We start from the raw sequence: 230,686 nt of genomic DNA, 5'->3' as shown, positions 1-230,686 counted from the left end.
GACGTCGCGACCGGCCGCTTTCAACTCGCGCGCCTTGTTCGTGACCGCGATGGTCGCGGACGGCTTGATGCGGGCGAGGCTATCGGCGAGGAAGGCCATTTGGGGCTCCGAAGATGGAAAAACGGAAGGATTTGTGCGGCGCGGAACCTAGTCTGCGAGGGGCACGTTGGCAAGGGAAGACAACGGTTGCCGGGTTGCTTCGCGATCTGCCGCGGCGGCTGCCACCAACGCCAAAGTGATTTGACCTTTGGGACGAAGTTCCTAGTTGTTGCCCGGCGGGGCCAATCCTGAAATCTGGAGAGAACGATGCTTATTCGTCGCAAGCGCGGCTGGGAGATTCCCGAGAGCCGGGCGACCCCCGAATCGGTCTTTCTCAATCGCCGCGAGATCCTGGCTGCGGCCGGCATTGGGACGGTGGGACTGGCGGCAGGTTCCATGGCGCTGCCGGGCATCGCCCGCGCCGCAGAAACCGATCCCGAGCGCCGGGCTTTACCCGGCCAAGCGCAATCCGCGCTACACGATCGAGCGTCCCGTGACGCCGGAGACGATCAACGCCAACTACAACAATTTCTATGAGTACAGCACCGACAAGCAGCTGGCCGACGCAGCGCAGGCGCTGAAGATCCGACCCTGGACGATCCAGTTCGGCGGCATGGTGGAAAAAGAGAAGACGGTCGACATCGACGATCTCCTCAAGGCCATGAAGCTGGAGGAACGCCTCTATCGCCATCGCTGCGTCGAGGCCTGGTCGATGACGGTGCCCTGGACCGGCTTCCCGCTCGCCGACCTTGTCGCCTTCGCCAAGCCGCTGTCGGGCGCGAAATACATCCGGATGGAGACCTTCCTGGATCCGGCCATGGCGCCTGGGCAAAATCAGCCCTTCTATCCCTGGCCCTATGTCGAGGGCCTGACCATGGCCGAAGCGATGAACGAACTGGCCTTCATGGTGACCGGCGTTTATGGCAAGCCGCTGCTGAAGCAGATGGGCGCGCCGATCCGCCTGCACACGCCTTGGAAGTACGGCTTCAAATCGATCAAGTCGATCGTCAAGGTGAGCTTCGTCGAGGAGCAGCCGGTGAACTTCTGGCAGCAGCTGCAATCGTCGGAATACGGCTTCTGGGCCAATGTGAATCCCGAGGTGCCGCATCCGCGCTGGAGCCAGGCTTCCGAGACCGTGATCGGCACCAATGAGCGCGTGCCGACGAAGCTGTTCAACGGCTATGGGGAGTTCGTCGCCGGGCTCTACAAGGGCATGGAGAGCGAGCCGCTCTATATGTGAGCATGCCTGCGGATTAGGCAAAGCTGTGGGCAGGCGCGTCCCGCCCGCGGCAAAAAGCTGGCTTAGAAAAGAAAAGGCCGGGCACTCTTGCGAGGCCCGGCTAAGTCTTTGTTGCTGCGGCAGGGAAATGCGCAGCAAACACCTTCCAGAGGGGAACAGCTGAGGTCGAACCCTTCGCAGGGAGGAGGGAGCAAGGGGCCCAACGCATCAACTGTCCCGTATATGGATTGATCAGGATGCCTAATCAACCAGCAGCGGTGCATCTCAGCTATGCAATTTTGATATGACGCAACGATCCGTTCGTCTTACGCCGATTGGTCTGCCAAAGCTCGGGGAAGATTCGGGCGCGGTGGAAAAAATTTCTCCACTTCGCCCTAAAATCGGCAGCCTCAAAAATACAATAAAAATACCCGGCGATTTTGTCCCGGAATTGTCATCAAACCGTGCCCGGATTCGGGGCGATGCGCTCAGAACTGCCAGTTCTGGGCGCTGGCCAGCATGAAATCGCGGAAAGCCGTGACGCGTGCCGAATTCTTCAGCTCGGACGGATAGCAGAAATAGGTCGGGAAGCTCGGCACCTGCGCCTCGGGCATCAGCTTCACCAGCGAGGAGCCTTCCTCGATCATGTAGTCGGGCAGGATGGCGATTCCCGTGCCGCGCTCGACGGCCGCCTTGATCGCATAGATGTTGTTGATCCGGACCACCGGCTCGCGCGGGTTGTCGGAGGAGCGCCCGGCGATCTCCAGCCAGTTCACGTCGCGGATATTGGGCGGCACCGGCACGCCGAAGGTGACGATGCGGTGGCCTTCGAGGTCGTCCAGCGTCTCGGGCTTGCCGAAGCGGGCGACGTAATCTTCCGAGGCGTAGACGTGATAATGCGCCGTGAACAGGCGGCGCTGGATCAGGTCGGGCTGAACGGGCTGGCGCAGGCGGATGGCGACATCGGCCTGGCGCATGGTGAGATCCAGCTCCTGATCGTCGAGGATCAGGTGCAGGTTGAGATCCGGGTGCAGGTCGACGAATTCGTTGAGGCGCTGCGTCAGCCAGGTCGAGCCGAGCGCCACCGTGGTGGTGATGCGCAGCGTACCCGTCGGCTTCTCACGCGAGTCGGTCAGGCGGATCTTCACGCCCTCAAGCTTCTGCATCACGTCCTGCGACGTGCGGTAGAGCAGTTCGCCCTGTTCCGACAGGATCAGCCCGCGCGCATGGCGGTGGAAGAGGGGGACACCGAGATCCTGCTCCAGCGCACCGACCTGGCGGCTGACGGCGGACTGGCTCATCCCCAGCGCCTCGCCGGCATGGGTGAAGGAGCCGGCCTGCGCGGCGGCATGAAAGATTCTCAGTTTATCCCAGTCCATGGTTGGACAGCCCCCTCCGCAGCACCAGCCCTACTATTGCATTTATTCGGCGGCGGCTGCGGTCTCGTTCACAACCGGATTGATGGCCAGCCAGCGCTCGGCCTCGAGCGCCGCCATGCAGCCCTGTCCCGCCGCGGTCACGGCCTGGCGGAAGGTCTCGTCCGTCACGTCGCCGGCGGCAAACACGCCGGGAATGCTGGTCGCGGTCGAATCGGGCGCCGTCCAGATATAGCCCGACGGCTTGAGGTCGAGCTGGCCGCGGACGATCTCGACGGCCGGCGCGTGGCCGATGGCGACGAAGACGCCATGGGTCTCGCGCTCGCTGACCTCGCCGGTCACGACATTGCGCAGCCGGACGCCGGTCACCGAAGGCGGGAAGCCGGTCTTGCCGAGCACCTCGTCGACGACAGTGTCCCAGATGACCTCGACATTATCGAGCCCGAACAGGCGGTTCTGCAGAATCCGCTCGGCGCGGAAATGGTCGCGGCGATGGATCAGCGTCACCTTCTTGGCGATATGCGCCAGATAGAGCGCTTCCTCGACGGCCGTGTTGCCGCCGCCGACCACCACGACCTCCTTGTCGCGATAGAAGAAGCCGTCGCAGGTGGCGCAGGCGGAAACGCCAAAGCCCTTGAACTTCTGCTCGCTGTCGATGCCGAGCCACTTCGCCTGCGCGCCGGTGGCGATCACCAGCGTGTCGGCGGCGTAGATCTCGCCGGAATCACCCTTGAGGATGAAGGGGCGCTGCGACAGGTCGGCCTCGACGATATGGTCGGAGACCATCTTGGTGCCGACATGCTCAGCCTGGGCGCGCATCTGCTCCATCAGCCAGGGACCCTGGATGACGTCGGCGAAGCCCGGATAGTTCTCGACATCGGTGGTGATGGTGAGCTGGCCGCCGGGCTGGACGCCGGCAATCAGCATCGGTTCCAGCATGGCGCGGGCTGCATAGATGGCGGCGGTGTAGCCGGAAGGGCCGGATCCGACGATGATGAGCTTTGCGTGCTGCATGATGGGCCAGACATAATGTCGAGGCGCGCCCTTTTGAAGGCCGCGGCTCTGGAGGGTTGAGTGGAACGCATGCAAACATGCAAGCTATGCGATCCTGTGCGTTCTCGCGATCAATTGTTTCCGAATCATGGCAATTGGGCCAGACTCGAATATCCGATTGCCGACCGGCATCCCCGGCTTTCTTTCCCGTTAGAGGCTCTTTAGCCGTGAGGCCCGTGTGAAAGCCCGTTTAGACGCGATCGACTGGAAGATCCTGAAGGAGCTTCAGGCTGACGGTCGCATCACCAATGTCGAGCTGGCCCGCCGCGCCGGCATCTCCGCGCCTCCCTGCCTGCGCCGCATGCGCGCGCTGGAGGAGGCGGGCATCATCGAGGGCTATCGCGCCCTGGTCGATGAAGGGGCGCTGGGCTACGACGTCACGGCCTTCGCGATGATCGGCCTTTCCAGCCAGGCGGAAGCGGATCTGACCGCCTTCGGCGCCCGCGTCCGCGACTGGTCGATCGTGCGCGAGTGCTACATGCTGTCGGGCGAGGCGGATTTCATCCTGAAATGCGTCGCGCCCACGCTGAAGTCGTTTCAGGCTTTCGTCGAGGAGCTCACGGCCGCGGCCAATGTCGCCAGCGTCCGCACCACCCTCACCATCCGCCGCATCAAGGATGAGCCCCTGGTTCCGATCGAGTAGGGGACACGCTCTTCGGCTCGGCGGCGCTATCCGCTTCAGGCGCCGTCCACCCGGCCGACACATAGCGCCAGAAGATTTTCCTGGGTGTTGGCAGCAGCGGCGAGGAAGCCCTCGCGGCCGTCGAGGAAGCCGCGCTTGAGGATGTAGAGCTTCAGGAAGGTTCGCGTCGCGCGCCGGGCGGCTCGGAAGACGCCGCCCTTGTGACGGCTCCGACGTTGCTCGCCGCCCGAAATCGCATAGCGGCGCTGCTTGTCCAGCAGTTCGTCGATATCGCGGTAGGTCTGATGCGGCATGTCGTGGCGAAGGTCGCCGACCTTGCCTTCCACAACCAGGGATTCGTGCACGATATCCGGGGTGAAGCGCGCGAGATCGCGCCGGACGACGCGCACGTGATAGTCCGGATACCAGCCGCCATGGCGGAGCGGCTTGCCGAGAAAGATATTGAGCCGGTTGATGCGATAGCCGGCATTCGCGCCGGTTGCGATGGCGGCGCGGATTTCCGCGGCGAGCGCCGGCGGAATGGTCTCGTCGGCGTCGATCGACAGCACCCAGTCGCCGGTCGCGGCGTCGAGGGCGCGCTGTTTCTGGGCGCCGAAGCCGATCCAGTCGGTGCGGATGAGGACCCGGCACCCATGCGCCTCAGCGATCGCCACCGTGGCATCGGTCGACCCGCTGTCGACGACGACGATCTCGTCGCAGAACGCCAGCGAAGCAAGACAGGCCGGCAGGTCCCGCGCCTCGTTCTTGGTGATGATGGTCGCGGACAGCTTGGTTGCTGTCTTGCCAGAGTGCATGTCGAGTATTCCCGTCGCTGTTCAATCGTGCGTCGGCATTCCCGAGTCCGGGAGTGCAGGCGATTGCGTAGTCGAGCTTTTCCCGCGAAGCCAGTCTTCTCGGTCCATGGCCGTGCCGCGCGCTCTGGACTGTCGCATCTTGCGGTTGAAGCATCTGTCCTGCGCGCGCATAGAGTTCTCTATTGAGACTAAAAGGTCACTATAGTTCGTAAATAGGGCGAAGAACGCGTGACTTTCGGGAATTACCCCGCGCCTTCCCTAGCGTCGTTCTGAGTTGAAATTATAATGTCTGACATCTCTGGTTCGGTGCGCAGCGGTTACGTTGAGGCCGGGGAGCGGGGCAGAAAAGGGATGTGCATATCCGCTTGTCGTCAGGCAGGCGGAATAATGGCGCCTTTTTGGGAAAGGATTGGTCCTAGGGGTGCGCAATGCCGCGAATTTTCGACTGCTTTCTATTGTTCAACGAGCTTGATTTACTGGAAATCCGTCTGAATGAAATGGCGCCCTTCGTGCACCGTTTTGTTATTGCCGAGGCGACGACCACTTTTTCAGGCCAGAAGAAACCTTTGTATTTTGAGCGCGAACGGGCTCGATTCCGGGCTTTCGAGAGCAAGATCGACTACATCGTCGTCGACACGGCTGGGTTGGATGGGGATGGTTGGGATCGCCGTCGGCGACAATGCGATGCTCTGAAGGGCGGACTGCGCGATTCGGCGCCTGACGATATCGTCCTGCTATCTGATCTCGATGAAATCGTCTCCGCCGACGCCATGATCGACCTTGTCCAGCAGCCGCCCCGGTCTGGCGAAGTGATCTGTTTCGAACTGCGGATGTTCAACTACTTTCTCAATCTGGAGATCGATGAGTTCTGGCTGCGGAGCGGCCCCCGCGCCATCCGGCGTGCGGATCTGAAGACGATGGAGCGACTGCGAAAGGTGTATGGGCCGTCTCCCATATGGCGGCGAGATGTCATGCGGGCGATCAAGGCATCGTTCCAAATGGGGCGCCCAGTGCGACGGCGGGTCGTTCGGAACGCCGGATGGCACTTTTCTTATCTCGGTGGCATCGAGGCGATCCGGCGCAAGCTGAAGTCCTATGCGGCGCATGACACTGTGCCGGAGGACTACCTGACCTCGGACCGGCTGCAGCGCCTGCTTTCGGCGGGGATCTCGATAAGCGAGATGGGCAGCCGCCGATTGCACCATCGCATCGTGGATCACACGTTTCCAACCTATGTCCGCGAAAACCAGGACCGCCTCGCGCACCTGATCGCCACACCGGTAGGTGAAGCGCGGGTCATGGAGCTCACTTGAACAGCGTTCGCGGTCCATCCGTTCCGATGATGTTTGAAAAGCGTGGGTCAGCGCGGCCAGTGGCGAATGTTGTAGATCAGGCGCGCCAGCACATCGGTTTGGCGGCTGAGTTCGCGCCGGAATTTCGCCATGCCGGTTCGGCGATGCGATCGTGCTCCGATCGCGCCGACAAGGATGTCGCGGCTCATTTCCTCGAGCTCGTACGGGACGATCGCCTTGCTCGCGACGCCGTGCAGCCAGAACCGGTCGAGATAGTGGTCGACCGGTTCGTTCCAGAGGGTCGCCTTCGACAGGAGGGCACGCGCCCCGTCAGGGGACACGCAATAGCTCTGCGTTCCTATGGGGCCCTGCTGGAAGCGAACAAGTGTGTAGCCGGCGCTGAGCGTTTCGAGATGCCGTGTCCTGCGGTTGTGCTTGCCGAAGAGCCGTATGAGTCGATGCTGATCGATGCGCGAGGCGGCGAGGGCGAGAACCTGCGGGAAGCGCGAGCCGAGCAGGACGTCATCCTCGAAGATGGCAAGCGACTCGTCGCGTTCAACGCAGAGTTGCCAGGCGGAATAGTGACTGGCGAAGCATCCAATTTCAGCTGCGGTGAGCGGCGCGCTGTATCGTGCCATGGCAGCGCCTTCGTCGTAGCGCGACAGCCGGATGTGCTCGTTCTGACGGGCGTCGACGGCGTCGAGGAAATCAAAACCAAGACCCATTGCTTCAAATTGCCTTGCGATCAGCGATCGTCTCTCCGTCATTCTGGCAAGGCTGATGACGACGGATTTCATTTGGGCTGGCTTTGCTGCATGGGCGCTGTTCGACGGCCGGATGATCGTGCTGGAAGGTGGCTGGCGGAATCTATGCGGGAACCATCACATTAGGAAATGCCCTGATGTGGGTCTGGATCCTTCCTTATGCTTTGCGGAACGAGTGGCCTCGCATCAAGGCGCTCTTGTCGGGATTTGGGCATGCAGGCGCAGCCAGGAAGGGAAATTATTTTTATGCCGTGGGAGTTTGGATGTGCTCGACAATAGCTTGATCAGATTAAAGCGCTTCGGGAAATCGCTGCACCTCCGGCGTGTGACCCTTCAGCATGGATTTCGTGCTGCGCTGAAGGGCAAGCCGCTTCCTCCCGGGCGTCTGCGCATCTTGTCGAGCACTGCCCTCGCTAACCAGTTCCTGCTCCTTGAGGAGTCGCGTCGGCTTGGGCCAATCTTCAAGGTCTGGTGGGGCGGCAAGTTCACCACCTGCATCGTCGGTCACGAGATCGGACGAAAGTTTCTGACCGAGAACGAGGGCAAGACCAAAGCCGCCACGACGGATCTCAGCGACTTGTTCCCGTTCGGATTCCTGCGAGCGCTGGAAGGCGAAACGCATCGCAAGTACCGTCGCATCTTCATCGACGTATTCAAGGGCCTCGATCTTGCGGATCACGATGCTTTCCTGCGGCGTGTCGTGCGGAAGGTGCTGGTCCAACTCGCGCAGATGGAAGGTCCGCTCTCCGCCGCAACAATCACGCGAGCGTTCAAGAAGGCGACCACGGAAATGCAGCTTCGGCTGATCCTCGGCGTCAAGCGGGATGATCCGCTATATGAGCCCTTGGCAAAAGCCTATGACGACTATGCCCCCAACGGCATCTTTCTCGTCGCCAAGGACAAGCACAGGGCAGCCTACAGGCGTCTGCGTGCCTTGGTCGGTCAGGTCATCGAAAAGGGGGCTACCCCGGACAGTCTGCTCGGTGTCGCCTTGTCCAAGGGAGATCCTGATGAAACCGTCCTCGGCAATCTGATCCAGATGACGGAAGCGTCGCGCTACGACCTTCACGGCCTTTGGTTCTGGATCATGAACATGCTGTCGCGGGACCCTTCCATCCTCGCAAGAGTGAGGGCAACCGCACCTGGGCCAGAGCGCCGGGCCTTCGCTCGATCCGTCGCGCAGGAATCCCTGCGCATGGAGCAGAGCGAGTTCATTCACCGGGCGACGACCCGCGACATCGTTTTCGATGGCTTTTTCCTGCCCAAGGATACCCGCGTGCGCATCTGTGTATGGGAAGGGCATCGCGACCCCAGCAAGTTCGCGGAGCCATCCACATTCGATACCGAGCGCTTCTTGGGTGAAAAGCACTCCATGGACACGTATGCGCCCTTCGGCATGGACAAGCACCGTTGCCTGGGGGGCGACTGGACGATCGAAACGAGTGCCGTCTTCATCGAGGAACTCGCATCGACCCTCGAATGGGATGTCGTTTCCGATGGCCCGCCCGCGCGGGGTGTTTTCCATTTCGAGCCGAGCAGTGCCTTCAGCGCCAGGTTGAAGCTTCTCCAGGACGCATAGGCCCGGCTTTCGAGCCGAAGTGGCCGTGCCAGGAGCCCGTTTCCAAGGGATCGCCATGCGGAACGTCGTCTATTTTGTCGTCAACGACCGCTTCCTTCCCATCGCGCTCGCCGTGAGCAGTGCCTTGGTGCGGGAGCCGGACCGCAATTTCGACGCCGTCATCATTCTCGACGGAAAGGCAGCATCGAGCTATCGGATACCGGAAGGGGTTCGGATACTCCCCAACGACTTGGTCAGGCATGTCCCGGCCGGTCTGGAGAACACCGACGCGGCCTGGGCGCGGATGTCCTTCACCCGCCTGTTCGCGCCGATGATGTTTGCGGAGCAATACGACCGCGCCCTCTATCTCGACGCGGATGTCGGCGTGCTCGGCTCAGTCTCGCCCCTTTTCGAGTTGGACATGCGGGGGCTGCCGCTCGCCGCGGGCGAGGGGATGATGGATGAAGGGGCTGACCTCCATCGTTTCGACATTGGCGAATACAAGAAGCGGCTTGGGGTCGAGGACGGCCGGACTTTCAATTCCGGCCTGCTGCTGATCGATGTCGAGCGGTGGAATGCGCTTGATCATCGCGAGATGCTGGCAAGCTACGCCGCCTTCAAGCGCGACCATGCGGGGCCAGGCATCGGTATGTCGGGCGACCAGGACTATCTCAATTTCAGCTTGAAGGGCGCGTGGAGCCTTCTATCGCCCCGCTGGAACTTCCAGACGTTCCTGCTGCGGCTCGAACTGGAGGCGTTGATCGATCCGGCGATCGTCCACTATGTCGGGCCCCGGCGGCCATGGGATGCAAAGCTGTTCCCGTTCGGGATGCGGCATGTCGAATTCTACGACCAGGCTTTCGAGCGCATAGGGCTGAAGGACCGCTCATCCTTCCGCGCCGGCTCCTATCATTGGCACGCAGTCTGCGACCGGTTCCGTCACGCTGTTTACAACTACGCGCGCCCCGAACGAACGCGTGACATGTTCGAGGAATGGTCCCGGATGCGGCGCATTTTCAAGCAGGCGATCCAGACCCGGCTGGATCAAGGGCGGTATGCGGATGTGGTGCAGGGCATAAGTCGCATCGACCTCTTGGACGACCCGTTCGAGCATACCCGCATCGAGGACGTTAGGTACTACCGGAAGCGCATCCGCGTGCGCTCGACGATATAGCGATCCGGGCTGCATCCGATCGCGATAGGCGGAGAAGCCCACCCGACGCGCTCGCGCGAGGCGTCGGGTGGGCTGATCCAGGCAGCCTTTAGCGGAATGCCACTTCCAGGACTTCGTAGGAGCGTTCGCCGCCGGGGGCGGTGACGGCGACCGTGTCGCCCGCCGTCTTGCCGATCAGCGCGCGGGCGATCGGCGAGGAGATCGAGATGCGGCCCGAACGGACGTCGGCCTCCAGATCGCCGACGATCTGGTAGGTCTTCTCTTCCTCGGTGTCCTCGTCGACCAGCTTCACCGTCGCGCCGAACTTGATCGTCTCGCCCGAAAGCTTGCTGACGTCGATGATGTCGGCGCGCGAAAGCTTGTCCTCGAGCTCCGCGATGCGGCCCTCATTGTGGCTCTGGGCTTCCTTGGCGGAGTGATATTCGGCGTTCTCGGAGAGGTCGCCATGCGCGCGTGCTTCCGAGATCGCCGCGATGATGCGCGGGCGCTCTTCCGAGGTCAGACGCTTCAGCTCCACTTCGAGAGCCGCATGACCGCCAACGGTCATTGGAACCTTTTCCATGGTCTTTCTGGCCTTTTCTTCCTTCTTGGCCGCCGCCCTGAAAAGGGTGGAAGCACAATAATTCAGGCGCCGGTGCCCGTGGGAACCAGCTGCCTGACTTCAAAATCCGAAGCCGGCGCCGATCAAGGCGCGCGTTCCTTCGGGTACCTACGAGGCAAACTCTGCCTTCGAGTGTCGTCCACGATTGCGGCAAGCGCAAGGGGGATGCTTGCGGACCCAAGGCCCGCAAGCGAAACGAACCTACTCGAAATAGGCCTGCAGCGGCCGGACTTCCAGGGTTCCGGTGGCATAGGCCTCGATGCCGAGCGAGGCGGCGACGGCGCCCGAAAGCGTCGTGTAATACGGCACCTTGTGGAGCAGGGCGGCGCGGCGCATCGAGCGGCTGTCGCCGAGCGCGCGGGCGCCCTCGGTGGTGTTGAAGACCAGCTGCACGTCGCCGTTCTTGATCGCGTCGACGATATGCGGGCGGCCTTCGGCGACCTTGTTGATCTTCGAGCAGGCGATGCCGTTCTCGGCCAGGAAGCGCTGCGTGCCGCTGGTCGCGATGATCTTGAAGCCGAGGCCTTCGAGGCGGCGCATCGATTCGAGGATGCCGGCCTTGTCGGAATCGCGCATCGAGACGAACACGGTGCCGGCCTTGGGCAGCGAGTTGCCGGCGCCGAGCTGGCTCTTGGCAAAGGCGACCGCGTAGTCATAGTCGAGGCCCATGACCTCGCCGGTCGAGCGCATTTCCGGGCCGAGCAAAGTGTCGACGCCGGGGAAGCGGGCGAACGGGAACACGGCTTCCTTGACCGCGATGTGGTCGCGACGGGCCGCCTTCAGGTCGAAGCTTTCCAGGCTCTCGCCGGCCATGACGCGGGCGGCGATCTTGGCGACGGGAAGGCCGATCGTCTTGGCGACGAAGGGCACCGTGCGCGATGCGCGCGGGTTCACTTCGAGCACGTAGATGTCGCCGTCCTTGATCGCATACTGCACGTTCATCAGGCCGCCGACCTCTAGCGCGAGAGCGAGCTTGCGGGTCTGCTCCTCCAGCACGCCGATCATCTCGGGGCTCAGCGAATGGGGCGGCAGCGAGCAGGCGCTGTCGCCCGAATGGATGCCGGCTTCCTCGATGTGCTCCATGATGCCCGCGACGAACACCGTCTTGCCGTCGGAGAGCGCGTCGACGTCGACCTCGATCGCATCGGAGAGATAGCGGTCGAACAGCAGCGGGTTCTTGCCGAGCAGCGTGTTGATCTGGCCGGTCTTGTCGTTGGGGTAGCGGACCTTGACCTCGGCCGGCACCAGCTCCGGCAGCGTGCCGAGCAGGTAGTCCGACAGCGTATCGTCGTCGCGGATGATCTGCATGGCGCGGCCGCCGAGCACATAGGACGGGCGCACGACGAGCGGATAGCCGAGATCGGCGACGATCAGGCGGGCCTGCTCGACCGAATAGGCGATGCCGTTCTTGGGCTGGCGGATGCCGAGCTTGTTCAGCAGCTTCGAGAAGCGGTCGCGGTCCTCGGCCAGGTCGATCGCGTCGGGCGAGGTGCCGAGGATCGGTACGCCGGCCTCTTCGAGGGCGGCGGCGAGCTTCAGCGGGGTCTGGCCGCCGAACTGCACGATGACGCCATGCAGCGTGCCGTTCGACTGCTCGACGCGGATGATCTCCAGCACGTCCTCGGCCGTCAGCGGCTCGAAATAGAGCCGGTCCGACGTGTCGTAGTCGGTCGAGACGGTTTCGGGGTTGCAGTTGACCATGATCGCTTCATAGCCGGCATCCTTCAGCGCGAAGGCGGCATGGCAGCAGCAATAGTCGAACTCGATGCCCTGGCCGATGCGGTTGGGACCGCCGCCGAGGATGATCACCTTCTTGGCGTTGGAAGGCTCGGCCTCGCTGACCGGCTCGCCGGTGAACGGACCTTCATAGGTCGAGTACATGTAGGGCGTCGGCGAGGCGAACTCGGCCGCGCAGGTGTCGATCCGCTTGTAGACCGGATGCACGCCGAGCGAGAGGCGAAGCGCCTTGACCTCGCCATCCGACTTGCCGGTCAGGTTGGCCAGCCGCTGGTCGGAGAAGCCCATCGCCTTCAGGCGGCGCAGCGCGCCCGCCGTCTGCGGCAGGCCATGCGTGCGGATCTTCAGCTCGGTATCAATGATGCCCTTGATTTCCCTAAGGAACCACGGGTCGATCTTGCAGATGTCATGCACCTGCTCGACGGAAATGCCCAGCCGCATCGCCTGGGCCGCCTGCAGCAGGCGGTTGGGGGTCGGCGTGCCGATCGCGGCGCGGATGGCATTGGCGTCGTCGCCCTGGCCGAGGCCGGGGATCTCGATCTCGTCGAGGCCGGAAAGGCCGGTTTCGAGGCCGCGCAGCGCCTTCTGCAGCGATTCCTGGAAGGTGCGGCCGATCGCCATGACTTCGCCGACCGACTTCATCGCGGTGGTCAGCACCGGCGAGGCGCCGGGGAACTTCTCGAAGGCGAAGCGCGGGATCTTGGTGACGACATAGTCGATCGTCGGCTCGAACGACGCCGGGGTCGCGCCGCCCGTGATGTCGTTGTCGAGTTCGTCCAGCGTGTAGCCGACGGCGAGCTTGGCCGCGACCTTGGCGATCGGGAAGCCGGTCGCCTTGGAGGCGAGCGCCGAGGAGCGCGACACGCGCGGGTTCATCTCGATGACGATCAGGCGGCCATCGGCCGGGTTGACGGCGAACTGGACGTTGGAGCCGCCCGTCTCGACGCCGATCTCGCGCAGGACCGCCAGCGAGGCGTCGCGCATGATCTGGTATTCCTTGTCGGTCAGGGTCAGTGCCGGCGCGACCGTGATCGAATCGCCCGTGTGGACGCCCATCGGATCGATGTTCTCGATCGAGCAGATGATGATGCAGTTGTCCTTCTTGTCGCGGACCACCTCCATCTCATACTCTTTCCAGCCGAGGACGCTTTCCTCGATCAGGACCTCGTCGGTCGGCGACGCATCGACGCCGCTCTCGACGATCTCGATGAATTCCTCGCGCGTATAGGCAATGCCGCCGCCGGTGCCGCCCAGCGTGAAGGACGGACGGATGATGACCGGCAGGCCGATCTCTTCCAGCGCGGGCAGGGCTTCGGTGAGCGAATGGGCGAGTCGCGAACGCGGCGTCTCCAGCCCGATCTTCGTCATCGCATCGCGGAAGCGCTCGCGGTCCTCGGCCTTGTCGATCGCCTCGGCCGTCGCGCCGATCATCTCGACGTTGAACTTGTCGAGCACGCCCATCTTCTTGAGCGAGAGCGCGCAGTTCAGCGCCGTCTGGCCGCCCATCGTCGGGAGCAGCGCGTCGGGGCGCTCCTTCTCGATGATCTTGGCCACGATCTCCGGCGTGATCGGCTCGATATAGGTTGCGTGCGCGAGATCCGGATCCGTCATGATCGTTGCCGGATTCGAGTTCACGAGGATGATTCGATATCCTTCATCCTTCAGCGCCTTGCAGGCCTGAGTGCCGGAATAATCGAACTCGCAAGCCTGGCCGATAATGATGGGCCCAGCTCCGATGATCAGGATCGATTGGATATCTGTACGTTTCGGCAATTTCGTCTCGCGCGTAGCAAAAAACCCGACGCGGTGATCCGCGCGGGCCATCAAGCAGGGGGCGTGTAAGGCTAGAGCGGCCTTATAGGGGAAAAGGCGGGGAGGGGGAACCCCTGCAGGCAACTGTCTCCGATGCGCGCACGTTAGAGCCACTGGCGGCGTCATGCTGGCGGGATTAGGGTCAACGAAATCGAAGGCGCGGCTTTGGCCGCGGCAAAAAGGAGAACGTCCATGCGTCTCGATGGACAGCGCGAGAGCGACAACGTCGAAGATCGACGCGGCGGAGGAACGGGCGGGCTCGGCGGCGGCTTCCGCCCGGCCGGCATGGGCGGCGGACGCGGTATCCCGCTGCGCGGCGGATCGCTGGTGACGATCGCAGTGCTTGTCGGCATCGGCTGGCTGGTTTTCGGCATCAACCCGTTGCAGATGCTGGCGATGGTGACGGGCGGCGGCGGAAGCTTCACCCAGAGCGAGGACGCTGGCTACCAGCCGGCGCCGTCCTCAGGCGGCACCCAGACCGGCGCGGGCGTCAATGACGCCGGCAAGCAGTTCGTCTCGAAGGTTCTAGGCAGCACCGAGGACGTCTGGACCGATATCTTCAAGTCGGCCGGCGAGACCTATTCCGCCACGCCGCTGGTGCTCTTCTCCGGCATGACCCGCTCGGCCTGCGGTCAGGCCAGCGCCGCTTCGGGGCCGTTCTATTGCCCGCTCGACAAGAAGGTCTACATCGATCTCGCCTTCTATGACGAGCTGAAGCGCCGCTTCGGCGCGCCCGGCGATTTCGCCCAGGCCTATGTGATCGCCCACGAAGTCGGCCATCACGTCCAGGATCTTCAGGGCATTCTGCCGAAGTTCAACGAAATGCGGCAGGGCATGAGCAAGGCGGACGCCAACGCGCTTTCCGTCAAGGTCGAGCTGCAGGCGGATTGCTATGCCGGCGTCTGGGCCAACCGCACCGACCAGAAGGGCATGCTGGAAGCGGGCGACATCGACGAGGCGCTGAATGCGGCGACCCAGATCGGCGATGACGCCATCCAGAAGCGCACCCAAGGCGTCGTCGTGCCGGAAAGCTTCACGCACGGCACCTCGGCGCAGCGCAGCACCTGGTTCAAGCGGGGCTACCAGACCGGCGATGTGAGCCAGTGCAACACGTTCCAGGGTCAGATCTGATCTGATCCGGGAACTCACTGAATCCCTGCTGGCCGACGGCATCTCTGTGCTGTCGGTCAGCGCACGTTCATAGCGTGCATGGAAACGGCGGCTAGACCAGCTTACTTCCGACTTGGTGTGAGCTCGGCGGCATCCACCATAGGCACCTAGGGTGAAGGGCAAGGCTGGGCATCGGTTCTGCTGCCACCGTGCGGAGCGCGAGCCCCCGCTCTCTCGGTCGTCATCCCGGCGAAGGCCGGGATCCATACGCTCCCGGCCTCAGAATAGAGGGAGACCCGTCCCGCTTGGCCGGTGTTTATGGGCCCCGGCCTCCGCCGGGGCGACGAGCCGTTCCATGCTCGAGAGACGGTACGGCAATCTGAGAGGCTTCGGGAAAGCCTCTACAAGCGGCCTGGATGCGCTCAGCGGACCGCCGCCCTCACTTCCCGCCTGCTGCCAGCATCCAGTTCAGCGTCTCGCGCCAGTCGGTCATGCGGATCGGCGTGCCGTGGTTGCCGTTCTGGAACAGCACGAACTGGATGGGGTAGCCAGGCGACTTCTTGCGCACGCTGTCAAAGAAAGCCTGTTGCGTCTTCCAGTCGATGATCGGGTCGCGGCTGCCATGGCCGATGAAGATCGGGATTTTTCGACCGCCGGGCTTCATCGCCGCCGTCTTGAGGAAGCCCGGATCGTTGAGCGAGCCGAGCAGGATCAGGCCGGAGATCATCGAGGCCGCCTCGGGATCGCGGGCGAGCGACCAGCACAGCTTGCCGCCATAGGAACCGCAGGCGACGAAGATCGGGGCGCCCGGCGAGCGGGCGGCGTAATCCTGCATCAGCGCCTTGATCTCGGCCGTTCCGGTCGCCTCGAAGTCGCTGAAATCGGGCGACAGGTAGGCGCCCCCGGCCGCGACCGTCAGGTTCTTCACCCGGTTGAAATTGCCGCCAAACGTCCAGTCGTCGGCGCCCTGGAAGCGCGTGCCGTTCTGGCCGTGCAGATAGAGGACGATCAATTTCGCCGGGCCCTTGGTGGCGCCAGCGCCGACATATTTGAGGCTGCGGCCGCCGACCTTGTAGGTCAGGTGGTCCTCCACGCGCTTGGTCTTCAGCGAGACATACTTGCCCTGCGCCTTGCGCTCGGGGACCTCGTCGCGGCCGTTGATGTCGCGCATCTCGTCATAATCGACGACGCGGAAATCGCCATCGGCGCGAGTCTCGAGGATGGTGCCGTACTGGAACAGCGCATCCTTGTAGGGCGGCAGGCTCAAGCCGGCGGCGGAGGCTGCTGTGGCCAGGAGACAGGCCGGCAGCAGCGCGGCGAGCAGGGCGAGGCTCGCCCGGATTCCGGCAATGGCCGGCCGCTTGCCGGAATGGTGGACTGTCATGCGTCGCGTATCTCCCGTCGCGCCTTCGACCGTCGGCCAAGATGGCATCTCCGCGCCGCGTCGCCAATCCGTCGCACGGCCGGTCATTCAGGGAACGTTCAGGCGCCTCGGCCGATTGAGGGAGGGAGAATGAGGCAGGCCGGTCGTTGAAACGGCCTTGATTGGGCCTCGCCCATGCCGCTTTCCCCGGCTGATATCGGGAAAACGGCCAAGTCCATTGGCATGATTCGGTTCGACCGGCCCGCAACGGCCGGAAACGACGGGAAGGTGAATATGAAACTCTGGGGTCTGGTTGGTGCCGCGCTCGCCGGCGGTGTCGTCGTCGCGGGGGCGGCGGTCGTCACCGGCGTCGTCGATGTTCCCTACAAGCTCGAACTGCGTCCCAACACGCCGGCCGTCGCGCCCGACGAGTCGGCGCCGCCGTCTGATACGACGGACATGGACGAATATGATCAGTCGGCCGAAAGCGAGAGCCCGGCCGCGCCCGCAGCGCAGCCCGTGAAGGTCGCCGAGACGCGTCCGGCCGTCGTGCCGCCCGCGCCGCGGCCGAAGCCCGTGCAGGTCGCGCAGTCGCGGCCGCGTTCCCAGCCGGTCTCGTCGCGTCCGCGCGCCAGCCGCGCGTCGGGCGATGTCGGCTATTTCTTCGACCAGCTGCAGCCCTATGGCCGCTGGATCGAGGATGAGGATTACGGCTACGTCTTCGTGCCCAAGCGCCGCGGCGCCGGCTGGCGCCCCTATCAGGAGGGCCGCTGGACCTGGACCGACGACTACGGCTGGTACTGGGAGTCGAGCGAGCCGTTCGGCTGGGCCACCTATCACTATGGCCGCTGGGACTATAGCCCCGATTATGGCTGGTACTGGGTCCCGGGCGACACCTGGTCGCCGGCTTGGGTGACCTTCCGCGTCGGCGGCGGTGCTGTCGGCTGGGCGCCGATCGCGCCCGACCGTTCGGGCTACCAGTATGGCGCGCCGAAGCGCTACGACCCGCCGGTTTCGGAAAGCTGGGTGTTCGTCGACGACCAGTATTTCGATGATGACGATATCGGCCGCCGGGCAGCCCCCGTGCGCGATGTCGGCCGCTATCTCGGCGAGGCACGCGATGTTCGCCGGCCGCAGCTCGAGGATGGCCGTTACTTCAACGAGCCGGTTCGCCGGCGTGACCGTCCCGGCCGCGAGGTCGTCTTCGTCGATGACCAGAGCGACATCTTCGATGACGATCAGGGTGGCCGCATCGGCGTGTTCCGTCCGCGCATCGACGACCAGCGCTTCGATCGCCGGCCGGATCGCTTCGACCGCGACGTGCCGCGGGATGACCGGACTCTGATCCACCAGTATGTCGAGCCCGATCCGAAGGCGGCCATCGCCGGCGTCGTGTCGGCGGCGCTGCTCTCTGTGCTCAACCCGGAGGAGCGGCGCGACCTGCGCCGCGATCGCGACCAGCCGCAGCAGCGCGACCGCATGCAGGCCGAGATCGAGAAGCTGAGGGCCGAGAAGGCTGATCTGGTGGCGAAGCAGCGCAAGGCGGCGGAAGACCGTTCGGCCGAGATCGATGCCGCGACCCAGAAGGCCGCGCAGCAGCGCCAGGCCGAGCAGGAGCGTATCCGTCAGGAACGCGCTGCCAGGGCTGATGACGTCCTGAAGAAGGTCGAGGCCAATCCGCAGCCGGCCGAGCCGCAGGTGCCTGCCGACGGCAATCCGCCGCCGGTCAATCCGGACCAACCCCAGCGGCCGAACCGTCCGGATCGGGCCCCTGATGCGGGTCAGCCGGGTGAGCCGGCCGGCCAGCCTGGCGACGCTCCGCAGGGCGAACGTCCGCGCAAGGATCGTCCGGCCAAGCCGGCCGAGGCAGCCCCCGCTGTCGAGGCACCAGCCGCCGAGCAGCCGAAGCCGGCCGAGAAGCCTGCGCCGGAAGCGGCTCCCGCCGAGCCGGCCCAGGAACCGGTGGCCAAGCCGGAGAAGCCGCGCCGCGAGCGTCCGGCCAAGCCGGCCGACGAGCAGCCTGCGCCTGAGGCCAAGCCTGCGCCGGAAGCCAAGCCAGAGCCGAAGCCGGCAGAGAAGCCTGCGCCGGAAGCGGCACCGGCCGAGCCGGTCCAGGAGCCGGCCGCCAAGCCGGAGAAGCCGCGTCGCGAACGCCCGGCCAAGCCGGCCCAGGAAGCCGCGCCGCCCGCTGCCGAGCCGCAGCCGGAGGCACAGCCCCAGCCGGAGCCGGCGGAGCGTCCGCGCCGCCAGCGCCAGCAGGCCGAGCCCCAGGCAGAGCCGGCGGCGCCGGCCCGGACCGAGGAAGCGCCGCGCCAGCGTCGCCAGCAGCGTCAGGAGCAGCCCCAGCAGGAGCCGCAGCAGCCCCAGCAGGAGCAGCAGCGCGAGCAGCCGCAGCCGGAGCCCCAGGCCGAGCGTCCCCGCCGCCAGCGCGAGCCGCAGGCGGAGCAGCCGGCCCAGCCTGAGCCGCAGCAGCAGGAGCAGCGCCAGCCCGAGCGCCGTGAGCGTCCGCAGCGCGGTGGCGAGTGCCCCGAGGCTGCCGTCCAGCCCGACGGCAGCTGCGCCCAGTAGCGCCGCCTGCCTCGCAAACAAGAAAGCCGGCCGCGTCACCGCGGCCGGCTTTTTCATGTCTGGGTCTTTGGATCTGTGAGCCTCGCACCGGGGAGGTGCGGCGGATCAGCTTGCGTCGAAGATCCGGTCGCCCTGCTCGTCGATGATCTGCTTGCCCTTGATGACAGCGAAATCGGCTGCCGCGTCGCGGCTCGCATGCGAGTCGACGCGGACGAAGCGGTAGGACTTCTCGACGCCGTCGATCGTCTTCTCGATAAAGCCTGCGGTCTTGTACTGGCCGCCCTCGGAATAGGGGGCAGGGCGGATGTTGTAGCCCTTGTATTCGGTCGCCTCGCCCTTTGGCTCGGCAGCGTCCGAGCCGCCACCGCCGCCGAACAGCTTCTTCAGGAACGACATGGATTGCCCTTTTCGATTGGTGTCCGTGTCCGAGCCTTAGCCCGATCCGTCGCCAAGGTCGAGATCGGCGAGGCGCAGCGCGAACTCGACCGGCGCGAAGGCCGGCACGACGAGGTCCTCGGCCGTCCATGGCGTGATCGCCTGATAGCGCCCGTCGACCGGCTCGCGGTGGACATGGATCGTGCCGGTGGTCGCGTCGATAACCCAGAGCTCGCGAATGCCGAAATGCGCGTAGACCAGCGCCTTCGGGCCGAGGTCGAAGCCGAGCGAACTGTCGGAGATCTCGACGGCGAGTAGCGCGGTATCGCCATCGAGCCGGCGTATGCCGATCGCCCGCTCGAACAGCACCACGTCGGGCTCGAGATAGGTATCGAGCGCAAGGCGGAAGGTTGTTTCCGGGATGAGTTCGATCGTGTCCGGCGACACGCGATACCATTGGCGAAGGAGACGCGCCTTCAGCAGTTCGTGCCGGCTGCCCTTGGGACTCATCGGAATGAGCTCTCCCCCGATCAGCTCGACCCGTTCCTCCGCACGCAGCAGCCCGACCTCGCTCATGCGCTCGACTTCCTTCACCGTGAAGCGACGGCGGGGGAGGCCGGCATTTTCGATCAGGGTGCGGACGTTCATGGCAGGCATTCTAAAACAAAAGGGCCGCTCTCGCGAGCAGCCCTTTTGCAGGAGGTCAGGACCGGATCCCGGCGATCAGTTGTCCAGGAACGAGCGCAGCTTGCGCGACCGGCTCGGGTGCTTGAGCTTGCGCAGCGCCTTCGCCTCGATCTGACGAATGCGCTCGCGCGTCACCGAGAACTGCTGGCCGACTTCTTCCAGCGTGTGGTCGGTGTTCATGCCGATGCCGAAGCGCATGCGCAGCACGCGCTCTTCGCGCGGCGTGAGCGAGGCCAGAACCCGCGTCGTCGTCTCGCGCAGGTTCGACTGGATCGCCGCGTCGATCGGCAGGATCGCCATCTTGTCTTCGATGAAGTCGCCGAGATGCGAATCCTCCTCGTCGCCGATCGGCGTTTCGAGCGAGATCGGCTCCTTGGCGATCTTCAGGACCTTGCGGACCTTTTCGAGCGGCATGGCCAGCTTCTCGGCCAGCTCTTCCGGGGTCGGCTCGCGGCCGATCTCGTGCAGCATCTGGCGCGAGGTGCGGACGATCTTGTTGATCGTCTCGATCATGTGGACCGGGATGCGGATGGTGCGGGCCTGGTCGGCGATCGAACGGGTGATCGCCTGGCGGATCCACCAGGTCGCATAGGTCGAGAACTTGTAGCCGCGGCGGTATTCGAACTTATCGACGGCCTTCATCAGGCCGATATTGCCTTCCTGGATCAGGTCCAGGAACTGCAGGCCGCGGTTCGTATACTTCTTGGCGATCGAGATCACGAGGCGCAGGTTGGCCTCGACCATTTCCTTCTTGGCCTGGCGGGCTTCCTTCTCGCCCTTCTGCACCATGTGCACGATGCGGCGATATTCGGTGATTTCCAGGCCCGTCTCGGTGGCGAGGTTCTGGATCTCGCCGCGCAGTTCGCGGATCCGGTCCTTGCCGTTGGTGACGAAGTCCTTCCAGCCGCGGCCGCCCAGATTGGCGACGCGACGCAGCCAGTTCGGATCGAGCTCCGAGCCCTGGTATTCACGCAGGAACTCGTCGCGGCTGACCCGATAGCTCTCGGCCAGGCGCAGCAGCCGGCCCTCGGAACTGACCAGGCTCTTGTTGATCGTGTAGAGCTGCTCGACCAGCGAATCGATGCGGTTCTGGTTGAGCGAGAGCGACTTGACCTCGAGGATCAGGTCGTCCTTCAGCTTCTTGTAGCGGCGCTCCTGCGAGGGCGAGAGGGTCTCGTTCTTGAGACGGCCTTCCACCAGCTGGTCCTGCAGGCGGCGCAGCTTCTTGTAGTTTTCGGCGACGTTGTCGAAGGTCTCGACGACCTTCGGCTTCAGCTCGGCCTCCATGGCGGCGAGCGACATGTTGTTCTCGAGGTCGTCCTCGTCGTCATTGTCGTCCGTCGGGGGCGGCGTGGGCGCCTCGGCGTCCTCGTCCTCGGCGTTCTCGTTGAACGGAACGCCGCCTGGGCCTGCCATCGGGGCGTTCTTGGCCTCGGGACCGGCATAGGTCGCTTCGAGATCGATGATGTCGCGCAGCAGGATCTTGCCCTCGGCAAGTTCCTCCTTCCAGATGATGATGGCCTGGAAGGTGAGGGGGCTCTCGCAGAGCCCGGCGATCATGGTCTCGCGGCCGGCCTCGATGCGCTTGGCGATGGCGATTTCGCCTTCGCGCGACAGCAGCTCGACCGAGCCCATCTCGCGCAGGTACATGCGCACGGGATCGTCGGTACGATCGGTCGGTTCCTTGGTGGTCGTGGCGCGCGCGACGGCGGTGCCGGTCGATTCGGCAAGCTCGCCCGCTTCCTCCTCGGCGTCGGCAGCCGTCGGCTCCTCGGCTTCCTCGACCTCGTCGGCCTCGATCACATTGATGCCCATTTCGGAGAGCATCGACAGAATGTCTTCGATCTGCTCCGAACCGACCTGTTCGGACGGCAGGACGGAATTCAGCTCTTCATAGGTCACAAAGCCGCGCTTCTTGGCGACCTTGATCATCCGCTTGACGGCGGCATCCGAGAGGTCGAGAAGCGGACCGTCCTGCGGCTCGGCCTGCGCGTCCTGCGCCTCGTCGTTTTCCTGAACCTTCGTCGCCATGCTGTTCTCCGTCTTGGCAGAGGCTTCGCGCCAGACGGTTCTCGTCCGTCGCGCTCGCACACCACCGTTAAATCCTAGAGGCGGCAGGAGGATTCCCTCTTGCCGTCGGTCGCCCGACAATTAGACTTTGTTGTCTTAAGGCCCGCTTAACCTTACGCCGCCGCGCATCGATCCTACATCGACTTCTGTCGTCGGCCCGAACTTAATCCGAAGCCCTCGATCTGGGCCTCGGTGCCATCGCTGTTTGCCATCTGGTTCTGGATGTCGATCATCTGCGCCAAATTGGCGTCGCTGGGGTCGGCAGCCAGTGCCGCCTCGGCATCCTTGAGTTCCTTATGTAACGTTCGCGCCTTCCTGTGCAAGGTGAGAGCCTGCATCCAACCATCCGCTGCGTCACGATCCGACGCATCCGCCCGTGCCTGCCAGTTGCCGCACCGCTCGATCTGCTGGTCGAGTTTGTCCAGCAATTCGCCGAAGCGTGCGGATACAAGCCGGTCGCGTAACCCTCCGCCTTCTATATGAGGATCCTCGGCCGCAATCTCTAGGATTTGCGTGCGAAGGGAGTCAAGTTCGCGATTCGTCAACTCGATCTGGGCGAATTCATCCAGAAGGTCGGGGACAAGCCCCGGATGATTGGCCATGGTCATGACCAGCACCACTTCGCGCAGGGGCGCCTGCACCCGGCCGGACAGGGTCGTGGAGCGCTTCAGGCTTTCGGAAATGATCGGCGGGGGCTGCCGAATCGGTCGCGACGCGCCGCCCGCTCCGCCGTTTGGGCCGTTGCGCCGGTCGCCGCCGCCGCCATTGCCGCGCTGCTGGCGGAAGCCGTTCTTCTGGCCATAGCCGAAGAATTCGCGCGCGCGTTCGGCAAAGGCCTGCTCGTAGTGATGGCGGATGCTTTCGTCGGCGACGGTGCGGGCGATGTCGCGCAGCCGCGCCGCCAGCGCCGCGCGGCGCTCCGGCGTGTCGAAGCCGCCGCCATCCGTCTCGCGCGTCCAGACCATGTCGAAGAGCGGGCGGGCCGCGGCCAGCACCTGCGTCATCGCCTCGCGGCCGGCCGAACGGATCAGGTCGTCCGGATCCTGACCTTCGGGCAGCAAAGCGAAGCGCACCGTCTTGCCCGGCTTCAGGGCGGCCAGCGCCAGGTCGGCGGCGCGGTAGGCGGCGCGCAGGCCCGCCTTGTCGCCGTCGAAGCAGAGAATCGGTTCCGGCGTCAGCCGCCAGAGCAGGTCGAGCTGGCGCTCGGTCAGGGCCGTGCCGAGCGGGGCGACGGTGTGGCCGAAGCCAGCCGTCGCCATGGCGATGACGTCGACATAGCCCTCGACGGTGATGATCGTGCCGGCGCTCTGTACCGCTTTGCGCGCCTCGAAGCCGTTATAGAGCAGGTCGCCCTTGCGGAAGAGCACGGTCTCCGGCGAGTTGAGGTACTTCGCCTGCGCGTCGGCCGACAGCGCGCGGCCGCCAAAGGCGACGATGCGGCCGCGGAAATCGGTGATCGGGAACATGACTCGATCGCGAAACCGGTCATAGGAAACCGGGATGTCATCGCCCGAGATCAGCAGGCCGGTCGCGATCATGTCCCCATGCGGCACGCCCTTCGAGGCGAGATGCTCCTTGAGCGCATTGCGGCTCTGGCGCGCATAGCCCAGGCGGAAGCGGCGCTGGATGTCCGGGCCGAGCGCACGGCCGTTCAGGTAGCCGCGGGCGCTGGCGCCATCGCGCGACTGCAGCCCTTCCTCGAAGAAACGGCAGGCGAGCTCCATGACTTCGTGCAGCGAGGCGCGCTTGCGCTCCTCGGCCTCGGCGTGGACGTCGCGCGCCGGCATCGAAAGCCCGGCCTCGCCCGCCAGCCGCTCGACAGCTTCGGGGAAGGACAGGCCTTCGAGCTTGGTCAGGAAGGTGAAGTGATCGCCCGATTCGCCGCAGCCGAAGCAGTGGTAGCGGCCCTTGCGATCCTCGGCATGGAAGGAGGGCGACTTTTCGCCATGGAACGGGCAGCAGGCCCAGAAATCACCCTTCTGCGGCTGCGACTTGCGCCGGTCCCACGTCACCCGTTGTCCGACGATCGAGGAGATCGGCAGGCGGGCGCGGATTTCGTCGAGAAAGGAAGGCGAGAAGCGCATTGGACCCCGGACAGGCGATGACCCTCCAATTTAGGGCCTGGGACGTCGAAGGGCAAAGGCGAGCTGCAAATTATCCCGCGTCATCGCGGCGGCTTAAGGGCGCAGGCGAGGGGGCAAGGCGGAGCCATGCAATGATTCGCGATGGCCGTCGACGGTTTCCGCAACCGGCGCTAAAACCGTCTTCAACCTGTCCACGCCGGAGCGCCCGCCATGCAACGCCTGCTCGTCTTTGAATCGCTCTGGGGCATGCAGCGCCTGAAGGGCCGCGAGGCCGACTTGCCGCTCGCCGATATGGTGGCGGAAGCGGCCGCTGCCGGCTTCGACGGCGTCACCAACCTGTTCTTCACCAAGGAGCTGGCAGCGCCCCTGGCGCAGGCGGCGAGCGACAACGGCATCCAGGTCGAGGGCCAGTGCTTTCCAACCTCGATCGAAGAACTGAAGCCGGCGCTTGAACTCGCCAACCATTACGGCATCCATCATTTGACCATCCAACCGGATGTCCGCCCGCGCGCCCTGGCGGAAAGCCTGCGTATCCTCGAGGGCTGGAACCGGATGGCCGAGGATTCCGACGTGCCGGTCTATGTCGAGACGCATCGCGGCCGCATCACCAACGACCTGCTGATGACGCTCGATATCCTCGACGCCATGCCGGACCTCAAGCTGCTCGCCGACCTCTCGCATTTCATGGTCGGGCGCGAATTCCCCGAGGTGCCGGTCCCAAAGGAGATGGACGACCAGATCCGCAGGATTCTCGACAACTCCTGGGCGGCGCATGGCCGCGTCGCTTCGCCCGAGCAGGTACAGGTCGAGATATCCTTCCCGCACCACAAGCCCTATCTCGACCAGTTCCTCGCCTGGTGGGGCTATCTGTTCGAAAGCTGGAGCCGGCGCGCCGGGCCGAACGACACGCTCTCCTTCACCTGCGAGCTCGGGCCGAAGCCCTATGCGATCAGCGGCCCCGACGGCTTCGATCAATCGGACCGCTGGGCCGAGGCGCTGATGCTGAGGGATCTCGTGCGCGATCTGTGGAACAAAAATCCGGCAAAGCGCTAGGAGCCGTGGATCGATCGCTGCTAGTTTCGTTTTTCGACTGAATCGAAACATTCGAAAGCCGAACGCATGCTGCCGTCGCGCCAGACCGCCATTCTCGAAATCGCCAAGCAGCGCGGTCGCGTGCTGGTCGACGAGCTCGCGGCGCAATTCGCCGTCACGCCGCAGACGATCCGCAAGGACCTGAACGACCTCTGCGACAAGAAGCTGATGGCGCGCACCCATGGCGGCGCCATCCTCGCCTCGGGCATCGAGAATGTCGGCTACGAGGCGCGTTCGCAGATCGCGGCACGCGAAAAGACGGCGATCGCCGAGGCGGTCGCCAAACTGATCCCCAACGATGCGTCGCTGTTCATCAATATCGGCACCACGACGGAGGCGGTGGCGCAGGCGCTGCTGCAGCATCAGGGACTGATGGTGATCACCAACAACATCAACGTCGCCCACATCATGCGGCCCTATCCGCAGATCGAGGTGGTGATCGTGGGCGGCGTGGTGCGCAGTTCCGATGGCGGCATTGTCGGCGAGGCGGCGATCGACTTTATCCGCCAGTTCAAGGTCGACTACGCCATTGTCGGCACCTCGGCGATCGACGAGGACGGCTCGCTGCTCGACTATGATTTTCGCGAGGTGAAGGTGGCGCAGGCGATCATCGCCAATACGCGCCATGTCATCCTGGCGTCGGATTCGACCAAGTTCGCCCGCACCGCGCCGGTGCGGATCGGCAGCCTCAGGCAGATCCACACCTTCGTCACCGATTTCTGCCCGAGCGACAGCGTGCGCGAATTCTGCGCCGCCAACGAGGTCGAGCTGGTCGAGGCGCTGCCGGAAGCCGCCCGGTCCGAAGACTAGGCGGTCTCGACCCCTTCGTTTTTCGCATTTCGCCTATGCAATGCAAGGGCAGCGATCGACCGCGCGCGCCGCGATCTGGCGAGATCGGCCATGTTTATCAAGGCGTTGATCGGTTCGATCGTCAGCCGAGGCGTGCTGCAGGGCTTTCGTTTTATGCGCGAAGACATTCGAATTAATTTGCGTTTCCGTTTCGTCTGGCGCATAGCAACCGCATTGCAGCGGGAGGCGATGCGTCTTGGCTATGCTCGACATCTTCATCATCGGCGGCGGCGTGAACGGTTGCGGCATTGCCCGCGACGCGGTCGGGCGCGGCTTCTCCGTCGCCCTGGCCGAGATGAACGACCTCGCAAGCGGCACCTCGTCGCGCTCGACCAAGCTGGTGCATGGCGGCCTGCGCTATCTCGAGCATTACGAGTTCCGCCTGGTGCGGGAATCGTTGATGGAGCGGGAAGTGCTCTGGGCCAGCGCGCCGCACATCATCCATCCGCTGCGGTTCGTGCTGCCACATCACAAGGGCCTGCGCCCGGCCTGGCTGCTGCGGCTCGGCCTGTTCCTCTATGACCATATTGGCGGCCGCAAGCGTCTGCCCAAGACGAAGACGATCGACCTGACCCGCGATCCCGCCGGCGCGCCGCTCAAGGGCGACTATCGGCTGGGCTTCGAATATTCCGATTGCTGGGTCGACGACGCCCGCCTGGTGGCGCTGACGGCGCGCGACGCCGCCGATCGCGGCGCCCGCATCGATACGCGCACGAAGGTCACCAACGCCGAGCGCGTCGGCAATCATTGGCGCATCACGCTGCGGGACGAGCTTACCGACGAGACCCGGCAGGTCGAGGCGCGGCTGCTGATCAATGCGGCGGGCCCCTGGGTCGACCGCGTGCTGCGCGGCATGTCGGGAGCGGATACCGGCCACCATGTCCGCCTCGTGCAGGGCAGCCACATCGTCGTGCCGAAGATGTTCGAGCACGACCGCTGCTACATCTTCCAGAATGCCGATGGCCGCATCATCTTCGCCATTCCCTATGAAGATGATTTCACGCTGATCGGCACCACCGACCGAGACTATACGGGTGATCTGCAAGAAATCGAGATCTCCGACGAGGAGACGGACTATCTCTGCGCGGCGGCGAGCGAGTATTTCAAGCAAGAGGTGCGCAGGGATCAGATCGTTTGGTCCTATGCCGGCGTTCGGCCGCTCTATGACGATGGCGCCAGCAGCGCGCAGGAAGCGACGCGCGAATATGTGCTGAAGGTCGATGGCGCGGTGGACGCGCCGAAGATCATCAACGTCTTCGGCGGCAAGATCACCACCTTCCGCAAGCTCTCCGAGCATGTGCTGGAACATGTCGAGGCGGCGCTCGGCAAGCGCGGGCCGGCCTGGACGGCGGAGGCGATCCTGCCGGGCGGCGATCTGCCGGCCGGCGGCATCGAGGCCAAGATCGCCTTGCTGGTCGAACGCTACCCCGCGATTGACCGAGCGCTGATCGGGCGGCTGGTGCGCCATTACGGCACGCGGGCCCGCAGCATCCTCGGCATCGCCCGCAACGAGGCGGAGCTCGGCCGCAATTTCGGCGCCGGCCTGACCCAGGTCGAGGTCCATTATCTGATCGAGCAGGAATGGGCGCGCTCGGCCGCGGACATCGTCTGGCGGCGGAGCAAGCTGGGGCTGCGTATGAGCGCGGCCGAGATCGCGGCGCTCGACGCATACATGCGGAGCGCGCTGCAGGAGCGGATGGCGGCGGCGGCGCAGTAGCGGCGGCGATAGCGCTGGACCGCGATGGCGCGGGCTGACACACTCGGCGACGACTGATTTGAGACGCCGTTGTTCAGCCGGCGCCCGGACGCCGCAGGAGACTTTGCATGAGCGATACCAACGACTACAGCGAGATCAATGGCCGGATCGCGGCCGTGCGCGAGGAAATCCGCATCGTGACCGAGCAGGCCGCGGCCGAGTCCGGCGGCGCGGTCGAAGAGCGGCTGAGCAACCGTCTCGCCGAGTTGGAAGCGGAGCTCGAAGAATTGCAGAAGGGCTCGAAGGGCTCGGCCTGAGCCTGCCTTCGGAACTCAACCGCAAACCGGCGCAGCCCACAGGCCGCCGGTGACGATGCCGCCAACAAAAAAGCCCCGCACGATGGCGGGGCTTTTTTGTTGAAGACGCTGGCTCTATTCGGTCGAGGCGCCGGTCTCTTCTTCCTCGAAGGTCACGGCAACATCGCCATTGGCCGAAAGCCGGACGCGGTTGCCTTCGACTTCGGCGACGAGGCCGAGCGAGATATAGTGGTGGTGACCCTTGTGGGATCCGACGCCGCTATCCGTGCGGGTCAGCTTGATGCGGTCGCCCTCGACGTGATCGACCGTCCCGACATGAACACCGTCCGCGCCGATGACTTCCGCATGTTCCTTGATCTGGCTGGCAATCGACATTGGATTCTCCTGTGTTGGCAGGAGACAACGCGCTCGCCCGTCAATGGATGCACGCGCGGCGGGACGCCGGCAAGAACGCCCGCTGCGACGATGGCAACGGCGGCCTCGGGTAGACTCCGTTTGGACAACCGGCCGGAGATGCCTATTGTATTTCCGTTATCCGCTATCAATCACGAATGCGGGCCACCGGGACCTCTACATGTACGCCGTGACTGATCGAAAATATGTCTGACACCGGACCTGCGGGCATGGCCGACGGCGCTCAACACTTTCTTGCAACGGCGGCTGGCCAAGGGGCCGATCTGCGCTTCCTGTCCGGCGGGGGCGAGATGGGCGCGCGCGTGCGGGCGTTCGATTGGGCTTCCAGCCCGCTTGGCGAGCCGCAGGACTGGCCGCATTCGCTGCGCACCGTCGTGGCCCTTGTTCTGACCTCGCGTTTTCCGAAGTGCCTGGTCTGGGGCGAGGCGATGATCGCGATCTACAATGACGCCTTCGCGCCGATCCTCGGCAAGAAGCCGATGTCGATCGGCCGGTCGTTCCGCGACATCTGGAGCGAGGCCTGGCCCTCGATCGGCCCGATCGCCGACAAGGCCTTTGACGGCGAGGCGACCTTCATCGAGGATTTCCCGCTGGTCGTGAACCGCAACGGCTATCCCGAGCAGGCCTATTTCACCTTCTCCTACAGCCCGGTGCTGGGCGAGACGGGCGAAGTCGCCGGCTTCATGGACACGGTGATCGAGACGACGGGGAAGGTCGAGGCCGAACACCGGCTTCGCGTCCTCAATGCCGAACTCGGCCACCGGATGAAGAATACCCAGGCGATCGTGCAAGCCATCGCCCGCCAGACCCTGCGCGGCATGGCCGATGAGGAGGCGCTGCATGCCTTCACGCAGCGCCTGATCGCGCTCAGCTCGGCGCATGAGATCCTGCTGAAGCAGGATTGGCAGGCGGCGCCGCTCAAGGCCGTCGTCGAAGGCGTGCTGGTGCACCACCTTGAGGCCAACCGCTTCCAGCTCGACGGCCCGGATTTCCACATCGGGCCCAAGGCCGTTCTGTCGATCTCGCTGATGATGCACGAGATGGCGACGAACGCGATCAAGCACGGTTCCTTCTCGGTCCCCGACGGGCGCGTCGATATCGCCTGGACGATTGAGGGCGAAGGCGAGAATGCGGTCCTGCGGCTGCGCTGGTGCGAACGGGACGGCCCGCCCGCCGAGGCGCCGACGCGCCATGGTTTCGGCTCGCGGCTGATCGAGGGCGGCCTGACCGGCACGGGCAACACGAAGCTGCACTTCCTGCCGACCGGCCTGGTCGGCGAGTTCGAGGCCCCCGTCAACTGGATCTCCGCCGGGGCGATCTAGCTGCCGCCGGCGACGGCGGGTTTCATGTGGGCGCTTTCGATCCGCGCCGTCCTTGAGCCGCCTTGGCAGTCGTGGCGTTCACCTCCCATGGGGAGGACGCTCGCCTGTGAAAGCGGACCACGCGTTCCGGGTCGACAAGCCAGGCCAAAGGCGATACGGAAAGCCCTTGGGGGCCTATAGCTCAATGGTTAGAGCCGACCGCTCATAACGGTCTGGTTCCAGGTTCGAGTCCTGGTGGGCCCACCACTCCCCCGTTTCATCACGTCTCATACTAACTCATATCGCGTCAAAAAGTCAAGGAATGGTCAGGGTTTGGCAGCTCTGGATGTTTCTCGCAGTCTCAACTGATTTCTTGGCATCTCAGAAAATTGTCGGTATTTTGAAGGGGCAATACCGTCACCCTTTTGGGAAATACCGTCAGTGCCTCTTTCCGATGTCGCCTGCCGTAACGCCAAGCCTCTCGCGAAGGCGCAGAAGCTCGCCGATGCGGGCGGGCTGTACCTCTACGTATCCACAGCTGGCGGCAAGCTCTGGCGCTGCGATTATCGGTTTGTCGGGCAGCGTCGAACTGCCAGCTTTGGCGCCTACCCTCACGTCGGCCTGGCCGAGGCGCGCCGCCGGCGCGACGAGCTTAAGGCGCAGATTGCCGACGGCATCGACCCCGGCGCAGCCAAGAAGGCAGCGAAAAAGAACGCCAAGCTGGCCGCAGGCAACTCCTTCGAGACGATCGCCCGGGAGTGGTTCGCGCTTAAGCTCGCCGACTGGGTCGACAGCTACTCAACTCGCCTGATGAGCCGGCTCGAGGCGGATGTTTTTCCGCCTTTGGGCGCCAGGCCAATTTCAGCGATCGAGCCGCCCGAGATCCTGGATGCAGTGCGGAAGGTCGAAGGACGCGGCGCCGTGGAACTGGCGAAACGCGAGCTCCAGACCATCGGGCAAATCTTCCGGTTCGCCATCGCAAGCGGCCGGGCCACGCGTGATCCGACACGGGATCTGGTCGGCGCTCTCAAGTCGCCGGGCCGGGTCAAGCACCGACGCGCCCTTCCGATTGCTGAGCTGCCGGGCTTCCTGCGCGCGCTGGACGCCTATGATGGAGAGCCCGCAACCCGCCTCGCTCTTAAGCTCATGGTCCTGACTTTTGTCAGAACTTCGGAGCTCCGCGCCGCGCAATGGGCAGAATTCGAGGGGCTGGACGGTGCCGAGCCGCTGTGGCGCATTCCCGCCGAGCGGATGAAGATGCGCTTTGAGCATCTGGTCCCGTTGGCGCCCCAGGCGGTCACGGCGCTGACGGAGTTGCGCGAGTATTCCGGCAGAAGCGCCTTCCTGTTCCCATCGCCCGGCAAGGAAGGGTTCATGTCGAACAACACGATGCTCTTCGCAATGTACCGGATGGGCTATCACGGGCGAGCGACGGTCCACGGCTTCCGCGGCGTGGCCTCGACCTGGCTCAACGAGACGGGCTATTCGACGGATTGGATTGAGCGTCAGCTCGCCCATGACGAGCGTAACGAGGTCCGTGGCGCCTACAACAGCGCCCAGTATCTAGCCGGCCGGCGAGCGATGATGGCCGTTTGGTCTGAACAAATATCGAACTTTGCGGCAACCGTAGATCAAACTCAGGGCTAGTCAGGATTGCCAGATTGCCCCGCCTCTCGGGGCCGAGCGCTGGGAAGGTCCGAGCGGTATCCGGATCTTTGATCCCCGTTCGTGGCGACGCCAGCGAGGGCCCGGGCCCAGGATCTTAGCGGCCCGCCGCAAAGCTGTGCCGGCAGGCCGCTGATTCTGTTTAGCAGGGCTGGTTGGACGTGCAGGCAATAGCCGCGATGCGCTGCAGCTGCGCGCCCTTGGACAGGACCGGCCGTTCGTAAATCTTCTTCATGATGTTGCCCCTCAGGCGTTGTTGACGCTGCGTTCTCTGCCACCACACCCGTCTCCTGTCGATTGCAAGCCGGCAACACCACACCGGAAATCTCAGCCCGCGACGCCCGCAATTCGGGAGGAAGCTTAGCCATTTGGACGGGCTATGGCCGACGCGCCCGCCGGCTCTGTTGCGGCACAGCCGACGGGCGCGTCTCCGCAACTACCTGGCCGGGGGCGGGCAAAGCTGCGCGGTTCCCGAAAAAGGCCTCAAAGCCGATTGGACAGTCAATGTCACTCGCTGGCACCTGGGCGATCCTGGCGCCTAAATAGAGAACCCGCCGGCTGGTTGGCAGGCGGCGGATTCAGGCATGCTGTAAGGGCGCAAGCTCATAGCCCCATTTCAGTTAGTCGGCCTTATTGAAAAGGTCCCGACCTAGGGATCAATGATGATCTCGCCGCTGATGGTCACAGCAGCTGCGATCTTCTGCAACAGCGCCGATTTGTCGACCGTCGGCTTCTCATAGGTCTTCTTCATGGCGATGTCCCCGTGGTGTGGTTGACGTCTCCACTGTCGCAGAGTCGAAACAGTTCTGTCTAGATTTAGTGCGGGTGGTCGCTGGAGCCGAAGATGTGAATTGCCGGCTTGAGAGACAATTCAACCAACATGCCATAGGCACGCCCGCACCAACTAACCCGCAGACGACCGGCCGGTTCCAGGCTCGGTTCAGTCGAACCGGCCGATTCCACCAGGGATGCTCAAGTGTATCTCCCAGCCCTCGGCCATCGCCGTTTCGATCACGGCAATAGCGCCTTGCAGCGCTGCTTCTTTAGTCAGGTAGACGACATCGTTCGCGTCGCGGTGTTCGACGATCCATCCCTCACCCTTAGGAGCAAGGGCAATTGTCAACTTTTCCATCGGGCGGTCCTCATATGGCACTCAAGGTGCGGGCGGTCCGCCTAAGCCCTTCGAACGGCCGGCCTGAGGTCGAGGCAGACCGGTCTGCTGAACCAGCACGCCCGCATCCTTCCAATTCGCTTGATCGACAGTCTGTTCCGAACTAACGCCCGAGCGGCTTTGGGAAGGCCAGCGGGCGCCAGTCTGGGGCGCGGCCAAGACCTGTTACGCCCCCGGTAGCCGACCGACGCCCTTGTGATCACAGCGGCCTCGATCGCCGACCCAAGCCCATCAAGGAACTGGACGAAGAGATGCGCGGGCTAGGCGCTGCGTTCCGAGCCTGCGTCGCAACCCTCGAGGATATACGCGACCTGATGCGCGACGCTGCCGACGAAGCGGAAATGGAGCGTCGCGCGGAGGAAAAGGCGGAAGTGAAGTTGCAGCGGATCTTGAAGCGGCTGCCGAGGCGGGCGGGATAGGCACTCACTGAAGTTTCCGAAATCTAGGTGCAATGACCGCACACTACACAGCTCATAATGGTTGTGATCGCGCACCGCGAACGCGCATAGCTCGACTTTTTCCATTTGTCTCGTATCTTGCATTGAAGAGGCGAGGGGAAAAAATTGATCACCGTTGACTTGCGAGCGGCCGTCGTTCCGCAGACCACTAAGGTTTGGCGTCTTTTCCCAGGAAGTGATTATCGCTTTCTGAAGACGTTTTTGGATGAGGGGGTTGGCTTCCTCGATCTTACAGCATTCATTTTGCCCTCTCCTCCGCTGGCAGCTTCACGCGAGTTGCTCGGGAGAATACTTGCGTCCTCGCGCACTAAAGAAATGATAGCGACGTCGGGTTCGGATGTTGATCCCATCGTAGACTGGCAGCAATTCTCCCGAGCCAGGAGAACGGCGAACCGCGGGCGGATCGAACAGGCAGTTGTAAACTTCTACAGCGTCGCTCAATCAGGCGACTATGTCATCGTTCCTTCGACCCTAAGCGATCGAACTGTCTATATTGGTATATTTGAGGGTTTGGGCATCCGCGAGGCTCGTGTGGGAAAATACGGTCCCCATGCCATTCCATCTCGTTCTGTACGCTGGGTCGCTGACATTGATGAGGGAAGATCTCGTCTGATCTTGCGCGATCCCTTCGTCACCAACATCCCTTTTCGCTTATCGAGAGAAGCCGCTTTATAGAAGTATTTGCCATTGCGAATAGTAGTTACGTATACGGCGATCAGATCGTCTCAACGATTGACGATTTGAAAGACGACTTTCTTGATTCCGACTCTGCGCTTATTGGCGTTATTTCAAAACTAGCCGCATCAGCCAGCGCCTCCTTGGCAAAAGGTACTCCCCTTAGCGTGTCTACGCTGAGCGCTCTTTTTGATGAAGTTCCAATCGAGTTTACCTGCTCACAAGAATCGGACATTCACTCGGTAGGATTCACGCGGTTAATAAGCGCTTCGATTACTCCTCTTATCGTTGTATCTGTCCTAGCATGCCTACTTTCTGCAGACATGACTAAGTCGATGGCCGAGGTCAAGGAGTCGATTACTCAGGTAAATATAACCAACTCTATATCCAAGGACGATCCGTGTGTTGCTCCAGTGAGCGAGGCCACGAATATAATCTTGAAAAGTCTGGACGTCGAGGCCATATACGGCCTATGTCGAGCTGCCCATGAGGCAAGGAAGCGTGCGGGATTAGATCCCTCCGCGAAAAGTGTGGAACGTTAAGCGGGCGGAGAGTGCAATGGCTTGGAATAGCTGGCGGAATTGGCTCGCGCCTCTCTCTGGCGTTTTGAGCGTTTTGGTATCTGCTGGTGTCAGTTATTGGGTGGCTGTCGCGACTATCTCGCCCATACAGGATCGCCAGATGCGCATCGACAAGCTTGATGAGCTTGCCACTTCCTCTAATCAGTTGTTGGGATTGGGTGCGCAGGTAGTTGTGCGGCTGGCTAGTGAGCAGGGTTTCGACGACTTGAAAGGTCGGATTAACGAGGCGTCCGCAAATCAGAGCGCATACGTCGCGGAACTACCCACGATTTTCGGAAGATCGGTAGGAGAAGATGTGGAATCTTATCAGATGGCGCTCGGCGACTTTATCAAGTCGACCAATGCCATGAAGGGACCGCAAGACTTTAAGCGATGGTCTGTCAGTTTTGACGGAGTAGTCAATGCGACCGACAGACTTAAGAGAGAGATACGGTCGACTATAGGCGTCGCCGCCCCTATAGACTCGAATTGAGTCTTTACTAAAAACTAATCCTAAGCGTACCAGTTTTAACTGGTGAATCGTGTCGTTTATTTGGATAATCTGGCAATGATGGGGCCGCTGCCGGGACCTTGCGACGTCGCCCCAGCCGTAGCCGCCATGGACGCCAGCATAAAAGCCAGTCCAATTGAACGACTCGGCGGCAGCAGCGACAGGAGCCGGCTCTTGGGTCAGATCGGCAGCGAAAGCCGAAGAGCTCATGAGAACTGCCAAGACGGCAGCTGAAAGAACGCGCATGGTAACCCCAAAATGCGTATGCGATTGAATGCATACGTTACGTAGGGGATTCGCCGCTGTAGCGTCAGAGCAACACTTAGCTGGGTTGTAAAGCGCTATACCACACTACTTTGGTCCGTCTCGACGTCTGCCCAATTCCCGGCGGGGCCTTGCGGATGGCGGGTTAGGAATACGGAAGTCGGGTTATCGGGAGCTAGTACCTGGGGCGCGCTTGGCGTATCTAATCCATTCTAGCATGGGCACGATAATCTGATCAAAATGGGCTCGATCGTCATGGCTGAGAACGGTGGCGCCGTCATGCGCTACCCTAAGAAGTATTGCTTCTTCTCGGCTACCGGCCTGAATCTCGCCATGCTGTATGAGCAGATGCGCCGTGTCTAACAAGAAAAGTCGCCTCAAAATCACCTGCCCCTGGCTCGGCTGCATATCGGCTGTCGTGCGACCGCGCGCCCTTGCAGATTCAACGCCGCATTTTGTGTTTCGCTGCAGGGATTCCCGCTCGCAGGTCTGCCGACACCCGCCGGACCGAACCTGCTGAGAGGAGCTTCGATGGCCGCTGCTTTCCGGACCGGTAGCAGCCCGATATGCAATGCTCTAGGACGAGGCAGACACCCAAGTCAGCCAGATCGATTTGTCCGAATAGCGTTCCAGATAAGGGATATGCGGCCGTTGTCATGGAAAGATTTTGGTGTAGAAACGAGCGATCGGGCTAGGGGAAGCTGTAGGACGATCCGGTCACAAACGCTCCTCGATTCCCACTAAGGGAACAGGGTGAGCATTTTCTGTCTAATCGCGGTAAGGAATGAGGAAGGGTATCTGCCCGGCTTCCTTCGTCACATTCGCGACCATGTGGACGGCATCGTTGCGCTCGACGATTGCTCGAGCGACAGCACACCCGAAATCCTGCATCGCGAAACACGCGTCGTCTCCCTCCTGCGCGAGATCAGCGCTGGCGCGCCGCATGCTAACGAAGCCAGCAATCGATACCGACTGCTGACAGAGGCGGCGCGACTGGGCGCGCGTTGGGTTCTCTGTGCGGACGCCGACGAACGCTTTGAGGATTCTTTCCTGCGGCGTTTGAAGGCCGAGGCGAGGCATGGCGATGAGACAGGCCGCCATCTTCGGCTAGTTCGGATCGTCAACCTCTGGAATGGCCCTGACCAGTTCCGGGCCGACGGCCGGTGCGGCCCGCGTTGGACTGTTCGCATGTTCAGGGTCCCACCGAACATCAGCCAGCGGAAATCGGCCATGCACCGGCCATGGTTCCCTCCGGAACTCGACGCGGCGCCGCAGGCGCGCATGAACGCCTATCTCTATCATCTGAGCATGATGGATCGCCGCGACCGGGAGATGCGCTACGAGAAATTCCGGGCGATTGATCCTCGCAACGAGCATCAGGCGATCGGCTACCAGCACCTCATCGACGAACGAAACCTGACCCTGAAGCCTGTCCGACCTTGGCGGCGCTATACCGATCTCGATACCGGCACACCGAGGGGGCGGGCCGCCATGCCAGCAGGAGCTACCGGGGCATCGGCGCTGCCGGACAGGGCGCTGTTTGATGAAAGCCTCTATCTAACCCTTAACCCCGACGTTCGACGGGCCGTTGCGAAGGGCGACCTCAAAAGCGGCTGGCATCATTTCGAGCGATATGGCGCGCGCGAGGGCCGCAACTGGCGCTCGAGGCCTAGTTTCACCGGGCTCGATTTCGGGGCGATCTTCCAAGGCTGGCGCGAGGCGAAGTCATGACAGTGCTCCCGTGCCATTCGCTCCCGTCACGCCTTTTTGCAAAGCTTGCCGTTCCGTGAAACCTAGGAATCTTGTGGTTCTCCATCTGGAGAGCATTGCCTGGAGAACGCTCCAGTCGTTTCCGGAGGCGTTCCCCAATCTCAACCGATTCATGCCGCAATCGCGGGTCCACCGGTCCTACTTCTCGTCAGCAACATCGACCCAGATGGTCCTCGCCTATCTTTTTCATGGCAATGACTGCGAGATGGACACGGCCCTCGGCATCGCCAAGCCCGCTGCCAACAATCCAAGCCTGTTCTCGACACTCCGCAGGGCGGGATATCGAACCGAATTTCTCGGTGTCAGCATGCAGCCGGGCAAGAAGATGCTACCGCTTCTCGCCGAGACGCTTCCGCCCGTTTGGACGACCAACGATTTCGGTGCGCTGCTGCAGAAGGTCGACGAGGCGACCGACGCAGATCGTTTCGCAATCTATGTCTGGAACCTGGTGACGCATGTTGAGCATGCAATGGCGCTGGGGCCGTATGCCCAAGGGCTCGACGATCTCATCGGTGGCGCCTGTGCGGTGGCCGACCACGCGCTCGGCGGGATGCTAGACCTGCTGGAACGGAAGTCGCTGTTGGGGGATACGACAATCGTCATTTTTGGGGACCATGGCGACGACTACTGGTCCCATGGCTTCAAGAGCGGGCTGCTGCACGGCGTCGAGCCACACACCGAGATCGTGCACTGCCCGCTGATGATCCGCGACGCATCCCTGACCCCCGGCAATGACCATGGCCTCGCCAGCACAATCGACCTCGCCGCCACCTGCTTCGATCTTCTCGGCGTCACACCGGAGTTGCCGTTTGCAGGATCTGGCAAGAGCCTCGCTTCTGCGCCGCGGCGGCAATTCGCTTTCTCGCAGAACTTTACCGCCAATCAGCCCGATGCGTTAAAAATGGACATCCGCAAGGCTTTCTCTGTCCATGACGGCTCACACACCTTGATGGTGAGTTCGCGCGGGCTTGAGATGTTCAATCACCGGCTCGATCCCGGTAATCACTGCAATCTCCTGCATTTCTTCGATCTCGAACGTGATGGCAGCCTGACGTTCCGAGACGTGAGCGGCGCCCACCAGCATTTTTCCAGGGCTGTCGGCGCCATGCTGGAGCGGGACGATACGGTCCGCAGGGATTTCAAGCGCCTGTGCGCTGCGCTGCGCCACTGGTTGGCCGGCAAGCAGGACTATATCGCCGCTCGCGCGCCGCGTGTCGTGAACCCGCTTGATCCCGCCTGCTTCGACAGGATCAACCGGCACGGCGAGGAGTCGTTCTTCGCCGGGGGCCGGGATGGTCGCCGAGGGCGCGGCAGAGCCATCAGGCGGTCTCTAAGTAGGCTTCTGCGTTACCTGTTTCGACGGAGTGACCATGTCCGGGTTTGATCGGCGGCGCGACGCCGCCCAGGCCTTGATCCAGGCCGCCGGCAGCGGATCGCGCCTCGGCCTCGGGCCCAAGGCGTTCGTTCGCCTCGATGGCGAGACCTTGTTGGAACGCTCGGTCGCGCTCTTCCGCGACCTCGTCGAGAGCATCGTGATCGCTGTTCCCGCCGCAGATCTCAGCCGCGCACGCTCGCTGGTCAGCGGTCCCGGTGTCTCGCTGATCGCCGGCGGCGCGACGCGCAGCGAGACGACCCGCAAGCTGATCGGCGAAGCGACGGCGCCATGGCTGATCCTGCATGACGTCGTGCATCCTTTCGTGACAGTTGCCTCCGTATCTCTGCTGATCGAGGCCGCCAAGACGCAGGGGGCTGCAGCCCCCGGCATCGTCAACACGGAATACCTTTACCGGCTCGATGGCGAGATCATGCATGCGCCAGGTGGTGTACTGATAGGCCAGAAGCCTATCGTCTTCTCTGCGGAAGCAGTGCGCCAGGCTTACAGCACGCTAGATGCGGCGGATGTGTCGCAGGATCCGAGCCTGCTCGAAGTGCTTGAAGTCGCGGGTATCCGTACGACCTTCGTCGAGGGCAGCCCGCGCAACATCAAGATCACCAGCCCCGCGGATCTCGAGCTGGCAGAGGCCATGGTCGCGTTGGAGAAGAGCCGGACGGGTCGCTGAAAGCGAAAGCAACAGCTGGCGCCGCACCGGGTGTAGCACAAAGTAAGACGTGCCACCGCCCGATCCGGCCACCGGAAGCGGTGATCCGAACCAAGCTTACCAAACCGGTTCAGGTCGTGCCGACGAAGACGCCCGAGGGGCTCTGGCTGCGCGGTGCGCGGTTCGACCTCGACGCGGGGATCGAAGCGCTCGAGCCCAGAAGGTCGAGACTGCCACCATTAGCCCGCCGTCGCCTCAGCTTTGACCCGCGCCAGATTTATGTCCTGTCAGCGCGGCCACTGCTTGTCACGCCCGGCGCGAGGTTGCGCATCCCTCAACGGCAGAAAGAGCAGGGCGATTGTCAGGCCGTCCGCCGCCTAATACCGTTTCCCAAATTCGCGACAGGAACACCGGCATCGAATGCTCGCCGGAAACGGCCAGCGTCACGACAAGAGTGAAGGCATATGCGCCGCAGGCGATGTCGTACCGGTTTGGCAGGGCCATAGCGTAGATGATCATTGCAAGAGCGGCCGCCGCCCATACTAGCATCGGTGCGTCCGCCGCAAGCGGCAGGAAGGCGACAGCCAGCGGGACGCCTACCACCGTGCCGGCGATCCTGCGCCACACCCGTTCCATTGTGCTCGCGGTCGAGGTAGCAATCACATAGGTGCAGGCTGTGATGGCCCAGGCGGACTCCTCTAGTTTCACATAGTGACCGAGAGAAATGATGACCGCAGCTGCGAGGGCCGCTTGCGCGCCCATGACGAGCTCGGGTGGTGTTCCAAAGGGTCCGAGCGCTGGGCTGGACGGCGATGGCAGAATGGGATGCTCCGCCGGGCCACTCAGGATCCGAGGAACGGCGGAGGCAACGGAAGCGATGAGCGTCGCAAGCAGGATCATCGGTAGGTCGGCCGATGTCAGGCCCGAGCTGTAAGCCAGTAGCTGACCAATGTAGATCTGCGAACCGATGCCGGCGCCGAGGTTTCCAAACCGCTTGAGATATCCGACCGCGAATGCGCCCGTGATGAGTATCGATTCCGCACCCCGGAGGCGCGGGCGCGTCCAGAAGCGAGGAAACGATGACCATTATTGCGGCGCCCAACCCTGCAGCTGCGCACAGCGCCATCAAGTCCCTGGCGGAATCGGCTCGGTTGGATCTGCCTTCCGAAACACTTGCCCAAAGCGCGAACCCTCCGGCCATCGCGCTCAACGACGAACCACCGGTGAGACCCGCCTTGATGGCTGGCAGAGCACCAGCATGGCAGCGATTGCATAGGCGGTGACGAGGCGAAGGCCCTTTATGCGGCGGTGTGTCCCGGGATCGATGCGGTCGAGCCAGTGTGCAATGCTGACAATGCCGCGGCCTCGTTCCTCGTGCAGGCTGGGCGGTCTATCCGCTTCAGCGTCCGTGGGATTGGTAGGCGAGTTTGTCAAAAGTTGCCTCGATTCCGAACCCCGACCTTTAGCCACCTTCTGAGCCGCGGATGTTGGGTGGGCTGACGCCTCGTAGATTGAATTAAGACGCCTTCGTGCTCTGGGCGGTGTACTTGAACGCGAATAATAGCGCCGCTACCGTCACAGGTATCATCACCCCATGCGGGATCTGGGGCAGGAACGCCATTCCCGCATCCGCCAGGACGAGGACCGCGAAGGCAGCCGCCCATACCAGTGCGATACGCCGGTTCACCGCCATGAATTCCGAATGCTTCCAGATCTCCGGGCTGGTGGTCTCGCGGGCATATTGCAGCGTGAAGGGAGACCGATGGCTAGCGAGACCAATACAATCACCAGCAGCCCGGAATCCACCACCAGTCGCACCAGCGGTATCGTCCAGTCGAAACGCGCGACGGTCGTGACTACCGCTAGGCCGGCGAAAAGGATCAACGTTCCCACTTCCAGGATCTTCAGCGAGCGCCCCCCCGAGCCTCTCCTTGGCAATCAACACGAGCGAACAGACCGCTGCGGCCCACAGCCGAGCATCGAGAACGGCCTTGGCGTCGATGTCGGAATAGATGTCGACGGCGGGCGGCATGTCCGGCGCTGCCGGCACGTCCTGCGCGCGAACTGCGACTGAGGCCGTCAGAAGCATAACGGATGCGGCCACGGCAACGGAAATTGACTTAATGGGCAACTTTATGACTGTAGTGGCCACGCGGAGCAGCGCTTCCATCTCTGCCGAACTCGACGCTTTCGGTTGAAGTCCGGCGACGGTCAATCGGGTTGTGATGTCGTCTGGGCGGCCTGGCGCCGCATTTGCCTCCTCAGCGTGTATCCTATCCCGTAGCAATGCAGCAGTGTTCCTAGGAATGGCGCTCCGCATCCGTCCTGAGCCAGTATGGAAGTTTGTCAGTGTCCGCTGAAGACCAGCGTCTGCACGGGTAGCAGGATGGCCTGCATGCGCAGGATCATGGCATGCACGAGACCGACGGCGTCGACGACATGCAGGAACAGCCAGCGCGGCCCGCTGATGTTCTTGTCCGCCAGCGCATCATGGTTGTTGGTATAGGCGTTGGCGATGCAGCTTCCGCCCGGCGGGACGCCTTCCAGCTCGCCGGGATAGAGCGGCTCCAGATAGACGGTGATCGAGCCGGGCTGACCGAGCTTCTGGACGTCGATCAGCAGGTCGGTCGGACGGAACTGGCCCGATGCCACGACATCCTGAACCTGGGTGACGACCATGGGGAGGATGGTGAAGGGTTTGCCGATGCAGGTCGCCTCGGCGATCATGCCGACCTTCATCACCTGGGTCTCGATCTGGCCGAAGCCGGCGATCAGGGCGACCCGCCCGGCCTCGGCCGGAACCAGGATGCCGGCGGGCCGCAGCATCGGGTTGACGACGTCGCCCGGCCTCAGCGTGAACTGCTGCAGCGTGCCGGCGACGCCCGCCCGCACCAGCATCTTGTCCAGTTCGACCTGCGCCTGGGCGAGGGCGGCTTCGGCGCTGGCGCGCTGGGCCGGAAGCAGCGAGGTGAGCCGCGACTGCAGCGTGCGCTTATTGCCGATCGCCGCATCGACCGCGCCCTGGCGGCCATCGGCGGCGACCTGCAATCGCTCGATCTCGCGCGTGGCGACGACGTTGGCGTTGCGGCGCATCAGCTCCTGCTTGGTTTCCAGCTCGTTCAGGGCCTGCTGATAGGCGCCCTCCGCCTGCCGGATGGCGCCATCGGCGGAGGCGAGCTCGGTTTCCGCGACCTTCACCTCGGCATCGATCTCGGCAATGCGGCGCTGGGCCGATTCGCGCGCGGCCTGCTGTTCGGAATCGTCGAGCTGGAACAGCGGGGCGCCCGCCTCGACCTTCTCATTGACGCCGACGAACACCTTGGCGACGCGGCCAGCCGTCTCCGGCAGGATCGAGATGGTGCGGAAGACGGCGGTGACATTCTTGGTCGAGGGGTGGAAGTAGAAGATCAGCGTAATCAGCGAAACCGTCAGGATGAGGCAGGCGGTGATGCCCCAGCGCAGTTCGTACCAGACCGAATAGAGGGTGATCTCGCGACCGATCCGCTTCCCCTGGCCGTAACGGCGAATGAGGTAGTCGGGAAGGATGGTGAGCATCGAGCAGAGCAGCAACTCGAGCATCGCTCAGTGTCCCTCTTTCGGCGTGTTGGCGTCTGGGGTTGGGCCGGGTATCTGTTCGTCCAGGTCGGAAACGACGGACTCTGCGGGCCTGCCGGGAGGTGGGGCCGATGGTAGTGTCTGGGTGCTGTGCGGCCCGACCGCCAGGGTGGGTTCATCCATGCCGCTGTTGCGCTGTCCGGCGATGCGCTCGAGCGAACCGGCGATCGATCCCAGCGGGCTGGAGAAATCCGGGAAGCGGACCAGCGCCAGCAGCAGGCCGGCGATCCAGAACAGGTGGTTGTGGGTGAAGAGCGAGATCAGCGCCAGCACGGCGACGATTTCCATCTGCACCACATTGGTGCGATGCGCCATGCGCTCGGGAAAGGCATGCAGCTGAAAGTACAGATTGCCGACGACAAGGATCGCCACCAGCATGAAGACGACCATCACGTTGAAGAGGATGTCCGTCTGGCCCGGCGCGGTGATGAAAAACGGCAGGTGTTCGATCGCCACCGGGTGAATTTTATCGTCCATCGAATTTCCTCGCCTCCTGAAGTCCTGCGACTGGAACGGCCCTGCTGATGCTGGCCTTCAAACGGCTACCCGGCAGGCGGTTGCAAGGAGGGGAATTTCTCATCCCCTCCTGTTCTTATATCCCAAGCTGGACTATTCCGCAGGCAGGCTCCCGTGCTCGGCGCAGCTACTGACCGTCGAGCGTTACTTTTTCTGCAGCGCTTGGAAAGTATCGACATAACTACGCCCGACCGCTCGGACGGCGCGGCCGATATCGTCATAGACATCGTCGGGAAGGTTGGCGAAGGAGACGCGGACGCTCCAATTCGGCGCCTCGAAGCCGCCGCCGTTCAGAAGCACGATCGAGTGATCCTCGGCTAGCCGGTAGACGAGATCGAGCGGATGCACGTTCGCCTTGAGCCAGGTCACCATTTCCTCGCCCTGGTATCGGCGCAGCCAGAATTCGAAGTCGATCGTGCCATAATAGCCGGCGAAATTGGCATTGGGTTGCAGATCCAATGGCAGCCCTTCCAGCAGGCTGTTGACGCGGTTGGCGCAGATCGCCATGCAAGCCTTCTGATAGACCTTCTCACTGTCCATCAGTTCGCTCATCGAGAACATTGTCATCATCACCTGCTGCGGGAGCGACAGGCCGGCGGTGTGATTGAGCGCCACGTCGCGGCTGTCGGCGACGATCCGGTCGATCATCTTCAGTTTGCGCGGCTCCAGCGTGATCGAGATGTAGCGATTGTCGAGCGCCTCCAGTTCCGTGGCGGGAAGCTTGGCCAGCATGTCGTCGAGGATGTTCTGCTCGTGCAGCGCGATGACGCCGAGGCGCCAGCCCGTGCAGCCGAAATATTTCGAATAGGAATACACGCCGATCGTGTTGTGCGGCAGCTCGGCCATCAGCGAACGGAAGCCGTTCACGAAGGTGCCATAGACGTCATCGGTCAGGAGAATGAGGTCCGGGCGCCTGGTCTTTACGAAGTCGACGAGTTTCTTCATCGTCGGCGGGTCGATCGCCATCGAGGTAGGGTTGCCGGGATTGACGACGAAGAACGCCTTGATCTTGGGGTCCGCGAGCTTCTCGATCTCCTCGTCGGAATACTGGAAGCGGTTCTCCTGCGCCGCCTTGATGTGCACTGCGTCGAAGGCATAGTCTTCGAGCTCGGCGATCTCGATATAGGGCGTGAAGATCGGCGTGCCGATCGCGATCGTGTCGCCCTTCTTCAGGATGCGGTTGGCCATCAGCGATTTGAAGATGTAGCACATCGCCGCCGTGCCGCCCTCGACGGCATAGAGGTCGTATTTGCCCGCGGGCGGATTATCGCCACACATCGCCCACATCAGGTAGCGGTGCGCGACCTTCTCCGCATGGACCAGCATCCGGTCCGGGACGGGATAATTGTCGCCGATGATCGAATCTGCCAGTTCGAAGATGAAGGCGTCGGCCTCGAAGCCGAGCACCTTGACGCCATGATCGACCATCCGCGTCAGAAAATCGGCGCCGGGCATGGCAGCGTGCTTCTCCAGCCAGGCTGAAAGTCGACCGGCGATGCCGGGCATCTGCGGCATGCCGGCCAGACCGGCCTTCGGATCGTCCATCGAGCGGCGGCACTCGGTCAGGGCGAACTGGCCGAACAGGAAGAAGCCTTCGCGTGGGGCGGTCGCTACCCAGTTCGGATTGCCGCGACCGGCGTTCAGCAGGGCATGCGCCGACTTCTTGGCGCTCTGTTTGGCAAGCTTGATCAGACCGTCCTTGATCTCGAACGGGCTCATCTTCTCATATTCCCGGTAGTCGATCGTCATGATGCGCTCCCAGAATACTGAGCGGGCGTGATTGCCCGCTTCGCCTCTCTTCCGTCGCTCAGGGTCGAAGCCCGAGCAATCTGCATGAAATTTGCGGCGCGTCAGAACTTCAGCCGGGCTCCCGCGAGAACCGCGTAGCTCTTGTCGAGGTTGTTGCCAGGCTCGTCATAGGAATAGGACCGGCCGCCGAGGTAGAGTTCCGTCTGCAGGTAGTCGAGATTTTGCACGACCTGGAAGCCGAACGACTCGCTGCTGCTGTCGGCGGCGTCGATGTCTTCGCCGAAATAGGCATCGACGGAAAAGGCGGTCTTGCCCACCTCAAAGATCTTGGTCTGGTATCCGAGCTTGAAATAGCCGTAGCGGCCATCCACCACTTCTTCGTCCGAATAGGCGGCGGCCACTGTCAGGCTGAGTCCGGACGGCTGGTGCAGGATCGATATCGAGCCATCGATCAGCGACTGGTCGGAGGCCGGCTGGGAATAGGCCAGCGCGCCGGAGATCTTGAAGTCGTTGATGGTTTTGTCGTAGCGCGCGGCGACATCCCAAACCGTGACATCCGTCGTCTCCGGCACGACCTGCGTGCCGACCGAGGTCGACAGGCTGAAGCCGGCGAATTGCGGCGTGTCGTAGCGGGCGCGCAGCTTGCGGCCGACGCCGTCATAGTCGGTAAACGCGTCCTTGACCTGCACGGAGGACAGCGTCCCGTCGGAGAACCGGAAGAACGGACCGCCGGCCATGTCGGATACCAGGGCGTAGCCGACGACCGTCGTGCCGGAAAGATCGACCTCGGCCGAGGAATCGGACGCCATGCTGCCCTGGCCGAGCCAGAGCTTTCCGTAGGTCTTTGATTCCATAAAGAACTCCGCCTTGCGCAGCAGGTTGGAGTCCCAGTCATAGTCGCCGCGGTTGAGCTGGTTGACGTAGTTGGTCGAGTAGGGCGTCCATTCCCATTCGAGATTGCCGCCGATGCCCCAGTCCTCGTTGACGCGGCCATAGAGCCGCAGGCCGGCACGGGTCGACGAATTGCCGTTGTCGACCGGGCCGTAGCCCAGCGTCGAGCCGCCATCGTCGAAGATCAGCAAACCCTTGTTGATCTGCCCGTAGAGCTCGAGGTAGCTGTCGGCGTCCCCGGCGCGCAGTTTGGGGATCCATGTCGCGGGAGGCGGAGCCGGAGCGGCTACCTCTTCCGTCTTGGCCGCGTCGGCATCGGCGGCCATGGCCGGCGTGCCCAAAGCCAGTGCGAGGAACGGCAGGATCGCAGCCGCTGTCCATAAGTTGTGGTTCATTGGCGTGTCTCTCATGCCCCGTTCCGTTCCAAGCGGCGCCCGGCCGGCACCCGCCTCAACCGGGCGGAGTCGCGAAGCGCCTGCAACATGAGGGTCGATGGCCGACCGAAGTCCCTTTTGAGGAAGCCGGAAGCGCCTTGAGGTCGGCACGCCCGTTTCTCCGCGCGACGTCTGCCGGGCAAGAAAGGCTGGGCGAGAAGGCTTCGCCGGCGCGGGTCTGCGATTTTCGCGATGAAGCCCATCCTTGCCGGAGTCCAGGATGTCTAAAACGCCCCTGAAACCCAATGCAACGAGAGCGCGTAAGTCGAGGACAGAGCACAACCGTATTGACCGTGCTTGCAAGCAGGATTCTAGGCATAGATGGTCGTGTGGCACTATGTTTGCCGTCAGGTGATCAAGGCCAGATACACTATATAAGACTCGCTTTACGGAGATACTTTCCCGTATCATTCAAGTATTTCTCCAATAATACTGAACAATACATCAAAATAGAAAATGTGTTGTTAATATATTTGTCTATTTTTAGTTAGAATTTGTGATTATCTATAAGACAATATTTTTATTACTTTAAGTCATTTGTGATATTACCAGCTTGAAAGAATCGCGCAAGCGAGTAATGTCCGTCTAGCATACAAAGTTTTTTAGATAAGAATTATTGCTGGCCGTTCGGATTCATAGGGGAATACCGCTATGTTTGATTGGTTTGCGAACACTCTTCGAACCTATCCCGAAATCGCATTGTTCATCTCTTTGGCGCTCGGATATTACTTCGGTTCCTTTACTTTCAAGGGGCTGGGATTGGGCGCCGTCACCGCTACTCTGATCGCCGCGGTGATCATCGGGCAGCTCGGCATCACGATTTCTCCGCCTCTCAAAGCGACCTTTTTCCTGCTGTTCCTGTTTGCGATCGGCTACGGCGTCGGCCCGCAATTCGTTCGCGGAATCGCGAAAGACGGCATTCCGCAGGCCCTGTTCGCCGTTGTTGTCTGTTTCTTTTGCCTGGCGGCGCCGTTCGTCGCGGCGAAACTGGCAGGGTATGACGTCGGTTCGGCGGTTGGCCTGTATGCAGGCTCCCAGACCATATCGGCGTCGATGGGTCTCGCGACGGATGCGATCAATCGGCTGGGACTGCCGCCGGAAGAGGCCAAGCGCCTCCTCGACGGCATGCCGGTCGCCTATGCGGTGACCTATATCTTCGGCACGGTCGGCTCCGCGATCGTGCTGGCGCTGGTCGGCCCGGCGCTGCTTCGCATTGACCTCGAGGCGGAATGCAAGCGTTACGAGGCCGAGCACGGCGGCAACAGGCAGCAGGGCGGTGCAGGCACGGCCTGGCATCACTATGAACTGCGCGCCTACAAGGTGCGCGAGGGCGGTCCCGTCGTGGGGCTGACAGCGCGGGAAGCCGAGTCGATGGTTCCCGACAACCGCCTGTTCATCGAGCGTATCCGGCGCAACGGCAGGATCGAGGATGCGACGTCGGAAACCGTGATCCAGGCCGGCGACATCGTCGCCGTGGCCGGACGGCGCGACATTCTGGTCAGCCTGCTCGGGCCCGTGGCCGACGAGGTGGACGATCGCGAACTGCTGGCCGTTCCGATCGAAGGCGTTGACGTGCTGGTGACCAACAAACAGGCTGATGGCAAGACCTTGGCCGAGTTGGCGCAATGGCCGACGGCGCGCGGCGTGTTCCTGCGCAAGATCGCCCGCGGTGCCACCGCGACCGAAATACCGATCCTGCCCAATACCAAGATCAACCGCGGCGATATCCTCACCATCGTCGGCCGGACGCCGGACACGACCGCGGCGGCGAAGGCGCTGGGCGTTGCCGATCGTCCGAGCGATATCGCCGACGTGGCCTTCATCGGCGCCGCGATCGCGATCGGCGCGCTGATCGGCGCGCTAGTCTACAAGATCGGCAGCGTACCGCTGACCCTCTCCACGTCGGGCGGCGCGCTGATCTCCGGCCTGTTTTTCGGCTGGCTGCGCTCCGTGCACCCGACCTTTGGCCGCATCCCGTCCTCCACCGTCTGGTTCATGAACTCGGTCGGCCTCAACATGTTCATCGCCGTGGTTGGGATCTCGTCAGGACCGGGCTTTGTCGCCGGCCTGCAGCAGCTCGGCTTCAGCCTGTTTCTCTGGGGCATCTTCGCGACGACGGTGCCGCTGCTGCTGGCAATGTATGTCGGCCGATACGTGTTCAAGTTCCACCCGGCCATTCTGCTGGGATGCTGTTCCGGCGCGCGCACCACGACGGCCGCGCTCGGCATGATCAATGACCGTGCCAAGAGCACAATCCCGGGGCTTGGCTATACCGTTACCTATGCGGTCGGCAACACACTGCTGACGATCTGGGGAATGGTGCTGGTGATGTTGCTGGCCTGACCACCAAAGTCGACGTGTTCGGCCGAGGCCAGGCTTGCCATGGCGAATCCTGGCTGCCGGTTGGGGCGGCCAGCGAAGGCAAGCAATCGTAGCGTTTGGAAATCTTGATGACGTCGGCGTGAGCATGCTGACGCGCGAGCAACATTGGGTGGCGCATCATGGCAGGCAAGACCGCACGGATCGACCAATTCCTTCTCATTCATTCGGCCCGCGCCGACAACTGGCGCGAGATCACTAGGCTCGCGGATGCATGGGCGGGCGGTCATGGCAAGCGCGCCCCGCTGGAGGCGGCCCTTGCCGACTTGGCGGTGGTGGAGGAGTTCCACGCCTATCCCGGCGGGCGTTTACTGGCGACGCTGGCGGAGCGCATCGCCACCAACGATGCCGGCGGCACGGCCAAGCTGGCTCGCCGGATTTCCAACGGCTTGCTGACCCATGCCTATCGCGATCGCGCCGGCGAATGGGACGTCCATGACGAGATGGCGGCGGGCGAGGTGGCCGACGTCCTGCCGCCCGCGACCGGCGAGACCGGCCTGCGCCGGCCCTATTTCGAGGTACTGTTCGTCAACAGCCAGCCGGCCGCGCGCTGGCCGGCCTTCGCGGCGGAGATCCGTAGGCTGCGCCGGCCGGAAGACGCATTCATCTACGAACCGGTGCTCGCCGGCTCGTTCGAAGATGCGCTCTGCGCCGTGGCCCTCAACCCCGACATCATCTCCGTCGTGTTGGCGGAGGGCTTCCCGTATCGCTCGCGTCATGATGCGCCCGTGCTCCGCTCGGTGCTGGATCCGTTAGGCGAGACAGAGGGACCCGACCTGTCGGCTCTGCGCCTGTCGCGAACGCTCAAGCGGGTGCGGCCCGAACTCGATGTCTATCTGCTGTCGGACCGCCAGGTGGAAACCATCGCCGGCGACCCGGCAGCGGATTCGGTACGACGCATCTTCTATGCGGTCGAGGAACCGCTCGAATTGCATCTCGCCATCCTCGAAGGCGTGCAGGACCGGTTCGAGACGCCGTTCTTCGACAATCTCAAGAAATACGCTCGGCGGCCGATCGGGACGTTCCACGCACTGCCGATTGCCCGCGGCAAGTCGGTGTTCAAATCCGACTGGATCCGCGATCTCGGCGAGTTCTATGGCCTCAACCTGTTCCTGGCCGAAAGCAGCGCGACGACCGGCGGGCTCGACAGCCTTTTGGAGCCGACCGGCAACATCAAGCGCGCACAGGAGATGGCCGCCCGCGCCTTCGGCGCCGACCATGTGTTTTTCGTGACCAACGGCACGTCGACTTCAAACAAGATGGCGGTGCAGGCGCTGCTGGCGCCCGGCGACATCGCCGTGGTCGACCGCAACTGCCACAAGTCTCACCATTACGGCATGGTGCTGACCGGGGCGCAGCCCTATTACGTCGAAGCCTTTCCGATGACGGAATATTCGATGTATGGCGCAGTGCCGCTCGCGACCATCAAGCGCGCGCTGCTGGCGCTCAAGGCCGAGGGGCGCCTCGACCGGCTGAAGCTGCTGGACCTGACCAACTGCACCTTCGATGGACACATGTACAATGTCCGGCGGGTGATGGAGGAATGCCTCGCGATCAAGCCCGACCTGATCTTCCTGTGGGACGAGGCCTGGTCCGGCTTTGCCCGTTTCTCGCCCTTCCTGCGTCCGCGCACGGCTATGGGCGCGGCGGCGGATCTGGAGGACTGGCTGCGCGATCCGTCGTCCGTCGACGCCTATGAGAAGCAGCGCGCCGAACTCGGCGACAATCCCTCCGACGAGACGCTCCTCGCCACCCACCTGATACCCGATCCGAGCCGGGTGCGGCTTCGCGTCTACCAGACCAATTCCACGCACAAATCGATGTCGGCCATCCGCCAGGGCTCGATGCTTCTGGTCAAGGATGTCGATTTCCACACCGTCGAGGCGCAGTTCCACGAGGCCGTGTTTACCCACGCCTCGACCAGCCCCAACCAGCAGCTGATCGCCAGCCTCGACGTGGCGCGCCGGCAGATGGAGCTGGAAGGCTACGGGCTGGTGATGAACGCGATCGAGATCGCGCTGAAGATCCGTCGGGCGGTCAATTCCCATCCATTGATCTCGAAGTATTTTCGCGTGCTTGGCGCTGACGAGATGATTCCCGAGGCGTACCGGCAATCGGGTTTCCAGGACTACCTGGCAGCGGGATCGACCTGGGGCACGGTGCTGAAGGCGATGCGCGAGGACGAGTTCTATCTCGACCCGACGCGCATGACGCTGGTCTGTGGCACCGCCGGCTTCGATGGCACCCAGTTCAAGGGCCTGCTCGCGAATGACTACGACATCCAGCTCAACAAGACCTCGCGCAACAGCGTGCTCCTGCAGTCGAACATCAACAACACGCGCAGCGATGTTGCGCATCTGATCCGGGTTCTGGTCGAGATCTGCCGCGGTATCGAAAAGCGCCTGGCCGATGGTGGCGAGGGCGAGCGCGCTGCCTTCGCGGGGCGGGTCAAGTCGCTGATGACCGACGTGCCGGACCTTCCGAACTTCAGCCATTTCCACGAGATCTATCGCGGCGATGCCGGCAAGGCCACGCCAGAGGGCGACATGCGCGCGGCCTTCTTCAACGCCTATGACGCCTCTATCTGCGAATATGTGCCGCTTAACGGCGCCGAGTGCGACAAGCGGCTGCGCGAGGGGCCGGAAATGGTCTCGGCCAATTTCGTCATTCCCTATCCGCCGGGCTTCCCGATCATGGTGCCGGGCCAGGTCCTGACGCAGGAGACGATCGACTTCATGCGTAAGCTCGATGTGAAGGAAATCCATGGCTACGAGAAGGCGAGGGGCCTGAAGCTGGTAAAGCCCGAGGCCGTGCTGGCCAAGGCGAAACGCCGGGCCAGGGCGGAACGCTGATTTCGCGCCGCTGGTTCCGCGGCGGTGCGACGGTCAGGACCGAACATGTGGGGAAGGGGTCCGTCATGGTTTGGCTTGAGCAGTTCCTGGTCAGATATCCCGAGTTGGCGGTCTTCTTCGCCATCAGCCTCGGCTACTGGATCGGCGGGTTCAAGGTCGGCGGCTTCGGCCTCGGGCCGGTCACGGGGTCGCTGTTCGCCGGGATCCTGATAGGCCAGTTTGCCGAGGTGCCGGTCTCGGCCATGGCGAAGTCCTTCCTGTTCCTGCTGTTCCTGTTCGGGATCGGCTATTCTGTGGGGCCGCAATTCCTGCAGGCCCTGAAGCGTGACGGAATGAAGCCGGTCGTGCTGGCGGTGGTCGTCTGCGTCACGGGCCTCCTGACCGCGATCGCGGTCGCGAAGATCCTTGGCCTCGATCCAGGCTTTGCCGCGGGCCTCGTCTCCGGCTCGCTCACCGAGAGCCCGGCTATGGGCACGGCGACGGAGGCGATCAACGCGCTGCCGCTGCCGGAACTGGAGCGTGCGCGGCTGGTCGCGCATATCGCGGTGGCGGATGCGGTCTGCTACATCTTCGGCGCGATCGGCGTCATCCTGTTTTGCAGCGTGGTCGGGCCGAAACTGCTCGGCATCGATCTAAAGGCCGAAGCGCTCAAGCTGGAGCAGGAGCTCGGCATCAAGCGCACCCATGCCGGGGTCGCCTCGGCCTGGCACCGGTTCGAACTGCGCGCCTATTGCGTCGCCGAGGGCGCGCCGATCGTCGGCTTGTCGCGGCAGGCGGCCGAGGCGAAATTCCCCGAACACCGCCTTTTCATCCAGCGCGTGCGGCGCGGCGGCGCGATCCTGGAGGCGGGGCCGGATCTGAAGTTCGAGGTCGGCGACGTGATCGCCGTATCGGGCCGCCGGGAAGTGCTGGTCGACATCGTCGACCCGCGCGCCGAGGAGGTCGAGGATCGCGAACTGCTCGATATCCCGGTCGCGGCCGCCGAGGTGCTGCTGACCAACCGGAAACTGGCTGGCCGCAGCATAGATGGCGTCGCGCAGGCGGCATGGGCGCGGAGCCTCTATCTGGGCGGCATCACCCGTGGAGGCCAGGAGATTCCGCTCGGACCGGGCGTGACCCTGGAACGCGGCGACATCCTGCGCCTGATCGGGCCGGAGCCCGTCGTCGCCGAAGCCGCCAAGCAGATCGGCGTCGTCATCGTGCCGACGACGACCACGGATTTTGTCGTGCTCGGCCTCGCGATCTTCCTCGGCGGTCTGGTCGGCGTCCTGGTGGCCTTCCCGATCGGCGACCTCCACATCTCGCTCAGCACCAGCGTCGGCACGCTTCTGGCCGGGCTGGTGGTCGGGCATCTGCGGACGCGCTTCCCCCTGTTCGGCCGCATACCGGATGCCGCCGTCTCGCTGATGACGGCGCTGGGTCTTGCTGCCTTCGTGGCGATGACCGGGCTGCATGCCGGGCCGGTCTTCGCCTCCGCGCTTGCCGAAGCCGGCATCGGCCTGCTGTTCGGCGGCATGGTCGTGACGCTGATGCCGATGTTCGTCGGGCTCTTAGTCGGGCGCTATCTGCTGCGCATGAACCCGATCCTGCTGCTCGGCGGCCTCGCCGGAGCGCAGACCATGACGGCCGGCATGGCGGCGGTCCAGGAACGGTCCGGCAGCCCGGTCGCCGTGCTCGGCTATACCCCGGCGGTGCCGATCGGTCACATCCTGCTGACAACATGGGGCACGGTGGTCGTCGGAGTTATCGCAAGTTGATTTCGACCAGTAGCGTCGGTGGGTGTTGGGTGCGTGCCAGCAGGCATCAGATCCGAAAGGGCATACGTCTGTTTCCAGCGCTCCTGTTCTGTGTGATCACACCGGTTGCCCTCAAGAGCTTTGACAGATGGGATGACGAACGAAATACCCGCTGAGAAAACATCGGCCTTGAAAGAAAGACCAAAGGATCTAAGGCCAAATGCAACCTGACAGGCCCGCTCATCGCCTTCGATTGCCCGCTTGGGCCGCGGGCTGGCGCAAGCCGCTTCAACCGGGTCGGCCACTGCAATGGCATGGCTGTCGACGTGGTCGCCGCGTGTCTATCCAGGAAGGGGGCGTTCCATGTGCTCAGAACCATCAGTCAAACCCATGCCGCGCCAACGGCGAAAGATGCGGCGCCGGTTCGTCCTTGCGCTCTGGCAGCAGCTCCGCATTCTTTGGCCAATCCTGTCTGGCGTTCTCCTTGCCATGGCCGGGTGCGGATTGCTGGTCGGACGTATCGAGGGCTGGCGGTTAGACGAGTCGATGTACTTCACCTTCGTTACCGGATTGACGATCGGGTACGGCGACTTCGTCCCAACACATCTGTCGGCGCGGGTGCTAGCCATGGCGATCGGCTTTTCCGGCATCGTGCTGACGGGGCTTGTCGCCGCCGTCAGCGTCCAGGCGCTACGGGCTACGGAGACGCTATATCCCGAGCAGGAATAGGCGGCCGGGACGAAACAGCTGCCGCCACGAGCGGCAGCAGAGGTCTCAGAAACAGGAAGCAAGGGATCGCAGCCATGAACCTTTTACTCCGGGAAATCCGCTCCAGTCCCATTCTCTGGCTGCTCTCATTCGTGCCGGTCGTGTTCATCGTCCGGAAGCTCTGGCCCGAAGCGCACACGATGTTGTTTGTGATTTCGATCCTGGCGATCGTACCGCTGGCGACGTTGCTGAGCTCTGCGACCGAGGCGGTGGCGACCAAAACGGGCGACGCGGTCGGGGGGCTTCTCAACGCGACGCTCGGCAACCTGACCGAATTGATCATCGCTCTCGCGGCGCTGAGCGCAGGGCAATACACGCTCGTCAAGGCATCGATCGCCGGCGCGATCGTCGCCAATTCGCTCTTCATGCTCGGCGCGTCGTTTGTTCTCGGCGGACTTAAATACCATACGCAGGCCTTCAACCGGGAAAGCGCGCGCCTGCAGACCGGCCTACTGTTCCTAGCAGCGATCGCAATCATGACTCCCTCCGCGATCGTCGACGCCCAAGGCTCCTCGCCGCCATTCATCCAGCAATTGAGTGTCGCGCTTTCGGTTCTGCTGATCGGAACCTACGCGTTGGGGCTGCTGTTCTCGCTCTGGACCCACCGCGAATTCTTCAGCGGCGCGGCGCATCATGAAGCGGTGGGTGACATATGGCCGATCGGCCTGGCGCTGGCCGTTCTCTCCGGCGTGACCGTGCTGGTGGCGCTGACCAGCGAGATCTTCGTCGAGTCGGTTCAGGAGGCGGCGAAGACGTTCGGCATGTCGCCTGCCTTCGTCGGCTTCATCGTCGTCGCGTTGGTCGGAGGCGCGGCCGAGATGGTCTCGGCCTTCTCCGGCGCGCGCAAGGACCGGCTGGATCTCAGTGTCGGCATCGCGCTGGGAAGCGCTGCCCAGATCGCGCTCTTCGTGGCGCCGGTCCTGGTCTTGCTAAGCTATGTTATCGGCCCGACCCCAATGGATCTGCGGTTCTGGCGCGGGGCGGTGATCATGGTGTTCCTGGCGACGATAACCGCGTTTCTGATCACCAGCGCCGGCCGCTCGGCGTGGTTCGTCGGCGTGTTCGTGCTGATGGTCTACCTCGTGTTCGCGATGACGCTCTACCTGCTCCCACCAGCCACACTGTGACTATCTTTCACTACCATAGCCCGCCTGACCGACCGTTAGTTCAGCATCCAGTCAAGTAGGTACAAAAGAGCAGGACTCTGGCAACTCCGTGTGAGTTCGATGTCTGGATGGCGACGCCGGCGAACGAGGATTTGGCGTTACAGCGCCCGCTACCGGAAGGCGCCCTCCAGATCGTGGCGCGCAGAACGAACCAGTACAGTTAGCGGTCCTGGCAGCATTGATGAATATGGGGAGTCTATCCAATGTGGACCGTGTTTCTCTGGCTCGTTTCCATCGCCATCATAGCGAACCTGCTCAGCGGATTTTGTACGCTGCTGCGTGAGGGAATGGCGCGGCCCGCAAAAAAGCCGAACATGTGGGCCGCCTACGAAGAGCATCAGCGCTCCGCGGCGCGCCCCACGATAGGCAATGTCTGAGCCGTCGATCGCGCCACGGCCTCGGCGAAATCGATCGGCATGCCCCGCATCGTTGTGTCTCGGATGAGCTCAACCGAACGCGGATCCGTGAACATGTGGGCGAGCGCACCCATTGAACGGTTTTGCGCCCCGCGCTTGGCGGCGTCGTTCAGCCGGGTCAGCACGTTCAGACCGAGCGTCTTGACTGCGGCTGAGCCGGCGCCGAGCACGCCGCCGCGCGACATCTCATCCTTGATGCCTTCGTTGAAGGCCGTGGCCGAGCCGATCTGCTTGCGCCGACCGGTGGCCTGGAGCACGTCCAGCAATTCGGCCATGTCCACGTTCGGTGCGCCGGGCATCTCGCGCAGCACCGCGTCCAGCACTTCTTCGCGCGTCGGGTTGCCGGCCACGTCCTTGTGGAACTTGGCCCCGGCGAACTCGCGGTTGCCTTCCATCGTCTCCGTGCCGGCCTTGCTGAACCGGTCGCCGAGGTTCTGGCGGACCGTCGCGGCCGTATCGCTGGGCGCCTCCGCCACGAGGCGGCGCGCCGTGTCGCCCAGCTCGGCCGCGGATCCGGTCTGCGGATTGCGCGGCAGCAAAGCTTCGGAGGCCGACGCCGTGTTGTTGGTGCCGGCGATCTGGCCCAGCGGGCTGGCGCGGCGGCCTGCCATTCCGGCATCAGCGCCGACGATCGCCGACAGGCGCTCGGCCACAGCCGGGTACTGCGACAGCAGGTCCTGGTTGTCGCGAAGCGCGATGGCGAGCCGGTCAGCCGATACCTTGCCAGACGCATCGGTGGCGCTGTCCATGATCTGCGTCGACAGATAGTTCTCGTAGGCGACGCGGGAATTCTGCGGCGCGACCTCGTTGAAGGCACGCGCCGCCGACGGGCCGCCGGCCTGAAGCGTGGCCGGGACGTTCTCCGGCGTCGTCAGGAAATGGCTGTTGAACTCGTCGCGCTCGATGGCCTTCGACATCGCGGGGTTCTGGAACGGCTCCAGCGGCTTGCTGCCAGCGCGGAAGCCCTGCTGCGCCTTGGCATAGGCCGGTACGCTCTCCAGCGTCTTATCGAGCTGCTGCTGTACCTTACGCAGGATATCGATTGTGACGCCCTCGCCGTTCTGCTTCGCGGCCGTGATCATGGCGGTGATCTCGCCGCGCGCATTATCGAGGCCGGCGACGCTGGTATGGGCGCCGTTCGGCCCCATTAGCATCCCGCGCACCCGCTCCAGCGCGGTCGTGGTCGCGGCCTTCGCGTTCGGCAGCTGATCGTCGATGAAGCGCAGCAGCTCGCGCGGGTCGGCCTGGATCGCCGCTGGCCCCATCTGGCTTTCCAGCGCGGGCGGCGTCAGGTCCTGTTTCACGACCTGCGGCACCATGGCGCCGACTTCGCCTTCAGCGCCGGCCTGCGGCTTCAGCGAGAAGACACCGCGGTCGCGCGTAATCGCCTCGGGCTGGAGGCTTTCCACGGGGATCGTCGGCGCGGACTGCCGAGCGGCCGTGAATTCCTGGTCGCCAAGTGCGTTTCGCATGCCTTCGCGACGGTCGAAAACGCCACGCAGGGGCTGCTGGATCGCGTCGCCCGCTTCCATCGCGGTCGTGCGGGGACCGGCACCGAAGATGGCCGAGACGAGATCCTGGCCCTCGGGCGTGTTCTCCATCGCCTTCGACGCGGCCTGCGACATGCGCAGCCCCAGCGTGGACGGCGAAGCGTCCTGCGGCGCGATGTTGTCCAGCACCCGCCCGACGGCGGTGTCGACCTGGGCCGGGCGCGCGGCGAAGAACGGCGCGGTCGCGGCGCGGCCTTCCGTCGAGCCTTCGATCACGCGCTGCAGGTTCGGCAGCGCGCTGGCGCCGCCGGTCGCCTGGGCAATCGCCTCCGGCCCCGTCAGGCGGATGCCGGTGGCGTTGTTCTGAAGGTTGAGAGCGGCGTCCCAATCCGCGTCGTCGAGCTTGCCCGCAGCGCGGCGCACGATGGCGTCGGGCGCATTGAAGCCGCGAGCGACGGCCGTCGCCCCGCTTCCGAATAGCGCGCCCACAATCCGGGCATAGGGTTCGGCCGCGGTGCCCTCCGTTAGCTGGCCGGCCCCCTCCGAGAGAACGGCCGGCGCGACGACGTTGCCGATCGCGTCGCCGGCATAGCGCCCGATTGCGCGCGCCGCCGTTGGAGCCGTTCGGACGGCCTTGCCGGGAATGGCGCCGGGGGCCGCGAACTCGCCGATCGTGTTGGCAAACTTTCCGGCCATCGTTTCGGGCTTGTGCAGCACCTTGTCCATGCCCCCGCGGATCGCGTCCTGGCCGGCGTAGATCGGCGCGTCCATGGCGCCGATGACACCGCGCGCCTGGTCGCGGGCGGCCAGCGTCTCGGCCGACGGATCATCCATGCCGAAGACGGAGCGCACCAGCCCCTCACCCTTGTCGAACAGCCAGTTGGCGCCGCTATCGGCGAGCCGCTTGGCGGTCACAGGCAGCATGGCGGTCTCGGCCGTGCCGCGCACCAGGCCGCTGCCGAAGCTCTTCGTGACGTCGCCGAGCGTGCTGGACGGTTCCGGCGCCGCCGGCGCATCGAACTGGTCGAATACGTTGGCGGCCGGCTTCACGTCGAATTGATCGAACACATTCGCCATCACTGGCCTCCAAGAATTCGAGCCGCCGAACCGGCGCCGTACTTCGCATCGAATTGTGCCGCTGCGCCGGGATTGGCGCGCAGATAGTCCACGGCCGCGGTCGGTGCTTGGGCGATAGGCGGTGAGGCAGCTGCGCGCGGCGATGCATCGGCGCCAGCAGCGGCGGGGCCGACCTGCATGTGGCGCAGCATTTCGTCGGGCACGGCCAAGCCGTTGCGCATCATCAGCTTCGTGATCTCGTCAGCCGACCCGCGCGAATTACCTTGGAGCGCTGTCAATGCCGTGGAGCGCGCCATGTCCTTTTGCGCGATGGTTTCTGGCGTGTCGCCGGGAAGCGGGATGAAGATGCGGGCGTAATCCTGGAATTCCTTCTTGCCGAATGCGGCGCCGGTGTCGGGCCGCAGAGTCGACATCATGAAGCCCATCGCCTGGTTGTAGAACTGCTGCCCGTCTGCCGAGACGAGCGAGTTCGTCAGCGACAGCGGAAGATAGTCGCCGGGCCCGCCGTGCATCAGCTCGAAATCCCTCACGTTGGGCTGGTAGCCCTTGCCGAGAAGGTCGACCATGCCGGCATTCGCAAGCGCCGCTCGATTGTAGAACATGCCGGCTTTGTCAGAAGCCTCCGTCGGCTTGCCGAACCCAGTGCCGCTGGCATCGCCCGTGAGCTGTCCCGTATAGGTGCGGGAGCCCTGCGCCAGCCGCTCGCCCGTCGCCGTATCGACCCAGTCGCGAAGGCTTTCGTCATAACGCGCCGACCCTGTTCGGTTATCCGGCGTGACGTAATTCCTGACGGTGTCGGCGCCCGAACTCGGCTTGATGAACGGTTCGGCGCCCTGGCGCGTCGCGGCGCCCGGGGTCATGAAGACCGGCCGGTTGTTCGGGCCGACGGCCTGGACCGGTGTCTGCACACCCACGATCGCGTCCAGCATGTCGGCATCGGAAAGCAGGCCCCGGCTGCGGAGGCCTTGGCCTTCTTGCGCCTTCCACTCCGTTTCGCTGAGCGGCTTGGGCGCGCCGGCAACTTCCGGCATCGCCGGCAGGCCGAAGACGCTGGCGAGCTCGGTTGGCAGTTCTGGGCGAACCTGCCCCTGGTTCAGCGCGCCATAAGCGTTGTTGACGATAGCGCGCTGATTATCTGCCCGATTGTTTGTGATCAAGGTGGCTGCCGTGACGTCCTGCCCCCGGCGGGTCGTGGCGTCGCCAAGATCGACTGCGTGATAGCTCTGGCTGGGTGCATAGTTGCCGACAGCGATATTCTGTCGGTCAAAGCGTGTTTGGTCGAAGCCTTCAGCGGTGCGAGCCTCGTTGTAGAGGTCTGCCAGCCTCTTCGCCTCGGCATTTTTGGCGTTGGCCGTGGCCCAGCCGGCAGCGTCCGCGCCGCTCGGCGGGGCGAAGATCTGCGCGAGATTGCTGGCGGCCTGCGCCAGCGCGGGGTCGTTGAAAAATGCGGACGAACGAATTGCCATGGGTCAGACCTCAGTGGATGAGCATGCTAGCCGCATCAGCTGCGGCAGCTCGATGGATGGCCATATGCCGGGCGAGCACCCCGCCGCGTTCCTTTATTGCTTGGCGCCGAAGGATCGCCGCGAGCTCAAAGGACAGCAAAACGGCATGGTCAAACCGGTCCATTGCGAGCTCGAGGGTCTGATCGCGCCGGGCTTCTGCAGGGGACATGGCTAGGAGACGAGCCACCCCCACGGCCCCGCTCAACCCCAGAAGCACGCACTCGTGTGAGAGCGACGGTCGAACCGCTTCGGCCAAGGGCTGCCCGGCGTGGCAGATTGCCAAGATCAATTGATCCGCCTGCGATGGCTGCAGCCTCTCCGTGCCGCCTTCGAGGGCGGATATCACCGAGCTGAGGCCCTGAGCCACATTGGCGATGACGTCCTCCCCCATTGCCGCGCGGACGAATAGGTCCTCGCATTCGCGGACCTCAACCCAAGCTCGTTCACAGGAGGTCTGCATCACCGTTTTCCCGTCGGATAGAGATTGTACGAAAATGGCGCCGGTCTGGGCCGCGGGACGATCGTGTCGATCGTGGTCCCGGCGGACGATGTCTTCCCGACCCAGTCTTCCGCGCTGAGCCCCTTCGCCGTCGCGAAGCTGCCCCCCAGTCCGAGCAGATCGCCGAACATCTTGGCTCCGCCGCCGGCGCTGTTCGCAGCCTCGAGCTCATACGGCAGAACCGCGGACGACCCGCGCTTAAAGGATCCGATCTGACCGATCTGCGACGCGTCGCGGGCCTGCTCACGGCCGATGCCGCCCAACAGATCGCCGAAGGAGCGCAGATCGCCGAGGCGCCGGCCCTGCTCGTCGGTGAAGGCGGTCGCATTGGCGCGCTGCTTCTGCTCTTCGCGCATCGTGATGTTCGAGCTGGTCGGCGCCACAGACTGCTCCTGGGCGGCGGCCGTGTTGGCGTTCGCACCTTCGATCTGCTGGCCGGCGAAATAGTCACCGAGTTCCTGGCCGCGCTGATCCTGCTGCTCGCTGAAATTCTGGTAGCGATCCTGGCTCTGCGTGTTCAGCGCGTCGGTCTCGCGGTCATAGCCGTTCTGCCGGATACGCTCGGCCGCCAGCGCGTCGTTGCGCGCCCGGGCGACCTGGCCCTGGGCGACGCTGTTGGCGACGGTGGAACCGGCGGTGAGCGCGATGCCGGCGATGGTGAGCGGATCACAAATTTTCAGGGCCCTCCCGAGCTTCTGAGGTCGACGCAGTCCCAAGGGCTACGTTGATGCTCTTGTTCGCGCGTGCCTTTCTCCGGCCAGCGATGTCCTGTTCCCGGGCGACAATGTCGAGTTCAGACTGGAAAATGCGGAGACGGTCATGGAGGTCCAGAGACGCGCCTAAGGGCAGCTCCCGGTGACGCTGACAATCCGACATGACCTTGGTCGCCATCGCGCCGAAGCCCAGAGCGAGCTGGGCTGGCGAAAATACCGGAAGGTTCGCGAGAGCCGCGCCATGGGCCGTGACGATGGCGCGGAGGATATCGTCCCTGTCTTCAGGCGTGAGGGATCCGTGAAGTCCGTAGCGCATGCGATCCAAGGCGTTGCTGATCGACCAAGCGACATCCGCGCCGGCGGCCGCGGAGCGTAAGCAGTCGACGATATCGGCAACTCGGTTTTTGTGATCGAGCAAGACGCGGCACCCGCAACGGTTGATCTCACCGTCAGGATAGGGGGGCGGTTGTGTGCGATAAAACAGCCTCTGCGCGGTGTCAGATCGCACAAAATCCTTGAGCTGCTGGCGTCCAAAAGTTTACGGGGACCGCAAATTTGTTTGGACGGGCGGCCCGGTTCCGGCGACGGCCGGCGGACTGACCCCGGGGGGTGGATCGGCCGACAGGTGGCACCTGCCCGGGAGCGGACCCTCTCGCTGCTCGCCGCAGCGCTGTCACCTCGTCTGCTCGGCCTTCCGGCTCGAAACCGCCCGCGCTCCAAGACGATCGGCAATCGCCGAGCTGGAGGGGCTGGATCTGTCGCCTGTCATCCCGCCAAAGGCGCGCCGCTGCCTGTCCTGGGCAAACATCGTCGTCTCGGAACTCGGCGTCCTGCGCCCTGCGCTGGCTCGGCCGCGGGCTGGCCCTAGCTGATCCAGGATATTTTCCAGCGCGGCACATGGCCCTCCTGGTTCGCGCTGGCAGGTGCCGCCGTCGGCGTGGTGGTGCCGGTCGCCCTCGGCTTTCTCGAGATCGGCGGGCTCTGCCCGACCGCGATCATGCACTAGGCGGCGGAGGATGCCGCACGCGCCTCGGTGCGCGGCCTGCAGCGATCTATGACTGGCGCCCGGACACAGCGCGTGCTCGCGCCGCGTGGGCGCCGCGCCTTGCCGAGCTCATCGGCGCAATCATCGGCGGCGCCACCTCACCGAGCAGACGCTGGCGCAATTCAGGCAAGGGGCTGGCCCTCGGTATGAGGCGTCACGCAGATCGTGAGAGGCCCCGAGCCCGTCTCGGATGGGTGTACCCGACCGGCTCAGCCTATGAGACATCAATTTCGTCTCATATGGATACCATTGACACTTATGAGACACTGTGAGAGAAAGGTCTAGAACCAAACGAGACAAATGGGGATTGATATGACCGTCTTCGGGTATGCGCGCGTCAGCACGACCGATCAGGATCTGTCGCTCCAAATCGACGCGCTGAAGGCGGCGGGTTGCGAGATCATCCGCTCAGAGAAGCGAAGCGGCACGTCGACGGCGGACCGGCAGGAACTCCGAACCCTCCTAGACTTCATCCGCACCGGCGACGTGCTCACAGTCACGCGCGTCGACCGTCTGGCCCGATCGGTTGCCGACCTTCAGGATATTGTCAGAGAGCTGCGAACGAAGGGCGCGGCGCTGCGGGCCACAGAGCAGCCGATCGACACCAGTACGGCCGCCGGCAAGGCATTTCTCGACATGCTGGGGGTGTTCGCAGAGTTCGAAACCAACCTTCGACGCGAACGCCAACTGGAGGGGATCGCCAAGGCCAAAGCCGAGGGCGTCTACAAGGGACGGCCGCGGAGCATCCAAGCCGATCAAATTGCGGCGCTTAAAGCGGAGGGGTTGGGCGCATCCGATATCGCAAAACGCCTGGGCATCGGCCGCGCAAGCGTTTACCGGCTTCTCTCATCCTGAAGAAAAGGGCGCCCAGGGGGCGCCCTAACCGTCGCAGGGATGCCCCTAGCAGTTGTCTATGGAGGTCAGTCCCAAGGTGACAAGACCTTCAGCGATGCTGAGAACGAAATCAGCTGGCCCCATCGTCTCAACAATCATGTAGGTTGACGAGGCCTCGTCCCGTATAACCTCGTACACTAGCTGCTTTTCGCCATCACGAAGTGGCCGGCTGGCGCAGGCGCGATCGATCAGTTCTTCGATCGGCGCCAGCAGCGAATGCTTTTGGCATATATCCATCATCAGGACCGGCGCGCCGCTGGCTACCTCCTGTTCTCGAAACAGGATGCAGAAGTTTGGGCGGGGCCGCGCCAACGCGAGCCACTCATTCCTCATGTTTGTCACGGCCGCGGGCTTTGACCGAACCCGCCTGCTGGGAGCGGCGGAGCTGACAGTATCTTGCGGTTGCATGGTTCATTCCTTTTTGATGTTGCAGTCCGGGCTTGGAATGCCAGCCATGCCGGCCGCCGCGGTTTTAGGTCCTCCGACCTTGGACATCCCGCAGCGCGCCCGGACGCAGCCTCCGTGATCAGTGGAGGCGGCATCACACATATCGGCAAAGCATCAAAAGCCCAAATCGAACCATGCAACATAGTTAATGTTGGAGTCAATCCAGTACAAACACGATTCACTCATGTCTTATTTGTCGGTCGACAAGTATCTACAAAACCGAAATGGAAATCTGCTTTGACAACTGGAAACTTTACGATAACGATCGAGCGGCGTAGACGGAGGAAAGGCTAATATGGCTCTCATAACCGAAGCAGAAGTTGCAGTAATTCTGCGATGCTCCAGGAGCAAGGTGAAACGCCTACGTCTGACCGGGCAGCTGATATATTTGGTAGGGAGGCCGGTTCTCGTCGATGAGGCAGACCTTCAGGCTTATATGGACGAGGTCAAGAGCCGAAAAGCGGCCCAAGAACCACCCAAGCCGGTCAAAATTGAGCCAACGCCGGAGCAGCTTCACCAGGAAGGCTTGAGGCAGGCCAGAATTAGAGCGCAGACTGTCTGGATGCGCCGGAAGATTAATTCAAAAGGAAAGTGAGCGCCGGCGTACGGTGCCACCCAACCCCAACCCAAATTCGAGCCGGACATCCCGTCCGCAGAATCCGTATCGGGCCGAAACGGCTGAAACGCTTCGTTACGGGAAATCCCGCACCGGCCGAACCACTTCCAAAACGGAAGCAGTTGCCAGACCGAAGCGCCGCCGAGGTCGGAATTTCGACCGCGAAACGCCTGATTTCCTCGCGGCGCATCAGCGGCCCGAAACCGCGGAAACCCGCCACTATTTGCCGATTTCCAACCCGATCCGTCATCGGCGCTCGCATGCTTGCGGCATCACCCAGAAACGGCAGAACTCTGCCCATAAGGGGCCGAATTCGCCGCCCGCCGGCACCGCCCCGCGTTCACTCAAAAACTCCGACAGGCTTTTCCGGAAACAGCTCGATTGGCGGCTTTTCTGGCTCCGCCGCCGGCTGGGCAGCGCCCACGCGAGCAGGTTGCTGACGGGGGCGCGCTCGGCGTGCAGTTGCCTTGGCAATCTCGGCTTGCAGTTCTTCGCCGGTTAACTCGGCAAGGTTCTTCCCTTCGAACTGCTGGACCCGGTCCGCGCGCTCGAGCAATCCGCCTATCTGAAGAAGGGTCCGTGCAGCGTTGCTCTGCGCCTGAGCCGGTGATTTCGGATCTTTGCAAACTCGAAGAGCGGTTTCGTAGGCAACCTCGATGCCCTCAGTCTTGGCGCGGCGGACGATTGCAGCGCGGCGCATCTGCTCATCGTCATCAAAATCGTCGTCGAACTCGCTCACGAGAATACCCCTTGATTGTCAGAGCTGCCGACCTGAAGCGCCTCGATCTCGGCGAGGCGCCGACGCGCGGCGGCAATCGCGCGCTCTAATGCTGTTGTTTCGGGATCCGCGGGGGGGCCGGCTCGAGCTGAGCAAACAGCTTTCGTGCTTCCGCATCCTGGCGTCGGCGCGCGCGATCGGTCGCGCGGGTGCCAGCAGATCCAGAGGGGTGCGACTTCTGCCAACGCTCATGCGCCGCGCGCTCTTCCGGCGACATGGTTGCCAGGCGCATGGCGCGCTTCTGCGCTGCCCGCTCCAGATCTTGCAGCTTTCGGGCGAGCTTGGCGTTGGCGTTCGGCGCGTTCTTGTCGGGCCAGACCGGACAGTGCCACTGGTCGCCCTTTGGCGTCCGGCCACCATGCAGATAGCACCGCCCATTCTCGAGTGCCTCGAGCTCGCAGGGCTGTCCGTCCCGCTTCCGCCGTGCTCCGCAGCGTTTGGCGGTGACCTTGGCGGCATTCATTCGGCGGCACTGCGCTCGAGCGATCAGCCGAAACTGAGGGGACTTGCGCCAGCGATCTAGCCGCGATGTTGCGCGGGCTTTCTTCATCGCAGCGCTCCCGGAGACAGGATGTGCTGAGGTATTGGCAATACCCGCTCAACTGCATTGATTGATCCCGGACGATTTGTCTCTGGAGTTCTAGATTCAATGGCCAATGCTGCGGGTGGTGGGAGTGGTGGCCTTATAAAGGGGGGGCCACCACTCCATCGCTTTACCGGGTGAGGTTCCACCGCTTTCCACCACCTTCCACCACTTGGCGTATCTCATTGATTTCATGAGAAAATTCCCTCCACCACTCGCCCCACCGCTTCGAAAGTCGAAGGCAACGACAAGTTGTCATTTTGGGGAGTGGTGGAGCCTGCTGCCACCGCTCTTGGTGACCAACAACCTCTGGCGGGCTTCACAACAAGCCGCTTCTTTTCAAGCTGCTTTAGCCTGCTGCGGACAGCATCTTCCGTAATTGCTCCACCGTTCCGGACAAAGTGTCCGACCAACTCGCTAAGCGTCGCCCCTCGCCAAAGCTTGCCGCGCGCTTCTTGAAGATCCTCCAAAACGTCGAGAACCTGCCGTTCTGCATCCGTGGCCGTTTCAACGCGGAGCGGCGCTTCGCTGAGCAAGCGAACGGTGCAGGACGTGATCGGCGCCCCGTCCTCGTCGACGCCAAGGCACACTACGTCGAGGGCAAACGGCGACAACCATGTCTCGTCTAGATCTCGCTGCTTGGTGACAGAGATCACCCCGTCGGCAACTTCAATTTCAGTATCGACTGCCGCGCGAAGCGATGAATGCCCTCGTGCACCTTTGGACCTGTCCTTGCCGGTATGGTGGACGATGAGCAGGTGCGCAGAGGTGACCGCTCGCACCTTGTCCAAATTTTTCACAAGGGCGCCCATGTCCGTTGATGAGTTTTCGTCTCCACCTGCCATGGCACGCGCGAGGGTGTCGATTACGATCAGGCCGGGCTGCTCGGGAAGGTCATGAAGTGTCGCGAGCAGCGGCTGTAGGTCGGCATCGGGGTGCAATAGGTCGACAGAGCTGACCAGCAATCGAAAGCGCTCGCCGGCATCTCCGTATTTGCTCACTAGGGCAGCAGCTCTCTTCCTGACGCCGCCGCCGCCTTCTGCAGCAATGTAGACGACTGGCAAACCCGCGGTCTTCATCCCGGCCCAAGGGGCACCACTCGCAATATGTTGTGCGAGATCCATCGCGACGAACGACTTTCCCACGTTGCTCTCGCCGAAAAGAACACTCATCGCGCCCTGATCAAGCAAGCCCTTGACCAGCGGTTTTGCGCTGATCGTGAGCGCATCGCGAGCGGCCGCGCCGATCGGAATGAGTTCGAAGCGCCGAAGTGAGGTTGCCTGATCTGACGCATCGGCGGGAAACAAGGGTTCAGCTTGAGCGCCGGCCTCGTACCACTTGTTTGCGACGTGCGATGGGGTCCGCGGATCACCGACCCGGCCCCAGGCACGCGCAAGTGATCGAGCGCTTAGTGTCTTTTCCTCGTTGGTCCAGCTCCACTTGGCGGCAGTAGTCGCAAAATCGGTTGCATCGAAATCATGGGTTGCGACGGCCGCGGCTAAAGATGCAAGGTAACCGGAGCCTGTAATATCTCCCCGGTCCTTCCCTTCGTCCCAAAGTGTCCGGAACTTGCCATCGCTGGCGTAGGCTCGGTTGAATTTCTCCGCCGTCTGGGCCGGCAAATCCTCGCCAGCTTGGCAGGCCTCCACCGCCCCCATATCGATCATAGTCAGCGCGTGCGCCACCGCTGCTTCGCGATCCTCGTAACTCGCAGCCGCAACAGGAGCCACAAACGCCGTAATTTCGTCTTGCTCGTAGGATCGGTCGGACTGCGTCACGATCCTGGCCTGACGCGGGATGCGGCCACGGCTGGCGCTTCTTCGCGTCGGGCAGGTTAATCGTGCCGGGCAGCCGCATTATCCGGTTGATGTCTTGGACAGCGTCGCCATCGATCATGTGCGCCAGGCCGCGGCCTTCTTGCTCCGCCCAGGTCTGATGATCGCTGGCAGCGAGCTTATTGCGCAGGCGCCAGAAGAACTGAAAGCCTCCGCCGCTGTCTAGGGTGATAGAAGGCGGCAGCGGCCCGTCCGCCAGGCCCGCGGCCACTGCTGCCACCTGCTCCCGAGCTGCGTCGAGGGTGACACCGTCGGCGGGGTCCAGATCGCCGCAGAGAAACCGCAGCGACGCAATATCGGTCTTGAGAAGCTTGGCGTTGGGAGCTCCCGGCCGAGGCTCATTGACGGACCAGTAGAGGTTAGCTCGCCCGTTGCGGTCGTGGATCCAGTCTTCCAGATCGCCCCAGCTCCCTGGCGGGAATGTCCGCGCCTGCAGCCCCCCTGTGTCAGGGTGGATCGAAACCAGGTTATGCCACCCCGTCGGGTCGACCGATCGAAGGAATTCCACCGCGTCTGCTACGCCAGCGCTTAGGGCGCGCGGCTCAAAACATTGCGATCCGACGCCATTTTCGAGTAAGCTGCTGGTGTTCATTGAATGACCTTCTAGCCAGGCACCGCTGCAACGGTGCCTGGCCTTTCCATTTTCAGGGACGGGTGTTGTCGACCACCAGACGCAGGTGCGTCCTGCGGACTGCGGCGCGCGCTGCCTGGGGCACTGGACGATCTGCCAGCAGCTTCGCTACGCTCTGAGCGGTCACAGCCTGCCGACCGTTGATGACGCCAGGTTCAAGCGGACCGTACGCGCGTAGGGTCCTGACCCAAGAAACCGACTTTCCGATGAGTGTTGCGGCCTGTTCGAGCGTCAACAGGTCAGGCTGCGTGTCGTTGGTCGTGAGCATTTCCGCCTCCAGTGCGAATGTGGACGCCTAACGGTGGATCGGCTGAGCGTGCGAAATAAGCGGGGCTTAGGCTGTGCCGTTACGCACCGGCGGACCGTCGCCGGCGCTCCATGGCCAAGATTTCAATGTGCCCGTTTACGATCACTAACTCGTCATGGGGCTCGAGCTCACGGATGGGCTTGTTCCCGAAATGCTCTTCAAGTTCGCTGTATCGGTCGAGCAATTGGCCTGAGGAGCACAGGCGATGGATCGCGACATACATTGGCATCAAACGGTATTTGGGCGAGCGCTTGATTTCGTGCCAAATTGTGTCCGCAATTTTCACGCGGTCGCGCATTCTCAAAGCTAGGATACGCCAGGCGCCGGTTTCGATCGCCCCAAGAGCACGCATCGCACTTGCAACGGTGTTCGCCGCGTTGCGGATATCGTAGGGCCGGACGCCGTGGCCTCGATCCTTGGTAGGAATTCCCCTACTCAAAGCTAGAGCTGTCACGCGTCTTTTGCCGCGGCCAAGGGCGAAGTGCGTTCCCGCAATAACTTCGGAAACCACTTTCCTGCTCGGCTTCCAGCCCTGGACAGCGCGCTGAGGCCGGCGCCTTTGGAGCTTCAGCCTCTGCAGCTCGAATTCAAGTGAAGCGGCATAGTGGATGTCGGCGACTTTATCATTCACCAGCTTCTCGATCACAGCGCTCGCAAGCTCGTGTTCGTTAGCGCCAGCGTCACGGAGGCTCTGGCGGATCGCGATCGTCCAGAACTTTTTCGATGCCTCATGGCGCAGCGCGGCGCGCCGGGCCCGTGCCTCGTCGTCCGTAGCAATTTCCGTCAGTGGTACCGGGGGTGGAAGGCATTCCGGCCATTCGTCATCAACCAGATCCACGTATTCGAACAGCCAACAACAGAACGCCAGGAAGCTTTCGGGATGAGGCTCGCGGGTTTTGCTCATCGGGCGCCCCCAACATGCCGGTACCCGCTCCGACGGGTGCCCATCAAGCTACGAGCTCCATCAATTGAGGCGTCGAAGGAACTAAGGTTCGCCGTCCGTGTGGGGCGAAGATGACGCCGCGGCGGGGCCGCCAGACGCGGGCGGAATACTCGTTGAAAGAGCTCAATTCGACACCTCGACACACTGGTCGAGGAAAGCCTCGAGGTCACGCCGGCGCACCAACGTCCGGCCGCCAACTTTCGCCTTGGGGAGGCGGCCATCCTTCAAAAGACGCCACAGCCCAGCTCGGGAAATCCGCAGGTGATAGGCGGCCTCGTCGATCGAAAGCGCCGCGCTAGGGCTGTCGAAGTTCATCTCTGCACGCATCATGATGCTCCGTCGTGTTGATTGGAGCTTGATGATGCAGAGCGCGTTGGCCTCGAAAAAGGTCGAATGCGGTGGCCTTTCGAGGCCAAGTCCTAGACGTCACCCGTTGGCGGTTTCTGCGGCGTTGCTGGTTCTTCAGCGCATGTCAGATCTTCGAACCAGATCGACGCCGGGTCGACCTTTCGATACGAATTCCGAACGCTCTTCGACTCCATCAGGGATCCATCTGCGCCGATGATCGGAGGCTCTCGTTTGGCAAGAATCGCTGGCGCCTTCCGAAAAGCATCCGTCTCGCTCTGCGCCCGACTTTTACCCGCCTCCACGCCCTCGCGAATAAGGTCCTGAACCGTGTGGTAGATGGCCCGTCGTCGGACCAACTCACGGGGGCGCCCCCGCGGCAAGGCCGCCTCAATATCAGCATCGAGAATGTAAAGGATGAAAAGGCCCGTGGGGGTTCGTCGCTCGATCGCGCGCCACACATTTGCGGGGCTAAGCCCCATGTCGGCGCAGAGCGCGTGCACCAGATCTTTAGCCTGGGCCCGCGAACCAATCTGCTGTTGGCTTGCCCATTGAGTGTGAAGCCGTCCGCGTAGTCGCCGGCGTGCTTCCGCACCTAGCGTTGTCGTTTTAGCCATCGCGACCCGTTTCCTCGGAAAACTAAAGTGCCCGCAAGAGCAGCATGCGACTAAGGGAGTGCCATGTGAAGCGGCGACGGTATTTCTGGCGGTATGCTCACAAACCATGATCGGCCATCATGTTGAGAAAACAAACAATATTGCCGACGGTGCTGGTTCTGGTGGGCCACCAACTCGTCCCTCGGCTTATCTTCCGGTCCGAAGGCGTCCAAACTCCTCAATGAAATCAATGAGTTTTGGACTGCATGATGCGCTGACGGACCTTTCCGCCTGCCGCTTTGTTGGTATGGCTGTTGGTATCAAATCTACGGGCGCCATCCGTACCAACACATCAGCAGATGCAGGGACCGCTCCTCAGTCGTCGCCTACCAGGGGATCGCGCTGGGTGATCAGGCGGGCGCTGCGGCTGCCGGTGGTGTGGATCCACAGCCAGGACAGTGCGACGGCGAGGCGGTTGCGCACGCCGATCAGGAAGAAGATGTGGGCAAGGCCCCACATCCACCAGGCGAAGCCGCCCTTGAAACGGATCCAGCCGAAATCGACCACCGCCGCCTTGCGGCCGATGGTGGCGAGATTGCCCTGGTCGCGATAGCGGAAGGGACGCGGCGTCCGGTCGCCGGCAAGCCGCGCCAGCAGCGTCGCGCCGACATGGCGCCCCTGCTGCTTGGCGGCCGGCGCCACGCCCGGCACCGGCTTGCCCTCCGACATCACCATCGCCGTGTCGCCGATAACGAAGACGTCGGGATCACCGGGAAGGCTCAGATCGGGCTCGACCTTGACCCGGCCGGCGCGATCGGCCGGCGGCACGCCGAGCCAGGTCGCGGCGGGCGAGGCCTGCACGCCGGCGGCCCAGATCACCGTCTCGGCGGCAAGGACCGTGTCGCCGATCGAGACCTCGCCGGCCGCCATGCCGGAGACCGGGTGTCCGGTCCTAATCTCGACGCCGAGCTTTTCCAGCGCCCTGGCGGCATAGTCGGAGAGCTCCGGCCGGAACGCCGCCAGCACGCGCGGTCCCCCCTCGACCAGCAGCACGCGGGCGCTCGCCGGATCGAAATTGCGGAAATCGCCGGGCAGCGTGCGGTGCGCCAGTTCGGCGATCGTGCCGGCCAGTTCGACTCCGGTGGGGCCGCCACCGACGATCACGAAGGTGAGCCAGGCGGCGCGCCGCGCCGGATCCGGCTCGCGCTCGGCCCGCTCGAACGCCGTCAGGATGCGCCGGCGCAGGGTCGTGGCATCCTCCAGCGTCTTCAGGCCCGGCGCCAGGGGCTCCCATTCGTCATGGCCGAAATAGGCGTGGCGCGCGCCGGTCGCGACCACCAGCTGGTCGAAGGGCAGTATGGCGCCATCCTCGAGCTCGACGTTGCGGGCCTGCCGGTCGACGCCGACCACCTTGCCCAGCACGACCTCGATATTCTTGTAGCGCCGCAGCAGGTGGCGGATCGGCCAGGCGATCTCGGAGGTCGAGAGCAGTGCCGTCGCCACCTGGTAGAGCAGGGGCTGGAACAGATGGTGGTTGCGCTGGTCGACGACGGTGACGCGGGCGGCGCTGCTGCCCAGGCGCATGGCTGTCTCCAGCCCGCCAAAGCCGCCGCCAATCACGACAATCCGGTTCGAAGGCTCGGTCATTCGTCCGTCCTTTGTTGCCTTGGTGACGATCATCATCTCGCCAACAGGTGGTCGCAGTCCCGTCGCAATGCCAACCTATTCAACAACCTATCGTAGTGCCTGCCAATCGAGACGAAGGAAACCGCGACCATGCGCACCATCAACTTCCGCACCGCCATCCTGGCTTCTACCCTGCTCGCGGTGTTCGCGGCCCCCGCGCTGGCGCAGTCGGCGCCGCAGCCGCCGACGCTCACCGTCTTTGCCGATGGCAGCGCCACCGCCGCGCCCGACATCGCCATCGTGACGCTCGGCGTCATTTCGGAATCGCCGACCGCCAAGGACGCGCTGGCCGCCAACGCCACCGACATGAACGCCGTGATCGCGGCGATCACCGGCGCCGGCATCGCCACCAAGGACATCGCCACCAGCGGGCTGTCGGTCAATCCGGTCTATTCCGACCCGTCCAAGGACCCGAACGGCCAGGCGCAGGTCACCGGCTACCGCGTGCAGAACCAGGTGACGGTCAAGATCCGCGATCTCGCCCAGTCCGGCCCGCTGCTCGACAAGGTCGTCTCGGCCGGCGCCAACCGCGTTACCGGCATCGATTTCGACATCGACAAGGCGACCTCGCTGCGCGACGCCGCGATGAAGGCGGCGATCACCGAAGCGCGCCGCCGCGCCGAACTGATGGCGGAAGCGGCGGGCGTCAAGCTCGGCGAGATCCAGTCGATCCAGACCAGCGATGGCGGCGGCGTGCCGATCTTCCGCGCGCAGATGGCGATGAAGGCCGATTCGTCGACCCCGGTGATGGGTGGCGAGCAGCAGATCACCGCCAACGCGACGATCGTCTACCAGATCTCGCCGCGCTGACCCCCTGCGCCTGACATCTGACGCCTGACGAAATGGCGGCCTTTCCCTCAGGGGAGGGCCGCCCCCGTCGGCACGGCTAAGCGACATCCTCGACGGCCTGGCCCGTCGGGGCCGGCGCGAGTACGGAAATCGCTCCGGGCACGCTTTCGAATACCAGTGGCGTCTGCATCCGCGTCAGCTCTCCATCGACCGAGAGCCAGACCCGGGACCGGTGGCTGGTGATCGTGGCATGGCTGACCGCTAGCGAGTTGATTTCCGGATTGTCGCGCCAGCGCCCGGACAGAAGGTCCAGCCCCGCCTGCATCCGGCTTGCCATCTCAGCGCCTTCCGCGAAATGGATCTCGATCACGCCCTCGTCGAGCCGCGGGCGATCGAAGCCCCCGGTGGAGAGGCGGTTGTTGGTGACCAGCAGCGCATAGGCGGCGATCTCGCGCTCGCCCTGCGGCGTCTCCAGCTTCAATTGCAGGATGCCGGCGCGGGTAAACGCCCGGAACGACGAGCGCGCCACGGCGATGAAGCGTCCGAAGGGCAGGCTGAGGCCGCGGAACTGCGCCCGCCCGCGCGCCACCTCGGCGAAGAAGCCGAGCCCCGCGAGCGAATGGAACAGCCGGCCGTTGACGGAGGAGAGATCGATCCGGCTCGGGCTGGCATCGGCCAGCGCCACCAGCGCGGCGTCGAGATCCGTCGGCATGCCGAGGCTCTTGGCGAACAAATTCATCGTGCCGAGCGGCAGGACGCCCAGCGTGCGCTCGGTGCCGGCGATCTTGCGGATGGCGTGCCCGACCGAGCCGTCACCGCCGCCGACCACGACGGTCTGAGGACCCGACTTGGCGGCGTCGTCGATCGCCCGCATGAAGTCGTCGCCTTCGGCGAGCACCACCTCGGCCGAATGGCCGCGCTCGGTGAAGGTGCGCTCGACCGCGGCACGGATCTCGGCCGGATCCCGATCATGGATCGTTCCGGCCTTGGCATTCAGGATAACGATGGTATCGACCACTATGGGCTCCCCCGCGACGCCTCAAGGTGGCGACGCCGACGGGGCAACGCAAGCCGTCCCGGAACGATCCGTGCGCGGCGATCGAAACCGGCTTCCTAGCGGGTCTGCAGCGGGACCGGCGTCGGGCGCGCTTCGGAGAGGGCGGGCTCGCCCTTGCGCGCGCGCATCAGATTGACGAAGCGCGTGAACAGATAGTGGCTGTCCTGCGGGCCCGGGGAGGCTTCCGGATGGTACTGCACCGAGAAGATCGGCTTGTCCTTGACGCGCAGGCCGCAATTCGAGCCGTCGAACAGCGAGACATGCGTCTCCTCGACGGTGTCGGGAAGCGAGCCGGCATCGACGGCGAAGCCGTGGTTCATCGAGGTGATCTCGACCTTGCCGGTGGTGCGGTCCTGGACCGGATGGTTGGCGCCGTGATGGCCCTGGTGCATCTTCTTGGTCTCGCCGCCGAGCGCGATGCCGAGCATCTGGTGGCCGAGGCAGATGCCGAACAGCGGCACGTCCGCCGCGATCACTTCCTTGATCGCCGGCACGGCATATTCACCCGTCGCGGCCGGGTCGCCCGGGCCGTTCGACAGGAAGACGCCATCCGGCTTGTGCGCCAGGATTTCCTCGCCGGTCGCCGTCGCCGGCAGCACGGTCACGTCGCAGCCGGCATCCGCCAGCAGGCGCAGGATGTTGCGCTTGATGCCATAGTCGACGGCGACGACCTTGTGGACCGGGTTTTCCTCGCGGCCGAAGCCCTTGTTCCAGACCCAGGTCGTCTCGTCCCAGCGGAAGCTCTGCCCGGTGGTGACGTCCTTGGCGAGGTCCATGCCTTCGAGGCCCGGCCAGGCGGCCGCTTCCTGGGCGAGCGCCTGCCGGTCGAAGGCGCCGTCCGGCGCATGGGCGATAACGGCGTTCGGCATGCCCTTCTCGCGGATCAGCGAGGTCAGCGCGCGCGTGTCGACGCCGGCGATGCCGACGATGCCGCGCGACTTCAGCCACTGGTCGAAATTCTTCAGCGCGCGGTAGTTGGACGGATCGGTGATGTCGGTCTTGATCACGCAGCCGCGCACGCCCGACGCCGAGGCCATGTTGATGGTCTCGATATCCTCGTCATTGGTGCCGACATTGCCGATATGCGGGAAGGTGAAGGTGATGATCTGCCCGGCATAGGACGGGTCGGTCAGGATTTCCTGATAGCCGGTCATCGCCGTGTTGAAGCAGACTTCGCCGACCGCGTGGCCCACCGCGCCGATGCCTCGGCCCTCGATCACGGTGCCGTCGGCGAGGATCAGAAGCGCCGTCGGCTTTGGCTCAGCCCAGACGTTCTCGTCCGCGATCGTGTCGGTCAGCATTGTGTCGGCCATGGTCTACCTGCGGGTCTCGAGATGGGGCGCCAAGCTCGTGCCGACAAGCTCATGCCGCACAAAAACGCGGCGGATCCCGTGGATCCTCCGCCTCGCGCCCATTTGCCGGGAAACTAGGCCAAGAGGCCCCACCCGTCAACCCGAAGCCGAAAATACAAAAGTCATAGATTTCAATATGTTAGCATTGATGTGCTTGAAGGACGCGCCAAGCTTCTCTATGGTGCGGCAGCGTTCAAGGAGATTGACGATGCGCGACACCATCACCGCAGCCCTGAAAGCGGCAACGCTGGCCCAGGACAAGAGGCGCACCGGCACGCTTCGCCTGATCATGGCCGCGATCAAGGATCGCGACATCGTCGCCCGCACCGCCGGCGCCGGCACGGCCAGCGACGTCGAACTGATCGACCTGCTCGCCAAGATGGTCAAGCAGCGGCTGGAATCGGCCAAGATCTACGAGGACAATGGCCGTCCCGAGCTCGCCGCGCAGGAGCGCGAGGAAATCGCCATCATCGAGGAATACCTGCCCAAGCAGCTGAGCGAGGAAGAGGCCAAGGCCGCGATCGCCGCCATCGTCGTCGAGACGGGCGCCAGCGGCATCCGTGACATGAACAAGGTGATGTCCGAGCTGAAGGCCCGCTATGCCGGGCAGATGGACTTCTCCAAGGCGAGCGCCGCCGTCAAGGCAGCCCTTTCCAGCTAGGAACGACCATGGAACTGCCGCCCGCCCTCCGCGACGCTGTCGACGCGGCGCTCGAGGGCGCCTCGACGGCGGCCCTTGCCGAAGCCTCGGCGATGCTCTCGCAGCGCTATCGCAGCGAGCTTCGCGATGGCCGGTTCCACGTCTCCGAGGACGATGCCGCGCGCGCCTATCTGGCGGCGCGGCTGCCCGCCACCTTCGCCGCCGTCCGCGCCGCGATGGGGGAAGCGGAACTTCAGATGTCGGGCTTCCGGCCCAAATCGCTGCTCGACCTCGGCGCCGGGCCCGGCACCGCCATGTGGGCGGCGCGCGACGCCTGGCCTTCGATCGACGACACGCTGATGATCGAGGGCAGCCCGACCATGCGGCGCTGGGGCGAAAGGCTCGCCGCCTCCGCCGCGCCGTTTCGGCGCGAATGGCGCGCGGCGGATTTTTCCAAGGGCAGGCTCGCGGTCGAGACGCATGATCTCGTCACCATCGCCTATGTGCTGGACGAACTGGAGCTCGACGCCCGCGCGGCGCTGATCGAGGCGGCGTGGCAGGCGACAGGCTCGCTGCTGCTGATCGTCGAGCCCGGCACGCCGGCCGGCTGGCAGCGCATCCTGGACACACGGACGCAATTGCTGGGCCTCGGCGCGAACATCGTCGCGCCCTGCGCGCATCAGGCGCCGTGCCCGATCGTTTCGCCCGACTGGTGCCACTTCTCCCGCCGCGTGGCGCGGACGAAGATCCATCTGCGCAGCAAGGGCGCGGTGGTGCCTTTCGAGGACGAGAAGTTCATCTATCTGGCCGTCTCCAGGGCGCCGGTCGCCCGGGCCACGGGCCGCGTCCTGTCGCCGCCCCGCGCCGGCAGCGGCAAGGTCAGCCTGAAGCTCTGCCTCGCCTCCGGCGCGGCCGAGACGCGGCTGATCACCAAGCGCGATGGCGCGCTGTTCAAGGCCGCCCGCCGCATCGACTGGGGCGACGCGCTCGAGGTCTAGCGGGCAGGGGCGTTTCTTCTGCCCCTCCTTGCGCCGCCGCCCGACACGCAGAATTGCGGCCGGGGCGACCATCACCCCGCCAGCAACCCCTTCAGCTTCACAGAGCCATCCGCCAGCGCCGTCTTGTCCGGTGTCGCGCGCTTGGCGATGAGCATTTCGGCAAGGCGGACATCCCGGGCAATCTTGCCGTTCGGGCCGACCGCGCTCGCCGCGACCAGGCGGCCGTCGCTGGCCAGGTGGAAATCGAGCCGTGCCCCCTCGCCGAGATCGCGCGTCACCGTCTCGTGGCCCTCATCGGGGAGGCCGGCGATCTGGAGGGTGAGGTCATACTGATCCGACCAGAACCATGGCACGGCGTCATAGGCATCGCTGCCGCCGAGCATCGATTTCGCCGCCGCGTTGCCCTGGTCCTGCGCGTTGCGCCAGGCCTCCAGCCGCAGCCGCCGGCCGTCATAAAGCGGGTGCGGGAACGAGCAGCAGTCGCCCGCGGCAAAGATATCGGGATCGCTGGTCGCCAGTCGCTTGTCGGCGGCGATGCCGTTGTCGATCGCGAGCCCGGCCCGTTCGGCAAGGCTGGTCGCCGCCACCGCGCCGATGCCGGCGATTATGCCGTCGCAGACGATGCGTTCGCCGGTCGACAGCCGGATGGCGTGGCGCGCGCCCTCCGCCTCGATGCGCTCGATCCCGACGCCGGTCAGCAGCCGGACACCGGCGGTCGCGTGCCGGGCGGCGATGACGTCGGCGATGGCCCCCGGCACGGCGCGGGCGAGCAGGCGCGGCGCAAGCTCGATCAGCGTCACCGCGGCGCCGCGCGCGCGAGCCGCCGCCGCCAGTTCGAGGCCGATGAATCCGCCGCCGATGATGGCGATATGCGCGCCGGGGGCGAGGCGCGAACGCAGCGCGCGGGCTTCCTCGAAAGTGCGCAGATACAGCACGTTGTCCGGCCCCGCGCCGGCAACGGCAAGCTTTCGCGCCCGCGCGCCGGTGGCGAGCAGCAGCCGGTCGTAGCGCAGCCACCCGCCTCCGGCGAGCTCGACCGCATGCGCGGCGCGGTCGATGGCGGTGGCGGCGCGACCGCCGAGATGGCGGATGCCGTGTTCGTCGAGCCGATCGGGCGTCAGGATGAAGGCGGCCTCCGGCTCGGCCTCGTCGGTCAGCGCGGCCTTGGAGAGGGGCGGGCGCTCATAGGGGTGGTGCGCTTCCTCGCCGAGCAGGGTCACGTTGCCTTCGAAGCCGTTCTCGCGCAGCGCCATGGCCGCGCGCGCCCCGGCTTCGCCCGCGCCGATGACGAGGATGGTTTCCGCCTTCGTCATCGCCTCACGCCAGGCCGAGCAGGACTTTGCCGCCGTCCAGCTTGACCGGGTAGGTCTTGAGATTGAGGCAGACCGGCGCGCCCTTGGCCTGGCCGGTGCGGTAATCGAAGCGGCCATTGTGCTTGGGGCATTCGATGATGTGATCCATGACGAGGCCATCGGCCAGATGGATCCGCTCATGCGTGCAGAGCCCGTCGGTGGCGAAATATTCGTCGTCCGGCGAGCGGTAGATCGCATAGGTGTGGCCGGCATGATCGAAACGGATGACGTCCTCCGCATCGATCTCGTCGGCATCGCAGGCTTCGATCCAGGTCGTGGCGGCGGTGGTGGTCAATGCGGTGCTCCTCGGCTCTTTCGTCTTGGCGCCATCGCCCTACTGGAGAGGCGCAGATCAATCACAGTCATCATCCTGAGGTGCCCGGCGAAGCCGGGCCTCGAAGGAGGCTCCAGCGAACGCCTCCCGATATCGGCCATAAGGCGGGGACTGCTCAATTGCTTCAGCAATTGGGTGCTGTTTTGGACCCTCCTTCGAGGCTTCGCTGCGCGAAGCACCTCAGGATGATGGCTGAGGTGGGACGACCGGCCTGCACTCGGAAGTCCCCTAGGGCCTTCGCGAAATGGACTTGCTTGCCCTCTCACTCCGCCGGCACGAACTGCGTCCCATGATTGTAGGGCACGGCCTTATCCGGGTTGGGCAGCTGGCGCTTGACGAAGAACCCGGGCTCGCGGGTCTGGCGCAGCAGGGCCGGGATGATCTCGGCATAGGCTTCCCAGAGGCCGCTATAGGGCGTCGGGCAATCGTCCTTGATGGCGGCATGCAGCTTCGGCAGCGCGTGATAGGGCACCATCGGGAACATGTGATGTTCGACGTGGTAGTTCATGTTCAGATAGAGGAAGCGATAGACCGGGTTCATGTAGACGGTGCGGCTGTTCAGCCGGTGATCGAGCACGTCCTCGTCGAGGCCGGCATGCTGGGTCAGCCCGAAGATCACCGTGAAATAGCCGCCATATAGCGTCGGCAGGCCGATGAACATCGCCGGCAGGATCGAGCCGATGGCAACGCACCAGATCGCCACGGCGGCGAAGATCGCGAGGTACAGCCGCGCGATCCAGTAGACCTTGCCGCGCTCCATCTCCGGAATATAGGTCCGCTCCTCGTCGGTGAGCCTGCCGCCGGCATGTAGGAACAGCTTCTTGAAGGCGGCGTAGCTGCTCTGGATCGCGAACAGGTTCAGCAGGATGCCGAGGATATCCGGCGGGCGCGGCACGGCGATCTCGGGGTCGCGGCCGACGATGATCGTGTCCGTGTGGTGCCGCGTATGGCTCCAGCACCAGACGGTCGGCTCGCGCAAGATCATGAAGCAGGCGATGTGATAGACGACATCGTTCATCCAGCGCGTCTTGAAGGCGGTGCCGTGGCCGCATTCGTGCCAGCGGGAATCCGACGCCGAGCCGTAGAGGATGCCGTAGACGGCGAAGAAGGGGACCGCCCACCAGCTACCCCAGAAGTAGTAGCCGCCGAGACCGGTCAGGAAGAGCGCCGCGAACCAGATCGCCGTGTCCCGCAGCGCCGGGCCATCGGAGCGTTTCATCAGCTCCTTCAGCTGCTTGCGCGGGATCGGGCACTGATACCACTCCGCCGCTGCCAGGCCCATTTCCTCGGCCCGCCGGGTATCGCGTCCGACCAGCGAATAGTCGCGTAACACCGTTCCGGTGGTCATTCCGTTCCTCCGCCGCATCGCGCTTTTTTAAGCCAGTCCGCAGGGGGAGGCGCGCTTTCGATGTCTGGAACGAGTCTCAGCCCCGCAGCCTTCCCGGCTCAATCAGGCGATGATAGAATCTCTCACGAAAGCTCAAGGATGCGGCGGATCGCGATGATGGAAACTATCAAGGTGGGACCGGCATGTACGGCATGACCCGGCCGACTATCCGCGACCTCGCCGAAGCCGCCGGCGTCGGCGTCGCCACGGTCGACCGGGTGCTGAACCAGCGCGCGCCCGTCCGGCGCGAGACGGCGGAGCGCGTGCTCGCCGCCGCGGAGGCGATCGGCTATCACGGCACCGGCCTGCTGAAGCGGCGGCTGGAGGAGACCGCGCCAAGCCGCACCTTCGGCTTCCTGCTGCAGCGCCGCGCCGATGCCTTCTACCAGGAGATGGCGGCGGCGCTGGTGGCGGCCACCCGCGCCGCGCCCGGCGTGCGCGGCAAGCCGGTCGTCGAGTTCGTCGAGGATATCTCGGCCGGCACGGTGGCGGAAAAGCTGTTGGCGCTGGGCGCGCGGGTCGATGCGCTCGCCGTCGTCGCCGCCGACCACCCCAAGGTGACCGAGGCGGTGGAGCAACTCGCCGCGCGGGGCGTCGGCGTGATGACCCTGCTCTCGGAACTGTCGGCGCCGAGCGGCATCGGCCATGTCGGCATCGACCATCGCAAGGCCGGGCGCACCGCCGCCTGGGCGATTTCGCGGCTGGCGAAAAAGCCGGGTAGCGTCGGCATCTTCGTCGGCAGCCATCGCTATGTCGGGCACGAACTCTCCGAGATCAGTTTTCGCAGCTATTTTCGCGAGCATGCGCCGGAGTTTCGCCTGCTCGAACCGCTCGCCAATCTGGAGGATCCGCATCTGGCGCATGAGGGCACGATGGAGCTACTGCGGCGCAATCCGGACCTGGTCGGCATCTATGTCGCCGGCGGCGGCATGGCCGGGCTGATCTCGGCTCTGCGCGAGAGCGGGGCGGCCGGCCGGATCCTCGCCGTCTGCAACGAACTCGTGCCGGAAACGCGCGCGGCGCTGGTCGATGGCGTGCTCGACGCGGTGATCGCGACTCCGGTGCAGGCGCTCGCGGAAAGGTCGGTTGAGATCCTCGCCCGCGCCGTGGCGGGCCGGGGCGGGGAGGGGGAGAACCGCGTGCTGTTGCCGTTCGAACTCTATGTTTCCGAGAATGTCTGATGGTGGCGGGCCGATGAAAGAGGCTAGGGTGGGCCCACAGTCCGGCTGCGCAACCCTCGCATCGCGCCGTCCCAGGCACGATCCCGCCCCGGGGGTCGCTTCCCGAAACTCTCTCAGCGGGTGAGCCGCGTGCCAATCCATCGCCTTCTTCGTGCCCGGATCCCCGTGCGGCGCTACAGCCAGGAAATGTTCGCGTTCCGGCGCGGCGACATCCGGCCGGAAACCGTCATTGCCTGCATGCCGGCGATCGCCATCTGCCTCGCGGCCGGCATCGTGTTCGGGCGGCCGGATTTCGGCCTGGTCGCGGCCAGCGGCGCCTTCTCGGTCGGCTTCGGCGCCTATCAGCGCTTCACGGCCGTGCGCGCCGCGCCGATGATCCTCGCCATGGCGGGCATGAGCGTGGCCGCCTGTGTCGGGTCGTTTTCCGGCAGCTACCTGCCGCTGATGATCCTGTTCTCCGCCATGTTCGGCGCGCTTTGCGGCGGCGCCAACGCCGCCGGCCCGGCCGCCTGGTGGATCACGCTGCAATGGGCGATCGCCTTCTTCGTCGCCGACGCCTATCCCTCCGACATCCAGGGCGCGCTGGGGCGCGCGGGGCTGATCTTCAGCGGCGGCCTGCTGCAGATCGCGCTGGTGACGCTGGTCTGGGTGCTGGCCGGCAAGTCGGCTGTTATTCGCGAGCATGACGGCTCCGATCACTGGCAGGACCTGTTCGCCGTGATGGGCCGCCGCCTGACAGGACATTCCGACACGCTGCGGATCGCGATCGCCACGGCGATCCTGGCGGTAGCGACCACCTTGCTCACCAAGACGACGCAGATCCCGAACGGCTACTGGATCCCGGTGACGGCGCTGATCATCCTGAAGCCGCAATCCGACAAGACGGTCGAGCGCGTCGTCTTCCGCATCTGCGGCACGGTCGCCGGCGCCGGCATCGCCACGCTGATCGCAGCGCTGCTACGGCCCGACGACAGCCTGCTGGCCGTGCTGGTGGTGCTGCTCGCCGGCGTCGCCTATTCGATGCAGCGCTCCGGCTATGCCGCCTTTGTCGCCTGCGTCACGGCCTGCGTCGCCTTCCTGGTGGCGCTGGCCGGCCTGCCGGAGATCCAGGTGGTCGAGCATCGCATCATCGCCACCGTGATCGGCGGGCTGCTGGCGCTGGCGACGGCGGTCTGCGTCGAGGCGTGGGATCGGCGGGCGCAGCGGGGCGCCGAGCCGCCGGCCACCGACGGCTAGCGCATTTCACCGTTTCTCTGAAACGGCGCAACGCTCCAACTCCTTGTTGGGTCGCGTTTTCTTTACGCGAACCGGTACCCACTTCGCTCGTAAACGCTCTAGCGCTTCAGCAGCCACTCATGCTCGGGATCGTTGTGGAACTTCCACGTCCGCTTCGGCCCGGCCATGACGTTGAGATAATAGAGATCGTAGCCATGGATGGTGGCGCAGGGGTGATATCCCCTGGGCACCAGCGTCACCACGCCGTCCTCGACCAGCATCGTCTCGTCGAGCGTGCGGTCGTCGGTATAGACGCGCTGGAAGGCGAAGCCCTGCGGCGGGTTGAGGCGGTGGTAATAGGTTTCCTCGAGCTGCGATTCCGCCGGCAGGTTGTCGGTGTCATGCTTGTGCGGCGGATAGCTCGAGGTGTGGCCGCCGGGCGTGATCACCTCGACGACCAGCAGCGAATCCGCCGCCGCCGTCTCGGGCAGGATGTTGGTGACGTAGCGCGTGTTGGTGCCGGTGCCCCGCGTCTCCTGCGTGACCTTGTCGGGCCGGATATGGCGCGGCGGCAGGTTGCCGCCGGTCGACGGCGCCGAGCAGACGGCGAGCGTCACCGGCGTCGTCGCCGTCACCATCCAGTCATGATCGGCCGGCACGTAGACTGAGTCCGGCTTGCCGTCGAAGGGCGACATCCGCTCGCCCAGAATGTTGAAATCGACATCCTCGATGATGATGCGCGCCTTGCCGGAAACCAGCACCAGGCAGACCTCGCGGTCATTGGTGTTGGCCTGCGCCATCTCGCCCGGCGCAAGCTGGTAGAGATCAAAGCCGACATGCGACCATCCCGCCGATTGCGGCGTGACGTGGATGGTCTGGCCCTTGCTGCCGATCGGCTTGACGAGAAGATCTGCCATGAAGGTCTCCCTGGATTGCAACACAGGCTTGGGCCGAAACTCCACTTCACCTCTCCCTAAGGGAGAGGTCGGAGCGAAGCTCCGGGTGAGGGTTTAGGGAACTTGCCCGGTGAGGCCGTAAACCCTCACCCGCCGCACTGCGTGCGTCGACCTCTCCCTCAGGGAGAGGTGAAGAACCGCGTGGTGCAAAGTCCCTTTACCGCTTCAATCCCGCAGCATCGATAAACCGGTTGAGATTGTCGAATCCCATCTTCACATAGCGCGCCGGTGGCGCCTTGACGGGGTCCTGTTCGGCCTCGATCACGATCCAGCCGGCATAGTCCGGGATCTCCCGGAACACGGCGACATAGTCGATCGCGCCATCGCCCGGCACGGTATAGACGCCGGCCAGCACGCTATCGAGGAACGACCAGTCGCCGGCGGCCGCCTGCTTCGCCACGTCCGGGCGGACGTCCTTGGTGTGGACATGGGCGATGCGGTCGCGATAGTGCCGCGCCAGCCGGGCCGGGTCGCCGCCCGCCCAGGTGATGTGGCCGGTATCGAGCAGCAGCTTGACCGCCGGTCCCGTCGCCTCCATCAGCCGGTCGATCTCGGCCTCGGTCTGGATCACCGTGCCCATGTGGTGGTGATAGACCAGCGTCAGGCCCTCGCGGGAAAGATAGTCGGCGAACTCGGTCAGCCGCGTGGTGAAGCGGCCCCATTCGACCTCGCTCATCAGCGGCCGCGTCGAAAGCGGCGCGGATTGCGCGCCATGGATGGTGCGGGTGCATTCCGCCGCGATGAACACCTTGCAGCCGAACGCCTTCAACAGGTCGATATGAGCGCGGGCCTGCTTCCACTCTTCCTCGGCGTCGCGCTCGATCAGGAAGGTCGAATACCAGCCGCCGACGAGGTCGAGGCCATGGCCGGCCAGGATCGGCCGCAGCGTCTCCGCGTCGCGCGGAAACTTGTGGCCCAGCTCCATGCCCTCGATGCCGATGGCTTTCGCTTCGGACAGGCATTGCTCGAGCGAGATGTCGCCGCCGATGCCCTGCTTGTCGTCGTTGGACCAGCAGATCGGATTGGCGCCGATGCGGATCATGGGGTGCTTCCTCGTTGGTTTGTCGGCGGTATCGGTTTGGGTTGGCGTTCCCTCTCCCGCGCGCGGGAGAGGCTAGGGGCTTTGCTTTTGACTTCACCTCTCCCTTAGGGAGAGGTCGACGCACGCCGTGCGGCGGGTGAGGGTTTACGGCTTCTCCGACCTCTCTCTCAGGGAGAGGTGAGGGAAGGGTTCTCGTTCATTCCATTCAAGCTTCCCTCCGCCCGTCATCCCGGGCAAGCGAAGCGCGACCCGGCAACTGTGTGGTCACGGGTTGAATGAGAGGTGTTGTCGGAGCATGGCGTTGGCGATGACTAGGATCTTTCTGGCGATAGCGATGAGGGCGACCTTGGGTGGCTTTCCGGCGTTGATCATGCGTCGGTAGGCGTCTGCGAAGCGTTGCTCGATCCGGGCGGCGCAGACGGCTGCCATGTAGAGGGCCTCGCGGACGCGCCGTCGTCCGCCGTGGATGCGGCGACTGCCGCGGAACTGACCACTGTCGACATTGTAGGGTGCCAGGCCAGCCAGCGCGGCGATGGTCTTGGGAGAGCGCTGGCCGAGTTCGGGCAGCAGGGCGATCAGCGTGGCGCTGGCGACGGGGCCGACGCCGGGGATTGAGCGCAGCCGCGCCTCAGCACCGGCGAGATCGGCCGAGGCCTTGATGCAGGCCTGAATGGTGCGCTCCAGCGCCGCGATGCGGATGTCGAGCCAGGCCAGGGTCTCGCGGATGTCGTCGGCGATCTCGTCGCTGCATCCCTGCCGTCGGGTGCGTTCCTGCTTGCGCATGGCGACGAGCTGGTCGCGACGCTTGTGCAACTCCGCCAGACGGTTGCGCTCCGGGGAGCGCGGCTGGCGGGGCGCGGGACGAAGCGTCTGGGCCATGGCGGCGAGCATGCGCGCATCGATCCGGTCGGTCTTGGCGAGAACGCCGGTGGCGCGGGCGAAGTCACGCGCCCGGGCCGGATTGACGCGAACGAAAGCGATGCCGGCCTCTGTCAGGGCCTGAGCGAGGACCCGGTCGTACGGACCGGTCGCCTCGAACACGACGAGGATATCGCCATGCCGCCAAGGTTCGAGCCTTTGCGCGATCGCCTCGGCTTGATTGGCGATGCGTTCGGCCACGCCCACGGCGCCGTCGAACAGATCCAGATGGGCTTTGGAGATGTCGCAACCGACAAAGCCAGGGTGTATCTTCATGATGCCTATCCCTGTGCTGCGAGGTCCGTCACCACGGCCTCGATCAACTGTTCAGGCTTGGGTATCGAAGCAGGCGGACGAGGACCGGGCCGGCTCACGGTCTCGAAGACCAGGGATCCAACGATCTCTCGTCCGCCACCCCATCATCGCACAGCTTCAACACACAGGGATCCATGTCTCCGCCGGGCGCTGGCGGGTGGATGGATCCCTGCTTTCGCAGGGATGACGGCCGAGGGTGTTGTTCCATTTTGCCTACGCTCCCGTCATCCCGGACCGTCTCCGATCATCCCGCAACACTTTCGGCTTCAACTCTTGCCTCGACCGAAGCTCAACACACTCGCCGTTATCCCGGGCTCGACCCGGGATCCATTCAGCCGACTGCCTTGGGAAGTTGAATGGATCCCCGCCTTCGCGGGGATGACGCCGGAGCAGGGGACGGACGGGCAGGGCCTCAATCCACCACCCGCTGCGCCTGCATCGCCTTTTCGTATTCCTTGCGCGCCGCGTTCACCTCCGGGCGTGGGCTCACTTCCGGCACGGCGACGTCCCACCAGTTGCCGCCTTCCTCGGTCGTCACCAGCGGGTCGGTGTCGATGACCAGCACTGTCGTGCGGTCGTTCGTCACCGCGGCGGCGAGTCCCGCTTCCAGTTCTGCGATCGAGGCGACCTTGGTCGCGATCGCGCCAAGGCTCGCCGCATGCGCCGCGAAATCGATCGTGGGCAAGACGTCGTGCCGTGCGTCCTTGAGCAGATTGTTGAAGTTGGCGCCGCCGGTGGCCATCTGCAGCCGGTTGATGCAGCCATAGCCGGCATTGTCGAGCACGACGATGGTGAGCCGCAGCCCCAGCATGACCGAGGTGGCGATCTCGGAATTCATCATCAGATAGGAGCCGTCGCCGACCATGACGACGACTTCCTGGTGCGGCTTCGCCATCTTGACGCCGAGCCCGCCGGCGATCTCGTAGCCCATGGTCGAATAGCCATATTCGAGATGGTAGGAGCCGGGCGCGCCCGCCTGCCAGAGCTTGTGCAACTCTCCCGGCAGGCCGCCGGCCGCGCAGACCACCGTCGCGCCGGATCCGAGCGCCCGCTGCACCGCGCCGATCACCTGGCCATCGGAGGGAAGCGCTGCATTGGTCGCGGCGGTCGCCTTGTCGGCCGCGCGGAACCAGAGGGTGCGCTCCTCTCGTGCGCGGTCGGTCCAGTCTTCCGGGGCGCTCAGCGCTTCGAGCTGCAATCCGATCTCGCGAAGGCCCGCTTGCGCGTCGGCGACCAGCGGCAGCGCCCGATGCTTGGTCGCGTCGAACACCTGCGTGTTGAGGCCGATGATCGTCTTGCCGTTCTGGAACAGCGACCAGGAGCCGGTGGTGAAATCCTGCAGCCTGGTGCCGACCGCCAGGATGACGTCGGCCTCTCGGGCCAGCGCGTTGGCGGCGGAGGTGCCCGTGACGCCGATCGAGCCCATGTTGAGGGGATGGTCGGCTGGCAGCGAGGATTTGCCCGCCTGCGTCTCGGCGACGGGAATGCCGTGTGCTTCGGCGAAGTTGGCGAGCGTCTCTGTCGCGCCGGAATAGAGCACGCCGCCGCCGGAGATGATCAGCGGCTTCCGCGCCGTGCGCAGCGCCGCGACCGCGGCGGCCAGTTCGTCGTCGGAAGGTCGTGGCCGGCGCTGCGTCCAGACTTTCTCGTCAAAGAAGGCTTCCGGATAATCATAGGCTTCCGCCTGCACGTCCTGGCAGAGCGACAGCGTCACCGGCCCGCAATCGGCTGGGTCGGTCAGCACCGCCATGGCGCGGGGCAGGGCGGCCAGGATCTGCTCGGGCCGCGTGATGCGGTCGAAATAGCGCGAGATCGGCCGGAACACGTCATTGACCGAGACGGTGCCGTCGGCGAAATCCTCGACCTGCTGCAGCACGGGGTCGGGCCGGCGGTTGGCGAAGATGTCGCCGGGCAGGAACAGGACGGGCAGGCGGTTCACATGCGCCATGGCGCAGGCGGTCACCAGGTTGGTGGCGCCGGGGCCGATCGAGCTGGTCACCGCCATCATGCGGCGGCGGAAGCTCGCCTTGGCATAGGCGATCGCGGCATGCGCCATCGCCTGCTCGTTATGGGCGCGGAAGGTCGGCAGCTCGTCGCGATGCTGATAGAGCGCCTCGCCGATCGCGGCGACATTGCCATGGCCGAAGATCGCCCAGACGCCGGCGAAGATCGGCACGGTCTTGCCGTCGATGATGGTCTTCTGGTTGGCGAGATAACGCGTCAGCGCCTGCGCCATGGTGAGACGGATGGTTGTCATCAGGCTGTTTCCTCGCCCATTTTTGTCGCGCTCCGCCCCGGTCGTCTGGGACGGTCTCCCTTGTTCTTCAAGCTAGTCTGTCACGGCTGCCGCCGCGAGAGACGGAGCCTCGCCTTCTTCACCTCTCCCCATGGGAGAGGGGAAGATCTTCCCTCGCGCCCGCATCGCACCGCCCGCATTCCCACCCTCGTCGTCATCCCGGGCGAAGACCCGGGATCCATTCAGCGGGGTTGGCCGCCACGCGAGACGCCCGAGGCCGCTGATGGATGGATCCCTGCTTTCGCAGGGATGACGACGGAGGGTGTTGAGTGCTTCTCGTCCACCCTCGTCAGTCAGCTCCGCCCGCTTTTCCATCCTTCCGTCATACCTGCGAAAGCAGGGATCCATTCTTTCATTCTTGTCCTCACTTCAGACGCCGAGGCTGCCGGCTCCCCGCCTTCGCGGGGATGACGACCGAGTGGGGGAAACCCTGGCGGCCCCCACCCCACAAAAGAATCTCACGCCACCTCCGGCTGCCGCGTCGATTCCCAGGCCGCAACCAGCTTGCCGAAGCGGGTCGCCATGTCGGCCACCGCCGCCTCGTCGTCGATGCGGCCGGAAAGCCAGCCTTCCGCGGCTTCCGCGAAGATCGTCCGGCCGACGGCAAAACCCTTGACCAGAGGCGTCGCGGCGGCGATGCGGAAGGCGGCGACCAGCTCGCTTTCCGGTGCTTCCAGTCCGAGCAGGACGATGCCCCGGCAGAGCGGATCGTTGGCCGCGATCACCTGTTCGATGGCGCGCCACGCGGCCGGGCTTGTCTGCGGCTCCAGCTTCCACCAGTCCGGCTTGATGCCGAGCTCGTAGAGCCGGGCGAGGATCGACGACACGGTGGTCTCGGTCAGAGCGCCATGCTTGCCGGCGATGATCTCGATCAGAAGCTCCCGGCCCACGGTCCGCGCCGCGTCGGCGACGCGCAGCAATTCGCGCTCTTGCCGCGCCTTCAGCTCGGCGCTGTCGTCAGGATGATAGAAGCAGAGGCACTTGATCGTGTGGCCGATCGGCCATTCGGCCAGGTGGCTGCCGAGATCGGGCATATGGTCGAAGTCGAGCGGGCGCGAGCCGGGCTTCTCGACCGGCCGGCCGATCCAGAAGCCCTGTTCGGCGGCGCGCGGAAACGCCTTCTGGCCATAGGTGGAATCGAGCAGCATGCCGAAGCCGGCCCGCCCCTTCGCGACACGCGCCGCCGCTTCGACCGCCAGTGCCTTGATGCCCTCGATTTTTTCCCGCGGCACATTGAGTTTGTCGGCGACGGCTTCCAACTGCGAGCGATGGTCGATCGCCAGCGCCATCAGCGTTTCCGGCTGCTCGCGGCGCGTGGTGGCCCAGTGCAGATGGTTGAGCGCCGCGTCCTTGCGCAAAGCGCGGTGCGAACTGCCATGTTCGAGGAACCAGGAAAGCTCGGCCCAGGTCGGATATTCCGGCGAGCAGAGCAGCCGCGACACGGCGAAGGCGCCGCAGGCATTGGCCCAGGTGGCGGCGGTTTCCAGCGCTTCGCCTTTCAGCCAGCCGCGCAGGAAGCCGGACATGAAGGCATCACCCGCGCCCAGCACGTTATAGACCTCTATCGGAAAGCCCTTGCCGACGATGCCCTGCTCGAGATCATCGGGGATCGCGCCCTCATAGACGATGCAGCCCATGGCGCCGCGCTTCAGCACGATGGTGGCCTCGGACAGTGCCCGGATTGTTTTCAGCGCGCCAAGTACATCGTCGGCGCCGGACGCGATGCGGATTTCCTCCTCGGTGCCGACGATCAGGTCGCAATCCCGCAGGATCGACTTCAGCTGCTTCGACACGCGGTCGGATTTCACATAGCGGGCGAAGCCGTCGCCATGGCCGGCGAGGCCCCAGAGATTGGGGCGGTAGTCGATGTCGAACACGACCTTGCCGCCATGCGCCTTGGCGATCCGGATCGCCTTGCGCTGCGCCTTGTCGCTGTTCTCGCGCGAGAAATGCGTGCCGGTAACGACGATCGCTTCCGCCGAGGCGATGAACGCCTCGTCGATATCCGCCTCCGACAGCGCCATGTCGGCGCAATCGGTGCGGTAGAAGATCATCGGCGAGACGCCCTCATCCTCGACGGCGAGCAGCACCAGCGCCGTCAGCCGGTCGGGATCGGTGGCGATGCCGTCGGTCGCCACGCCCTCGCGCACCATCTGCTCGCGGATGAAGCGGCCCATCTGTTCGTCGCCGACGCGGGTGATGACCGCCGACTTCAGACCGAGCCGGGCCGTGCCGATCGCGATGTTGGACGGGCAGCCGCCGACCGACTTGGCGAAGGAGGTGATGTCCTCGAGGCGGGAGAAGATCTGCTGGCCGTAGAGGTCGACCGAGGATCGCCCGATGGTGATCACGTCGAGCGGTCGGGCCGGCGTGTCGCCCCCACGAGCCTGGGTCATCGCAATCTCCGTCCCGGTTAACGAGGGGGTTACGGGCCGTTACCAGAAAACGGCCGCGACGCACCCTGACTTACGCGGGGCAGTGAAACAAAAATTCTGCGATTTCGTCAATATGGAATATTCGAACCGTCAACTGCGACGTGCTTCGGCGACGGCGACGGTCAGCGTCATGGCGAGCGCCATGGAGGCGGAGAGCGAGCGGAAGCCCTCATAGTCGGCCTCGACCACTTCGAACCAGACGCCGATCTTGGGGATCAGCGGGCTGAACGGGCTGTCGGTGATGACCACCAGCGGCGTGCCGCCCTCGTTGATCTGGCGCGCGTAATTGAGCGTCGCCGAGGCATAGGGCGTGAAGGAGATCGCGATCGCGGCGTCGCGCGGCGTGGCGAAGGAGAGCGTTTCCGGGTCGTTGCCCTGGGCCGAGCCCACCAGCACGGACTTCACGCCGAGCTTGCCGAAGGCGTAGCTCATATAGGAGGTGACGGGGAAGGAGCGGCGCTGGCCGATCAGATAGATCGTCTCGGCGCGGGCAAGCAGGGCTGCCGCCTCGTCGATCTGCTCGACCTGCACGCGCTCGCGCAGCGAGCCCACCGACCGTTCCGCTGCCTTGCAAAACCCGGCAAAAAGCGTGGCCGACTTGCTGTCGCCGGCGACATGCGAGCGCAGCGACGACAGGCGTTCGGAGTAGTTGGAGGTGCGGTCGCGCAGCCGGTCCTGGAACACGGCCTGCAGGTCGGAAAAGCCCTGATAGCCGAAGGCCTGGGCGAAGCGCACCAGCGTCGAGGGCTGGACCTCGGCCTTTTCGGCGATGCTCGCCGCGGTGCCGAAGGCGACATCGTCGGGATTTGCGACGGCGTAGATGGCGACCTGGGCGAGGCGCTTCGGCAGCGTCTCCTTCCGGCTCACCATCAGATTGCGCAGGCTCCAGAAATCGCGGGGCGGCAGGGCGTCATTGTCGTCGAGGGTCATGATCGCGGTTCTTTCCTACGCATTCGCGCAGCTTTCTCCGACTTCGGCGCGAAAATCAACTCTTGACGCGCATCCGGGTTGATGGAATGAATATTCCGGCATCGGATATGAGGGTTCATTTATTCCGGAATATCGATGCGGCGAAATCACAGAGCAGCAAAAACGGCCGGATTCTCGCATTTTTTCATTCTCGGGAGGAATGTCATGAAGATGAAATTGAAGGCAATGCTTGCGGCCACGGCTCTTGCCGTCTCCGCCGTCGCTGCGCATGCCGATATCATCGTCGTCAGCCACGGCCAGGCGTCGGATCCGTTCTGGTCGGTGGTCAAGAACGGTGTCACCGAGGCCGGCAAGGATCTGGGCGTCAAGGTCGACTACCGCGCGCCGGAAACCTTCGACATGGTCGCAATGGCGCAGCTGATCGATGCGGCCGTCAACCAGAAGCCGGAGGGCCTCGTCGTCTCGATCCCGGATGCGGATGCGCTCGGGCCGTCGATCCAGAAGGCCGTTGCGGCCGGCATTCCCGTCATCTCGATGAACTCGGGCTCCGATGTCTCGAAGAAGCTCGGTGCGCTGCTGCATGTCGGGCAGAGCGAATATGATGCCGGCAAGGCCGCCGGCGCGAAGCTGAAGGAAATGGGCGGCAAGAAGGGGATTTGCGTCAACCACGAAGTTGGCAATGTCTCCCTCGACGTTCGTTGCAAGGGCTTCACGGATGGCTTTGGCGCCGTCACCGTCCTGCCGACCTCGAACGATCCCGCCGACGTGAAGGCCAAGGTGAAGGCGGCGCTTGCCTCCGATACCGCCATCGACACGATCCTGACGCTGAACGCCTCGCTCGCGGGAGAGCCCTCTGTCGCCGCGGTTGGCGAATCCGGCATGGACGGCAAGGTCCATGTCGCCAGCTTCGACCTGTCCTCGGGTCTCCTGCAGGCCATCGCCGACGGCAAGGCATCCTTTGCCATCGATCAGCAGCAGTTCCTTCAGGGCTATTTGCCGGTCGCCTTCCTGGCGTTGCATAGCAAATATGGTTTGATGCCGGGCGGCGACGTCCCCTCGGGCCCCAATCTGGTGACCAAGGATTCGGCCGCCAAGGTCATCGAGCTCTCGTCCAAGGGCATTCGCTAGCCGCAATCTGGCTGGATGCGCGCGGGCCCGAGGGCCGGCGCGCATCCAGCTTGTTGGCCGCCCGGTTTCGGGCGTGCCGGATGAACACCTTTCGAAAACGAGCCGGCGTTCTCAAGCGATCTGCGTGAATGCAGACGTGCGCGCCAGCGGGAGCGACCATGACCGACCGCAGCAGCCCGACCGAACTGATCCCAGACGAACGCATCCGGCCCGCCTCGGTCGTTACCCGCATCCTGCGGCGGCCCGAGCTCGGGGCCGTTCTCGGGCTTGTCATCGTCACGGTCTTCTTCATCGCCATTGCCAATCCGGTGATGTTCGAATTGTCGGGAATCGTGAATTTCATGGCGCCGGCAGCCCAGCTCGGCATCCTGGCGATCGGCGCCTCGCTGCTGATGGTCGGGGGAGAGTTCGATCTGTCGGTCGGCTCGATGGTGGCTTTTGCGGGCCTGATCTTCGCCGCCTGCGTCGTCACCTTCGGCTTGCCGCTACCCGTGGCGATCGTCATCACCTTCGCCTGCGCCGCTGCCTTCGGCTTCTTCAACGGCCAGCTGGTTCTCTATACGGGCCTGCCCAGCTTCATCGTCACGCTGGCCTTCCTGTTCGTGCTGAGAGGGCTCTCGCTGGTCGGCCTCAAATGGGCGACCGGCGGCGCGACGCAACTGCGCGGCGTACGCGAGGCGGCGACCGATACCCCGCTCGATGCCTTCTTCTACAATCTCTTCTCCGGCGACGCCTTTGAAGGCCTGTTCGTCTGGCTCGCGGCGCATGACTGGATCGCCAAGTTTCCCAATGGCCAACCCAAGGTCACGGGCGTGCCGGTCGAGATCATCTGGTTCGTCGCCTTGGCGATCATCGCCGCCGTGGTGCTGGCGCGAACCCGTTATGGCAACTGGATCTTTGCCTCGGGCGGTGATCCGAACGCGGCGCGAAACTCTGGTGTCCCGACGCGGCGCGTCAAGACTTCGCTCTTCGTCCTGACGGCCTGCTGCGCCGCGCTGGTCGCAATCCTGACCGTGCTCGATGCCGGATCGACCGATGCCCGGCGCGGCTTCCAGAAGGAGTTCGAAGCGATCATCGCGGCGGTCATTGGCGGGTGCCTGTTGACCGGCGGTTATGGCTCCGTCATCGGCGCCGCGATCGGGGCGATCATCTTCGGCATGGTGCTGATCGGGCTCACCTATACCTCGATCGACCAGGACTGGTATCTCGTCTTCCTCGGCGGCATGCTTCTGATGGCGGTGTTCTTCAACAACATCATCCGCAAGCGCGTGACGGGAGAGCGGTGATGACGACACCTATCCTGGAAATGCGCGATATCGAGAAGCATTTCGGCTCCGTCGTTGCGCTGGCGGGCGTGTCGGTGTCTATCCAGGCGGGCGAGGTTCATTGCCTGCTGGGCGACAACGGCGCCGGCAAGTCGACCTTCATCAAGACCATGTCGGGCGTTCACCGGCTGACCAAGGGCGAGATGTTCGTCAACGGCGAACCGGTCAATTTCACCAGTCCGCGCCAGGCGCTCGATGCCGGCATCGCCACGGTCTACCAGGACCTCGCCATGATCCCGCTGATGTCGGTGACGCGGAACTTTTTCATGGGCCGGGAGCCGGTCAAGGGCATCTGGCCGTTCCGGTTCATGGATATGGGTTTTTGCGACAGGGTCACCCGCGAGGAAATGAAGCGCATCGGCATCGACGTACGCGATCCCGGCCAGGCTGTCGGCACCTTGTCGGGCGGCGAGCGTCAGTGCGTCGCCATCTCGCGGGCCGTCTATTTCGGCGCCAAGGTCCTGATCCTCGACGAGCCGACCTCGGCGCTCGGCGTGCGGCAGACCTCGATGGTGCTCAAATACATCGACATGGTGCGCAAGCGCGGGCTTGGCGTCGTCTTCATCACTCATAATGTCCGCCATGCCATGGCCGTCGGCGATCGCTTCACGGTGCTGAACCGAGGCAGGACGCTTGGCACGGCGACGCGCGGCGAGATCTCGGCGGACGAATTGCAGAACCTGATGGCGGGCGGCAAGGAGCTTGCGGACCTCTCCTCGGAACTGGGCGGCTCCGTCTAGGACCCTCTCTCATCCTCGGGAATGACCAGCATGAAATCCCTCGGTATCGGCCTGATCGGCACCGGCTACATGGGCAAGTGCCACGCACTGGCCTGGAACGCCGTCGCGCCGACCTTCGGCGATGTGGCGCGGCCGAGGCTGGTGCATCTGGGCGAGGCCAACGAGGCATTGGCCGCACAAAAGGCGGCAGAACTGGGCTTTGCCCGCGCGTCCGGTGATTGGCGCGCCGTGGTCGAGGATCCGGAAGTCGATGTCGTCTCGATCACGACGCCGAACCAGTTTCATGCCGAGATGACAATCGCCGCGCTCCAGGCGGGCAAGCATGTCTGGTGCGAGAAGCCAATGGCGACGTCGGAGGCGGATGCGCTCGCCATGCTGGAGGCGGCGGAAGCCTCGGGCAAGGTGGCGGCGCTCGGCTACAACTATATCCAGAACCCGGCCATCCGGCATATGAGCGGGCTGATCGGCCAAGGCGCGATCGGCACGGTCAATCACGTCCGTGTCGAGATGGACGAGGACTTCATGGCCGATGCGGCCGCGTCGTTCGGCTGGAAGAGCGAGGCGGCGTCGGGTTATGGCGCGCTCGACGATTTTGCCGTCCATCCGCTGTCGCTGCTCTCTGTGCTGGTTGGACGGATAACGAGCGTCGTCGTCGACATGGCCAAGCCCTATGCCGAACGGCCGCTCGCGTCCGGCGGCAGCCGCGCGGTCGAAACGCACGACATCGCCAACATCCTGTTCCGGCTTGAAAGCGGCGTTTCCGGCAGCCTGCTGGTCAATCGCTCCGCCTGGGGCCGCAAGGGCCGGATCGCCATCCAGATCTTCGGCTCGGAAGGCTCGCTGCTTTACGATCAGGAGCGCATGAATGAGCTGCAGCTGTTCCAGGCGCGCGGCCTCGTGGCCGAGCAGGGCTTTCGCACCATTCTGACGGGAACCGCGCATCCGCCCTATGATCGCTTCATCCCGGCGCCCGGCCATGGTCTCGGCTTCAACGATCTCAAGGTGATCGAGGCGCGCGAACTGATGCGCCGGATCGCCGGCGAGCCGGCGCATCTGATCGAATTCGGGACCGGTCTGCAGATCGAACGCGCCGTCCACGCCATGGCTCGCTCGCATGAGGTGCGAGGCTGGGTGGACGTGACTGGATAATCCGAATGCCCTAGAGGCCGCGCCCCTTGCCGAGGCGGCGCGGCAGATCGTCTACTTCGCATGAGCTTTCAAGGACTTTGACATGACCGTGAGACTGGGACTTCTGGGCGCCGGGCGCATCGGCAAGGTGCATGCGGGCGCGATCGCCGCGAATGCCGGCGCGACGCTGGTTGCCGTCGCCGACGCCTTTCCGGACGCGGCCAAGGCGCTCGCCGCCTCCACCGGTGCGGACGTGCGCGAAGCGTACGCGATCATGAACGCGTCCGACATCGACGCCGTGCTGATCACCACGCCGACCGACCTGCACGCCACGATGATCGAGCAGGCGGCGCGCGCGAAGAAGGCGATCTTCTGCGAAAAGCCGATCGATCTCGACGTCACCCGCGTCAAGGAATGCCTCGCCGTCGTCAAGGCGGAGAAGGCGCTGCTCATGGTCGGCTTCAACCGCCGCTTTGATCCGAACTTCATCGAGGTGAGACGGCAGATCGACGAAGGCGCCATCGGCAAGGTCGAGATGGTCTCGATCACCTCGCGCGATCCCGGTCCGCCCCCGGCCGATTACATCAGCCGTTCCGGCGGTCTGTTCCGCGACATGACGATCCATGATTTCGACATGGCGCGCTTCCTGCTCGGCGAGGAGCCGGCCAGCGTCTATGCCTCCGCCTCGGTGCTGGTCGATCCGGAGATTGGCAAGCTCGGCGACTTCGACAGCGCGTCTATCGTGCTGACGACCAAATCCGGCCGCATCGCGCAGATCTCGAATTCGCGCCGCGCCAGCTATGGCTACGACCAGCGCATCGAGGTGCATGGCTCGAAGGGGCTGGTCAGGGCCGACAATCTGCGCGCCACCAATGTTGAGATCGCCAATGGCGACGGCTATCGCCGCGAGCCGCTGCTCAACTTCTTCATGACCCGCTATACCGAGGCCTATCGCAACGAGATCGCCGCCTTCATCGCCGCGGTCAAGGATGGCGGCCCGGCGACGCCGTCGGGCGAGGATGGCTGGAAGGCGCTGGTGCTGGCCGACGCGGCGCTGCAATCGGTCCGGGAAAAGCGCGCGATCCCAGTTTCCATCTGAGTCCCCGGTCCTTCGCGGGGCGATCACGCCTTTGCGATGCCATGTTGAAGCGCTAGGCTTGGCGCTTCCAACAGGGTGGCACGTTTCCTATGCGCGTTCTTGTTACCGGCGGCGCCGGGTTCATCGGATCGGCCTTGTGCCGGCATCTGGTCGGCGAACTCGGGGTCGGCGTTGTCAATGTCGACAAGCTCACCTATGCCGCGAACCTCGCCTCGCTGGCCCCGATCGCCGACGACCCGCTCTACACTTTCGTCCGCGCCGACATCTGCGACCCCGTGGCGATGGCCGATGTCTTCCGCCGGTATGAGCCGGACGGCGTGATCCATCTCGCCGCCGAAAGCCATGTCGACCGCTCGATCGGCAGCCCCGACGCTTTTCTGCAGACTAACATCATGGGCACGGCGACGCTGCTGGAAGCGGTGCGGGCCTATCAGGACCGGCTCGGCGCCGAGAAGCGGGCGGCGTTCCGCTTCCTGCATGTCTCGACCGACGAGGTTTTCGGTACGCTCGGCCCGAACGGGCTTTTTCATGAGGCTTCGCCCTATGATCCGTCCTCGCCCTATTCCGCCAGCAAGGCGGCGTCGGACCATCTTGTCCGGGCCTGGCAGCGCACCTATGGCCTGCCGGCGCTGATCTCCAACTGCTCGAACAATTACGGGCCGTACCATTTCCCGGAAAAGTTGATCCCGCTGGTCATCCTGAACGCCATCGAGGGGGCGCCGATCCGCGTCTATGGCGATGGCTCGAACGTTCGCGACTGGCTGCATGTCGAGGACCATGCCCGCGCCCTGTTCCTGGCGCTGACGCGTGGCACCCCGGGCGAGAGCTACAACATCGGCGGCCGCAACGAGCGGGCCAATCTCGAGGTGGTGCAAAGCATCTGCGCGATCCTCGACCAGCGGCGCGGGGGCAAGCCGCACGCCGAACTGATCGAATTCGTCGCCGACCGTCCGGGCCATGACCAGCGCTACGCCATCGACCCGACCAAGGCCGAGGCGGAACTGGGCTGGCAGGCGGCGGAGAGCTTCGACAGCGGCATCGAGAAGACGGTCGACTGGTATCTCGACCGGCGCGACTGGTGGGAGCCGATCCGCAGCGGCGTCTATCGCGGCCAGCGGCTTGGCCTGCTTGAAAGCGCTCCTTGATGCGGATCTTCGTCGCCGGTTCGAGCGGCCAGCTGGCGCGCGCCTTGAAAGCGCGGGGGGCGGCGCATGGCCATCTTGTCGAAACCTTCGGCCGGCCGGTTCTGGATCTGGCAGTTCCCGACAGCGCCGCTGCGCTCATCGAGGGCTTCGCGCCCGACCTGATCCTCAACGCGGCCGCCTATACGGCGGTCGACCGGGCGGAGAGCGAGGCGGATCTCGCCATGGCCATCAACCGCGACGGCGCAGCGCAGCTCGCTGCCGGCGCGCGTAAGCTCGACCTGCCGTTTCTGCATGTCTCGACCGACTACGTCTTCGACGGCGAGAAGGGCTCGCCCTATGTCGAGGCGGACGCGACCCATCCGCTCGGGGTCTATGGCCACACCAAGCTCGAGGGCGAACGCCAGGTTCTGGCCGAAAATCCCGACGCACTGATCTTCCGCACCGGCTGGGTCTATGGCGCCGATGGCAGCAATTTCGTCCGCACCATGATCCGCCTCGCCGGCGAGCGGGAAAACCTCGACATCGTCGCGGACCGTTATGGCAATCCGACCTTTGCTGCCGATCTCGCCGATGGCCTGCTGACGATCGCGGGGAAGGCGAGGGGGGCGTCCGGCGGTGTCTTCCACCTTGCCGGCAACGCCGAGGCAAGCTGGTTCGATCTCGCCGCCGGCGTCATGGCGCAGCTTTCCGCGGCCAGGCGCAAGGTGCCAGCGCTCGGCAAAATCTCGGGCGATGCCTATGTCGCCCCGGCGGCGCGGCCGCGCGATTCCCGGCTCGATTGCACGCGGGCGGAGCAGGTCTTCGGCGTCCGCTTGCCCGGCTGGCCGCAAAGCCTCGGCGTCGCCGTCGACGCCATCCTCGATTCCGATCGGAGCGCGGCATGAAGGGTATCGTTCTCGCCGGCGGCGCCGGAACACGGCTGCATCCGATGACGCTGGTCACCAGCAAGCAATTGCTGCCGATCTACGACAAGCCGATGATCTACTATCCCCTGTCGACGCTGATGCTGGCCGGCATTCGCGACATCCTGATCATCTCGACGCCGCAGGATCTGCCGAAATTCCAGGCCCTGCTCGGCGACGGTTCGCAATGGGGCATCGTACTTTCCTATGCTGAACAGGCGGCGCCGGAAGGCCTGGCTCAGGCCTATCGCATCGGCGCCGATTTCGTTGCCGGCTCGCACTCGGCGCTGATCCTCGGCGACAACATCTTTTTCGGCCATGGACTGACGGGACTGCTGGCGGATGCTCGAGCCCGGACCCTTGGCGCGACCGTGTTCGCCTACCACGTCCAGGATCCGGAGCGGTATGGCGTGGTCGCCTTCGACCGCGACCGGAAGGCCGTCTCGATCGAGGAAAAGCCGAAAGAGCCCAAATCGAACTGGGCGGTGACCGGGCTCTATTTCTATGACGAGGCGGTTGTCGATATCGCCTCCGACCTCAAGCCTTCGGCGCGTGGCGAACTGGAGATCACCGACGTTAACAGCGCCTATCTCGAACGCGGTGCGCTGCATGTCGAGAAGATGGGGCGCGGCTATGCTTGGCTGGACACGGGCACGCCGGACAGCCTGATCGAAGCTTCGGAATTCGTACGCACCTTCGAGAAGCGGCAGGGGCTGAAGATCTGCTGCCCCGAGGAAGTCGCCTATCTCATGGGCTTCATCGACGCCGCCGCGCTGGAACGTCTCGGCGTCGCGCTCGGCAAGAGCACCTACGGCCAGTATCTGCTGAACATGGTACTGGCCGACCGCTGAGGCGTCGACTCTGCGTTAGGGCTGAAGATCGGCGAGGCGCGGGTGCTTCTGATCGCGATCCGAAAGGGTCGCGTCTGTCTCGACCACCGGCCAGAGGATGCCGAGCGCCGGATCGTTCCAGGCGAGGCCGCGATCGTGTTCGGGGCTGTAATAATCGGACGCCTTGTAGAAGACCTCCGTGTCCTCTTCCAGCGTGCAGAAGCCATGCGCGAAGCCGACCGGAACGTAAAGTTGCGCCCGGTTCTCGGCGGAAAGCGTAACCGCGACATGCTGCCCGAAGGTCGGCGAGGCGGGGCGGATATCGACCGCCACGTCGAGGATCGAGCCGCGCAGCACCCGCACCAGCTTGGCCTGCGCGCGCGGATCGAGCTGGAAATGCAGGCCCCGCACCGTGCCGGCCGGACGGGAAAAGGACTGGTTGTCCTGGACGAAGCGCACGCCAGGCGCGACGTCGCGGTCGAAGAGATCCTGCCGGAAGGCCTCGAAGAAGGTGCCGCGTGCGTCGCCATGCACTTTCGGGTAGATCAGCGCCGGGCCCTCGATGGCGAAGCGTTCGATGGTGGTCATGCTGAGAAACGGTCCGGTTCGCCGATGGGAGCGTCAGCTTGACCGCGATCACGGCCCGGATGCAAGCCGCCTCGGCGCATCGCCGCATGGACAGGGCGTTTGACGGCCGCCATGGTGACGCCTACGCGCAGGAAGCGGGGCGAATCGCGCCGGCTGGCGCGGCGCAGCGCCGGCAGGGGCAGCGTCTTCCGTTGTTCGTTCTGGATCCCTGCATGTCGCTTCGTCCCCTCACCATTTTCGTCACCAGCTTTGGCGGCCAGGGCGTGATCCTGCCGATCCTGCTGCTCGTGACGGGGATCCTGCTCATCTCCGGCCAGAGGCGGGCGGCATTCTGGTGGGCGTTTTCTGTCGCCCTGGTGCTGGGCGTCGTGCTGGTCGCCAAGATCGCCTTCATCCCCTGCGGCCGTTATCTCGGCGCCCTCGATCTTCGCAGCCCGAGCGGACATGCCGGCGCATCCATGGCGGTCTATGGCGGTCTCGCTGTGCTGGTGGCGCGGCTGGCGCGGAGCCGGGCGCTCGCGGGATTGGCGCTTCTCTGTGGTTTCGGCCTCGCCCTGGCGATTGCCGTCACCCGCGTGGTGCTGGGCGCCCATAGCCTCTCCGAGACAACCCTGGGCGGTGCGATCGGCCTGATCGCGCCGCTGTTTCTGGCCAGCCGGCCGGATCTGTTCGTGCGGCCCGTCCGGCTCAAATGGATCTGGCTGCTTGTGGCGCCGGTGATCGTGGTGGCGCTGCTGCATGGCGTCGAACTCGGCGCCGAGTCGGTCATCGAGCGCATCGCCCGCGAACTCAACGCGTGGCTCGGCGTCTGCCGCTGAGGATCAGTTTCGTCCGCGCAGGGCCGGCTTGCGGGCGGGCGCCGCTTTCCCGGTTTCCGAGATGGCGGCGAGATCGTCGAGAATGGGGCAATCCGGCCGTTCGTCGCCATGGCAATGGCCGGCGAGATGGCGCAGCGTGCGCGCCATTCCCTCCAGTTCATGGATCCGCTTCTCGATCTCGGCGACATGCTGCAGCGCCACACGCTTGACGTCGGCGCTCTCGCGCGCCTTGTCCTGCCAAAGGGCCAGCAGCGTGCCCATCTCCTCGACCGAGAAGCCGAGGTCGCGGGCCCGGCGGATGAAACGCAGCGTCTCGACGTCCCGGGTCGAATAGACCCGGTAGCCGGACTCGGTGCGCAGCGCTGCCGGGATCAGGCCGATCTGTTCGTAATAGCGGATCATCTTGGCGGAAACGCCGGAGGCGGCGGCGGCTTCACCGATGTTCATCGTATTGATCTCCTTCTCTATTCGGCCGGCCGGTAGCGCTTGAGGCGCAGCGCGTTGCCGACCACGAAGACGCTCGACATCGCCATGGCGCCGGCCGCCAGCATCGGCGACAGCAGCCAACCGAAGGCCGGATAAAGCGCGCCGGCGGCGATCGGGATCAGGGCGGCGTTGTAGGCGAAGGCCCAGAACAGGTTTTCCTTGATGTTGCGGATCGTCGCTTCCGACAGGCCGATCGCCTTGACTACGCCGCCGACATCGCCGGACATCAGCACGACATCGGCGCTCTCGATGGCGACGTCGGTGCCGGTGCCGATCGCGATTCCAACGTCGGCGGCTGCCAAGGCGGGGGCGTCGTTGATGCCGTCGCCGACAAAGGCGACCTTGGCGCCACGGGCCTTGAGCCTTTCCACTGCTTCGACTTTTCCGTCCGGCAACACTTCAGCCAGCACCTCATCGATGCCGAGTTTCCGGGCGATCGCCTCGGCGGTGGCGCGGTTGTCGCCCGTCACCATGACGACGCGGCGGCCGAGCTTGTGCAGCGCTGCCACGGCGGCGGCGGAACTCGGCTTCACCGGATCGGCGATGGCGAGGATGGCGGCGAGCTTTCCGTCGATTGCGACATAGAGCGGCGACCGGCCCTCGTTGCCCAGGCGGGTGGATTCGGCAGCGAATCCAGATACATCGAGCCCGAGCTTGGCCATGAAGCGGTCGGCGCCGACGGCAACGGCGTGGCCATCCGCCTCGGCGCGGACGCCGTAGCCGGGCACGGCCTCGAAGTTGGTGACGGCCGGCAGGTCGAGCCTGGATTCCTTCGCCGCCGCGACCAGCGCGATGCCGATCGGGTGCTCCGACCGGCCTTCGACGGCCGCCGCCAGCCGCAGCACGAAATCGCGCTCGGAGGGGTTAACAGCAGTCAGGTCCGTTAACCCTGGACGCCCTTCTGTTAGCGTTCCGGTCTTGTCGATGGCGACGATCGACGTGTCGCGCAGCGTCTGCAGCGCGTCGCCCTTGCGGAACAGCACGCCGAACTCGGCAGCCCTTCCGGTCGCGACCATGATCGAGGTCGGCGTCGCCAACCCCATGGCGCAGGGGCAGGCGATGATCAGCACCGCGACGGCATTGACCAGCGCGAAGGAGAGGGCGGGCTCGGGTCCGAAGATCAGCCAGACGAGGAAGGTGACGAGGGCGGCCGCCATCACCGCCGGCACGAACCATTGGGTGACCTTGTCGACCAGAGCCTGGATCGGCAGCTTGGCGCCCTGGGCGCTCTCGACCATGCGGATGATCTGCGCCAGCACCGTGTCGGCGCCGACCTTTTCGGCCCGGAACGAGAAACTGCCGGTCTTGTTGATCGTGCCGCCGACGACGGCCGCGCCGACCGACTTCTCGACCGGCACGGGCTCGCCGGTGATCATCGCCTCGTCGACGAAGGACGAACCGTCGCTGACGATGCCGTCGACGGGGATCTGATCGCCCGGGCGGACCAGCAGGATGTCGCCGACCTTGACCGCGTCGAGTTCGACCTCGACCGGCTGGCCATCCCGCAGCAGCCGGGCGGTCTTGGGCCGCAGCTTGACCAGCTTGCGGATCGCCGCGCCCGTCCGGCCCTTGGCGCGCGCTTCCAGCGTGCGGCCGAACAGCACCAGCGTGACGATGACGGCGGCGGCTTCGAAATAGACATAGCCGGTGCCGTCCGGCAGCCAGCCGGGCAGGAAAGTGGCGACGGTCGAATAGAGATAGGCGGCGCCGGCGCCGATCGCGACGAGGGCGTTCATGTCCGGGGCGAGGCGGGCCAGCGCCGGCAAGCCCTTGCGGAAGAAGCGCAGGCCGGGTCCGAACAGCACCAGGGTGGTCAGGGCGAACTGGAGATAATTGTTCCAGGGGCCGAGCGTCATCATCACCCAGTGGTGCAGCGCCGGGATCAGATGCGACCCCATTTCGACGATGAAGATCGGCAGGGTGAGGGCGGCGGCGATCGCGAGCGAGCGGGCGAGGGCTGCCGCCTCAGCGTCGCGCTTTTCGGACATGTCGTCCGGCGCGTCGGTGGCGGCGATGGCATGCGCGTCATAGCCGATGCCGCGCACCGCCTCTTCCAGCGCGGCGGTCGACACCGCGCCGGCCGGGGCCAGGATGGTGGCGCGCTCGGTGGCAAGGTTGACGCTGGCGCGGGAGACGCCCGGGACCTTCGAAAGCGCCTTTTCCACGCGCGCCACGCAGGACGCGCAGGTCATTCCCTCAATCGCGAGATCGAGTTCCTGATCCGCCAGAATCTGGCGCGGGGAGGGTAAGCTGGTCATCGAGGCGGCCTTTCATTGGCGTGATGACGATATAGGTAAAGCTTCCCACTATTGGAAGGTCAAGGGCTGATTGCGGGCTTGACCTTGCCATGATGGGAAGCTCCATATTCGCCTCAACCCAACGAATGGAGCCCAATATGCTGACGTTGAATATCAAGGACATGTCCTGCGGCCACTGCGTCTCGACGGTGCAGAAGACCGTGAAGGCGCTCGATCCGGCCGCCGAAGTCGGCACGGATCTGGCGTCCAAGACCGTGCGCATTGAGAGCACCGCGGAAACCGGTGCGATCGTTGCCGCGCTCGAGGAAGCCGGCTACCCGAGCATCCTCGTCTAGAACTCGCTCTCGCGCCGCCGCCGCGCCAGAAGGCCATCGACGCTCCAGGCGCCGGGGCCTGCGGCGGCGATGTAGAGGAAGATGAAACAGAACAGGATCGCCTCGACGCCGCCATTGCGAAGCGGAAAGAGGTCGTTCGGCTGGTGGGCGAGGAAATAGGCCACGGCCATCTCGCCGGATAGCAGGAAGGCGACCGGCCCGGTGAAGAGGCCGACCAGCAGCAGCGGCGACCCGATCAGCTCGATCCAGCCGGCGAACCAAGGCAGCGAATAAGGCGCCAGGCTGGAAAGCATGTCGGAATAGGGAAAGCCCAGCAGCTTGCTGGTCCCGTATTCCCAGAAGACCAGCGCGGTGACGATGCGCAGCAGGGACAGGATCTGGGGCCGCCAGTCGCGCAAAACCGGCATCCGCGTCCAATTCGCTTGACCGTTCAGGCCTTTGCCGAGTGGTCTGCCATCCCGAATGTCCATGTCTCGCTCCCGATTGGCTGCCGCGCGTTCGCGCCGTCCTGACAAGGCGAAAATGTAATTAGCGCGGGCCGCGCGATTGCATCGCTTTGTCTGGAACGAAAACAGCCGTCGGGCCTTGTTTATTCGAAGACGATTTCAGCCAAGGAGGACGTGAAGTGGCCGTCAAGGAATTGCTGAAAACGATACTGCCGGGTCATGCCGCGCGTACCGCTCGCAAGGAAAAGAACGACCGCCTCGACAAGGAGCTCACGGAGTCCTTTCCGACGAGCGACCCGCCGGGGATGGTGCAGCCGGGTTCCGGCATTACGGGCGCCGAGGTGAAGCCTTCCAAGCTGTCGCCGTCGCAATTGGCGAAGGGCAAGAAGGCATAGCAGGTCCAGCCGGAGCGAACGGTTTCAGTGTGACAAGTCGTAGATCTTCCGAGGTTTGTTCCCAAGCTCCCAGAGCGCCCCTCCCGCGCTCCATCTCAGACCCCGGAGCCTCCAGGCTTCGGGGTCTTTTTTTTGCTTGCGTTTCCGCGCACGTAGATCTTGCCGCCTTCATCGTTCGTGTCTGGCCCGTATCGGCCGGTCGAAGAGAGGAGGCAGTTTGGAACCTCCGTACCGGCATGGTCCGAAATGCCCTTTCTTCACCTCTCGCCTCTAGGGAGAGGTCGACGGCCGCAGGCCGGCGGGTGAGGGTTTAAGCCCTCTCTGGATGGTTCCCTAACCCCTCACCCGGAGCTGCGCTCCGACCTCTCCCTCAGGGAGAGGTAAGGGCAATGCGGCTCGAATGGAGAAATCGGCATCGCTTGTCGAATTGCCGGCCAGACACCGAGCTCTTCGCGACAGCGGAGCCTCGAAGGAGGCTGCAGCGTATTGTCTAAGGCGTTCCCTGGACCCTCCTTCGAGGCCCGGCTTTGCCGGGCGCCTCAGGATGATGGTCGAGGTTGGGAACCGAGGATGCGAACCCGATCGTCGTCCTAGGGCATGGCGAAGACAGGCTTCAGGGCGACATAGGCGGCGCGGTAGCGCGCATAGCCATGGTCATAAACCTCGCGATTGGCCGGGTTCGGCTGGATCAGCGCGCCCTGCGTCGCCAGGCTGGAAATGCCGCTCCAATCGGTCGCCAGGCCCGTTCCCATCGCCGCGACCCAGGCAGCGCCGACCGAGGAGCCATAGGGGTTGTCGAGCAGCTGCACCGGCGCACCCATCACATCGGCCATGATCTGCATCCAGACCCGGCTCTTGGTGCCGCCGTCGGAGGCGAAGAAGCGGCGCGGGGCGTGACCCATGTCGGCCAGCACGTCGACATGGTGGCGGAAGCCATAGGCGACGCCTTCGAGCAGCGCCCGCCAGAAATGACCCTTCCCGTTGCCGAGGCTGAGGCCGATATAGGTGCCGCGCGCCAGGGGATCGTGGATCGGCGTCTTCTCGCCGAGGAAATAGGGAAGGCACAGCACGCCGTCGCTGCCGGCGGGCACCGCGCCGGCCAGCTTGTCGAGCGCGACATGCGGGCGTTCCTCGCCATCCGAATCCGCCAGCAGCCGGGCCATCCAGTTCAGGGCCGAGCCGGACGAGGCCATGCAGCCATTCGGCGCATAGAGACCGGGCACGAGGTGATAATCGAGATAGAGCCGTGCGTCCGGCTTGGCCTTGTCGGCGGCCACGACGATATCGCCGGCGCCGCCGAACTTGAGCAGGACGTCGCCATTGGAGGCGATGCCGGCGGCGAGTGCCGAGGCGATGTGATCCGCCGCGCCGCCGAAGATCGGCAGGCCTTCGGGCAGGCCGGTTTCGCGTGCGGCTTCGGCGGAGACCGTGCCCATCTGCTCATGCGTCACGGTCCGATCCGGCACGGCGCTGCGCGGAATGCCGGCCAGCGCCACGAGATCGTCGGCGATGCGGTCTGTCGCGACGTCGGTGAAGCCAGCCTCCAGCGCCCAGTTCTGTTCCACCGCCCGGCGGCCGGTCAGGCGCCAGTTGATGTAGTCATAGGATCCGAACACCGTGGCGATGCGCGCGAACACGTCCGGCTCGTGCTTGGCGATCCAGCGCAGCTTGGCCGCGACGAGCTGCTGGTTGATGCCGTTGCCGGTGCGCTTGAGGAACGCCGTCTCGTCGACTTCGCGCTTCAGCCCCTCGACTTCCTCGCCGCAGCGACCGTCGCTCTGCTGGATGCTGGGGCGCAGAACCCTGCCGGCCGCATCGAGCAGCACCACCGCCGGCAGCATGCCGGTGACGCAGAGGCCGGCCAGCGAATCCGGACCATCCGGCAGGGCGGCGATGGTTTCGCGCAGCACCTCGCAGGTGTTCGCCCACCACTCGGTCGGATCTTCCTCGGCCCAGCTCGGGCGCGGCGAGGAAAGGGTCACCGGCCGCGACGCCATATGCAGGATCTGGTCGGGTACGCGGACCGCGATCGAAATGGTCGAGGTCGTGCCGATATCGAGGCCGATGACGGTGGTCTTCTGGGCGGGCATGCAGGGATCCAGTTTCGTTGGGAAGCGGCGCACGAGAGCGGCGGCAGGCCGTGCGGGCGGTCAGTCGGGCAATCGCCCAGGCTCCGGCCCGGCGATGATGGTTTCTATGTTCGCGGCCTCCAGGGCGCGCGCGAGATGGGCGGGCGGGGCCGCGTCGGTAACCAGCACGTCGGCGCCGGAAAGCTCGCACACCCGCGCCAGCGAACGATGATCGAATTTGGACGAATCGCACAAGATGACCACCTGGTCCGCCCGCGCGATGAAGGCCCGCTTCACCTCTGTATCCTCGACCGAATAATCGAAGAAGCCGGCCTCGATCAGCCCGGAGACGCCGATGAAGACGCGGTCGATATTGTAGTTCTGCAATTCGCTGACGGCGCGCGAGCCGACCACGGACTGCTCGGGATTGCGGACCTCGCCGCCCAGCACATAGACCGGACTCTTGGAGGCGGAGAGCGTCATTGCCGCGCGCAGGCTGTTGGTGAAAACCCGGAGGTCGGGGCGGCCGAGCACCGCTTCGGCCAGGGTCAGCGTCGAGGTGCCGACATCGATGCCGATCGTCTCGCCGGGGCCGATCAGCGCGGCGGCGGCGGTGGCGATCGCGGTTTTTTCACGAGCGTTTCTGTGACGCCGGCGCTTGAAAGCGGGCTCCTCGAGGTCGAAAACCTCGCGCGGATCGGAGGCCGACGAGACCGCGCCGCCATGCGTGCGGGCCAGCAAGCCGCGCTCTTCGAGCAGCACCAGGTCGCGTCGTATCGTCATCTCGGAAACGCTGAGATTTCCGGCGATTTTCGAGACGGAGACGAAGCCGTTCATCTCGATCCAATCGAGGATGAGGGATTGGCGCGCGCCGGCGGGAATGCGGCCGAGTTCCTGCCCGGCCAGTTCGGCCTGGCCGAAGAGGGGACCGCTCATGGCGCGCCTGCGAGGAAATCGGCTGACATCGCAGTTCCTTCCGGACGTTTAAACTGCAACAGGTTCGAACATTTGCAAACATTATCTGGAAGCAGGGCGTTGTAAAGTGTTCGATTTTGCGTTTTGTTGGGCCACCCAATCCAGCAAGGAACAACTGATATGGCCGGCATATTCGATCTTTCAGGACGCAAGGCAATCGTCACCGGCGGATCGAAGGGCATCGGCGCGGCGATCGTGCGGGCCCTCGACAAGGCCGGCGCGACGGTCGCGATCGCCGATCTCGACGTGATGGCGGCGCAGGCCGTCGTGGCGGAGCTTGAGAATGGCGGCTTCGCGGTCGAAGTCGACGTCACCAAGCGCCAGTCGGTCGACGAGGCCATGCAGAAGGCGATCGACGGCCTTGGCGGCTTCGACCTGCTTTGCGCCAATGCCGGCGTCTCGACCATGCGCCCCGCGGTGGATATCACCGACGAGGAATGGGACTTCAATTTCGACGTCAATGCGCGCGGCGTCTTCCTCGCCAACCAGATCGCCTGCCGCCACTTCCTCGCCAACAAGACCAAGGGCGTGATCGTCAACACCGCGTCGCTGGCGGCCAAGGTCGGCGCGCCGCTGCTGGCGCATTACTCCGCCTCGAAGTTTGCCGTGTTCGGCTGGACCCAGGCGCTGGCTCGCGAGATGGCGCCGAAGAACATCCGCGTCAACTGCGTCTGCCCGGGCTTCGTCAAGACGGCGATGCAGGAGCGCGAGATCGTCTGGGAAGCGGAGCTGCGCGGCATGACGCCGGAAGCGGTGCGCGCCGAATATATTTCGCTCACCCCGCTCGGCCGCATCGAGGAGCCGGAGGATGTAGCCGACGTGGTCGTCTTCCTCGCCTCGGACGCGGCCCGCTTCATGACCGGCCAGGGCATCAACGTCACCGGCGGCGTGCGCATGGACTGAGGCGAGCCGGAGGTTTGTTTCCGGGTCTTGAGAAGAAGATGGGGCGTATCAGGAAGCGATCCGCCCCATTTTTGTCAGTGCGTCGCGGCGCGGCTGCCGACCAGTTCGGTCAGGTAGAAGAGGAAGGCGGCGAGCGGGAAGGCGAGACCGGCCACGACGATGCCGTTCCAGCCGAAGGTCTCGTAGAGCGGGCTGGCGATGGCCGAGCCCACGGCGCCGCCCATGAAGATGGTGGCGACATAGATGCCGCTCAGGCGGCTGCGGATCGCCGGCGCCATCATGAACAGCGAGCGCTGGCCGAACACCATGTTCGCCTGGACGCAGAAATCGAGCAGGATCGCCGCGATCACCAGCACCGCGATCGAGCCGACCGAGACCAGCCCTGACAGCGCGAAGGCGATGAAGACGCCGGCGATTGCCAGGCCCGTGCCGATGCGCCCGAAGCCGCGATCGGCGAGGCGGCCGGCCAGCGGCGCCGACAGCGCGCCGGCGGCGCCCGCCAGCGCGAAGACGGCAATCTGCGTCTGCGACAGGTGGAACGGAGCGCCGGCGAGTTCCAGCGGCGCGCTGGTCCAGAACAGGCTGAAATCGGCGAACAGGGCGAACTGGTAGAAGCCGCGCCGGCGCAGCACCGGCGTATCGCGGAAGATCGACCAGAGCGAGCCGATCAGTTGCGAATAGGTGTGGCCGGAATGGGGATGGCGCTTGGGCAGATGGCGCAGCAGCAGGAGCGCCAGGGCCAGCATCAGGCCTGCCGAGCAGAAGAACACGCCGCGCCAGCCGATCAGGTCGGCCAGCACGCCGGCGAGCGGTCGCGCGAACAGGATGCCGACCATCAGCCCGCCCATGACGTTGCCGACGGTGCGGCCGCGCGTCTCGTCGCTGGCCATGTGGGCGGCCATCGGCACGAGCACCTGGGCGATGCTGGAACAGATGCCGATGAACAGCACCGCGCCGAGGAAGGGCAGGCTGCTCGGCGCGACAGCGGCGAGCAGGAGCGCGAAGGCGGTGACGCCGACGGCGATCAGGATCAGCTTCTTGTTCTCGATGATGTCGCCAAGCGGCACCATCAGCATCAGGCCGACGCCATAGCCGATCTGGGTCAGCGTGACGACGAGGCTGGCGAGCGCCGGCGGCAGGCCGATATCCGGCCCGATCAGCGCGATCAGCGGCTGGGCGTAATAGAGATTGGCGACGATGGCGCCGCAGGCGGCCGCCATCAGGATGGTCAGGGGCCCGGAAATGGTAGCGGGAATCGGCGCCGGCTCGACGCCGGCTGAATCTGGCAGTCGCATGAGAAAGCTCTTGTTTGATGGTGGGGCGATCGCCTCAGTGCGACGTCCGGCCATCCGGGGGGAAGGACGATGGGCAAGAAATGGCAGCTTTCGCGGGCCAATCCTATCATCCGTAAGGATGAGTGGATCCCCCAGCCGCGGTTTTGAAATCGGAGAGGCTCAGTCCCTCGGCGTCAGCACGCCTTCGAGCGCCACCAGCCTTCCACGTTTGATCACGGTGCGGCCGCGCGGCGCGCCGGCGACGGCCTCCGGCACCGAGCCGGCGTCGAGCAGCACGATGTCGGCGCGCCGGCCCGGCCCGAGGCCATAATGCGTGACGCCCAGCACGGCGGCGGGGATTTCCGTCACCATGGCGAAGGCGTGCACGAGATCCGGGTCGGCGAGGAACTCCTGCCGGTAGCCGATGATCTGGGCGCGGCGCAGCAGGTCGCCATCGCCATAGGGCGACCAGGCGTCGCGGATGTTGTCGGAGCCGGCAAAGACGGTAACGCCCGCCTCCCGCAGTCGCTTGACCGGCGGCATGGCGACAGGGCCGGGGCCGTTGGTCATGATGGCGACGCGAGCGTTGGCCAGTGCCTCGGCCGTGCGGAAAAACTCGAAATCATCGATCTGGCCGAGCGCGAAGGCGTGGCTGACCGCCACCTTGCCCTCCAGCCCGAGCGCCAGGGTGCGGGCCGCGATCTGGCGCAGTTCGAACGCGCCGAGCGGGCCGGAATCATGCAGGTGGATGTCGACGCCGACGCCATGCTTCTCCGCGACCGCGAAGACCGCGTCGAGATGGCCGGTCACGTCCTGGTCGATGCCGGCCGGGTCGAGCCCGCCGACGAGATCGGCGCCCTCGCGGATCGCCGCATCGAGCAGGTCGGCGACGCCGGGATCGATCCGGATGCCGCTTTGCGGGAAGGCGACGATCTGGATGTCGACCAGATCCCAGTAGCGTTCCTTGAGGCGCAGCAGCGCATGCAGGCCTTTCAGGCCCACTTCCGTGTCGATGTCGACATGGCTCCGGAGGCTTCCGGTGCCGAAGGCGGCGATCTGCTCGATCAGCCGGCCGCCGCGCTCCTCGACCGGCAGCGCCACGGTGCGGCGAAGCTGCTTCTCCGCCTCGATCCGCAGCGCGACCGTGTCGCCGGGAATATGCGGGATGAAGGGCAGGCCGAGCAGCGTCTTGTCGAGATGGATGTGCCCCTCGACAAAGGAGGGCGCGGCCAGGCGATCGGTGGCGTCGATGCGGTCGCAATCGGCGGGCCCCTGGCCGGCCGGCACGATGGCCGCGATGGTTTCGCCGGCGATGAGGATATCGACGCGGCGCCCGTCGGCAAGCGTGGCACCGGAAATGACGAGGCTCGGCAGCAGCGAAGGGCTCAAGAGATCAGTCCCATCCGCCGGGCAGCGACGACGCGGTAGAGCCGGTCGCCATAGACGGCTTCCTCCTCGCGGGCGGAGAAGACGAGGCTGATATCATGCTCGTCGTCCGACTGGATCGCAGCCGCAGCGATTTCCGGCCAGCCCGGAGCGGGCAGGTGGCGCCATTGATCCAGCTGCTCGGCGCTCGGCAGGCTGGGGAAGCCGATCTTCGGCACCAGCGATGCGATGATCTGCCAGAAATAGCGCTGCAGCGCCGGACGGTCGGCCTCGGCCAGATGCGGTCCGATCATCCGGATCCAGTGCGAGCCGGTCAGCGCGTGCAGCGAGGAGAAGTCCATGGTCGCGGCGAACAGCGCCAGCGAGGTCTCGGCCAGCCTGCGGCCGGTATCCGGGCCGATGGCGAGCCAGTCGACGACGGGGGCAAACGATTCCTTCTCGCCCGCCGCGCGGATGTTGTGCCAGAGCAGGTCGGTTTCGGGCTCGACTTCGCGCAGGCAGGACAATTCGCAGGCGCGGGCCAGGACCTGGCCGGGATCGTCGGTGACCGGTGCGGCGCCGGTGGCGCGCGGCATGGTGAGATAGGTGGCCGACCAGTAGCCGAGCGCGGTGCCGACTTCGCTCGGATCCATCCGCATCACGCCATAGGCGGTGCGCATCATGCCGTGCAGCGCGCTGGCGCCGATGCCGGGGATCAGCGTCGGCAGATAGGTCTGGATCGCGGCGTCGATGCCGATCCGGCGAACTTCAGCCTCGAAGAACCTACGATAATCCTGTTCGCGCGCGCGCTCACCAAGCGCCTCCGTCCAGCTCTCGCGCGAAATCGGCGCGACCGGCGGCGGCTGCGGAACCAGGCCATTGGTGTCTCGATAGGTGTCGAAATAGTCGCGCAGCCGTTCCTTCGAGGCGCCGAGCCGATCGAGCGCCACCAGGATCATCGGCAGATGATTGGCCAGCAGCAGCGGAAACTCGGCGCTGAACATCCGGACTTCGACAAGCAGGTCCTCGAGAGTGTCAGTCTCGGTGCGCGGGGATAGGGCCATGGCATTCCTCGGGAATTAGGTCTTCGTGTTCGAGACGCTGAAGTGAACTTCATCATAGGCCATCAATTCCGCATAGTGCCGGTCTGCGTCGTCGAGGAAAAGGCCCTTTGTCAAAGCCGCGACCATTCTTGGCACGCCATATTTGAGCCCGGTAATGCCGTTGCAGATCGGCCCAAGACTCGGCACCGCGCCATTGTTGAAGACATGGATGTTGGCGAGATGCGGCGCCGTTCCCGGATGCTTCTCGGTGAATTCGAAGGCGCGGCCGAGATAGGGATAGCGGCCGAGGCTGGCATCCGTCTCGCCCTCCGGCGCGGCGAAGCGATCGGACCACAGCGCGATGTCGTCGACGAGGTTGGCCAGCTCCGGCCGGCGGCGCAGGTCGATGTCGTAGCCCGTGCCGAGCAGCAGGTGGTCGAAGTCGAACCGGCCGCGCGGCGTGTCGAGCCGGATGCGGCCGTTCTCGACGGTCAGCCGCTCGGGCGGACAGCCGAGCTCAAGGCGGAAATTCGGAAAGGCGCAGGCGGCGTTGAACATCTCCGTCGTCGGCGGCGTCTTGATGTCGAAGAAGCGGCGCATGAAGCGCCAGCGGCGCAGATCGTCGAGATCGGCGAAATGGCTGAGGAAGCCCGGAAAATTCGTCCAGGCGAGAACCTCGGTCTTGGCGAATTCGGTGGCACGGCCAAACAGGGTCGCCGAGCGCGCGCCGGCCCGGAGCGCCGCCGACGCCCAGTCGAAGGCGGAGGAGGACGAGCCGAGAATGCCGACGTCGCGGCCGGCCAAGCGCGACGTGTCGATCGCCTCGCCGCTATGGGTCCAGAATTCGCGCGGCAGGTTCTCCGAGACGATGGCCGGCACGGAATGGCCGCCGGCGCCCTCGATGCCGGTGGCCAGCACGATCTTGCGCGCGTAGATCCGTTCGGTTCCCTGGGGGCTCTCGACCGAGAGCGCCAGGCCGTCGGAAAAAGGCTCGATGGCGGTGAGCGTGGTTTCGTTGCGCACGGCAAGGTCGGTGACGCGGCGATACCAGCGCAGATAGTCCATCCAGTCGGCGCGGCCGATCTTGCCGAGGCTGTCCCAGGACTGCGCGCCATGGATCGCCTCGTGCCAGGCGCGATAGGTCAGGCTGGGGACGCCCAGATCTGGTCCGGCGAGATGCTTGGGCGAGCGCAGCGTGTCCATGCGGGCGCAGGTCAGCCACGGTCCTTCCTGCCCCTCGGGCCGGGCATCGAGGATCAGCACGTTGACGACGCCCTGCCGCTTCAACCCGAAGGCGATCGACAATCCGGAGAGGCCAGCGCCGATGATGACGACGTCATGGACGGGTGCGCCTTCCGGGCCGCCGCGCGCTGGAATCCACGCCCGCGGCGCAGCCTCGATGCGGATCAGGTCGACCGCGATTTGCCGTTCCAGTTCGGCCAGTTGGGGGCAAAAGGTCATGCGGCGCATCCTCGCTCGGGAAGGCCTGCATCGTATCGCATCGGTGCGAAACTGTGCTTGACGTAAAATTAGGCATCAGCGATTTTTTCTGTCGTGCGCCAGGGCTCATGATTTCGCAGCATATGCATGCCCAAATGCTGCAAGCGAACATCGTTGTTGTTTGCGAAGGAACATCGCGACGCAAGCTGACTGCAAGTTGGGCAAGCTGCCAATTGAAGGAACAGCTTGATGAAAGCTGTTCATCTTGGGTTTTGCAGGAATAAAAGGTAGGTCTTGAGCCCGGTATTGTTTGATGTAAGCTGCGCCACGCCCCTTGTCCCGAGGAAGAGAAAGTCACAGGAATGAGCACCGCATCGCTGTTAAAGCTCGGAGTTGCCGGGCTGGTCTATGTGAGCATCGCGGGCGCCGCGCTCGCCGCGGACAAGCCGCTGGCCGGCATCACGCTGAACCTTGCCTCGCAGAACGACCAGTTCGCGCCGGTGATCGCCAAGCTGGCGCCGAAATTCGAGGAAGAAACTGGCGCGACCGTCAAGGTCGATATCCTCGATTATGGCTCGCTGCTGACCAAGACCCAGGCCGACTTCATCGGCCACACCAAGAATTACGACCTGGTGACGATGGATATCGTCTGGGCCGGGCAGTATGCCGACAACAAATACACCGTCGACCTGACCGACTGGATCAAGCGCGACGCCGCCGAGATGAAGCTGGACGATATCTATCCGTCCACGATCAAGTATATTGGCCAGTATGACGGCAAGCAGGTGGCATTTCCGTTCGCCGGCTATGCGGCTCTGCTGGCCTATCGCAAGGATCTGCTCGACGCGGCCGGCCTGAAGGTTCCCGAGACGGCGGAAGAGTTCGTCGAGACGGCGATCAAGCTGACCAATCCCGACAAGAAGCAATATGGCTTCGTCGCCAACGGCCAGAAGGGCCCGGCGGTGGCGCAGGACTGGCTGCAGTACAACGCCCAGCTCGGCGGCTCGGTGCTCGATGCGTCCGGCAAGCCGGCGATCAATTCGGAAGCCAATATCAACAGCCTGAAGGTCTACAAGGAGCTGTTCGACAAGGCGGCCCCTCCCGGCGCCGTCGACTATGACTGGGGCGGCCGCGAGGAAAGCTTCCGCCAGGGTCTGGTCGCGATGATGGAAACCTGGTCGGTCGGCGCGCCTGGCTACTATGATCCCTCCATGTCGAAGATCGTCGACAGCGTCGCCATCACCACCACGCCGGGCGCCAAGGGCCTGCCGGTCAAGTATGGCCTCGGCGGCTGGGGCATGGGCATCAATGCCGATATCGACCCGGCCCAGCAGGAAGCCGCCTGGAAGTTCATCAAGTGGCTGACCAGCCCGGAGATCCAGAAGGAATTCAACATGGAGGGCGCCGGCAGCTACATCCGCAAGTCGACGCTCGCCGACCCGGACCTGAACAAGAAGTTCCCCTATCTGCCTGTCATCGCCAAATCGTTCGAGAACGCCGACGGCGACTATCGCCCGCGCATTCCGCAGTATCCCGAAATCCAGGATCTGCTGGGCACGGCCGTGAATGCCGTGCTGGTCGGCGGCGTCGAGCCGAAGGCGGCCCTCGACGAAGTGCAGGAAAAGGCTTTGAAGCTGTTCTGATCGGCCTCGATACCGGGCGAGGGCGCCAAGCTCTCGCTCGGCTCCTCCCTGTGCAGGTGAGGGGGACCCATCCGGAAAGACTGCAGACCTTCGCCCGCCGCACGATGTGCGTCGACCGCTCCCTCAGGGAGAGGTAAGGAAGTGACGGGTGCTTCCGCTTAGACGATCTGGATCCAGCGAGGGTGTTCCGCATTGGCTACGACTTCCGTCGGCTCGATCGATTTCCCCCAGCGCAAGGCGGCCCGCCTGCGCTTCCAGGACCGGCGCAGGCTCTTCCTGATTGCGCTCGCCGTCCCGGCCGTCGTCTATGTCGTGCTGATCGCGCTCTGGCCGCTGGCGCAGGGCATCTGGTATTCGTTCTTCGATTATAATCTGCTGCGCGGCGGCGGAAGGCGGACCTTCGTCGGCCTCGCCAACTATGCCGAGCTGTGGACGGACTCGACGGCGCGCCGGGCGCTGATCAACACCTTCGTTTTCACCTTCGCCGCCGTGGCGCTGGAGTTCGTCTTCGGGCTCTGCCTGGCGCTGCTGCTCTGGCGCGAGGGGCGCTTCAACCGCATCTGCCTCGCCTTCCTGCTGATCCCGGTCACGATCACGCCGGTGGTCGTTGGCCTGATCTTCCGCGCGCTGCTCGCTGTCGACTACGGCTTCTTCGGCTATTACCTGGCCGAATGGGGCATATCCGGCCCGCGCGGCTTCCTCGCCTCGACGAGCGCCGCGCTGCCGGTCGTCATCCTGATCGATGTCTGGGAATGGACGCCGCTGGTCGCACTGATCCTGCTCGCCGGGCTCAAGTCGCTGCCGGGCGATATCCTGGAGGCGGCCTCCGCCGATGGCGCGACGGCGTTGCAGCGCTTCCGTCTCGTCGTGCTGCCGCTGCTGCTGCCGACCGTGTTCCTGGCGCTGGTGTTGCGGGTGATGGATGCGTTCCGCGTGTTCGACATCATCTTCGTCACCACCGGCGGCGGACCGGGCGACGCGACCAATTCGCTGATGGTCTATGGCGTCAAGCAGGGCCTGCAGTTCTTCAACATCGGCTTTGCCTCGGCGATCGGCAATGTCGCGATCCTCTGTATCGCGGTGCTCTGCGCCGCCTTCACCCTGCTGATCCGCCGCGCCGATGTAAGGGCCAACGAGACATGAAAGCCCGCACCCGCCAGATCGCGATCGAGCGCACCACGCTGGTCGTCATCCTCGCCCTCTACATGATCCCGGTGCTGTGGCTGGTCTCGACCGCCTACAAGCCGCCGCGCGAGATCTTCTCTTCGCCGCCGAGCTTCACCTTCAGCCCGACCCTGTTCAATTTCGAGCGCATCTTCCAGCTGTTCGACGTCTGGCAATTGCTGAAGTCGAGCATCGTCATGAGCCTCGGCACCACCGTGCTGTCGCTGCTGCTCGGCGTGCCGGCCGGCTATGCGCTGGCGCGCTCGAAATCGCGCTACGCCATCGTCGTCGCCTATTTCTTCCTGGCGATCCGCACGGTGCCGATCATCGCGACGCTGATCCCGTTCTACCTGATGATGCGCGACATCGGCCTGCTCGGGACGTGGTGGGCCGTCATCCTGATCAACACGACGCTGAACTGCGCCTTCGTCACCTGGATGATGTTCTCCTATTTCCGCGCGCTGCCGCGCGACATGGAGGAGGCGGCGCTGACGGACGGCTGCACGCTCTGGGGCGCGTTCTACCGCGTTGCCCTGCCGACCGTGGTGCCGGGCATCATCGCTAGCGCGCTGTTCTGCATCATGTTCTCGTGGAACGACTTCCTGACGCCGATGTTCCTGACCAATTCGGACACCAAGCCGCTCTCCGTGGCGCTGCTGGCCTCATTCGGCACCAAGGACATCACCTGGGGCACGCTCGGCGCGCTGGCGCATTTCTCGACCGTGCCGATCGTGCTGATGGCGCTGTTCCTGAACCGCTATTTCGTCCAGGGCCTGACCAAGGGCGTGCACTGACCCTTTGCGGGGCGGGGAGGGCGCGGCCTATGCCGCGGCCCTGCCGCAGTCCGTGCGGTCGGCAATGTCAGATGGCCCTTCGAGCGCCACGGCGCGCGGGCGCAGAATCGACGGAAAAAAATGGGCAAGGCATCGCACCGCGCCGCCGACCATTCAGCCGGTTGCGCGGTGCGTAGGGCGCGGGCAACAGCGCTCGGCCCCCCGACCGATCGTGCGCCCGCAGCGCCTGGAGGCAGCGTCCTCAGTTCCGTAGCGGACGAGCGGCCTGGATCGGGGGCCGCTGGTCGGTGGGCTTCGGGTTGACGCTCAGATGGCGCGTCTGCCGTTCGGCCCAGGCGACGGAGGTCATAAAGACCAGGAAGGCGCTGATAATGGCGCCCAGAGCGAGGATGTTGGCTGCAGTCATGACAGGCTCCGTTTTTCGACGGAACCAATATCGAGCTCCAGATTGTAGCCTGCCTTGATCGAAATCAACCGATCTCTTTGACCCAATAGGCGATTTTCCGGAATTGCCCGTAAATTGCCGTTATTTTGATCCGATTGCTCAGGCGACGATCGCCTGCTCGGTCGCCGCATCGAACAGATGGATGCGGGACGGGTCGACGGTGAGGCAGATTCGGTCGTCCTTGCGCACCGGCAAGGTGCCGTCGACGATGGCGCGCAGCCTTGTGCGAGCCGAGCTCAGTTCCTCGCCGTCCTCCGAAACACCGGCCGCGACCACCGCCGCGCCGTCGAGATCGAGATGGACCAGCAGGCTGGCGCCGAGATCCTCGACGAACGCCACGCGGCCGGAGAGCTTGCCCGGACCGGGCGTGGGGTCGTCGACGAACTGGAAGGCCTCGGGGCGGATGCCGGCGATGATGTCCCGGCCCGCGAAGCGCGCGATGCCGGGGCGGGCGGCAAGCGACGCCGGGTCGAGCGCGATCGTCAACTCGCCGAGCTTCAGCGCGGGGCCGCCCTCGGTGGCGATGACCTGACCGGGCAGCAGGTTCATCGGCGGCGAACCGATGAAGCCGGCGACGAACAGATTGGCCGGCGCGTCGTAGAGCGTGCGCGGCGCGGCAAGCTGCTGCAGCACGCCCTTGTTCATCACGGCGACGCGGTCGCCCATCGTCATCGCCTCGACCTGGTCATGCGTGACATAGACGGTGGTGACGCCGGTCATCTTCTGCAGATGCGCGATCTCGGCCCGCATCTGGCCGCGCAGCCGCGCGTCGAGATTGGAAAGCGGCTCGTCCATCAGGAAGGCTTTTGGCGAGCGCACGAGGGCGCGGCCCATGGCGACGCGCTGGCGTTGGCCGCCGGAAAGCCGCCCCGGCTTGCGGTCGAGCAGGTCGGAAAGCTCGAGCAGCTTGGCCGTCTCCTCGACCTTGGCGCGGATTTCCGCCTTGTCGGAGCCGCGCACCCGCAGGCCGAAGCCGATATTGTCGGCGACCGAGAGATGCGGATAGAGCGCGTAGGACTGGAACACCATGGCGATGTTGCGGTCGCGCGGCGACAGGTCGTTGGCGACCGCGCCGTCAATCACCAGCGAGCCGTCGGAGATTTCCTCCAGCCCCGCGATCATGCGCAGCGCCGTCGACTTGCCGCAGCCGGACGGGCCGACCAGCACCAGAAACTCGCCATCGGCGATCTTCAAATCGAGCGCGTTGACGGCGAGCTGGCCGTCATCATAGCGCTTGGTCACCCGCTCAAAGACGATCTCGGCCATTGCCATTCCCTCATGTCGGAAGGCGAGCGTGCCACGCCCGGGGACCGCCTGTCAAAGCCGAGGAGTGCTGCAATTTCAACCGTTTCGGTGCCTTATTCGGCATGTTCGGTTGATGCTATCCGGCGGGTGGAATCTCGAACACGCGGATGATCTCGACCATCTTGGCGACGCTCTCTTCCGAGGTGACGTCGAGCGTCGGCGCGGTGGCGAAACCGAGTGCGACGGCCTCCGGCGCCACGGCCTGGCTGCCCGTCCGGCACGAAGCATGGATCTCGCGCGCGCCGGTCCTGTCGAGGATATGCGCGACATTGTCCGGCCGCACGCCCGAGCCCGGCATGATCGCCAGCCGGTCGCCGGCACGTTGCACCAGTTCGGCCAGCAGCGGCACGCCGTCCATCGCCTTGCGCTCGCGACCCGAGGTCAGGATGCGTTCGAAGCCGAGCGAGACGGCCGTCTCCAGCGCCTCGAACGGATCCGGCACGAGGTCGAAGGCGCGATGCAACGTGGCGCCGAGACCTTCGGCATGGCTGCGCAGATGGAACAGCGCCTCGGCATCTAGCTTTCCGCGCGGTTCCGATGCGCCCAGCACGACGCCGGCGAGGCCGGCGGCGCGAGCGGCGTCGATGTCGCGGCGCATCTGGTCGATTTCGCCGGGCGAGAAGACGAAATCGCCCTCGCGCGGCCGGATCATCGCATAGACCGGCACGCCCGCCTTGGCGGCGATCTTCATGAGGCCGGGGGAGGGCGTCAGCCCGCCGATCGACAATGCGCTGCAGAGTTCGATGCGGTCGGCGCCGCCATGGATGGCTGCGGCGAGGCCGTCGGGCGTGTCGACGCAGATTTCAAGCTGGATTTTCATGGGTGCCATTGAATCACGCCGGAAGTTCTTCCGCCAGCATCGCCGCGCCGATCAGGCCACTGGCGCCGCGCGTCCGGCCGGGAACGACCAGCGGCGTGTCATAGCGGCCGAGCACGCGCGCCCGCACGGCGAGGTCGATCCGCTCCAGCAGCGCCGGATCGGAGGAGAGCCCGCCGCCGACCGGGATGACCCAGGGGCCGATGGTGTTGACGATCACCGAAAGCGGCCCGGCGATCAGTTCCACGAAGGCGTCGACCGTGCGCGCGGCATCGGCATCGCCGGCGTGCCAGGCCTGGGTGATCTCGTGGCTGGTCAGGCTTGCGCCGGTGAACGCCGCGTGGATCCGCTCCAGCCCGCGCGCCGAGCCATAGCTGTCGAGGCAGCCGATCTGGCCGCAGCCGCAGCGGATGACCGGGATGCCGCGCGCCGCGACGGCTTCCGCCAGAATCGGGCCATGGCCCCATTCGCCGGTGACGCCATTGGCGCCGCGCACCATGCGGCCGCCGATCACAAGCCCGCCGCCAACGCCGGTGCCCAGAATGGCACCGAAGACGATTGGCTTGCCCCGGCCGGCGCCGACTGTCGCCTCGGCCAGCGCGAAGCAGTCGGCGTCATTGCCGACCCGCACGGGCACACCGAGCGCTGCGGAGATCTCGTTCTCCAGATGATGACCATTCACGACGGGGACATTGGCCGCCTGCGCGATGCCGGTGGCGCTGTCCGTGGTGCCGGCGATCGAGATGCCGATCCGCGTCGCATGGCCGCCGTCGGCGGCGACGAGCGACCGCAGGGCGGCGACGAAATCGCCCCAGTTCGTGTGCGGGGTCGGGAGGGTCGCCCGGTTGGTCACCGCGCCCTCCCGGTCGACACGGGCGAACTCGATCTTGGAGCCGCCAATGTCGAAGGCTGCGGTAACGGACATCTCGTCTCCCGGATCAGGCGAGCGGCGCAAAATGCTGGCGCTCGCCGCCGATGAACACGTCGAGGACGGAGAGATCCCCGGCGAGATGGACGAAATCGGCGCGCGAACCCGGCGCGATCCGGCCATGCGTCCGGTCGATGCCGAGGAACTGCGCCGGATAGAGCGAGGCCATGCGCAACGTCTCGTCCAGGCCGATGCCGACCGTGCCGGTCATGAAGCGGATGGCGCCGACCATGTCGAGATCGGAGCCGGCCAGCGTGCCGTCGTCCAGCGTCAGCTTGCCGTTCTCGCGGGTGATGGTGCGGCCGTTGAGTTCGAACTCGGTGATGGTCGTGCTGATCGTCGACATGGCGTCGGTGACGATGAAGATGCGTCCCGGGGCGCGCTTGGCGCGCAGCGCATTGGCGATCGCCGCCGGATGGACGTGCAGCCCGTCCGGGATGATGCCGCACCAGGCGTCGGCGCTGTCGAGCGCCGCGCCGACGACGCCCGGCGAGCGGTGGCCAAGCTGGCTCATCGCATTGAAGAGATGGGTGATGCCGCGCGCGCCGGCATTGAAGGCCGCCATGGCGGTTTCATAGGAGGCGTCGGAATGGCCGATGGCGACATGGACGCCGGCCGCCGTCAGCCGCGCGATCTGCGCCGGCGGCACGGTTTCGGCGGCGACCGTGGTCAGCACATGCTGGAGCCCGGTCGAGATCAGGCGCTCCAGATCGGCCTCGTCCATCGCGCGGATGAAGCCCGGATTATGCGCGCCCTTGCGGGCGATCGAGAGGTGCGGCCCCTCGATATGCAGGCCGAGGCAACCCGGCACGCCGGCGGCGATCGCGTCGCGCGCGGCGGCGATCACAGCCTCGGTCACGGCGGGCGTGTCGGTGATCAGCGTCGGCAACAGCGCCGTGGTGCCGTAGCGGGCATGCGCGGTGCAGATGGTGCGGATGCCCTCGACCGTCGCGGCACTGTTCAGCAGCGCGCCGCCGCCGCCATTGACCTGCGCGTCGACGAAGCCGGGCGCCAGCAGGCCGCCCTCCAGGTCGATCGTGGCCACGCCTTCCGGCAGGCCGCCGGGCCCGACGATATCGACGACCGTGCCGCCTTCGACAAGAACGGCGGCATCCCGGCGGCGCGTCGCGCCGTCGAACAATTCTGCGCCCCGATAGGCGGTCAGGTTCGGCATGGGCTCTTCCTGAAAATCCGTGTTGGCGGAATGGATAGCATGGCCGGTACCGCAAGGAACCGGCCACTTGTTCTTCACCTCTCCCCGAGGGGGAGGTGCGGAGCCAGCCCCTCCGGGGCCTGTCGCGCCTAAACCGTCTCGGTCACCTTGTTGAGGCCGCGCGGTTTGTCGGGGTTGTAGCCTCGGGCCACGGCCACCGTTTCGGCAAAGCGGTAGAAGGAGAGCGCGATCGAGACCGGGTCGGTCAGCGCGTGGCCGGTGGGAGCGATCGGCAGGCGCGGGCCGGGGATCGTCGCGGCGGTGGCGGTAAACACCTTGGCGCCTCGCGCATGCAGCGCCGAAACGGTCGCGACCATGCTGGGCGATGCCGCGTCGTCCGGGATGAAGGCGATGAGCGGGAAGTTCTCGTCGACCAGCGACACCGGGCCATGCTGCAATTCGGCGCCGGAATAGGCCTCGGCATGCAGGATCGAGGTTTCCTTGAGCTTCAGTGCCGCTTCCTGTGCCACCGCGAAGCCGGGGCCACGGCCCAGCGTATAGAGCGACGAGGCGTTGACGACCATGTCGCGCGCTTCGCTCCAGTCGCATTCGAGCGCGGCGTCGAGCTTGTCGGGCAGGGCGGCGATGGCGGCCTGCAGATCTTTGTCCTGGCGCCATTCGGCGAGGATGGCGAGGCCGGCGACCACCGAGGTGATGTAGGACTTGGTCGAGGCGACGCTCTTTTCCGGACCGGCGCGCAGCGGCACGAAGATGTCGGCGAGCGACGCCAGCGGCGCGTCCTCGACATTGACGAGGGCGATGCTGGCGGCGCCGCCCTTCTTGGCGGCCTCGACCATGGCGAGCAGGTCCGGGCTCTTGCCCGACTGCGAGGTGGCGATCACCGCGCCGCCGGGCAGATGAAGCGGCGTCTTGTAGATCGAGGCGATCGAGGGGCCGAGCGAGGCGACCGGCACGCCGGTCGTGATCTCGCAGGCATATTTGAAGAAGGCGCTGGCATGGTCGGACGAGCCGCGCGCCACGGTCACGATGACCTTGGGATCCAGGCTGCGCAGGCGCGCGCCGGCTTCGCGGATCGCGTCGCCGGATTGCTCCAGCAGGCGGCGGACGGCGGCCGGGGCTTCGTCGATCTCGGCGCGCATCAGGGTCGTGGTCATCGTCGTGTTCCTCTTTCCAACTCTAGCGCGGCGGCGCTTCGGTCAGGTTCAATTCGGCTACGAAATCATAGGCATCGCCGCGATAATGCGAGCGCGTGAACTCGACGATGCGGCCATCCGGCAGATAGGAGATGCGCTCGATCGCCAGCGCGGCGGAGCCGGCGGCGATGCCGAGCAGGCTGGCATCGGCGCTGCCGACATTCTCGGCGTTGAGGCGCTGCACGGCGCGCACCGGGCGCATGCCGACCGAGGTCAGCGCATCATACAGCGAATTGGTGACGATCATCGGGTCGGGCAGGATCCGGGCCGGGATGACGGCGCGCTCGATCGCCATCGGCTCGTTGTCGGCAAGGCGCAGACGGTGGAGGCGCGAGACGCGCTCGGTCGGGGCGAGGCCGAGGATCATCGCCTCGGCCGAGGTCGGCATGCCGACGGAGCGCTCGATCCAGCTTGCGGTGGGCACCAGGCCGCGGCTTTTCATATCCTCGGTGAAGGAGGAGAGGCGGGACAGCGGCTGCTCGACGCGGCCGCCGCTGCGCGACACGAAGGTGCCGGAGCCATGGCGCTGGCGCAGCACGCCATCGGCGACGAGGCCCTGGATCGCCTTGCGCACCGTGACGCGCGAGACGCCGAGCGAACTCGCCATATCGCGCTCCGGCGGCAAGGCGGCGTTGGCCGGCAGCCGGCCATCCGAGATCGCGGCGCGGATCAGCGTCTGCAGGCGGAAATAGAGCGGGCCGCCTTCTTCGTCGGCGAGATGGTCGGGCGCGAAGAGGAAATCGCTCATGCCGACACCCCCGCGGGAAGCAGCGTCGCGGCCAGGATCAGCGCGCCGTCGAGCGCATCGCCGGCGGGCGGCGCGACATGGGCGGCGATCCCGGGCGAGAGCCGCTCGGCATAGAGCGGCGCGAGGCCGCCCAGCAGGCTGATGCGCGCCGCGCCCAGCTCGACGAGCCGGTTCAGCGCCACTTCGATGTCGCGGGTGGCTTCCGCCAGGAGTGCCGAGGCGATGGTGTCGCCGGCGGCGGCGCGCTCGAACACCAGCGGGGCGAAGGTGCCGTAGTCGCGCGGCAGCGCCGTCTTGCAGAAGGTGACCATGCGGTCCGGCTTGCCGTCGAACTGCGCCAGCAGCGTGTCGGTGAGGGCGGTTGAGGGAACCAGCGAGTCATGCGCCAGCACGGCCTGGCGCATGGCCATATGGCCGAGCCAGGCGCCGCTGCCCTGGTCGCCGAGCTGGAAGCCCCAGCCGCCGACCGTGACGAAGACGCCGCCGGTCTGGACCACATAGGCCGTGCCGGTACCGAGGATGGCGATGGCGCCATTGCCGTCGGGATGGGCGCCGCGACAGGCGATCCAGGCATCCATTTCCAGCGCGGTGCGGGCGAAGGGGAGGTCGGAGGCCAGGAAGCGTTCGGAGAGATCCGGGATGTTGGCGCCCGCGAGGCCGAGGCCGACGAGGCAGCGGCCGAGATCCGCGCCGCTCAATCCACCCGCGATCAGGGCGCCCTCGACGGCGGCGACGATGTTGTCCCGCGCCGTCTCGACGCCGGCCAGGATGTTGGCGGTGCCGGTGACGCATTCGCCGATCGGCGTGCCGTCGGGCCAGCGGGCGCGCGCCCTGCAGCGGGTTCCGCCACCGTCGACGCCTACCAGAATCAATTGGCCAGCCCTTGCTATCGATCCGGACATGTCACCCGCTTCGAGCCGAAATGCGAGGTTGCAGGCGGCCGGAGGGCCCGATCCGGATGCCGATATCGATAATACCAAATTGAATCCAGTTGGGAAGGCCGAATACCACTTCAGACCATGGTATCCTGGTTCTTATGGGAGTAAAAATAAGGCATTTGGGATTATGTGTTTGAATTAGCGATACAAAATCGATTTGCGCCACCGCTTTTGGAAAAGTGGGCGGAAGCGCGCCCTTGCCGTCTGGACGCAATGGTACTTTGTTGGTATCGTTTTCCTGAGGACGTCAATGGGGGATGCTGGTTTCATGGCAATGCCGCGTACGGAAGTGGTGGAAGACCGCTTCGAGGGCATCGATCTCTGGCCGACGGCCGACGCGCTTGCCGCCTTGGCCGAAGGGCAGATTCGCGGCGCCATGTCGGTCCGTGGCGCCATTCCCGCGCTCGCCGCCGCCGCCGAGCGGGCGGCCGAATGCCTCGCCAGGGGCGGCCGTCTCGTCTATTTCGGCGCCGGTTCCTCGGGCCTGCTCGCCCTCGTCGACGCTCTCGAAATCCCCCAGACCTTCAGCGTGCCGCAGAGCCAGATCCTGGTGCTGATGGCCGGCGGCATGGCGATGACCGAGACGCTGACCGGCGGGCCGGAAGATATCGCCGAACTCGGCGTTGCCGACATCGACGCCGCACGGCTTGGACCCGACGATTGCGTCGTCGCGGCGTCCGCCAGCGGCTCGACCCCCTATACGGTCGCCGGCCTCGAAGCGGCGCGGAAGACGGGCGCCGCCACCGTGGCGATCGCCTGCAACGCCTCGGCGCCGCTGTTCGCCCATGCCGATATCGCCGTGTTCCTCGATTCCGGGCCGGAAGTGCTGGCGGGATCGACGCGTATGGCGGCGGGTACGGCGCAGAAGGCCGCCTTCAACATGCTCTCGACCATGATCGCCATCCGCCTCGGCCATGTGGTCGATGGGCAGATGGTCAATGTCCGCGCCGACAATGCCAAGCTGCGCGGCCGCGCCGCCCGCATCATCGCGCGGATCGCCAAAGTCGACGAGACATCCGGCATCGCGGCGCTGGATGCCGCCGATGGCGAGGTGAAGCCCGCCATCCTGATCGCGGCCGGAGCGGCGGATGCCGCCCGCGCCGAGCAACTGCTCGCGGCCCACAAGGGCAATCTCCGCGCGGCGCTCGCTGCGCTGGGAACACGCGAAACCGCATAACCCGATGCTGCCGCACCAACGCGGCGGCACGGACCAGAGAGGAGTCATTTCATGAACAATCTCAGGAAGACCCTGCTTGCGACGACGGTCGCGGCGATCGGCGCGAGCTTCGCTGCCCCGGCTTTCGCCGAGGACGTCACGCTGACGATCGAAAGCTGGCGCAATGACGATCTGCCGATCTGGCAGGAGAAGCTGATCCCGGCCTTCGAGGCCAAGCATCCCGGTATCAAGCTGAACTTCGCCCCGTCCGCTCCGACCGAATATGACGCGGCGCTCGGCGCCAAGCTTGACGCGGGCTCGGCCGGCGACATCATCACCTGCCGTCCGTTCGACAAGTCGCTGGCGCTGTTCCAGAAGGGCCAGCTCGCCTCGCTGAACGACGTGGCCGGCATGGACAAGTTCTCGTCCGTCGCCAAGTCCGCCTGGATCACCGATGACGGCAAGGACACGTTCTGCGTGCCGGTCGCCGCCGTCATCCATGGTTTCATCTACAACAAGGAAGCCTTCGACAAGCTCGGGATCTCCGTGCCGCAGACCGAAGACGAATTCTTCGCGGCGCTCGAGAAGATCAAGGCCGACGGCACCTATATCCCGCTCGCCATGGGCACTAAGGATCTCTGGGAAGCCGCGACCATGGGCTACCAGAACATCGGTCCGAACTACTGGAAGGGTGAAGAGGGCCGTCTTGCCCTGATCGCCGGCAAGCAGAAGCTGACCGATCCGCAGTGGGTCGAGCCCTTCGCGACGCTCGCCAAGTGGGCGCCCTATATGGGCGACGGCTTCGAGGCCCAGACCTATCCGGACAGCCAGAACCTGTTCACGCTCGGCCGCGCCGCCATCTACCCGGCCGGTTCGTGGGAAATCTCGGGCTTCAACCAGCAGGCCCAGTTCAAGATGGGCGCGTTCCCGCCGCCGGTGAAGAAGGCCGGCGACGAATGCTACATCTCCGACCACACCGATCTCGCGATCGGCATGAACGCCAAGACGGCGCATCCGGAACAGGCGAAGCAGTTCCTCGCCTGGGTCGCTTCGCCCGAGTTCGCCGAGATCTACGCCAACGCGCTGCCGGGCTTCTTCAGCCTGTCCTCGACGCCGGTGAAGATGCAGGACCCGCTGGCCGAGGAGTTCGTCTCCTGGCGCGAGAAGTGCAAGCCGACGATCCGCTCGACCTACCAGATCCTGTCGCGCGGCACGCCGAACCTCGAGAACGAGACCTGGACGGAATCGGCCAATGTGATCAATGGCACGGATACGCCGCAGGTCGCCGCCGAGAAGCTGCAGAAGGGCCTGGACGCCTGGTACAAGCCGGTGGCCGCTAAGTAATTCAGGGAAGGCCCTCACCCCAGCCCTCTCCCGTTTGCGGGAGAGGGGGCAATCGAGGCAAGCCGCAAGGTTTGTGACGATCGCCGTGGAAAAGCCCTCGCCCGCTTGCGGGAGAGGGTGGTGTTATTGGCTTCCTTCGAGATCGACGTTCCGGACGCCGCATGCGCCCGGAACGATTTCCAAGCCGCGAAAGAGATGGCCCGGGATGACCACGATCGATGCTACCGACGCCGTCGCCAAGCGCCCCGTTCGCTGGCACATCGCCGTATTCCTGGCGCCGGCCGTCCTGATCTACACCGCCGTGATGATCCTGCCGCTGATCGAGACGCTGCGGCTGTCGCTGTTCAACGTCCAGGACGGCCAGTCGATCTTCGTCGGCTTCGACAATTTCAAGGTGCTGTTCGGCGATGACCGCTGGTCGGTCTCGTTCTGGAACGCACTGAAGAACAATCTCGTCTTCTTCGTCATCCACATGCTGGTGCAGAACCCGATCGGCATCGCGCTGGCAGCGCTGCTGTCCCTGCCGGTCCTACGCCTGCGCGGCTTCTACCGGACGGCGATCTTCCTGCCGACTATCCTCTCCTTCGTCATCGTCGGCTTCATCTGGAAGCTGATCCTGTCGCCGATCTGGGGCGTCGCGCCCTTCCTGATGGATCTGGTCTGGCTGAAGCCGTTCTTCGGGCCCTGGCTCGGCAAGCCCGGCAGCGCGCTGATCACGGTGTCGCTGGTCTCTGTCTGGCAGAATATCGGCATCCCGATGATGCTGATCTACGCGGCGCTGCTGTCGATCCCGGACGAGGTGATCGAGGCGGCGGAATGCGACGGCGTCACCGGCTGGGCCCAGTTCTTCAAGATCAAGCTGCCGCTGATCCTGCCGACCATCGGCATCGTCTCGATCCTGACCTTCGTCGGCAATTTCAATGCCTTCGATCTCGTCTACACCATGCAGGGCGCGCTGGCCGGGCCGGACGGATCGACCGACATTCTCGGCACCTTCCTCTACCGCACCTTCTTCGGCTTCCAGTTGCAGGTCGGCGATCGCTCCATGGGCGCGACCATTGCCACGGTGATGTTCCTGATCATCCTGGCCGGCGTCAGCCTCTATCTCTTCGTCATCCAGCGGCGCATCCGCCGCTACCAGTTCTGAGGCGGGCCATGTCGAAAGCACGTTCTTCGCTGGCCCGTTCCGGCTTCGTCCATCTGGCGCTGGGCGGCTACACGCTCCTGGCGCTGTTCCCGATCTTCCTGGTCATCGCCAACTCGTTCAAGACGCGCGCCGGCATCTTTTCCGCGCCGCTGCAGTTGCCGAACGCCACGACTTTCAGCTGGATCGGCTACCAGACGGTGCTGAAACAGGGCGACTTTCTCGGCTATTTCCAGAACAGCCTGATCGTCACCATCGTGTCGATCTTCCTGGTGCTGCTGTTCGGCGCCATGGCCGCCTTCGCGCTGTCGGAATATCGCTTCCGCGGCAACACGATGATGGGCCTTTACCTGGCGCTCGGCATCATGATCCCGATCCGGCTCGGCACGGTGGCGATCCTGCAGGGCATGGTGGCGACCGGCCTCGTCAACACGCTGACGGCGCTGATCCTGGTCTATACGGCGCAGGGGCTGCCGCTCGCGGTATTCATCCTGTCGGAATTCATGCGCAACGTCTCGGACGATCTGAAGAATGCCGGCCGGGTGGATGGCCTCTCCGAATACACGATCTTCTACCGCCTGGTGCTGCCGCTGGTGCGACCCGCCATGGCGACGGTGGCCGTCTTCACCATGATCCCGATCTGGAACGACCTCTGGTTCCCGCTGATCCTGGCGCCGAGCGAGGCGACCAAGACGGTGACGCTGGGCGCGCAGATGTTCATCGGCCAGTACGTCACCAACTGGAACGCCGTGCTGTCGACGCTGTCGCTGGCGATCCTGCCGGTGCTGGTTCTCTACCTGATCTTCTCGCGCCAGCTGATCCGCGGCATCACCGCCGGCGCGGTGAAGTGACTTTTGCGCCGAAACCCGGCCCGTTCTCTCTGATGGCAGGTTGCTGACCCATGACTCGTCCCCTTCGCGTATTCGTCGCCGGCCTCGGTCACATGGGGCGCAGCCATGCGCTGGCCTATCACGCCAATCGGGGCTTCGAGATCGTCGGCATGTACAACCGCTCCGAGGTCGACCTACCGGCGGAGCTGATGGCCTATCCGCGCGTCGAGAGCTTTGAAGCCGGGCTGGCGCTGAAGCCGGATGTCGTTTCGGTCAACACCTATACCGACAGCCACGCGCCCTTCGCGATCGCGGCGATGGAGGCGGGCGCGCATGTCTTCGTCGAGAAGCCGCTGGCGGCCAACGCCGCCGATGCGCGTTCGGTCGTCGAGGCAGCCAAGCGGACGGGCAAGAAGCTCGTCATCGGCTACATCCTGCGCCATCACCCCTCCTGGATCGGCTTCATCGCCAAGGCGCGCGAGCTTGGGCCGCCTTTCGTCATGCGCATGAATCTGAACCAGCAGTCGTCGGGGCCGAGCTGGCACATCCACAAGCAGCTGATGCAGACGACCTCGCCGCTGGTCGATTGCGGCGTCCATTATGTCGACGTCATGTGCCAGATCACCGACGCTCGGCCGGTCGAGGTTCGCGGCATGGGCGTGCGTCTCTCCAGCGAGATCGCCGAGACCCAGGTCAATTACGGCCATCTGCAGGTGATCTTCGAGGATGGCTCGGTCGGCTGGTATGAAGCCGGCTGGGGCCCGATGATCTCGGAGACTGCCTTCTTCGTGAAGGACGTGATGAGCCCGAAGGGCGCCGTCTCGATCGTCATGGATGAGGGCGCGAAGTCGGACGATGTCGACACCCACACCAAGACGGCGCGCATCCGCGTCCATCATTCCGAACTCAAGGCGGATGGTTCGTTCGAGCGCGCCGATGAATGGTTCTCGACCGAGGACGAGCCGGGCCACCAGGCGCTTTGCGACCGCGAGCAAGCCTATCTGCTGAAGGCGATCCGCGACGACATCGACCTGACCCGCCACATGCAGGACGCCATCACTTCGCTGGAAATCGCGCTGGCCGCCGAGGTCAGCATGCGCGAGGGCAGGGTGGTGAAGCTGTGACCTGGCGTATCGACAAAGTTTTCCTGGGCCGCCGCTCAGCCAACGATCACGAAGGATAAGCCCGTGAGCGCACTGACCCTCCAGAACGTCACCAAGCGCTTCGGATCGACCGACGTCATCCGCGGCGTCGATCTCGAGGTCGCCGAGGGCGAGTTCGTCGTCTTCGTCGGCCCGTCGGGCTGCGGAAAGTCGACGCTGCTGCGCATCATCGCGGGCCTCGAGGACCAGACCTCCGGCCATGTGACGATCGCCGGAAAGAATGTCGACGTGACGCCGCCCGCCAAGCGCGGCATCGCCATGGTGTTCCAGAGCTACGCGCTCTACCCGCACCTGACGGTGAAGGGCAACATGGGCCTGGCGCTGAAGCAGGAGGGCGTCGAGAAGAGCGAGATCGAGCGCCGGATCGCTGCCGCTGCCAAGATGCTGCATCTCGACACGCTGCTCGATCGCCGGCCGTCCGAGCTTTCCGGTGGCCAGCGCCAGCGCGTCGCCATCGGCCGCGCCATCGTGCGCCAGCCAAAACTGTTCCTGTTCGACGAGCCGCTGTCCAATCTCGACGCGGCGCTTCGCGTCAACACGCGCATCGAGATCGCCAATCTGCATCGCCTGCTGGGCGGCACGATGATCTATGTGACGCATGACCAGGTCGAGGCGATGACGCTGGCCGACAAGATCGTCGTCCTGAGCGCCGGCAAGATCGAGCAGGTCGGTCGTCCGATCGACCTCTACAACAAGCCGGCCAATCTCTTCGTCGCCGGCTTCATCGGCTCGCCGAAGATGAATTTCCTCACCGGCGGGCCGGCGGAAAAGCTGGGCGCCACGACGATCGGCATCCGGCCCGAGCACGTTTGCATCGTGCCGACCGGCGGCAACTGGGAAGGCAAGGTCAGCCATCTCGAGAAGCTGGGCTCCGACACCTTCGTCTATGTCGCCGTCGAGGGCGCCGACATGGTGACGGTCCGCATTGTCGGCCAGGAAGATTTCGAGGTCGGCGCGACGGTCGGCCTCGCCGCCGACGAGACGCATATCCACCGCTTCGACAAGGACGGCCGGGCGATCTGATTTCGGTGAAGCGCCGCTTGCCGTGATCTGCCTCTTACCTCTCCCTCAGGGAGAGGTGAAGGAAGCGCGTCTCCGGCAGGACAGGGCACAACGGACAACCACGCTCGTCGCCATCCCGACCCCCGAGCTGGGATCTAGTCAGCCGAAACCTTGGTCGCGTGGGACTCTCGTACGAGCCGTCATCTGCGCCCACTTGCCGGAGAGGGAACGGCGGAGGGGCTTTCTGCCCGTCTCCGGACCCTCCGCCCCTTGCACGGAACCGGCCCCCGGTGCCAGTGTCGCGCGGAATCGGACTGGCGGGTGACATGACCAAGAACATCGTAATCATCGGCGGCGGCCATGCCGGCGCGCAGGCCGCGGCGAGCCTCCGGTCGGACGGGTTTGACGGCAAGGTCACGCTCGTCTCGGCCGAGCGCGAGATCCCCTATCACCGCCCGCCGCTCTCGAAGGGCTTCATCAAGGCCGAGGGCGACGAGCTCCAGGAGCTGCGCCCGGCCGCCTTCTACGAGAAGAACGCCGTCGATCTGGTGCTGGGTTCGGAAGTGACCGCCATCGACCGCGACGCCGGGTTGGTGCGGCTCGGGGCCGACAGCCTGCCCTTCGACGGGCTGGTGCTCGCGACCGGCGCGCGCGTCCGCGTGCCGCCGGTACCCGGCATCGATCTCGAAAACATCTTCCTGCTACGCACCGCCGAGGATGCGCGCCGGCTGAAGCGGCGCTTCGCGATGGCGAGGGATGTCGTCGTGGTTGGCGGCGGCTTCATCGGCCTGGAGCTGGCGGCGACCGCGCGCCTGCTCGGCAAGACCGTGACCGTGCTGGAAGCCGCGCCGCGCCTGATGGGCCGCGTCGTGGCGCCGGCGATCTCGGCCTATTTCCTCGACCTGCACCGCGCCATGGGCACGACGATCCGGCTGGAGACGCCGGTCCACGGCATCATCGGCGAGAACGGTCAGGCCGTCGCCGTCGAGACGCTGTCCGGCGAGCGCATTCCCGCCGACACCGTGATCGTCGGCGTCGGCGTGGTGCCGAATGTCGAACTGGCGGAGGCCGCCGGCCTGCATGTCGCCAATGGCATCGTCGTCGACGAGGCGATGCGCACGTCCGATCCGCGCATCGTCGCAGCCGGCGACGCGGTGTCGTTCCATCATTGGGCGCTGGGCCGTTCAGTGCGGCTCGAAAGCGTGCAGAACGCCGTCGACCAGGCGAAGACCGGCGTCGCGGCGCTGCTCGGCAAGGGCGAGGCCTATCGCGCCGTGCCGTGGTTCTGGTCGGATCAGGGCGACGCCAAGCTGCAGATGGTCGGCCTTTCCAACGACGCCAATTCCAGCGTCCTGCGCGGCAGGCCGGAGGACGGCTCGTTCTCCGTGTTCCATTACCGCGACGACGATCTGGTCGCGATCGACTCGGTCAACCGCGCCGGCGATCACATGCTGGGCCGCCGCATGCTGGGATCCGGCTTCCAGCTCGACAAGGCGGTGGCGGCGGACGAGGGCGTGGATCTGAAGAAGCTGGTTCTGGCCGGCTGAACCGAGCCGGCCGGTCTGGTGCCGCGCCGGTTCCATGCTAGGCTTTGCCACAGCCGGTAGCTGTCGCAGAGCTTTGATCATGGGGTCGCGCATGTCCGATACGCCGCTTTCCATCTTTGGCCGCCCGTCCTTGCCCAAGGGGCCGACCGAGGGGCCGCTGACGGTCGAGGAGCTGCAGCTCGCGGCGCGCAACCACGCCATGCCGCTTGAGGCGCTGCGGTACGACATCACCCCGGCCGGCCTGCACTACCTGCTGATCCATTTCGACATTCCGATGATCGATCCCGCCGACTGGCGGCTTTCGATCGAGGGCTTGGTCTCGCGCCGCCTCGAGCTGACCCTGGACGACATCCGCGCGCGGCCTCGCGTCAGCCTGCCGGTCACGCTCGAATGCGCCGGCAATGGCCGTTCGCGCCTGCATCCGCGACCGGTCAGCCAGCCCTGGGTGACGGAGGCGGTCGGCACTGCGCTGTGGACCGGCACGCCGCTCTCCGGCCTGCTGGCCGAGGCCGGCGTGCAAGCCGATGCCGTCGAGATCGTCTTCACCGGGGCAGACCATGGCTTTGAGAAGGGCGAGGAGCTGGATTACGCCCGCAGCCTGCCGGTCGACTATGCCAACCGGCCGGAAATCCTGCTTGCCTATGAGATGAACGGCCAGCCCCTGCTGCCGCAGCACGGCTTTCCGCTGCGCCTGCTGGTACCGGGCTGGTACGGCATGGCCAGCGTCAAATGGCTGAACCGGATCGAGGCGGTGAACCGTCCGTTCCAGGGCTACTATCAGGCGACCAACTACCATTACCGAAGCGGCCCGGACGATCCCGGCACGCCGGTGCAGCGCATCCGACCGCGCGCGCTGCTGGTGCCGCCGGGCGATCCGGATTTTCTGACGCGCAAGCGCACGCTGGGCGCCGGGCCGTGCCGGATTGAGGGCCGGGCCTGGTCCGGCGAGGCGCCGATCGAGCGGGTGGAGTTCGGCGTCGATGGCGGCTGGACCGCGGCGGAACTCGATCCCCCGCAGGGGGAGTTCGCCTGGAGGCGCTGGACCTGCGTCTGGGAAGCGGAACCGGGCGAGCACGTGCTTTCCTGCCGGGCGATCGATGCGGCCGGCAATATCCAGCCGATCGAGCCGAACTGGAACTGGATCGGCGTCGGCAACAACATGGCCCAGGCCATTCCGGTCACCGTGCGCTGAGGCGAGCGCACCAAAAGGGGGGCCGGCGCCCGTCCAACCAACCAATACCTCTCGCTCACCTCTCCCTGAGGGAGAGGTCGGAGCGAAGCTCCGGGTGAGGGTTTAGGGAACTCTCCGGTAAGGCTGTAAACCCTCACCCGCCGGCCTTTGGCCGTCGACCTCTCCCTCAGGGAGAGGTGAAGCCGGGCGGCCCGAGTGGACCGCCTAAGCCCGCCTAGTTCGCCGAAGCCAGGGCCGGCAGCGGCTTGTCGGCGGTGTCGATCTTGACGATCACCGACATGCCGGGGCGCAGATCCGCAGCCGCGGGCTGGCCGCCGTCGATCTCGATGCGCAGCGGAATGCGCTGGGCGACCTTGGTGAAGTTGCCCGTGGCGTTGTCCGGCTTGAGCACGCTGAACTCCGAACCGGCAGCCGGCGCGATCTGCGACACGCGGCCGTTCAGCTCGACGTCGCCGAGACCATCGACCGTGAAGGTGGCGGGCTGGCCGACTTCGACATGGGCGAGCTGGGTTTCCTTGAAATTGGCGATGACCCAGGTTTTCGACGGCGTGATCGAGGTCAGCTGCGTGCCGGCGGCCGCATATTGTCCAAGCCGCGCCGCGACCTCGCCGAGCCGGCCATCGACCGGCGCGACGATGCGGGTGTTGTCGAGGTTGATCTGGGCGAGCTCGACCGCTGCCTCGGCGCTGGCGACGGCGGCTTCGAGCGAGCTCTTTCCCGCGTCGATCAGAGCGAGGTTCTGTTCGGCGATCTGCACCGAGGCTTCCGCCTGTGCGACGGCTGACTGCGCCTGCAGCCGCGCGACGCGGGTCTGGTCGCCGGAGGACTGGGTCGAGAAACCGCGATCGACCAGCGTGCCCGTGCGCTTGTCGTCGAGCTCGGCCTTCTCCAGCCCGGCCTGCGCGCTCTGCCGCTGCGCCTTGGCGAGGTCGAGGCTTGCCTGCTTGGCGAGGCGGTTCTCGGCGAAATTGGCGAGCGCCGCCTGCTGCTGAACCAGGGTCGCCTGCGCCTGGGCCAATTGCTGGCGATAGATGCGGTCGTCGATCTGCACGAGCAGGTCGCCCTTCTTGACGCTCATATAGTCCTGGACCGGAACGTCGACGACATAGCCGGCGATCTGCGGGCTGAGCAGCGTGACCTGGCCTTTGACATAGGCGTTGTTGGTGGTCTGCACCGACGAGGCGAAGGGCGGCAGCTGCCAGGAATAGAGCACGAGCAGCACGCCGAGAATGCCGACGGTAAGCGCGGCGAGGGTGGTTCTGGATTTGAAGATCGACTGGATCTGCATGATGAACACTCGATTCTGATAGCCGTCAGGCCGGGGTGAGCGCGGCGAGGCGGGTGGTGCGATAGCGGACATAGGCGGTGTGGGCGGCCAGCAGGGCGATGCCGGCCAGCGCGACGTAGAAGATCAGCAGGAACATGTCCTGGTAGGCGAGGATGCTCGCCTCCTGGCTGGCCAGCTTGCCGAGCGTGACAACGCCTTCAGCATTCTGGAGCGCCGGATCCGGCAACACCTTGGAATAGGCGGCGCCATAGGCGCGGATGCGCTGGGCGACGAGCGGATCCTGCAGCGTCAGGTGCTCGACGATGACGCTCGAATGGAATTTCTCACGCACCGTCTGGAAGGTCCCCAGAATGGCGGAGGCCAGGATGCCGCCCATGCTCTGGGTGCCGAGGAAGACGACGAGGAAGCTCAATATGCCCATCGGCCCCCTCGCGATCGCCTTGCCGAAGCCCACGAGCAGAGCGGGCGGCAGGAACATCGCGCCCGCAAATGCGATCATGGCCTGGCTGAGATAGAACTGCTCCGGCCGGGTCAAATTGGTGACGCGCGAATCCATCCAGGCGCCAGCGGCGATCAGGATCAGGGCCGCTAGATGCAGGCGTGGGCCACTGGCCGGGCTGATGACGCAGGCCGTGAACAGATAGCCCGCCAGCGTCGCCGCCAGGATGATCGTGAACAGTGGGATCAGTTGGTCGTTCTGCAGGCCGATCGAATTGAACAGGCCGATGGCGCCGACCGACTGTTCGGACAGCAGGAAGCGGAACAGCAGGAACGAGCCCGTCAGCGTCAGCATGTCGTAGGACGACAGCCAGCGCAGGTCGATGATCGGATGGGCCCGGTGCCATTCGATGATGACGACGAGGGTCAGCGACGCGATCGACACGGCGAGCAGCACGCCGATCCAGGGCGCATCGAACCACCAGTAGAGCCGGCCGACGGAAAGGACGATGGCGGTCGAGCCGAAGCCGGCGGCGATCAGCGGAAAGCTGATCCAGTCCTCGCGGTCGAACACTTTCACCCGCGGCGGGTGGGTAATCGGCAGGATGTAGATGACGGCAAGGCTCAGCATCGCCAGGCCCGCTTCGATCAGATAGAGCCCGTGCCAGTCGCCGAGTTCCAGCAGGTCCGGCGAGATGACGCGGGCGATGGGCACGGCCAGCTGGCCGCCCAGCACGCCGAAGGTGACGCCTAGCGTCAGTTTGCGGGCCGGCGGCAGCCATTCAAGCATGTAATAGAAGGCAAGCGTCGAAAGCGGCGCGGCGGCGATGCCCATCACGGCGCGCACGGCCAGCGCCGAGCGCAAATCGTTGCTGAACAGGTGGGCGATTGTGACCAGCGCATAGATGATCAGGCCGATCTCGGCGAAACGGCGCAGGCCGAACTGCGTCCGCACCTTGTAGAGCAGCATGGTGCCGGTGATGTTGGTCGCCATGTAGGCGGCCGTCAGCCAGGCGATCTCGATCTGTGTCGCATGCAGCGGGCCCTGCAGGCCCGTCAGGTTGGCGCTGACCAGATTGAGGCCGAGGCCCTGCGTCAGGCCCAGCAGGATCGAGGCGCCGGCATAGATGGCGGCGCGCAAGGGCGGCATCGGCACGAAGGCGGGCGCAGCCGGAGGGGCCGGCGGGTCGACGACGGCAGCGGGGGCAGACTGGACAGGAACGGGTTTCGGCGCCGCCGGGACTGTTGCCTCGGCCCGCGGCGCCAGGGCGATCGCGTTGCTCATGATGCCGGCTCGACTTCCGTTTCCTTGGCGAGCGCCCTGCCGAGATTGTCGGAAAGAGTCACCAGGACCCGTTCCGCGACGTCGATGTCCTCCGGCGGAATTCCCTCCAGCAGGCGCTCGCTCAGCGTGTCGGTCATGCGCAGGACGCGTTCGCCGATGGCCTGGCCTTCCGCCGTCAGGACCACGGCCTTGGCGCGACGGTCGCCGGGCAGCGGCTGGCGCTGGACGTGGCCCGACTGCTCGAGCCCATCGAGCAGCCGCACGATGGTGGGATGCTCGACTTCCAGCACGTCGGTGAGTTCCGACTGGGTGACGACATGCGACGCCGAGACCAGATGCAGCATCAGCCGCCCGCGCGACAGCGTCAGGTCGAGCGTCTTCAATTCGGAATCGAAACAGGTGCGCATGGCGCGGCTCGCCTGCGATAGCCGTCCCAGGAACGTCTTGGGCCGATTTTCATAGCTTACCATAACAGTCGCCTCGTACATTGTATGAAGCTACATATATGGGAGGCCTTACGATTTGTCGAGGGGGCTTTGTCGATCCGGAAGCCGTGGACGAGGGTGCGACTGTCCTGCGGTCCGTTGACAAGCGGGGGGCCGATGCGGGCATTTCGCCCTGATCAAACTATCGACTGAATTGTCCGCGAGGATGATTCTCGTCACCCTGTACCGTCTGCCGTTGGGATGCGCCCCTTATGTCCAAGTTCTATTTTGACGCGACCCAGCCTCTGCGGTGGGGGCCGCATCCCCCTGTCGGCATTCCCCGCGTCGAGAGCGCGCTGATCCGCCAGGTGCTGCGCCGCAAGGACCCGAACATTTCCTTCTACCTGCTCGAGGGCAGCGGCAAGGCGCGCATGCTGACTTCCGTGGAGCTGCGCTATCTCGAGGCGCTGGTCGAACGCCGCATCCCGTTCATCGAAGGCGTCGGCGACGCGCCGTTCCCGCAGCGGGTGATGACCGTCTATCAGGTGATCCGCGCCAGCGGCGGCTCCGCCGGGCGCGAACTGGACCGCGTGGCCGCCGGATACCTGGCCAATTGCGCCGGCCGTTCCGGCCTGCCGTTCGAGCTGGCGAAACTCGGCATCCGCATCGGCAAGCTCGTCTTCGCGGCGGGCGCCAAGAAGGGCGGGGCCAGCGAGGATCCGCTGTCCGACCCCCAGGCGCAGTGCTTCCTTTCGAATATCGGGCTGCATTCGATCGCCGGCCACCGGTCGGCCGAGGTCCGGGCGAAGGTCACGGCGATCCTGCATGACACGATCCCGCTCGACATGCCCGACCTCGTCCACAAGGGCCATGCCAAGTCCTTCGCCCGCGACTTCAAGTGGATGCAGGCGTGGTGCAGCCAGCTGGTCTGCGTCTCGGAATATTCCGCCCGAACGACCCGGGCGGGCCTGGAGGGCGAACGCCGGCCGACGGTCACCGTCAATCCTCTGGGATCGTTTCTGCGCGAGGGACTGGCGGGACGTAAGCCCGAGCCGGTGGAGTCGCTGATCGGCACGAATTTCGTCGTCTATTGCTCGACGATCGAGATCCGGAAAAATCACATCACGCTGCTGCGGGCCTGGGAACGCCTGATGCCGCAACTGGGCGACCGCATGCCGAAACTCGTCCTCTGTGGCCGATGGGGCTGGATGGTGGAGGAGGTCGAGCAGTATCTGGCCGAGCATCCCGAACTGGCCGACAAGGTAACGTTCCTCTCCGGCATCAGCGATCCGCAATTGGCCTGGCTGTATCAGAACGCCCGGTTCGGCGTGTTTCCCTCGCTCGCGGAGGGCTGGGGCCTCGGCGCCGCCGAGTGCCTGGATTTCGGCCTGCCGGTTCTGATTTCCGATGCGCCGGCCCTCGCGGAGGCGACGCAGGGCCTGATGCCGATCATCCCGGCGCGCGATCTGGAAGGCTGGATCGCGGCGATCGAGCGGGCGGCGACGGACGACGAATGGCTGGCGACCCTGCGATCCGCGATCGCGGCGCGCTATCATCCGACGTCCGAAGCCGACTTCGCGGCCGGCCTGCTGGCGCTGATGGAGCAACTCCCTGCCTCGGACGGCGCGGGCGCCGCCTTCGGGCCGGGGCCGGTCGCCCCCCATGGCGGCGAAGTCGCCGCCGACCCGGCGGCGATCTAGTTTTTCCAACCCCCGCCTTCCGGTGTCTCGGGATGGCGCCAATCCGGCGTCCACTATCCGGGCGCGGCGTCACGCGCGTTGCCCCTTGGCAGCGCATCGACTAGAAGAGCGGCAACCTAATCCCTACATCCTGCCTCTTTGGCGAAGAGGGCCTTCGGAGCGAATTTATGGCGCGGCAGTTTATCTATTTCATGCAAGGTCTGACCAAGACCTATGTGGGCGGCAAGAAGGTCCTGGAGAACGTCCATCTCTCCTTCTATCCCGACGCCAAGATCGGCGTGCTCGGCCCGAACGGCTCGGGTAAGTCGACCCTCCTGAAGATCATGGCCGGGATGGACAAGGATTTCTCGGGCGAGGCCTGGGTGGCGCAGGGCGCTTCCGTCGGCTACCTCGCGCAGGAACCGAAGATCGATCCGACCAAGAACGTGTTCGAGAACGTCATGGAAGGCGTCGCCAAGAAGAAGGCGATCGTCGACCGCTACAATGACCTGATGATGAACTACTCCGACGAGACCGCGGAGGAGGGCGCCAAGCTCCAGGACATCATCGACAGCCAGAACCTCTGGGACCTCGAGAGCCAGGTCGAGATGGCGATGGACGCGCTGCGCTGCCCGCCCAGCGACGCTTCGGTGGAAAACCTCTCCGGTGGTGAGAAGCGCCGCATCGCGCTCTGCCGCCTGCTGCTCGAGCAGCCCGATCTGCTGCTCCTCGACGAGCCGACCAACCATCTCGACGCCGAGTCGATCAACTGGCTGGAAGGGCATCTGCGCGATTACCCCGGCGCCATCCTGATCGTCACCCACGATCGCTACTTCCTCGACAATGTGACGGGCTGGATCCTCGAGCTCGATCGCGGCCGTTCGATTCCGTACGAAGGCAACTACTCCGCCTATCTGGAGAAGAAGGCCAAGCGCATGGAGCAGGAGGGTCGCGAGGACATGACCCACATGAAGGCGATCGAGCGCGAGCGCCAGTGGATCCAGCAGTCGCCCAAGGCCCGCCAGTCCAAGTCGAAGGCCCGTATCAAGGCCTATGACGAGCTGGTCGAGCGCGCAGAGGGCAAGTCGCTGCAGACGGCGCAGATCGTCATTCCGGTCGGCGAGCGCCTGGGTGACAAGGTCATCGAGGTCGAGAACCTGTCGAAGAGCTATGGCGACCGCCTGCTGATCGACAATCTCTCGTTCAAGCTGCCGCCGGGTGGCATCGTCGGTGTGATCGGCCCGAACGGCGCCGGCAAGTCGACCCTGTTCAAGATGATCACCGGCGAGGAAAAGCCCGATTCCGGCTCGATCTCGCTCGGCGACACGGTCCAGCTCGGCTACGTCAACCAGGGCCGCGACGACCTCGGCTCGAACAAGACCGTCTGGGAGGAAATCTCCGGCGGCGCCGAAGTGTTCTATCTCGGCAAGAAGGAAGTGAACACGCGCGCTTATGCGGGCGCCTTCAACTTCAAGGGTGGCGACCAGCAGCAGAAGGTCGGCACGCTTTCGGGCGGCCAGCGCAACCGCGTTCACCTCGCCAAGCTGCTGAAGGACGCCAACAACGTCATCCTGCTCGACGAGCCGACCAACGACCTCGACACCGAAACCCTGGCCGCGCTGGAAGAGGCGCTCGAGGATTTCGCCGGTTGCGCCGTGATCATCTCGCATGATCGCATGTTCCTCGACCGTCTCGCGACCCACATCCTCGCTTTCGAGGGCGACAGCCATGTCGAGTGGTTCGAGGGCAATTTCGCGGAATATGAGGAAGACAAGAAGCGTCGCCTCGGTAACGATGCGGTCATGCCGCACCGGATCAAGTACAAGAAGCTGACGCGCTAATCGCTTCGGCGTCTGCTTGATGCGGGCGGGTCCGCCTATCCGAAAGGATAGGCGGACCCGCCCGTTCTTGTTTGGGTCGCCCGAAAACGGGCATCGAGGGGATTCCGCATGGCGCAGAAGGTGATCGGGCTGATCGGCGGCCTGAGCTGGGAAAGCTCGGCCGAATATTACCGTATCCTCAATGAAGCGGTGCGCGCCCGGCTCGGCGGCCTGCATTCGGCCCGCATCCTGATGTGGTCGTTCGATTTCGCCGAGATCGAGGCGCTGCAGCATGACGGGCGCTGGGACGAGGCGACAAAGTTGATGATCGACGCCGCCCGCCGGCTGGAGCGCGGCGGGGCCGATTTCGTGCTGGTCGCCTCCAACACCATGCACCGCATGGCGGGTGACGTGCAGGCGGCGATCGATATTCCGCTGCTGCACATCGCCGACCCGACCGCGGAACGGATCCGGGCGGCCGGCGTCACGCGCGTCGGCCTGCTCGGCACCGCCTTCACCATGGAGCAGGATTTCTACAAGGGCCGTCTCGCCAGCGAGCACGGCCTCAAGGTTCTGGTTCCCGACGAGGCCGACCGCGCCGCGGTGCACCGCATCATCTATGACGAGCTGGTGCAGGGCCGTGTCGAGCCCTCGTCGCGCGAGATCTACCGCGCCGTGATGGCGAGGCTGGTGGAGCGCGGCGCCGAGGCGATCATCCTCGGCTGCACCGAGATCATGCTGCTGGTCGGGGCCGAGGACAGCACCGTACCGCTCTACGACACGACCACGATCCACGCAGAGGCGGCGGTGGAGCGGGCGCTCTCCGAAGGCTGAGACCTCAGGCCGGCAGCACGATCGAGCGGTCGACCTCGTCCCGCTCGGCGGACTCTAGCGCGGCGAAGATCGCGTGGCGGTCGTCGAAGCGGTGGATGGCGAGCCGGTGCTGGCGGCCGATGCCCTGGGGCCAGCGCGAGGGGATCGGGTCTCCCTTGGCCGTCGCCCAGCCGAAATCCACCAGGGTCAGTCGGCCGTCGCGCACCATCAGGTTGTCGCACTTGATGTCGTTGTGGCAGCAGCCGACCGAGGCCAGCGCCGCGAGGATCGCCTCGGCCTGCTCGCGCCAGTTGGCCGGCAGGTTGTAACGCCGGGTCGGTTCGCCGACATATTCCATGCGCAGCAGGCCCGGAATATGCCCCAGCAGCTTCGGCACCACACCGGTCGGCGCCATGGCCGTCAGCCAGCGGATTTCGCGTCCCTCGATGCCGTGCTCGATGAAGCGGGCGAGCTTCTTGTGCACCTCCAGCCGGTTCAGGTCGATGCGCACCGTCGAGCTGGAATGCTGGTCGAAGTGGATCTCGTAGAGGTTCGACGTCTGGGGATCGTGGAAATAGGCGATCTTCGCGGCGGCCGGACTGGCCGAGCAGCTCACCGATTGCGCGTCGTCCTGCCCGTCATGCCGATGCAGCACGGTTCGACCCGGCTCCACGGCGGCGAGATAGTCCAGAAGAGCCGGCGGCAGGGGAGGGCATCGATCGTTCATTGCAACGGTCGTAGCCATTTTCGCGGCAATGTCGACCGAATGTGTTGCTGCGCCGCCGAAGGCGGGGCGTGACGCACTGCAAATCGCAGCGTGCCCGACATTTGCGGAATAACAGCGGACGGCCCCGACCCGCGCTCTGCGGCGCAGCGGGCCAGGAACCGTCCGCCGCCCCACCGGCCCTGCCGGTATGGCGGTTGGCCCGTCGAGCGGGCGATGCTTTCAGCGAACGGCCCTGCCTGGGTCTAGGGGGGCAGGGGCAGGGCCGTTCGCCCTTCCTTGGCCCGGTTGAGGGGCTAAGGGTCCGGGTGTCCTTGCGTCGGGCCACGGGGCTTGCCGGGTGCGAGCAACGGAAGCGGCAGCGGGTCGGCTGCCCTCGTCGCCCTGCGGGCGGCTGTTCCCTTGGCTTTGACTTGATTGGAGATTGTCATTCGGTCCCGTCCCTGTCTGTGATGCGCATCACAACATGGGTCGTCGCCAAGGCTGGTGGTTCAAGCCAACGCGCGGGACCGGGAAGACTGTCATCCTATTGTCCGCCTGCGAGGCTATGCGGCACGGTACGAGAGCCTATTTCCTATCCGCGGAACGCAGGCGGACTTAAGGAGTTGGGCTGCGGCGCAGGAAATGAAAGAAGGGGGCCATCATGGATCAGCTGGCGTGGTCGGCGAGCCAATATGTGAAGTTCGAGGACGAGCGCACGCGCCCGGCACGAGACCTGCTGGCGCAGGTTCCCCTCGAAGCCGCCCAGTCGGTGGTCGATCTCGGCTGCGGCCCCGGTAACTCGACGGAGCTTCTGGCCGAGCGCTTTCCCGGCGCCACGATCACAGGCATCGATTCGGCGCCGGACATGCTGGTTGCGGCGCGCAAGCGCCTGCCGGGCGTCACCTTCCTTGAAGCCGACATCGCCGACTGGGCGCCGGCCGAGCCCGTCGACTTGCTATTCGCCAATGCCGTGTTCCAGTGGGTGCCCGAGCATCTCGCCGTGCTGGTCCGCCTGATGGACAGCCTGAAGCCGGGCGGCGTGCTGGCCGTACAGATGCCGGACAATCTCGGCGAACCCACGCATATGCTGATGGAAGAGGTGGCGCATTCCGGGGCGTGGGCCAGCGCTTTCGCCAATCGCGGCATCCGTCGGCCGATGCTCCCGTCGCCGGCGGGGTATTTTGAAGCCCTCGGCCCGAAATCCGCCCGCCTCGATGTCTGGCACACGATCTACAACCACCCGCTCGCCGATGCGGCGGCGATCGTCGAATGGGTCAAGGGGACGGGGCTGCGCCCCTATCTCGAGCCGATCCAGCCGGACCTGCGCGAGGCGTTCCTTGAAGCCTATCTGGAGCGGATCGCCGCCTGCTATCCGCCGATGTCGGACGGACGAGTCCTGCTGCGTTTCCCGCGCCTGTTCCTGATCGCGGTCAAGGCATAGCCGACCGCGACAGAGGCGGCCGGCAGGCACAAGAGAGCTTGGGGCAGGGCGCTACTTGACGGTGCAGATGCCGTTGGCGCCGTGCTTGCCGGTGTAGGACACGCTCGCCGTGCCATCGGGGTTGATGGACAGCGAGATGGTCACGCCGCCGCCCTTGGCCTCGAAGTAGTTGTCGTTGAACTTCCTCAGCTTGCCTTCCTTGCCATTGATGTAGATCGGGCCGCCCTCGTCGGCGTGGACTTCAATGTTCATCGGGCAGGTGGCGTTGACCAGGGGGATCTTGGCTTGTGCCGGACCTCCGAGGGTCAGCGCGGCGAGACTGGCAACGGCGAGCAGCGTGTATCGCATCATGTTTCCCTTTCCGGTTTGGACCCGAATTCATCTAGGTCGCCGGGATCGGGTTGCCACCACCCCCTTGTCAGGAGATGGCCAAGGCTGGGACGGGCCTCGCCGCCGTCTCGATGGTCGGCGCCGTGTCGGAGGCAGCCTTCACCAGCAGGCGGCCGAGCGCCTCGAAATCGGCCCGGCGCGGCGACGAGCGTCGCCAGACCAGCCCGATCTCGCGCTGCGGCTCGGGCGCGCTGAAGCGCGAGAGCGCGATGCGTTCGTCGCGCGCTTCGATCGGCACGCACATTTCGGGCAGCAGGGTTACGCCATAGCCATTCGCCACCATCTGCATGATGGTGGAGAGGCTGGCCGCGCCAAAGCCGTTCATCTTCTCCGAGCGCGGAATCCGGCAATAGGTGAGCGCCTGGTCGCGCAGGCAGTGGCCTTCTTCCAGCAGCAGGAGCCGGTCGGGCGGGATCATGTCCGGGCTGCTGAAGGCGGCGGCGGAGGGCGGCATGCCGGCCTGGGTCGCGAGCAGGAAGCGATCGACGAAAAGCGGCAGGCTCTCGAAGCCCGAATCGCTCGCCGGCAGGGCCATCAGCACCACATCGAGCTTTCCCTGCGCCAGTTCGTCGACCAGCGCGCTGGTGTGCGTCTCGCGCAGTTGCAGTTCGAGCGCGGGATAGGTGTGCTGGACCAGCGGCAGCGCCTTGGGCAGCAGATAGGGGGCAATCGAGGGAATCACGCCGATGCGCAGCGGCCCGGACAGCACGCCGCCACCATGGCGGGCGTAATCCGTCAGGTCCCGCACTTCGCCCAGAATGCGAAGCGCCCGCCGCGCCACTTCCTCGCCCTTGGGCGTCACGGCGATGCGGCGCGAGCCCCGCTCCAGCAGCGGTACGCCGAGCGTCGCCTCGAGTTCGCCGATCTGCTGCGACAGGGCCGGCTGCGTCACGGCGCATTCGGCCGCAGCCTTGCCGAAATGCAGGTGGCGCGCCACAGCCTCGAAATAGCGCAACTGCCGGAGCGTGATCACGATTTTTGCCGTTTGGAATTGATCCAGATCATGGCCGATAAGTTATTCTTATCGATAGTCGCATTCAATATGATTTGGAACCGGTCTAATCGCATGGCATCTTACGGCCATGTCGAAGGCGGCTCGAATGTCGCCAAATACCCTTGGAGGGCGCCATGACAGACAAACTGACGACAACGGCCGGCGCGCCGGTTGCGGATAACCAGAATTCTCTGACGGCGGGCGAGCGCGGACCGGTCCTCCTGCAGGACTGGCAGCTGGTCGAGAAGCTTGCACACCAGAATCGCGAGCGGATCCCGGAGCGCGTGGTCCATGCCAAGGGCTGGGGCGCCTATGGCACGCTGACCGTCACTGGCGACATCTCGAAATATACCAAGGCCAAGGCGCTGCAGCCAGGTGCGCAGACGCCGATGATTGCCCGCTTCTCTACGGTGGCCGGCGAACTCGGCGCCGCCGACGCCGAGCGCGACGTGCGCGGTTTCGCCCTCAAGTTCTACACCGAGGACGGCAATTGGGACCTCGTCGGCAACAACACGCCGGTGTTCTTCGTCCGCGATCCGCTGAAGTTCCCCGACTTCATCCACACGCAAAAGCGCCATCCCAAGACCAATCTTCGCTCGCCGACGGCGATGTGGGATTTCTGGTCTCTGTCGCCCGAGAGCCTGCATCAGGTGACGATCCTGTTCTCGGATCGCGGCCTGCCGACCTCCGTGCGCAAGATGAACGGCTACGGTTCGCACACCTATTCGTTCATCAACGCCGAGAATGAGCGCTTCTGGGTCAAGTTCCACTTCAAGACGCAGCAGGGCCACGAACACTGGACCAATGCGGAAGCCGCCGATGTCGTCGGAAAGACCCGCGAATCGACGCAGGAAGACCTGTTCGGCGCGATCGAGAAGCATGAGTTCCCGCGCTGGACCGTTCAGGTCCAGGTGATGCCGGAAACGGACGCCGACAAGACTTCCTACAACCCCTTCGACCTCACCAAGGTGTGGCCGCATGCCGAGTATCCGCCGATCGACGTCGGCATCCTCGAGCTGAACCGCAATCCGGAAAACTATTTCGCGGAGATCGAGCAGGTCGCTTTCTCGCCGTCCAACATCGTTCCGGGCATCGGCTTCTCGCCGGACAAGATGCTGCAGGCGCGCATCTTCTCCTATGCGGACGCCCACCGTTACCGGCTCGGCACGCATTACGAGGCGCTGCCCGTCAATGCGCCGAAGGTTCCGGTACACAACTACCACAAGGACGGCGCGATGCGCTTCTTCCCGCCGGCGACCAACAACGACGCCTATTACGAGCCGAATTCGTTCAACGGCCCGAAGCAGGACCCGGCCGTCGCCGAGCCGCCGCTGAAGATCCAGGGTGATGCGGACCGCTATAACCACCGCATCGGCAATGACGACTACAAGCAGCCGGGCGACCTGTTCCGCCTGTTCAATGCCGAGCAGAAGGACCGCCTGTTCAGCAATCTCGCTGCCGCCATGCAGGGCGTCCCGGTCGAGATCATCAATCGTCAGCTGGTGCACTTCTACCGCGCCGACCGCGAATACGGCATCGGCGTCGCGACCAAGCTTGGTCTGTCTGCCGAAGGGCTCGCAGCCGCAGCCGAGTAAGCCTGTCGACCCTGCATCGAAAGGGCGGCGCCTCAGCGCCGCCCTTTTTGCGTTCCGGGGCAACCGCGATCGCCGACAAGGCCCTTTACAGATATAAAGATATGTTTATATCTTCTGCCGTTCGATGGCGGCCTCCCGCCGTGGGTTCGGACGAGCGGAGCGAAGCATATGGCGGGCCAGGCGGCTCTCTCGACAGACGCGATCATCACGGCGCTGAAGGCGGCGGGTGAGGCGACGCGCTATCGCATCCTGGCGCTGCTGTCGGCCGGCGAGCTTTCCGTCAAGGATCTGACCGCCATTCTCGGCCAGTCGCAGCCGCGCATCTCGCGCCATCTAAAGCTCCTGACCGAGGCCGGTCTGATCGAGCGTAATCCCGAGGGCGCCTGGGTCTATTACCGCATTTCCGAATCGAGCGCCGAACGGCGGCTGGTCCAGGATCTGGTCGGGCTCGCTGATCCCGCCGACACCGCGCTGGCGCGCGACCGCGAATGGCTCGCCGGCGTCAAGCGCGAGCACGCGCAGAATGCCGCCCGTTATTTCACCGAGAACGCCGCCGACTGGGACACCATCCGCTCGCTGCATGTGCCGGATACGGCCGTCGAGGCGGCGATGCGCTCGATCCTCGGCACCCGGCCGATCGACAGCTTCCTCGATATCGGCACCGGCACGGGCCGGATGCTGGAACTGCTGGCGCCGCTCTATCACAAGGGCGTCGGCATCGATTCCTCGACGGCGATGCTCTCGGTCGCCCGCGCCAATCTCGACAAGGCCGGCGTCAGCCACGCGCAGATCCGCCATGGCGACATCATGAAATTGCCGATGCCGCGTGACAGCTTCGATCTCGTGGCGATCCACCAGGTGCTGCATTATCTCGACGATCCGGCCGTGGCGCTGGCGGAAGCCGCGCGCGTGCTGCGCCCGAACGGCCGGCTGCTGGTCGTCGACTTCGCCCCGCATGGGCTGGAATTCCTGCGCGAGCGCCATGCGCATCGCCGTCTCGGATTCTCGCATGAGGTGATGCGCGGCTGGATCGAGCAGGCGGGCCTCGTGCTCGAAGAGGCGACCGATCTCGCGGCCAAGTCCGCGGCGGAACAATTGACAGTAACGCTCTGGCTGGCGCGCGATCCGCGCTTTGTCGTTGCCGGAGCTTCGAAGGGGTTGGAGACGGCGTGATGCGTGAGACGATCGATCGGGCGAGCCGCAATGGTGTCGGCGCATCGGGGCTGAAGGTCTCCTTCGAGTTCTTTCCGCCCAAGACGGAAGCGATGGAAGAGACGCTGTGGAGTTCGATCGAGCGGCTGGCGCCGCTCTCGCCGTCCTTCGTCTCGGTGACCTATGGCGCCGGCGGTTCGACGCGCGAGCGGACGCATGCCACCGTGTCGCGCATCCTCAAGGAAACGGCGCTGAAGCCGGCGGCGCATCTGACCTGCGTCGGTGCCAGCAAGGCCGAGATCGACGCCGTCGTCGACGGTTATGCAGAGACGGGCGTGCGCCACATCGTGGCGCTGCGCGGCGATCCGGTCGCCGGCATCGGCACCATCTACCAGCCGCATCCCGAGGGCTACGCCCAGGCGTCCGACCTGGTGACGGCCATCCGCCGCCGCCATCCGGAGATCGAGATCTCGGTTTCCGCCTATGCCGAACGCCATCCCGAAAGCCGCGACTGGCAGACGGAACTGGACAATCTGAAGCGCAAGGTCGACGCCGGCGCGACACGCGCCATCACCCAGTTCTTTTTCGACAATGATCTCTACGCCGCCTTCCTCGACCGCGCGGCGGCGGCGGGTATTACCATCCCGATCGTGCCGGGCATCGTCCCGGTGATCAATTTCACCCAGACGGCGAAGTTCGCGGAGAAGGCCGGCGCCAGCATTCCATCCTGGTTCGCGGCCCGCTTCGAAGGGCTCGAGGACGACGCCTCGACGCGCCAGCTTGTGGCGGCTGCGGTCTGCGCCGAGCAGGTGTTCGACCTGGTCGACCGCGGCGTCAACGAGTTCCATTTCTACACGATGAACCGCGCCGATCTCGTCTACGCGATCTGCCACCTGCTCGGCATGCGGCCGGTGGCGGCGTCCGTGTCCAAGTCAGAGGCGGCCGCGTAAGGCGGATGTAAGTTCTGGTCAGAACGACTATATTTATGGTCGGTTTGATCGGCGGGAGTGCAGCGGATGGCGTCGTGGCAGGTGCAGGAAGCGAAGACGAAGCTGAGCGAGGTTATTGACCGCGCTATCAGCGAGGGGCCGCAGACGATCACGCGCCACGGCAAGGCGCGGGCCGTGGTGATCTCGATTGACGAATATGAGTCTCTCGCTAAGAAGCGGAGCTTCAAGGACTTTTTGCTGAACGGTCCGAGGTTCGACATCGATATCGAACGGTCGAAGGAGCTGCCGCGCGAGATTGATCTTGAGTGAGGCCGGCTATCTTCTTGATACGAATGTGGTCTCCGAGATCCGACGGAAGCAGGCGCATCGGCATGTCCGGGCGTTCGTCGATGGACTGGAAGACGACAAGATGTTCGTCAGCGCTCTGACGATCGGAGAGTTGCGGCGCGGAGCCGAGTTGAAGCGCAGATCCGATGCCGTTTTGTCCGGTCGCCTGTTCGAATGGATTGACGAGGTCGAGGCGGCGTTTTTCGATCGGGTGCTGCCGGTTGACGCAAAGGCTGCCCATATCTGGGGGGCTCTTTCAGTTCAGCGTTCTCGCCCGGTGATCGACACGCTGATCGCCGCGACCGCGTTGGCGCATAAAATGACTCTGGTGACGCGAAACGTCGCCGACGTGAAGGATACGGGCGTGGCACTGATCAATCCGTGGGCGCCAATCCCGGAACACGAATGAGGATGGTGATGAGCACGAATCAAGACCAACGAACCCTCGCCCTGAAGCGCGCCGCTTCCGAGCGCATTCTCGTGCTCGATGGCGCCATGGGGACGATGATCCAGCAGCTGAAGTTCTCGGAAGCGGATTTCCGCGGCGAGCGCTTCAAGGACTGGCATCGCGACCTCAAGGGCAATAACGACCTGCTCATCCTGACGCAGCCGGACGCCATCGAAGGCATCCACCGCCAGTATTTCGAGGCCGGCGCCGACATTGTCGAGACCAACACCTTCTCGTCGACCACCATCGCCCAGGCCGATTACGGCATGGAGGAACTGGCCTACGAGCTGAACCTCGAAGGCGCGCGCGTCGCCAAGCGGGCGGCCGATGCGGTCGCCGCCGCGACAGGGCGGCCGCGCTTCGTCGCCGGCGCCATCGGGCCGACCAACCGTACCGCCTCGATCTCGCCCGACGTCAACAATCCCGGCTTTCGCGCGGTCACCTTCGATGATCTGCGCAATGCCTATGCCGACGCGACGCGCGGGCTGGTCGATGGCGGGGCCGACATCATCCTGATCGAGACCATTTTCGACACGCTGAACGCCAAGGCGGCGGTCGCCGCCGTCGAAGATGTGTTCGACGAGAAGGGGATCGAACTGCCGGTGATGATTTCCGGCACGATCACCGACCTTTCCGGCCGCACGCTTTCCGGCCAGACGCCGACGGCGTTCTGGTATTCGCTGCGCCATGCGCGGCCGTTTTCGATCGGCCTTAATTGCGCGCTCGGCGCCCGCGAGATGCGCGCCCATATCGACGAGATTTCGCGCGTCGCCGACACGCTGGTCTGCGCCTATCCGAATGCCGGCCTGCCGAACGAATTCGGCGAATATGACGAGAGCCCGGCTGCCATGGCCGTGCTGGTCGGCGAATTCGCGCAGTCCGGCCTGGTCAACGTCGTCGGCGGCTGCTGCGGCACGACGCCGGACCACATCCACGCGATCGCCGAAGCGGTCAAGGGACTCGCGCCGCGCGTCCTGCCCACCGTCTCTCCCAAATTGCGCCTTTCCGGCCTCGAACCGTTTGAACTCGCCTCATGACCTCTTCGACCGCCGTCTTCGTCAATATCGGTGAACGCACCAACGTCACCGGCTCGGCCAAGTTTCGCAAGCTGATCACCGCCGGCGACTATTCGGCGGCGCTCGACGTCGCGCGCGAACAGGTCGCCAACGGCGCGCAGATCCTCGACGTCAACATGGACGAGGGCCTTCTCGATTCCGAAGCGGCGATGGTCACCTTCCTCAACCTGCTGGCGGCCGAGCCGGATATCGCCCGGGTGCCTGTGATGATCGACTCGTCAAAATGGTCAGTGATCGAGGCCGGCCTGAAATGCGTTCAGGGCAAGCCGATCGTCAATTCCATCTCGATGAAGGAAGGCGAGGACCAGTTCCGCGAGCAGGCGCGCAAGCTCCGCCGCTATGGCGCGGCCGTCGTCGTCATGGCTTTCGACGAGAAGGGCCAGGCCGACACGTTCGAGCGCAAGACCGAGATCTGCGCCCGCGCCTACAAAATCCTCGTCGACGAGATCGGCTATCCGCCGGAAGACATCATCTTCGATCCGAACGTCTTCGCCATCGCGACCGGCATCGAGGAGCACAATAATTACGGCGTCGACTTCATCGAGGCGACGCGCTGGATCCGCCAGAACCTGCCGCATGCGCATATTTCCGGCGGCATCTCGAACCTGTCGTTCTCGTTCCGCGGCAATGAGAGTGTTCGCGCGGCGATGCACTCGGTGTTCCTCTACTATGCCATCGCCGCCGGCATGGACATGGGCATCGTCAATGCCGGTGCTCTGCCGGTCTATGACGATATCGATCCGGAACTCCGCGGCCTCTGCGAGGACGTGATCCTCAACCGCCGCGCCGATGGCACGGAGCGGATGCTGGAGATTGCCGAGCGTTTCAAGGGCGGCGCGAGTTCCAAGAAGGAAGCGGATCTCTCCTGGCGCGAATGGCCGGTCGAGAAGCGGCTGGAGCATGCGCTGGTTTCCGGCCTGACCGATTTCATCGAGATTGACACCGAGGAGGCGCGCGCCAAGGCGAGCCGGCCGCTCGACGTCATCGAAGGCCCGCTGATGGCCGGCATGAACGTCGTCGGCGACCTGTTCGGCGCCGGCAAGATGTTCCTGCCGCAGGTGGTGAAATCCGCCCGCGTGATGAAGCAGGCCGTCGCCTATCTGATGCCGTTCATGGAGGAGGAGAAGCGCCGCCTTGGCACGACCGGTTCGTCCTCGGCGGGCAAGATCCTTCTCGCGACGGTGAAGGGCGACGTGCACGACATCGGCAAGAACATCGTCGGCGTCGTGCTCCAGTGCAACAATTTCGAGGTGATCGACCTCGGCGTCATGGTGCCTGCGGCGAAGATCCTCGCCACCGCCAAGGCCGAGAATGTCGACATCATCGGCCTCTCGGGCCTCATCACCCCCTCGCTGGACGAGATGTGCCATGTCGCGGCCGAGATGGAGCGCGAGGACTTCCATGTCCCGCTGCTGATCGGCGGCGCCACGACCTCGAAAGTGCATACCGCCGTCAAGATCCATCCGAACTACGCCAAGGGCCAGGCCGTCTATGTGCTCGACGCCAGCCGGGCCGTCGGCGTCGCGTCGAGCCTGCTCGGCCGCGACAAGGCAAGCTATGTCGCCGACGTGCAGGCCGATTATGTGAAGATCGCCGACGCGCATGCCCGCGCGCAGGAAAACAAGCGCCGCATCACGCTGGCCGCCGCCCGCGACGACGGGTTGAAGCTCGACTGGACGAACTACAAGCCGGTCAAGCCGAGCTTCCTCGGCACCAAGGTGTTCAAGGACTATCCGATCGCCGAGCTCGTCCCCTATATCGACTGGACGCCGTTCTTCTCGACCTGGGAGATCAAGGGCACCTATCCGCTGCTGTTCGAGGACGAGAAGGTCGGCGAGGTTGCCCGCTCGTTGTTCAACGACGCGCAGGCGATGCTGAAGCAGATGGTCGAGGAGAAATGGGTCTCGGCCAATGCCGTGATCGGCTTCTGGCCGGCCAACTCGGTCGGCGACGACATCGCGCTCTATGCAGACGATGCGCGCGACAAGGACCTCGCGACCTTCTTCACGCTGCGCCAGCAGATCGCCCGCTCGACCGACAAGCGCCGCCATGTCGCGCTGTCGGATTTCGTCGCGCCGAAGGAGACGGGGATCGGCGACTATGTCGGCGGCTTCGCCGTCACCACCGGCATCGGCGAGGAAGTCATGGCGGAACGCTTCAACCGCTCCAATGATGATTACTCGAAGATCCTGAGCCAGGCGCTGACAGACCGTCTGGCGGAAGCCTTTGCCGAGCGGATGCACCAGCGCGTGCGGCGCGAATTCTGGGGCTATGCGGCCGACGAGACGCTGACCAACGAGGAACTGATCCGCGAGAGCTATGCCGGCATTCGCCCGGCGCCCGGCTATCCGGCCCAGCCCGACCATACCGAGAAGCGGACGCTGTTCGACCTGCTCGACGCGGAGAAGCAGGCCGGCATCCTGCTGACCGAGAGCTTCGCCATGTGGCCAGGCTCGTCCGTCTCGGGCCTCTATATCGGCCATCCCGAAAGCTATTATTTCGGCGTTGGCCGGATCGAGGCCGATCAGGTCGCCGATTATGCCGCCCGCAAGGGCTGGGAACTGCGCGAGGCCGAGCGCTGGCTGGCGCCGGTGTTGAACTACGATCCGATCCGGGTCGAAGCGGCCGAATAGGCCTTAGCCTGCATGCCGTTGACGAAGGACGGCATGCAGGCCTCTCGCCCCGAACGGGTCTGGCACCGGGCTCCGAATCCGCTAGGGACAGCCTTTGTCCTCCCCGGCTTTCCGTCTCAGAAGCAATCCCATGTCGGCCACATTTACCGCCACCGGCTTTCGCCGCGGCTTCCTCGAAGGCCTTGCGCTGTTCCCCGGCATGGTCGCCTTCGGCGTCGTGTTCGGCGTGCTGGCCGGCCAGGTCGGCATCTCGATCCTGGGCGCGGCCTCGATGAGCGTCTTTGTCTATGCCGGCACGGCGCAGCTTCTGGCGCTGCATGCCTGGGGCGCGCCCGACCTGCTGGTCGCCGTGGTCGTGGCGGTTATTGCCATGAATTCGCGCTACGTGCTGTTCGGGGCGGCGATGCAGCCCTGGATGCGCGGGCTTTCGCCCTGGATTGCCTATCCGTCGATGTTCCTGATGGTCGATGCCAATTGGGCGACGGCGATGCAGGAGCGCGATGCGGGGCGTCGCGACGTCGCCGTATTCGCGGGGCTTGGGCTTGGCTGCATGGTCGGCTGGGTCGCCGGGACGATCGCCGGTACCGGCTTCGGCCAGCTTCTTGGCGATACGCGTCGGCTCGGGCTCGATTTCTTCCTGCCGGCCTTCTTCCTGTCGCTTGCGTGCGGCTTCTGGAAGGGCAGGGGCGACGTGTTGCCATTTGTCGTGGGCGGCCTGGTGGCTATCGTCTGCGACCGCTTCGTCGGCGGTTCCTGGCACGTGCTGGCCGGCGGCCTTGCAGGCAGTCTGGCCGCGGCCTTCGCGCCCCGTTCGGCAACGGACGCGGCGCCGGGGCCGAAGCCGGAGGGCGAATAGCATGTCGCTCGATCCGAACACCACAGCCGGCTTTGCGCTCATCGTTACCGCGATGGCGATCTCCGCCTATCTGACGCGGATCGCCGGCTTCTTCCTCATGCGTTTCGTGGTGGTGACGCCGCGGGTGGAGGCCTGGCTGCGGGCCTTGCCGCTGGCCATCATGGGCTCCATCCTCGGCCCGATCGCCATGCATGGCGGCCCGGCCGAATATGCGGCTTTCGCGGCAACGGCCGCCGTCTACTTCTGGCGGCGCAGCGACATTCTGGCGGCGTTTGCGGGCATGGCGGTGGTGGCGGGAAGCCGCTGGGCGTTCGGGCTGTAGGATGGGGTGAGCCTGATCGCAGGCAGACCCTCACCGCAACCCTTTCCCGCAAGCGGTAGAGGGGCGGTTCGAGCCCGGTCTCAGCGTTGACGTCTCAAAATCACAAAGAACCCTCGCCCGCTTGCGGGAAAGGGTTGGGTGAGAAACTTGCTGGCCATTTGACAGTACAACTCAACCCGCCAAGCAATGGCTCGGCAACTTTCGGTCGAGTACGCTGTCAAGAATACAATGTCGCGGGAGGACTCAGATCGCTCCCAATACGATGGCCGCGACGAACAGAAAAGCGGCGCTCACGGCGAGCAGATGGAACGGTTTTGCGAGGCTCATGGACATCTCCCGGGTCTCTCTTACACGCCCAACTTCGAGCTTAAGTATTAACTCGATCGTCCCTTCGAGCAAGGCCCCAACTTGCGGGTTTCGCCGCTAAGTCGGCGCAATCCTGCCATGAATGGGCTAAGCCGTGGAATAATCTCCCAAATCCCTCGGTGGAAAAACGTGCAGGCAGTGGCTTTGTTCCGCTGCAATCTCGCCTCAATCGTCAACGGGATTCCGCTCTCGGCAGCGGGGAGGGAGAGGCGCCGCAGGGATGCCGGCCTCCCCGGTAACGTTCCGGAAACCGCGCCTCTCAATCGTTTCTTATGGTTTCGCTGCGACCGTCCCGGCATGAAAACAGGGCCGGAAAACCAGCATGGATGATCGCCGGACGGAGGCAGCCCACCAGACCGCGCCGGCGCGGCGGGCTGAGCTTCTTGCCTCCATCACCGATCTGTTCGGCAGCGCCGGCGCGGCCGTTTCGCCGCCGACGGCCGCGCTGTTTTCCGAAATCATCCTCGGCGTGTTCGACGACATGCGGCCCGACGAGAGGGCCGTGCTGGTCGAGCGGATTGCTGCTTTGCCCAATGCGCCGGCCGAGGTGCTGCGGTTCCTCGCCTTGCGCGAGATCGAGGCGGCCGAACCGGTGCTGCGCCGCTCCTTCGCCTTCGAGGAGGCCGATCTCGCCGCGCTCGCCGCTACCCTGCCGCATGACCGCCTCTGCGCCATCGCCACGCGCGCCCAGGTGCCGGAGGCGGTTTCGGACGCCTTGCTCGACCGGGGCGACCGCGCCGTCCTGCGGCTGCTGGCGCAGAATCCGGGCGCGCGGTTCTCGCAGCACGGATTGGCCATCCTGGTCCATGAGGCGACGCAGAAGCTGGCACAGCGCCAGGCGGCCGCCCGCGAGAGCGACGAAGAGCGCGGCCAGATGCTGGATATCCGCTCCGCGCCGCCGGTGCCGCGGTCTCGCCGTTCGTTCGCCGCGCCCTCGGAGAGCGGCGTCGTCATCGCCTTCCCGACGCGCACGCGCTCCCGGCCTGGGGACGACCACTCGGACGAGACGGCCGCCGCTCCCAATGCGGTGGCCGAGGTGATTGCGACCGTCGCTTCGGGCGACCGGATGATGGAAGTCGCGGGCCTGCTCGCCGGGTCCGCCGGGCTGCCGGTCGAACTGGTGCGTCGGATGATCGCCAAGCCCGATACCATGCCGCTCGCCGTGCTCTGTAAGGCCGCCGGTGTCAGCGACGAGACGTTCGCGGCGATCGCCGCGATTCGCGGCCGCCGCCATGGCCATTCGGCCGAGGCGATCGAAACGCTGGTCCGCGCCTATCAGGCGCTGGGCCAGGACGACGCCGCCCATACGCTGCGCTTCCTGCAGGCGCGCCAGGCTTCCGACGAAGCAGCCGCCATGCCCGCCCAGCAGAATCCCGCCCTCTGACGCCATCGGGGTTCCCGTACCGGCTGGGCGCTGATAGCGTCTGCCGGCCAACGGCCATACGGGATCGCGAAACGATGGATCGCTTCGAAACCGCCCGCGACGCAGCCTACAAGCTTCGTCCGGATCAGCCGCTCTACTGCTTCCGCCCGAGCGTGCTTCGGGCCGATGCGCTGGCGTTCAAATCCGCTTTTCCCGGCCGCCTGGCCTATGCCGTCAAGACGAATGGCGAGCCGCTGGTGCTGCAGACGCTCGCGGATGCCGGGGTCGATTGCTTCGACGTCGCATCGCCGGCTGAATTCGCCGCCGCTCGCGCCGTGGCGCCCGATGCCGAGCTTCTCTACATGCATCCGGTCAAGGCGCAGTCGGACATCCGGCTGGCGCTGGAGACCTATGGCATCCGCGTCATCGCCCTCGACCACGAGGACGAGATCGCCAAGATCGTCCGCATCGTGCGGGCGCTCGATCTCGACCCGGAAGAGATCACGCTGTTCGTGCGCCTGGCGACGCGCGGGCACGCCGCCTATGAGCTTTCCAAGAAATTCGGCGCGGCGCCCGGCCACGCGGTCGAACTGGTCGAGCGGATCGGCAAGCTCGGCTTCAAGGTCGGGCTCTGCTTCCATGTCGGCAGCCAGGTCGAGGATACCGATACCTATGAGCGGGCGCTGGCCTCGGCCGCCTGGGTGCGGTCGCGCGCCAGCGTCGATATCGCCGCGCTCGACATTGGCGGCGGCTTTCCGGCCGCCTATGGCAGCGATCCCCGGCGCAAGCAGGTGGTGCGGCCCGAAACCGGCGCGCTGATCGCCGACGTGGTGCGCGAGGCGCAGGAATGGGGCTTTGGCGACGTGCCGCTGGTGGCCGAGCCCGGCCGGGTCATCGTCGCGCGCTGCCTCTCGGTCGTGGTGCGCGTGCTGCTGAAGAAGGGCAGGCGGCTCTACATCAATGACGGCATCTGGTCGTCGCTGTCGGATTCCTGGACCGGCAAGATCACGCTGCCGGCGCGCCATCTGCCCGATCCCGCCCGCCGCCAGCGCAGCGGCGACGGCGACAAGATCGTGCCGTTCCGGGTCTGCGGCGCGACCTGCGATTCCGTCGACATCCTCTCGCGTCCGTTCTACCTGCCGGAGACGATCGGCATGGGCGACTGGATCGAGATCGGCCATATCGGCGCCTATTCGCTGTCGCTGCGCACCCATTTCAACGGCTTCTATCCCGACAGCTTCGTCGAGGTGACGACTCCGTTCGAGGCGGCGGGTCCGGTCGAAGGCTTCGCCTCGATCGAGACGATGGGCGAGTAGCGCGCACCCCCGAAAGACCATCCCTGGTTGCGGGTATGGTTGACCATTCTTTAAGAGCTTCGGCCGCATTCTACGCGCATGTTCAGTTGCGTAGCGTTGCGTACCGCGTCGGTGCTCGCTCTTGTCTCGCTCTCCGGCTGTGCCCTCAACTTCCTCGGGGAAGAAAGGGAAAGCTGGCGGGATGCGACGGAGCGAGCCTGTTACGCGCAGAAACTGGTCGTCCCTTCCTACTTCCAGCGCCCGGCGAAGGAAGTGGATGGGAAAGGCACGTGCGGCATCGAACGGCCGCTTAAGGTCAACGCCTTCGAGCGGGGCGTCGTCGCGGTCACCGGTGGCGATGTGGTGCTGGGCTGCATGATGACCAACGCCATGGAGCGCTGGATCCGCGAGTCGGTGCAGCCGGCGGCGCAGGCCCGCTTCGCCATGCCGGTCACCGAAGTGCTCACCATGGGCACTTATGCCTGCCGGTCGCGCAACAACCGCCACGGCGCCAAGCTTTCCGAACACGCCTTCGCCAACGCCTTCGACGTCGCCGGCTTCCGACTGGCCGATGGCCGCACGATCCGGGTCAAGAGCGACTGGCGGCGCGGCGATCCGGCCAGCCAGGCCTTCCTGCGCGAGGCGCTGATTTCGGCCTGCGGCTATTTCACGACCGTGCTCGGCCCGGGCTCGAACCGGCTGCACGAAGACCACATCCACATCGATCTCGCGCGCCACAATGCCAGCGGCACGTCGCGCTATTGCCGGCCGAAGCTGGACATGCCGGGACCGACGCCGCTCGATCCGAATGCCGGCATCCCGATGGCGACCTTGCTGCAGACGCCGGCGCCCGCCGCTCCCGCCAATATGGAGCAGCGCGCGTTCACCTATCGCTTCGATGACAATCTCGGCGCGCCCGACGCGGAGGCGCCTTATCCGGGCGACCAGATCCGTGCCGGCGAGGTGCCGTCCGTCCCGGCATCCGGCCCCTATACGCCGCCGGCCAGCATTCCGATGTCCTATGCGCAGTAGCGCAAGTGATTTGCGTCACAGCATGACCTAACGTCACATTGTACTCCGCCCTCCCTCTAGGGATTTGAGGAGTTTGATGATGACCGCCACCACAACCGTCTACGTCGACGAGACGCGCTACAATCTCTACGCCAGCATCCACAAGGGCCTGCGCCGCGCCCAGGGACAGCTGATGACCCGCCTCGGCGCGATCGATCCGCTCAACGACGCCGACGTCGCGGGCCTGTTGCAGGATATGCGCCTGATGGTGACGATGGGGCGCAAGCATCTCCATCACGAGAACATCTTCATCCACACCGAGATCGAAACGCGCCGTGTCGGCGCGACGACGCGGCTGGTCGACGACCACGACCATCACGAGCGCGATTTCGACGAGTTGGAGACGCGGTTCCGCCAGATCGAGGCTGCGCCGCCCGAGCGCCGCTCGCCGATGCTGCGCGCGCTCTATCTGCGCTACACGGAATTCCTGGCGCATGATTTCGAGCACATGATCGAGGAGGAGACGGAAACGCTCTCGCTCCTGCACCGCCTGTTCAACGACGGCGAACTGGCCGCGATCGAGGGCCGCATCGTCGGCTCGGTCGAGCCCGGCATGATGATGGAGTTCATCCGCATCATGATCCCCGCAATGAACCCGGCCGAACGGCTCGGCATGCTGGGCGGCATGAAGGCCGCCATGCCCGTGCCGGTCTTCGCGGCGGTGGTCGACATGGGCGTCAAGCCGGTGCTCGCCCCGTCCGACTGGCACGCGCTGGAACAGGCGCTTGCCAAGGCGGCGTAAGGCGTGGGGCGGGGGGCTTTTCTTTCCGCCCAAACACCCGCCCTTCATCACCAAGACTCCGTCATCCCCGCGAAGGCGGGAATCCATTCAGCCTGGTTCCCGGGAGACAGCCTCCCTACGCCTCGGCTGAATGGATCCCGGGTCTCCGCCCGGGATGACGACAGAGGGTGGGGTGGCAGTGGAGACAGGTGAAGTGAGACCGCTGTTCGGCTATCTCGCCCGTCCAAACCCTCCGCCCGTCGGGGTCGTGACGATCACCGCCTCGCCAGGCTGGAGCACCGTCTGGTCGCAGCCTTCCAGTGCTTCGATCCGGCCGTCGTTCCGGCGCACTTCGGTCTTGCCGAGGGCGCCGGGCGCTCCGCCCATCAGTCCGTGCGGCGCGACAAGCCGATGCGAGGCGAGGATGGCGCATTCCATTTCTTCCAGGAACCGGATCGTCCGCTTGGTGCCGCCGCCGGCCGACCATTGGCCCCGGCCACCCGAGCCTTCGCGAATATGGAAATCCTCGAGCAGGACAGGGAACCGGAACTCCAGCACTTCCGGGTCGGTCAGGCGCGAATTGGTCATGTGGACATGCACGGCGTCGACGCCGTCGAAGCCGGTGCCGTCATTGAACACGCCGGCCGGCGCGCCGGAGCAGAGCGTCTCGTAATATTGATAGGTCTGGTTGCCGAAGGTGAGGTTGTTCATCGAGCCCTGCGACGACGACAGCGCCCCCAGCGCGCCAAACAGGGCGTTGGTCACCTGCTGGCTGGTCTCGACATTGCCGGCCACGACGGCGGCCGGATAGCGCGGCGCTAGCATCGAGCCCTCGGGGATGATGATGTGGATCGGCCGGAGGCAGCCGGCATTCATCGGAATGTCCCCCTCCACCATGACGCGGAAGGCATAGAGGACCGCAGCCCGCGTGACCGGTTCGGGGGCGTTGAAATTGGTTGGCTGCTGCGGGCTGGTGCCGGTGAAATCGACCGTCGCCTCGCGCTTTTCCCGGTCGACGCGGATCTTGACCCGGATGACCGCGCCCTGGTCGGTCTCGACCGCGAATTCGGAATCCTTGAGGCTGCCCAGCACCCGCCGCACGCTTTCGGCGGCATTGTCCTGCACATGGCCCATATAGGCGGTGACAACGTCGAGCCCGAAATGCTCGACGATCCGGCGCAGTTCCTGCACGCCCTTCTCGTTGGCGGCGATCTGCGCCTTCAGATCGGCAACGTTCTGCGTGACGTTGCGGACCGGGTAGGGGTGGTTGGTCAGAAGCTCCACCAACTCGGCCTCGCGGAAACGGCCGCGATCGACAAGGACAAAATTGTCGATGAGGACGCCTTCCTCGTCGACGGTGGTGGCGCGCGGCGTCATCGAGCCGGGGGCGGTGCCGCCGATATCGGCATGGTGGCCGCGGCTGGCGACAAAGAACAGGATTTCCTCGCCCGCGTCGTCGAAGACCGGCGAGACGACGGTGATGTCCGGCAGGTGGGTGCCGCCATTATAGGGCGCGTTCAGCGCATAGACGTCGCCCGGCCGCATCGCCTCCCGGTTCAGCTCGATGATCGTTTCGACCGAGCGGTCCATCGAGCCCAGATGCACCGGCATATGCGGCGCGTTGGCGACGAGAGCACCCGTCGCGTCGAACACGGCGCAGGAGAAATCCAGCCGCTCCTTGATATTCACCGAATAGGCGGTGTTCTGCAGCGTCACGCCCATCTGCTCGGCGATCGACATGAAGAGGTTGTTGAACACCTCCAGCATGACGGGGTCGGCATCCGTGCCGATGGCATGGCTGCGGTCGAGCGCCTCCACCCGCGTCAGCACGACATGGTCGCGGGGCGAGATCGCCGCCTGCCAGCCGGGCTCGACGATGATGGTCTGGTGCGGCTCGATGATGAGGGCAGGGCCTGGGACGATCGCGCCACGCGAGAGGCTTTCGCGCACGAAGATTCGGGCCGGGTGGGTCGCGCCGCCGGAAAAGATCGAGACCGTCTCGGAGGGCTGTGGCCGGCTCTCCGGCGCGTCGAGCGCGGGCTCCTCGATCGAAGCTCCGCCGCCGACCGCCTCGACCTCCAGGCTCTCGACGACGATCGCCTTGCCCTCGAAGACAAAGCCGAACTGCTTCCTGTGGGCGTCCTCGAAGGCGGCGAGGATTGTTTCCATGGGCAGCCAACGGGAAGCAAGACCCTCACCCCAGCCCTCTCCCGCAAGCGGGCGAGGGGGCTGGCCGTGGGCTGCATCGACGGGGGAGCCCGGCTGGTTAGCGAGGTGGGGGCTGGGCTCGACGTCTGTCGGCGAAACGCCTCCCTCTCCTGCCTGCGGGAGAGGGTTGGGGTGAGGGACTTGCTGCAAGACCTCGACCGGGATCGGCGTATCCGTCCCGTCATAGCGGAGATGCGCGCGGATGAAGGTCTCGGCCGCCTCGACGCCCTGCTGCGTAAGTTCGGCTTGAACCTCGTCGGTGAGCGACGCGGCGAGCGCCTGTAACTCTGGCAGCGCTTCGGGCGCCAGCTTCTGGACCACCGCCTGGCTGCGGCTGGCGCGGATGTCGGCGAGGCCCATGCCATAGGCGGAGAGAATGCCGGAGAAGGGATGCACCAGTACCGTCGTCATTCCGAGCGCATCGGCGACCCGGCAGGCGCTCTGGCCGCCGGCGCCGCCGAAGCAGTTCAGCGCGTAGTCGGTCACGTCATAGCCGCGCTGGACCGAGATCTTCTTGATGGCGTTGGCCATGTTCTCGACCGCGATGCGCAGGAAGCCGTCGGCGATCTCCTCAGGCCGGCGGCCGTCGCCGATCTCGGCGGCCAGCGCCTCGAAGCGCTCGCGCACGATCGCGGCATCGAGCGGCTGGTCGCGGCCGGGTCCGAAGATTTTTGGAAAATGTTCCGGCCGCAATTTGCCGGTCATGACATTGGCGTCGGTGACGGCCAGCGGGCCGCCGCGCCGATAGCTGGCGGGGCCGGGATCGGCGCCGGCCGAATCCGGGCCGACGCGGAACCGCCCGGCTTCATAATGCAGGATCGACCCGCCGCCGGCGGCGACGGTATGGATGCGCATCATCGGCGCGCGCATGCGCACGCCCGCGACTTCCGTCTCGAACGAACGCTCATAGACGCCGTCATAATGCGAGACGTCGGTGGACGTGCCGCCCATGTCGAAGCCGATCACCTGACTAAAGCCCGCCTGCCGCGCCGTCTCGACCGCCGCGACGACGCCGCCGGCCGGGCCCGATAGAATGGCGTCCTTGCCGCGAAACAACTCCGCCGCCGTCAGGCCGCCCGACGACATCATGAACATCAGCCGCGGTGAGGGCTCACCGGCGACGCCGAGTTCCCCCGCCACCTGCTCGACATAGCGGCGCAGGATCGGCGAGAGATAGGCGTCGACCACCGTCGTGTCGCCGCGCCCGACCAGCTTCATCAGCGGCGAGATCTCGTGGCTGACCGAGATCTGCGGGAAGCCGACGCGGCGCGCGAGTTCCGCGACGCGGGCTTCATGCTCGGGATATTTCCACGCATGCATGAACACGATGGCGACCGAGCGGATGCCGCTGGCATAGGCGTCGCGCAACGCCGTCTCCACCGCGGTCGGATCGGGCTCCGCCTCGACCGTGCCGTCGACGCGGACGCGTTCGGCGACCTCGACGACGCGTTCGTAGAGCAGTTCCGGCTTGATGATCTTCTTGGCGAAGATGTCCGGCCGCGCCTGGTAGCCGATCGCCAGCGCGTCGCGAAATCCCCGGGTGATCAGGAGGAGCGTTCGATCGCCCTTGCGCTCCAGCAGGGCGTTGGTGGCGACCGTCGTGCCCATCTTGACCGTGGCGATCGCGCCTTGCGGGATCGGCTCGCCCCGGGCGAGGCCCATCAGTTCGCGAATGCCCTGCACGGCGGCGTCGCGATAGGCCTCGGGGTTTTCCGAAAGCAGTTTGTGGGCGCGGATGCGGCCTTCGGGATCGCGGGCGACGATGTCGGTGAAGGTGCCGCCGCGATCGATCCAGAAGTCCCACTGCGTCATCGTCCTGCCCTTCGCGCGATTGAAGCCCGGGCGCATGAGTAAGGCTCGGGCGGCGTCCGTCAATCCGTCACGGCATGGGGCTTCGCGGTTGCTGGCGCGGGACGCAACGGTCCCCGTGAGATCCGGGGGCGACCGATGTGCGCGACACCCTGGACTCTCGCGCTCGGCGAGCGAGATGCTTATGGTTCGCCCATGACAATCTGGCAACGACTCGGCGATCTCATTCGCCAGCTTCCTGGGTCCTGCACCATCGGCCGGGCCCTGGACGATCTCATCGAGACCGTGCGCACGGCGCTCAGCGGTTCCCCCGTCGAGCGGCGGCAGGTGGCGTTTTCCGTGTCGATGATCGCGCTTTCGGCCAAGATGGCCAAGGCCGACGGCGTCGTGACGCGCGATGAAGTTGCAGCGTTCGAGCAGCTGTTCGATATCCCGCCCACCGAGCACCAGAACGTGGCGCGGCTGTTCAACCTGGCCAAGCAGGACGTCGCCGGCTTCGATGCCTATGCGCGCAAGCTTGCCAGCCTGTTCGACCCCGGCTCCAGCGTGTTCGAGGATATCGTCGACGGCCTGTTCCATATCGCCAAGGCCGACGGCATGGTGCACCAGGACGAGCTGGCCTTCCTTGACCATGTCGCGTCGATCTTCGGCATCAGCGAGGCCGCCTTCGCTCGCATCCGCAGCCGCCATATCGTGCCGGAGGAGGGCGATCCTTATCTCATCCTAGGCATCGATCGCGGCGCCTCCAACGACGACGTGAAGCGCCATTATCGCCGCATCGTCTCCGAGACGCATCCCGACAAGCTGATTGCGCGCGGCGTGCCGGCCGAATTCCTGGCGATTGCCACCGCCAAGCTTGCCGCACTGAACGGTGCCTATGACCGCATCCGGCGCGAGCGGGCCTTTGCATGATGGAGAAAGACGTGGCTGACGCGGCGATTCCCGGCGTGACCCTGCCGGATATGGTGTGGCGGCCGTCGCCCAATTTCGGCCCGCGCGCCGAGGGCGCCGCGATCGATATCCTGCTGCTGCATTATACTGACATGAAGACGGCCGAGGCGGCGATCCAGCTGCTGTCGGATCCGGCCTCGCAGGTTTCCTGCCACTATGTCGTCGCCGAGGACGGGACCATCACCCAGCTGGTGCGCGAGGCCGATCGGGCGTGGCATGCCGGCGTCTCTTCCTGGCATGGCGAAGGCGATATCAACTCCAGGTCGGTTGGGATCGAGATCGCCAATCTGGGGCATGACCACGGATATCCCGATTTCCCCGACGTCCAGATCGAATCCGTGATCGCGCTGGCCTGCGACATTTGCGCTCGACACAAAATTCGTCCGGAACGAATCCTGGCGCACTCCGACGTGGCTCCGGCTCGCAAGCGCGACCCCGGGGAGAAGTTCCCATGGGGCCGCCTGGCTTCTGCGGGGGTCGGCCATTACGTCGAGCCGGAACCGATTCGAGGCGGTCGTTTTTTTAGCGCCGGTGAAAGCGGGGCGCCCATCGAAGCGCTGCAGGCGATGCTGGCGCTCTACGGCTATCCCCTTCAGATCTCTGGAAATTACGATCTCGCGACCGAACAGGTCGTGACGGCCTTCCAGCGGCATTTCCGTCCGGAGCGGGTCGACGGAATCGCCGATTCCTCGACGATTGCGACGCTGCACCGGCTCGCGCGGGCGCTCGCCGAGACGCGTTGATTGTCGCTACGGAAGGATAATATCGGTTAGTCGGCTAACCGATTACGGGGCGGCGATGGTCGATCACGAAATATTAAAGCCTGTAATCTGATTTCAATTCCGGTGCCCCAATTCGGGACTCTTGGGCAACGACAAGCGGCGCATCGTCAATGATGTGAGTTACCCCCAAGTATGAAGAAGTTTTGCGTACTTGCCTTGGCCGCCCTCGTCGCCACTGGCAGCCTCGCCATTTCCCCCGCGTCGGCCAAGTCGGGCTCCGGTCGTCTTCTCAAGTCCAATGTCGTTCGTGTCGCTGCCGCGGATCGCAGCAGTTTCGATGATCTGATCCGCACCCATGCCGCCGCCAACAATGTCCCGTTGTCGCTGGCCCACGCCGTCGTGACGGTGGAAAGCAACTACAAGCCCAACATGACCGGCAGCGTCGGCGAAATCGGCCTGATGCAGGTCCGCCTCCAGACCGCTCGCGGCATGGGCTACAAGGGCAGCGCCAAGGCGCTCTACGATCCCGCCACCAACATCCGCTACGGCATGATGTATCTCGGCCAGGCCCGCAAGCTCGCCGGTGGCGATCTGTGCGGCACGATCCTCAAGTACAATGGCGGCCATGGCGCCACCCGGATGAGCAAGGGCCCGCTGCGCTATTGCGGCAAGGTCCAGCAGATTATGGCTTCGAACTGAGTTCGAACCGTCATTGGGATGATTGCGGCTGAAGCCTCTCGTCCGGCTGCGCCCGTTGGATCGGGCGCCCGCGAAGGACGCAAGACTGCCAGGCTCGATGCGCCCCTCCCGGGTGTCGCCTGTGCATGTTGCGGGCCGCAGGACTTCCAGATCGTGTTCAAGACCGGGTGCGGGAGCCGAGTTCCCCTTGGTTGGGCTTGACCCGCACCCGTCGCACCCCTAAGCCCCGCATTGCCAGTCGGCCGGACGACCGCTGCTGCAAGATCGAAAGGTCGCAGGGGAGGAAAGTCCGGGCTCCATGGAAACACGGTGCCGGGTAACGCCCGGCGGGGGCGACCCCAGGGAAAGTGCCACAGAAAGCAAACCGCCCGTGCGTTCGCGCAACGGGTAAGGGTGAAAGGGTGGGGTAAGAGCCCACCGCGGGCCCAGCAATGGGAACGGCACGGTAAACCCCACCGGGAGCAAGACCGAATAGGGGCGACATGGCGCAAGCCAGCCTGTTTCCAGGTTCGTCGCCCGGGTTGGTCGCGCGAGGCGTCCGGTAACGGACGTCCAAGATGAATGGTCGTCACGCGGCGGTTCGCCGCCGCCCTACAGAACCCGGCTTATAGGCCGACTGGCAATTTCTCTTCTTTGGCCGCCCGGCGTCGCTGGACGTGCAGCTTTGGCACGGGCCGCGCGGGCTCGGCAGGCTGCCGGAACGTGGTCCCTGAGCCCTCGGCATGGGCGATCGTCCCACCGTCACGCGCCGCGTCCCGATCCGAGGCGGCCGTCGCCGCCTCTCGCCTTCGCCATTCCCAACATTTTGCGAAAATTCTCCTGTGCGCCTGCCGTGCCGGGGCCTGAGAAATCGTACGGATTCCTTACGCCCGGCCCGCGAAAAGCTACGGAAAATTAAGCTTAACCCTGTGTGATCAGCGCGAGGGCGCCTGCGTGTCGTGGGGGCCGATTCCATTGACGCCCATATTCACCCATGGTATCCCAAATCATCCCGGTCAGAGGGCGCTGCGATCGACAAAATCAGGTCGATCCGTGGGGTCGCATGCCACGTCGTCGGGGTGTTGTTTCCAGTCCGCGTCCCATGAGTGTTTTCCCGGCTCGCTACGCGGGCGGGCGTTCAATGGGCATTTTCAAGAGGAGCGCCGGCGCGAAAGGTGATGGACGAATTCGTTTCAACCTTCACCAACAGGCTGGACTCGAAGGGGCGAGTGTCGATCCCGGCACTGTTCCGTTCGGTCCTGACGCGCGACGGTTTCGAGGGCCTCTATTGCTGTCCGACGCTGGACCAGAACGCGGTGGATGCCGGCGGCAATCGCCTGGTCAGCCAGATCCGCGCCAGCCTGACGCTGTTCGAGCCGTTCTCCGAGGATCACGAGTTTCTCTCGACGACGCTGATCGGCGAGAGCGAAGTGCTGCGGATCGATCCGGAAGGGCGCGTCGCCCTGTCCGAGGCGATCAAGGCGCATGCCGGCATCGGCGACACCGTGACCTTTGTCGGTCAGGGTTACAAATTTCAGATCTGGGAACCGGAACGGTTCGTCGCCTATCGCGACGAGGCCAAGAACCGCGTGCGCGAACTGCGCCGCCGGCTTGGCTCGGGCCCGCGTTCCTCGGGAGGTACGGAAACATGACGGCCGGCGACGCCATTCCTGCAGGCGGACCGGACCGTCACGTCCCGGTGCTGCTCGCCGAGGTGCTCGCGCATCTCGCGCCGGCTGCCGGCAAGGTCATCATCGACGGCACCTTCGGCCTCGGCGGCTACAGCCGCGCCATCCTTAATGCCGGCGCGTCGGTGATCGGCATCGACCGCGACCCCAACGCCATCGCCGACGGCCAGGCGCTGGTTTCCGAATACGAAGGCCGGCTGCAGCTCGTGCATGGCCGCTTCGGCGATCTCGACGAGATCGCGGCCGGACAGGGGCATGAGACGGTCGATGGCGTCGTACTCGATATCGGCGTTTCGTCGATGCAGCTGGATGAGGCTGAGCGCGGTTTCTCGTTCCGCTTCGACGGCCCGCTCGACATGCGCATGAGCCAAGAAGGCCCAAGCGCCGCGGACGTCGTCAACACGATGGAAGCGCGCGATCTCGCCCGCATCATCTCGGTCCTGGGCGAAGAGCGCCGCGCCGGCGCCGTTGCCCGCGCCATCACGCAGGACCGCGTCGCCAAGCCCTATCTGCGCACCAGCGAACTGGCCGGCCTGGTCGAGCGCGTCGTCGGCAAGAAGCCGACCGATCCGATCCATCCGGCGACCCGCACGTTCCAGGCGCTGCGCATCTACGTCAACCAGGAGCTCGACGAGCTCGGCCGGGCGCTGGTCGCTGCCGAGCGCGTGCTGAAGCCGGGCGGGCATCTCGTCATCGTCTCGTTCCATTCGCTCGAGGACCGCATCGTCAAGCGCTTCCTGGCCGAGCGCAGCGAGATCCGCGCCGGTGGCTCGCGCCACATGCCGGAGCGCACGCTGGCCGCACCAACTTTCACGCTGATGTCCAAGGGGCCGGTCGTGGCCGGCTATGAAGAAACGTCGCGCAACCCGCGCGCCCGTTCCGCCAAGCTTCGCGCCGGCATCCGGACCGAGGCGCCGTCGCGTCCGTTCGATGCCGCGGCTGCCGGCGTACCGGCGCTTCCTGAATTCAAAGTGGCGAGGTCGTAATGCTCCGGGCACTCAACGTCATCTGGGTTGCTTTGATGGTCGCCGGCGCCGTCGTCACTTACGCCATGAAGGATCGCGCGGGCCGAGCCGCCGATCACGTGATGGAGCTGCGCCGCGACATCGCCCGCGAAAAGGATCTGATGAACATCCTTCAGGCGGAATGGAGCGTGCTGGACCAGCCGTCGCGCCTCCAGGAACTGGTCGGCCGCTACAGCAGCTATCTGCATCTGACCCCGCTCGACGTTCGCCAACTCGCCAGTCTCGAGGATGTTCCGGACAAACCGATCGAGGTGCCCGGCGCCAGTCTCGACCGGATGATCACCAGCGGCGTGGCCAAGAGCGGATCGGCCAAGCCGATCCTCGCCAAGCCGATCGTCGCGAAACCCACCACCGCCCAGGCCAGCATCGCCAAGCCACGTCCGCGTGACCTGGCGGCTCAATCGGGAGCGAATCCATGACGATGACGCTGACCGACCGCCCCGGAATGTTCAGCCCTTCCAATGGTCCCCGCCACGTCGCGCTCAAGGGCGCGAGCAAGGCCCGCCACGACCAGACGCGCAGCCGCATCGGGCTGACGATGATGGTCTTCATGATCGTTTACGGCGTGATCGGCGGCCGGCTCGTCATGCTCGGCATGAGCGACCAGGCCGGCTCCGCCGCGCGTGGCAGCGCGGCTTCCTCCGTCGCCACCGCCCGTCCCAACATCGTCGACCGCAATGGCGAGATCCTCGCCACCGACATCAAGACGGCTTCGCTCTTCGCCGAGCCGAACAAGATCGTCGATCCCGACGAAGCGACCGAACTGATCACCAGCGTCCTGCCGGACCTCGATGCGGCGCAGCTGCGCAAGAAGCTGTCGACCCAGGCCGGCTTCGTCTGGGTGAAGCGCGAGATCACGCCGAAGCAGCAGTCCGAAATCCACAATCTCGGCATTCCGGGCGTCGGCTTCCTGACCGAGAACCGCCGCTTCTATCCGGGCGGCCCCGCGGCTGCCCATATCGTCGGCCTGGTCAATATCGACAACCAGGGCATTGCCGGCATCGAGAAGGCGATCGACGAGCGGGGCCTTGGCGACCTCCATGGCGCCGGCTTCGCGATGAAGGGCGCCGACATGCAGCCGGTCAAGCTGTCGATCGACCTGCGCGTCCAGCACATCCTGCGCGATGAACTCGTCGGCGCGATGCAGCGCTACCAGTCGATCGCGGCGATGGGCGTCATCCTCAACGCCAAGACCGGCGAGGTCATGGCCATGGCGTCGCTGCCCGATTTCGATCCGAACAATCCGACCGATGCCAACAAGCCCGACCGGCTCAACCGCCTGACGGCCGGTACGTTCGAGCTCGGCTCGGTGTTCAAGAGCTTCACCTTCGCGATGGCGCTCGATTCCGGCCGCGTGAAGATGACGGACAGCATCGATGCGCGCTTCCCGATCCATGTCGGCCGCAATGTGATCCGCGACTTCCACGCCAAGGCGCGCTTCCTGACCGTGCCGGAGATCTTCCAGTATTCCTCCAATATCGGCACCGCCAAGATGGCGCTCGCCGTTGGCCAGGAAGAGCAGCAGGCCTATCTGAAGAAATTCGGCCTCTCGACCCGGCTCAAGACCGATCTTCCGGAAGTGGCGACGCCGCAGGTGCCCAAGCGCTGGAGCCAGGCGACGCAGCTGACCGTCTCCTTCGGCCATGGCATCGCCATCACGCCGATGCAGGCGGCGGTTGCCGACGCGGCGCTGGTCAATGGCGGCCATCTGCTGTCGCCCACCTTCTTCCCGCGCACGCAGGAAGCGGCATTGGCCGACTCGACGCAGATGGTCTCCAAGAAGACCAGCGACGAGATGCGCTGGCTGTTCCGCTTCAACGCGGTCAAGGGCTCCGGCCGCAATGCCGACGTTCCCGGCTATGTCGTCGGCGGCAAGACCGGCACGGCCGAGAAGATCGCCAACGGACGCTATGTCGAAGGTCATTATCTCAACTCGTTCCTGTCGGCATTCCCGATGGACGACCCGGAATATGTGATGCTGATCTCGATCGACGATCCGAAGCCGGAAAAGCCGGGCCTGCCGGCGCTCGCGGCCTGGAACGCGGCCAATGTCAGCTCCAGCATCATCCGCCGCGCTGCCGCCATTCTGGGCGTCCAGCCGCGCAGCGAGAACGAAAGCCACCCCGACGCCATGCTTGTGTCGTATTGAGGATCGATGAGCGGGCCTCTGATTTTTGGCTCGCGCGCGCCTGCCTTGGCGTAAACTTGAACGATCGGGAGGATTCGACCCCAGAATGCGGCTCGGTGACCTAGCTTCCAACGACGTCTCGCTCCCCGCCGATGCGGCGGCGATCGAGATATCCGGCCTTACCGCGGACAGCCGGGCTGTCCAGCCGGGCTTTCTGTTCGCGGCCCTGAAGGGCGTCGCGGCGGACGGCTCGCGCTTTGCGCTGGATGCGGTGAAGCGGGGCGCGGCGGCGGTCGTCTGCGGTCCCGAAGCAAACCTGCCAGATGACATCGGCGTTCCCGTGCTGCACGCGGCCGACCCGCGCATGGCGCTGGCGCATCTCGCCTCCCGCTTCTATCCGCTCCAGCCCGAACAGCTCGTCGCCGTCACCGGCACCAGCGGCAAGACCTCGGTGGCTGCGTTCGTCCGCCAGATCTTCGAGGTCGCGGGCAAGCAGGCCGCTTCGATCGGCACCATCGGCGTCGTCTCGCCGGCCGGTTCCGACTATGGCAGCCTGACAACACCCGATCCGATCCAGCTGCATCAGATTCTCGACCGGCTCGCGCGGCAGGGCGTGACCCACGCCGCGCTGGAAGCGTCGAGCCACGGCCTCGATCAGCATCGGCTGGACGGGGTCCGGCTGGTGGCAGCCGCCTTCACGAATCTCGGCCGCGACCACATGGATTACCATCCGACGGTCGAGCACTATCTCGAAGCCAAGCTGAAGCTGTTTGGCAATCTGCTGCCGGAAGGCCGCACCGCCGTGCTCGATGCCGATGGTCCCTATGCGGATGCGGTCATGGCCGTGGCGCGCCGACGCGGGCAGCGCCTGATCGACATCGGCCGGGCAGGGCGGGCCATCCGTCTCGTCAAGGCGGAACCCGATCTCTACAGCCAGTCGCTCGAACTCGACGTCTTCGGCACGCCGATGCATGTGCGCCTGCCGCTGGCCGGCGCCTTCCAGGTCTCCAACGCGCTCGTTGCCGCGGGCCTTGCGATCGCCACCGGCATCGAGCCGCGCGTCGCCATCGATGCGCTCGGCACGCTGGTGGGAGCGCCCGGCCGCCTGGAGCGGGTCGGCGTCACCGACAAGGGCGCCCTTGTCTTCATCGATTATGCGCACAAGCCCGACGCGCTCGATCATGCGCTCGGCGCACTGCGGCCGATGACGCGCAAGCGGCTCTTCGTGGTCTTCGGCGCCGGCGGCGACCGCGATGCCGGCAAGCGCCCGCTGATGGCGGAGGCTGCCAGCCGCAATGCCGACGTCGTCATCGTGACCGACGACAATCCGCGCTCCGAGGATCCGGCCCGCATTCGCGCCGAGATCCTTGCCGGTGCCCCCAACGCGATCGAGATCGCCGATCGCCGCTCGGCCATTCTGGAAGCCGTCTCGATGCTCGGCGAGGGCGACGTGCTCTGCGTCGCCGGCAAGGGCCACGAGACCGGCCAGATCGTCAACGGCGTCACGCTGCCCTTTTCCGATCATGAGGTCGTCGCGGCGGCGCTCGCCGCGGAGGCGCGCACATGACCGACAAGCTCTGGGGTTTCGAGGAATTCGTCGCCGGCATGAAGGGCCGTCCGACGGCCGCCGGCCCTGCGATCACCGGCATCTCGATCGACAGCCGGACCGTGCAGCCGGGCGATGCCTTCTTCGCCATTCGCGGCGACCGCTTTGACGGCCACCGTTTCGTCGGCGCCGCCGCTGGCCATGGCGCGACGGTCGCCGTCGTGGCCTCCGACCAGTTGGCCGGCCTCGGCCGCATGACGATCCCGCTGGTCGTCGTGCAGGACGTTCTGGAAGCGCTGCAGGAACTGGCCCGGGCTTCGCGGGCGCGCTCGACGGCGCGGATCGCCGCTGTCACCGGCAGCGTCGGCAAGACCTCGACCAAGGAAATGCTCGGCCATGTGCTGTCGGGGCAGGGGGCGACGCATTTTTCGCCCGCCTCGTTCAACAATCACTGGGGCGTGCCGCTGACCCTGTCGCGCATGCCGGCCGATGCCCGCTTCGCTGTGTTCGAGATCGGCATGAACCATGCGGGCGAGATCACGCCGCTGGTGGCGCAGGTTCGACCGCATGTCGCGATCATCACCAATATAGAGGCGGTGCATCTGGAGTTCTTCCCGGATGGCATTGACGGCATCGCCCGCGCCAAGGCCGAGATTTTTTCCGGCGTCGAGCCCGGCGGCAGCGTCATTTTGAATGGCGACAGCTCGCAATTCGAGCGCCTGGCGCTGCTCGCCATGGATTCCGGCATCAACCATGTGTTGTCCTTCGGCACGGGCCGCGATTGCGATGCGCGGCTCGAGGCGCTCGACATGCAGCCCGATCATTCCCGCGTCAGCGCCCGCATCCTTGACCAGCTGGTCGAGTTCACGATCGGCGCGCCGGGGCGTCACCTGGTGCAGAACGCGCTCGCCGTCCTGCTGGCCGTTGCCCAGATGGGCGGCGATGTCGGCGAGGCGGCCTCGGCGCTTGGCGATCTGAGCGCGCCCAAGGGCCGCGGCGCCCGGCACGAGCTCGTCGTCGGCGAGGGCCGCGCGACGCTGATCGACGAAAGCTACAACGCCAGCCCGACCTCGATGCGCGCGGCGATCACCGTCCTGGCGCAGGCGCGGACGGAAGGCGCGGGTCGACGCATCGCCGTTCTCGGTGACATGCGCGAGCTGGGCGACGACACGCTGCGATTGCATGCCGAGCTGGTCGAGCCGCTGACCGCGGCGGGCATCGACCGGGTCTATGCGGCGGGCCCCTCCATGCTGGCGCTCTGGGAGGTCTTGCCCGACGCCATGCGAGGCCATTATGCCGAAACCTCAAATGAGCTCGAGGCGATTCTTCTCGACGAGCTCGCCGCCGGCGACGTCGTGATGGTCAAGGGCTCGAATGGCAGCCGCATGGCGCCCATCGTCGAGACATTGAAGATCCGCTTTGCATCGGCGCCCGTCGAGAGCGATCCCGCCACTGAAGGACCCGTCTGATGCTGTACCTGCTGGGGGATCTCTCCGCGCAATTCTCGGGCCTCAACGTCTTCCGCTACATCACGTTTCGTGTGGGCGGTGCGACGATGACGGCGCTGATCTTCGTCTTCCTGTTCGGCCCGACCATCATCCGCGCGCTGAAGGTCAAGCAGGGCAAGGGCCAGCCGATCCGCGAGGACGGCCCCCAGAGCCATCTGGTGACCAAGAAGGGCACGCCCACCATGGGCGGCCTGATGATCCTCTCCGGCCTGATCGTCTCGACTCTGCTCTGGGCCAATCTTTCCAGCATCTATGTCTGGACCGTGCTGGGCGTCACGGTCGGTTTCGGCCTGATCGGGCTTTATGACGACTATCTCAAGGTCACCAAGCAGAGCCACAAGGGCTTTTCCGGCCGGTCGCGTCTCGCCGTCGAATTCGCGATCGCGGCGATCGCCTGCATCGCCATCTCGCATCTCTCGACCGGTCCGCTGTCGAACGCGCTGACCTTTCCCTTCGTGAAGGCCTTCGTGCTGGATCTCGGCTGGTTCTTCATTCCCTTCGGCGCCTTCGTGATCGTCGGCGCCGGCAATGCCGTGAACCTGACTGACGGTCTCGATGGCCTCGCCATCGTTCCGGTCATGGTCGCCACTGCCTCCTTCGGCGTCATGGCCTATCTCTCGGGCAACGCCATCTTCGCCGAATACCTGCAGATCCATTTCGTGCCCGGCACCGGTGAACTGGCCGTACTCTGCGGCGCGATGCTGGGCGCGGGCCTGGGCTTCCTGTGGTTCAACGCGCCGCCGGCCGCGATCTTCATGGGCGACACCGGCTCGCTCGCGCTGGGCGGCATGCTCGGCGCCATCGCCGTCGCCACCAAGCACGAGATCGTGCTGGCCATCGTCGGCGGCCTGTTCGTGCTGGAGGCCGCCTCGGTCATCATCCAGGTCGCCTCGTTCAAGCTGACCGGCAAGCGCGTCTTCAAGATGGCGCCGATCCACCACCATTTCGAACAGCTCGGCTGGACCGAACCGCAGGTCGTGATCCGTTTCTGGATCATCGCGGTCGTCCTCGCCCTGATCGGCCTCTCCAGCCTGAAGATCCGGTAACACGCAGATGACGCCGATCACCTCCCTTGCCGGCAAGTCGGTCGCGGTCTTCGGGCTCGGCGGCAGCGGGCTTGCGACCGCCGAGGCGCTCGTCGCCGGCGGCGCGAAGGTCGTGGCATGGGACGACAATGCGGATTCGGTTGCGAAGGCGGCCGCGGCCGGCATTCCGACCGCCGATCTGCGGCCGATCGATTTCGCCGGTTTCGAGGCGCTCGTCCTTTCGCCCGGCGTGCCGTTGACGCATCCCAAACCGCACTGGACGGTCGAACTCGCCAAGGCGGCCGGCATCGAGATCATCGGCGATATCGAGCTGTTCTGCCGCGAGCGGCGGGCGATCGCGCCCGGTTCGCCCTTCATCGCGATCACCGGCACCAACGGTAAGTCAACGACGACGGCGCTGATTGCGCATATGTTTCGCACCGATGGATGGGACGTGCAGCTTGGCGGAAATATCGGCACGGCGATCCTGTCGCTGGCGCCGCCGGGGCGGGATCGCATCCATATCGTCGAGTGCTCGTCCTTCCAGATCGACCTGGCGCCGACCATCGACCCGACCGTCGGCGTCCTGCTCAACCTGACCGAGGACCACCTCGACCGGCACGACACGATGGAGCGCTACGCCGCCATCAAGGCGCGGCTGGTGCGCGGCGCCGGGACGGCCGTGGTGGGCGTCGACGACGAGTGGTGCTCGGCGATCGCCTCTGATCTCGACAAGCGCGGCACGCCGGTCGAGCGGATCTCGGTTCACCGTCCCGTCGCCAACGGCTTCTTCGCCGAGGAGGGCCGGATCTTCGAAGCCGAGGACGACGCGATCCGCGAAGTCGCCGATCTCGCCGGGATCGGCGCGCTGCGGGGCGTTCACAACGCCCAGAACGCGGCGGCGGCGATTGCGGCGGCCCGCGCCATCGGCATGTCCGATCTTTCGATCCTGGAAGGGCTGAAGAGCTTTCCGGGGCTGGCGCACCGCATGGAAGGCGTCACCCGGATCGGCAAGGTGCTGTTCGTCAACGATTCCAAGGCGACCAATGCGGATGCCGCCGAAAAGGCGCTGGCAAGCTTCGAGCGGATCTACTGGATCGCCGGCGGCAAGGCCAAGACCGGCGGCATCACCAGCCTCGAGCCCTATTTCCCCAGGATCGCCAAGGCCTATCTGATCGGCGCGGCGGCGGAGGAATTCGCGGCCACGCTCGCCGGCAAGGTCGAGACGGTGATGACCGGCACCATGGACGTGGCCGTCGCCGCGGCGGCGCAGGACGCGGCCCGCGATGGCGCGGCGGAGCCGGTGGTGCTGCTGTCGCCCGCCTGTGCTTCCTACGACCAGTATTCCAATTTCGAGAAGCGCGGCGATCATTTCCGCAGCCTCGTCCAGGCGCTCGAAGGCGCCAAACCCCTCGTGGAGGTTAAGTGATGGTCAGCCGGGCCGATCGCAGTGTCTTCGCCGAGTGGTGGTGGACCGTCGACAAATATCTGCTGTTCGGGCTGCTCGCGCTGATGATCGGCGGCGTCGTGCTGTCGCTCGCCGGCAGTCCGCCGGTGGCCGAGCGCATCGGCCTCGACAGCTTCCACTTCGTCAAGCGGCACGTTTTCTTCATGGTGCCGACGATCGCCATCATGATCGGCACCTCTTTCCTGTCGCCGCGCAATGTGCGCCGGACGGCGCTGATCGTCTTCGCGATCGCCATCGTCCTGATGTTCGCGACCCTGTTCATCGGCCAGGAAGTGAAGGGCGCGCGGCGCTGGATCAACATCCTGGGCTTCTCGCTGCAGCCATCCGAGTTCGTCAAGCCGGCCTTCCTCGTCCTGTCGGCCTGGCTGTTTACCGAGAATTCGCGCCGCAACGACATTCCGGGCAACATCTTCGCCATGCTGCTGTTGGCGATCGTCGCTGCTCTGCTGGTGGCGCAGCCGGACCTCGGCCAGACCATGCTGGTCGTCATCGCCTGGTCGGCGGTGTTCTTCATGGCCGGCCTGTCCTGGTTCTGGATCGCCGGCCTCGCGGGCCTTGCGGGCGTCGGCATCGTCGCCGCCTACACCGTGTTTCCGCACTTCGCGGGCCGCATCAACCGCTTCCTGGACCCTGCCGCAGGCGACACCTTCCAGGTCGATACCGCGCTCAATTCCGTCATTCACGGCGGCTGGCTCGGCCGGGGTCCTGGCGAGGGCGTCGTGAAGCGCATCCTGCCGGACAGCCACACCGACTTCATCTTCGCGGTGGCCGCCGAAGAATTCGGCATCATCCTCTGCATGGGGCTGGTGCTGATGTTCGGCTTCGTCGTCGTGCGCGGCATGAGCCACAGCCTGAAGAACGAGGATGCCTTCGTGCGCCTCGCCTCGGCCGGCCTGCTGGTGCTGTTCGGCGTTCAGTCGGTCATCAACATGGCGGTGAACCTGAACCTGATGCCGGCCAAGGGCATGACGCTGCCGTTCATCTCCTATGGCGGCTCGTCCATGCTGGCGCTCGCGTTCCAGATGGGCCTCGTGCTGGCGCTGACGCGCCGCCGCTTCGAGCCCGCCCGCCTGACTTCCGGTTTCAGCCGGTTTGCGACGACCCGTCCGAAGGCTGCTTGAGGCGATGGAAAAGACGATCCTGCTGTGTGCCGGCGGAACGGGTGGGCATCTGTTTCCGGCGGAGGCACTGGCCTACGCCCTGAAGAGCCGGGGCTGGTCGGTGCATCTCGCCACCGATCACCGCGCCGAGACCTACGGCCAGAACTTTCCCGCCGACGAGACGCATATCATCCGCTCGGCGACGCCCTCGGTGAAATCGCCGAAGGTGTTTCTCGCCGCCGCCCTCAGCCTCTGGCATGGCTACCGCCAGTCCAAGGCGATGCTGAAGCGGCTGCGTCCGGCCGCCGTCGTCGGCTTCGGCGGCTATCCGACCGTGCCGCCGCTCATGGCGGCCGTGCGACTTCGCATTCCCACGATCGCCCATGACGCCAATGCCGTGCTCGGCCGCGCCAACCGGCTGCTCGCTTCGCGCGTCAGCGCGGTCGCGACCAGCTTTCCGGAAGTCGGCCACGCCAATGCCGCCAGCGGCAAGATCGTGCAGACCGGGAATCCCGTCCGCCAGATGGTGATCGACGCCAGCAGGGTGCCTTATCCGCGCATCGCGGCGGACGGCTCGCTCAATCTGGTGATCTTTGGCGGCAGCCAGGGTGCGCGCTTCTTCTCCGATCTCCTGCCCGAGGCGCTTGCCAAGCTCGATCCGTCGGCCCGCGCGAGGCTTTCGATCGTGCAGCAGTGCCGGCCCGAGGATATCGACCGCGTCCGCGCCGCCTATGCCAAGCTCGGCGTCACGGCGGAGCTGGCGCCGTTCTTCACCGACATGCCGGCCCGTATCGCGGAGAGCCATCTGGTGATCTCGCGCTCGGGCGCCTCGACCGTCTGCGAGCTGGCCGTCATCGGCCGCCCGGCGATCATGGTGCCGCTTCCCGGCGCGATCGATCAGGACCAGAGCGCCAATGCGCTCGTGCTGGCCAAAGCCGGCGGTGGCTGGGTCGTGCCGCAGGCCGAGTTGACAGCCGACCGGCTCTCGCGCGAATTGACCGCCTTTCTGGCTGAGCCGGGCCGTCTGGCCCAGGCGGCGGCCGCAGCAAAATCAGTCGGTCGCCCCGACGCCGTGGAACGCCTGGCCGATCTGGTCGAGCGCGTGGCCGGCGGCGAGCGGCTCGGCGCATCGACCGGAGTTTAAGTCATGAAAATGCCCCGCGACATTGGGCCCGTCCATTTCGTCGGCATCGGCGGCATCGGCATGAGCGGCATCGCCGAAGTGCTGGTCAATCTCGGCTACCGGGTCCAAGGCTCGGATACGGCGGAGAACGCCAATGTCCAGCGCCTGAAGGCCAAGGGCGTCACCATCGCCGTCGGCCATGACGCTGCCAATCTGGGCGATGCCCGCGTGGTCGTCGTGTCCTCCGCGATCAAGGCCAGCAATCCCGAGCTGAAGGCCGCGCGCGAGCGCCTGCTGCCGGTGGTTCGCCGCGCCGAGATGCTGGCCGAGCTGATGCGCCTGAAGAGCGCCATCGCCATTGCCGGCACGCATGGCAAGACCACCACAACCTCGATGGTGGCGGCCCTGCTCGACGCTGGCGGCTTCGATCCGACCGTCATCAATGGCGGCATCATCAACGCCTACGGCACCAATGCGCGCATGGGCGCCAGCGACTGGGTCGTCGTCGAGGCGGATGAGAGCGACGGCACCTTCGTCAAGCTGCCGGCCGACGTGGCGCTCGTCACCAATATCGATCCCGAGCACCTCGATCACTACGGCACGTTCGACAGGGCGCGCGACGCCTACAAGCAGTTCATCGAGAACATCCCGTTTTACGGCTTCGCCGTGATGTGCCTCGACCATCCGGAAGTGCAGTCGCTGATCGGCAAGATCGAAGACCGCCGCATCATCACCTATGGCGCCAACCCGCAGGCGGACATCCGCTACAGCGAGCTGCGCAACGATGCCGGCAAGTCGATCTTCACCGCCAGCATCCGCGACCGCGTCACGGGCGAGACCGACGAACTGGTCGACCTGGTCCTGCCGATGCCGGGCGAGCACAATGTGCAGAACGCGACCGGCGCCATCGCCATCGCGCATCATCTCGGCATTTCGAACGAGGCGATCCGCGCCGGCCTAGCCGCGTTTGGCGGCGTGAAGCGACGTTTCACCCATACCGGCTCCTGGAATGGCGTCGAAGTGTTCGACGATTACGGCCACCATCCCGTGGAGATCGCGGCCGTGCTCAAGGCGGCCCGCGCCTCGACCCGGGGCCGGGTGATCGCCGTGGTCCAGCCCCACCGCTACACGCGCCTGCGCGATCTGTTCGACGGCTTCTGCACCTGCTTCAACGATGCCGATACGGTGTTCGTCGCTCCGGTCTACGCGGCCGGCGAAGCGCCGATCGACGGCATCGACAGCGACCATCTCGTTGAAGGGCTGCTCGTGCGCGGCCATCGCGATGCGCGGGCGCTGGCTGGCCCGCAGGCCCTGGCTCCGGAAGTCGCCGCGATCGCCAAGCCGGGCGATTTCGTCGTCTGCCTCGGCGCCGGCTCGATCACCAGCTGGGCCTATGCTCTGCCGGGCGAACTCGAGGCGCTGCCCGCGATCGCCTAGCCGACCCGGCAGCCAATGCCGGCTGTTGTCTGGCTGTCATATTGAATCCGTAAAGCACCCCGGTTGTCAGACCGGGGGCTTTGACGTGATCAGGAAATTCTCTTCCGTAAGCTGGATGGTGCTCGCCGCGACCGGCGTGCTCTCCACCATGTCTAACGCCGCATATGGCGCGGACACGACCGTAGTCGCCGGGACGCCCCGCACCACGGCGCTGACCATGGCCGGGACCGACACTCTGACGGTGCAGAGCGGCGGCAGCTTCCAGACGAGCGCGACCGCCGTCACCATCAACGGCGCCTCGACGACCCTGTCGATCGACAATGCCGGTACGATCAAGTCGGCTAGCGGCCGCGCCATCCGTCTGAATGACAACACCGCCAACAACAGCCATTCGCTGACGCTGGCCAACCGCGCGACCGGCCTGATCGAGAGCAACGGCGACGACACGTTCCAGATCAGCAACCCGCTCTATGGCGGCACGGTGCTGGTCGAGAATTATGGCACGATCACCTCGACGGCGAGCCGCGCGATCAATCTGAACGCGGCGACCGGCGGCACGATCACCATCAACAATTACGCGACCGGCGTGATCAGCGCCGCCACGGGCGCCGATGTGATCCGGCCCGGCGAGAACGCCACGATCAACAATCACGGCACGATCCAGTCCACGGCGAACGCCAACAGCTTCAACGGCGACGGCATCGACTTCCAGGACAAGGGCGGCGGCGCGGTCAACAACTTCGCTGGCGGGCTGATCGAGGGCTCGAAGCACGGCATTACCGGCGATCTCGGCGCCTCGGTTGTTAACGAGTCCGGCGCGACGATCCGCGGCCGCAACGGCTCCGGCATCAATTTCGACACCTCGGGCTCGGCAGCGCCGGTGTCGATCGTCAACCGCGGCCTGATTTCCGGCGAGGCGCAGGTCACGAGCTCGACCGATACGGATGGCGACGGCGTCGATGTCGATGGCCTTGTCGCGATCGAGAATTACGGCACGATCCAGGCGCTGGGCGCTCGCGGCTTCAAGGACGGCGTGCTCACCGACCCCAACATCTCCGACGCCGTCTCGATCGGCGGCGGCACTATCAACAACTATGCCGACGGCGTCATCCACAGCGTCCAGCGCGGCATCCTGGTCGATGACAGCGAGGGGGGCGCGGCCTTTGCGGCGACCTCGATCTACAATGAAGGCGAGATCTCCAGCGACATCGGCCAGGCGATCACGCTGACCGGCGAATGGAACGACAAGCTGGTCAACAAGGGCGAGATCGTTGGCGACGTGCGGCTGGGCGGCGGCGACGATGCCGTCACGCTCTATGCCGGCCAGTCGATCGACGGACTGCTCGACGGAGAGACGGGCTCGAATTCGCTGACCCTGGCCGACTACGGCACATCCACGGTCGGCTCGCTCGACAACTTCCAGACCCTGAACGCCTCCATTGCCGGCAATGGCGATCACGGCCAGCTCGATGTCGACGGCGTTGCCACGCTGGATGGCGGCACGATCGCCCTGACGACGGAGAAGGGCCCCTATACGGTCGGCAGCCGCTACACGCTGATCAACGCCACCGGCGGCATTGAGGGCACGCGTTTCGATACGCTGACGGTCACATCCGACTTCCTGTTCATCGACCCGACGCTCGGCGGCGACGCCAACACGGTCTCTGTGACGCTCGATCGTAACGATGTCGCCTTCGCCAGCGTGGCGAATTCCGCCAATCAGCGCGCCGTTGCCAACGCCATCGACGCGGCCAACGGCAATGGTGAGCTCTATCGCTGGGTGTTCGGCGCCGAGGATCCGGTGGCGCTGGCAAATTCCTTCGCGCTGCTGGATGGCGAGGTGCATGCCGATGTGACCGGCGCGCTGGCGCAGCAATCCATGCAGGCGGAACTCGCCATCCTCTCGCGCCTGTCGCGGATCGGCGCTGCCAAGGCACCGGCGACTTCGACGGCTCCACTCGCCTATGGCGAGGAACCGAAGGGAAAGGGCACCTCGGCCTTCGGCGCGCTGGCGCCGGCCGACATGGGCTATTCCGCCTGGACGCAGGCCTTCGGTGCGTGGACCTCGACCGATGGAAATGACAACGCGGCCGGCGTCGATACCAATCTGGGCGGCGTGCTGGTCGGCGCCGACCTGACGGGCGAGGGCTACACGCTGGGCCTGGCCGGCGGCTACAGCCGGGGTTCGACCGATGTCGACGACCGCGCTTCCTCGGCCGACATCGACACCGGCCTGCTGGCGCTCTATGGCGGCGCGCGGTTCGACCAGCTCCGCCTGCGCGGCGGCGCCTCTATCGCGTGGAGTTCGATCGACACGAAGCGCACGACCGTCCTTGGCGACCTCGTCGAGCGGCCGGAGGCGTCCTATGACGCGACCACGGCCAATCTCTTCGCCGAGCTCGGCTACGAGACCCAGTTCGGCGTCTCGACGCTCGAGCCCTTCGCCGGCATCGGCTGGGTGAATGTCGACGCCGATGGCTTCGCGGAGACCAACGCGCCGGTAACCGGCCTGCGCTCCGACGGCGCCTCGTTCGACACGCCCTACACGACGCTGGGCGTTCGGGCCTCGACCGAGATGGTGGTTGGAGGCGTCAAGGTGGCGCCGCGCGGCATGCTGGGCTGGCGCCATGCCTTCCAGGATATTCCCGATGCCGCGCTTGCTTTCAGCGGCACCGGCACCGGTTTTACCGTCGATGGCGTGCCGATTGCCCGTGACGGCCTGCTGCTGGAAGCCGGTCTCGATGTCGCCGTGAATGCCAACGTCAATCTCGGCCTGACCTATGCGGGTTCGTTCGGAGATGGCGCCACGTCGAACGCCGTGAAGGTCAATGGCGAGATCCGCTTCTGACGCGACCGATTGACTCAGTCGGCCAGGCGGCCCCGCAAAGGGCCGCCTTTTTCACGTTCACCATTTCGGTTGGTTAACGCTTCTTTACCATTTTTCGTAGATATTCCGACCATACGATTCGGTTGGAAGGAATGCGTTTTGGCGAAGCATGTCGCCGTCCTCATGGGCGGGTGGTCCAGTGAACGACCGGTGTCGCTCAATTCGGGGAATGGCTGCGCCGACGCGTTGGAGCAGGCCGGCTACCGGGTCACGCGCGTCGACGTGCAGCGCGATATCGCCGAGGTCCTGGCGAAGCTGAAGCCCGACGTCGCCTTCAATGCATTGCATGGCCCGTATGGCGAGGACGGCTCGATCCAGGGCGTGCTCGAGATCCTCGGCATCCCCTATACGCATTCCGGCGTGCTTGCTTCGGCGCTCGCGATGAACAAGGCGCGCGCCAAGGACGTCATGCAGGCCGCCGGCATTCCGGTCGCCGACTCGCTGCTCATCCACCGCCTGGAAGCGGCCCGCGCCCATGCGATGGAGCCGCCCTATGTCGTCAAGCCGGTCGCGGAAGGGTCGAGCTTCGGCGTGCTGATCGTGCGCGAGGACGCGATTAACCCGCCTCAACAATTATTTGCGGATGACTGGGCCTTCGGCGAGACCGTCATGGTCGAGCGTTACGTTGCGGGACGCGAGCTCACCTGTGGCGTCCGGGGCGATGAAGCCTTTGATATCATTGAACTCGTGACGGCCGAGGGCGGCTGGTACGACTATGATTCCAAATATTCCGCGAACGGCGCGCGCCACGTTATTCCGGCGCCGCTTTCACCAAATATTTACCAAAGTATACAGAATCTAGCGGTACGGGCGCATCGGGCTCTCGGGTGTCGCGGCATCAGCCGGGCGGACTTCCGATACGACGATGGTCCGGGTGGTACGGGGCAGCTGGTCTGCCTCGAAGTGAATACCCAGCCGGGCATGACGGCGACGTCGCTGGTCCCGGATATGGCGCGCTACGCGGGAATGGATTTCCCGGCTTTGGTGAGTTGGATGGTGGAGGACGCGTCTTGCGGCAGATAAGCCCGAGAACCGGCAAGGAGACGGCAGGCGATGCGCCGGCAACGGAGATGGCCGCTGGCCTGAAACTGTCGCCCTGGCTGCGTCGGCGGATCCGTGCCTTCTCGCGCGTCGAATGGCGCGTGCCGCGTCACGCTGGCCTCAAGGGCACGGCGCTGCTGTTCGCGGCGACGGGCATTGCCGGCATCATCTCCGCCGACCGCGTCGACGAGACCGTGACCTGGCTGAGCTCGGCTTCGGGCCTCGCGATCGACTCCGTGCGCATCACCGGCCAGACCGAGACCTCCGAGATCGCAGTCCTGAACCGTCTGGAGCTGCCGCCGCAGGCGTCGCTGGCAACCTTCGACCTTGCCGCCGCGCGGGAACGCGTTGAGACGCTGCCCTGGGTCGAGAATGCGACGCTGCGCAAGATCTATCCGGCGACCCTCAAGATCACCATCGACGAGCGCAAGCCTTACGTCCTGTGGCAGCGCGACCAGACGGTCTCGGTCATCGACGAGTCCGGCCGCGTCATCGGCGATGCGTCGGACGATCACTACCAGAACCTGATCCGCGTCGTGGGGCAGGGCGCCGACAAGCGCGCCGGCGAGGCCATCGCGCTCGCGGAGACGGCTTCCTCGATTCGCTCGCGCCTGCGCGCCGCCGTGCTGATCTCGGAGCGCCGCTGGAACCTGATGCTCGACAATGGCGTCACGCTGATGCTGCCGCAGGACAAGCCCGAAGCGGCGCTGGCCCTGATCGCCCAGCTCGACGCCAAGGACGGGCTTCTGTCCAAGGACATCGTCAGCATCGATTTCCGCCTCGCCGACCGCATGTTCGTGCGCATGACGCCCGAAGCGGCCGCCCGGCGCACGGCGGAAATCAAGGAACGCGAAAAGCTCGCCAAGCGTAAGGGAGCGAGCACCTGATGTCCCTTTTTGTGTCATCCGACAGCCGCATGCGTCCTCTGCCCACCAAGAAGAGCACGGTCGTCTCGATCCTCGACATCGGATCGTCGAAGATCTGCTGCCTGATCGCCCGTCTGAAGCCGCGCGAAGTGGGCGACGTCCTGCCGGGCCGCACGCATGCGGTCGAGGTTCTCGGCATCGGCCACCAGCGTTCGCGCGGCATCAAGTCGGGCGTCGTCGTCGATCTCGACAAGGCCGAGCAGGCAATCCGCCTGGCCGTTGACGCGGCCGAGCGCATGGCCGGCGTCACCGTCGAGTCGCTGATCGTCAACGTTTCCTGCGGCCGTCTGGCGAGCGAGGCGTTTTCCGCCAGCGTCGCTCTGGCCGGCCACGAAGTGGTCGAGGCGGATATCAAGCGGGTTCTCGCCGCCGGCCGCGAGCACTCCGTCACCGATGATCGCGCCGTCATCCATTCCCTGCCGATCGGCTATGCCATCGACGGCAATGGCGGCATCCGCGATCCGCGCGGCATGCTGGGCGAGCGTCTCGGCGTCGACATGCATGTCGTCACCGGCGAAAACGCGCCGCTGCGCAATCTGGAACTCGCCATCGGCCGCTGCCATCTCTCGGTCGAGGCGATGGTTGCCACACCCTATGCCTCCGGCCTCTCGGCGCTTGTCGACGACGAGACCGAACTGGGTGTTGCCTGCGTCGATCTCGGCGGCGGCACCACGACGATCTCCGTCTTCATGGACGGCCAGTTCGTCCATGCCGACGCCATCGCCATCGGCGGCCAGCATGTCACCACCGACATCGCCCGCGGTCTCTCGACCCGGATCGAGGATGCCGAGCGGCTGAAGACCATGCATGGCAGCGCGCTGCCGAGCGTGTCGGACGACCGCGACATCCTCTCGGTCCCGCCGATCGGCGACGACGACCGCGATCTGCCGAACCAGATTCCGCGCTCGGCGCTGACGCGCATCATCCGCGCGCGCATCGAAGAAATCCTGGAGCTCGTCCGTGACCGGCTCAATGCCTCCGGCTTCCAGACCATGGTCGGCCGGCGCATCGTCCTCACCGGCGGCGCCAGCCAGTTGACAGGTATCACCGAGGCGGCGCGGCGGATTCTTGCCCGCAATGTCCGGCTCGGTCGTCCGCTCGGCGTAACGGGTCTGCCGGAGGCGGCGCGCGGGCCGGCCTTCTCGGCCGCGGTAGGTCTCCTGATCTATCCGCAGGTCGCGCAGATCGAGCAGGTATCCGCGATGCGGGGGCATCGGTTGGCCATGACCGGAACGGGTGGGTACTTCTCCCGCTTCGGTCACTGGTTTCGTGAGAGTTTTTAAGAAGCAACAAGATGAAGCGTCCGCGGCGGGGCGCTTCAGTTTGACGGAAATATGGTCGGGGAACGCCACCGGCTTAGGGGTCAAGACGACGAGGTCACCATGACGATCAACCTGAAGATGCCGGATATTACTGAGCTGAAGCCCAAGATCACGGTCTTTGGCGTAGGCGGCGCGGGTGGCAACGCCGTCAACAACATGATTCGCTCGGGCCTCGAAGGGGTCGAGTTCGTCTGCGCCAACACCGATAGCCAGGCGCTGATGTCGGCCCGCGCCGAACGTCTGATCCAGATGGGCGTCGCTGTCACCGAGGGCCTTGGCGCCGGCTCGATGCCGGATGTCGGCCGCGCTGCCGCCGAAGAAGTCATCGACGAGATCAACGACCATCTCGCCGGTTCGCACATGGTGTTCGTCACCGCCGGCATGGGCGGCGGCACGGGCACGGGTGCGGCTCCCGTCATCGCCCGGACGGCTCGCTCGCACGGTATACTGACCGTCGGTGTGGTGACCAAGCCCTTCCAGTTCGAAGGTGCCCGCCGGATGCGCGTTGCCGAAGCCGGCATCAAGGAGCTGCAGGAGAGCGTCGACACGCTCATCGTCATTCCGAACCAGAACCTGTTCCGCATCGCCAACGAGAAGACGACCTTCGCCGACGCCTTTGCGATGGCCGACCAGGTCCTTTATTCGGGCGTCGCCTGCATCACCGACCTGATGGTCAAGGAAGGCCTGATCAATCTCGACTTCGCCGACGTCCGCTCGGTGATGCGCGAGATGGGCAAGGCCATGATGGGCACGGGCGAAGCTTCCGGCGAGCGCCGCGCGATCATGGCTGCCGAGGCGGCCATCGCCAATCCGCTGCTCGACGAGACCTCGATGCACGGCGCCCGCGGCCTGCTGATCTCGATCACCGGCGGCCGTGACCTGACGCTGTTCGAAGTCGACGAAGCCGCGACCCGTATCCGCGAGGAAGTCGATCCCGACGCGAACATCATCCTGGGCGCCACGTTCGAGGAAAGCCTCGAGGGTGTCATCCGCGTGTCGGTCGTCGCGACCGGCATCGAGTCGGACGCCAAGGACGAAGTCTCGCCCGGCGACCTGCGCACGCAGGAAATGGCTGCCCGCATGAAGGCTGCCGCCCAGCAGGCTGCTCCGCAGGCTCCGGCCCAGACGCGCCCCTCGGTCCAGACCGAATCCCGCGCGCCGCAGGCCCAGGCTCCGGCCTTCCGCCCCGCCGTTCCCCAGCAGGCTCCCGTGCAGCAGCACGCGCCGGCTCAAAACCCGGTGCGTGATCCTGGAGTAACCATCGCTCCGATGGCGCCGCCGGCGGTCTCCTACGCCGAGGCCGAACTCGATCACGAGTTTGACATGGTGCCGGCTCCGGTCCGTGACGATCACGTTCCGGCTCCGCAGCCCTTCATCCCGCCGGCAGCCGAGGCTCCGTCCGCATCCCGCATGCCGCGGGTCGAGGACTTCCCGGTCGTCGCCCAGCGCGAGATGCAGGCCCAGCGCGCCGAGCCCCAGCAGCAGGTCGAGGAAGATCGTGGTCCGATGAGCCTTCTGCGCCGCCTGGCGCATGTACGTCTTGGCCGCCGGGAAGAAGAAGCCGCGCCGCCGGTAACCCGCCAGCAGCCGGCCCCGCAGCAGCGCGCTCCCCAGCAGGGCAGCCCGCAGCAGCCGGTTCGCCAGCCGCAGGCCCCGCAGGCCGGCTACGCTGCCGCGCCGCGCCAGCCGCAGCAGGCCCAGCCGCCGCGTGCCCCGCAGCAGGCACAGCCGGACTATCGCCCGCGCCAGGCAGAGCTCGACCAGCATGGTCGCGTGATGCCGCGCAGCGAGGATGACCAGCTCGAAATCCCGGCTTTCCTCCGCCGCCAGGCGAACTAAGCCGCGACACAAGCAAGATCGAGGCCCGGCACTGGAGACAGCGCTGGGCCTCTTTTATTCAGGGTCCGTAAGCCACGTTACAGAAGGTTAGAAAGAGTGATTTGTTGACCGCCCGGTCGACGCTCTATCTAGGCATCACAACATGCTGACGAATCTGGTGATTCCTGGTTGGCCGTTCTCCTGGTCCAGGGATCAGACAGGTGCGGAACAGCAGGGGGCGGACCACAGAGCAGTCGCAGATTTTGACAAGCTCTCTCGGGGCGATTTGATGGCTAAACGACAAGGCCTGCACCAGACCACTCTGCGCGACCGCGTGGTGGTATCTGGAATTGGCGTTCATAGCGGCAAGCCCGTGGCAATGTCCCTCAATCCGGCCGAGGCCGATACGGGCATTGTATTCCACCGCATCGATGCCGGCGACGGTCACCCGATCCATGCGCGGATCGACCACTTGCACGCCACCGATTCCTGCACCACCGTTGCGTTCGCCGGCGTCTCCGTCGCGACCATCGAACATCTGCTCGCGACCTTCAACGGCCTTGGCGTCGACAATGTCGTCGTCGAGATCGACGCGGCCGAAGTGCCGATGATGGATGGCAGCGCCGCGGCCTTCGTCGACCTGATCGACCAGACCGAGATCGTCACGCTTTCGGCGCCGCGCCGCTTCGTCAAGGTTCTGAAGCCGGTCCGCATCGAGCATGCCGGTGGCTTCTCCGAGCTGCTGCCATTCGACGGCCGCCGCTTCGAGATCGACATCGATTTCGAATCCCCGCTGATCGGCCGCCAGGCCTTCGTCGTCGACCTCGATCCCACGGTGTTCCGCCGCGATCTCGCGCGCGCCCGTACGTTCGGCTTCCTGAAGGATGTCGAGTTCTACTGGTCGCGCGGTCTCGCGCTCGGCTCCTCGCTCGACAACACGGTCGTGCTGGGCGACGACAAGGTAATCAACCCGGAAGGTCTCCGTTTTGCGGACGAGTTCGTGCGTCACAAGACGCTCGACGCCGTCGGGGATCTGGCCTTGGCCGGCGCGCCGATCCTGGGCGCCTACCGTTCCTATCGCGGTGGTCACCGGATGAACGCCAAGATCGTCGAGACGCTGCTGGCTGATTCGGATGCCTGGACCTTCGTCGAGGCGCCTTCGGTGCCGAAGCGCGACATTGTCCACGACCAGATGCCCGTCCGCTTGCCCGCGGCGGCCTTTGGGCCGGACAAGTCCTAGGCTGCAAAAGCAGCAAATTCCCCACAGATCGGATATTTCTATCACCCCTCGCATCTCCGCCACGAAATTGCGGCAATGGGTTGCGAGGGCTGGTGGCGTCATCGTGCTGTTTCCGATACAGAAGCTGCACCGCTTTGCCCCATCGAAAGAGGCGATGCCGGCTCACGCCGGTTCGATGTGTGAATGAACGTAGTTAGCTCGATCCGCCCGTCGACCTTTGCCGCTTTTGGCCGGTTCGGCTCCGTCACCCTGCGTGCTGCCGCGCTCTGCGCGCTCGTGGCCGTCGCTGGTTGCTCTCTGACCAAGGACGACGACACCGTAGACGAGCCCGATGTCCCGGCCGGCCAGATGTACAATCAGGGCCTGACCCTGATGCAGAATGGCAAGCTGAAGGCCGCGGCGAAGCAGTTCGAGCAGGTCGATCAGCAGCACCCCTATACGGAATGGGCGCGCAAGGCGCTGATCATGACGGCCTTCACGAATTATCGTCTGGGCAATTATGATGACGCCGTGAACGCCTCGCGCCGCTACATCTCGCTCTATCCGGCAAGTCCGGATGCGGGCTACGCGCAGTACATTATCGGCCAGTCCTACTTCAAGCAGATCCCGGAAGTGACGCGCGACCAGGACGCGACGAAGAAGGCGATCGCCGCCATGCAGGAGGTGGTCGACAAGTACCCGACCTCCGAATATGTCGACGACGCGCAGAAGGCGATCGTCGTGGCGCGCGACCAGCTGGCCGGCAAGGAAATGCAGGTCGGCCGCTACTATCTCGAGCGCAAGGAATATCCGGCCGCGATCAACCGCTTCAAGCTGGTCGTGACCGAATACGCGAACACCCGTCACGTCGAGGAAGCGCTCTATCGTCTGACCGCTGCCTATTACGCGATGGGCATCGTTCCGGAGGCGCAGACCGCCGCCGCGGTTCTGGGTCACAACTTCCCGAACTCGCAGTGGTATAAGGACGCCTATTCGCTTCTCCAGACGGGCGGCGTCTCGCCGTCGGAGAGCAAGGGCTCCTGGATCAGCCGCGCCTTCCGTTCCGTCACGGGCTAGCAGGGGACAGGGCGCGCCATGCTCGCCGCGCTCGCGATCCGCGACATCGTTCTCATCGACCGGCTCGAGATCGACTTCTCGCGCGGTCTCACGGTGCTGACCGGCGAGACCGGCGCGGGCAAGTCGATCCTGCTCGACGCGCTCTCGCTCGCCCTTGGCGGGCGAGGGGACGGGGCCCTGGTTCGCCAGGGCGCCAGCCAGGGCCAGGTGACCGCCGTCTTCGACGTGCCGTCCGGCCATCCCGCGCGGACGCTGCTCGGCAGCAACTCCATCGATCATGACGGCGACATCATCCTTCGGCGGGTGCAGACCGGCGACGGGCGGACGCGTGCCTTCGTCAACGACCAGCCGGTCAGCGTCGCGCTGCTGCGCGATGTCGGCGCGTCGCTTGTCGAGATCCACGGCCAGCATGACGATCGCGCGCTGATCGACCCGGCGATCCATCGCCGGCTGCTCGACGCGTTTGGCGGGCTGGATCCCGAGGCTGTCGCGGTCGCCGAGGCGTTCCGCGCCTGGCGGTCTGCCGAGAGCGAAGTCGCGGCCTTGCGCCGGCGTATCGCCTCGGCGCGGTCCGAAGGCGATTACCTCCGCGCCTCGGTCGAGGAGCTCTCCAAGCTCTCGCCGCAGCCCGGCGAGGAGACGGAACTCGCCCAGCGCCGCCACACCATGATGCAGGCGGAGAAGATCGCGGGCGATCTCTCCGATGCGCATGACACAATCGCCGGCCACACCTCGCCGATCCCCAACCTCGCCAGCCTCGCGCGCCGGCTGGAGCGCAAGCGCGATCAGGCCGGGGGTTTGCTTGACGGCGTCGTCGAGGCGATCGACAGCGCCATCAACGCGCTGGAAGAAGCGGAGACGATCCTGACGCGCTCGATGCGCGACAGCGAATTCGATCCCAAGGAACTGGAGCGCACCGAAGAACGCCTGTTTGCGCTGCGGGGGGCCGCCCGCAAGCATGATGTCGCGGTGGAAAATCTCGCCGCCCTGCGCGACCGGATGGTGGCCGATCTTACCGCGCTCGATTCCGGCGAGGAGCGGCTCGCAGCGCTGGAAGCGGCTGCCGAGGCTGCCTGCCGGACCTATGATGCGCTGGCCGCGGCCCTGTCCGCCCGTCGCCGCGCCGTCGCCGAAGAACTCGAGACCCGCGTGGCGGAAGAACTGCCGGCGTTGAAGCTCGAGCGCGCCGCCTTCATCGTGTCGATCGAGACGGATGCGGAAGAGCGCAGCGACGCCGGCATCGATATCGTCAATTTCTTCGTCCGCACCAATCCGGGCACCCGGCCGGGACCGATGATGAAGGTCGCCTCGGGCGGTGAGCTTTCCCGCTTCCTGCTGGCGATCAAGGTCGCGCTGGCGGATCGCGGTTCGGCCCCGACCCTGGTCTTCGACGAGATCGACACGGGTGTCGGCGGCGCGGTGGCTGAGGCGATCGGCAGGCGGCTTGCGCGACTGGCCGAGCGCGTGCAGGTGCTTTCCGTCACCCATGCGCCCCAGGTCGCGGCGCGGGCCGGCAATCACCTTCGGATCGCCAAGGATGGCGTGGCCGGCGAGGACCGCGTGGCGACCGGCGTGACGCCGCTGCTCGGCGAAGAGCGGCGCGAGGAAATCGCCCGCATGCTGGCCGGCAGCGTCATCACCGACGCAGCCCGCGCCGCGGCCCAGCAACTCATCCACGGCAACGCCTGATCCGCCGTGAGGCGGCACGGCGCTCTCCGCGCCGCCCTGGCTTGGCAGATCAGTGCAGGGGACGGATGTTCTGGTTCACCCGGAACAGGTTGTCCGGGTCGTATTTCGACTTAACCGCCATCAGGCGATCGTAGTTGGCGCCATAGGTCGCCTTCAGCCGGGCGTCGCCTTCGTCATCCATCATGAAGTTCACATAGCCGCCATCCTTGTTGTGCGGATGCACGGCCTGCCAGTAGCTCTTGGTCCAGCGGCTGATCGGCCCGGCCTGCTGAGGGTTCGGGTCGATGCCGGCGATCACCATCGACCAGCGGGCATCTCGGGCGCTCCAGGCCGTCTCGTCCTTGCCGACCCGGTGCACGGCGCCGTCGATTGGATAGAGGTGCATCAGCGACAGCATGCTCGGCGTGTTCGCCGCCTGCGTGAGGTGCGTGTCGATCGCGGCGTCCGTCAGCTCACCGACGAAATCGCCCTTCCAGTACCACTGCATGCCGGTCGGCATCAGCGGGTCGAACAGGCTCTGCAGCGCCGGGAAGGGCATCATGCTCATCCAGTTGACGAGCGGCGGGGGTACGCCTTCGAGGAAGGGTTTCATCGCCGCCACGCCTTCCTCCTGCGGTCCGTTATAGCAGGAGATCAGCGCGCAGATGCGCTTGCCCCAATGCTCGCGCGGGAAGGGATCGGCGGAGGGCATGGTTTTCAGGCCGAAGAAGGCGCCGAGCCGCTCGGGCGCTGCCGGCAGCTTGTCGCGATAGCGCCGCATGACGGCGGCCGCGTCCTTCTGGTCCCAGAAGATGGGGCCGCCATAGACCATGTTCACCGGATGGGCCTTGAACAGGAAGCTGGTCACGACGCCGAAATTGCCGCCGCCCCCGCGCAAGGCCCAGAACAGGTCGGGCCGCTCGGATTTGTTGGCGGTGACGAAGCTTCCATCGGCCAGGACGACATCGGCCTCGAGCAGGTTGTCGATGGTGAGGCCGAACTGGCGGGTCAGGTAGCCGGTGCCGCCGCCGAGCGTCAGCCCAGCAATGCCGGTGGTCGAGACGATCCCGGCCGGGACGGCGAGGCCGAAGGCGTGTGTCGCGTGGTCGACGTCGCCCTGGGTGCAGCCAGGGCCGACCCGAACGGTCGCGGCCTCGGGATCGACGCGGACGCCTTTCATCTGGGACAGGTCGATGACCAGACCATCATCGCAACTGGCGAGACCGGGTCCGTTATGGCCGCCGCCGCGTATGGCGATCAGCAATTTGTGATCGCGACCAAAGTTGACGGCCTCGATTACGTCGGCGACGTCACTGCAGCGCGCGATCATCCGCGGCTTCTTGTCGATCATTCCGTTGTAGAGCTTGCGGACGTCGTCGTATTCGGGGCTGTCGCGGTCGATGACCGGGCCGCGAAGTTTGCTGGCGAGTTCAACGGCTTCCTGATTGGGCATGGCGTTACCTCCACTGGTCTGCGTCTGCCGCAACTCGGGAGTGCCCGCCGCATGGTACGATAATGTGCCGCCGGCGACCACATCGCTCCGCGAGCATACGACATCGCGCGGGCGGATCGCGGGCCGCTTCCGGGCCTTCGTCACGCCGGGCGACGTTAATCATAAGGTTGCCTTTGGAGTGAGGATGCACTAGGGAAGAAGCTGATCTCGCGTCTCCTGTGACCTGTGTCACGGCCACGCCACATATTTCCGCCTAGTTGAATACCCTCGCAAGGATCGTTTCAGGCCAGCGCCATGCTGCCTCCGGCGCTTCGTTGCACTCGCGCAGGCCATTTCGCCTGCCGACGTCCCGTTTGGAAACTTGCTATGTCCGTCTTGTCCGTGGGCGCTTCCGAGCGTCCAGCCCGTGAGCCGTCCTTCGCCGAATTCGTCGTCATCATCGCCTTCATGATGGCGCTTGGCTCGATGTCGATCGACAATCTGCTGCCTGCCTTCGGCCACATCCAGCGCGATTTCGGCCTCACCTCGGCGAACGAGGTTCAGCTGATCCTGAGCGTCTACATGGCCGGCTTCGCGATCATGCAGCTGTTCTACGGGCCGGCTTCCGATATCATCGGCCGCCGTCCGACGCTGATGATCGGGCTGGTGGTCTTTTCGATCGGCAGCGTGATCGCGCTGTTCGCGCCGAACTTCGAGCTGATGCTGGTGGGCCGTCTCGTCCAGGGCATGGGCGCGGCGGCGACGCGCATTCTTTCCGTGGCGATCGTGCGCGACCGGTATGAAGGCCGCGAAATGGCGCGGGTGATGTCGTTCACGATGATGATCTTCATCATCGTGCCGGTGTTCGCGCCGGCGATCGGCAGCCTGTTCCTGCTGTTCGGCTCCTGGCACGCGATCTTCGTCAGCATGCTGGTTATGGCCGTTGGCATTGCCATCTGGTTCGGCCGCCGCATGCCGGAAACGCTGCATCCGGAATACCGGATGCCGTTCTCTGTCTCGCGTATCGGCAACGGCATGAAGCGCTGTCTGCACGAACGCGCGACGGTCGGCTATTCGACGGCGATCGGCCTGATGTTCGGCGGCCTGATGGCCTATATCGCGTCGTCGCAGCAGATCTTCGAGACGGAAGTCTATGGCCTCGGCACCGTCTTCCCGCTGGTGTTCGGCATGATCGCGGCGGTGATGGGGCTTGCCTCCTTCGTCAACATCCGGCTCGTCCGCCGGCTCGGCATGCGCCGCATTTCGCATGCCGGCGTCTGCGGCCATGTGCTGATGTCGCTGGTCATGGTCGGCATGGCCTACTGGTTCGACGGCAAGCCGCCGCTGATCCTGTTCGCGCTCAACCTTGCCGCCTGCCAGTTCCTGTTCAGCCTGACGATGCCCAACTTCAACACGATGGCGATGGAGCCGCTCGGTGAGATCGCCGGCACGGCCTCGTCGATGATCGGCTTCTACACGACGATCCTCGGCACCATCGTGGGCACGATCATCGGACAGGCCTTCAACGGCACGGTTCTGCCGCTGGCGACGGGCTTCCTGCTCACCGGCGTGCTGAGCCTGATCGTGGTGATCTGGACGGAGCGGGGCCGGCTGTTCGCGCCGCATCATCCCGATCCGGCGGCCGTGATCGACGTCGGCCATTGATGACGGCTGGCAAGGGGCTGTTGGCGAAAGCCAATCCCCCTTGCGAGCCCACCGGCGGCGCGGCATAGCTTTTCCCTGAATGGGAGTTATGCCATGCCGTCGGATAGCCTGCGCGACATACCGGTCGAGACGCTGAAGCCGGATCAGGCGTTCGAGGAGCATGCGCGCCTCAGCACCGAGATCGCCGAAAACGACATCCGCTATCATCAGGAAGATGCGCCGACGATCTCGGATGCGGACTATGACGCGCTGCGTCGCCGCCTCATCGCCATCGAGGCCCGCTTCCCGGAGCTCATCTCGGCCGCCAGCACGTCGGTCGGTGCCGCCCCTTCCGCGAAGTTCGCCAAGGTTCCGCATGTCGTGCCGATGCTCTCGCTCGACAACGCGTTCGACGATCAGGACGTCATCGACTTCATCGACCGCGCCCGGCGCTTCCTGAAGATCGATGCGGCCGACGCCATTCCTTTCACCGCCGAACCGAAGATCGACGGGCTGTCGCTGTCGCTGCGCTACGAGGGTGGCAAGCTGGTCACGGCGGCGACGCGCGGCGACGGCTTCGAGGGCGAAAACGTCACCGCCAATGCCCGCACCATCGCCGATATCCCGAACAAGCTTCCCGCCGGCGTGCCCGAGATCGTCGAGATCCGCGGCGAATGCTACATGGCGCGTGCCGATTTCCAGGCGCTGAATGCGCGCATGGCGGCGGCTGGTGGCGGCAAGACCTTCGCCAATCCGCGCAACGCGGCGGCCGGCTCGCTGCGCCAGCTCGATTCCAAGATCACGGCCGCGCGGCCGCTGCGCTTCTTTGCCTATGCCTGGGGAGAGATGAGCGCCATGCCGGCCGAGACGCAGATGGGCATGGTCGAGGCCTTCGCCGCCTGGGGCCTGCCGACCAATCCGCGCATGACGCTGTGCACCAGCGTCGAGGAGGCGCTCGCCTTCTATCACGGGCTGGAAATGGATCGTGCCGGCCTCGGCTACGACATTGACGGCGTCGTCTACAAGGTGAACGCGCTTTCGCTCCAGAACCGCCTCGGCTTCGTCTCGCGCAGCCCGCGCTGGGCGATCGCGCACAAGTTCGCGGCCGAGCAGGCGGTGACTGTCCTCAACGGCATCGACATCCAAGTCGGCCGAACGGGCGCTCTGACCCCGGTGGCGAAACTGGAGCCGATCACGGTCGGCGGCGTCGTGGTCGCCAACGCGACCTTGCACAACGAGGATTACATCAAGGGCATTGGCGGCGACGGATTGCCGATCCGCGACGGCGTCGACATCCGGGTCGGCGACACGGTCGTGATCCAGCGCGCCGGCGACGTCATTCCGCAGATCGTCTCGGTCGTGCTGGAGAAGCGGCCGGCCGATGCCGCGCCCTATCAGTTTCCGACGGTTTGCCCGGTTTGCGGCAGCCATGCGGTGCGCGAGGAGGACGAGGCGGTCCGGCGCTGCACCGGCGGCCTGATTTGCGCCGCGCAGGCGGTCGAGCGCATCCGCCACTTCGTCTCGCGCAATGCCTTCGATATCGAGGGGCTCGGCGAGAAGCAGGTCCAGGCCTTCCACGAATGGGGACTGATCAAGGAGCCGGCCGACATCTTCACGCTGGAAGCACGAGACGCTGGCCAGTTGCAGCGATTGAAGAACCGCGAAGGCTATGGCGAGACCTCGGCGCGCAACCTGTTCGCCGCGATCAACGAGCGGCGCAGCATCGCGCTCAATCGCTTCATCTTCGCGCTCGGCATCCGCCATGTCGGCGAGACCAATGCCAAGCGCTTCGCCCGCCATTTCGGCACGGTCGAGGCGTTCCGCGATACGGCGCTGGCGGCCCGGCCGCCGGGACCGGAGCTTCTGAAGGGCAATGACGCCTGGATCGAGATGATCGGGATCGAAGGCGTCGGAAGCGTCGTCGCAGAGGCCGTGGTCGACTTCTTCGACGAGCCGCACAATCGCGATGCCTTCGCCCGCCTGCTGGAGCAGGTAACGCCGCAGCCTTTGGAAGCCGCCAGAACCGACAGCCCCGTCGCGGGGAAAACGGTCGTCTTCACGGGAACACTGGTGCGGATGACCCGCGAGGAGGCCAAGGCGATGGCCGAGCGCCTGGGCGCCAAGGTAGCGGGCTCGGTGTCGAAGAAGACGGACCTGCTGGTGGCCGGGCCCGGGGCCGGGTCAAAGCTCAAATCCGCCGCCGAGAATGGCGTCGAGGTGATCGACGAAGATGGCTGGTTCGCCCTGGTCGGCGCCAACTGAGTCGACCAAAAAAGAGGCCCGCCCTTGCGGGCAGGCCTCTGATCCTGCGTCTTCTTGGGTCTTACGGCGTCGCAGGAGCCGTTTCAGGTGCCGGCGTTGCGGGAGCCGGGGTCGCGGGTTCCGGTGCCATAGGAGCCGGCGTGGTCGCTGCCGGCGGGGTCATCGGATCCGCGGCCGGGACGGTGGCGTCCGGCGTGGCTGGGGTCGATGTCACGCTCGACGATTCCTGCTGCGCGGCGGTCTTGAATTCCGGTGCCGCGTTGAGCTCATCCTTGGTGGTCTTCAGGATCAGCTTCTGGGTGTTGTCGGCCTTGACCCGCTCGAGGGTGCTCGGCGATACCGCGACATCCTTGCGGCCGATGCCGAGGAAGCCGCCAACGCCGATCACCACGGCCTTCACCTGGCCATCGTCGGTCGCGAGAATATCGACGATCTTGCCGAGGTTTTCGTCGGTGCCGCTATAGACGGTTGATCCCATCAGCGTCGAGGCGAGCCAGTCGGTGCTGCCATCTTCGAGCACGATGAAACGTCCGGCCGGTGCGCCGGCTTCGGTTGTGGTGGTCGCGGCCGGGGTCGTGGTGGCAGGCGTGGTTGCGTCCTGCGCCAGCGCGGGGCCAGCAGCAAGGAGAGCGACCAGGGCGGTTGTCGGAAATAGCATCTTCATGGTCGTAACTCCGTGTTTTATCTAGCCAATTGAGCTTGGGCTCGATCGGACAACGGAGTGCGGCGGGTCACGTTCCATCACGAAGCCTGTCGCATTGACATGTTTCGTGATGGAACGGAGGGCTCGTGCTATGCGCCCAGAGGTTGCGTCGACGCGAGCAGGAAGGCCAGATCGTCACCTTCGAGCGAGGGTGCAAGGGTCTCGCGGACCCGCGCATGGTAGGCATCCAGCCAGGCGCGCTCGGCCGGGCTGAGCAGCGCGACCTCGATTAAATTGCGGTCGATGGGCGCCAGCGTGATCGTCTCGAAGCCCAGCATTTCGCGGTCACCGCCCGCAATCGGCGCCGGCGGCGTGACGACGATCAGGTTCTCGATGCGGATGCCATAAGAGCCGGTCTTGTAGTAGCCGGGCTCGTTCGAAAGGATCATGCCGGGCTCGGGCGGCAGGTGGCCTGCCTTGGAGATCCGCACCGGGCCTTCATGCACCGAGAGGAACACACCGACGCCATGGCCCGTGCCATGGTCGTAATCGAGGCCCGCCTGCCAGAGAGCGTGGCGGGCCAGTGTGTCGAGCTGCGCGCCGGTCGTGCCCTGCGGAAAGCGCGCCGTCGCCAGCGCGATATGGCCCTTCAGAACGCGGGTGAAGCGGTCGCGCATCTCCGCTGTCGGCGTGCCGATGGCGATGGTCCGGGTGATGTCGGTGGTGCCGTCGCGATATTGCGCGCCGGAATCGACCAGGTAGAGCGTGCCGCTCTCGAGCGGCCGATCGGTGCTCTCATTGACCCGGTAGTGCACGATGGCGCCGTCCGGGCCGGCGCCGGAGATGGTATCGAAGGAAATCTCCAGCAGCGGCATGTCATCCGCCGCGCCCGCTTCGGACCGGAACTGCTCCAGCTTCCGGGCGACGCTGATTTCCGTTTCGCGGCCGTTGGCGCCGTTCTGGTCGAGCCAGGCGAGGAAGCGGGTCATCGCCGCACCGTCGCGCCGGTGCGCCCGGCGCGTGCCGTCCAGTTCCACGGCGTTCTTGCGTGCCTTCGGCAGCACGACGGGATCGGCGCCCTCGACCAGAACGCCCTTCGCGTCGGTGAGTGTCTTGGCGAACAGGGCCGGGATGGACTGCGGATCAACCAGCACCCGGCGGCCTTCGGTGCCCAACTGGGCGAGATCGGTAAGGAAGGCGCGCTCTTCCTTGATGTCCGCCCGTTCGGAAAGCTGGTCGCGCACCGCGTTGGAAAGCTTGCGGCCATCGACATAGAGGATCGGCCGTTCGTCGCGGCGCAGCAGCGCATAGGACAGTACGACGGGGTTATGCGGCACGTCCGCGCCGCGGATGTTGAAGGTCCAGGCAATGGAGTCGGATTGCGCAAGGATCGCAGCGTCGACACCCTTGTCGACCAGCACTTCCTGCATCCGGCGGATCTTCGAGTCGGCCGTCTCGCCGGCCAGTTCATCCGGCTGCGGCATGACCTGCGACAGAGGCGGGAGAGGGCGGTCGGCCCAGATCGCGTCTAAGGGGTTCTCGTCGAGCGCCACGAAGGTTGCGCCGGCTCCCTGGCACACCGCCTCGAAGCGCCGAGCTTCCGCAAGCGTCAGCAGGCGCGGGTCGTAGCCGATCCGGTCGCCCTGGGAGAGCTTGCCCTTCAGCCATTGGTGCGGCGGATGGCCAATCAGGTCTTCCGGCGTGAAATCGTTGACGTCGACCTGGTCGCGGACCTGAAGCGTGTAGCGGCCATCGACGAAGACGGCGGCCTCGCCGGCGAGGACGACGGCGGCGCCGGCCGAACCGGTGAAGCCCGTCAGCCAGGCGAGCCGTTCCGACGCGGCGGGGATGTATTCGCCCTGATATTCATCGGCATGCGGGACGACAAAACCCTGCAGACCCGCGCGCGCAAGCTGGGCGCGCAGCGCGACCAGCCGGTCGCGGATCGGATGGGCGCGGCTGGGGGCGTCGAAATTCTGGAACATGCGCAGGGGCCTTCTCACGCGAGAACAATGGGGCGACCCTAGCGAGGCCCCTTGCCGACTGCAATTCCATCACACTCCTTGTTTGCGGCGCGGCGCAATTACGGCAGCATCTTGTGCGTTGCAAAAACCGCATGTCTGTCATTCCGTTACAGCTGTACCTTCACGTCAGCGTGAGGGCTATAAGGACGATGGTTAAGGGACGCACAGGGCGCCTCCACTCAAAGGAATTGATCATGTTGACTGCAGCATTTGGCGAGTTCGGCGTTGCCCCGGCCGGAAGCCGCGGCCATGGCGTCGTACGGCGCGCTGTGGCTCGCATGACCCATACGCGCGACCGGCAGATGCCGCGCTTCGTGAATGGCTACCAGCTCTCGCTCGACGACGCCTCGCTCGCCACGTTTGGCTATGACCGCGAGACCTTCGAGCGCGGCGCGATGGGCTCGGTCGTCTAAGCGACCTCTGCCCCGACCGTTGTGAACGGTCTGCCTTTTGAAAATCCGCGACAGCCCGTCGCGGATTTTCTGCTTTTTGCGGGGTGATTCCGCCTTTTCCGAAGCCTATGGTCCAGCGATCACAACCCAAGCTGGTCATCATGCTTCAGGATCGAATCCGCCGCCCCTCGCTTCTCGACAAGGTCATGTCGCCGGCCGAGGCCGCCCTGTTCATTCGCGACGGGATGACCGTCGGCATGAGCGGCTTCACCCGGGCAGGGGACGCCAAGGCCGTGCCGCTGGCGCTTGCCGAGCGCGCCGCCACCGAGCCCTTCGGCATCACGCTGATCACCGGCGCGTCGCTCGGCAACGGCATCGACGAGGTGCTGACCCGCTCGCATGTGCTGAAGCGCCGCCTGCCGTTCCAGTCCGATCGCGTGCTGCGCGCCGCGCTGAACCGGGGCGAGGTGATGTTCATCGACCAGCATCTCTCCGAGACGGTCGAGCTGCTGCGCTCGCGCCAGATGGGGCCGATCGATGTCGCCGTGGTCGAGGCGGTGGCGATCACGCGCGAGGGCGGCATCATCCCGACGACCTCGGTCGGCAATTCCGCCACCTTCGCGATCCTGGCCGAAAAGGTGATCATCGAGCTCAATATCGGCCAGCCGGCCGAGCTCGAGGGCCTGCACGACATCTACATCCCGACCCGCCGCCCGCATCGCGAACCGATCCCGATCGTCTCGCCGGATAGCCGCGTCGGCCTGCCCTTTATCCAGATCGATCCCGACAAGATCGCCGCCATCGTCATCACCGAGCGGCAGGATAGCTCGGCCGAGACGACCGCGCCCGATGACGAGACGCGGGCGATCGCCGGTCATCTGATCGAGTTCCTGAGCCATGAAGTGCGCAAGGGCCGGCTGACCGAGACGCTGGCGCCGCTGCAGGCCGGTATCGGCTCGATCGCCAACGCCGTGCTGCACGGGCTGATCGACAGCCCGTTCCACGATTTCACCATGTATAGCGAGGTGCTTCAGGACAGCACGTTCGACCTGTTCGACTCCGGCAAGCTCGCCTTCGCCTCGGGCTCGTCGATCACGCTGTCAGCGGCCTGCCAGGCGCGCGTGATGCCGGATCTGCGCCACTACAAGAGCCGGCTGGTGCTGCGGCCGCAGGAGGTCTCGAACCATCCGGAAGTGCTGCGCCGCCTCGGCGTCATCGCCATCAATACCGCGCTCGAATGCGACATCTACGGCAATGTGAACTCGACCCATGTCGGCGGCACGCACATGATGAACGGCATTGGCGGCTCCGGCGATTTCGCCCGCAACGCCTATATGGGCATCTTCGTCACCAAGTCGCTGGCCAAGGATGGCTCGATCTCGCGCATCGTGCCGATGGTGCCGCATGTGGACCACAACGAGCATGACGTCGACGTGGTCGTGACGGAGATCGGCCTGGCCGATTTGCGCGGCCTCGCCCCGCGCGAACGGGCCGAGGTGATCATCGCCAACTGCATCCATCCAAGCTATCGCGAGCTGGCAGCCGACTATTATCGTCGCGCCGTCCGCGATCATGGCGGCCAGACCCCGCATCTGCTGGCGGAGGCCTATTCATGGCACCTGCGCCAGGAAGCGACGGGGTCGATGCTGCCTTAGGGCTGCAAGACCCTCACCCCAGCCCTCTCCCGCCAGCGGGCGAGGGGGATCGCCTGCGTACGCATAGGGCGGTCAGGAACCCTATCGCCTCACCCTCCGGCGTCGTCCCGGGCTTGACCCGGGATCCATTCAGCCGGGCTTTGGGGAGGTTCGTCCGTATGAACTCCCGGCTGCATGGATCCTCGCTTTCGCGAGGATGACGGCGAGCGTGGGGTCGCGGCCGCGCCTATTGGTCGGCAGTTCGCCTACCGGCGAACGTCTGCTGCCCCTACCGCTCCAGCGTGAGCGTCAGCCAGCCTTCCTGTTCGCCCTGGCGCACCAGCTTCATGCCTTCGGCTTCGTAGGCGGCGGTGACGCCGGGGCCCTGGGCTACCAGCAGGCCGGACAGCACCACGGTCGCCTGCGGCGCCAGATGCTGGACGATTTCCGGCGCCAGCGCGATCAGCGGACCAGCGAGGATGTTGGCGACCACCAGGTCGAACGGCGCGCTCGCCGCCATCACCGGATTGCCGAAGCCCTCGGCCGTCGCCGCCTCGATCTTGTCGCCGACGCCGTTCAGCGCGGCATTCTCGGCCGTGACGCGGGTGGCGATCGGGTCGATGTCGGTGGCGAGCACCGGCTTCTCCCAAGCCTTGGCGATGGCGATGGCCAGCACGCCGGTGCCGGTGCCGAGGTCGAGGATGCTCTTGTAGTCGTGGATCTTGCCGAGCCGGTCGATTTCCTCCAGGCAGCCCGCAGTCGTGCCGTGATGGCCGGTGCCGAAGGCCTCGCCCGCTTCGATCTCGATGGCGATGTCGCCGGGCTGGATCTTGTCGCGGTCGTGGCTGCCATGGACGAGGAAGCGCCCGGCGCGAACCGGCTTCAAACCTTCGAGCGATTTGGCGACCCAGTCTTCGTCCGGCAATTCGGCGACGGTGAAGGCGCCGGCATCGGGGCCGAGCGCATCTGCGACAACGCGGGCCAGCGCCACCTCATCCGGCGCATCCTCGAAATAGACATCGACGGTCCAGCTCTGGTCTGCCTGTTCCGTCGTGGCGGCAGAGGGGTAGCCGAGATCGTCATCCTCGCCGATCGCCTCGATGAGACGGATCGCGTCGGATTCCTTGGCGAGGTTGAGGGAGGCGATGAGGGTCAAGTTAGCGAACCTTGTCTGGCGGGGGCGGAGATGCTTCATAGCCGCCCCGAGATCGAATGGGTGCATGCTTCATGGCCGAAACCGAAATCCGCGTCGATCCTTTTCCGACGCATCCCGACCTCGATCGGCTGTGGCAGGCAGGCTGGGGGCAGCCCGGGCCGCGCGATCCGCAGGCGATCCTGTCGCGCAGCCTGGTCCATCTCGGCGCCTATGCAGGCTCGCAACTGGTCGGCTTCGTAAACGTCGCCTGGGATGGCGGCATCCACGCCTTCCTACTCGACCCCTGCGTCGATCCCAGCCACCGGCGCCTCGGGCTCGGCACGCAACTGGTGCGCCGCGCGGCCGAACTGGCATCCGATCGCGGCGCCCTCTGGCTGCATGTCGACTTCGAGCCGCATCTCGCCGGCTTCTACCGCGCGTGCGGCTTCCGCCCGACGGAGGCCGCGCTGATGCGGCTCGAACGCGATCCAACACCTTCAAGGGGTCGGGATCTCGGCGCGGCTGCCGGTTGACGGCAGGACCGAATAACGTAATCTCGAATCGTTCCAATGGAGGAAGAGATGATCCGTAGAGCTTATGAAAAGCCGGTCGTGCTAAAGCGCTCGGCATTGCCGGCGATTGCCGCCGCCCCTGGTTCGTTCGTGCCGTCGCCCCTACCGCCGCCGTCGCCTCCGCCGGAGTAGTCAGAGTTGCTGCGGGCTTCCGCCATGGATCGCTTGCCGGGTGTAGAAGCACGGTGGAACTGAACTGCTATCTTCTCGATGATCAGAGCCGGCTTGAGATCAGGCCGGCTCCTTCGCGCCGTGACTGGATGGATGCAGCAGCGCAGCGCGCGCCCTATCGCTGCATTCCTCTGGTCATAGCGAACGGCTTCGGTTGGGAACTGCTCTCACCCGCCGGCTTCACCGCGATCTGGAATGGCGGGCCGGGAGTCGACGGTGTCGTTGTGCTCGAGGATCCAGACACCGTAGCGCCGGCGCGAAGCCATTTTGGCAGCGGCATCCTGACATTTCATGTGCCAGCACTGTTCCGGACTGATCCCGGCACAGATCTGGTGGTGCAGGGGCCGATCAACCAGCCGAAGGACGCGATCGCGCCGCTGACGGGAATCGTGGAAAGTGATTGGGGCCCCTTCGGCTTCACCATGAACTGGAAGTTCACGCGGGCCAAGACAGCTATCCGTTTCCGGAAGGGCGAGCCGTTCTGCCACATCTTCCCGGTCCGCCGCGGGGCACTGGAGGCCATCGAGCCCAAGATGCAGCCGATATCGACCAGTCCCGGGCTCGCTGCCGAATATGCGGAGTGGCATGCCAGCCGTCAGCAGTTCAATGCTGACCTGAAGCAGCCGGGATCGTTAGCACGTGAGCAGAAGTGGCAGAAGCACTATCTCCGCGGGGTCACACCGCAAGGTGAGCGCGCGCCAGACTCGCACCGTGTCAAGTCTGGCCTGAAGCCCTTCGTTGCCGTAACGCCCGTGGATAGCGCATCCGGCGAATAGAAAGCCGGGTCTCTATAGATTTCGAAAGCGCCTTCAGCCCTTGCTCACGAAGCTGTCGACGACCTTCTTGGCGCCGGTCTTCTCGAAATCGACGGTCAGCTTGTTGCCTTCGATCTCGATGATCGCGCCATAGCCGAACTTCTGATGGAAGACGCGTTCGCCGAGCGCGTATTTCGAGTTCGTGCCGCTCGATTTCGCCACCAGTTCGCCCTCGATCTGGCGCGGGGCGGAACGGGCATGCGCCTGGGCGGAGCCCTTGTTCGCCTGGGCGCGCTGCCAGCCGGGCGTCGAATAGGTGTTGCTGAACGAGTCGGCGCGGTCGAAGCGGCTGGCGCCATAATTGCCGACGCCGCCGACATTGTAGCCGCCATAGCTCGACGTCTGCTCGATCACCTCGACATGCTTCTCCGGCAATTCGTCGAGGAAGCGCGACGGCACGTTGGACTGCCAGAGGCCATGGATGCGGCGGTTCGAGGAGAACCAGATCATCGCCCGCTGCTTGGCTCGGGTGATGCCGACATAGGCGAGGCGGCGTTCTTCCTCGAGGCCGGCGCGACCGCTCTCGTCCAGCGCGCGCTGGTGCGGGAACAGGCCTTCCTCCCAGCCGGGAAGGAACACGGTCTCGAATTCCAGCCCCTTGGCGGAATGCAGCGTCATGATCGAGACGGCATCCTGGTTCTCGGCGCGGTCGGTGTCGGTGACGAGGGCGATGTGCTCGAGGAAGCCGGGGAGGGATTCGAACTCCTCCATCGAGCGGATCAGTTCCTTCAGGTTTTCCAGACGCCCCGGCGCATCGGCCGAGCGGTCCTGCTGCCACATCTCGGTGTAGCCGCTCTCCTCCAGGATCATCTCCGCCAACTCGCCATGCTTCATGGCGGCGAGCTTCGAGCGCCAGAGCTCGAACGAGGCCAGCAGTTCGCGCAATGCGCCGCGCGTCTTCGGCTTGATCTCCTCGGTGTGCACCAGTTCATCGGCCGCCTGGATGATCGGGATCTGGCGGGCGCGGGCATGGTCGTAGAGCAGGCGCACGGTGGTGTCGCCGATGCCGCGCTTCGGCACGTTGACGATGCGCTCGAAGGCGAGGTCGTCGGACGGCTGTACGACGACGCGGAAATAGGCGAGGGCGTCGCGGATTTCCTGCCGCTCATAGAAGCGCGGGCCGCCGATGACGCGATAATTGAGGCCGAGCGTGACGAAGCGGTCTTCGAAGGAGCGCATCTGGAACGAGGCGCGGACCAGGATCGCCATGTCGTTGAGCTTGTGACCCTGCCGCTGCAGCGCCTCGATCTCTTCCCCGACGGCGCGGGCTTCCTCTTCCGAATCCCAGGACGAGGCGACGCGGACGCGGGCGGCGTCCGGATCGACGGCATCGGTGAACAGCGTCTTGCCGAGCCGGCCTTCATTGTGGGTGATCAGATGCGAGGCGGCCCCGAGGATGTGCGAGGTCGAGCGGTAATTGCGCTCGAGCTTGATCACGACGGCGCCGGGAAAATCCTTCTCGAAGCGCAGGATGTTGTCGACCTCGGCGCCGCGCCAGCCATAGATCGACTGGTCGTCGTCGCCGACGCAGCAGATATTCTTGCGGCCCTGCGCCAGCAGGCGCAGCCAGAGATATTGCGCGACGTTGGTGTCCTGATACTCGTCGACCAGCATGTAGTGGAAGCGCTGGTGATAATCCTTGAGCACGTCGGGGTGCTCGCGGAACAGGCGCAGGTTTTCCAGCAGCAGATCGCCGAAATCGCAGGCGTTCAGCATCTTCAGCCGGTCCTGATAGGCCTGGTAGAGCTTGATGCCCCGGCCATCGGCGAACGAGCCGCCATCGCCGGGCGGCACGTCCTTCGGCGAAAGGCCGCGGTTCTTCCAGCTGTCGATCAGGTTTGCGAGCTGGCGCGCCGGCCAGCGCTTCTCGTCGATGCCCTCGGCCTGGATCACCTGCTTCATCAGGCGGATCTGGTCGTCGGTGTCGAGAATGGTGAAATCCGAACGCAGCCCGACCAGCTCGGCATGGCGGCGCAGGATCTTGACGCCGATGGCGTGGAAGGTGCCGAGCCAGTTCATGCCCTCGACCGAGGGGCCGATCAGTTCGCCGATGCGGTGGCGCATCTCGCGCGCCGCCTTGTTGGTGAAGGTCACGGCCAGGATCTGGCTCGGGAATGCCTTCTGGGTAGCGAGCAGATGTGCGATGCGGGTCGTGAGCACGCGCGTCTTGCCCGTGCCGGCGCCGGCGAGCACCAGCACCGGTCCCTCCGTCGTCTCGACAGCCAGGCGCTGCTCGGGATTGAGGCGTGCGAGATAGTCGGGCGGGGCCGCCTTGCCAAGCGCACGCGCAGCAATGCCGCCGGGACGCGGGACGGGCGCGGAACTGTCGAAGGGAGCGGTCATAGGCGGGGCGGTCGATTCGAAGAACTGTACATGAGAACAAATATGGACCGTGGCAGCCGTCCATTCCAGCTTTCGTACAGAAGGAGAACGCGCCTGTCCAAGCGCGAGGCCGCCTTTTTCCGCTCCGGCGCGGTTTGCGGGGGCGGCATGGGCGCGCTACCTATGGGCAAGAGAAACAGGAGTGCGACCCATGCAAGCGGCCATTTACGAGCGTTTCGGCGATCCGACCGAGGTTCTGGTGACCGGCGAGCGGCCGACGCCGGAGCCCGGCCCCGGCGAGATCCGCGTCCGCATGACGCTGTCGCCCATTCATAACCACGATCTTTGGACCATTCGCGGCACCTATGGCTACAAGCCGGTCCTGCCGGCGATCGGCGGCAGCGAGGCGGTCGGCGTCGTCGAGGCGCAAGGCGCGGACGTAACGGTGCCGGCCATCGGCCAGCGCGTCGTAGTTGCCGGTGTGCTGGGTGCCTGGGCCGAAAGTTTCGTGGCCAAGGCCGCCTCGGCGGTGCCGCTGCCGGACGCGATCGATGACGACACGGGCTGCCAGCTGATCGCCATGCCGCTCAGTTCGCTGATGCTGCTGGAAGACCTGCAGATCGGCAGTGGCCAGTGGATGATCCAGAACGCGGCCAATGGCGCGGTCGGCAAGATCGTCGCCATGCTGGCCAAGGCGCGCGGGATCAAGGTCGTGGGCCTGGTCCGGCGCGACGACGGCATTACCGAGCTGGCGGCGCTCGGCGTCGACAACGTCGTCTCCACGGAAAGCGCCGGCTGGGAGGATCGTGTTCGGGCGCTGGTCGGCAGCGGGTCGATCCTGCGGGCGGTCGATTCCGTCGGCGGCGAGGAGGGCGGCCGGCTCACCAGCCTCCTGGCCGAGGGCGGAATGCTGATGTCCTTCGGCGCGATGTCGAACAAACCGCTGGTGATCAGCTCCGGCGACCTCATCTTCCGGCAGGTGTCCGTGAAGGGGTTCTGGGGGGCGCGGCGCATGCAGTCGACCGACAAGGTCGAAATGGGGCGCCTGATCGGCGAACTGGTCCGGCTGGCGGCCTCCGGCGAGCTCCGATTGACCGTCGACGAAAGATTCGCCCTCACGGAGGCGGCCGCGGCCGCCGCTGCCAGCGATCGGCCCGGCCGGTCGGGCAAGATCGCCATCCGGGGTTCGGTGTGACGAACCGGCTGGTAGGCTATTCCGAGCCGGGCCACTGCGCCGTGTGAAACCGTCGATTTCGGCGCAGGGCAGGGCGCGAAAGCGGCAGGAAGTCTTTGGCGTGGCAGCATGGTTTTGCTAGGTTGCGCGCACCATGGCGAGCGAGCCATGAAATCGTTCGGGAGGCTTTTCAGTATGGTAGTTTCGGCGCTGCGCCATGATGATGCGCGTGACGAAGTGGCGCTCGCCACGGCGCTCAATCTTCTGCAGGAGCGCTTCGGCTCGCGCTTTACGCGCGGGCTCGAGGTCCGGCGCCAGCATGCCAATACGACCACCTGGCTCCCGAACGAGCCGGCCGATGCCGTGGTGTTCGCCACGTCGACGGAAGAAGTCTCCGAGATCGTGAAGATCTGCGCCGCGCACCGCGTGCCGATCATTCCCTTTGGCACCGGTACCTCGCTGGAAGGCCATGTCAACGCACCGTTCGGCGGCGTGTCGATCGACCTGTCGCAGATGAACAAGATCGTCGCGGTGCATGCCGAGGATCTCGACTGCACGGTCGAGGCGGGCGTCACCCGCATCCAGCTCAACAATTACATCCGCGACCAGGGCCTGTTCTTCCCGATCGATCCCGGCGCCGACGCCAGCCTTGGCGGCATGGCGGCGACGCGCGCTTCCGGCACCAATGCCGTCCGCTACGGCACGATGCGCGAGAACGTCGTCCGCCTGACGGCCGTCATGGCAGATGGCTCGATCGTCCGCACCGGCAGCCGCGCCAAGAAGAGCTCGGCCGGCTATGACCTGACCCGACTGCTGGTCGGCTCGGAAGGGACGCTTGGCATCATCACCGAGGTGACGGTGCGCCTGCATGGCCTGCCGGAATCGGTCGCTGCCGGCGTCTGCTCTTTCCCGACCGTGGAGGACGCCTGCAATGCGGCCATCCTGACCATCCAGAGTGGCATCCCCATCGCCCGCGTCGAGCTCGGCGACGCCATGATGATCCGCGCCACCAACGAGTTCGCCAAGCTCGGCCTGCCCGAGACGCCGCATCTGTTCCTCGAGTTCCACGGCTCGCCGGCCTCGGTGCTGGAACAGTCGGAGCAGTTCGCCGCGATCGCGCAGGAATTCAACGGCGGCGAATTCGCCTCGGCGACGCGTCCGGAGGACCGCACCAAGCTCTGGCAGGCGCGGCACGATTCCTATTTCGCCGTGAAGGGGCTTCGGCCCGGCGACACCATCCAGAGCGTCTCGACCGACGTCTGCGTGCCGATCTCGATGCTGGCCGAATGCGTCGCCGAGACCAGCGCCGATATCGCGGCCAATGGCTTGATCGGGCCGGTCGTCGGCCATGTCGGTGACGGCAATTTTCACACCCAGCTGCTGATCGACATCACCAATCCGGAAGAGATCGCGAAGGCGGAAGCCGTGATCAGCCGGATGAACGAGCGGGCCATCGCGCTTGACGGCACCTGCACCGGCGAACATGGCGTCGGCCAGGGCAAGCGCAAATATCTCGTCAAGGAGCATGGCCACGGTCTCGACATCATGCGAGTGATCAAGGCGGCGCTGGACCCGCTCGGGATCCTCAATCCGGGCAAGATCCTGCCCGATGCATGACGTGGCATAGCGGAGGCTGAGCTGAACAGGCTGTATCTGATCATCGGGGGCATCATCATCGCCGTTCTCGTATCGGCGCTGGTGATCCCTTGGTTCGTGGACTGGAATGCTTTCCGCTCGACCTTCGAGCGCGAGGCAGAGAAGATCCTTGGCCAGCCGGTGACCGTGGCAGGCACGGCCGATGCCTCCCTGCTGCCGATGCCTTCGCTCGTCTTCACGGATGTTCGGGTGGGGGGCACGCCCGGCGAGCCGATGATGAAGATCGACCGGTTCGCCGTCCGGATCGAGCTGATCCCCCTGATCACCGGCACGTTCAAGGTCGTCGACATGGCGATCACCCGGCCGAGCCTGCAGGTGACGGTCGGGGCCGATGGCACGCCGGACTGGCTGCGCCGCTCGGAGGCGTCCAAGACGCTCGATCCCGACGCCGTGACGCTGGAAAAGGTCGATATCTCGGACGGTTCGATCGACTATCGCGACCTGCGCACCGGTCGTTCGGTATCGTTGACCGGCATCAATGCGGCCGTCGATGCGCGCTCGCTGCTGGGGCCCTGGAAGGTCGAGGGCGGCCTCGTCGCCGATGGTGTGCCGTCCACCTTCCGGATCGCGACCGGCCGGCGCGATGACGATCATACGATCCGCGTCAAGCTGGAGGCCAACCCGGCCAATGTGCCGATCGCCGTCTCGGCCGAGGGTCCGCTCGGCCTCGACGACAAGGGCCTGACCTGGGCCGGCAATTTCACGCTGGCGCATGTCGAGGACGATGACGGCACGCCGGCGGGCAAGAAGCCGTCGCTCGGATGGCGGGCGTCCGGCAGCTACGATCTCCGCCCGGAACAGTTGCGGCTGCCGGCCTTCACGCTGTCGCAGGGACCGGCGGACCGGCCCTACAGCCTGACGGGCGCGGCTTCCGTCGATCTCGGCAAGGCCATGCGCTTCGACGCTGTGCTGAAGGCGCGCCAGCTCGATCTCGACCGCTCGATCGGCAAGGGGCCGAACGAGCCGGCCAGCGTCGACCTCGCGTCGCAGGCGATCGTGACGGGGCTCGCCGGAATTCCGGTGCCGACCATTCCGGGCCGGGTCGGCTTCGACATTCCCGGCATCGTCATCGGCGGTTCGGTGATCCAGAACCTGCGTTTCGACGCGGTCACTGCCGAGAATGGCTGGAAGATCGAGGAGCTGGGAGCAGACCTGCCGGGGCGTACCCGCCTCGCGGCCGATGGCGTCATCACGACTTCACCCAAGGCGACGTTTGACGGCGCCGTGCGGCTGGTGTCGGATCAGCCCTCGACCTTCGCCGCCTGGTGGCGGGGCGGCAAGGTGGCGGCGATGCCGCAGCTTCGCGCCTTCGAGATGAACGGCCAGCTGCACCTCGCGCCGGGCTCGTTCGGCGTCTCCGGCATGACGGCGCAGATGCAGAACTCCGATCTGCGCGGCAGCCTCGCCTGGCAACAGGCCTCCTCGACCGGCCGGCGCAACCTCACCGTCGACCTGACAGCGGACCGCCTCGACTACAACCAGCTTGCGGCGCTGACCGAACTTTTTGCGGGGCAAAGGCTCAACGATACCGGCGCCTTGGCCGACGATTTCCAGATCAAGCTGGCGACCGAATCCCTCGATATCGACGATGTGACGCTGGAAAAAGTCGTCGTCGACGGCAGCCTCTCAAGCGGCGTTCTGGTGGCCAGGAAGCTTTCGATCGGCAATGTCGCGGGCGCCGCGATCACGGCCAGCGGCCGGGTGGCGGATCTCGCCGGGGCGCCGAACGGCCAGCTCTCCGTCTCGATCGACGCGTCGGACCTGACCGGCGCATCGACCCTGGTCGAACGGCTGGTGCCGGCAACCGGCATCGCGCGCTGGTTCAAGAGCGCCGCGCCTCTGCTCGGCCCGGCGATCCTCGATTCCGTCATCAGCGCCCGGGCCCAGGACGGCATCACGCACGCCAATCTGACGGTGAACGGCACGGCCGGCGGCACCGCGATCGACATGGCGCTCGGCTTCAAGGGAACGCCGGCGGCATGGCGCGATGGCGAGCTCAAGGTATCGGCCGCCGTGGACAGCGCCGACGCCGGGCATCTGCTGCGCCAGCTCGGCTACCAGGCGCTGCCGCTCGACAAGCCCGGCCGCGCGCGGATCGCGGTGGAGACGGTCGACGGAGGCGGAACGCTGGCCGACGGCGTCGCCGCCTCGATCAAGGGCGAGTTCGCGGGCCTCTCCTATGTGAGCGACGGCAAGATCGGCATCGACGATGCCGGCCTGCCGAATTTCCAGGGCACGGTCACGGCGAACAGCGCCGACGCCACGCCGGCTCTGTCGCTGGCCGGACTGGCCCTGCCGGGCATTGCCGAGAAGCTGCCGCTGGAGGCGGCGACGTCGCTCGACATCAAGGATGGCAGCGCCACGCTTTCCTTCCGCGATGCCCGCCTCGGCGGCGCCTATTCGAGCGGCATGATCGACTTCGGCCGCGATGCCGGCCGCTGGAAGCTAAAGGGCGACGTGGCGGTCGACGAGGCGGATCTGGCGCTGGTCACCGCGCTCGGCCTCGGCCTTCCGCCGGATCTCCTGAGCAATACGGAAAGCGTCTGGTCGAAGACCACCTTCGGGCGCCCGGTGATCGAGGGCTTCGACGCCAGCTTCCGGATTTCCGCCGATCGGCTTTCGATCAGCGACAATCTAGTCGTCACCAATGCGGCGGTTGAATCGAGCTTCTCCGGCGACCGGACGGAAGTCCGGCTGACGAATGGCGATTTCGCCGGCGGCAAGGCGACCGGCTCGCTGTCTATCGTCAATCCCGAAGGCGACGCCGCCATCTCCGGGCAGCTTTCGGTCAAGGGCGCGGCGCTCGCCGACGTCGTTTGGCAGCGCGACGGACGGTCGGTCGCCGACGGCACGTTCGACTTCTCCGGCCAGTTCGACGGCAGCGGCCGCTCGGCCTCCGGCGTCGTCTCCTCGCTCGCCGGCGGCGGTTCGCTATCGATCGGGGAGGGCTCGGCCCGCTTCGTCAATCCGGAGGCGTTTGGCGCCGTGATCCGCGCCTCGAATGCGGGCCGCGAAATCGGCGAGGCGGAACTGCGCAAGCTGTTCGCGGGCTATCTCGATGCCGGCACGCTGGCTTTCGAGCGCGTCGAGGGCGCGTTCTCGATCGCCGCCGGCACGATCCGCGCGCAAAATCTCAACGTCGTCAGCAAGAGCGCGACGATGGTGGGCGGCGCGACGATCGACCTGAACGCCGATACGATCGACAGCCAGTGGACGCTCACGATCGATCCGGGCGAGGATCGGGTGAGCGGGGCGATCCCGCAAGTGGGGCTCGTGTTCTCCGGCCCGCTGGATGCGCCGACGCGGCGCATCGATGTGGCGCCGCTCGCCGGCTTCCTGTCCGTGCGCGCCTTCGAGCGCGAAGTCGAGCGGATCGAGAAGCTGCAGGCCGAGATCCTGGAAAAGGAAAAGCTCAACCGGCTGGTTCGCTTTGCCCGCGAGGACGACCAGCGCCGGTCGGATGCTGCCCGCAAGGCGGAGGAGGCCCGGATGGCCGCCGAAGCGGCCGCCAAGCAGGCTGCAGAGAAGGCCGCGGCGGAGGCCGCCGCCGCCAAGAAGGCGGCCGAGGCTGCGCGCAAGGCCGAGGCGCAGCGCCTGGAGCGCGCGCGCCGGGCCGCCGAGGCCGAGCAGCGCCAGCAGCTCGATTTCACCAACGGGATCGAATCCCTGCTGCGCGATGTTCCGCCAACGCCGCCGGGCCGGGCTGTGCCACCGGCCGATAGCGGCGCGCCGATGCGGCTGACGCCGCCGGAATCTATTCCGAACTGATGGGCGCCTGGTCTGTCGGCGTGATGGCCTCGAGCCGCGCCTGATACCAGGCGAGCACAGCGAGGCGGATGGCGGAGGAGAGGTTGGTCTCGGCCGCGCGTTCGCCGTCAATGGTGGCGATCAGGCCGGCCAGGCTCTGGCCGCGCTCCGTGGCGAGCCCGCGCAGCGCCAGCCAGAACGGCTCCTCGATCGAGATCGACGTCTGGTGGCCGGCAATCGAGACCGAACGCTTCTTCATGCCGGTGTGGGATCTTCCTCGTCGTCACGGCGATGGTTGTCGACGTGATGCCGGGCCTTTTCGGCCGAGATCCTGTCCAGCGCCTTCTGGGCGCGGGTACGGCCGAAGCGGACGCGGTTTTCCTCGGCCGTCGCAGCCTTCTCGGCGCGGGCTTTTTCCTTGCGAAAGCGGTTCAGGTTGATGATTTCTGCCGTCATGCTCGATCTCCCCGATGAGCCGCCCAGGCGGCCTTGATCCGATGCGGTCATTGCGGAAGGGGGGCGAATTCCATGAAAAGCCCCTCGGGCACCGGTGGGCCTGGGCCAGGACAACACATCGAGATTGCCGGGCCGCAGCCAAACGATACGCCAGCTAATCTGGCTTCTTCCGTTGGGGCGGCTGTTGCCGGCTACTCGTTACATCGCTGGCGTAAAAACTCACGAGGCGCTCCATGCGCAGGTAACCCGCTCATGATGCGCCCCGCTTTGATCGATATCAAGCCGTTCGAGATTCCGACTATTTCGGGCCGATCATGTCCTCGGGACGGACGATCTCGTCAAACTCCTCGGAGGTCACATAACCGCCGCCGACGGCTTCCTCGCGCAGCGTCGTGCCGTTCTTGTGCGCCGTCTTCGCAATCTTGGCGGCGTTGTCGTAGCCGATCTTCGGCGCCAGCGCGGTGACCAGCATCAGCGAGCGCTCGACGCCAGCCTTGATATTGTCGAGGCGCGGCTCGATGCCGACGACGCAATTATCGGTGAAGGACACGGCCGCGTCGGCGAGGATGCGCACCGACTGCAGGAAGTTGTAGGCCATCACCGGATTGTAGACGTTGAGCTCGAAATGGCCCTGGCTGCCGGCGAAGGTGATGGCGGCCTGGTTGCCGAACACCTGGACGCAGACCTGGGTCATCGCCTCGCACTGGGTCGGATTGACCTTGCCCGGCATGATCGACGAGCCGGGCTCGTTTTCCGGCAGCGACAATTCGCCGAGGCCTGCGCGCGGACCGGAGCCGAGCAGGCGGATGTCATTGGCGATCTTGAACAGCGAACCGGCGACCGTATTGATGGCGCCGTGGCTGAACACCATGGCGTCATGGGCCGCGAGCGCCTCGAACTTGTTCGGGGCCGAGGTGAAGGGCAGGCCGGTGATCGCGGCGATCGCGGCGGCGACATCCTCGGCGAAGCCGACCGGCGCGTTGAGGCCGGTGCCGACCGCTGTGCCACCCTGGGCGAGTTGCATCAGGTCGGGCAGCGTCATCTCGATGCGGCGGATGCCGTTCTCGACCTGCTGGGCGTAGCCGGAGAATTCCTGGCCGAGCGTCAGCGGGGTCGCGTCCTGCGTGTGGGTGCGGCCGATCTTGACGATGCCGGCCCATTCCTTCGACTTGGCGGCAAGCGCGGCATGAAGGTGCTTCAGCGCCGGGAGCAGACGGTGGACGATCTCCTCGGCCGAGGCGATGTGCATCGCCGTCGGATAGGTGTCGTTCGACGACTGGCTCATATTGACGTGGTCGTTCGGGTGCACGGGCTTCTTGGAGCCCATCACGCCGCCCAGCATCTCGATGGCGCGGTTCGAGATGACCTCATTGGCGTTCATGTTCGACTGCGTGCCGGAACCGGTCTGCCAGACGACTAGCGGGAAATGGTCGTCGAGCTTGCCGTCGATCACCTCCTGCGCGGCGGCCTCGATGGCGCGGGCGATGTCCGGGTCGAGGCGACCGAGCTTGGCGTTGACCTGTGCCGCCGCATATTTGACGACGCCGAGCGCCCGCACGATCGGCAGCGGCTGCTTCTCGAGGCCGATCTTGAAGTTGCCCAGCGAACGCTGCGCCTGCGCGCCCCAATAGCGGTCGGAAGCCACTTCGATCGGGCCGAAAGTATCCGTTTCGATGCGGGTCGTTGTCATGAAGTCAGCCTCTATCAGCCGCTGGCGCGGCGCCGTTCAGGAAAAGTCAGGGAGGGATTAGCTCTTCTTGCGGAACGCGTCGAGACGCACGACCTCGGCGGCCGGCTTATCGGAAGGCTCGGCAGGCGGCTCGTCGGAACGATCCGGCGTATCGAGCACGAGCGGCGACGTATCGACGTCTTCCATCTCGTGGCTGCCTTCCAGCGCATCCTCGTCGGCGGCGGCGGTCTCGAACTGCAGGCCGAACTGGACCGAGGGATCGACGAAGGACTTCAGCGCCGTGAACGGCACCAGCAGGCGCTCCGGCACGCCCTTGAAGGAAAGGCCGATCTCGAAGGCATGTTCCGTGACCGAGAGGTCCCAGTACTGATGCTGGATGATGATCGTCATTTCCTCGGGGTAGTCGGTCATCAGCCGGGTCGAGACGCGGACGCCGGGCGCCCGGGTTTCGAAGGTGATGTAGAAGTGATGGTCGCCGGGAAGCCCCGTCTTGGCGACTTCGGCCAGCACCTTGCGCACGACGCCGCGAAGCGCGTCCTGGGCGAGAATGTCGTAGCGGATAAGATCTTCGGCCATGAACGGCGACTACCCAGAATCAATGCGGTCGGGATCAAGACAGGCACCCGATGCGGCAAGCCGCGGACCCGCGCCAAAAAAGGCCCCCTGACGAGCCTCGTTGTTTCGAAAACTCGATCTCCAGCCCGGATAAGTCAAGGTCGCGCCGGGATGCTTCGCCGAAAAGGTGAATACCGCGGCGGCAATCCGGCGCCCAAACGCAACGCCCGGCGCGATTCGCACCGGCGGGCAGGAGAAACGGTTGTCGCACTCGAAGGATGAAAGTGGAGGCTTCTGTTGCCAGGTGCCTCCGAACCCCGCCTGTCCGGTGCTAACCGGGAGGACTTTTATTCAGGTTCCGGCACCGCTTACGCGGCGACAGCGACCTTAGCATAGTTGTCGTTTGCAACTACAGATTTGGTCCGATAACGGCGGTACCATGCCGAGCGAAAGAACACCCTTTACGCCCTCGTCGATCCTATTTCGCCCCCGCCGAAAACCATCCTGCTCGGATGGGCTTGGGTGGAGGCGCCGGGTACCGCCCCCGGGTCCGATGGGTTTATTTCGATGACAGTTTATCGCCATAGCCAGCTTGCACCGGCGAACCTGATATAGGGGATCGAAACGCCCCTGAAAAGGTGTTGTTGTCCAGTCGAGCCGTTCCCGGCAGGGATGCGCACGGGAAACGTCGCGGCAGGGTGCGAAACAGGCCGTCGAGCGTTGCAGACGGGCCACTTCGGTTCGTTTTGCGATTCTTCGCCCATAATCCAACTTGACGCTCGCGGCATTGCTGCTAGTTACTGTGCCGATCATTACAAAAAGATGCCGGCCTCGCTTGCCGGATCGGCTGTCCAATTTCATACGGGGATCTGGGTTCGCGATGGCTTCGCCGTCCTGCGAGGCGCCGGGTCGTCCGCATTCATGGTGTTCGTCATGTCCTCATCCCTCCTGCGCTATGCGGTCGTGCTCGGCCTGTTGAGCGCCATCGGTCCCTTCGCGATCGACATGTATCTGCCGGCTCTGCCGGCGATCGGGCAGGATCTCGGCGCTTCGACCAGCGCCGTGCAGATGAGCCTGATGGCCTTCTTCATCTCCGTCGGTCTCGGCCAGCTGATCTATGGGCCGGTCGCCGATATGGTGGGCCGCAAGCCGCCGCTCTATTTCGGCCTTGTCCTGTTCGCGCTTGCCAGCATCGGCTGCGCGCTGGCGCCGAATGTCGAGATGCTGATCCTGTTCCGTTTCATTCAGGGCCTCGGCGCCTGTGCCGGCATGGTGGTGCCGCGCGCCATCGTGCGCGACCTGCACACCGGCAACGAGGCGGCCAAGCTGATGTCGATGCTGATGCTGGTCTTCAGCATCTCGCCGATCCTGGCGCCGCTCGCCGGCAGCGCGGTGACGGCGTTCGCCTCGTGGCGCGCCATCTTCTGGATCGTCATGGTGGCGGCGATTCTCGGACTGATCCTGCTGGCCCTGGCGCTGGACGAAACGCGGCCGGCGGAGGATCGTGTCGAAAGCGGCGTCGGCAGCGCGATCGCCGGCTATTGGCAGTTGCTGCGCGACCGCCACTTCCTCGGTCTGGTCTTCATCGGCGCCTTCGGCATTTCGAGCTTCTTCGCTTATCTGGCGAATTCGTCCTTCGTGCTGATCGACCATTATGGCCTGACGCCGACCCAATACAGCCTGGCCTTCTCGGTCAACGCCGTGTCGTTCTTCGGCTTCTCGCAACTGAACGGCAAGCTCGGCGCGATGTTCGGCCTGGCCAAGGTGATGCGCATCGCCGTGACCGGCTTCGCCGCGTCGGTCGTCATCCTGTTCCTGCTCGTGCTCGCGGGCATTGACGGGCTGGCGGTGATCATCGGCATGCTGTTCATCGGCAACGGCTTCCTCGGCCTCGTCATCCCCACCTCCGCTGTTCTGGCGCTGGACGAGCACGGCGAGATCGCCGGCACCGCCTCGGCGCTGATGGGCACGTTGCAGATGGTGACGGGCGCGGTCGTGATGGCGGTGGTCGGGCTGTTCCTCGACGGCACGGCGCTGCCGATGATCGCGGGAATCGCGGCGTGCGGCGTCATCGCCTTCACGCTGACCCAGGTGACGCTCGGCCGTCGTGGCCGTCCGGTAGCGGCGCCGGCCGAATAGGGCCGGCGCGCGTCCTATTGCAGGGTGCTGAAGGCGCGCAGGATCCAGAAGACCTGGAAGGCGAGGGCGAGAATCGCGATGGTCAGGTGGAAGCGCTTGTCGCTGACGAACATCGCGTAGATCGCCACGCCGGAATAGATGATGTTCCGTGCCGGGTAGACGAAACCGAACGAGTGGAAGTGCTCGCTGCCCTTGATGGCCGTGTCTACCAGATCGACGAGAAAAATAACGGCGATCAGGCCGTAGAACCATTTCCGGCGCGACATGAAGTAGTCTTCGTAGTCGGAATATTCCGCCATGCTGTCCGGAAAGAGCGTGGCGCAGAGGATGAAGTACAGGCTCGCATAGACGATGATGAAGATATAGAGCTCGAAGGTCCAGACGCGGACCGAGGCGAGGTAGAACTCGAACCACCAGAAATGCACCACGCACAGGAAGGCGAAGGCCACCCAGAGCAGGTGCGTGACGAAGACCGGATTGCGCAGCGGATGCTGGGCGAACCGGCTCACCCCGTTCAGCAGCCGCGAGACGCTGAGGCCGAGGATGATGCCGATGATGACGCGGACATGCAGATAGACGTCGGGGTTGGCGATGGTCTGCGACATGCCGTGCTCCAGGAGGGCGGGTGCGACTCCGCCGCCGAGTCTCACCCTCGACCCGGCGTGGCCGCCCGCCAGTTGAACCCAGTCACGGGCGCGGTGCAAATTCCGGGTCCGCGATCGCGCCCGCCCGTTATATGGTCGTGCAAACCTCGAATCTCTGCCGGACTTATCGATGCGCCAATATCTCGATCTCATGCAGCACGTCCTGGACCATGGCGTCCGCAAGGAAGACCGCACCGGGACCGGCACGCTTTCCGTGTTCGGCTACCAAATGCGCTTCAATCTCGCCGATGGCTTCCCGCTGGTCACGACCAAGAAGGCGCATCTGCGCTCGATCCTCCATGAGCTCCTCTGGTTCGTCGCCGGCGACACCAACATCCGCTACCTCAAGGAAAACGGCGTCTCGATCTGGGATGAGTGGGCGGACGAGAACGGCGATCTCGGCCCCGTCTATGGCGCGCAGTGGCGTTCCTGGCCGGCCCCGGATGGTAGCACCATCGACCAGCTCGCCAATGTCATCGAGATGATCCGCACCAAGCCGGATTCGCGCCGGCTGATCGTTTCCGCCTGGAACCCGGCGCAGGTCGACGACATGGCGCTGCCGCCCTGCCACAGCCTGTTCCAGTTCTATGTCGCCGAGGGGCGGCTTTCCTGCCAGCTCTACCAGCGCTCGGCCGACATCTTCCTCGGCGTGCCGTTCAACATCGCCTCCTATGCGCTGCTCACCATGATGGTGGCGCAGGTGACGGGGCTGAAACCCGGCGATTTCGTCCACACCTTCGGCGACGCGCATCTCTACTCGAACCATATCGAGCAGGCGAAGCTCCAGCTCTCGCGCACGCCGCGGGCGCTGCCGACCATGAAGCTCAATCCCGAGGTGAAGCGGATCGAGGATTTCCGCTTCGAGGATTTCGAGCTCGTCGGCTACGATCCCGAGCCCGCCATCAAGGCGCCGATCGCGGTGTGACCGGCGTTACGCCCTGGTGCCGTCGGGCTCGACCGGCGGGGCAGGGGGCTGGTAGATCTGGGGTCGGTTTTTCCTGGCTGGAGTTCCCTCATGCGCGCCGCGACCGCCTGCCTTGCCGCCCTGCTCGCCGCCGCGTCGGCAGGGCCGGCCAGCGCCAATGATTCCACCGCAGCCCTTTCGACCGGCGGCCTCGTCTATGTCCTGACCGAGGACATCGAGATGCAGTCGGAGGACCTGTTCATCTCGCTGGACGAGGTCCGGGTTCGCTACACCTTCGAGAACCATTCGGACCACGACATCACGACGCTGGTCGCGTTTCCGATGCCCGACATCCAGGGCAGCATCGACTTCATGGTGTCGATTCCCGTCGAAGAGCCGGAGAACTTCCTGGGCTTCAAGACGACGGTCGACGGCAAGCCGGTCGAGACCAAGGTGCAGCAGCGCGCTTCGGCGCTCGGGATCGACCAGACGCCGCTGCTGACCAGCCTCGGCGTGCCGCTGGCGCTGCATCTGGATGCGACGCGCAAGGCGCTCGACGCGCTGGCCCAGCCGGACAAGGACAACCTGGTTCAGCTCGGCCTCGCGGCGATCGACGAATATGACAATGACGGCAAGGGAATGGTGAAGCATCTGGCGCCGAACTGGCTGCTCTCGACCGCCTTCTACCGCGAGCAGACCTTTCCCGCCGGCAAGCGTATCGTCGTCGAGCACAGCTACAAGCCGAGCGTCGGGCAGAGCGCCGACGTTTCCTTCGTCGCGCCCGAGGCGCAGTCGGAGCCCTGGTTCGAGGTCTACCGCCAGAAATACTGCATGGACGACGCCTTCCTGAAGGCCGCGCGGGCGGGGCTCAAGCCGGACGGCGGCAACAGCCTGTTCGAGAACCGCATCTCCTATGTGCTGCGTACCGGCAGCAATTGGGCCGGCCCGATCGCCAAGTTCCGGCTGGTCGTGGACAAGGGCGCGCCGAAGAACCTGGTTTCCTTCTGCGCCGAGGGCGTGAAGAAGATCAGCCCGACGCAGTTCGAGGTGGTGAAGACGGATTTCGATCCGCAGCAGGACCTCGACATCCTGATCCTGCAGCCCCGCGAGCCCTGAACCCGGAGCGCATCATGTCTCTTGTCCTTCGCCACGCCCGCCCGGGCGACGCGCCGCTGGTGCTCGATTTCGTCCGCGAACTCGCCGACTACGAGAAGCTCTTGCACGAGGTCGAGGCCGACGCGGCCGCGATCGATGCCGCCCTGTTCGGCGATGCGCCAAAGGTGTTCTGCGAGATCGCGGAATGGAACGGCGAGCCGGCCGGCTTCGCGCTGTGGTTCTACACCTTCTCCACCTTCAACGGCCGGCATGGCATCTATCTGGAGGATCTGTTCGTCCGGCCGGAATTCCGTGGCCATGGCGTGGGCAAGGCGCTGCTCGCCGGCCTGGCCGAGCGCTGCGTCGCGGAGGGGCTCGGTCGTTACGAGTGGTCCGTCCTCGACTGGAACGCGCCCTCGATCGCCTTCTACGAGGCGCAGGGCGCGCGGATCCTGACGGAGTGGCAGCGCTGCCGGGTGGAGGGCGATGCGCTTTTCCGTCTCGGCTCAACATTTCAGCAGCGGGGGAGGGTTGGCGAAACGGTTCCCTGATCCGTATATGCTGGCCTCAGATCCACGGAGCCTCCCCCCTTGAAATCCCTCGAAAACTCCATCGAAAAGCTCATCATGTCAGCCCGCTGGCTGCTGGTGATCTTCTATGGCGGCCTTGGCGCGGCGCTGGTGCTCTATGCACTGTCCTTCATGTCCAAGTTCTGGAAAGTCGCGCTCAACGTCTTCGTCTACGATGAATCCGACATGATCCTGGCCATGCTCGGCCTGATCGACGCGGCGCTGGTCGCTAGCCTCGTGGTCATGGTGATGATCTCGTCCTACGAGAATTACGTCAGTCGCTTCGACTCCGCGAACCACGACCTTTCCTGGCTCGGCAAGCTCGATTCCGGCAGCCTGAAGATCAAGGTGGCGTCGTCCATCGTCGCGATCTCGTCGATCCACCTGCTGCAGGTGTTCCTGAACGCCAACGAATATACCAACGACAAGATCATGTGGTCGACGATCCTGCACATGACCTTCGTCGTCTCCGCCCTGCTGCTGGCCCTGGTCGACCGGATCTCGGCCGGACCGAAGGCCAGCAAGGCGGCGGCTGCGCCGAAGACGCCATGACGATGCGGCTCTCGATCATCGCGGCGGTGGCTAGCAACGGGGTCATCGGCAGCGACGGCGACATGCCGTGGAAGCTGTCGACAGACCTCAAGCGCTTCAAGGCGCTGACGACCGGCAAGCCGCTGATCATGGGCCGCAAGACCTTCGCCTCGATCGGCCGCCCCTTGCCCAACCGCGTCAATATCGTCCTGACGCGGGACAAGGCCTTCGCGCCGCAAGGCGTGGTCGTCGTGCCGACGCTGGAAGCGGCGCTGGCGGCGGCGGAAGCCGCCGGCGAGGAGGCGGAGACCGAGGCGATGGTGATCGGCGGGGGCGAGATCTACCGCGCCTTCCTCGATCGGGCCGACCGTCTCTACATCACCCATGTCGAGGCGGAGCCCGCCGGCGATACCCACTTCCCGGACATCGATCCGTCTGTCTGGGAGGTGATTTCGAGCGAGGACGTTCCCCCCGGCGCGTCGGATACGGCGGCGACCCGCTTTACCATCTATCAACGACGTCGTGGATAAACGGCCGCACCCAAGTTGAAAGCGCGACGCCTGCACACCACTTCCAGCCCGCTGAGGCCCTGCAGAGGCCGCATATCCGGGGCTTCTCTTGCTTCGATGGGCGGGGGCAGGTACGCCTTCCCTATTGTTACACAATGAAGGAGCGAAGATGCCCTGGAGCAACCAGACGGGCGGCGGATGGAAAGGTGGCGGCAATGGCGGTCCCTGGGGTCAGGGCCCGCGTGGCAATGGTCCCAATCCGCCAGATCTCGAGGAACTCCTTCGCCGTAGCCAGGACAAGCTGAAACAGGTTCTGCCGGGCCGTGGCGGCTCGGGCGGCGGTTTCAATCCCATCCTTTTCGTCGCCGTCCTGGCGGTCGTCGTAGCCTTCCTGGGCTATAACTTCTTCACCTTCCGCGTTGAGCCGGACGAGCAGGGTGTCGTCCTTCGTTTCGGCGAATACCAGCGCAGCGCCCCTCCGGGCCTGAACTTCCGCCTGCCTTATCCGATCGAAGCCGTCTACACGCCGCAGGTCACGCGCGTGAACCGCACCACGGTCGGCACGATCCAGGACGACCGCAACACCGCTTCGAACGGTCGCGATGTCCCGCAGGAAAGCCTGATGCTGACCGGCGACGAGAACATCGTCGACGTCGACTTCTCGGTCTTCTGGGTCATCAACGACGCCAGCAAGTATCTCTTCAACGTCCAGAACCCCGAAGGCACGGTCAAGGCGACGGCGGAAAGCGTCATGCGCGAGATCATCGGCCGTTCGGACATCCAACGCGTGCTGACCGAAGAGCGCATCGGCATCCAGACCGCCGCGCAGGAGTTGATGCAGAACAAGCTCAACCAGTACGGCGCCGGCATCCTGGTCACCCAGGTGCAACTGCTCAATGTGGGCCCGCCCTCCGAGGTTATCGACTCGTTCCGCGACGTTCAGGCGGCCGAGCAGGACCAGGACCGCGTCCAGAACGAGGCGCAGACCTACGCGAATCGCGTCATTCCCGGCGCGCGCGGCCAGGCCTCGCAGATCGAGGAAGCCGCCAGCGCCTATCGCGACCAGATTATCGCGGAAGCCAAGGGTCAGGCCGATCGTTTCGTGAAGGTCTACGAATCCTACAAGGCGGCGCCCGCCGTCACGCGCGAGCGCATCTATCTGGATACGCTTGCCGGTGTCTTCGCCGACATGGACAAGATCATCGTCGACGAGAAGGGAAGTGGAGTGGTGCCGTTCATGCCGTTGCCTGCCTTGCAGGGCTCGACCGCCAAGCAGGGAGGCTCGCAGTGATCAGTCGGATTTTCGGCGGGCTCGGCCTCGTCATCATCGTCATCCTGGCGATCATCGCCTATTCGGGCCTGTTCATCGTCGACCAGACTCACCAAGCGCTGGTACTGCGCTTCGGTAATCCGGTTCGCGTCGCGACCGAGCCCGGCATCTATGCCAAGATCCCGCTGATCGACAATGTCGTGATGCTGGACAAGCGCTTGCTGGACATCGAATCGCCGCCGATCGAGGTGATCGCCCGCGACCGCAAGCGTCTCGTCATGGATGCGTTCGGCCGCTACAAGATCGTCGATCCGCTGCTGTTCTTCCAGGCAGCCGGCTCGATCCCGGTCGCGGAATCGCGTCTCGCGGTTATCCTCAACTCGGCGATCCGTGGTGCCGCGGGCCAGATGGACTTCAGCGCCATCGTGCGCGAAGGCCGTGCGCCGCTGATGTCGCAGATCACCGACCAGGTGAACCGCGAAGGCCGGCGTCTCGGCGTCGACGTTGTCGACGTCCGCATCCGCCGCGCCGACCTCCCGCCGGAGAACAGCGCCGCCGTCTACCAGCGCATGCAGACGGAACGCCAGCGTGAAGCGACGGACATCCGCGCGCAGGGCGAGCAGGCGGCCCGGACCATCCGCGCCCAGGCCGACAGGCAGGCAACGGTGATCGTGGCCGAGGCGAACCAGCGCGCCGACGAGATCAAGGGTGACGGCGATGCCGAGCGCAACCGCATTTTCGCGGGCGCCTTCGAGCAGGACCCGGACTTCTTCTCGTTCTATCGCTCGATGCAGGCCTACCAGGACGGCATGAAGGCCGGCACGACGCGGATGGTCATCTCGCCGACGTCGCCCTTCTTCCGCTACCTGACCGATCCGAGCGGCAACGCTCTGGCGGTTCCCGAGCGGAGCACGCCCGGCAAGCCGGCGCCTGCGCCGGCTCCGGCCGCGGCAACGCCCGCTCCGGCAACCCCGGCTCCGGCCGTGGCCCCTGCGGCACCCGCCGTGCCGGCGGTTCCGGCCCCGGCTGAAGCGGCGCCCGCCGCGACGCCGTGAAGGACTTCGTCACCGCGCTGGGACTCGTCCTCGTCATCGAGGGCGCGTTCTACGCGTTGGCGCCGGCCGTTGCGAAAATCATGATGCGGCAAGGCATTGCCGCATCAGACTCGGTGCTTCGAGGGTGCGGGCTTGTGGCGCTGGCCCTCGGGGTTGCCATACTATGGCTCGCGCGGATTTGACACTCGGCGCAGAAGCGCCGTGCGCTAGATGTATCGAAGTCGCCGTCGTGCCATGCTCGACGATGACGCCAGAGGAGAGATGCAGATGGCCGCGGCCAAAATGAAGACCTATCGCCTGTGCCTTGCGGCCACGCTGGGCGCGTTTCTGACAGCCGCGGCGCCGGCGACCTTCGCGCCGCCCGCCTGGGCCTCGCAAGGTCCGGAGTCGGTGGCGGATCTCGCCGCCGGGCTGGTCGATTCCGTCGTCAATATCTCGACCTCGCAGACGGTCGAAGGCGCGCGCGGCATTCCGGCGCCGCAGGCGCCCGACGGTTCGCCGTTCCAGGAATTCTTCGACGAGTTCTTCAACAAGCAGAAGGATGGCACCACCAACGCGCCGCCGCGCAAGGTGCAGTCGCTCGGTTCGGGCTTTGTCATCGACGCTTCCGGCATCATCATCACCAACAACCACGTCATCGATGGCGCCGACGAGATCATCGCCAATTTCAATGATGGCTCGAAGCTGACCGCGACGCTGATAGGGCGCGACGAAAAGACGGACATTGCCGTCCTGCAGGTCAAGCCCACCGCCGCCAAGCCGCTCAAGGCGCTGAAATTCGGCGATTCCGACAAGATGCGCGTCGGCGATTTCGTGATGGCGATCGGCAATCCGTTCGGCCTCGGCGGCACGGTCACCACCGGCATTGTCTCGGCGCGCAATCGTGACATCAATTCCGGCCCCTACGACAATTTCATCCAGACCGACGCCGCCATCAATCGCGGCAATTCGGGCGGACCGCTGTTCAACCAGCTCGGCGAAATAATCGGCATCAACACGGCGATTATCTCGCCCTCGGGCGGCTCGATCGGCATCGGCTTCGCCATTCCCTCCGACGCGGCGGTCCACGTCGTCGACCAGATCCGCCAGTATGGCGAAACGCGGCGCGGCTGGCTCGGCGTGCGCATCCAGCAGGTGACGGACGAGATCGCCGAAAGCCTCGGCATGGGCCCGGCGCGCGGCGCGCTGGTGGCGGGCGTGACGGAGAAGGGCCCTGCGGCGGAAGCCGGGGTTGAGCCGGGCGACGTCGTCATCTCCTTCGACGGCAAGCCGGTGGGTGAAATGCGCGACCTGCCGCGCCTGGTCGCGGATGCCGACATCGACAAGGTCGTCGACCTGGTGGTGATCCGCAAGGGCAAGCAGACCACGCTGAAGGTCAAGGTCGGCCGCCTGACCGAGGAAGTGGCGAAAACAGAGGAAAAGCAGACCACGACGCCGGCGGAGCCGCCGAAACCGGTCGTGACCGAGTTGCTCGGCCTGACGCTGTCGGAGCTGACGCCGGATCTGCGCAAGCAGTATTCGATCGCCCCGGAGGTCAAGGGTGTGGTGGTGACGCAGGTCGGCCCCGGCAGCTCCGCCGCCGAAAAGGGCATCGCGGCCGGCGAGGTGATCGTCGAGGTGTCGCAGGAGCCGGTGTCGCAGCCGTCCGAGATCTCCAGCCGCATCGAGGCGCTGAAGAAGGATGGCCGTAAGTCGGCGCTGTTCCTGATTGCCAACACGGCCGGAGAACTGCGCTTCGTGCCGCTGAAACTGGACGAGTAGGGCTTTCGTCTCTCGCCATCCGGGAGGGGCGGGCACTCTGCCACCCCGGATGTTCGCCAGCGGACAAAAGTAAGACCCTCACCCAACCCTCTCCCGCAAGCGGGCGAGGGCTTTTGGAGAGCCGCTTCGTCATTCGGCTTTTATGGGATGACGGATAGTCTGGGTGCGACGAGCCCCCTCTACCGCTTGCGGGAGAGGGCTGGGGGTGAGGGGCTTTCTGACCTCTACCGCCGCTCGTAATCCGCGCGCGACAGGCGATAGAGCACATGCCGCCGCAGTGGATGTCCCTCCGCGACGCCGGGATGGTCGAAATCATCGGCCGCATTGCGGGTCATGCCAAGACGCTGCATCAGCGCGGCCGAGCGGATGTTTGGCACCGCCGTAAACGCGACGATCTCCGGAAAATCATGCTCGGCGAAGGCTGTGGCGATGACGGCTTCGGCCGCTTCGCGCGCATAGCCTTGGCTCCAGAACGGCCGGGCCAGGCGCCAGCCGATCTCCACCGACGGCGCGAAATGCGCCTCGGGGAACACCCTGAACACGCCGGTCAGGCCGACAAACGCTCCGGTGGCACGCTCCTCCAGCGCATAATTGCCAAAGCCGTGCGCGTCCCAATGCGCCTCGATGCGATCGACGAAGGCGTTGGCCTGTTCCGGCGTGAGGGGCGATGGAAAGAACTCCATCACCGCCGGATCCGCGCTCATCGCCGCGAAGGGCGCGCGGTCGGCATCACGCCAGCGGCGCAGGCGGAGGCGCTCGGTCTCGATCGGGCTCATTCGACGAATTCGCTTTTGCGATAGCCCTGGGCGTAGAGCAGGGCGGTCAGGTCATTGTGGTCGATGCGGGCGGCCGCCTCGGCGGCGACCTTGGGCTTGGCATGATAGGCGATGCCGAGACCCGCGGCGCGGATCATGGCAAGGTCGTTGGCGCCGTCGCCGACCGCCAGCGTCTCGTGCTTCGACAGCGAGAAGCGGCGGGCCAGGTCCATCAGCGCCGACAGCTTGGCTTCCTGGCCGAGGATCGGCTCCTCGACCGTGCCGGTCAGCACGCCGTCTTCATGGTTCAGGATGTTGGCGCGGTTCTCGTCGAAGCCGATCTGTGCCGCCACCGGACCGGTGAACAGCGTGAAGCCCCCCGAGACCAGCGCGGCGTAGGCGCCGGCGGCCTTCATGGTGCGGATCAGCGCCGGGCCGCCCGGCATCAGCCGGATGCGCTCGGCCAGCACTGTGTCGACGACGGAGAGCGGCAGGCCCTTCAGCAGGCCGACGCGCTCGCGCAGCGCCGGCTCGAAGGCGATCTCGCCGCGCATGGCGCGCTCGGTGATCGCCGCGACATAGGGCTTGAGGCCGGCCATATCGGCCAGCTCGTCGATGCATTCCTGGCCGATCATGGTCGAATCCATGTCGGCGATCAGCAGCTTCTTGCGGCGGCCGGCGATCGGCTGCACGACCACGTCGACCGGGCGGCCGTCAATGCTCTCGAACAGATCGTCGCGGATGGCCTGCAGGCTGTTTTCGGCCGCCGGCAGCGGCACGTCGCAGGCCTCGCCGTCGGCGAGCCAGTCCGGCCGCCCGGCGCCGGGAAGATCCAACGCCTCGTCGACGACTTCCGAAAGCGATGCCGCGTGTTCGGGCCGTGCTATGAACGTGGCGACATATTCGAACGGAGCGGTATCGGACGGCATGGGGAACCTGAACTTTGCGACGAGGAAACCTGCTGTCCTGATAGCCGGGCCAACCGCGAGCGGCAAGTCGGCGCTGGCGATCGAGCTGGCGCGGGCGCAGGGCGGCGTCGTCATCAACGCCGATTCGATGCAGGTTTATCGCGAGCTGCGCATTCTCTCCGCCCGCCCCGACGCGGAGGAGGAGGCGCAGGCGCCGCATCGCCTCTATGGCCATGTCGCGGCCAGCGAGCGCTATTCGGTGGCGCGCTGGCGCGAGGATGCGAAGATCGCGCTGGAAGCAGCCTGGGAAGACGGCCAACTGCCGATCGTCGTCGGCGGCACGGGGCTCTATTTCAAGGCGCTGACCGAAGGGCTTTCCTCGATCCCGCCGATCCCGGCCGAGCTTCGCGCCGCGATCGAGGCGCGCGCCGATGTCGAGGGCGTGCCGGCGCTGCATGCGGCGCTCAAAGAGCTCGATCCGGAAAGCGCGGCCCGGCTCGCGACGCTCGACCGCACGCGCGTGGTGCGCGCGCTCGAGGTGGTGGAGGCCACCGGCCGGACGATCGGCGCCTGGCAGCAGGAGACCGGCGCGCCGCCGCTGGTCGAGGCCGGGGCTGTGCGCCGCATCGTGCTCGAGCCGGAGCGGGCCGAGCTCTATGCCCGGATCGGCCGGCGCTTCGACATCATGGTCGCGCGCGGCGGCATGGCCGAGGCGGAGAATCTGCTGGCGCTCGGCCTCAATCCCGCGCTGCCGGCGATGAAGGCGATCGGGGTGCGCGAATTCGGCGTGCACCTTGCCGGCGAGCTCACGCTCGACGAGGCGATCGAGCGGGCCAAGATGGAAACGCGCCGCTATGCCAAGCGGCAGGGCACCTGGTTCCGCAACCAGATGGGCGACTGGGAACGGCTCTCACCCGGCGCGCCGCCGGCCGCGATCGCTGCATCGCTGGCCGGCTGAGCAGAACAGGTCGGCCCGGCGCAAGAAGACGCCCCCGCTTTTCGCCACGATCTGGTCTTCTCTGTGCGGGATAGTCTGAATAGATCGGTTCGGCGCGATAGCAACCCTGCGCAACGCTGCGGAACCGTGCTATCCGATTGTCGTTTTGCGGCGCCTTGCTGGAATGCGCCGCGATGTTTTTCATGATGAGAGCGGACATGGTCCAACCGACGCGTCGAGACGCAATGCTGACTTTCCTGTCGGCCTTTGCCGCAGTTTCCCTTTCCGGTGCCGGCCACGCTTCGGCGGCGGCCTCGGCCGAGGATGCCGGCCTGGTTCTCGGGCCGCCCGAGCCCTTCTCCTTCGATCGCATCAAGGAACTGGCCGCCGACAAGGCGAGCCGCCCCTTCGTCGTCGACCGGTCGCCGCATGGCGATATCCTCGACAAGATCGACTATGACAATTTCCAGAGCATCGTGTTCCGCAAGGACCATGCGCTCTGGGCGGACGGCAAGGGCGGCGATCCGATCCAGCTCTTCCATCTCGGCAAGTATTTCCAGGAGCCGGCTTCCGTCCATGTCGTGGATGACGGCCAGTCGCGCGAAATCCTCTATCGCCGCAGCGCCTTCGACATGCCCGAGGGCCATCCGGCCCGCGCCCTGCCGGACGATATCGGCTTTGCCGGCTTCCGCATCGAGATGCCGTCGCAGACCAGCGATTGGCTCGCCTTCCTCGGCGCCTCCTATTTCCGCTCGTCCGGGTCGCAGGACCAGTATGGCCTTTCGGCGCGCGGCATCGCCGTCAACACCGCCATGCCGGAGCCGGAGGAATTTCCGCGCTTCACCGGCTTCTGGCTGGAGCGCGTGCTCGGCCAGGATGGCCGCGTCATCGTCTATTGCCTGCTCGACGGCCCGAGTTTGACCGGCGCCTACCGGATGGATTGCACCAAGGACCCCATCACCAAGGGCGTGGTGATGGACATCGACTGCAAGCTGTTCCCGCGCCGGCAGATCGCCCGTCTCGGCGTCGCGCCGCTGACCTCGATGTACTGGTATTCCGAGACCATGCGCCGCCAGGCGATCGACTGGCGCCCGGAGGTGCATGACAGCGACGGCCTCGGCATGTGGACCGGCACGGGCGAGCGCATCTGGCGTCCGCTCAACAATCCGCCCAGCGTCATGACCAACAGCTTCCAGGACAAGGATCCGCGCGGCTTTGGCTTCCTGCAGCGCGACCGCAACTTCGACCATTTCCAGGATGACGGCGTGTTCTACGATCGCCGGCCGAGCGTCTGGGTCGAGCCGAAGGGGCAATGGGGCAAGGGCGCCGTCCAGCTCGTCGAGATCCCGACCGATCGCGAGATCGACGACAACATCGTCGTCTACTGGGTGCCGACCGAGCCGGTGCTGGCCGGGCGTCCGCTCGATT

General features: G+C 65.2%; 191 protein-coding genes, 1 tRNA gene, 2 other RNA genes and 3 pseudogenes (2 of these 197 running past the window's edge). 114 read left to right on the top strand and 83 right to left on the bottom strand.

The genetic code is table 11. The annotated features are described in order from the left end of the window. Positions 1-99, bottom strand: partial view of a pyridoxal phosphate-dependent aminotransferase gene (locus ACHMWQ_RS20590; protein WP_354550582.1) — the 5' end (the start) only. The gene continues 1,104 nt to the left of window position 1, outside the view; only the first 99 of its 1,203 coding nucleotides appear in the window; the start codon lies at positions 97-99; its stop codon lies beyond the left edge, outside the window. Between the two features lie 207 nt (positions 100-306). On the opposite strand from ACHMWQ_RS20590, the pseudogene msrP reads away from it, so the two are divergent. Beyond that, a pseudogene (gene msrP / locus ACHMWQ_RS20585) lies at positions 307-1,279 on the top strand (protein-methionine-sulfoxide reductase catalytic subunit MsrP). A 467-nt stretch (positions 1,280-1,746) separates the two neighbouring features. Here the strand turns inward: msrP and ACHMWQ_RS20580 are convergent. Beyond that, positions 1,747-2,637 carry a LysR family transcriptional regulator gene (locus tag ACHMWQ_RS20580; protein WP_354550578.1) on the bottom strand — a complete coding sequence of 297 codons (891 nt, stop codon included), beginning with the start codon at positions 2,635-2,637 and terminating at the stop codon, positions 1,747-1,749. A gap of 42 nt (positions 2,638-2,679) precedes the next feature. Next, on the bottom strand, positions 2,680-3,648 hold the full coding sequence (trxB, locus tag ACHMWQ_RS20575; protein ID WP_396308895.1) for a thioredoxin-disulfide reductase: 969 nt from the start codon (positions 3,646-3,648) through the stop codon (positions 2,680-2,682). A 217-nt stretch (positions 3,649-3,865) separates the two neighbouring features. On the opposite strand from trxB, the gene ACHMWQ_RS20570 reads away from it, so the two are divergent. After that, entirely contained in the window at positions 3,866-4,330 is a 465-nt protein-coding gene (locus tag ACHMWQ_RS20570) for an Lrp/AsnC family transcriptional regulator (RefSeq protein ID WP_354550575.1), read from the top strand. Positions 4,331-4,365: 35 nt separating this feature from the next. Here the strand turns inward: ACHMWQ_RS20570 and ACHMWQ_RS20565 are convergent, their stop codons facing one another. Then, entirely contained in the window at positions 4,366-5,124 is a 759-nt protein-coding gene (locus ACHMWQ_RS20565; RefSeq protein ID WP_396308894.1) for a glycosyltransferase family 2 protein, read from the bottom strand. A 428-nt stretch (positions 5,125-5,552) separates the two neighbouring features. On the opposite strand from ACHMWQ_RS20565, the gene ACHMWQ_RS20560 reads away from it, so the two are divergent. After that, positions 5,553-6,437, top strand: a complete 885-nt coding sequence (locus ACHMWQ_RS20560; protein ID WP_396308893.1) for a hypothetical protein — start codon at positions 5,553-5,555, stop codon at positions 6,435-6,437. A gap of 47 nt (positions 6,438-6,484) precedes the next feature. Here the strand turns inward: ACHMWQ_RS20560 and ACHMWQ_RS20555 are convergent, their stop codons facing one another. After that, entirely contained in the window at positions 6,485-7,213 is a 729-nt protein-coding gene (locus ACHMWQ_RS20555; RefSeq protein ID WP_396308892.1) for a glycosyltransferase family 25 protein, read from the bottom strand. Between ACHMWQ_RS20555 and ACHMWQ_RS20550 the strand changes: the two genes are divergently transcribed. Together ACHMWQ_RS20550 and ACHMWQ_RS20545 are read left to right on the top strand one after the other, a co-directional pair. Then, a complete protein-coding gene (locus ACHMWQ_RS20550) occupies positions 7,197-8,759 on the top strand; it encodes a cytochrome P450 (RefSeq protein ID WP_396308891.1) in 1,563 nt (520 codons plus the stop codon). The genes ACHMWQ_RS20555 and ACHMWQ_RS20550 overlap by 17 nt on opposite strands. Positions 8,760-8,814: 55 nt before the next feature. Beyond that, positions 8,815-9,912 (top strand): glycosyltransferase family 8 protein, encoded by a 1,098-nt coding sequence (locus ACHMWQ_RS20545; RefSeq protein ID WP_396308890.1) that lies wholly within the window; start codon positions 8,815-8,817, stop codon positions 9,910-9,912. An 88-nt stretch (positions 9,913-10,000) separates the two neighbouring features. Here ACHMWQ_RS20545 and greA read toward each other — a convergent pair whose 3' ends face one another. Continuing rightward, a complete protein-coding gene (gene greA, locus ACHMWQ_RS20540; RefSeq protein ID WP_354550564.1) occupies positions 10,001-10,474 on the bottom strand; it encodes a transcription elongation factor GreA in 474 nt (157 codons plus the stop codon). A gap of 240 nt (positions 10,475-10,714) precedes the next feature. After that, positions 10,715-14,023, bottom strand: coding sequence for a carbamoyl-phosphate synthase large subunit (carB, locus tag ACHMWQ_RS20535; protein WP_396308889.1), 3,309 nt, complete (start codon positions 14,021-14,023; stop codon positions 10,715-10,717). Positions 14,024-14,254: 231 nt separating this feature from the next. On the opposite strand from carB, the gene ACHMWQ_RS20530 reads away from it, so the two are divergent. Continuing rightward, on the top strand, positions 14,255-15,193 hold the full coding sequence (locus ACHMWQ_RS20530; protein WP_396308888.1) for a neutral zinc metallopeptidase: 939 nt from the start codon (positions 14,255-14,257) through the stop codon (positions 15,191-15,193). Between the two features lie 418 nt (positions 15,194-15,611). Here the strand turns inward: ACHMWQ_RS20530 and ACHMWQ_RS20525 are convergent, their stop codons facing one another. Then, complete coding sequence (locus ACHMWQ_RS20525; protein ID WP_396308887.1) at positions 15,612-16,556, bottom strand: alpha/beta hydrolase; 945 nt, start codon at positions 16,554-16,556, stop codon at positions 15,612-15,614. A gap of 273 nt (positions 16,557-16,829) precedes the next feature. Here ACHMWQ_RS20525 and ACHMWQ_RS20520 point away from each other — a divergent pair, with 273 nt between their 5' ends. After that, on the top strand, positions 16,830-19,103 hold the full coding sequence (locus ACHMWQ_RS20520) for a DUF6600 domain-containing protein (RefSeq protein ID WP_396308886.1): 2,274 nt from the start codon (positions 16,830-16,832) through the stop codon (positions 19,101-19,103). Positions 19,104-19,208: 105 nt separating this feature from the next. Here the strand turns inward: ACHMWQ_RS20520 and ACHMWQ_RS20515 are convergent, their stop codons facing one another. The 4 genes from ACHMWQ_RS20515 to dnaG form a co-directional block, all read right to left on the bottom strand. Continuing rightward, a complete protein-coding gene (locus ACHMWQ_RS20515) occupies positions 19,209-19,499 on the bottom strand; it encodes an HlyU family transcriptional regulator (protein WP_396308885.1) in 291 nt (96 codons plus the stop codon). A gap of 36 nt (positions 19,500-19,535) precedes the next feature. After that, positions 19,536-20,126 (bottom strand): Uma2 family endonuclease, encoded by a 591-nt coding sequence (locus tag ACHMWQ_RS20510; RefSeq protein ID WP_396308884.1) that lies wholly within the window; start codon positions 20,124-20,126, stop codon positions 19,536-19,538. A gap of 75 nt (positions 20,127-20,201) precedes the next feature. Further along, positions 20,202-22,196 (bottom strand): RNA polymerase sigma factor RpoD, encoded by a 1,995-nt coding sequence (gene rpoD / locus ACHMWQ_RS20505; RefSeq protein ID WP_354550551.1) that lies wholly within the window; start codon positions 22,194-22,196, stop codon positions 20,202-20,204. Positions 22,197-22,369: 173 nt separating this feature from the next. After that, positions 22,370-24,319 carry a DNA primase gene (gene dnaG, locus ACHMWQ_RS20500; protein WP_396308883.1) on the bottom strand — a complete coding sequence of 650 codons (1,950 nt, stop codon included), beginning with the start codon at positions 24,317-24,319 and terminating at the stop codon, positions 22,370-22,372. Between the two features lie 210 nt (positions 24,320-24,529). Here dnaG and ACHMWQ_RS20495 point away from each other — a divergent pair, with 210 nt between their 5' ends. The 4 genes from ACHMWQ_RS20495 to ACHMWQ_RS20480 all read left to right on the top strand — a co-directional run bounded on the left by ACHMWQ_RS20495 (position 24,530) and on the right by ACHMWQ_RS20480 (position 28,273). Next, positions 24,530-25,372 (top strand): sugar phosphate isomerase/epimerase family protein, encoded by an 843-nt coding sequence (locus ACHMWQ_RS20495; protein ID WP_396308882.1) that lies wholly within the window; start codon positions 24,530-24,532, stop codon positions 25,370-25,372. 66 nt (positions 25,373-25,438) lie between these two features. After that, positions 25,439-26,221: a DeoR family transcriptional regulator gene (locus ACHMWQ_RS20490; RefSeq protein WP_354550545.1), complete on the top strand. Its 783-nt coding sequence runs from the start codon at positions 25,439-25,441 to the stop codon at positions 26,219-26,221. Positions 26,222-26,462: 241 nt separating this feature from the next. Beyond that, complete coding sequence (gene glpD / locus ACHMWQ_RS20485; RefSeq protein ID WP_396309498.1) at positions 26,463-27,977, top strand: glycerol-3-phosphate dehydrogenase; 1,515 nt, start codon at positions 26,463-26,465, stop codon at positions 27,975-27,977. 107 nt (positions 27,978-28,084) lie between these two features. Continuing rightward, positions 28,085-28,273: a hypothetical protein gene (locus ACHMWQ_RS20480; RefSeq protein ID WP_396308881.1), complete on the top strand. Its 189-nt coding sequence runs from the start codon at positions 28,085-28,087 to the stop codon at positions 28,271-28,273. A 114-nt stretch (positions 28,274-28,387) separates the two neighbouring features. Here the strand turns inward: ACHMWQ_RS20480 and ACHMWQ_RS20475 are convergent, their stop codons facing one another. Further along, positions 28,388-28,648 (bottom strand): DUF2171 domain-containing protein, encoded by a 261-nt coding sequence (locus ACHMWQ_RS20475; RefSeq protein WP_354550540.1) that lies wholly within the window; start codon positions 28,646-28,648, stop codon positions 28,388-28,390. Between the two features lie 248 nt (positions 28,649-28,896). Here ACHMWQ_RS20475 and ACHMWQ_RS20470 point away from each other — a divergent pair, with 248 nt between their 5' ends. From ACHMWQ_RS20470 to ACHMWQ_RS20460, 3 genes are all read left to right on the top strand, one after another. Beyond that, positions 28,897-30,009 carry an HWE histidine kinase domain-containing protein gene (locus ACHMWQ_RS20470; protein ID WP_396308880.1) on the top strand — a complete coding sequence of 371 codons (1,113 nt, stop codon included), beginning with the start codon at positions 28,897-28,899 and terminating at the stop codon, positions 30,007-30,009. Positions 30,010-30,179: 170 nt separating this feature from the next. Then, a tRNA-Ile gene (locus ACHMWQ_RS20465) sits at positions 30,180-30,255 on the top strand. A 174-nt stretch (positions 30,256-30,429) separates the two neighbouring features. After that, positions 30,430-31,635 carry a tyrosine-type recombinase/integrase gene (locus tag ACHMWQ_RS20460; RefSeq protein ID WP_396308879.1) on the top strand — a complete coding sequence of 402 codons (1,206 nt, stop codon included), beginning with the start codon at positions 30,430-30,432 and terminating at the stop codon, positions 31,633-31,635. A 958-nt stretch (positions 31,636-32,593) separates the two neighbouring features. On the opposite strand, the gene ACHMWQ_RS20455 is transcribed toward ACHMWQ_RS20460, so the two are convergent. Continuing rightward, positions 32,594-32,785, bottom strand: a complete 192-nt coding sequence (locus tag ACHMWQ_RS20455) for a hypothetical protein (RefSeq protein WP_396308878.1) — start codon at positions 32,783-32,785, stop codon at positions 32,594-32,596. 602 nt (positions 32,786-33,387) lie between these two features. Here ACHMWQ_RS20455 and ACHMWQ_RS20450 point away from each other — a divergent pair. The 5 genes from ACHMWQ_RS20450 (at position 33,388) to ACHMWQ_RS20430 (ending at position 39,122) form a co-directional block, all read left to right on the top strand. Continuing rightward, positions 33,388-33,957 carry a hypothetical protein gene (locus ACHMWQ_RS20450; protein WP_396308877.1) on the top strand — a complete coding sequence of 190 codons (570 nt, stop codon included), beginning with the start codon at positions 33,388-33,390 and terminating at the stop codon, positions 33,955-33,957. Between the two features lie 681 nt (positions 33,958-34,638). Further along, complete coding sequence (locus ACHMWQ_RS20445; RefSeq protein ID WP_396308876.1) at positions 34,639-35,010, top strand: hypothetical protein; 372 nt, start codon at positions 34,639-34,641, stop codon at positions 35,008-35,010. Between the two features lie 1,035 nt (positions 35,011-36,045). Further along, positions 36,046-37,023, top strand: coding sequence for a glycosyltransferase family 2 protein (locus ACHMWQ_RS20440; protein WP_396308875.1), 978 nt, complete (start codon positions 36,046-36,048; stop codon positions 37,021-37,023). Positions 37,024-37,096: 73 nt separating this feature from the next. Further along, positions 37,097-38,446, top strand: coding sequence for a sulfatase-like hydrolase/transferase (locus tag ACHMWQ_RS20435; protein ID WP_396308874.1), 1,350 nt, complete (start codon positions 37,097-37,099; stop codon positions 38,444-38,446). A 25-nt stretch (positions 38,447-38,471) separates the two neighbouring features. After that, entirely contained in the window at positions 38,472-39,122 is a 651-nt protein-coding gene (locus tag ACHMWQ_RS20430; protein WP_396308873.1) for a 2-C-methyl-D-erythritol 4-phosphate cytidylyltransferase, read from the top strand. A gap of 285 nt (positions 39,123-39,407) precedes the next feature. Here ACHMWQ_RS20430 and ACHMWQ_RS20425 read toward each other — a convergent pair whose 3' ends face one another. The 6 genes from ACHMWQ_RS20425 to ACHMWQ_RS20400 all read right to left on the bottom strand — a co-directional run bounded on the left by ACHMWQ_RS20425 (position 39,408) and on the right by ACHMWQ_RS20400 (position 46,267). Beyond that, complete coding sequence (locus ACHMWQ_RS20425) at positions 39,408-40,001, bottom strand: FUSC family protein (protein WP_396308872.1); 594 nt, start codon at positions 39,999-40,001, stop codon at positions 39,408-39,410. 616 nt (positions 40,002-40,617) lie between these two features. Further along, positions 40,618-41,271 (bottom strand): hypothetical protein, encoded by a 654-nt coding sequence (locus ACHMWQ_RS20420; protein ID WP_396308871.1) that lies wholly within the window; start codon positions 41,269-41,271, stop codon positions 40,618-40,620. Positions 41,272-41,447: 176 nt separating this feature from the next. Beyond that, the gene (locus ACHMWQ_RS20415; RefSeq protein ID WP_396308870.1) at positions 41,448-42,680 is read right to left on the bottom strand and encodes an HlyD family secretion protein; all 1,233 of its coding nucleotides are present in this window, start codon (positions 42,678-42,680) and stop codon (positions 41,448-41,450) included. Positions 42,681-42,683: 3 nt separating this feature from the next. After that, positions 42,684-43,193, bottom strand: a complete 510-nt coding sequence (locus ACHMWQ_RS20410) for a hypothetical protein (protein ID WP_396308869.1) — start codon at positions 43,191-43,193, stop codon at positions 42,684-42,686. 183 nt (positions 43,194-43,376) lie between these two features. Next, positions 43,377-44,981, bottom strand: a complete 1,605-nt coding sequence (locus tag ACHMWQ_RS20405) for a bifunctional aspartate transaminase/aspartate 4-decarboxylase (protein ID WP_396308868.1) — start codon at positions 44,979-44,981, stop codon at positions 43,377-43,379. 101 nt (positions 44,982-45,082) lie between these two features. Further along, positions 45,083-46,267, bottom strand: coding sequence for a porin (locus tag ACHMWQ_RS20400; protein WP_396308867.1), 1,185 nt, complete (start codon positions 46,265-46,267; stop codon positions 45,083-45,085). A gap of 690 nt (positions 46,268-46,957) precedes the next feature. Here ACHMWQ_RS20400 and aspT (ACHMWQ_RS20395) point away from each other — a divergent pair. The 5 genes from aspT (ACHMWQ_RS20395) to cax all read left to right on the top strand — a co-directional run bounded on the left by aspT (ACHMWQ_RS20395) (position 46,958) and on the right by cax (position 55,168). Then, the gene (gene aspT / locus ACHMWQ_RS20395; RefSeq protein WP_396308866.1) at positions 46,958-48,649 is read left to right on the top strand and encodes an aspartate-alanine antiporter; all 1,692 of its coding nucleotides are present in this window, start codon (positions 46,958-46,960) and stop codon (positions 48,647-48,649) included. 158 nt (positions 48,650-48,807) lie between these two features. After that, the gene (locus tag ACHMWQ_RS20390; protein ID WP_396308865.1) at positions 48,808-51,537 is read left to right on the top strand and encodes a decarboxylase; all 2,730 of its coding nucleotides are present in this window, start codon (positions 48,808-48,810) and stop codon (positions 51,535-51,537) included. A gap of 65 nt (positions 51,538-51,602) precedes the next feature. Continuing rightward, positions 51,603-53,294, top strand: a complete 1,692-nt coding sequence (gene aspT, locus ACHMWQ_RS20385; protein ID WP_396308864.1) for an aspartate-alanine antiporter — start codon at positions 51,603-51,605, stop codon at positions 53,292-53,294. 390 nt (positions 53,295-53,684) lie between these two features. Beyond that, the gene (locus ACHMWQ_RS20380) at positions 53,685-54,002 is read left to right on the top strand and encodes a potassium channel family protein (protein WP_396309497.1); all 318 of its coding nucleotides are present in this window, start codon (positions 53,685-53,687) and stop codon (positions 54,000-54,002) included. A 74-nt stretch (positions 54,003-54,076) separates the two neighbouring features. After that, the gene (cax, locus tag ACHMWQ_RS20375) at positions 54,077-55,168 is read left to right on the top strand and encodes a calcium/proton exchanger (RefSeq protein WP_396308863.1); all 1,092 of its coding nucleotides are present in this window, start codon (positions 54,077-54,079) and stop codon (positions 55,166-55,168) included. 376 nt (positions 55,169-55,544) lie between these two features. Here cax and ACHMWQ_RS20370 read toward each other — a convergent pair whose 3' ends face one another. From ACHMWQ_RS20370 to ACHMWQ_RS20350, 5 genes are read right to left on the bottom strand one after another with little or no spacing between them, the layout of a single operon-like run. Then, on the bottom strand, positions 55,545-58,190 hold the full coding sequence (locus tag ACHMWQ_RS20370; RefSeq protein ID WP_396308862.1) for a hypothetical protein: 2,646 nt from the start codon (positions 58,188-58,190) through the stop codon (positions 55,545-55,547). Beyond that, positions 58,190-59,656: a hypothetical protein gene (locus tag ACHMWQ_RS20365; RefSeq protein WP_396308861.1), complete on the bottom strand. Its 1,467-nt coding sequence runs from the start codon at positions 59,654-59,656 to the stop codon at positions 58,190-58,192. The genes ACHMWQ_RS20370 and ACHMWQ_RS20365 overlap by 1 nt, the downstream gene beginning before the upstream one ends. 10 nt (positions 59,657-59,666) lie before the next feature. Further along, positions 59,667-60,155: a hypothetical protein gene (locus ACHMWQ_RS20360; protein WP_396308860.1), complete on the bottom strand. Its 489-nt coding sequence runs from the start codon at positions 60,153-60,155 to the stop codon at positions 59,667-59,669. Next, entirely contained in the window at positions 60,155-60,910 is a 756-nt protein-coding gene (locus ACHMWQ_RS20355) for a hypothetical protein (protein WP_396308859.1), read from the bottom strand. Before ACHMWQ_RS20355 ends, ACHMWQ_RS20360 begins: the two co-directional genes overlap by 1 nt. Then, on the bottom strand, positions 60,861-61,325 hold the full coding sequence (locus ACHMWQ_RS20350; RefSeq protein ID WP_396308858.1) for a hypothetical protein: 465 nt from the start codon (positions 61,323-61,325) through the stop codon (positions 60,861-60,863). Before ACHMWQ_RS20350 ends, ACHMWQ_RS20355 begins: the two co-directional genes overlap by 50 nt. A gap of 939 nt (positions 61,326-62,264) precedes the next feature. On the opposite strand from ACHMWQ_RS20350, the gene ACHMWQ_RS20345 reads away from it, so the two are divergent. Next, positions 62,265-62,807, top strand: coding sequence for a recombinase family protein (locus ACHMWQ_RS20345; RefSeq protein ID WP_396308857.1), 543 nt, complete (start codon positions 62,265-62,267; stop codon positions 62,805-62,807). Between the two features lie 45 nt (positions 62,808-62,852). On the opposite strand, the gene ACHMWQ_RS20340 is transcribed toward ACHMWQ_RS20345, so the two are convergent. Further along, a complete protein-coding gene (locus ACHMWQ_RS20340; RefSeq protein WP_396308856.1) occupies positions 62,853-63,254 on the bottom strand; it encodes a hypothetical protein in 402 nt (133 codons plus the stop codon). 334 nt (positions 63,255-63,588) lie between these two features. Here ACHMWQ_RS20340 and ACHMWQ_RS20335 point away from each other — a divergent pair, with 334 nt between their 5' ends. Continuing rightward, the gene (locus ACHMWQ_RS20335; protein ID WP_396308855.1) at positions 63,589-63,888 is read left to right on the top strand and encodes a helix-turn-helix domain-containing protein; all 300 of its coding nucleotides are present in this window, start codon (positions 63,589-63,591) and stop codon (positions 63,886-63,888) included. Positions 63,889-64,249: 361 nt separating this feature from the next. On the opposite strand, the gene ACHMWQ_RS20330 is transcribed toward ACHMWQ_RS20335, so the two are convergent. The 8 genes from ACHMWQ_RS20330 to ACHMWQ_RS20295 all read right to left on the bottom strand — a co-directional run bounded on the left by ACHMWQ_RS20330 (position 64,250) and on the right by ACHMWQ_RS20295 (position 71,574). Further along, entirely contained in the window at positions 64,250-64,648 is a 399-nt protein-coding gene (locus ACHMWQ_RS20330) for a hypothetical protein (RefSeq protein WP_396308854.1), read from the bottom strand. Positions 64,649-64,733: 85 nt separating this feature from the next. Next, entirely contained in the window at positions 64,734-65,237 is a 504-nt protein-coding gene (locus ACHMWQ_RS20325) for a hypothetical protein (protein WP_396308853.1), read from the bottom strand. A 224-nt stretch (positions 65,238-65,461) separates the two neighbouring features. Further along, positions 65,462-67,048, bottom strand: coding sequence for a helicase RepA family protein (locus ACHMWQ_RS20320; RefSeq protein WP_396308852.1), 1,587 nt, complete (start codon positions 67,046-67,048; stop codon positions 65,462-65,464). Between the two features lie 701 nt (positions 67,049-67,749). Beyond that, a complete protein-coding gene (locus tag ACHMWQ_RS20315; protein ID WP_396308851.1) occupies positions 67,750-68,004 on the bottom strand; it encodes a hypothetical protein in 255 nt (84 codons plus the stop codon). A gap of 79 nt (positions 68,005-68,083) precedes the next feature. Then, entirely contained in the window at positions 68,084-68,947 is an 864-nt protein-coding gene (locus tag ACHMWQ_RS20310) for a hypothetical protein (protein ID WP_396308850.1), read from the bottom strand. Positions 68,948-69,109: 162 nt separating this feature from the next. Then, complete coding sequence (locus ACHMWQ_RS20305) at positions 69,110-69,316, bottom strand: helix-turn-helix domain-containing protein (protein WP_396308849.1); 207 nt, start codon at positions 69,314-69,316, stop codon at positions 69,110-69,112. A gap of 89 nt (positions 69,317-69,405) precedes the next feature. Next, the gene (locus ACHMWQ_RS20300; RefSeq protein ID WP_396308848.1) at positions 69,406-69,948 is read right to left on the bottom strand and encodes a hypothetical protein; all 543 of its coding nucleotides are present in this window, start codon (positions 69,946-69,948) and stop codon (positions 69,406-69,408) included. A 354-nt stretch (positions 69,949-70,302) separates the two neighbouring features. Then, positions 70,303-71,574, bottom strand: a complete 1,272-nt coding sequence (locus ACHMWQ_RS20295) for an NAD(P)/FAD-dependent oxidoreductase (RefSeq protein ID WP_396308847.1) — start codon at positions 71,572-71,574, stop codon at positions 70,303-70,305. A gap of 129 nt (positions 71,575-71,703) precedes the next feature. Between ACHMWQ_RS20295 and ACHMWQ_RS20290 the strand changes: the two genes are divergently transcribed. Beyond that, positions 71,704-72,423: an SIMPL domain-containing protein gene (locus ACHMWQ_RS20290; protein WP_354550535.1), complete on the top strand. Its 720-nt coding sequence runs from the start codon at positions 71,704-71,706 to the stop codon at positions 72,421-72,423. 76 nt (positions 72,424-72,499) lie between these two features. Here the strand turns inward: ACHMWQ_RS20290 and ACHMWQ_RS20285 are convergent, their stop codons facing one another. Both ACHMWQ_RS20285 and carA read right to left on the bottom strand, forming a co-directional pair. Then, positions 72,500-73,420 (bottom strand): diacylglycerol kinase family protein, encoded by a 921-nt coding sequence (locus tag ACHMWQ_RS20285; RefSeq protein ID WP_396308846.1) that lies wholly within the window; start codon positions 73,418-73,420, stop codon positions 72,500-72,502. A 95-nt stretch (positions 73,421-73,515) separates the two neighbouring features. Continuing rightward, positions 73,516-74,772 (bottom strand): glutamine-hydrolyzing carbamoyl-phosphate synthase small subunit, encoded by a 1,257-nt coding sequence (gene carA, locus ACHMWQ_RS20280; protein ID WP_396308845.1) that lies wholly within the window; start codon positions 74,770-74,772, stop codon positions 73,516-73,518. Between the two features lie 247 nt (positions 74,773-75,019). On the opposite strand from carA, the gene ACHMWQ_RS20275 reads away from it, so the two are divergent. Then, entirely contained in the window at positions 75,020-75,472 is a 453-nt protein-coding gene (locus tag ACHMWQ_RS20275; RefSeq protein WP_396308844.1) for a GatB/YqeY domain-containing protein, read from the top strand. An 8-nt stretch (positions 75,473-75,480) separates the two neighbouring features. Then, positions 75,481-76,449, top strand: coding sequence for a small ribosomal subunit Rsm22 family protein (locus ACHMWQ_RS20270; RefSeq protein ID WP_396308843.1), 969 nt, complete (start codon positions 75,481-75,483; stop codon positions 76,447-76,449). 71 nt (positions 76,450-76,520) lie between these two features. Here the strand turns inward: ACHMWQ_RS20270 and ACHMWQ_RS20265 are convergent, their stop codons facing one another. The 3 genes from ACHMWQ_RS20265 to ACHMWQ_RS20255 form a co-directional block, all read right to left on the bottom strand. Continuing rightward, positions 76,521-77,762 carry an NAD(P)/FAD-dependent oxidoreductase gene (locus tag ACHMWQ_RS20265; RefSeq protein ID WP_396308842.1) on the bottom strand — a complete coding sequence of 414 codons (1,242 nt, stop codon included), beginning with the start codon at positions 77,760-77,762 and terminating at the stop codon, positions 76,521-76,523. A gap of 4 nt (positions 77,763-77,766) precedes the next feature. Beyond that, the gene (locus tag ACHMWQ_RS20260; RefSeq protein WP_396308841.1) at positions 77,767-78,096 is read right to left on the bottom strand and encodes a MocE family 2Fe-2S type ferredoxin; all 330 of its coding nucleotides are present in this window, start codon (positions 78,094-78,096) and stop codon (positions 77,767-77,769) included. A 301-nt stretch (positions 78,097-78,397) separates the two neighbouring features. Continuing rightward, complete coding sequence (locus tag ACHMWQ_RS20255) at positions 78,398-79,483, bottom strand: fatty acid desaturase family protein (protein WP_396308840.1); 1,086 nt, start codon at positions 79,481-79,483, stop codon at positions 78,398-78,400. Between the two features lie 191 nt (positions 79,484-79,674). On the opposite strand from ACHMWQ_RS20255, the gene ACHMWQ_RS20250 reads away from it, so the two are divergent. After that, a complete protein-coding gene (locus ACHMWQ_RS20250; protein ID WP_396308839.1) occupies positions 79,675-80,703 on the top strand; it encodes a LacI family DNA-binding transcriptional regulator in 1,029 nt (342 codons plus the stop codon). 129 nt (positions 80,704-80,832) lie between these two features. Next, complete coding sequence (locus ACHMWQ_RS20245; RefSeq protein WP_396308838.1) at positions 80,833-81,939, top strand: FUSC family protein; 1,107 nt, start codon at positions 80,833-80,835, stop codon at positions 81,937-81,939. 98 nt (positions 81,940-82,037) lie between these two features. Here ACHMWQ_RS20245 and iolB read toward each other — a convergent pair whose 3' ends face one another. From iolB to ACHMWQ_RS20215, 6 genes are all read right to left on the bottom strand, one after another. After that, positions 82,038-82,835: a 5-deoxy-glucuronate isomerase gene (gene iolB, locus ACHMWQ_RS20240; RefSeq protein ID WP_396308837.1), complete on the bottom strand. Its 798-nt coding sequence runs from the start codon at positions 82,833-82,835 to the stop codon at positions 82,038-82,040. A gap of 196 nt (positions 82,836-83,031) precedes the next feature. Next, the gene (gene iolE / locus ACHMWQ_RS20235) at positions 83,032-83,916 is read right to left on the bottom strand and encodes a myo-inosose-2 dehydratase (protein ID WP_396308836.1); all 885 of its coding nucleotides are present in this window, start codon (positions 83,914-83,916) and stop codon (positions 83,032-83,034) included. 264 nt (positions 83,917-84,180) lie between these two features. After that, positions 84,181-85,110: an IS110 family transposase gene (locus ACHMWQ_RS20230; protein ID WP_396306466.1), complete on the bottom strand. Its 930-nt coding sequence runs from the start codon at positions 85,108-85,110 to the stop codon at positions 84,181-84,183. A 451-nt stretch (positions 85,111-85,561) separates the two neighbouring features. After that, complete coding sequence (gene iolD, locus ACHMWQ_RS20225) at positions 85,562-87,409, bottom strand: 3D-(3,5/4)-trihydroxycyclohexane-1,2-dione acylhydrolase (decyclizing) (protein ID WP_396309496.1); 1,848 nt, start codon at positions 87,407-87,409, stop codon at positions 85,562-85,564. 494 nt (positions 87,410-87,903) lie between these two features. Then, on the bottom strand, positions 87,904-89,841 hold the full coding sequence (iolC, locus tag ACHMWQ_RS20220; RefSeq protein ID WP_396308835.1) for a 5-dehydro-2-deoxygluconokinase: 1,938 nt from the start codon (positions 89,839-89,841) through the stop codon (positions 87,904-87,906). 129 nt (positions 89,842-89,970) lie between these two features. Then, positions 89,971-90,810, bottom strand: a complete 840-nt coding sequence (locus ACHMWQ_RS20215) for a MurR/RpiR family transcriptional regulator (protein ID WP_354550513.1) — start codon at positions 90,808-90,810, stop codon at positions 89,971-89,973. Positions 90,811-91,014: 204 nt separating this feature from the next. On the opposite strand from ACHMWQ_RS20215, the gene ACHMWQ_RS20210 reads away from it, so the two are divergent. The 8 genes from ACHMWQ_RS20210 to rfbA all read left to right on the top strand — a co-directional run bounded on the left by ACHMWQ_RS20210 (position 91,015) and on the right by rfbA (position 99,128). Beyond that, positions 91,015-91,938 carry a sugar ABC transporter substrate-binding protein gene (locus ACHMWQ_RS20210; protein WP_396308834.1) on the top strand — a complete coding sequence of 308 codons (924 nt, stop codon included), beginning with the start codon at positions 91,015-91,017 and terminating at the stop codon, positions 91,936-91,938. 158 nt (positions 91,939-92,096) lie between these two features. Continuing rightward, a complete protein-coding gene (locus ACHMWQ_RS20205) occupies positions 92,097-93,224 on the top strand; it encodes an ABC transporter permease (RefSeq protein WP_396308833.1) in 1,128 nt (375 codons plus the stop codon). Continuing rightward, positions 93,224-94,003, top strand: coding sequence for an ATP-binding cassette domain-containing protein (locus tag ACHMWQ_RS20200; protein WP_396308832.1), 780 nt, complete (start codon positions 93,224-93,226; stop codon positions 94,001-94,003). The genes ACHMWQ_RS20205 and ACHMWQ_RS20200 overlap by 1 nt, the downstream gene beginning before the upstream one ends. A 30-nt stretch (positions 94,004-94,033) precedes the next feature. Continuing rightward, the gene (locus tag ACHMWQ_RS20195) at positions 94,034-95,152 is read left to right on the top strand and encodes a Gfo/Idh/MocA family protein (protein ID WP_396308831.1); all 1,119 of its coding nucleotides are present in this window, start codon (positions 94,034-94,036) and stop codon (positions 95,150-95,152) included. 82 nt (positions 95,153-95,234) lie between these two features. Next, positions 95,235-96,230, top strand: coding sequence for an inositol 2-dehydrogenase (gene iolG, locus ACHMWQ_RS20190; RefSeq protein WP_396308830.1), 996 nt, complete (start codon positions 95,235-95,237; stop codon positions 96,228-96,230). A gap of 89 nt (positions 96,231-96,319) precedes the next feature. After that, positions 96,320-97,375: a dTDP-glucose 4,6-dehydratase gene (rfbB, locus tag ACHMWQ_RS20185; RefSeq protein WP_396308829.1), complete on the top strand. Its 1,056-nt coding sequence runs from the start codon at positions 96,320-96,322 to the stop codon at positions 97,373-97,375. Further along, positions 97,375-98,259 carry a dTDP-4-dehydrorhamnose reductase gene (gene rfbD / locus ACHMWQ_RS20180; protein ID WP_396308828.1) on the top strand — a complete coding sequence of 295 codons (885 nt, stop codon included), beginning with the start codon at positions 97,375-97,377 and terminating at the stop codon, positions 98,257-98,259. The genes rfbB and rfbD overlap by 1 nt, the downstream gene beginning before the upstream one ends. Next, entirely contained in the window at positions 98,256-99,128 is an 873-nt protein-coding gene (gene rfbA / locus ACHMWQ_RS20175) for a glucose-1-phosphate thymidylyltransferase RfbA (protein ID WP_396308827.1), read from the top strand. The genes rfbD and rfbA overlap by 4 nt, the downstream gene beginning before the upstream one ends. Positions 99,129-99,143: 15 nt before the next feature. On the opposite strand, the gene rfbC is transcribed toward rfbA, so the two are convergent. Next, entirely contained in the window at positions 99,144-99,695 is a 552-nt protein-coding gene (rfbC, locus tag ACHMWQ_RS20170) for a dTDP-4-dehydrorhamnose 3,5-epimerase (protein ID WP_396308826.1), read from the bottom strand. A gap of 38 nt (positions 99,696-99,733) precedes the next feature. On the opposite strand from rfbC, the gene ACHMWQ_RS20165 reads away from it, so the two are divergent. Continuing rightward, complete coding sequence (locus tag ACHMWQ_RS20165; protein WP_396308825.1) at positions 99,734-100,513, top strand: phosphatase PAP2 family protein; 780 nt, start codon at positions 99,734-99,736, stop codon at positions 100,511-100,513. A gap of 3 nt (positions 100,514-100,516) precedes the next feature. Here the strand turns inward: ACHMWQ_RS20165 and cueR are convergent, their stop codons facing one another. Both cueR and ACHMWQ_RS20155 read right to left on the bottom strand, forming a co-directional pair. After that, positions 100,517-100,960, bottom strand: coding sequence for a Cu(I)-responsive transcriptional regulator (gene cueR / locus ACHMWQ_RS20160; protein WP_396308824.1), 444 nt, complete (start codon positions 100,958-100,960; stop codon positions 100,517-100,519). Between the two features lie 17 nt (positions 100,961-100,977). After that, positions 100,978-103,212: pseudogene (locus tag ACHMWQ_RS20155) on the bottom strand (heavy metal translocating P-type ATPase); the annotation flags it as partial. 182 nt (positions 103,213-103,394) lie between these two features. Between ACHMWQ_RS20155 and ACHMWQ_RS20150 the strand changes: the two are divergent. Next, on the top strand, positions 103,395-103,592 hold the full coding sequence (locus tag ACHMWQ_RS20150; RefSeq protein ID WP_354550490.1) for a cation transporter: 198 nt from the start codon (positions 103,395-103,397) through the stop codon (positions 103,590-103,592). Here ACHMWQ_RS20150 and ACHMWQ_RS20145 read toward each other — a convergent pair. Next, positions 103,589-103,999 (bottom strand): DoxX family protein, encoded by a 411-nt coding sequence (locus tag ACHMWQ_RS20145; protein WP_354551640.1) that lies wholly within the window; start codon positions 103,997-103,999, stop codon positions 103,589-103,591. The two genes, ACHMWQ_RS20150 and ACHMWQ_RS20145, sit on opposite strands and share 4 nt — an antisense overlap. Positions 104,000-104,217: 218 nt before the next feature. On the opposite strand from ACHMWQ_RS20145, the gene ACHMWQ_RS20140 reads away from it, so the two are divergent. After that, positions 104,218-104,433, top strand: a complete 216-nt coding sequence (locus ACHMWQ_RS20140) for a hypothetical protein (RefSeq protein WP_354550488.1) — start codon at positions 104,218-104,220, stop codon at positions 104,431-104,433. Between the two features lie 590 nt (positions 104,434-105,023). Here the strand turns inward: ACHMWQ_RS20140 and ACHMWQ_RS20135 are convergent. Both ACHMWQ_RS20135 and ACHMWQ_RS20130 read right to left on the bottom strand, forming a co-directional pair. Beyond that, a complete protein-coding gene (locus ACHMWQ_RS20135; RefSeq protein WP_396308823.1) occupies positions 105,024-106,523 on the bottom strand; it encodes an FGGY-family carbohydrate kinase in 1,500 nt (499 codons plus the stop codon). Positions 106,524-106,583: 60 nt separating this feature from the next. Continuing rightward, positions 106,584-107,438: a DeoR/GlpR family DNA-binding transcription regulator gene (locus tag ACHMWQ_RS20130; RefSeq protein ID WP_354550484.1), complete on the bottom strand. Its 855-nt coding sequence runs from the start codon at positions 107,436-107,438 to the stop codon at positions 106,584-106,586. Positions 107,439-107,597: 159 nt separating this feature from the next. On the opposite strand from ACHMWQ_RS20130, the gene ACHMWQ_RS20125 reads away from it, so the two are divergent. Further along, on the top strand, positions 107,598-108,380 hold the full coding sequence (locus ACHMWQ_RS20125; RefSeq protein ID WP_354550482.1) for an SDR family NAD(P)-dependent oxidoreductase: 783 nt from the start codon (positions 107,598-107,600) through the stop codon (positions 108,378-108,380). 74 nt (positions 108,381-108,454) lie between these two features. Here ACHMWQ_RS20125 and ACHMWQ_RS20120 read toward each other — a convergent pair whose 3' ends face one another. The 4 genes from ACHMWQ_RS20120 to ACHMWQ_RS20105 all read right to left on the bottom strand — a co-directional run bounded on the left by ACHMWQ_RS20120 (position 108,455) and on the right by ACHMWQ_RS20105 (position 113,523). Continuing rightward, complete coding sequence (locus ACHMWQ_RS20120; RefSeq protein WP_396308822.1) at positions 108,455-109,675, bottom strand: MFS transporter; 1,221 nt, start codon at positions 109,673-109,675, stop codon at positions 108,455-108,457. 159 nt (positions 109,676-109,834) lie between these two features. After that, positions 109,835-111,031 (bottom strand): amidohydrolase family protein, encoded by a 1,197-nt coding sequence (locus ACHMWQ_RS20115; protein WP_396309495.1) that lies wholly within the window; start codon positions 111,029-111,031, stop codon positions 109,835-109,837. Positions 111,032-111,039: 8 nt separating this feature from the next. Then, complete coding sequence (locus ACHMWQ_RS20110) at positions 111,040-112,083, bottom strand: questin oxidase family protein (RefSeq protein ID WP_396308821.1); 1,044 nt, start codon at positions 112,081-112,083, stop codon at positions 111,040-111,042. Between the two features lie 15 nt (positions 112,084-112,098). Continuing rightward, positions 112,099-113,523, bottom strand: coding sequence for a SidA/IucD/PvdA family monooxygenase (locus ACHMWQ_RS20105; protein WP_396308820.1), 1,425 nt, complete (start codon positions 113,521-113,523; stop codon positions 112,099-112,101). 341 nt (positions 113,524-113,864) lie between these two features. Here ACHMWQ_RS20105 and ACHMWQ_RS20100 point away from each other — a divergent pair, with 341 nt between their 5' ends. The 3 genes from ACHMWQ_RS20100 to ACHMWQ_RS20090 all read left to right on the top strand — a co-directional run bounded on the left by ACHMWQ_RS20100 (position 113,865) and on the right by ACHMWQ_RS20090 (position 117,103). After that, positions 113,865-115,145 (top strand): extracellular solute-binding protein, encoded by a 1,281-nt coding sequence (locus tag ACHMWQ_RS20100; protein WP_354550477.1) that lies wholly within the window; start codon positions 113,865-113,867, stop codon positions 115,143-115,145. A 192-nt stretch (positions 115,146-115,337) separates the two neighbouring features. After that, positions 115,338-116,288 carry a carbohydrate ABC transporter permease gene (locus tag ACHMWQ_RS20095; RefSeq protein WP_396308819.1) on the top strand — a complete coding sequence of 317 codons (951 nt, stop codon included), beginning with the start codon at positions 115,338-115,340 and terminating at the stop codon, positions 116,286-116,288. Beyond that, entirely contained in the window at positions 116,285-117,103 is an 819-nt protein-coding gene (locus tag ACHMWQ_RS20090; RefSeq protein WP_266329608.1) for a carbohydrate ABC transporter permease, read from the top strand. The genes ACHMWQ_RS20095 and ACHMWQ_RS20090 overlap by 4 nt, the downstream gene beginning before the upstream one ends. Before the next feature lie 241 nt (positions 117,104-117,344). Here ACHMWQ_RS20090 and ACHMWQ_RS20085 read toward each other — a convergent pair whose 3' ends face one another. The 8 genes from ACHMWQ_RS20085 to ACHMWQ_RS20050 all read right to left on the bottom strand — a co-directional run bounded on the left by ACHMWQ_RS20085 (position 117,345) and on the right by ACHMWQ_RS20050 (position 124,585). Next, the gene (locus tag ACHMWQ_RS20085; protein WP_396308818.1) at positions 117,345-117,509 is read right to left on the bottom strand and encodes a hypothetical protein; all 165 of its coding nucleotides are present in this window, start codon (positions 117,507-117,509) and stop codon (positions 117,345-117,347) included. Between the two features lie 138 nt (positions 117,510-117,647). Next, complete coding sequence (locus tag ACHMWQ_RS20080; RefSeq protein WP_354550473.1) at positions 117,648-118,814, bottom strand: sn-glycerol-3-phosphate ABC transporter ATP-binding protein UgpC; 1,167 nt, start codon at positions 118,812-118,814, stop codon at positions 117,648-117,650. Between the two features lie 115 nt (positions 118,815-118,929). Beyond that, complete coding sequence (locus tag ACHMWQ_RS20075) at positions 118,930-119,673, bottom strand: copper homeostasis protein CutC (RefSeq protein ID WP_396309494.1); 744 nt, start codon at positions 119,671-119,673, stop codon at positions 118,930-118,932. Positions 119,674-119,686: 13 nt separating this feature from the next. Next, entirely contained in the window at positions 119,687-120,595 is a 909-nt protein-coding gene (locus tag ACHMWQ_RS20070; RefSeq protein ID WP_396308817.1) for an ROK family protein, read from the bottom strand. A gap of 13 nt (positions 120,596-120,608) precedes the next feature. After that, on the bottom strand, positions 120,609-121,772 hold the full coding sequence (gene nagA / locus ACHMWQ_RS20065) for an N-acetylglucosamine-6-phosphate deacetylase (RefSeq protein WP_396308816.1): 1,164 nt from the start codon (positions 121,770-121,772) through the stop codon (positions 120,609-120,611). Positions 121,773-121,900: 128 nt separating this feature from the next. Beyond that, entirely contained in the window at positions 121,901-122,926 is a 1,026-nt protein-coding gene (locus ACHMWQ_RS20060; protein ID WP_354550468.1) for an SIS domain-containing protein, read from the bottom strand. Positions 122,927-122,948: 22 nt separating this feature from the next. Next, a complete protein-coding gene (locus ACHMWQ_RS20055) occupies positions 122,949-123,713 on the bottom strand; it encodes a GntR family transcriptional regulator (protein WP_354550467.1) in 765 nt (254 codons plus the stop codon). Then, positions 123,710-124,585, bottom strand: a complete 876-nt coding sequence (locus tag ACHMWQ_RS20050; RefSeq protein ID WP_396308815.1) for a BadF/BadG/BcrA/BcrD ATPase family protein — start codon at positions 124,583-124,585, stop codon at positions 123,710-123,712. Before ACHMWQ_RS20050 ends, ACHMWQ_RS20055 begins: the two co-directional genes overlap by 4 nt. Before the next feature lie 334 nt (positions 124,586-124,919). Here ACHMWQ_RS20050 and ACHMWQ_RS20045 point away from each other — a divergent pair, with 334 nt between their 5' ends. From ACHMWQ_RS20045 to ACHMWQ_RS20010, 8 genes are all read left to right on the top strand, one after another. Then, complete coding sequence (locus ACHMWQ_RS20045) at positions 124,920-125,828, top strand: N-acetylmuramic acid 6-phosphate etherase (protein WP_396308814.1); 909 nt, start codon at positions 124,920-124,922, stop codon at positions 125,826-125,828. Positions 125,829-125,879: 51 nt separating this feature from the next. After that, entirely contained in the window at positions 125,880-127,151 is a 1,272-nt protein-coding gene (locus ACHMWQ_RS20040) for an ABC transporter substrate-binding protein (protein WP_396308813.1), read from the top strand. Positions 127,152-127,356: 205 nt separating this feature from the next. Further along, the gene (locus ACHMWQ_RS20035; protein ID WP_266329594.1) at positions 127,357-128,298 is read left to right on the top strand and encodes a carbohydrate ABC transporter permease; all 942 of its coding nucleotides are present in this window, start codon (positions 127,357-127,359) and stop codon (positions 128,296-128,298) included. 8 nt (positions 128,299-128,306) lie between these two features. Continuing rightward, on the top strand, positions 128,307-129,146 hold the full coding sequence (locus ACHMWQ_RS20030) for a carbohydrate ABC transporter permease (RefSeq protein WP_354550460.1): 840 nt from the start codon (positions 128,307-128,309) through the stop codon (positions 129,144-129,146). Positions 129,147-129,196: 50 nt separating this feature from the next. Continuing rightward, positions 129,197-130,249 (top strand): Gfo/Idh/MocA family protein, encoded by a 1,053-nt coding sequence (locus ACHMWQ_RS20025; protein WP_396308812.1) that lies wholly within the window; start codon positions 129,197-129,199, stop codon positions 130,247-130,249. A 63-nt stretch (positions 130,250-130,312) separates the two neighbouring features. Then, the gene (locus tag ACHMWQ_RS20020; protein WP_396308811.1) at positions 130,313-131,311 is read left to right on the top strand and encodes an ABC transporter ATP-binding protein; all 999 of its coding nucleotides are present in this window, start codon (positions 130,313-130,315) and stop codon (positions 131,309-131,311) included. 305 nt (positions 131,312-131,616) lie between these two features. Continuing rightward, positions 131,617-132,837 carry an NAD(P)/FAD-dependent oxidoreductase gene (locus tag ACHMWQ_RS20015; RefSeq protein WP_396308810.1) on the top strand — a complete coding sequence of 407 codons (1,221 nt, stop codon included), beginning with the start codon at positions 131,617-131,619 and terminating at the stop codon, positions 132,835-132,837. Between the two features lie 91 nt (positions 132,838-132,928). Then, positions 132,929-134,029, top strand: a complete 1,101-nt coding sequence (locus ACHMWQ_RS20010; RefSeq protein ID WP_396308809.1) for a sulfite oxidase — start codon at positions 132,929-132,931, stop codon at positions 134,027-134,029. A gap of 214 nt (positions 134,030-134,243) precedes the next feature. Here ACHMWQ_RS20010 and ACHMWQ_RS20005 read toward each other — a convergent pair whose 3' ends face one another. From ACHMWQ_RS20005 to ACHMWQ_RS19995, 3 genes are all read right to left on the bottom strand, one after another. Further along, complete coding sequence (locus tag ACHMWQ_RS20005) at positions 134,244-135,317, bottom strand: HlyD family secretion protein (protein WP_396308808.1); 1,074 nt, start codon at positions 135,315-135,317, stop codon at positions 134,244-134,246. A gap of 25 nt (positions 135,318-135,342) precedes the next feature. Then, complete coding sequence (locus tag ACHMWQ_RS20000; RefSeq protein WP_396309493.1) at positions 135,343-136,905, bottom strand: MFS transporter; 1,563 nt, start codon at positions 136,903-136,905, stop codon at positions 135,343-135,345. 131 nt (positions 136,906-137,036) lie between these two features. After that, positions 137,037-137,510, bottom strand: coding sequence for a MarR family winged helix-turn-helix transcriptional regulator (locus ACHMWQ_RS19995; protein WP_396308807.1), 474 nt, complete (start codon positions 137,508-137,510; stop codon positions 137,037-137,039). A 227-nt stretch (positions 137,511-137,737) separates the two neighbouring features. Between ACHMWQ_RS19995 and ACHMWQ_RS19990 the strand changes: the two genes are divergently transcribed. From ACHMWQ_RS19990 to ACHMWQ_RS19980, 3 genes are all read left to right on the top strand, one after another. Then, positions 137,738-139,165, top strand: a complete 1,428-nt coding sequence (locus ACHMWQ_RS19990) for a glycosyltransferase (RefSeq protein ID WP_396308806.1) — start codon at positions 137,738-137,740, stop codon at positions 139,163-139,165. A 167-nt stretch (positions 139,166-139,332) separates the two neighbouring features. Then, a complete protein-coding gene (ettA, locus tag ACHMWQ_RS19985) occupies positions 139,333-140,985 on the top strand; it encodes an energy-dependent translational throttle protein EttA (protein WP_354550448.1) in 1,653 nt (550 codons plus the stop codon). Positions 140,986-141,093: 108 nt separating this feature from the next. Beyond that, complete coding sequence (locus ACHMWQ_RS19980; RefSeq protein ID WP_396308805.1) at positions 141,094-141,798, top strand: aspartate/glutamate racemase family protein; 705 nt, start codon at positions 141,094-141,096, stop codon at positions 141,796-141,798. A 4-nt stretch (positions 141,799-141,802) separates the two neighbouring features. On the opposite strand, the gene ACHMWQ_RS19975 is transcribed toward ACHMWQ_RS19980, so the two are convergent. Continuing rightward, entirely contained in the window at positions 141,803-142,504 is a 702-nt protein-coding gene (locus tag ACHMWQ_RS19975) for a phosphotransferase (RefSeq protein ID WP_396308804.1), read from the bottom strand. A 649-nt stretch (positions 142,505-143,153) separates the two neighbouring features. On the opposite strand from ACHMWQ_RS19975, the gene tam reads away from it, so the two are divergent. Then, entirely contained in the window at positions 143,154-143,924 is a 771-nt protein-coding gene (tam, locus tag ACHMWQ_RS19970) for a trans-aconitate 2-methyltransferase (RefSeq protein ID WP_396309492.1), read from the top strand. Positions 143,925-143,975: 51 nt separating this feature from the next. On the opposite strand, the gene ACHMWQ_RS19965 is transcribed toward tam, so the two are convergent. Together ACHMWQ_RS19965 and ACHMWQ_RS19960 are read right to left on the bottom strand one after the other, a co-directional pair. Beyond that, on the bottom strand, positions 143,976-144,275 hold the full coding sequence (locus ACHMWQ_RS19965; RefSeq protein ID WP_396308803.1) for a hypothetical protein: 300 nt from the start codon (positions 144,273-144,275) through the stop codon (positions 143,976-143,978). Positions 144,276-144,342: 67 nt separating this feature from the next. Beyond that, positions 144,343-145,287, bottom strand: coding sequence for a hydrogen peroxide-inducible genes activator (locus ACHMWQ_RS19960; protein ID WP_396308802.1), 945 nt, complete (start codon positions 145,285-145,287; stop codon positions 144,343-144,345). 155 nt (positions 145,288-145,442) lie between these two features. Between ACHMWQ_RS19960 and ACHMWQ_RS19955 the strand changes: the two genes are divergently transcribed. The 12 genes and pseudogenes from ACHMWQ_RS19955 to ACHMWQ_RS19900 all read left to right on the top strand — a co-directional run bounded on the left by ACHMWQ_RS19955 (position 145,443) and on the right by ACHMWQ_RS19900 (position 159,504). After that, positions 145,443-146,903 (top strand): catalase, encoded by a 1,461-nt coding sequence (locus ACHMWQ_RS19955; RefSeq protein ID WP_354550442.1) that lies wholly within the window; start codon positions 145,443-145,445, stop codon positions 146,901-146,903. A gap of 168 nt (positions 146,904-147,071) precedes the next feature. Next, positions 147,072-148,076 carry a metalloregulator ArsR/SmtB family transcription factor gene (locus ACHMWQ_RS19950; protein ID WP_354550440.1) on the top strand — a complete coding sequence of 335 codons (1,005 nt, stop codon included), beginning with the start codon at positions 147,072-147,074 and terminating at the stop codon, positions 148,074-148,076. Beyond that, the gene (metF, locus tag ACHMWQ_RS19945; RefSeq protein ID WP_396308801.1) at positions 148,076-149,005 is read left to right on the top strand and encodes a methylenetetrahydrofolate reductase [NAD(P)H]; all 930 of its coding nucleotides are present in this window, start codon (positions 148,076-148,078) and stop codon (positions 149,003-149,005) included. The genes ACHMWQ_RS19950 and metF overlap by 1 nt, the downstream gene beginning before the upstream one ends. 66 nt (positions 149,006-149,071) lie before the next feature. Beyond that, entirely contained in the window at positions 149,072-149,314 is a 243-nt protein-coding gene (locus ACHMWQ_RS19940; RefSeq protein ID WP_396308800.1) for a type II toxin-antitoxin system Phd/YefM family antitoxin, read from the top strand. Further along, complete coding sequence (locus ACHMWQ_RS19935; RefSeq protein WP_396308799.1) at positions 149,307-149,741, top strand: type II toxin-antitoxin system VapC family toxin; 435 nt, start codon at positions 149,307-149,309, stop codon at positions 149,739-149,741. The genes ACHMWQ_RS19940 and ACHMWQ_RS19935 overlap by 8 nt, the downstream gene beginning before the upstream one ends. Positions 149,742-149,749: 8 nt before the next feature. Next, positions 149,750-153,489, top strand: a pseudogene (metH, locus tag ACHMWQ_RS19930) (methionine synthase). Positions 153,490-153,619: 130 nt separating this feature from the next. Then, positions 153,620-154,345, top strand: coding sequence for an AzlC family ABC transporter permease (locus ACHMWQ_RS19925; protein WP_396308798.1), 726 nt, complete (start codon positions 153,620-153,622; stop codon positions 154,343-154,345). Between the two features lies 1 nt (position 154,346). After that, positions 154,347-154,667, top strand: a complete 321-nt coding sequence (locus tag ACHMWQ_RS19920) for an AzlD family protein (RefSeq protein WP_396308797.1) — start codon at positions 154,347-154,349, stop codon at positions 154,665-154,667. Positions 154,668-155,355: 688 nt separating this feature from the next. After that, positions 155,356-156,417: a DUF2336 domain-containing protein gene (locus ACHMWQ_RS19915; protein WP_396308796.1), complete on the top strand. Its 1,062-nt coding sequence runs from the start codon at positions 155,356-155,358 to the stop codon at positions 156,415-156,417. Positions 156,418-156,491: 74 nt separating this feature from the next. Further along, on the top strand, positions 156,492-157,712 hold the full coding sequence (locus ACHMWQ_RS19910) for an alanine racemase (RefSeq protein ID WP_396308795.1): 1,221 nt from the start codon (positions 156,492-156,494) through the stop codon (positions 157,710-157,712). Positions 157,713-157,790: 78 nt separating this feature from the next. Next, a complete protein-coding gene (locus tag ACHMWQ_RS19905; RefSeq protein ID WP_396308794.1) occupies positions 157,791-158,723 on the top strand; it encodes an extensin family protein in 933 nt (310 codons plus the stop codon). A gap of 79 nt (positions 158,724-158,802) precedes the next feature. Then, complete coding sequence (locus tag ACHMWQ_RS19900; RefSeq protein WP_396308793.1) at positions 158,803-159,504, top strand: hypothetical protein; 702 nt, start codon at positions 158,803-158,805, stop codon at positions 159,502-159,504. A 210-nt stretch (positions 159,505-159,714) separates the two neighbouring features. On the opposite strand, the gene ACHMWQ_RS19895 is transcribed toward ACHMWQ_RS19900, so the two are convergent. Continuing rightward, a complete protein-coding gene (locus ACHMWQ_RS19895) occupies positions 159,715-163,503 on the bottom strand; it encodes a hydantoinase B/oxoprolinase family protein (RefSeq protein ID WP_396308792.1) in 3,789 nt (1,262 codons plus the stop codon). Between the two features lie 192 nt (positions 163,504-163,695). Between ACHMWQ_RS19895 and ACHMWQ_RS19890 the strand changes: the two genes are divergently transcribed. From ACHMWQ_RS19890 to recN, 23 genes are all read left to right on the top strand, one after another. Continuing rightward, positions 163,696-164,412: a DnaJ family molecular chaperone gene (locus ACHMWQ_RS19890; RefSeq protein ID WP_354550427.1), complete on the top strand. Its 717-nt coding sequence runs from the start codon at positions 163,696-163,698 to the stop codon at positions 164,410-164,412. Positions 164,413-164,462: 50 nt separating this feature from the next. Beyond that, positions 164,463-165,194, top strand: a complete 732-nt coding sequence (locus ACHMWQ_RS19885; protein ID WP_354551635.1) for an N-acetylmuramoyl-L-alanine amidase — start codon at positions 164,463-164,465, stop codon at positions 165,192-165,194. A 171-nt stretch (positions 165,195-165,365) separates the two neighbouring features. Beyond that, positions 165,366-165,872: a lytic transglycosylase domain-containing protein gene (locus ACHMWQ_RS19880; protein WP_396308791.1), complete on the top strand. Its 507-nt coding sequence runs from the start codon at positions 165,366-165,368 to the stop codon at positions 165,870-165,872. 234 nt (positions 165,873-166,106) lie between these two features. Further along, an RNA gene (gene rnpB, locus ACHMWQ_RS19875) (RNase P RNA component class A) lies at positions 166,107-166,496 on the top strand. A gap of 533 nt (positions 166,497-167,029) precedes the next feature. Continuing rightward, a complete protein-coding gene (locus tag ACHMWQ_RS19870) occupies positions 167,030-167,503 on the top strand; it encodes a division/cell wall cluster transcriptional repressor MraZ (RefSeq protein ID WP_396308790.1) in 474 nt (157 codons plus the stop codon). Beyond that, the gene (rsmH, locus tag ACHMWQ_RS19865) at positions 167,500-168,525 is read left to right on the top strand and encodes a 16S rRNA (cytosine(1402)-N(4))-methyltransferase RsmH (protein WP_396308789.1); all 1,026 of its coding nucleotides are present in this window, start codon (positions 167,500-167,502) and stop codon (positions 168,523-168,525) included. Before ACHMWQ_RS19870 ends, rsmH begins: the two co-directional genes overlap by 4 nt. A 35-nt stretch (positions 168,526-168,560) precedes the next feature. Further along, positions 168,561-168,983, top strand: a complete 423-nt coding sequence (locus tag ACHMWQ_RS19860; protein ID WP_396308788.1) for a hypothetical protein — start codon at positions 168,561-168,563, stop codon at positions 168,981-168,983. Next, positions 168,980-170,713, top strand: coding sequence for a penicillin-binding protein 2 (locus ACHMWQ_RS19855; protein ID WP_354550421.1), 1,734 nt, complete (start codon positions 168,980-168,982; stop codon positions 170,711-170,713). Before ACHMWQ_RS19860 ends, ACHMWQ_RS19855 begins: the two co-directional genes overlap by 4 nt. Before the next feature lie 85 nt (positions 170,714-170,798). Beyond that, positions 170,799-172,259: a UDP-N-acetylmuramoyl-L-alanyl-D-glutamate--2,6-diaminopimelate ligase gene (locus ACHMWQ_RS19850; protein ID WP_396308787.1), complete on the top strand. Its 1,461-nt coding sequence runs from the start codon at positions 170,799-170,801 to the stop codon at positions 172,257-172,259. After that, entirely contained in the window at positions 172,256-173,707 is a 1,452-nt protein-coding gene (locus ACHMWQ_RS19845; protein WP_396308786.1) for a UDP-N-acetylmuramoylalanyl-D-glutamyl-2,6-diaminopimelate--D-alanyl-D-alanine ligase, read from the top strand. Before ACHMWQ_RS19850 ends, ACHMWQ_RS19845 begins: the two co-directional genes overlap by 4 nt. After that, positions 173,707-174,792, top strand: coding sequence for a phospho-N-acetylmuramoyl-pentapeptide-transferase (gene mraY / locus ACHMWQ_RS19840; protein ID WP_266329558.1), 1,086 nt, complete (start codon positions 173,707-173,709; stop codon positions 174,790-174,792). Before ACHMWQ_RS19845 ends, mraY begins: the two co-directional genes overlap by 1 nt. Before the next feature lie 7 nt (positions 174,793-174,799). Next, positions 174,800-176,200, top strand: coding sequence for a UDP-N-acetylmuramoyl-L-alanine--D-glutamate ligase (gene murD, locus ACHMWQ_RS19835; protein ID WP_396308785.1), 1,401 nt, complete (start codon positions 174,800-174,802; stop codon positions 176,198-176,200). Further along, positions 176,200-177,360: a putative lipid II flippase FtsW gene (gene ftsW / locus ACHMWQ_RS19830; protein WP_354550415.1), complete on the top strand. Its 1,161-nt coding sequence runs from the start codon at positions 176,200-176,202 to the stop codon at positions 177,358-177,360. Before murD ends, ftsW begins: the two co-directional genes overlap by 1 nt. Before the next feature lie 4 nt (positions 177,361-177,364). Next, positions 177,365-178,483, top strand: coding sequence for an undecaprenyldiphospho-muramoylpentapeptide beta-N-acetylglucosaminyltransferase (gene murG, locus ACHMWQ_RS19825; RefSeq protein WP_396308784.1), 1,119 nt, complete (start codon positions 177,365-177,367; stop codon positions 178,481-178,483). A gap of 3 nt (positions 178,484-178,486) precedes the next feature. Beyond that, a complete protein-coding gene (murC, locus tag ACHMWQ_RS19820; protein WP_396308783.1) occupies positions 178,487-179,899 on the top strand; it encodes a UDP-N-acetylmuramate--L-alanine ligase in 1,413 nt (470 codons plus the stop codon). Between the two features lie 148 nt (positions 179,900-180,047). Beyond that, positions 180,048-182,747 carry an autotransporter domain-containing protein gene (locus ACHMWQ_RS19815; protein WP_396308782.1) on the top strand — a complete coding sequence of 900 codons (2,700 nt, stop codon included), beginning with the start codon at positions 180,048-180,050 and terminating at the stop codon, positions 182,745-182,747. Between the two features lie 138 nt (positions 182,748-182,885). Then, positions 182,886-183,809, top strand: a complete 924-nt coding sequence (locus tag ACHMWQ_RS19810; protein ID WP_354550410.1) for a D-alanine--D-alanine ligase — start codon at positions 182,886-182,888, stop codon at positions 183,807-183,809. Further along, a complete protein-coding gene (locus ACHMWQ_RS19805) occupies positions 183,797-184,714 on the top strand; it encodes a cell division protein FtsQ/DivIB (protein WP_396308781.1) in 918 nt (305 codons plus the stop codon). The genes ACHMWQ_RS19810 and ACHMWQ_RS19805 overlap by 13 nt, the downstream gene beginning before the upstream one ends. A 29-nt stretch (positions 184,715-184,743) precedes the next feature. Then, on the top strand, positions 184,744-186,036 hold the full coding sequence (ftsA, locus tag ACHMWQ_RS19800) for a cell division protein FtsA (protein WP_396308780.1): 1,293 nt from the start codon (positions 184,744-184,746) through the stop codon (positions 186,034-186,036). Positions 186,037-186,135: 99 nt separating this feature from the next. Next, entirely contained in the window at positions 186,136-187,914 is a 1,779-nt protein-coding gene (ftsZ, locus tag ACHMWQ_RS19795; RefSeq protein ID WP_396308779.1) for a cell division protein FtsZ, read from the top strand. Positions 187,915-188,182: 268 nt separating this feature from the next. Next, a complete protein-coding gene (gene lpxC, locus ACHMWQ_RS19790; RefSeq protein WP_354550405.1) occupies positions 188,183-189,133 on the top strand; it encodes a UDP-3-O-acyl-N-acetylglucosamine deacetylase in 951 nt (316 codons plus the stop codon). Between the two features lie 183 nt (positions 189,134-189,316). Further along, positions 189,317-190,189: an outer membrane protein assembly factor BamD gene (locus ACHMWQ_RS19785; RefSeq protein ID WP_396308778.1), complete on the top strand. Its 873-nt coding sequence runs from the start codon at positions 189,317-189,319 to the stop codon at positions 190,187-190,189. Between the two features lie 18 nt (positions 190,190-190,207). Continuing rightward, positions 190,208-191,878 carry a DNA repair protein RecN gene (gene recN / locus ACHMWQ_RS19780; RefSeq protein WP_396308777.1) on the top strand — a complete coding sequence of 557 codons (1,671 nt, stop codon included), beginning with the start codon at positions 190,208-190,210 and terminating at the stop codon, positions 191,876-191,878. A gap of 49 nt (positions 191,879-191,927) precedes the next feature. Here the strand turns inward: recN and ACHMWQ_RS19775 are convergent, their stop codons facing one another. Further along, the gene (locus tag ACHMWQ_RS19775; protein ID WP_396308776.1) at positions 191,928-193,310 is read right to left on the bottom strand and encodes an FAD-binding oxidoreductase; all 1,383 of its coding nucleotides are present in this window, start codon (positions 193,308-193,310) and stop codon (positions 191,928-191,930) included. Between the two features lie 366 nt (positions 193,311-193,676). Between ACHMWQ_RS19775 and ACHMWQ_RS19770 the strand changes: the two genes are divergently transcribed. Both ACHMWQ_RS19770 and ligA read left to right on the top strand, forming a co-directional pair. Then, positions 193,677-194,954: a multidrug effflux MFS transporter gene (locus ACHMWQ_RS19770; RefSeq protein WP_396308775.1), complete on the top strand. Its 1,278-nt coding sequence runs from the start codon at positions 193,677-193,679 to the stop codon at positions 194,952-194,954. A 93-nt stretch (positions 194,955-195,047) separates the two neighbouring features. After that, positions 195,048-197,195 (top strand): NAD-dependent DNA ligase LigA, encoded by a 2,148-nt coding sequence (gene ligA, locus ACHMWQ_RS19765; RefSeq protein WP_396308774.1) that lies wholly within the window; start codon positions 195,048-195,050, stop codon positions 197,193-197,195. A 61-nt stretch (positions 197,196-197,256) separates the two neighbouring features. Here the strand turns inward: ligA and ACHMWQ_RS19760 are convergent, their stop codons facing one another. Beyond that, positions 197,257-197,859 (bottom strand): PRC-barrel domain-containing protein, encoded by a 603-nt coding sequence (locus ACHMWQ_RS19760; RefSeq protein WP_396308773.1) that lies wholly within the window; start codon positions 197,857-197,859, stop codon positions 197,257-197,259. A gap of 128 nt (positions 197,860-197,987) precedes the next feature. After that, complete coding sequence (locus ACHMWQ_RS19755; RefSeq protein ID WP_396308772.1) at positions 197,988-199,823, bottom strand: aminopeptidase P family protein; 1,836 nt, start codon at positions 199,821-199,823, stop codon at positions 197,988-197,990. Positions 199,824-200,056: 233 nt separating this feature from the next. On the opposite strand from ACHMWQ_RS19755, the gene ACHMWQ_RS19750 reads away from it, so the two are divergent. After that, positions 200,057-200,275 (top strand): hypothetical protein, encoded by a 219-nt coding sequence (locus ACHMWQ_RS19750; protein WP_266329538.1) that lies wholly within the window; start codon positions 200,057-200,059, stop codon positions 200,273-200,275. 140 nt (positions 200,276-200,415) lie between these two features. Further along, positions 200,416-201,909 (top strand): acetyl-CoA hydrolase/transferase family protein, encoded by a 1,494-nt coding sequence (locus ACHMWQ_RS19745; RefSeq protein WP_396308771.1) that lies wholly within the window; start codon positions 200,416-200,418, stop codon positions 201,907-201,909. 268 nt (positions 201,910-202,177) lie between these two features. Here ACHMWQ_RS19745 and ACHMWQ_RS19740 read toward each other — a convergent pair whose 3' ends face one another. Further along, a complete protein-coding gene (locus tag ACHMWQ_RS19740) occupies positions 202,178-203,083 on the bottom strand; it encodes a 50S ribosomal protein L11 methyltransferase (protein WP_396308770.1) in 906 nt (301 codons plus the stop codon). A gap of 32 nt (positions 203,084-203,115) precedes the next feature. Here ACHMWQ_RS19740 and ACHMWQ_RS19735 point away from each other — a divergent pair, with 32 nt between their 5' ends. Together ACHMWQ_RS19735 and ACHMWQ_RS19730 are read left to right on the top strand one after the other, a co-directional pair. Continuing rightward, complete coding sequence (locus tag ACHMWQ_RS19735; protein WP_396308769.1) at positions 203,116-203,556, top strand: GNAT family N-acetyltransferase; 441 nt, start codon at positions 203,116-203,118, stop codon at positions 203,554-203,556. A gap of 224 nt (positions 203,557-203,780) precedes the next feature. Continuing rightward, entirely contained in the window at positions 203,781-204,542 is a 762-nt protein-coding gene (locus tag ACHMWQ_RS19730) for a DUF6065 family protein (protein WP_396308768.1), read from the top strand. A 33-nt stretch (positions 204,543-204,575) separates the two neighbouring features. Here the strand turns inward: ACHMWQ_RS19730 and ACHMWQ_RS19725 are convergent, their stop codons facing one another. Further along, entirely contained in the window at positions 204,576-206,924 is a 2,349-nt protein-coding gene (locus tag ACHMWQ_RS19725; protein WP_354550390.1) for a UvrD-helicase domain-containing protein, read from the bottom strand. 190 nt (positions 206,925-207,114) lie between these two features. Between ACHMWQ_RS19725 and ACHMWQ_RS19720 the strand changes: the two genes are divergently transcribed. The 3 genes from ACHMWQ_RS19720 (at position 207,115) to ACHMWQ_RS19710 (ending at position 213,501) form a co-directional block, all read left to right on the top strand. Beyond that, positions 207,115-208,098 carry a zinc-binding dehydrogenase gene (locus ACHMWQ_RS19720; RefSeq protein ID WP_396308767.1) on the top strand — a complete coding sequence of 328 codons (984 nt, stop codon included), beginning with the start codon at positions 207,115-207,117 and terminating at the stop codon, positions 208,096-208,098. A 174-nt stretch (positions 208,099-208,272) separates the two neighbouring features. Further along, positions 208,273-209,694, top strand: a complete 1,422-nt coding sequence (locus ACHMWQ_RS19715; RefSeq protein WP_396308766.1) for an FAD-binding oxidoreductase — start codon at positions 208,273-208,275, stop codon at positions 209,692-209,694. A 6-nt stretch (positions 209,695-209,700) separates the two neighbouring features. Further along, positions 209,701-213,501 carry an AsmA-like C-terminal region-containing protein gene (locus tag ACHMWQ_RS19710; protein WP_396309491.1) on the top strand — a complete coding sequence of 1,267 codons (3,801 nt, stop codon included), beginning with the start codon at positions 209,701-209,703 and terminating at the stop codon, positions 213,499-213,501. Here the strand turns inward: ACHMWQ_RS19710 and ACHMWQ_RS19705 are convergent. The 5 genes from ACHMWQ_RS19705 to ssrA all read right to left on the bottom strand — a co-directional run bounded on the left by ACHMWQ_RS19705 (position 213,488) and on the right by ssrA (position 216,822). Further along, positions 213,488-213,739 (bottom strand): ribbon-helix-helix domain-containing protein, encoded by a 252-nt coding sequence (locus ACHMWQ_RS19705; protein WP_354550386.1) that lies wholly within the window; start codon positions 213,737-213,739, stop codon positions 213,488-213,490. The genes ACHMWQ_RS19710 and ACHMWQ_RS19705 overlap by 14 nt on opposite strands. Next, a complete protein-coding gene (locus ACHMWQ_RS19700) occupies positions 213,736-213,936 on the bottom strand; it encodes a DUF4169 family protein (protein WP_396308765.1) in 201 nt (66 codons plus the stop codon). The genes ACHMWQ_RS19705 and ACHMWQ_RS19700 overlap by 4 nt, the downstream gene beginning before the upstream one ends. A gap of 298 nt (positions 213,937-214,234) precedes the next feature. Next, the gene (fumC, locus tag ACHMWQ_RS19695) at positions 214,235-215,626 is read right to left on the bottom strand and encodes a class II fumarate hydratase (protein ID WP_396308764.1); all 1,392 of its coding nucleotides are present in this window, start codon (positions 215,624-215,626) and stop codon (positions 214,235-214,237) included. Between the two features lie 57 nt (positions 215,627-215,683). Further along, entirely contained in the window at positions 215,684-216,202 is a 519-nt protein-coding gene (locus ACHMWQ_RS19690) for an SspB family protein (RefSeq protein ID WP_396308763.1), read from the bottom strand. Between the two features lie 262 nt (positions 216,203-216,464). Then, positions 216,465-216,822: a transfer-messenger RNA gene (gene ssrA / locus ACHMWQ_RS19685) on the bottom strand. A gap of 292 nt (positions 216,823-217,114) precedes the next feature. Between ssrA and ACHMWQ_RS19680 the strand changes: the two genes are divergently transcribed. After that, positions 217,115-218,320, top strand: a complete 1,206-nt coding sequence (locus ACHMWQ_RS19680; RefSeq protein ID WP_396308762.1) for a multidrug effflux MFS transporter — start codon at positions 217,115-217,117, stop codon at positions 218,318-218,320. Positions 218,321-218,334: 14 nt separating this feature from the next. On the opposite strand, the gene ACHMWQ_RS19675 is transcribed toward ACHMWQ_RS19680, so the two are convergent. Beyond that, complete coding sequence (locus ACHMWQ_RS19675) at positions 218,335-218,925, bottom strand: hypothetical protein (protein ID WP_396308761.1); 591 nt, start codon at positions 218,923-218,925, stop codon at positions 218,335-218,337. Between the two features lie 169 nt (positions 218,926-219,094). Between ACHMWQ_RS19675 and ACHMWQ_RS19670 the strand changes: the two genes are divergently transcribed. The 9 genes from ACHMWQ_RS19670 (at position 219,095) to ACHMWQ_RS19630 (ending at position 226,658) form a co-directional block, all read left to right on the top strand. Next, positions 219,095-219,889 (top strand): thymidylate synthase, encoded by a 795-nt coding sequence (locus ACHMWQ_RS19670; protein WP_396308760.1) that lies wholly within the window; start codon positions 219,095-219,097, stop codon positions 219,887-219,889. A 90-nt stretch (positions 219,890-219,979) separates the two neighbouring features. Then, positions 219,980-220,984, top strand: a complete 1,005-nt coding sequence (locus ACHMWQ_RS19665) for a DUF4424 domain-containing protein (protein WP_396308759.1) — start codon at positions 219,980-219,982, stop codon at positions 220,982-220,984. A gap of 14 nt (positions 220,985-220,998) precedes the next feature. Then, positions 220,999-221,514 carry a GNAT family N-acetyltransferase gene (locus ACHMWQ_RS19660; RefSeq protein WP_396308758.1) on the top strand — a complete coding sequence of 172 codons (516 nt, stop codon included), beginning with the start codon at positions 220,999-221,001 and terminating at the stop codon, positions 221,512-221,514. A 39-nt stretch (positions 221,515-221,553) separates the two neighbouring features. Further along, positions 221,554-222,084, top strand: a complete 531-nt coding sequence (locus tag ACHMWQ_RS19655) for a TIGR00645 family protein (protein ID WP_396308757.1) — start codon at positions 221,554-221,556, stop codon at positions 222,082-222,084. Positions 222,085-222,086: 2 nt separating this feature from the next. Further along, positions 222,087-222,593, top strand: a complete 507-nt coding sequence (locus ACHMWQ_RS19650; RefSeq protein ID WP_396309490.1) for a dihydrofolate reductase — start codon at positions 222,087-222,089, stop codon at positions 222,591-222,593. A 148-nt stretch (positions 222,594-222,741) separates the two neighbouring features. Beyond that, a complete protein-coding gene (gene hflK, locus ACHMWQ_RS19645) occupies positions 222,742-223,863 on the top strand; it encodes an FtsH protease activity modulator HflK (RefSeq protein WP_354550372.1) in 1,122 nt (373 codons plus the stop codon). Then, on the top strand, positions 223,863-224,897 hold the full coding sequence (gene hflC, locus ACHMWQ_RS19640) for a protease modulator HflC (RefSeq protein WP_396309489.1): 1,035 nt from the start codon (positions 223,863-223,865) through the stop codon (positions 224,895-224,897). Before hflK ends, hflC begins: the two co-directional genes overlap by 1 nt. Beyond that, the gene (locus tag ACHMWQ_RS19635) at positions 224,894-225,079 is read left to right on the top strand and encodes a DUF2065 domain-containing protein (protein WP_396308756.1); all 186 of its coding nucleotides are present in this window, start codon (positions 224,894-224,896) and stop codon (positions 225,077-225,079) included. The genes hflC and ACHMWQ_RS19635 overlap by 4 nt, the downstream gene beginning before the upstream one ends. Positions 225,080-225,164: 85 nt before the next feature. Continuing rightward, positions 225,165-226,658, top strand: a complete 1,494-nt coding sequence (locus ACHMWQ_RS19630; protein WP_396308755.1) for a DegQ family serine endoprotease — start codon at positions 225,165-225,167, stop codon at positions 226,656-226,658. 224 nt (positions 226,659-226,882) lie between these two features. Here ACHMWQ_RS19630 and ACHMWQ_RS19625 read toward each other — a convergent pair whose 3' ends face one another. Together ACHMWQ_RS19625 and serB are read right to left on the bottom strand one after the other, a co-directional pair. After that, entirely contained in the window at positions 226,883-227,434 is a 552-nt protein-coding gene (locus ACHMWQ_RS19625) for a GNAT family N-acetyltransferase (RefSeq protein ID WP_396308754.1), read from the bottom strand. After that, positions 227,431-228,342, bottom strand: coding sequence for a phosphoserine phosphatase SerB (serB, locus tag ACHMWQ_RS19620; RefSeq protein ID WP_396308753.1), 912 nt, complete (start codon positions 228,340-228,342; stop codon positions 227,431-227,433). Before serB ends, ACHMWQ_RS19625 begins: the two co-directional genes overlap by 4 nt. Between serB and miaA the strand changes: the two genes are divergently transcribed. Together miaA and ACHMWQ_RS19610 are read left to right on the top strand one after the other, a co-directional pair. Next, the gene (gene miaA, locus ACHMWQ_RS19615) at positions 228,341-229,279 is read left to right on the top strand and encodes a tRNA (adenosine(37)-N6)-dimethylallyltransferase MiaA (protein WP_396308752.1); all 939 of its coding nucleotides are present in this window, start codon (positions 228,341-228,343) and stop codon (positions 229,277-229,279) included. The two genes, serB and miaA, sit on opposite strands and share 2 nt — an antisense overlap. A gap of 224 nt (positions 229,280-229,503) precedes the next feature. Beyond that, a protein-coding gene (locus tag ACHMWQ_RS19610) for a glucan biosynthesis protein D (RefSeq protein WP_354550361.1) crosses the window boundary here: on the top strand, positions 229,504-230,686 show its 5' portion. Its footprint extends 398 nt past the window's final position; 1,183 of the gene's 1,581 nt are visible here — the first part of the coding sequence; the start codon lies at positions 229,504-229,506; the stop codon falls past the right edge of the window.

This window comes from Kaistia sp. UC242_56 (assembly GCF_044452255.1).
GTDB lineage: Bacteria > Pseudomonadota > Alphaproteobacteria > Rhizobiales > Kaistiaceae > Kaistia > Kaistia defluvii_A.
The sequence above is the reverse complement of the archived record's forward strand: the minus strand, read 5'-3'. Positions and strand labels throughout refer to the sequence as shown.

What these genes read in the sequence shown, in the direction of transcription:
- ACHMWQ_RS20580 (WP_354550578.1), bottom strand. Translation starts at nt 2,637, where the DNA reads ATGGACTGGGATAAACTGAGAATCTTTCATGCCGCCGCGCAGGCCGGC.
- trxB (WP_396308895.1), bottom strand. Translation starts at nt 3,648, where the DNA reads ATGCAGCACGCAAAGCTCATCATCGTCGGATCCGGCCCTTCCGGCTAC.
- ACHMWQ_RS20565 (WP_396308894.1), bottom strand. Translation starts at nt 5,124, where the DNA reads ATGCACTCTGGCAAGACAGCAACCAAGCTGTCCGCGACCATCATCACC.
- ACHMWQ_RS20560 (WP_396308893.1), top strand. Translation starts at nt 5,553, where the DNA reads ATGCCGCGAATTTTCGACTGCTTTCTATTGTTCAACGAGCTTGATTTA.
- ACHMWQ_RS20550 (WP_396308891.1), top strand. Translation starts at nt 7,197, where the DNA reads ATGACGACGGATTTCATTTGGGCTGGCTTTGCTGCATGGGCGCTGTTC.
- ACHMWQ_RS20555 (WP_396308892.1), bottom strand. Translation starts at nt 7,213, where the DNA reads ATGAAATCCGTCGTCATCAGCCTTGCCAGAATGACGGAGAGACGATCG.
- ACHMWQ_RS20545 (WP_396308890.1), top strand. Translation starts at nt 8,815, where the DNA reads ATGCGGAACGTCGTCTATTTTGTCGTCAACGACCGCTTCCTTCCCATC.
- greA (WP_354550564.1), bottom strand. Translation starts at nt 10,474, where the DNA reads ATGGAAAAGGTTCCAATGACCGTTGGCGGTCATGCGGCTCTCGAAGTG.
- ACHMWQ_RS20530 (WP_396308888.1), top strand. Translation starts at nt 14,255, where the DNA reads ATGCGTCTCGATGGACAGCGCGAGAGCGACAACGTCGAAGATCGACGC.
- ACHMWQ_RS20525 (WP_396308887.1), bottom strand. Translation starts at nt 16,556, where the DNA reads ATGACAGTCCACCATTCCGGCAAGCGGCCGGCCATTGCCGGAATCCGG.
- ACHMWQ_RS20520 (WP_396308886.1), top strand. Translation starts at nt 16,830, where the DNA reads ATGAAACTCTGGGGTCTGGTTGGTGCCGCGCTCGCCGGCGGTGTCGTC.
- ACHMWQ_RS20515 (WP_396308885.1), bottom strand. Translation starts at nt 19,499, where the DNA reads ATGTCGTTCCTGAAGAAGCTGTTCGGCGGCGGTGGCGGCTCGGACGCT.
- ACHMWQ_RS20510 (WP_396308884.1), bottom strand. Translation starts at nt 20,126, where the DNA reads ATGAACGTCCGCACCCTGATCGAAAATGCCGGCCTCCCCCGCCGTCGC.
- rpoD (WP_354550551.1), bottom strand. Translation starts at nt 22,196, where the DNA reads ATGGCGACGAAGGTTCAGGAAAACGACGAGGCGCAGGACGCGCAGGCC.
- dnaG (WP_396308883.1), bottom strand. Translation starts at nt 24,319, where the DNA reads ATGCGCTTCTCGCCTTCCTTTCTCGACGAAATCCGCGCCCGCCTGCCG.
- ACHMWQ_RS20495 (WP_396308882.1), top strand. Translation starts at nt 24,530, where the DNA reads ATGCAACGCCTGCTCGTCTTTGAATCGCTCTGGGGCATGCAGCGCCTG.
- ACHMWQ_RS20490 (WP_354550545.1), top strand. Translation starts at nt 25,439, where the DNA reads ATGCTGCCGTCGCGCCAGACCGCCATTCTCGAAATCGCCAAGCAGCGC.
- glpD (WP_396309498.1), top strand. Translation starts at nt 26,463, where the DNA reads ATGCTCGACATCTTCATCATCGGCGGCGGCGTGAACGGTTGCGGCATT.
- ACHMWQ_RS20480 (WP_396308881.1), top strand. Translation starts at nt 28,085, where the DNA reads ATGAGCGATACCAACGACTACAGCGAGATCAATGGCCGGATCGCGGCC.
- ACHMWQ_RS20475 (WP_354550540.1), bottom strand. Translation starts at nt 28,648, where the DNA reads ATGTCGATTGCCAGCCAGATCAAGGAACATGCGGAAGTCATCGGCGCG.
- ACHMWQ_RS20470 (WP_396308880.1), top strand. Translation starts at nt 28,897, where the DNA reads ATGGCCGACGGCGCTCAACACTTTCTTGCAACGGCGGCTGGCCAAGGG.
- ACHMWQ_RS20455 (WP_396308878.1), bottom strand. Translation starts at nt 32,785, where the DNA reads ATGGAAAAGTTGACAATTGCCCTTGCTCCTAAGGGTGAGGGATGGATC.
- ACHMWQ_RS20445 (WP_396308876.1), top strand. Translation starts at nt 34,639, where the DNA reads ATGCGCATCGACAAGCTTGATGAGCTTGCCACTTCCTCTAATCAGTTG.
- ACHMWQ_RS20425 (WP_396308872.1), bottom strand. Translation starts at nt 40,001, where the DNA reads ATGATCCTGCTTGCGACGCTCATCGCTTCCGTTGCCTCCGCCGTTCCT.
- ACHMWQ_RS20420 (WP_396308871.1), bottom strand. Translation starts at nt 41,271, where the DNA reads ATGGAAGCGCTGCTCCGCGTGGCCACTACAGTCATAAAGTTGCCCATT.
- ACHMWQ_RS20415 (WP_396308870.1), bottom strand. Translation starts at nt 42,680, where the DNA reads ATGCTCGAGTTGCTGCTCTGCTCGATGCTCACCATCCTTCCCGACTAC.
- ACHMWQ_RS20410 (WP_396308869.1), bottom strand. Translation starts at nt 43,193, where the DNA reads ATGGACGATAAAATTCACCCGGTGGCGATCGAACACCTGCCGTTTTTC.
- ACHMWQ_RS20405 (WP_396308868.1), bottom strand. Translation starts at nt 44,981, where the DNA reads ATGACGATCGACTACCGGGAATATGAGAAGATGAGCCCGTTCGAGATC.
- ACHMWQ_RS20400 (WP_396308867.1), bottom strand. Translation starts at nt 46,267, where the DNA reads ATGAACCACAACTTATGGACAGCGGCTGCGATCCTGCCGTTCCTCGCA.
- aspT (WP_396308866.1), top strand. Translation starts at nt 46,958, where the DNA reads ATGTTTGATTGGTTTGCGAACACTCTTCGAACCTATCCCGAAATCGCA.
- ACHMWQ_RS20390 (WP_396308865.1), top strand. Translation starts at nt 48,808, where the DNA reads ATGGCAGGCAAGACCGCACGGATCGACCAATTCCTTCTCATTCATTCG.
- aspT (WP_396308864.1), top strand. Translation starts at nt 51,603, where the DNA reads ATGGTTTGGCTTGAGCAGTTCCTGGTCAGATATCCCGAGTTGGCGGTC.
- ACHMWQ_RS20380 (WP_396309497.1), top strand. Translation starts at nt 53,685, where the DNA reads ATGCGGCGCCGGTTCGTCCTTGCGCTCTGGCAGCAGCTCCGCATTCTT.
- cax (WP_396308863.1), top strand. Translation starts at nt 54,077, where the DNA reads ATGAACCTTTTACTCCGGGAAATCCGCTCCAGTCCCATTCTCTGGCTG.
- ACHMWQ_RS20370 (WP_396308862.1), bottom strand. Translation starts at nt 58,190, where the DNA reads ATGGCGAATGTGTTCGATCAATTCGACGTGAAGCCGGCCGCCAACGTA.
- ACHMWQ_RS20365 (WP_396308861.1), bottom strand. Translation starts at nt 59,656, where the DNA reads ATGGCAATTCGTTCGTCCGCATTTTTCAACGACCCCGCGCTGGCGCAG.
- ACHMWQ_RS20360 (WP_396308860.1), bottom strand. Translation starts at nt 60,155, where the DNA reads ATGCAGACCTCCTGTGAACGAGCTTGGGTTGAGGTCCGCGAATGCGAG.
- ACHMWQ_RS20345 (WP_396308857.1), top strand. Translation starts at nt 62,265, where the DNA reads ATGACCGTCTTCGGGTATGCGCGCGTCAGCACGACCGATCAGGATCTG.
- ACHMWQ_RS20340 (WP_396308856.1), bottom strand. Translation starts at nt 63,254, where the DNA reads ATGCAACCGCAAGATACTGTCAGCTCCGCCGCTCCCAGCAGGCGGGTT.
- ACHMWQ_RS20335 (WP_396308855.1), top strand. Translation starts at nt 63,589, where the DNA reads ATGGCTCTCATAACCGAAGCAGAAGTTGCAGTAATTCTGCGATGCTCC.
- ACHMWQ_RS20325 (WP_396308853.1), bottom strand. Translation starts at nt 65,237, where the DNA reads ATGAAGAAAGCCCGCGCAACATCGCGGCTAGATCGCTGGCGCAAGTCC.
- ACHMWQ_RS20315 (WP_396308851.1), bottom strand. Translation starts at nt 68,004, where the DNA reads ATGCTCACGACCAACGACACGCAGCCTGACCTGTTGACGCTCGAACAG.
- ACHMWQ_RS20310 (WP_396308850.1), bottom strand. Translation starts at nt 68,947, where the DNA reads ATGAGCAAAACCCGCGAGCCTCATCCCGAAAGCTTCCTGGCGTTCTGT.
- ACHMWQ_RS20305 (WP_396308849.1), bottom strand. Translation starts at nt 69,316, where the DNA reads ATGATGCGTGCAGAGATGAACTTCGACAGCCCTAGCGCGGCGCTTTCG.
- ACHMWQ_RS20300 (WP_396308848.1), bottom strand. Translation starts at nt 69,948, where the DNA reads ATGGCTAAAACGACAACGCTAGGTGCGGAAGCACGCCGGCGACTACGC.
- ACHMWQ_RS20295 (WP_396308847.1), bottom strand. Translation starts at nt 71,574, where the DNA reads ATGACCGAGCCTTCGAACCGGATTGTCGTGATTGGCGGCGGCTTTGGC.
- ACHMWQ_RS20290 (WP_354550535.1), top strand. Translation starts at nt 71,704, where the DNA reads ATGCGCACCATCAACTTCCGCACCGCCATCCTGGCTTCTACCCTGCTC.
- carA (WP_396308845.1), bottom strand. Translation starts at nt 74,772, where the DNA reads ATGGCCGACACAATGCTGACCGACACGATCGCGGACGAGAACGTCTGG.
- ACHMWQ_RS20275 (WP_396308844.1), top strand. Translation starts at nt 75,020, where the DNA reads ATGCGCGACACCATCACCGCAGCCCTGAAAGCGGCAACGCTGGCCCAG.
- ACHMWQ_RS20270 (WP_396308843.1), top strand. Translation starts at nt 75,481, where the DNA reads ATGGAACTGCCGCCCGCCCTCCGCGACGCTGTCGACGCGGCGCTCGAG.
- ACHMWQ_RS20265 (WP_396308842.1), bottom strand. Translation starts at nt 77,762, where the DNA reads ATGACGAAGGCGGAAACCATCCTCGTCATCGGCGCGGGCGAAGCCGGG.
- ACHMWQ_RS20255 (WP_396308840.1), bottom strand. Translation starts at nt 79,483, where the DNA reads ATGACCACCGGAACGGTGTTACGCGACTATTCGCTGGTCGGACGCGAT.
- ACHMWQ_RS20250 (WP_396308839.1), top strand. Translation starts at nt 79,675, where the DNA reads ATGACCCGGCCGACTATCCGCGACCTCGCCGAAGCCGCCGGCGTCGGC.
- iolB (WP_396308837.1), bottom strand. Translation starts at nt 82,835, where the DNA reads ATGGCAGATCTTCTCGTCAAGCCGATCGGCAGCAAGGGCCAGACCATC.
- iolE (WP_396308836.1), bottom strand. Translation starts at nt 83,916, where the DNA reads ATGATCCGCATCGGCGCCAATCCGATCTGCTGGTCCAACGACGACAAG.
- ACHMWQ_RS20230 (WP_396306466.1), bottom strand. Translation starts at nt 85,110, where the DNA reads ATGAAGATACACCCTGGCTTTGTCGGTTGCGACATCTCCAAAGCCCAT.
- iolC (WP_396308835.1), bottom strand. Translation starts at nt 89,841, where the DNA reads ATGACCCAGGCTCGTGGGGGCGACACGCCGGCCCGACCGCTCGACGTG.
- ACHMWQ_RS20215 (WP_354550513.1), bottom strand. Translation starts at nt 90,810, where the DNA reads ATGACCCTCGACGACAATGACGCCCTGCCGCCCCGCGATTTCTGGAGC.
- ACHMWQ_RS20210 (WP_396308834.1), top strand. Translation starts at nt 91,015, where the DNA reads ATGAAGATGAAATTGAAGGCAATGCTTGCGGCCACGGCTCTTGCCGTC.
- ACHMWQ_RS20205 (WP_396308833.1), top strand. Translation starts at nt 92,097, where the DNA reads ATGACCGACCGCAGCAGCCCGACCGAACTGATCCCAGACGAACGCATC.
- ACHMWQ_RS20200 (WP_396308832.1), top strand. Translation starts at nt 93,224, where the DNA reads ATGACGACACCTATCCTGGAAATGCGCGATATCGAGAAGCATTTCGGC.
- ACHMWQ_RS20195 (WP_396308831.1), top strand. Translation starts at nt 94,034, where the DNA reads ATGAAATCCCTCGGTATCGGCCTGATCGGCACCGGCTACATGGGCAAG.
- iolG (WP_396308830.1), top strand. Translation starts at nt 95,235, where the DNA reads ATGACCGTGAGACTGGGACTTCTGGGCGCCGGGCGCATCGGCAAGGTG.
- rfbB (WP_396308829.1), top strand. Translation starts at nt 96,320, where the DNA reads ATGCGCGTTCTTGTTACCGGCGGCGCCGGGTTCATCGGATCGGCCTTG.
- rfbD (WP_396308828.1), top strand. Translation starts at nt 97,375, where the DNA reads ATGCGGATCTTCGTCGCCGGTTCGAGCGGCCAGCTGGCGCGCGCCTTG.
- rfbA (WP_396308827.1), top strand. Translation starts at nt 98,256, where the DNA reads ATGAAGGGTATCGTTCTCGCCGGCGGCGCCGGAACACGGCTGCATCCG.
- rfbC (WP_396308826.1), bottom strand. Translation starts at nt 99,695, where the DNA reads ATGACCACCATCGAACGCTTCGCCATCGAGGGCCCGGCGCTGATCTAC.
- cueR (WP_396308824.1), bottom strand. Translation starts at nt 100,960, where the DNA reads ATGAACATCGGTGAAGCCGCCGCCGCCTCCGGCGTTTCCGCCAAGATG.
- ACHMWQ_RS20150 (WP_354550490.1), top strand. Translation starts at nt 103,395, where the DNA reads ATGCTGACGTTGAATATCAAGGACATGTCCTGCGGCCACTGCGTCTCG.
- ACHMWQ_RS20145 (WP_354551640.1), bottom strand. Translation starts at nt 103,999, where the DNA reads ATGCCGGTTTTGCGCGACTGGCGGCCCCAGATCCTGTCCCTGCTGCGC.
- ACHMWQ_RS20135 (WP_396308823.1), bottom strand. Translation starts at nt 106,523, where the DNA reads ATGCCCGCCCAGAAGACCACCGTCATCGGCCTCGATATCGGCACGACC.
- ACHMWQ_RS20130 (WP_354550484.1), bottom strand. Translation starts at nt 107,438, where the DNA reads ATGAGCGGTCCCCTCTTCGGCCAGGCCGAACTGGCCGGGCAGGAACTC.
- ACHMWQ_RS20125 (WP_354550482.1), top strand. Translation starts at nt 107,598, where the DNA reads ATGGCCGGCATATTCGATCTTTCAGGACGCAAGGCAATCGTCACCGGC.
- ACHMWQ_RS20120 (WP_396308822.1), bottom strand. Translation starts at nt 109,675, where the DNA reads ATGCGACTGCCAGATTCAGCCGGCGTCGAGCCGGCGCCGATTCCCGCT.
- ACHMWQ_RS20110 (WP_396308821.1), bottom strand. Translation starts at nt 112,083, where the DNA reads ATGGCCCTATCCCCGCGCACCGAGACTGACACTCTCGAGGACCTGCTT.
- ACHMWQ_RS20105 (WP_396308820.1), bottom strand. Translation starts at nt 113,523, where the DNA reads ATGACCTTTTGCCCCCAACTGGCCGAACTGGAACGGCAAATCGCGGTC.
- ACHMWQ_RS20100 (WP_354550477.1), top strand. Translation starts at nt 113,865, where the DNA reads ATGAGCACCGCATCGCTGTTAAAGCTCGGAGTTGCCGGGCTGGTCTAT.
- ACHMWQ_RS20090 (WP_266329608.1), top strand. Translation starts at nt 116,285, where the DNA reads ATGAAAGCCCGCACCCGCCAGATCGCGATCGAGCGCACCACGCTGGTC.
- ACHMWQ_RS20085 (WP_396308818.1), bottom strand. Translation starts at nt 117,509, where the DNA reads ATGACTGCAGCCAACATCCTCGCTCTGGGCGCCATTATCAGCGCCTTC.
- ACHMWQ_RS20080 (WP_354550473.1), bottom strand. Translation starts at nt 118,814, where the DNA reads ATGGCCGAGATCGTCTTTGAGCGGGTGACCAAGCGCTATGATGACGGC.
- ACHMWQ_RS20075 (WP_396309494.1), bottom strand. Translation starts at nt 119,673, where the DNA reads ATGAAAATCCAGCTTGAAATCTGCGTCGACACGCCCGACGGCCTCGCC.
- ACHMWQ_RS20070 (WP_396308817.1), bottom strand. Translation starts at nt 120,595, where the DNA reads ATGTCCGTTACCGCAGCCTTCGACATTGGCGGCTCCAAGATCGAGTTC.
- nagA (WP_396308816.1), bottom strand. Translation starts at nt 121,772, where the DNA reads ATGCCGAACCTGACCGCCTATCGGGGCGCAGAATTGTTCGACGGCGCG.
- ACHMWQ_RS20060 (WP_354550468.1), bottom strand. Translation starts at nt 122,926, where the DNA reads ATGACCACGACCCTGATGCGCGCCGAGATCGACGAAGCCCCGGCCGCC.
- ACHMWQ_RS20055 (WP_354550467.1), bottom strand. Translation starts at nt 123,713, where the DNA reads ATGAGCGATTTCCTCTTCGCGCCCGACCATCTCGCCGACGAAGAAGGC.
- ACHMWQ_RS20045 (WP_396308814.1), top strand. Translation starts at nt 124,920, where the DNA reads ATGGCAATGCCGCGTACGGAAGTGGTGGAAGACCGCTTCGAGGGCATC.
- ACHMWQ_RS20040 (WP_396308813.1), top strand. Translation starts at nt 125,880, where the DNA reads ATGAACAATCTCAGGAAGACCCTGCTTGCGACGACGGTCGCGGCGATC.
- ACHMWQ_RS20035 (WP_266329594.1), top strand. Translation starts at nt 127,357, where the DNA reads ATGACCACGATCGATGCTACCGACGCCGTCGCCAAGCGCCCCGTTCGC.
- ACHMWQ_RS20030 (WP_354550460.1), top strand. Translation starts at nt 128,307, where the DNA reads ATGTCGAAAGCACGTTCTTCGCTGGCCCGTTCCGGCTTCGTCCATCTG.
- ACHMWQ_RS20025 (WP_396308812.1), top strand. Translation starts at nt 129,197, where the DNA reads ATGACTCGTCCCCTTCGCGTATTCGTCGCCGGCCTCGGTCACATGGGG.
- ACHMWQ_RS20015 (WP_396308810.1), top strand. Translation starts at nt 131,617, where the DNA reads ATGACCAAGAACATCGTAATCATCGGCGGCGGCCATGCCGGCGCGCAG.
- ACHMWQ_RS20010 (WP_396308809.1), top strand. Translation starts at nt 132,929, where the DNA reads ATGTCCGATACGCCGCTTTCCATCTTTGGCCGCCCGTCCTTGCCCAAG.
- ACHMWQ_RS20005 (WP_396308808.1), bottom strand. Translation starts at nt 135,317, where the DNA reads ATGCAGATCCAGTCGATCTTCAAATCCAGAACCACCCTCGCCGCGCTT.
- ACHMWQ_RS20000 (WP_396309493.1), bottom strand. Translation starts at nt 136,905, where the DNA reads ATGCCGCCCTTGCGCGCCGCCATCTATGCCGGCGCCTCGATCCTGCTG.
- ACHMWQ_RS19995 (WP_396308807.1), bottom strand. Translation starts at nt 137,510, where the DNA reads ATGGTAAGCTATGAAAATCGGCCCAAGACGTTCCTGGGACGGCTATCG.
- ACHMWQ_RS19990 (WP_396308806.1), top strand. Translation starts at nt 137,738, where the DNA reads ATGTCCAAGTTCTATTTTGACGCGACCCAGCCTCTGCGGTGGGGGCCG.
- ettA (WP_354550448.1), top strand. Translation starts at nt 139,333, where the DNA reads ATGGCGCGGCAGTTTATCTATTTCATGCAAGGTCTGACCAAGACCTAT.
- ACHMWQ_RS19980 (WP_396308805.1), top strand. Translation starts at nt 141,094, where the DNA reads ATGGCGCAGAAGGTGATCGGGCTGATCGGCGGCCTGAGCTGGGAAAGC.
- ACHMWQ_RS19975 (WP_396308804.1), bottom strand. Translation starts at nt 142,504, where the DNA reads ATGAACGATCGATGCCCTCCCCTGCCGCCGGCTCTTCTGGACTATCTC.
- ACHMWQ_RS19965 (WP_396308803.1), bottom strand. Translation starts at nt 144,275, where the DNA reads ATGATGCGATACACGCTGCTCGCCGTTGCCAGTCTCGCCGCGCTGACC.
- ACHMWQ_RS19955 (WP_354550442.1), top strand. Translation starts at nt 145,443, where the DNA reads ATGACAGACAAACTGACGACAACGGCCGGCGCGCCGGTTGCGGATAAC.
- ACHMWQ_RS19950 (WP_354550440.1), top strand. Translation starts at nt 147,072, where the DNA reads ATGGCGGGCCAGGCGGCTCTCTCGACAGACGCGATCATCACGGCGCTG.
- metF (WP_396308801.1), top strand. Translation starts at nt 148,076, where the DNA reads ATGCGTGAGACGATCGATCGGGCGAGCCGCAATGGTGTCGGCGCATCG.
- ACHMWQ_RS19940 (WP_396308800.1), top strand. Translation starts at nt 149,072, where the DNA reads ATGGCGTCGTGGCAGGTGCAGGAAGCGAAGACGAAGCTGAGCGAGGTT.
- ACHMWQ_RS19925 (WP_396308798.1), top strand. Translation starts at nt 153,620, where the DNA reads ATGTCGGCCACATTTACCGCCACCGGCTTTCGCCGCGGCTTCCTCGAA.
- ACHMWQ_RS19920 (WP_396308797.1), top strand. Translation starts at nt 154,347, where the DNA reads ATGTCGCTCGATCCGAACACCACAGCCGGCTTTGCGCTCATCGTTACC.
- ACHMWQ_RS19915 (WP_396308796.1), top strand. Translation starts at nt 155,356, where the DNA reads ATGGATGATCGCCGGACGGAGGCAGCCCACCAGACCGCGCCGGCGCGG.
- ACHMWQ_RS19910 (WP_396308795.1), top strand. Translation starts at nt 156,492, where the DNA reads ATGGATCGCTTCGAAACCGCCCGCGACGCAGCCTACAAGCTTCGTCCG.
- ACHMWQ_RS19905 (WP_396308794.1), top strand. Translation starts at nt 157,791, where the DNA reads ATGTTCAGTTGCGTAGCGTTGCGTACCGCGTCGGTGCTCGCTCTTGTC.
- ACHMWQ_RS19900 (WP_396308793.1), top strand. Translation starts at nt 158,803, where the DNA reads ATGACCGCCACCACAACCGTCTACGTCGACGAGACGCGCTACAATCTC.
- ACHMWQ_RS19895 (WP_396308792.1), bottom strand. Translation starts at nt 163,503, where the DNA reads ATGACGCAGTGGGACTTCTGGATCGATCGCGGCGGCACCTTCACCGAC.
- ACHMWQ_RS19890 (WP_354550427.1), top strand. Translation starts at nt 163,696, where the DNA reads ATGACAATCTGGCAACGACTCGGCGATCTCATTCGCCAGCTTCCTGGG.
- ACHMWQ_RS19885 (WP_354551635.1), top strand. Translation starts at nt 164,463, where the DNA reads ATGGTGTGGCGGCCGTCGCCCAATTTCGGCCCGCGCGCCGAGGGCGCC.
- ACHMWQ_RS19880 (WP_396308791.1), top strand. Translation starts at nt 165,366, where the DNA reads ATGAAGAAGTTTTGCGTACTTGCCTTGGCCGCCCTCGTCGCCACTGGC.
- ACHMWQ_RS19870 (WP_396308790.1), top strand. Translation starts at nt 167,030, where the DNA reads ATGGACGAATTCGTTTCAACCTTCACCAACAGGCTGGACTCGAAGGGG.
- rsmH (WP_396308789.1), top strand. Translation starts at nt 167,500, where the DNA reads ATGACGGCCGGCGACGCCATTCCTGCAGGCGGACCGGACCGTCACGTC.
- ACHMWQ_RS19860 (WP_396308788.1), top strand. Translation starts at nt 168,561, where the DNA reads ATGGTCGCCGGCGCCGTCGTCACTTACGCCATGAAGGATCGCGCGGGC.
- ACHMWQ_RS19855 (WP_354550421.1), top strand. Translation starts at nt 168,980, where the DNA reads ATGACGATGACGCTGACCGACCGCCCCGGAATGTTCAGCCCTTCCAAT.
- ACHMWQ_RS19850 (WP_396308787.1), top strand. Translation starts at nt 170,799, where the DNA reads ATGCGGCTCGGTGACCTAGCTTCCAACGACGTCTCGCTCCCCGCCGAT.
- ACHMWQ_RS19845 (WP_396308786.1), top strand. Translation starts at nt 172,256, where the DNA reads ATGACCGACAAGCTCTGGGGTTTCGAGGAATTCGTCGCCGGCATGAAG.
- mraY (WP_266329558.1), top strand. Translation starts at nt 173,707, where the DNA reads ATGCTGTACCTGCTGGGGGATCTCTCCGCGCAATTCTCGGGCCTCAAC.
- murD (WP_396308785.1), top strand. Translation starts at nt 174,800, where the DNA reads ATGACGCCGATCACCTCCCTTGCCGGCAAGTCGGTCGCGGTCTTCGGG.
- ftsW (WP_354550415.1), top strand. Translation starts at nt 176,200, where the DNA reads ATGGTCAGCCGGGCCGATCGCAGTGTCTTCGCCGAGTGGTGGTGGACC.
- murG (WP_396308784.1), top strand. Translation starts at nt 177,365, where the DNA reads ATGGAAAAGACGATCCTGCTGTGTGCCGGCGGAACGGGTGGGCATCTG.
- murC (WP_396308783.1), top strand. Translation starts at nt 178,487, where the DNA reads ATGAAAATGCCCCGCGACATTGGGCCCGTCCATTTCGTCGGCATCGGC.
- ACHMWQ_RS19815 (WP_396308782.1), top strand. Translation starts at nt 180,048, where the DNA reads ATGTCTAACGCCGCATATGGCGCGGACACGACCGTAGTCGCCGGGACG.
- ftsA (WP_396308780.1), top strand. Translation starts at nt 184,744, where the DNA reads ATGCGTCCTCTGCCCACCAAGAAGAGCACGGTCGTCTCGATCCTCGAC.
- ftsZ (WP_396308779.1), top strand. Translation starts at nt 186,136, where the DNA reads ATGACGATCAACCTGAAGATGCCGGATATTACTGAGCTGAAGCCCAAG.
- lpxC (WP_354550405.1), top strand. Translation starts at nt 188,183, where the DNA reads ATGGCTAAACGACAAGGCCTGCACCAGACCACTCTGCGCGACCGCGTG.
- ACHMWQ_RS19785 (WP_396308778.1), top strand. Translation starts at nt 189,317, where the DNA reads ATGAACGTAGTTAGCTCGATCCGCCCGTCGACCTTTGCCGCTTTTGGC.
- recN (WP_396308777.1), top strand. Translation starts at nt 190,208, where the DNA reads ATGCTCGCCGCGCTCGCGATCCGCGACATCGTTCTCATCGACCGGCTC.
- ACHMWQ_RS19775 (WP_396308776.1), bottom strand. Translation starts at nt 193,310, where the DNA reads ATGCCCAATCAGGAAGCCGTTGAACTCGCCAGCAAACTTCGCGGCCCG.
- ACHMWQ_RS19770 (WP_396308775.1), top strand. Translation starts at nt 193,677, where the DNA reads ATGTCCGTCTTGTCCGTGGGCGCTTCCGAGCGTCCAGCCCGTGAGCCG.
- ligA (WP_396308774.1), top strand. Translation starts at nt 195,048, where the DNA reads ATGCCGTCGGATAGCCTGCGCGACATACCGGTCGAGACGCTGAAGCCG.
- ACHMWQ_RS19760 (WP_396308773.1), bottom strand. Translation starts at nt 197,859, where the DNA reads ATGAAGATGCTATTTCCGACAACCGCCCTGGTCGCTCTCCTTGCTGCT.
- ACHMWQ_RS19755 (WP_396308772.1), bottom strand. Translation starts at nt 199,823, where the DNA reads ATGTTCCAGAATTTCGACGCCCCCAGCCGCGCCCATCCGATCCGCGAC.
- ACHMWQ_RS19750 (WP_266329538.1), top strand. Translation starts at nt 200,057, where the DNA reads ATGTTGACTGCAGCATTTGGCGAGTTCGGCGTTGCCCCGGCCGGAAGC.
- ACHMWQ_RS19745 (WP_396308771.1), top strand. Translation starts at nt 200,416, where the DNA reads ATGCTTCAGGATCGAATCCGCCGCCCCTCGCTTCTCGACAAGGTCATG.
- ACHMWQ_RS19740 (WP_396308770.1), bottom strand. Translation starts at nt 203,083, where the DNA reads ATGAAGCATCTCCGCCCCCGCCAGACAAGGTTCGCTAACTTGACCCTC.
- ACHMWQ_RS19735 (WP_396308769.1), top strand. Translation starts at nt 203,116, where the DNA reads ATGGCCGAAACCGAAATCCGCGTCGATCCTTTTCCGACGCATCCCGAC.
- ACHMWQ_RS19725 (WP_354550390.1), bottom strand. Translation starts at nt 206,924, where the DNA reads ATGACCGCTCCCTTCGACAGTTCCGCGCCCGTCCCGCGTCCCGGCGGC.
- ACHMWQ_RS19720 (WP_396308767.1), top strand. Translation starts at nt 207,115, where the DNA reads ATGCAAGCGGCCATTTACGAGCGTTTCGGCGATCCGACCGAGGTTCTG.
- ACHMWQ_RS19715 (WP_396308766.1), top strand. Translation starts at nt 208,273, where the DNA reads ATGGTAGTTTCGGCGCTGCGCCATGATGATGCGCGTGACGAAGTGGCG.
- ACHMWQ_RS19705 (WP_354550386.1), bottom strand. Translation starts at nt 213,739, where the DNA reads ATGAAGAAGCGTTCGGTCTCGATTGCCGGCCACCAGACGTCGATCTCG.
- ACHMWQ_RS19700 (WP_396308765.1), bottom strand. Translation starts at nt 213,936, where the DNA reads ATGACGGCAGAAATCATCAACCTGAACCGCTTTCGCAAGGAAAAAGCC.
- fumC (WP_396308764.1), bottom strand. Translation starts at nt 215,626, where the DNA reads ATGACAACGACCCGCATCGAAACGGATACTTTCGGCCCGATCGAAGTG.
- ACHMWQ_RS19690 (WP_396308763.1), bottom strand. Translation starts at nt 216,202, where the DNA reads ATGGCCGAAGATCTTATCCGCTACGACATTCTCGCCCAGGACGCGCTT.
- ACHMWQ_RS19680 (WP_396308762.1), top strand. Translation starts at nt 217,115, where the DNA reads ATGTCCTCATCCCTCCTGCGCTATGCGGTCGTGCTCGGCCTGTTGAGC.
- ACHMWQ_RS19675 (WP_396308761.1), bottom strand. Translation starts at nt 218,925, where the DNA reads ATGTCGCAGACCATCGCCAACCCCGACGTCTATCTGCATGTCCGCGTC.
- ACHMWQ_RS19670 (WP_396308760.1), top strand. Translation starts at nt 219,095, where the DNA reads ATGCGCCAATATCTCGATCTCATGCAGCACGTCCTGGACCATGGCGTC.
- ACHMWQ_RS19665 (WP_396308759.1), top strand. Translation starts at nt 219,980, where the DNA reads ATGCGCGCCGCGACCGCCTGCCTTGCCGCCCTGCTCGCCGCCGCGTCG.
- ACHMWQ_RS19660 (WP_396308758.1), top strand. Translation starts at nt 220,999, where the DNA reads ATGTCTCTTGTCCTTCGCCACGCCCGCCCGGGCGACGCGCCGCTGGTG.
- ACHMWQ_RS19650 (WP_396309490.1), top strand. Translation starts at nt 222,087, where the DNA reads ATGCGGCTCTCGATCATCGCGGCGGTGGCTAGCAACGGGGTCATCGGC.
- hflK (WP_354550372.1), top strand. Translation starts at nt 222,742, where the DNA reads ATGCCCTGGAGCAACCAGACGGGCGGCGGATGGAAAGGTGGCGGCAAT.
- ACHMWQ_RS19630 (WP_396308755.1), top strand. Translation starts at nt 225,165, where the DNA reads ATGGCCGCGGCCAAAATGAAGACCTATCGCCTGTGCCTTGCGGCCACG.
- ACHMWQ_RS19625 (WP_396308754.1), bottom strand. Translation starts at nt 227,434, where the DNA reads ATGAGCCCGATCGAGACCGAGCGCCTCCGCCTGCGCCGCTGGCGTGAT.
- miaA (WP_396308752.1), top strand. Translation starts at nt 228,341, where the DNA reads ATGGGGAACCTGAACTTTGCGACGAGGAAACCTGCTGTCCTGATAGCC.
- serB (WP_396308753.1), bottom strand. Translation starts at nt 228,342, where the DNA reads ATGCCGTCCGATACCGCTCCGTTCGAATATGTCGCCACGTTCATAGCA.